Below are 228,329 nucleotides of genomic sequence, written 5' to 3' on the forward strand. Positions count from 1 at the left end.
GTGCAGATGGCTATCAGCCGAACCCGCGAATATGCCGCTGACCGGCGTGGCGCGGAAATCTGCGGCAATCCGCTATGGCTGGCTTCGGCACTGGCAAAAATCGCTGGCGCTCACCAGCCCAATTATCAGGCCGAGCGCAATCCGGCCACAGCTCATATGTTCATCATCAATCCCTTGTCGGGCCAGAAGATGGACAGCCTGTTTTCCACCCATCCCGATACCGGCAACCGGATCGCTGCGCTGCAAGCTTTGGCGCAGGAGATGGGCGCGCGTCAGGCAAACGTCTATCGCCCGCAGCATAGCAAGCCTGCTGCTTCAGGCCCATGGGGCGGTGGCGCGGAAAGATCGACGGATGATCCCTGGGGTGTTAAGGGAGGCGCAGGCACGCGCTCCGTTCCCAAAATCGGACGGCGCGGCAAGGATAATGACGCCCCGAAGGGACCATGGAATTGAACGAAAGACGCGGCAAATCTCCAACCGATAAACCATCCTCCGGCCATCGGGAGTCCACCCATGGCAAACAGGATGGCCAATCCAGGCCCAAGTCCGATAAGCCGCGCAGGCCAGCGTATGACGACAAGCCGGGGCTGGAAGCGCGCATGGCCGCGAGCCGTCTTCTGGCGGCGGTGATCGACCGAAAGACCTCGCTGGATGGCATGATGGACGGTGACCATGGCAATCCGGCCTATGCCGCCCTGTCGGAGGCCGATCGTGGTCTGGTGCGGGCCATTCTCAATACGTCCTTACGCTTTCTGCCCCGCATCGAGGCCATGCTGGCCCGGCTGCTGGACGCGCCTTTGCCCGACGGTGCGCGCGCGCTTTATCATTCGCTGATCGTTGCCGCCGCGCAAATGGTCTACCTTGATGTCCCCGATCATTCCGCTGTCGATCTTGCCGTCGAACAGGCCAATCGCGATCCGCGCAGCCGCCGGTTCGCCAAGCTGGTCAATGCGGTTTTGCGCAGGCTGGGCCGTGAAAAGCAGGCACTTTTGGCGGATGTCGAAGATGTCATCTGCATGCCCAACTGGTTCTTCGAACGGCTGATCGCAGTCTATGGGGAGGAGGAAGCTCGGCGGATTGCGCAGGCCCAATTGACCCCGGCTGCCATCGACCTGACCGTCAAGGCCGATCCTGCCATTTGGGCCGAAAAGCTCAATGGCGTGGTGTTGCCGACCGGCAGCATCCGGCTGGCAAGCTTTGCCGGCGCGGTTTCAGCGCTTCCCGGTTTCGAAGAGGGCGCCTGGTGGGTTCAGGATGCGGCGGCTGCCCTTCCCGTGCGGATGTTCGGGTCCCTAGAAGGCAAGCGGGCGGTGGATCTCTGTGCTGCTCCCGGCGGTAAGACGGCGCAATTGACTGCCGCGGGCGCGGTGGTGACGGCGGTCGAGCAATCGGCCAACCGGCTGAAGCGCCTGGATGGCAACCTGCAACGGCTGGGCTTTTCAGCGCAACTGGTTCATCAGGACCTGATGGAGTTCACGCTAGGGGAGGACCATCCGGGCTTTGACGCCGTGTTGCTGGATGCGCCCTGTTCTTCCACCGGCACGACGCGTCGGCATCCGGACGTGTTTTACACCAAGGGTCCGCAGGACATCGTCAAGCTGGCGGGCGTGCAGGAACGGTTGCTGCGCCACGCCGTGACGCTGCTGGCGCCGGGCGGCTCTATCGTGTTTTCCAATTGCTCGCTTGATCCGCAGGAGGGCGAGCATGTTGTGGCTCGGGTTCTTGCCGATCATCCAGAGTTGGAGCGGGTTGCGATGCAGGTCGCCGACTGGCCGGGTCTGGAAGACGCGATCACTCCGCTTGGCGAATTTCGCACCACGCCTGCTATGTTGCCTGGGCTTGCCATGTTGCCGGGCGGCGATAGCCATGCGGGCGGACTGGATGGCTTTTATGCCTGCCGTTTACGTCGGGTTTAAATAAATCTTTACACAATTGGCGGCTGATAAACCGACATCCTTCGATTTCGGTTTATCAGCCTCATACTTTTATCGCGCAGGGCCAAAGCGGGATTGCGCGCAACGGAATGTCGAATGCCACAGAAACAGGGCCAGAGTTTGCCGGTGCTCTACGTCCGCGAAGGTTGGCGGCGATGGAAGCGGCGCGGCTGGTTGCCCGTACGTGCTGCGTTTTCGCGGCTGCACCGTCGGCAGGTCCGCCTGCTGGTGGCGCCGACCGATCTGCGGGTGGTCGATGCCCATGTGGCGACAGAGATTTTCGAAGGACGCTTTCCGCTTGCGGGACGCTTGCTGGAATGCGGACGCGCCTCGCCCTTCACCCTGGAACTGCCCTCGCAGGTGTTTGCCGCCAAGCTCCATTCCTTTTCCTGGCTCCGGCATATCCGCGCCAACAAGACACCGGAAGCATCGGCCCATGCGCGCGCCATTGTCGATAGCTGGATCAAGCTGAACGGCAAGCGGGTTGGAATCGGCTGGGAGGCTGGCATACTGGGCCAGCGGATCATTGCCTGGCTGTCCCATTCGCCGGTTGTGCTCCAGGATTGCGAGAGCGGGTTTTACCGGCGTTTCCTGAAAAGTCTCAGCCGTCAGGTTGCCTATGCCGGACTGAGCGCCGACCTCGCCCCTGACGGAGTGGACCGGCTGAAATTGCGCATCGCTCTGGCCATGGCCTCGATTGCCATGTCGGCCTCGGCGCGCCAGATCCGCAAGGCGGCCCATTTCCTTGACCTGGAACTGGAGCGGCAGGTGTTGGCCGATGGTGGGCATATCTCCCGCAATCCGCAGGCAGCACTCGACATCCTGTTCGATTTGCTGCCGCTGCGGCAGACCTATGTCAATCTCGGTCATGACGTGCCGATCAAGCTGATTTCCACCATCGACCGGATGTTTCCCGCCATAAGGTTCTTTCGCCACAGCAATGGCGATCTGGCGCTGTTCAATGGCGCCACGGCAACGCTTGCCAATGATCTGATGTCGGTGCTGCGCTATGACGAAAGCGGCGGCCAGCCATTCCGGGCCTTGCCGCACAGCCATTATCAGCGGTTGGCGGCCGGCGGTGCCGTCGTTCTGGTCGATACCGGCGTGCCTGCGAAAGGCGATGTCAGCCGCACCGCCCATGCGGGTTGCCTGTCTTTCGAGCTGTCTTGCGGGCGCCATCGGCTGGTGGTCAATTCCGGCACGCCGCGTTTTGCCGGAGAGCGATACAGGCAGATGGCGCGGGCAACGGCAGCCCACTCGACTTTGGTGATCGGCGATCAATCCTCCTGCCGCATCTCGACCTCGCGGTTTCTGGGACCGGTCATTGTCGGCGGCGTCTCTTCGGTGGAGGTGATGCGCCGGGCCGGTGACGATGGCAGCGACCATCTGACCGCCCGCCATGACGGCTATCTCAGGGGTTTTAACAGTCTGCATGAGCGTGATCTGCGCCTTAATGCGACGGGCACCAAGCTGGTGGGGCATGACCGGCTGCTATCGGACAAGGGCCAGCCGCTGGCCGATATGCCGAAGGGCGGGGTCATCATCCGTTTTCACATTCACCCCTCGGTGCGCCTCACCCAGGAGGATGACCACAACATCCGGCTGACCGCCAATGGTGGTAGCGAGACTTGGATGTTTTCCTCTCCCACCGGCTATCCTGTGATTGCCGAGGACGTATTTTTCGCGGGCCTTTCCGGCATTCAGGCTTCCGAACAGATCGAGCTTGTCCTGGAAACGCCGGAAATCTGGTGGTTTTTTTCAAAGCAGGGATAAGGCTGTTTCCTCTGGCAATATGCTGTGCTAGGCGGGCAGGCATCATGCTTGCCGCCGGTCTGCGGGCTGTCTCGGTTATTTTTGTTCACGCAATTCCACATATGGGATGCTTTTGAAGTCCATCCAGGAATTGCTCTTTCGGAGTGAAGGCCATGGCTGTTGTCTCGAAGAAAATCCCTGTTCCGGACAGAGTGCAGATTCGCACCGCCCTGCTGTCGGTGTTCGACAAGAGCGGCATTGTCGATCTTGCCCGGGCCTTGAACGATATGGGTGTGCGGCTGCTATCGACCGGCGGCACCTACAAGGCGCTGATCGAGGCAGGCCTGCCCGCCACCGACGTGTCAGAAGTGACCGGCTTTCCGGAAATCATGGATGGCCGGGTCAAGACCCTGCATCCTTCCGTGCATGGCGGCCTTCTCGCCATCCGCGACGATGAAGACCACGTTAAGGCCATGCAGGCCCATAAGATCGAGGCCATCGATCTCGCGGTCATCAATCTTTATCCGTTCGAGGCAGTTCTGGCGGCGGGCGGCGATTATCCGACCACGGTCGAAAATATCGATATCGGTGGCCCGGCAATGATCCGCGCCTCTGCCAAGAACCACGCCTATGTCACCGTGGTGACCGACCCCGCCGACTATGCCCAGCTTCTGGAAGCGCTGAAAGCTGACGATTGTCACACGCCTTATGCGCTCCGCCAGCAATTTGCCGCCCGCGCTTACGCCCGCACCGCCGCTTATGACGCAACCATTTCCAACTGGTTTGCCGAGGCGCTTGCCATCGAGACGCCACGCAATCGGGTGATCGGCGGCAGCCTGCGCGAGGAAATGCGCTATGGCGAGAACCCGCACCAGAAAGCAGGTTTCTACGTTACCGGCGATCAGCGCCCGGGCGTCGCAACTGCCACGCTTTTGCAGGGCAAGCAGCTTTCCTATAACAATATCAACGATACGGATGCCGCCTTCGAGCTGGTTTCGGAATTTCTGCCTGAAAACGGCCCGGCCTGCGCTATCATCAAACATGCCAATCCATGCGGTGTCGCGGTCGGCAAGACGCTCGCCGATGCCTATCGCCGGGCCCTGGCCTGCGATAGTGTTTCGGCTTTCGGCGGCATTATCGCGCTGAACCAGACCCTGGACGCTGAAACCGCCGAAGAAATTGTCAAGCTGTTTACCGAAGTGATCATCGCCCCTGATGTCACGGAAGAGGCAAAGGCCATCATTGCCCGCAAGGCCAATCTCCGGCTGTTGACCACCGGCGGCCTGGCCGACCCACGCGCGCCAGGTCTGACTGCCAAGACAGTATCGGGTGGCCTGCTGGTGCAAAGCCGCGACAATCTGGTGGTGGAAGATCTGGACCTGAAGGTGGTTACCAAGCGCGCGCCGACCGTAGCCGAGCTGGAAGACATGAAACTGGCCTTCAAGATCGCCAAGCATGTGAAATCCAATGCAGTGATCTATGCCAAGGACGGCCAGGCGGTCGGCATCGGTGCAGGCCAGATGAGCCGGGTGGATTCCGCCCGGATCGCCGCGATGAAAGCCGAGGACGCGGCCAAGGCCATGGGGCTTGCCGAGCCGCTGACCCGTGGCTCTGCCGTCGCCTCCGAAGCGTTCTATCCCTTTGCTGATGGATTGCTGGCTGCAATTGCCGCCGGTGCGACGGCGGTGATTCAGCCGGGCGGTTCCATGCGCGATGCCGAGGTGATTGCTGCTGCCGACGAGCACGGTGTCGCCATGGTCTTTACCGGCGTGCGCCATTTCCGGCATTGATTGGCTGTTATTCTGCTAAAAAGGGCGCGGAGTTTTTCACTCCGCGCCCTTTTTTATGAAGTCCTGACTGGCGAATTCAGCGGGTTGGGCCGGACCGCGCATAGGTCATATCAGGCACCGCCGCGTCTTCTTCCCAATCGAGTTCGACGGGTCTTCCCAGAACGGTCAGGATGCCCTTGGGCGAGGTAAGCCGCGGTGGCGGATCGATGAAGGCGTCGGGCATATTGACCGTTCCCTCGATAACCCGCTGCACCATGGCGCCAATGGCTGCCTGACGGCCCGCCTTGTTGAAGAAGTCGCCCTTGATCTGAATGGTCGCGGCCATGGCCTTGACGAGATCGCGCATCAATTCCGGATCGACCGGCTCCGGCCGCTTCCAGAAATCATCCAGCCGGCCCTGATGGGTCAGCCCCGGCACGTCAAACACTGCGCAGCCCAGCACGATGGTTGGCTTTTGGGCGCGCAGGCTGTGAAGGCCGACCGTGGAATTGACGATGACCACGCCCGCCGTCTTTTCCAGAATATCATGCAGGTCGCCTTCCTCGATAAAGACGACGCGGTCCTCGATCTTGAACTCGCGGGCGATATGGCGAAGCACCTTGTGCCAACGCTCCAGGCCATTGTCGAGCGGATGCTGCTTGAACAGCAGCTTGCTACCCGCTGGCGCATTCTTGACGAAGGATGCGATCACCTGCCGCATCATGTCGCGCAGATGCCGATAGGGGGAATTGGCGCGGATCTGGTAATCACTCTGCAATTGCAGGGCGACGAGATAGAAAGGCGGCTGGCCGTCCTCCAGAAACCCCTCCGGCAGGCGGGCAGGCTTGACGCCAGCTTTCAGCAGCCAGGGCAGATAATCCACCAGGGCAGAATAATATTTGTCCGCGTTATAAAGCGGATAGAAGGGTCTGCCGAAGAAATTCAGCAGGTTGTAGATCACTTCGTTGACAGCTTCCTGTCCGAATGTATGCGGATATTTCACCGCGATATCAGGTTCTTCCACCTTGGCGGCAATGGCGCGAATAGCCTTCGGATCGTTGGGAAAATGCGAGAAGCGGCCCATGCCGTCGCGCTCGAAGGTCAGCCAGTCAGGCCGCAGATAGCCCCATTCGACCGCGTGACAGCGGACACCGATTTCAGCGCCTATTTCAGCAGCTTTGGCGTGATAGGGCAGGCGGTCCGCATAATAGACGATATCGGTAATGCCCTTTTCGGCAATCAGCCGCCGCAGATAGGCTGGCCATTTGGAAAAGGAACCGCGGTAATTTTTAGCGCCGCGTTTGCGCCAGAACAGAAAATCGCCCAACGTAAAATTCACATGATGGGTTTTTACGCCCGCTTGTTCAAAAGCTCTTGCAAATTCCGTCCAGAGAATGGAGGGAGGCCCTTGAAGGAACAATACGGCCTTTGTCGGCTCAACTGATGTCATTGCGGACGCGACCCCTCGTCTCAATTTCCACGCAAGTTTTTCAATTCAACGGCCCTTATAGGCCATGTTATAAATTTGTCGTATGACTTAAACACCACAGAAGGCAGGGATTCGTTAGAGAATCGTTTATATCGAGTGACAAAGCGACGCACATTTCTGTTTCTCCAAGGCCCGGCCTCGCCGTTTCTCACCGAACTCGCAAGGGTCTTTGAGACGCGCGACATTGCCGTGCGTAAGGTCAATTTTTGTTCAGGTGATGTCATTTTCTGGAAAAAATGGCCTTTTGATTTTTTTCGCGACCGGGATGATGCCTGGCCCGGCTTTCTTGAGCGGCTCATTCTGCGCCACGGCATTACCGATGTGCTGATGCTGGGCGATGGGCGACCCAAACACGCTGCTGCCGTTGCGCTATGCACCAGGCTTGGCCTGCGCGCCCATATTTTCGAACATGGCTATCTGCGGCCAGACTGGTTGACGGTGGAGCCGTTTGGCATGTCCAGCCAGTCGCGTTTTCCAGTCGATCCTCAAGCAATCGTGGCCTTGGCGCAGGGTGTCGAGGCTCCTCAGCCGCGCAGTCCCTATCCGTCCAGCTTTCTCACCTATGCGCTTTATGACCTGATCTATCATATCCCGAATGTCGCGCTCGGCTGGCTGCTGCATCCGCATTACAAGGCGCATGGCCCTGTCCATCCCGTCGTGGAATATAGCGGATGGATTCGCAAGGGCCTGACCGCACGCCGGCGAAAGGCGCAGGCATTGCGCCTGCAACAACGCTATCTGGCAACGGACAAGGAGTTCGACTTCTATCTTTTCCCGCTGCAATTGCCGGGGGACTATCAGATCCGTCGCCATGCGCCGATGGGTGACCTGTTTCGCATCCTGCAAGCCGTGATCCGTTCCTTTGCCCGCCACGCGCCATCCGGCAGCAGATTGCTGTTCAAAACCCATCCGATCGACAACGGCTTGCGCGACTGGTCATCAGAAATAGCGCGCATGGCAACGCGCTGCGGCATTGCCCATCAGGTCGATGTGATTGACGGCGGCGACCTGACGGCCCTGATAAGGGCGAGCCGCGGCCTGGTGACGGTAAATTCCACGGTCGGCCTGACCGCGCTACAACAGGCCGTCCCGGTCATGGCACTTGCGCCGGCAATCTATGACGTACCTGGCCTCACTCACCAGCAAAGCCTCGCCAGTTTCTGGCAGGCACCCGAATTGCCGGATGCCACCCTGCTCAATCACCTGATCCACGCCATGACCGCCACCATCCAACTCCCCGGCGGCTTCATCGGCAAGCAGGCGATTGCTGACGGGGCCACGGCAATGGCCGACAGACTGCTGGCCGAAACAAAACCACTTGCCCACGAACCTTCACCCGAACGCAGCCGTTTCCGGTATGAAAGCGAGCTTTTGGAACTGGAAACAGGGGGCTGAGGTAATAAATGGCGGAGAGGGTGGGATTCGAACCCACGATACGGTTGCCCGTATGCCGCATTTCGAGTGCGGTGCTTTCGACCACTCAGCCACCTCTCCGCGGGTCTGGTCGGCGCTTGTGTAGCGCGGGCTGTCTCATAGCGGCGATTGAGGGGGCTGGCAAGAGCGAAAAAAGCATAATTCTCTGCTGCGTGGTGGATCGCCCGGATGGATCGCAGAGTGGATCTGCCGTCTCCTGTTGCAGGAAAGACAATGGGTGACGTGATTTGATGCGTGGGTGGTTTATCGTCAGGAATTCTCTTTGTGTTTAGGGGCTTTCGCCTTGACAGGTTGGGGCTTCTCACGTATGCGACGTGCGACTTTAGATATGGGTGATCCCTCTGTGCGGGTTCTCAAGTCTATAATCGCTTCTCGCTTTGCCGAGAGGTTTCCACCGGCAGATCTCAAGATCTGCTATCCGACTGACAAAAAGACGGTCGTCCGGCACCTGCCGGTCAGAACCGGTAACGAACATGGAAGGATAAAATATGTTCGCAGTCATCAAGACCGGCGGTAAGCAGTACCGCGTAGCCGCCAACGACGTGCTGACCATCGAAAAGCTGGAAGCCGAAGCTGGTGCTATCGTTGAATTCACCGAAATTCTCGTTGTTGGCGTTGGTGCCGATGCGACGATCGGTGCGCCTTTTGTTGCTGGTGCAACCGTGAAGGCTGAAGTTGTCGAGCATAACCGTGGCAAGAAGGTCATCGCGTTCAAGAAGCGCCGTCGCCAGAATTCCAAGCGGTCGCGCGGCCATCGCCAGCACCACACAGTCGTTCGCATCACCGACATCGTCGCTGCGTAATCGGTCAACGGGAAACCAGGTTTTAAAGGAGAACTCCAATGGCACATAAAAAAGCTGGCGGTTCGTCGCGCAACGGTCGCGATTCCGAGTCCAAGCGCCTTGGCGTGAAGAAGTTCGGCGGCGAAGTCGTCATTCCAGGCAATATTATCGTTCGTCAGCGCGGCACGCAGTGGCATCCGGGCGCAAACGTCGGCATGGGCAAGGACCATACGATCTTTGCACTCACCACCGGCAATGTCACCTACCGTACGAAGTCCAACGGCCGCGTATTCGTGTCCGTAATGCCGAAAACGGCGGAAGCCGCAGAATAAAGCCGGTCGCTTACCAACAGCCGGCGTCTCATCGACCCGGCTGAGCGTACAGGTTCAGTTAGACAAAAAGGGAAGATGAGGCGCCACCTCTCTTCCCTTTTTTCTTACCTCCAAAGGAGACTGAGCCATGGAACGCTTATTACTGAGGGATGACCAATTCCGGTCACCCGACGATCGGCTGAGGCCGGATCGGTTAAGGCAAAGTTGCCCCGTCCTCTTATCGCAGCGGCTGGTTATGCGCGCTCCGCATGTAGAAGACATTGACGCCCTTACCCATCTCGCCAATAACGCCGCCGTTGCGACCATGGTGTCGCGTATGCCACATCCTTACACGGCAGCCGATGCCGCCGATTTTGTGCGACGTTCCAATCTCGGCGAGATCGGTAAATGCGTCTATGCGATTACGAAGGGTGAGAATGGCGAATTTCTCGGCTGCTGCGCGCTCGAGCCGCATACCGACCTGGAGACACTGGAAATCGGCTATTGGCTGGGTGAGCCCTATTGGAACAACGGCTACGCCACCGAAGCCGCTCATGCCCTGATCGACATGGCCTTCCGGACCCGTGACATCGCCTTCATTGATGCCCGTTGCCGGGTCACCAATGTTGCGGCACGGCGGGTCATCCAGAAGTGCGGCTTCCAGTTCCAGGGGTCCGGCATGGTCGGCCATCTGGCTGCCCGTGGCATGGTGCCGGTGGAATGGTACCGGCTGGATCGCAAGACCTGGATGTCACTGAAGAGCTGGGGGGAGATGCGGTGATGGCTGCTCTTGAAAAGCCCCGGCTGCAAACGCGGCTCCCCTCGCTTGGGCCTTGCCCGGTGATCGAAACGCAACGATTGGTGCTGCGTCCGCATCGGCTTTCCGATGCGGACGCCATTGCTGCCTCGCTGAACGACTGGCAGGTGACGCGGATGCTAAGCCGGGTACCGATGCCCTATGACCGGCAGGATGCTTGCGATTGGCTGAACCGCATCACAGCCGGTGTCATGCCGGATTGGCACCTGGCCATCACGTCGGGCGATGACGTTCATATCGGCATGGTCGGCCTGGAGCTGCGCCATGGGCTTTGGCATCTCGGTTATTGGCTCAATCGTTTCTACTGGGGGCGGGGGCTGATGAGTGAGGCAGCCCGGGCTGCGGTGGAACGGTTCTTCCGGCGTATGCCGGAGGCGGTGCTGCATTCCGGCGCCTTTGCCGATAATGCCGCATCGTTGAAGATCCAGGACAAGCTGGGCTTCACCCTGACCCGCTGCGCCGATCTCTACAGCCTGTCGCGCAATGCCATGGCACCGCATATCGAAACCCGCCTGACGCAAGACGGGTTTCAGAGAGCGAAAGCGTTTTAAAGACAGTTGCGGCGGCCGGACGTGGCCGCCGCAACCTCAATCCAATTCCACCCAGACCGGAAAATGGTCTGAGCCGACCGCATCGGTATCGACGCTTGCCGCTTTCAGGCGATGGGCCAGCGAACCGCTCAGGAAGCAATAATCGAGATGCATGCGCATATCCGGCTTGCCCACCTCTTCCCAGCTGTAACTTTCGGCATTGAGTTTGCCGAGCCGGGCCAATGCGTCCAGAGGGGCGTTGGCGCGGGCGGTGCGACCGTAGTAAGCATCGATGGTTCCGACCATCTCGCGATATTCCGGCGAATCCGGCTGCATGTTGAAATCGCCCATCAGCAGGAAATCCTCCGGCAGCGGCGGTTGCGGCAGGGCAAATTCCTGTCCACCGGTCATCGCGCCGCCTTCCTGGATGAAGTTGATGGCGCGGTCCTTGAGGAACCGGATCTGGGCGATGCGCTCGTCCGGTGCGACATGGTCGAGATGGACGGAATAGACCCGGAGCGCCCCGCCGGGCGCATCGATCACCGCTTCGGTCGCGGCGCGCTGATTGTTGAGCTTTTCGAAGGTGCGGGTGCGCGGCAACAGCAGCATCCGGTTGGCCAGGATCGGCCAGCGCGACAACACCATATTGCCAAACTGGAAGCGCTTGTCGACGCGGCGGCCTTTGATCAGCGCCGAGGAGGCGTGCAGGTCGCAGGCCGGTCCATAGACCCAATGATATTCGGGAAAATGGTTGGCGAAGATCTCCGGCAGGTCGGCCCCACCATTGGCGGGATAACCGCGGGTGACTTCCTGGAGGGCGATCACATCGGCGCCCTCCAGGTTTTTGGCAATCCTGATGGGGTCGAATTTGCCGTCCAGGCCGATCCCATATTGAATATTGTAACTGACGAAACGCACGATACTCTTTGACCTCCGCGTCAAGCGGCGATAACGATGGCCGCATATATGATATGAGTATCCTGACACAGGAAGTATGGCAGCGACATGAAATTTCTCGACGAGGCAAAGGTCTATATTCGATCAGGTGACGGCGGCGCAGGTGCCGTCTCGTTCCGCCGCGAGAAGTTCATCGAGTTCGGCGGGCCGGATGGTGGCGATGGCGGGCGCGGTGGCGATGTTTGGGTGGAGGCCGTCAATGGTCTGAACACCCTGATCGATTTTCGGTTTCAGCAGCATTTCAAGGCGACGGTCGGCACCCATGGTATGGGGCGCAACCGCACCGGCGCGAATGGCGAGCATGTGACGCTGAAAGTGCCTGTCGGGACCCAGATCTTCGAAGAAGATGCGGAAACGCTGATTGTCGATATGGTCACCGAGGGCCAGCGCTTCCGGCTGGCAGCGGGCGGTAATGGCGGCTTTGGTAATGCGCATTTCAAATCGGCCACCAATCAGGCGCCGGATTGGGCCAATCCCGGCCTGGAAGGCGAAGAAAAGACCATCTGGCTGCGGCTGAAGCTGATTGCCGATGCTGGTCTGGTTGGCCTGCCCAATGCCGGAAAATCCACCTTCCTGGCGGCGGTGACGCGGGCGCGTCCGAAAATCGCCAATTATCCGTTCACCACGCTGCATCCTAATCTGGGTGTGGCGACCGTGGATGAGCGTGAGTTCATCCTGGCCGACATTCCGGGCCTGATCGAAGGTGCCCATGAAGGGGTTGGCATTGGCGACCGCTTCCTCGGCCATGTCGAGCGCACGCGGGTGCTGCTGCATCTGGTGTCTGCCCAGGAAGAGGATGTCGCCAAGGCCTACACCACGGTTGCTCATGAGCTGGAAGCCTATGATGGCGGCCTGGAAGACAAGCCTGAGATCGTCGCCCTGTCGCAGATCGACGTGCTGGACGAGGATGAGCTGAAAAAGAAGCTCAAGGCCCTGCAAAAGGCCTGCGGCAAGAAGCCGATGATGATTTCCGCCATTACCGGCAAGGGAATGCTCGAAGTCCTGCGGGCGTTGCGCGATGTGATCGTTGAAAATCGCAGCTATGACGACGAGACGATTTCGCAGCGGCCGAAGAAACATCGCCATAAGCTCGAAGATCGGGCCCAACACGAAGATGGACCAGAGGAGAGTGAGGAGGGCGAGGAATGAGCGCACCGCTTGCCTCTCTCTCGCAGTATAAGCGGATCGTCATCAAAATCGGCTCGGCCCTGTTGGTGGACCGGGGTTCCGGCCTGAAACATGCTTGGCTTGATGCCGTCTGTGACGATATCGCCGCTCTGCGCGCCAAAGGTGTCGAGGTGCTGGTCGTGTCATCTGGCGCCATTGCGCTTGGCCGCACGGTGCTGAACCTGTCAGCGGGGGCCTTGAAGCTGGAAGAAAGCCAGGCGGCGGCAGCCGTGGGGCAAATCGCTCTGGCGCGGCATTGGTCGGAAAGCCTGTCGCGGTCATCAATCGTTGCCGGGCAGATCCTGCTGACGCTGGGGGATACGGAGGAGCGCCGCCGCTATCTCAATGCGCGCGCCACCATCAATCAGCTGTTGAAGCTAGGGGCGGTGCCGATCATCAACGAAAACGACACGGTGGCGACCACCGAAATCCGCTATGGCGACAATGATCGTCTGGCGGCCAGGGTGGCGACGATGACCGGTGCTGATCTGCTGATCCTGCTCTCCGATATCGACGGGCTCTATACCGCGCCGCCGCATCTCGATCCTGAGGCAAAACTTCTGCCTGTGATTGCCGAAATCACCCCGGAAATCGAGGCGATGGCAGGCGGTGCGGCCTCGGAATTTTCGCGCGGCGGCATGCGCACCAAGATTGATGCGGGCAAGATCGCCACAAGTGCGGGCTGCGCGATGATCATCACGTCGGGCAAGCTGCTCAATCCGCTGCGCGGCATTGATGAGGGTGCGGCCCATTCCTGGTTTGCACCGTCTGCCATGCCAGTGACGGCCCGCAAGACCTGGATTGCCGGACAATTGCAGCCCGCCGGTATTTTGAGCGTCGATGCGGGCGCTGAAACAGCCCTTCGGGCTGGCAAGAGCCTGTTGCCCGCAGGCGTGCGCGAGGTGTCCGGGCAATTTCATCGTGGCGACACGATTTCGGTGATCGGGCTTGAGGGACGGGAAATTGCCCGTGGCCTGGCGGGTTACGATGCCGATGAGGCGCGCCGCATCGCCGGTCATAAATCGGCGGAGATCGAAGCGCTGCTCGGCTATGCCGGGCGCTCAGCAATGATCCACCGGGATGATCTGGTGATGACGGAACAGACCGGCAGGAAAACCGGCAAGAGTGCAAAGAAGAAGGACGAGGCCCATGCTTGACATAGTCGCCAAGGCGGATGGTATTGACGCGCTGATGCTGGACATCGGCGCCAAGGCCAAGGCCGCTGCGCGACCGTTGGCTATTGCCTCGGCTGACCAGAAGAATGCCGCGCTGGTGGCGATGAGTGAGGCGATCCTGACTAGAAAAAGCCAGATCATCGCCGCCAATGCCATCGATCTCAAGGCTGCGCAAACGGCAGGGCTGGCGGCTTCCTTCATCGACCGGCTCACGCTGAATGAAGAGCGGATCACCGCGATGGCCAAGGGCCTGCGCGAGGTGGCTGAGCTGAAGGACCCGGTCGGGGAAGTCATCGCGGCCTGGGAGCGTCCGAACGGTTTGCAGATCGAGCGGGTCCGCACGCCGCTCGGTGTGATCGGAGTGATTTATGAGAGCCGCCCGAATGTGACGGCGGATGCGGGGGCGCTTTGCCTGAAATCCGGCAACGCCGTGATCCTGCGCGGCGGCTCGGATTCGGTCAATTCCTCGCGCGCCATTCATGCCTGCCTGGTGGCGGGGCTTGTGGCCGCCGGCCTGCCGGACCATGCCATCCAACTGGTGCCGGTCACGGATCGCGCCGCGGTTGGCGCGATGCTGACCGGGCTGAACGGCACGATTGACGTGATCGTGCCGCGGGGCGGCAAGAGCCTGGTGGCGCGAGTGCAATCGGATGCGCGCGTGCCGGTCTTTGCCCATCTGGAAGGGCTGTGCCACGTTTATGTCGATGGCTCCGCCAATCTCGACATGGCGAAAAACATCGTCGTCAATGCCAAGATGCGCCGGACCGGTATTTGCGGCTCGGCGGAAACCCTATTGGTCGATAGCGCTGCCATCGGCAGCCATTTGATGCCACTTCTCGAAGCCCTGACCGAGGCGGGTTGCGAGATCCGAGCCTCGGCGACAGTACTGAAAGTCTTTCCCGGCCTGAAACCTGCCGTGGACGAGGACTGGCGCACCGAATATCTCGATGCGATCATCTCGGTTGCCGTTGTCGATGGCATCGGTGGGGCCATCGACCATATCGCCCGCTATTCTTCCAACCATACCGAGGCGGTGATTGCTGAAGATCCTGTTGTGGTCGAGCGGTTCTTCAACGAAGTGGATTCGGCCATCCTGCTGCACAATGCTTCAACCCAATTTGCCGATGGCGGCGAATTCGGCATGGGCGGGGAAATCGGCATTGCCACCGGCAAGATGCATGCGCGCGGGCCGGTTGGCGTCGAGCAATTGACCTCGTTCAAGTACCGGGTGCATGGCACCGGCCAGATTCGGCCCTGACGTGAGCCATCCCGGGGTCGCTGCACACTATCTGCGCATGCCGCATACCGAGCGTGGCATGGTGGTTGGCCTGTTCGGCGGATCGTTCAATCCGCCGCATCAGGGGCATGTGCTGGTGGCTGAGATTGCCCTTCGCAGGCTGGGCCTGGATCAGTTGTGGTGGATGGTGACACCCGGAAACCCGCTGAAAAACCACAGTCAGCTGGCCCCTCTGGCCGAGCGATTGGCGCTATGCGAGGACCTGGCGCAGGACCCCCGGCTGAAGATCACCGCCTTTGAGGCACAGCTGGGGACGAGCTATACCGCGCGCACGCTGGACCATGTGAAGCGGTTGAACCCGCATGTGCATTTCATCTGGATCATGGGTGCGGATAATCTTCGCTCCTTTCACCATTGGCAGGATTGGCAGAACATCGCCATGACCTTTCCAATCGCTGTTATCGACCGGCCCGGTGCGACTCTGTCTTATCTGTCATCGAAAATGGCGCAGCGCTTCGATTTTGCCCGGGTCGATGAAAGCGATGCCGGTGTGCTGTGGCGCAGGCAGGCGCCCGCCTGGACCTTCATTCACGGACCGCGTTCGATGCTCAGTTCTACAGCGCTTCGCACAGGGCCTGTCTTGAAAGATTAACTATTCAGTGCCACCTTATTCTTGGCTCACTGGCAATGGGTGCCTCTGAGTCGTTTTCGTGCTGTTACCGACGGAAAGGACAAACTCTGACAACAGTACACACCAAGGGCCGCGCCACTGTCGCGATCCCGCAAAGCCCGGAACGTGGCGTCGATGCCGCAGCCCGCGCGCTTGAGCTGGTCCTCACGAGCCTTGAGGACTCGAAAGCAGAAGATATCGTCTCTATCGACATTGCCGGAAAATCGGCGCTGGGCGACTACATGGTGGTCGTGTCCGGTCGCTCGTCCCGTCACGTCGTGGCGATCTGCGAACATCTCGTTTCCGATCTGAAGGATGAAGGCTTTGGCGCCCCGCGCGTCGAGGGTCTTGAGACCGGCGATTGGGTACTGATCGACGCCGGAGACATTATCATACATGTCTTCCGCCCTGAAATCCGCGAGTTCTACAACATCGAAAAGATGTGGGCCGCTCCGGATATCGAGGAAAGCCGACTGCACTAACCCTCACAGGCCGTATATTTGACGGTCTGGAGATGGTATCGAGCCCGATAAGGCAATGATCGTCGCGTGTTTTCGACGGGATGATCCTTGTCTGCCAGGAAAGCGAGCGGATCTCCGCTCGGTTGCTTCTGGTTTTGCGGATCGAACCCTCAAGAGGATGGGATGCGGATAGGCATTGTTGCCGTTGGCCGGTTGAAAGCCGGGCCAGAGAAAGATCTTGTGTCACGCTATCTGGACCGTTTTGCCAAGGCCGGTCCGGCAAGCGGGCTGGAATTTTCCCGGGTCAGTGAGTTGCCGGAAAGCAGAGCCTCGAATTCCGCCACCCGCAAGCGGGAAGAGGCGGTGCAGATCGAAAAATCCCTGCCGGACAATCCTCTTGTCGTGGCGCTGGATGAACGCGGCAAAAGCTGGGACAGCCAGGAATTTGCGGCTTATATCGGCGACCATAAGGATCGCGGTCGCCGCGACATGGTCATCGTTATCGGCGGGGCCGACGGGTTGGACCCGGATTTCCGCGATCGGGCCGATCTGGTGCTGAATCTGGGAAAGATGACCTGGCCGCATCAACTGGTGCGCATCATGCTGGCCGAACAGCTTTACCGTGCCGTTACCATCCTCTCCGGTCATCCCTATCATCGGTCCTGACGCATTTCATGCGCGCAAAACAACATCCTTGTGATTGCCAGGTTTTGTAGATCGTCATGTTTTTTCTTGACAGACAGCCTCTTGTTTAGCCATAAAACGAGAGAGTAGATGTCATGTTTGTTTAACGGGCTGAAGCCGATGCTGGTGTGCAGTTGCAATTTCATTACTGAGAAAGAAATCCGCGACACGATCACGGAATTTCTCGAGCAGGACTGTTGGCAGTTGATCGTGCCTGCAAAGGTCTATCACGCCATGGAAAAGCGTGGTCGCTGTTGTGGGTGCTTCCCGAATGTCGTGGATATCATTGTCTCGACGACCCAGGCCTTTCACGCTCAGCGCAATAGCGATGGCGAAAACCTCGTGAATTTCATGGAGCGCCTGAAGCGTTTCCAGGAAGAACAGAAGAACGAACTCATCGAACGCCGCAATCGTGTCAGCCGGACCGCCTGATCACCTCCTGCGTTGAGATACTCAAAGCCACCCAGAGCCCCGCTTCACGCGGGGTTTTTTCGTTTAACTGTCTGTACGGGTGTCACAAAGTGCCCGTGTCCATCTCATATCTTTTTCGTCTTTTTGGAATCATTCTAAAATTAATGCTCGACTTGGCAATTCAATCCTGCTTTTATCGCGCATATCGCTGGCATGTTATGCGAAGCGTTATAAAACATTGGAGTGCACTCATAATTCTGTCGGTTGTAGGCAATCGAAGTAATTATCCGTGCCGGTAACCGTTTAGATAGGGGTCCTGCGATGAAGGGCGATGCAAAAGTTATTGAACGTTTGAACCAGGCGTTGTTTCTGGAACTGGGTGCTGTCAATCAATATTGGCTGCACTTCCGTCTTCTGGAAGATTGGGGCTATACCAAGCTTGCCAAGAAGGAGCGTGCGGAATCCATCGAAGAAATGCAACATGCCGACAAACTGGTCGAGCGGATCATTTTTCTGGAAGGCCACCCCAACCTTCAGACCCTGGCGCCTTTGCGCATCGGCCAGACGGTCAAGGAAGTGCTGGAGGCCGATCTGGCTGGCGAATACGAAGCCCGCACGGCTTACAAGGAATCCCGCGATATCTGTTATCAGGCTGGTGACTACGTCACCATGAAGCTGTTCGAACAGCTGCTGATGGATGAGGAAGGCCATATCGACTTCCTCGAAACCCAGCTCGAGCTGTTCTCCAAGCTTGGCGCCGAAAAATACGGCCAGCTCAACGCCGATTCCGCCGACGCCTCGGAATAATCCTCCTTCATCGGAAAAGGCCCGGTTTGCAGATGCGAACCGGGCCTTTTCGCTATTATGTATTTATCAGGCGCGAAGCGCCTTTTCGAACAGCCGTCCCATGCGCTCCGCAAAGGCTCGGGCATCGGCTGGCTTTTCACCATCGAGAATACGGGCCTGGTCGTAAAGCAGGTGGATGGCATCATTTTGCAGGGCCGGTGCATGCTGGGCACCTGCCATCGCTTTTACTAGCGCGTGATCGGCATTCAGCTCCAACACCGGCTTGGAGGTCGAGGCAAGCTGGCCTGCTCCGGCCAATATTTTCTCCAATTGACGGTCATAACCGCTTTCTGGTGCCACAAGGCAGACGGGGCTTTCGGTCAGCCGGTCTGAGGCGCGGACATCGGCAACCTGATCTTTCAACTGCTCCTTGGCGAGCGCCAGGAAGCCGGCAATATCGGCTTTTGCCTGGTCGTTGCTATCCTGGTCGCTATTAGCCCCGGTGTCGGCCTTGGCGAATTTGGCAAGGTCTGCTGCACCCTGGCTGACGGATTTGAAGGTCTTGCCCTCGAATTCCGGCGCATTCATCACCCAGAAACTGTCGATCTGGTCGGAAAGCAGCAGAACCTCGATACCACGGGCGCGAAAACCTTCGAGCTGCGGCGAGGCTTTCAGCTGTTCGAGGTTGCTGCCGGTCAGATAATAGATGCTGTCCTGCTCCGGCTTGATGTCCTTGAGATAATCGGCAAGGCTTCGCTGGTCGTCGCCTGATGTCGTGGTGCGAAAACGGGTAAGTCCCAGCAATTGGCTGCGCCGTTCGAAATCCTCATAGAGCCCTTCCTTCAACACGGCGCCGAAATTTTCCCAGAGCGTCTTGTAGGTTTCCGGCTCATTCTCGGCCAGCTTTTCCACGGAGGTCAGGATGCGATTGGTCACGCCCTTGCGAATGGCCGACAGGATCGGGCTTTCCTGGATCATTTCACGCGATACGTTCAGCGGCAGGTCGGCGGTATCGACCAGACCGCGCACGAAGCGCAGGTAACGCGGCAGAAGTTCGGCATCGTCGGTGATGAAGACCCGTTTCACGTAGAGCTTGATACGGCCTTTGCGGTCCGGATCGAACAGGTCGAAAGGAGGCATGCCGGGGACAAAGGCAAGGGCGGTATATTCATGCCGGCCTTCGGCGCGGAAATGCACAGTCAAGGCAGGTTCGTCATATTGTCCGGAAATACCGCGGTAGAAATCGGCATATTCCTCGCTGCTGATCTCGGATTTCGAGCGGGTCCAGAGTGCTGTGCCTTCGGTGATCCGGGTCGGTTCCTCGCCGGGCTTTTCAACCAGGGTGATCGCCACCGGGACATGGCCTGACTGCTGCTTGACGATCCGCTCCACCCGAGCGCGGGTGGCATAGTCCTTGGCATCCTCCATCAGATGCAGGGTGATCCGGGTGCCACGGGCTGGCGCGTCATCGGCATCGATCTCGCTGATGGAATAGCTGCCCTTGCCATCGGAAGACCAGGCCCAGGCTTGCGCCTCACCGGCACGGCGCGTTGCCACATCCACCTTGTCCGCCACCATGAAGCAGGAATAGAAGCCGACGCCAAACTGGCCGATCAACTGGGCGTCCTCACCAGTCTTGCCGGCTTCAGCCTTGCTGGCCTCGATCCGTTCCATGAAGGCACGAGTGCCGGACCGGGCAATCGTCCCCAGCGCTTCGATCAACTCGGCCCGGCTCATGCCAATGCCATTGTCTTCGAGGATCAATTGCCTGTTATCCGCATCGAGCCGCAGCTGGATGCGGGGATCGGGATCGCTGGTGAGAAGGCCCGGCGTGGTAATCGCTTCATAACGCAGTTTCTCGCAGGCATCGGCGGCATTGGAGACCAGTTCCCGCAGGAACACATCCTTGTCCGAATAAACCGAATGCACCATCATATGCAGAAGGCGCGCGACATCGGCTTCAAACACATGAGATTCTGGTGCGGCTTCGGCCAGCTTTTCGGCGGTTTCTGTCGACATTGTAACTCCCGTATGACGTCAGGCAGCATGCCTGGACTGGTCCTGTGACCGGTCGCTCAGCATGCGGCAAAAAGAGCATTTTGCTGGCATCGCAAAGGGTGTCCCACCTGCGGCCCGCAACCGCCTTCAGGTGGCGAAAGATCAGGTGAAATTCAAGAGCTGAGATGTTGGCGGGATGATCGACATCCGCTTTTTTGAGCTGCGCTGAAGCATTGATGCGCCCGGACGTGGGGATGACGTCGGCACATTGGGCGCGCCACGGGATTTGTCCAGCCTGAAAGCTGGAACATTCCGCAGCTTTGAGCGTTACAGCGACGTTGGTACGGGCAAAACACCATCTCATCACTGGGCACATTAGCTAAATCTATAAAAGATATGTCGCGCAGTGATCCGTTTGGCAAGTCCCATCGTAAAAGAATGAAACATTCATTGCCGTGGTTTCAACCTTTAAATTGCTCTCGACGCGGCCCGTGGTGCCGCGCGAATGGAGGTCGTAATGAATTCCCTGCAAGCCGATAAGAAGCTCATCAGGATTGCAATGGCCGCCCCGTATCTGGAGCGCCAGGAGGAGCATGATCTGGCTGTACGCTGGAAACACGGCAACGATCAGGCTGCCCGCAACCAGATTGCGCATGCCCATATGCGGCTGGTGATTGCCATGGCTTCCAAGTTCCGTGGCTTCGGCCTGCCGCTCGGCGATCTCATTCAAGAAGGCTATATAGGGCTGCTGGAAGCCGCGGCAAGGTTTGAGCCGACCCGCGATGTGCGTTTTTCGACTTATGCCGGCTGGTGGATTCGCGCCTCCATGCAGGATTATATCCTACGCAACTGGTCCATCGTGCGCGGCGGTACCAGTTCCTCCCAGAAAGCGCTGTTTTTCAACCTGCGCCGGTTGCGGGCAAAGCTTGCCCAGGGCGATCAACGCCTGACCGATCAGGCCATTCACCAGGAAATCGCTACCGCGCTTGGCGTCAGCCTTGCCGATGTCCAGTCGATGGATGCCCGGCTCTCCTCCAATGACACCTCCCTGCAAGCACCGATTTCCAATAACGGCGAAGAGGGTGCGGAGCGGCTGGACATGCTGGCCAGCGATGAGCCGACACCGGACGAGCAGGTGACGGATATGATCGATACCGAGCGTCGCCTGGACTGGCTGCGCGGCGCCATGGCCCATCTGAATGAGCGTGAAATGCGCATCATTCGCGCCCGACGGCTTTCGGAGGATGGTGCGACGCTTGAAGAGCTGGGCTGTGAGCTTGGTATTTCCAAGGAGCGGGTGCGCCAGATCGAGACCCGGGCGATGGAAAAGCTGAAGGTCGCGCTGGTTCAGGCCAATCCCCAGATGGTGGCCTGACCAGATCAAACAGGTCCAACCAAATCTCTACGGCCCAAATTTCTACAGCAGCATGCGTTTTATAAAACGCATGCTACTGTAACTGTTTAAATTTGCTGGATAATTCCTTAACTGGATTCCGATTTAAGGAATTATTCCGTAGGTTATTCCGAGACGATTTTGACCCGGCTGCCCTGTGCCGGGCTTTGTCCGGCGGGAATGGCGTTCAACACCTTGAACAATTCCAGCTTTCGATCCGTTCCCATCATCCTGGCCGACAGGCTGGCCAGTGTGTCGCCTTGTCCAACGGTGACGACCCGGACGCGCAATGGTTTCAGCGTTTTGGCTTCCTCGGGTGTGATGCGGCGGAAGGTTTGGCGCAGAAGATCGGCTGTTGGCGCCAGCTGGTCGCTGCCTTTTGGAACGGCGGTCAGGAAGCGGAAAATCTGATTGCCCAGCCGCACCACGGTGACGTCAAAATCCCAGCGATCCGCAGAGGCCCTGGCGGTCGCAGCCTCCATGCCATTGATCTTGGTTTCGTGAATGCTGTCCGGTAACAGGCCGGTGACCCAGCCGCTGGAAATATAATTGGTCAGGCTGCGGTTCTGGGTATCGGCCACGCCGTCGAAGCGGATGGCGACATCGCCCGGCCCGGTGGCCATGACCGCCTCCACCTTGTTGTCGATCTGAAAACCGTCCGGCACGTCGAAGCGAATGCCGAGGCCGCCATGCAGGAACGTGTGGCCACGGACATAGCCCTCCTGCGGACTGTCGCCATACAACATGCCATCGATGCCATCGAAAAAGTAATCGCGGCCCTTGTCGCCGGTCGATCCGTCAGGTCCGAAGGCGCGGGCATGGTCGCGCGCCAGCTCCACCCGCTGCGGTGTGCTGGGGTGGCTGGACAGGAAGTCCATGCTCTGGTCGGCATTCGGGTCGGATGAGCTGTAATGCTGGTAGGCGGCCATGGAATCCAGGAAGCGCGCCGCCGCATAGGGATCGTAACCTGCTTCGCCCAGGGTGCGCACTCCAATCGTATCGGCCTGCAATTCCTGCTGGCGTGAGAAGGCGGCCAGCCGCAGCTTGCCACGCGCCAAGGCCTGCTTGCCGGCCAGATCGCTGGACAGGACCTCGGCCACCACGCGGCTGGCAATGACCTCGGCTTCCTCGCGCCGCTGGCGCTCGATACCGTGATTGGCGGTGACATGGGCCATTTCATGCGACAGCACGGCGGCGACTTCCGAAGCGTCATTGGCCAGCGCCAACAGGCCACGGGTGACGTAGAGATAGCCGCCGGGCAGGGCAAAGGCATTGATAGCAGGCGAATTCAGAATGGTGATGCGATAGGACTGCTGCGGGTTTTCAGACACCACCGTCAACGCACCGGCTATTTTCGCCACCAGCCGTTCGGTTTTCTCGTCGTGATATTCGCCGCCATAGCTTGCCACGATGCGGGGATGCTCACGCGCACCCATCTGGGCGCGGGGATCGTCCTTCTGCACTTCCTGAACGATCTGCGGTGAAGACGAGGGCGAGATGTTCGGCTGATAAGATTGCTCAACCATCGACTGACAGCCGGCAAGCGACAGGGCCGCGATCAGGCCAAGGCTGGCTTTTAATCCAGGGCGCATTTTTCCCGCCACCATAAGCGTGGTCTGCCAGGTGCCTTGGTGTGCAGGGGCCATCAGGATCATATTGCAGCGCATCCTAGAAACGTCTTCGTCCCCTTACCTGTTCAGTCACACCCGCCATTTCGCTGGTATTGCGATGCGGGACGTTTCACGATTTTCATCCAAATCCTTAACAGCATATTATTGATTTGGATAAAACTGCGCATCGCACAAGATCAGTCAATTGGATAAGAAAATGTTAATGATCGCATTCATTTGTGCTTTGTATGCATCACGCCATGCCAGTTGGTCGCGTCGAAATCATGGCCTTAAAACCGGTCTCGATCATGAAAGGGGCCGAGAAAGGTCTTGAGTGCGGCTGGGCCTTCGCCGGAAAGGAAGGTTTTTGCATCGCAATGCAATGAAATCCGGCCTTGATCCAGAAACAGCACATCATCGGCCAGGCGCCGCACATCCTGGGGGTCGTGGCTGACGATCAACACGCTTTGGCCGGTTTCGCGGTGCAGGTCCAGCAGCAGGTCTGCCATGCTGGCGCGCAGGCCGGGATCAAGGGCGGCAAAGGGCTCGTCCAGCAACAGCACCGGCTTGCGCCGCACCAGCGCACGGGCAAAGGCGGCGCGCTGCTTTTCGCCGCCGGAAAGCGTGGCGGGTTTGCGTCGGTCATAGCCACCAAGCCCCACTCTTTTCAGCGCCTCGCTGACTGCCTGGCGATCCTCTGCGCCAAGCCGCAGGGACGGATCAATGCCAAGGCCGATATTGGTAGCGAGATCCAGATGGGCAAACAGGTTATGGTCCTGGAACACCAGCGAGACCGGCCGTTTGGCGGGGGCCAGATCCGTGATGTCTTCCGACCCAATTCGGATACGGCCATGATCGGGGATCTCGAACCCGGCAATCAGGTTCAGCAGGGTGGATTTGCCTGAGCCGGACATGCCGGTGATCGCCGTGATCTTTCCGGACGCGATCTGATCGTTGAAAGCAAAACTCTGGTTTCCCAGACGCAGTTGCACAGCGTCGAGGACAATTGCGGCAACGGATGCGGCATCCGGGATAATGGCCGTCTCGCTCAAGGTCGATCCTCCGGTTTGGTGGCGCTTGAGCCGCCCGCTGTTCCAATCATGGTCAACACAAGGCAGACAAGGCCGAGCAGCAGTGCCAGGCCATCGGCATCGGCGGTGCGGTAGCTGCCCATCCGGCTATAGATCAGCCAGGGCAAAGTCGCCAGATTATTGGCGCCGAACAGGGCCACCGCGCCAAGGTCTCCAAGTGATAGGGCCATGGCAAAGGACAGGGCCGTCAAGATCGGACGGCGCAGGCCCGGCCAGTCGATATGGCGGATCTTGGCCAGTCCGCCAAGGCCAAGGCTTGCAGACAGGCGTGCCGTGCGGTGGTGATGGGTGGCGATGGCTGGCGCCAAGACCCGCATGGTAAAGGGCAGCGCCATGATCGCATTGATCGCCACCACCACCGGTCCGGCAAACCCTGCCGCATTGCCCATCTGGCGCAGCAACAGGAACCAGCCGGTGGCCAGCACGATGACCGGCACCAGCAGAACCAGCGAGGATGTCGCGCCAATCAGCCGGGACAGGGTCACTGCGGCCAAGGTTTTTCGCCGCAGGCCTGCCAGTGCTGTCCTGGCATTGATGAAGACGAGGCTGAGACCCAGCGCCAGCACGGCGGCGGGAAAGGCAATCGCAAGGCTGAGACCGGCAGCCCGCCAGACCGAGGGATCGCCCAGCAGTTTCATGAGATCGGCTTTGATGCCGGCAAAAGCGATATTGGCAAGCGGCGTAACAAGGAAGAGCAGAGCGACCAACAGCAAGGCGCCATCCCAGGCCCGCGCTGCCAGCCCCTTGCCATCGAGCCGCAGCACAGGTCGTTCCTCTGGTATTGCCTGGTCGTCCGGTGCCGGAAACAGCGCCAAAAGGCCAAGCAGCAGGGCTGTGACGGCCAGTTGCAGGGTGGCCAGGGATACGGCCAAGGGCGGATCGAAATCAAAGCGCAGCGCCTGATAGATTGCCACTTCCAGCGTGGTGGCGCCCGGTCCGCCGCCCAGCGTCAACACCAGCGTGAAACTGGTGGCGCAGAGCATGAAGATCAGCCCGGCAATGCCGGGAAGCAAGGGGCTGAGGGCTGGCCATTCGATCATCCGGAAAATCGCAATCGGACCCATGCCAAGGCTGGCGGCCATGCGCCAATAATCGGGCGGCACCCGCTCCAGCCCGGCGAGCAGCAGGCGGGTGGCGAGCGGCATGTTGAAAAACACATGGGCGATGAGAATGCCGGTCAGGCCGTAAATGCTGACGGGTGTCTGACGGCCGAGCAGCGCCAGCAGGTCATTGGCAAGCCCGTTGCGACCCCAGATACCAATCAGGCCCAGCGCTCCGATCAGCACCGGCAGGCCCATGGGCAGCGCCATCAGTCGGATCAGCCAGCGACGGCCCCAGAAATGCCGTTGCCGCGCCAGAGCCAGCGCCACCGGCAGGGCAAAGGCAAGGGACAGTACGGTCGATAGCCCGGCCTGCACCAGGGTAAAGCGCAGGATGGACAGGGTGTAACTGTCCAGCGCCAACGGCAGATGGCCACCAGTGGTGAGCAGCAGGGCGAAGACGGCCAATCCGATAAAGGCAAAAAGGCCGGCAAGGCCGATGACCCCACCGGCAATCGGCAGCAGGTTTTGCCGTGCCAGAGCATCGGACCGAAAAGTGGGAACCGGTTTTCGGAAAACTCCGATGCGCAAACAAAAACCTAGAGCATTTTCGTTTTTCGTCGAATCGCGAAAATGTTCTCGCTCTTTGTTTTTGCGCATTTCCGGACGCAAAACCGCTAAACACTTTTGCTGGAAATGCTTTAAAGCCACGTCAGAGCCTTACTTCGCCGCCATTGCGGCCTGCCATTCCGCAATCCAGGCCTTGCGATTGGCGGCAACCTCCTGCGGGCTCATCAGGAAGGTCTTGGCTGGCTTGACCAGACGGTTGAAAGCCTCCGGCAGCGGGGTCGAGGTCTTGGTAACCGGCATCATCCAATTGTTGGTCGGGATCTCATCCTGGAAGCCTGTCGTCAGCATGAATTTCAGGAAATCCTCGGCCAATTGCTTGTGCTTGGCGCCTTTCAACAGTCCTGCCACTTCGATCTGGATGTAATGCCCTTCCGAAAAGTCTGCGGCCTGATAACGGTCGGTGTTTTCTGAGACCATGTGATAGGCGGGTGAGGTCGTGTAGGAAAACACCATCGGCACTTCGCCCTTGGTAAACAGGCCATAGGCCTCCGACCAACCGGGGGTGACGGTCAGCACCCGGTCCTTCAATTTTGCCCAGGCGGCGGGTGCGTCCTTGCCATAGACCGACTTGACCCAGAGCAGCAGGCCGAGCCCCGGAGTTGAGGTGCGCGGGTCTTCGATGACGATCTTCTGGGCAGGGTCGCCTTCCACCAGTTCCTTCAGGCTTTTGGGCGGATTTTTTATGGTCTGGGTGTCGTATACGACGGCGAAATGTCCGTAATCATAGGGCACGAACATATCGTCCTTGAAGCCGCCAGGCACCTGGGCCGCCGACGCATCGATGCCGTGGGGGGCGAAAAGCCCGGTCTGTTTGGCTTCCTCGGTGAGATTGGTGTCCAGCCCCAGCGCCAGATCCGCCTCGCTGGAAGCGCCTTCCAGCTTCAGCCGGTTCAGCAGCGCCACGCCATCTTCCAGCCCGACGAACTTGACGGTGCAGCCGCAGGTCTTTTCAAACGTGGCTTTCACCTTCGGCCCCGGCCCCCATTCGGAAACGAAGCTTTCATAGGTGTAGATGGTCAGCACTTTGTCTTCGGCATTGGCGGCCGTCAGGCTGGCAAGAAGGGGAAGGGCTGCTAGCAGCAAACGGCGCATGGTCTCTCCTTGAGCAAAAACAATGAAGGAGAGACGGGGAGCAGAAATGCACCTCTAATCCCTCCGCCGGTGTTAACCGGATCAGGTTCCGCGGGTTGGCGTAAGCCTCTCAGCCCCGAACCAAATCGGAGCACCCCGTTAGAGTATTATGTGCAGATGTAACTGGGCGGTCATGTGCTGGCAAGGGGTGGAAAAGAGGAATGGTACGATCCGCACGCCACTATGACAGATCATGTTTACGTCCAATTATGCCAAGGCCGATGTTTTCTTGGCATAGTTTGACGCGGCTATTTAACCCGTTCCATACACGCTGATTTTAGGTGTCGCGTATTATCAATGTTGTGGTGGGGCGTGCCACTTCTGTTTGAGGTTACAAGAGGTGTGATGGTCACATCACTTGCAATCATATCTTGATTGCGACATAATGTTAAAATTATTGTCGCATATTGGTTTTTAGCCGTTATCACGGAGTTTGTCATGGCCGAGAAACTGCAAGGTGAAGCTCGAAACAAGGTTTTAAAAGGCGTCGTGGACACCGCCTGCGTCAGCATACACACAACGGGCATGCTAAGTGGGCATACGGGAAGTTGGGGCGATAACGAGATTCTTGAGCAAGCGCGCATAAACACGATGAGGCCCGGCGGTCGGGCCGAAGCTTATCTCAATCACTATCGTCAAGGGTCTGGCGCGGATGTTTATTTTTCAGTCAAGCAATTGATGGGTGAAGATCAATCGGTCAAAGCGCATATTACGCGTAAGATAAACGAGATGGTTGCATTCTTTGAAAATAGCGGCACGCCAACGTCCAGCATGATCGGTATTGTCGGATTGGCGCAGAAATATTTCAGTAATATTGATTGGCAATACGCCACAGGTTCCCTGAACATAAAATGGAGCGTGGTCGATAAATTTGAAAGGCCAAATGGTAGATTTCTGCTCGTTGAACTAAGCTGCGTCAATGTTTATCGATGGCACCCCGAGGCTGACCGCTATACACAATGTGTTCATCAGGCCGCTCAAAGCCTTCAGAAGCCAACTTCGGATTTCAATTTAAGCGCACCATTGAATCCGATGGACATTGGTTCTTATGTCGGATTAAAGCCCGGAAAAACGCAAACATTTCCTGCTGCGCGAAATTTCAAAATGATATCTAAGCCGGAAAGAGTTATACTTCCTAAACTCTCTGGAATTCCAAATATTTCGGGGAGTGGAGCGGTTTCTTCTGTTTAGATTGGAGTGAGGCATACAAACAAGGTTTCTTGTTTTTCCTGTGTTATTTTGCAGGTCTTCAATATTCTATGGCTTAAAACATCTAGTCGCTTACGAATCCTCAATTCGTTTTAAAAAAGTGGCCAATTCGAAATCATCCTTTGATTTGTGACCGGTAGAAGTGATTATTCAGTAGCCAAGCGGTGGTAACTAGAGCATTCTTGATGTCAAGACCGGCATTAGAGGCCGTGTCATCAATGATGATTGTACCGCGACGAATGTTTGACAACGAAACCGCCGCGCCGGACATGACATTTGCCGAACAGATGCGCATGGCTGGCCAATCCTTCTGGTCCAGCCATGTAAGAGGGCGCATTCTGCTGCTGGCGCTTTCGTTGCTGGGCGTCATCCTGCTTCTGACCTATGGCCAGATATTGCTCAATCGCTGGAACCAGCCGTTCTACAATGCCTTGGAAAATCGCGATCTATCCGCGTTTTGGCAGGAGTTGCGTAATTTCTTCTTCATTGCCGCCTTTCTGTTGGTCATCAATGTGGCGCAGACCTTTTTCAGCCAGATGACCGCGCTTTACATGCGCGAAGGCCTGGCGCGCGATATGGTCGATCAATGGCTGAAAGGCAGGCGTGCCTATCGGCTGTCGGTTTCCAGCCCGCTTGGCGTCAATCCGGACCAACGCCTGCATGAAGATGCGCGCAAGCTGGCGGAATCGACGACGTCGCTCACCGTTGGTCTGGTGCAATCCACCATTCTGCTCGTCAGTTTCATCAGCGTGCTCTGGAAATTGTCCGGGGATTTCTCGTTGACACTGTTTGGCCATCAGATCGCCATTCCCGGCTATATGGTCTGGGCGGCGCTGATCTATGCCGGCGGTGCGGCGGTGGCCAGCAATCTGGTCGGAGCGACGCTGACCCGTCTCAATGCCACCCGCTATGCCCGCGAGGCCGAGCTTCGCGCTGCCTTGATGCGCAGCAACGAGCATCTGGAGCCGATTGCGCTCGCGCGCGGCGAGGATGTCGAGCGCGCCCAGATCCATGCCACCATCGACCGGGTGCTGGCGATCATTTCCAAGCTGGCGCTGGCGCTGACCAATCTGACCTGGGTGTCGGCAGCCTTCGGCTGGCTGGCGCTGATCGTGCCGGTGCTGATTGCTTCGCCAGCCTATTTCAGCGGCACGATGACCTTCGGCGGCCTTATGATGGCGGCCTCCGCCTTCACGCAGGTCTATACGGCGCTGCGCTGGTATGTCGATAATTTCGGGGCGATTGCCGATTGGAAGGCAACACTGCTGCGGGTGATGGTGCTGCGCGCCGCCCTGATCGAACCGGCGCTGACCGAGACGGTGGAAGGCCAGATCCGGGTTGAGGCCGGAAAGCCGGGCGAACTGGCTTTCGAGGATGTCTATATCCGCACCCCCGTCGAGGCGGAGGCCCATTGGGGCGGTTATCATCTGAAAGAGGACAATCCCACCATCCTTGCCGGCGAGCATGTGATGGTCAACGGCGATCCCGGCATCAACCGGCGACAGTTCTTCAACGCCATCGCCGGCCTCTGGCCCTATGGCGAAGGCCTGATCCGTCTGCCGCAGGAAGATCATATCCTGTTCGTGCCACAGTCCCCCTATATGCCGGAGGGGCGGTTGCGCGACCTCCTGGCCTATCCCGAGGATGCCTCCACCTATAGCGAGGAAGCGATGACGCTGGCGCTGAAAACGGTCAAGCTCAGCCGCCTTGTCGCTGCGCTGGACGAGCGGCAGCGTTGGGACCGGGTGCTGGACAAGGATGAGCAGATGGCGCTGGCTTTTGCCCATATCCTGTTGCGCAAGCCCCGTTGGGTGGTATTCAACGATGTGCTTGATGGTGTGGAGCCGGAAACGGCGACGATCCTGACCGGGGTGATGACGCAGTTAGAGGAGGCGACGCTGATCTATATCGGCCGCGCCCAGGGCTTTATCGATACGGTATCGCCGCGCATCCTGCATCTGGAGCGGATGGACGTGCCGGTGCCGGAATAGACCTGCTCGACGGCATAACTCGTTAAAGCGAGCTTCATCTCGTCCGATTTAAGGAATTATCCAGTAGACTCTCTGCCCGCAGAAGCTTACTGCATAATCTTTAAACCAGATATGGATTAAAAAAGCGAAATTGCGCGCCAAGCAGACTGTGACATTGCCCTTGGGGCCCTCTCCACAGGCGCTCGCAATATCAGAATTCATTGGGCCGTTTCCGCGTGCCACCGCATCATGCCAATAGCCGTTAACAATGGCAGTCGGTATTCCGTTGCGACTATCTCAAGCCTTTAAGGCACTTGAGATGGTCGTTTTTTTTTCAAGGCAGGGACGCGTGAGCGTCTTCGGGCCTTGGTATAACACACAAGAGACAGAGCATTTCCTTGAGCGTCCCTGGCGCTGGAAATGGTCCCACTAGAGGCTGGATATGATCGAATTGACACCCACACAGATCCGCGGATTGAAGCTTGCCAAGGAAGGCGATCTGTATCCCCAGCCGCTGAAGAAATGGACGCATCTGAACGCAGAAGTTACGTATTCCCGGACCGACCGTTTCAAGGAACGGCCGCAGAAGATCAAGTTTCTCACCACCACGACCGTGACGGAACTGACGGACCTGGGCCTGCTGGAACGGTGCAATACTGCGGAAGAAGCCGAGCAAGATTCCCGCCGGATCACCATGGCCGGCAAGATGTGGCTGCTCAAAACCAAATAATGGTTACTTCATCATTCTTTAAACCGGAATCGGTTTAAAGAGAAAATTATGCAGCCGCTATAAAGAGCGACTGCGAACCTTTGTGCGCCATATAGGGCGCATGGCGCTGTAGTGATGCCAATGCCTGGAGATGTCTTCGTGCCTCCAGGCATTGGGAATGCAAGGCTTCATCCCACACATGTAAAGCGCTAGAGCATCGGACCGAAAAGTGGGAACCGGTTTTCGGATAAATCCGATGCGTAAACAAAAACTTAGAGCATCGGTCCGATGCTCTAGACCGGACCTTTGCGCACGGTTCTATAGAGCGCTTGGGTTACCCCTCCAGTTCTTCGCGCAGCATTTCCAGTTCCAGCCATTCTTCTTCCATGCGGGCGATGGACTGACGTAGCACTTCCATTTCGGCGGCGAGCTTGTTGAAGGTGGCGGGGTCCTTCACGAACAGGTTGGGATCGGCCATTTTCGCCTCCCGCAGCGCGATCTCTTTCTCGGCCTTTTCCATTTCCTTCGGCAGGTTTTCCAGCGCGAATTTCTGCTTGAAGGACAATTTTCCTTTGTTCTTGGCTGTCGTATCGGCGCTTTTGCCGCCGCCCTCCTGCGTCTTGGCTTTTTCCACGCGCTTGCGCTCGTCTTCCACACCCCGGCGCTGCGCCAGCATGTCGGAATAGCCACCGGCATATTCGATCCAGCGGCCATCTGGGGCCTCCGGATTGGCGGGGGCGATGGTCGAGGTCACGGTGCGGTCGAGGAAATCACGGTCATGGCTGACGAGGATGACGGTGCCGGAATAGCCGGTAACGATTTCCTGAAGCAGGTCCAGGGTCTCGATGTCGAGGTCGTTGGTCGGCTCATCGAGGATCAGCAGGTTGGAGGGTTTCGCCATGATCCGGGCCAGCATCAGCCTGGCCCGCTCGCCGCCGGACAGATTGCGGATCGGAGTGCGGGCCTGTTCCGGCTGAAACAGAAATTCCTTCATATAGCCGGTGACATGTTTCTGCTCGCCATTGACCAGCAGGTTCTCGCCGCGTCCGTCGGTCAGGTAGTTGGCCAGCGTGTCATCAGGGTTCAGGTCCTCGCGCTTCTGATCGAGCGTGGCAATTTCCAGATTGGTGCCGAGCTTGATCGTGCCTTCGTCAGGCGAAAGTTGGCCGGTCAGCATTTTCAACAGCGTGGTTTTGCCAGCGCCATTCGGTCCGACCAGGCCGATACAGTCGCCGCGATGCACCCGGATTGAAAACGGCGCAATAATTGTCCGCTCGCCATAGGCCTTGGTGATCTTGTCGGCCTCGATCACCAGCTTGCCGCTTTCCTTGCCCTCGGTGGCGCTGGCAAGGATTGTTCCCTGCGGACCTTTATGGCCGCGATAGTCGGCGCGCAGGGTCTGGAGGTTGCCAAGCCGGCGCATATTGCGCTTGCGCCGTGCCGTTACGCCGTAGCGCAGCCAATGTTCTTCACGCTCGATCGCCTTGCCCAGCTTGTGCTGTTCGATCTCTTCTTCTTCCAGCACCTTGTCGCGCCATTCCTCGAAATGTCCAAAGCCGCGCGCCAGACGGCGCGACAGGCCGCGATCCAGCCAGACGGTGGCGGTCGAGCATTTCTCCAGGAAGCGCCTGTCATGGGAGATCAGCACCAGGGCGCTGCGGGTCTTGCGCAATTCCTCTTCCAACCATTCAATGGTCGGCAGGTCGAGATGGTTGGTCGGCTCGTCCAGCATCAGGATGTCGGGTTCCGGGGCAAGAACGCGGGCGAGGGCTGCGCGGCGCGCTTCACCGCCCGACAGGCTTTTTGGATCCTCCTGGCCGCTCAGACCCAGATGTTCCAGCAGATACGTGACCCGGTACGGGTCGTCGCCGGGGCCAAGCCCTGCCTCGGCATAGGCCTGCACGGTGGCGTGGCTGCCGAAATCCGGGGCCTGTTCGAGATAACGGATGGTGGCCGAGGGGTGGCGGAACACTTCGCCCGATTGGGCCTCGACCAGACCGGCAGCGATCTTCATCAGGGTGGACTTGCCCGAGCCGTTGCGGCCGACAAGGCAGATGCGGTCGCCCGGTTCGACTTGCAGGCCTGCGCCGTTGAGCAGCGGTGCGCCGCCGAAGGACAGGAAGATATTGTCAAGTTTCAGGATTGGCGGTGCCAAGGGTCACGCTCCGGTCATGTCATAAGGGCGGGCAAGAATCACGGCGTCGCCGCTGCCAAGCGACAGCGTTACCGGACCTTCGGCCACATTGGAAATGGTGCGGGACGATCCGAATGGTAGATCGAAACCCTGCAATGGATAGCGGGCGCCAGCAATGGTCAGCCCGGCCAGCGCGGAAAAGCCGAGAATGGAAAACAGCGAACCCTGTGGCAGATCCAGGGTGATGGTCTTGCCTGCGGCAAGCGGCCACGCCTCTTCCTCCCCGGATGTAAGATGCAGATCAAGCCCCTGGGTCGCCAGTGCCACTGCCAGCAGCAGATGCATCATCGCGTGGTCGGATCGTTCTCCCCCAAGCGCGCCAGCCAGCAGCAGAGAGGTCGCGCCGCGCTTGCGGGCTTCCTCAATGGCGATTTCACCATCCGTGAGGTTCTTGCGGGCCGGATAGGGCAGGCGCGGGATATCCAGAAACCGGTCTGCGGGCAGATCGTCGGAACTGTCGAAATCGCCCACCCATAGCTCGGGCGTCAGTCCCAGCGGTTCGGCATGGCGCATGCCGCCATCGGCGGCGATGGCGCGGGTTCCTGCAACAGTACCGAGCAGCCGGGGCGTGATGGCGAGGGGACCGCCGAGCAGAATGGTGAAGGTGCTTTCCGTCATGGCCATGCCATAACGCATCTGAGGCCAAATGCAAAAGGCGTTCCGTGATCAACGGAACGCCTGCGGCATTTTCCAGTCCGATTGCCCGAGGCACAGTAGGCTTGAGCCCAATGGCCTGAAACAAAGGATTCGAGACCTGCACGGATTTGCCCGGTCTCGATTTTATGGCCAAGGGCGATGTGCCCCTTGCCCTTCCGCCCTTACCCTTGGGCGCGTGGTGCAAAAACTTTTTTCTTCGGCGCAGGCAGAAGGCCCTCGCGCTGAAGCTTCTTGCGGGCCAGCTTGCGGGTGCGGCGCACGGCCTCGGCCTTTTCGCGGGTCTTCTTTTCCGACGGCTTTTCATAGGCCGAACGGGCCTTCATTTCACGAAACAGACCTTCGCGCTGCATTTTCTTCTTCAGCACGCGCAATGCCTGCTCAACATTGTTATCCCTGACGAGTACCTGCACTGTCTCTCCTTTGATGGTTGAGGATGATAATCTGGTTATTTCGAATTGACTGGCGCCAGCCAGGCAGCGCCCGGCTTTTGTGTTTTTGAGGCCGTGCCTGACCGTGGCGAACGGCTGACATCGATCTCGTCCTCGGCAATCGACCGATCGAACGTTTCGCTTTCGAAGCGAACCCGATACCGCCGAGCGCCCTGGGATTCCGGCAGGGTGGCAAGTACCTTGCACACGCCGACCGACCGCGAAAGCCTGACGGGACCGTCTTTCAGCACGACCATGTCGCCTGTCTTGTATAAATGCGCCGTCATGCCGGTCTCCTTGCAGGACTACTGCTCGCGGATCAAATGCCGAAACGAAAATGCGCCGGGAAACCGCTTTGGTTTCGCCGGGGCGAAAAGATGCGGACAACAGTGCGAACGGCGCGGTGCGGATTTTTGCAGCGCTGTGCGCCGATACCGGCGCTCACGTGCCGCTGCAAAACGGATAGTCCCTGCCCAATCCTGCCATCGAACCGCACCCGGTTCAGCGGCACAGACAAAAAACCGGAACGTCCGGCCTTGCAGTTCAGTCAGGCAGAGGAAAGTTTAACTCATGCCCATTCGGGGCCAAAACGCTTTCCTGCCGGAAAAGGTGACCCCATCCTGAATGGTCGAGCAGGATGTGGGGGCCAAAGTGGCAGATTTCAAACAAAATACAAGCTTTATTTGTGAAGAGATTGGCCTGCACTGGCTTGTCGCTGGCTGTGCCGCTGATTACTTTCACCGAAATTCACGATGAATTGGAGAGATCATGCCATTTGCCGGGCAATTCACCGGAAGCGCGGATTATATCGCCGACAAGGACCTGACGGTGGCCGTCAATGCGGCCATTGCGCTGGAACGGCCGCTGCTGGTCAAGGGGGAGCCAGGCACCGGCAAGACCGAGCTGGCCCGCCAGGTTGCCGCGGCTCTTGGTCTCGACATGATCGAATGGACGATCAAATCCACCACCAAGGCGCAGCAGGGTCTTTACGAATATGATGCCGTGTCGCGCCTGCGCGATAGCCAGCTGGGCGATCCGCGCGTCAGCGATATCGGCAATTATATAAGGCGTGGCAAGCTCTGGGAAGCCTTTGCCGCAGGCCGGAAAACCGTGCTGCTGATCGATGAGATCGACAAGGCCGATATCGAGTTTCCCAACGATCTGTTGCAGGAACTGGATCGGATGGAGTTTCACGTCTATGAGACCGGCGAGCGGGTGAAGGCGCAGGTGCGCCCGATCGTCATCATCACCTCCAACAATGAGAAAGAGCTGCCCGACGCTTTTCTGCGCCGTTGTTTCTTCCATTATATCCGCTTTCCAGATGCCGAGACGCTGGCGCGGATCGTCGAGGTTCACTATCCCGGCATCAAGCAGCGGCTGCTCGAGGCGGCCTTGACCCGGTTTTACGAGATCCGCGAAACGCCGGGCCTGAAAAAACGTCCGTCGACCTCCGAAGCTCTGGACTGGATCCGCCTGCTGGTGGCTGACGAGGTCGATCCCGCCGATTTGCGCAGCGATGCCGCCAATGCCCTGCCCAAACTGCACGGCGCGCTTTTGAAGAATGAGCAGGACGTGCATCTGTTCGAGCGGCTGGCCTTTATGGCCCGGCGTGACGGAGCGCGGGACGGACGCTGAACCTTGCTGCGGTGCAACTGATCTTTTCATTGATTCGTAACGGGTGAAGGCGTAAATAACCGTCTTATACGAAGATTCATTGAAAATGACTCTTCGTATTCCCTTTGAAAATATCTCAAGCCTTTGACGCATTTGAGATATTTTCAATTTTTCAAGTCGAGGATGCGTCAGCATGTCAGAGACTTGGTATTATCGTGGTGATTTGGCCGGCCGGCTTGCAGCCACGTAAAATAAGTCGCTAAAGGGCCGAGGCAAGTTATCCAAGACTTTCCGAGGCCGATGGCGATAGCAAAGCTGCCGTACCGTGCCGTGACAGGAAAGTTTAAAGCCGATGCCGATCAAGATTCCCGATACGCTCCCCGCCTTCGACGCCCTCGTTCATGAGGGTGTGCGGGTCATGACGGAAACCGCAGCGATCCGTCAGGATATTCGCCCGTTGCAGATCGCCCTGCTCAATCTTATGCCCAACAAGATCAAGACCGAGGTGCAGTTTGCCCGGCTGATCGGCGCATCGCCATTGCAGGTGGAGCTGACCCTGGTGCGGATCGGCGGGCATAAGGCCAAGAACACGCCCCAAGAGCATCTTCTGTCCTTCTACCAGACCTGGGAAGAGGTCAAGGATCGCAAGTTCGACGGACTGATCATTACCGGTGCGCCGGTGGAAACGCTGCCCTTTGAGGACGTCACCTATTGGAGCGAGATGCAGCAGATTCTCGACTGGACCGAAACCAATGTCCATACGACGATGAATGTCTGCTGGGGCGCGATGGCGGCGATCTATCACTTCCATAAGGTGCCGAAACACGGGCTGAAGGAAAAAGCCTTCGGCGTGTTCCGTCATCGCAATCTGGCGCCGTCGTCCATCTATCTCAATGGGTTCTCGGATGATTTCCAGGTGCCGGTGTCTCGTTGGACCGAGGTGCGCCGCGCCGATATCGAAAAAGTGCCGGACCTGAACATCCTGATGGAATCCGACGAAATGGGCGTCTGTCTGGTGCATGAGGACAGGGGAAACCGGCTCTACATGTTCAATCATGTCGAATATGATTCCACCTCGCTGGCGGATGAATATTTCCGCGACGTCAGTGCTGGCATCCCGATTCGCCTGCCGTATGATTATTTTCCCCACAACGATGATACACTGACGCCGCTCAACCGCTGGCGCAGCCACGCGCATCTGCTGTTTGGAAACTGGATCAACGAGATGTATCAGACCACCAGCTATGACTTGAACGATATCGGCAAGGGTCGCGGCAAATGACAGGCGATCTTCTGGTCCGTCCCTTGACTGTCGATGATGAGGCAGACTGGCGCCGCCTGTGGAGCGCCTATCTCGCTTTCTACAAAACGGAACTGCCGGAAGAGGTCTATGCGACCACCTTTGCCAGGCTGACGGGGCAGGGAGCTGGCGAATTTCGCGGCTTCCTGGCTGTGGCTGAGGGTAAAGCTGTGGGCCTCAGCCATTATGTTTTTCACCGGTCCTGCTGGTATATTGCCGATGTCTGCTATCTTCAGGATCTCTATGTCGATCCTGAGGTGCGTGGGCTGGGTATTGGTCAGGCGCTGATTGCAGCGGTCAACGCTGCGGCGGTGGAAGCTGGCGCGGGCAAGGTCTATTGGATGACCCAGGAGTTTAACAGCACGGCCCGGCGCCTCTATGATCAGGTGGCGGACAAGACCCCCTTCATCATCTATCAGCAACCGCTCTGAGCGCCGATGTTCCTGCCCTTCTTCCTCAAGCTCAAACAACAGAAAGTCCCGGTCTCCCTCGGGGAATATCTGGCCCTGCTGGAAGGCATGGGGCGCGGCCTTGTCGATTTCGACATTGAGGCTTTCTATTATCTGGCCCGCACCACGCTGATCAAGGATGAGCGGCATATCGATCGTTTCGATCTGGTCTTTGCCGAATGTTTCAAGGGTTTGGAAGCGACTGGTGGGCCGCAGGCGGGTGTGTCTGAGACCGCTCTGCCGGAAGAATGGCTGCGCAAGCTGACCGAAAAACACCTGTCCGAGGAAGACAAGAAGCTGATCGAGTCCATGGGTGGTTTCGACAGGCTGATGGAAACGCTGAAACAGCGGCTGGCCGAGCAGAAGGCGCGCCATCAGGGCGGCTCGAAATGGATCGGCACGGCGGGCACGTCGCCCTTCGGGGCCTATGGCTACAATCCGGAAGGGGTGAGGATCGGCCAGGACGGCTCGCGCCACCGGCGCGCCGTCAAGGTTTGGGACCAGCGGGAATTTCGCAATCTCGACGATTCCGTTGCGCTTGGGACCCGCAATATCAAAGTCGCCCTGCGCCGGTTGCGCCGGTTCGTGCGGCAAGGTGCCCCGGACGAATTTGATTTGGGTGGCACGATCCGTGCGACGGCAGAGCATGGCTATCTTGATATCAAGACCCAGGCGGAACGGCGCAATGCCGTCAAGCTGCTGATGTTCTTCGATATCGGCGGCTCCATGGACGATCACGTCAAAGGCGTGGAGGAGTTGTTTTCGGCGGCCCGGTCGGAATTTCGGCATATGGAGCATTTCTACTTCCACAATTGCCTTTATGAGCGGGTATGGAAAGACAACCGCCGTCGCCGGACCGATGTCATCCCAACGGAAGAGATTATCCGAACCTATGGGCCGGATTACCGGGTGATCTTCGTCGGCGATGCGGCGATGAGCCCCTATGAGATCACCATGATCGGCGGATCGGTGGAACATTGGAATGGCGAGCCCGGTGCCCTCTGGCTTTCACGCATCACGGAGCATTTTCGCAAATGTTTGTGGCTCAATCCGATGCAGCAGGAGCATTGGGCCTATACCCATTCCATCGGTTTGATTTCGCACCTCATGGGCGGGCGAATGCATCCCCTGACGCTTGGCGGGTTGGAAGATGCGGCACGCGAGCTGTCGCGCTAGTCCGACCTGCATCGTCTATGGTGCGTTGATGCCTGCCGTAACGCTTTATGGTTGCTGGATATTTTATCTGTAAACGATTTCGGTTTGAGGAATTATGCAATAAACCTATGTGACACAGCAGAAACGATGACGCGCCCGCCTATGGCAGGCACCGTCGATGCAAGGGTGAGGAAGCATATGCAGCGTCTGGAATTTGGCACGACCACCAAGGGTGAAACGGTAGAGCAGGTCACGCTGCATGGCGGTGGCCTGAAGGCCAAGGTGCTGACCTGGGGAGCGGTGATCCAGGATCTCCGGATGGAAGGCCATGTGGCACCGCTGGTGCTGGGTTTCGAGCATTTCGAAGACTATGCCATCCACTCTCCCTATTTCGGGGCGACACCCGGGCGGTTGGCCAATCGTATTGCAAACGGACGTTTCACCCTTGACGGTGAAGACTATCAGTTGGAATGCAACGAGCGCGGCCTCACCCATCTGCATGGTGGCAGCGACGGCATCGGCAGGCGCAATTGGACGATTGCCGATCTTGACCGTGACCGGGTGGTGCTTGAGATCACCGATCCGGCGGGCCGGGCGGGCTATCCCGGCAATGCCCACATCCGGGCGACCTATCATCTCCAGGATGACGGTGTGTTGTCGGTGGTCTATGAGACGACCACGGACGCGCCGACACTCGCCAATCTCTGCCAGCATTCCTATTTCAACCTGGATGATTCGCCTGACATGCTGGATCATGAGTTGATGATTGCCGCCGACCACTATCTGCCTGTCGATGAGCGTCTGATTCCGACCGGAGAGCAGCGCCCGGTAATCGGCACGCCGTTTGATTTCCGGCAGATGGGCGTCATGCGTCGCACAGAAGACGGCGTTCAGGTGCCCTTTGACAACAATTTCTGTCTGTCGCAGACACGGGTGGCCAAGCGCAGCGTCGCCATGGCGCGCAGCCTGAAATCCGGCGTTTCCATGGAAGTGCGCACCACCGAACCCGGCGTTCAATTCTACGCGGGGGTCTACCTCAATATACCGGTTTCCGGTCTTGAGGGCCGTCGCTACGGTGCTTATGCCGGTTTTTGTCTGGAAACCCAGATCTGGCCGGATGCCATCAATCAGGCCGGTTTCTCAAGTGCTGTCCTGCGGCCCGGTGAAACCCTACGTCAGGAAACCGACTACGTGTTTTCAGTGAGTTGATCCTCTTCTGAGCGCATTTACCCAAGGTTGTGATTGGAACAATCAAGGCGTAATCATGTTTATATCACCCGTCCCCCGCAGCAGCTGGCGGGGAGGGGACGGTTGTGGGAGGACATGACTTGGTTTCTGAAAAAGCACTGATTTCAAAAATCACCTGGCGGCTGATGCCGTTTCTGGGGCTTCTCTACCTGATTGCCTATATCGATCGGCAGAATGTCAGTTACGCTAAATTGCAGATGGTCGATGCGCTGGGCTTGAGCGAATATGCCTATGGGCTTGGGGCGTCGCTGTTCTTTATTGGCTATTTTCTATTTGAAGTGCCGAGCAATCTCTTTCTCGAACGGTTCGGCGCCAGCCGCTGGTTTGCCCGCATCCTGGTATCCTGGGGCGCGGTGACGATTGCGCTTGCATATACCCAGAACGCGACGATGTTCTACATTCTGCGCTTCCTGCTGGGTGTCTGCGAGGCGGGCTTCTTTCCGGGCGTGCTCTATCTGCTGACCCTGTGGTTTCCAAGGGATTATCGAGGCCGGATGGTCGGGCTGTTCATGATTTTCAGCGCCCTTGCCAATGCCATCGGGGCGCCCTTGGGCGGCGTATTGCTCGATCTCGACGGTTTCCTCGGCTATCAGGGCTGGGAATGGGTGTTTCTGGCCACCGGTATTCCCGCGGTTCTGGCCGGTATCGTCACCTGGTTCCATCTTGCCGATACGCCTGCCAAGGCGAATTTTCTGACGGATGCTGAAAAAGCCTGGCTTCAGGCACGGCTGGATGCTGAAAATACCGGAATGGACAGCAATGCCGACAATGGCTTCAAGGCGCTGATCAATCCGCGCGTGCTGCTGATGTCGCTCTGCTATGTCGGCTTTCCGCTGGCCGCCTATGGTTTGAGCTATTGGCTGCCGACTATTGTCAAGGGGTTTGGCGTGTCCAATACGGTGAATGGCCTGATCAACATCATACCCTGGGTTGCGGTTGCCATTGCCCTCTATGTCGTGCCGTCTGCGGCTGACCGGACGGAAAACAAGACGCCCTATATTGTCATCCCGGCCTTTGTGGGTGCCGTCAGTCTTGTGATGTCGGCTATACTGACAGATCAGGTGATGCAATTTGCGTTTCTGTGCCTTGCCGCCGCCGGGATTTTCGCGGGTCAGCCGGTGTTTTGGAGCCTTCCATCGCGCTTCCTGAAAGGGGCCGGTGCCGCAGCCGGTCTGGCAGCCATCAACTCGGTCGGCAATCTCGGCGGGTTTGTTGCCCAGAATGTCGTGCCCTTGATCCGCGACCAAACGGGCAGCACGATTGCTCCGATGTTCTTCCTGGCGGCCTGCCTCGCCATTGCTGGCGTGCTGGTCATCATCATTGGCAGGGTAATGGGACATAAGCCGATACGGGCGACCTGACGCACTTCGCATTCCGGTGTCGCCATTCGGATCGCGTTTGGCGATGCCGCTTTTGCTAAAGGCAAGTTTTGATAGCTTATCAGGGAAGGGTTTTAGCGTCGTCAGTTGTAACGCCCAAACCGCTCGTTCAGATACGGAAAAGCGCAATCTCCCCTTCGGGAAATCATACGCTTGAATTTATCTTTGGAAAATTGGAGCGGGCGAAGGGATTCGAACCCTCGACCCCAACCTTGGCAAGGTTGTGCTCTACCCCTGAGCTACACCCGCTCATTGTCCATCGGTCCGGGGTAGTAAGCTGAACCGTGGGTCGCTGTGTTGCGGCGACGGGCGGTATATGGCCCAACTGCTTTTCGATTGCAACAGGGAAATGACGGCGTCTCCAAGATTTTTTCCAATCGGGGCCTAAGTTATTCTATGGCAATGAAAATTTTCAACGTTTGGTGAGGGCTGGAAATAAGGGCTGTTCACGACCTGTTTGAATAGACGATTGGCGCATAAAACAGTTGAAGGAGATCGCTTGATATCGTTTAACCGCGGGGTGTCGCCAAGACTATCTTCTGAAGCAGGACCATCATGACAGAGATTATGCCGAAATCGCCCGCAGACCTGTTTGCATTTCTCGACAGCCTCGGCATCGAGCACCGGACAGTGTCACATCCGCCGGTCTTTACCGTGGCCGAATCGGTGTCCCTACGCGATGAGATCCCTGGCGGCCATACCAAGAACCTGTTCGTCAAGGACAAGAAGGATCAGTTCTTCCTGCTGGTGGTCGAGGAAAACGCTATTGTCGATCTGAAGACCGTCCATACGCTGATCGGTGCGGCCAGCAAGGTGTCCTTTGGCAAGCCGGAAAAGCTGATGGAGTATCTGGGTGTCGTCCCCGGCTCGGTGACGGCGTTCGGCGCAATAAACGACACGGGCAACAAGGTGACATTCGTTCTGGATGCAGACCTGATGCAGCATGAGATCATCAATTGCCATCCGCTGTCGAATGACGCTACAACCTCGATTGGCCGCGACGACCTCCTGCGCTTTCTGATGGCGACTGGACATGAGGCAAACGTCTTGAAAGTCACGGCCTGAGGCACGATTTAAACGCTTACACGGTTCATTGAAATTCAAGGAACCCTGCAAAGATCATGTGGCCGGGACAAGGGCTGCGACATGGTTCCCGATCTCTGTTGCGGTATGAAACGGAATCTGCGGACGGTGGAAATAAAACGGCACCTGGAATGCGTTTCAAACGCCCGGGCTGTCAGGAACAGGCGGGAGATGGTGATGAGTAATTCTGGTAATCCATACGGCGGCTCCTATGGCGGGCAGATGACGGCGAATGCGCAATTCGGCACGGCGCCTGCTGCGGCAGCACCGGCTTCTGCAGGAGCGGCGCCCGCTGGTGGTCTGATCAAGGATACGACCACCCAGGGCTTTGCCAAGGATGTGCTGGAAGAATCCCGCCGCCAGCCGGTCCTGGTGGATTTCTGGGCGCCCTGGTGTGGCCCTTGCCGCCAGTTGACGCCGATCATCGAAAAGGCGGTCAATGAAGCCAGGGGCAAGGTCAAGCTGGTCAAGATGAATATCGACGACCATCCGGCCATTGCCGGTCAGCTTGGTATCCAGTCCATTCCTGCCGTCGTCGCCTTTGTCGATGGCCGTCCTGCCGATGGCTTCATGGGAGCGCTGCCGGAAAGCCAGGTCAAGCAGTTCATCGATAAGCTGGGTGGCCCGGACGGCGGTGCCGATCAGGCGGCGGAAATCGAAGCGGTGCTGGAAGAGGCCAAGGGGCTTTACGATGGCGGCGATTTCGACGGCGCGGCCCAGCTCTATGCGGCGGTCATGCAGGCCGATCCGGAAAATGCCAAGGCGGTTGCCGGCATTGCCGAATGCATGCTTGCCCTCAATCAGCATGAACGGGTGCGCCAGATTGTCGATGGCCTGCCCGAAGAACTGGCGAAAGCTGCGGAAATCCAGGCCGTGGCCAAAAAGCTGGAGCAAATCGAAGAGGCTCGCAAGCTGGGCGATCCGGTGGCGCTGGAGCAGCAGCTGTCGCTTAACCCTGACGATCACGAGGCACGGCTGAAGCTTGCCAAGATCCGCAATGTCGAGGGCAGGCGCGAAGACGCGGCTGATCATCTGCTGTTGATCATGAAAAAAGACCGGACCTTCGATGACGATGGCGCCCGCCGCCAACTGGTTGAATTTTTCGAGGTCTGGGGCCCGAAGGACCCGGCCACCATTCAGGCTCGGCGCAAGCTGTCTTCGATCTTGTTTTCGTAACGGGTTTGAAGGCAGAAAACAGGATGAGCCCTGGTCAAGGGCTGATCCCTACCTTCAGACGGGTGGAAGTTGTGTTCTGTGGCAGGCGCACCTTGAGATTTGCCGGGCGCATGCCACATTATAATGAATTAAAGAGCGGCTGGGCATTGGCTCGGTGCTCTTTCAGGAGGGTGGAATGCAGGTCGGCAATGCGCGATATCTGACGGCGGCTGATTTTCCGGAAACATTGCCGGTTTTTCCGCTGGCAGGAGCTCTTCTGCTGCCCGGTGGGCAATTGCCACTGAACATATTCGAGCCGCGCTATCTGGAAATGTTCGATGCCGCATTGCGCAGCAATCGGCTGATCGGCATGATTCAGCCGGCATTGACCGAGCCCTATGAGATTGCCACCGGTATTCCGGCCCTGTGCAGCATGGGATGCATCGGACGGATCACCTCTTTCGCCGAGACGGGCGATGGCCGCTATATTCTGTCATTGGGTGGAATCTGCCGTTTCCGGCTGAGTGAAGAGCTGAAAACCACCCATCCATTCCGCACGGTGCGAATTTCGCCGTTCATGGCCGATCTGGCGGCTGAAGGCCAGGAAAACAGCGTGGATCGGGAGCGGTTGCTCGCGGTGTTCCGAGCCTATCTCGATGCCAACAAACTGGAGGCGGATTGGGACAGCGTCCAGCGCGCCAGCAACCTGACCCTGGTCAATTCCTTGTCGATGATGTCGCCTTTCACACCTGCTGAAAAACAGGCCTTGCTGGAAGCAACCGATCTGCATAGCCGCACGGAAACCCTGATTGCCATTACCGAAATTTATCTGGCACGCGGTTTTGGCGACGTGGAGCCGGTTTTACAGTAACGGTGAATGGACAGACAATGAGGGAGCGAAGCCATGGACCAGCGGATGAACGGTGTCGATCCGAAAATGCTGGAATTGTTGGTCTGCCCGCTGACCAATGGCCGCTTGACCCTTAACCGGGAAAACAACGAGCTGGTCTCGGAAAAGGCAAGGCTTGCCTATCCCATCCGCGATGGCATTCCGATCATGCTGGTATCGGAAGCCCGCAAGATCGAAGACTGAAGGCGCTGTCTGGAGGCCGTTGGCCTCGCCAGTCACCTGTCACAGTCTGTGTCAGATCGCCTGACCGGTCAGAAGTTTCGGACCGCCCTTCACCGCTGTTCCTGCGGCCTCCGAAATAAAATAGCTTTTCAGTTTCGGCAGCCGTTCCACCAGACCCAGCCCGAAATCCCGGGCGATTCTTACCGGCGTAATATCGTTGGAAAACAGCCGGTTCAGCACGTCGGTGGTCACGCCCATGCGGAATGTGTCGAAGCGACGCCAGGTCTGGTAGCGTTCCAGAACCGTGAGGTCGCCGATATCGAGGCCGAGGCGATCGGCATCGACGATTGTTTCCGCCAGCGCCGCCACATCCTTGAAGCCAAGATTGAGGCCCTGGCCGGAAATCGGATGAATACCATGGGCGGCATCCCCTGCGAGCGCCAGCCGTGGCCCGATGAAAGAGCGGGCAAGCGTCAGTCCCAGCGGAAAAGCACGCCGGTCGCCGGTGGCACGGATAGCGCCGAGTTTGTGGCCGAAACGGCGCTCCAGTTCGGTTTCGAACATCAGGTCGTCCTCGGCCACCAGCCGGTCCGCATCCTCGCTGCGCTCGGTCCAGACCAGCGACGAGCGATTGCCGGTCAAGGGCAGGATGGCAAAGGGGCCAGCGGGCAGGAAATGCTCCTCTGCCACCCCTCCATGCGGGCGCTCATGTTCGACCGTGGTGACAATCCCGGACTGGCCATAGGCCCAGGTGACGGTCTTGATCCCCGCCATGTCCCTGATGCGCGAGCGCACGCCGTCACAGGCGACAACCAAGCGGCAGTCAAGGGTTGTGCCGTCGGAAAGCGCGACTTCGGCCTTATGGCCGTTCACGGAAAAGCCTGCGGCTTTCACGCCATGGCGAATGGAAATTCCCGCCTCACCGGCAGCATCGAGAAGCGCCCCGACCATGGCGACATTGGGCACCATATAGGCGAAGGGCTTGCCCTCCTCGACTTCGCCGTCAAAGGTCAGGTAGACGGGCCGAACCGGATCGCTGGTGCGCGAATCGGTGACGATCATCCGGTTGATCGGCTGAGACTGCGGTTCGATCGTGCTCCAGACGCCGAAAACCTCAAGCATTTTGGTGGCTGCCGCAATCACCGCCGAGGCCCGAGGGTCCTTGCGCCACTGGCCTTCGGGGGCTGCTTCGATTACCGTCACGTCCAGATGCGGCGCGGCGCGCTTGACGGCGAGCGCCGCCGAGAGACCGACATATCCGCCTCCGACTACAACCAGATCCGCCATCATCTACTCCCTTACAGCTTGTATCGTGCTTCTGGTCTTATATAGATCACTTGGACCCGACTTCCTACCGCCGGAGCTTTTCCAAAATGCCGCAGACAGAAAATTCCGCCACACCGATGGAAAAACTGATCGAAACGCTGAACCTGGAGGCATTGGAAGTCAATTTGTTCCGAGGCACCAGCCCGCAGGTCGGGTGGCAAAGGGTATTCGGCGGCCAGGTCATCGCCCAGGCCTTGATGGCAGCGCAGCGCTGTGTCGATAGCGAGCGTTACGTTCACTCCCTGCATGCCTATTTCCTGCGTCCCGGCGATCCGGCGGTGCCAATTCTTTATCAGGTCGAGCGGACCCGTGACGGCGCCAGCTTTTCGACCCGCCGGGTCGTTGCCATCCAGCACGGCCAGATGATATTTTCGATGTCGGCCTCTTTCCAGCAGGACGAAGACGGCTATTCCCACCAGCTCGTCATGCCCAATGTGACGCCGCCGGAAGGGTTGATGGGCGAGCGGGAATTTCGCGAAATGTTTCTGTCGCAAGCGCCTGCCCATATCAGGGCCTATTGGGCAAGGGAACGGCCGGTGGAATTTCGCCCCACCTCCTTCCTGCATTATCTGACAAAGGACAAGCTGGAACCAAAGGCCGATATCTGGGTGCGCATGACCGGTGCGGTGCCGGACGACCGCCGTTTGCAGGCAGCCGTGCTGGCCTATCTCTCCGACATGACGCTCCTGGATGTCGCGCTCTATGCCCACGGCGCTTCGGTTTTCGACCAGCGCATCCAGGCCGCCAGCCTTGACCATGCGATGTGGTTTCACCAGCCCGACAAGCTCGATGACTGGCTGCTCTATTCCCAGGACAGCCCCAGCGCGTCGGGTGGCCGGGGAATGACCAGAGGCTCAATTTATACGCGGACAGGCCAGCTGGTTGTTTCCGTTGCCCAGGAAGGCTTGATTCGGAAAAAGGCAAATGATTAAATTTTGTGCGATTTTTTGAATTTGCACAAAAAAAACCATATTTTCGCCCATTCCGGTGCCTTTTTTTTGGCGCTCTCCATTATGATCCTTGTATTTCAATAGCTTAGACGCCGCCTGAAACTTGGCACACGGTTTGAATGTAGGATGATAGTCGCTGCCCCCTGTCGTAGGTCGGCGTCGAGGAGAGACGGCGTTTTTCGCCGAGGATAAACCAGAGGATGGGAAACCAGATGAAGATTGTGATGGCCATTATCAAGCCGTTCAAGCTGGATGAAGTGCGCGAAGCACTGACGGCTGTCGGTATCCAAGGCCTGACCGTCACGGAGGTCAAGGGATATGGACGGCAGAAGGGGCACACGGAAATCTATCGCGGCACGGAATATGCCGTGAGCTTCCTGCCCAAGCTGAAGATCGAGGTCGCTGTGGCGACGGATGTTGCCGAAAAGGCTGTGGAAGCGATCGCCTCTGCCGCCAAGACCGGTCAGATCGGCGATGGAAAGATTTTCGTCTACGGGATCGATCAGGCGGTGCGTATCCGCACCGGTGAAACCAATACCGAAGCCTTGTAAGACCGGCCGTCAAGGGGAGTTCATATACATGTCGTTTTCCACATTCAAATCTCAAGCCTTGCGCCTCGGGGCCGCATCGGTAGCCTTGATGGCGCCAGCGATCGCCTTTGCACAGGATGCAGCGCCAGCCGTTGCGGCGGCAGCTGCTCCGGTTCCCGATAAGGGCGATACCGCCTTCATGTTCCTGTCCACCATCCTGGTTCTGTTCATGGCGGTTCCCGGTCTCGGCCTGTTCTACGGCGGCCTGGTGCGCGCCAAGAACATGCTGTCCGTGCTGATGCAATGCACCGTCATTGCCGCCATGGTGATGATCGTCTGGGTCATCTATGGCTATTCCTTCGCCTTCGGCGGCGGCGAAAGCCCGTTCTTCGGTGGCTTTGCCAAGATGTTCCTGGCTGGCGTCGACACCACGACAACGGCTGCCACCTTCAGCAAGGGCGTTGTCATTCCTGAATACATCTTCATGCTGTTCCAGATGACCTTCGCGGCCATCACGCCTGCCCTGATCATCGGTGCCTTCGCGGAACGCATCAAGTTCTCGGCTGCGATCCTGTTCTGCCTGCTTTGGGTTACCTTCGTCTATTTCCCGGTCGCCCATATGGTCTGGGATGCCAAGGGCTACCTTTTCGGCCTCGGCGCACTTGATTTTGCCGGCGGCACGGTCGTTCACATCAATGCCGGTGTTGCCGGTCTTGTTGGTGCGATCCTGGTCGGCAAGCGCACGGGCTATGGCAAGGACATGATGGCCCCGCATTCCATGACGCTCACCTATGTCGGTGCCGCCATGCTCTGGGTCGGCTGGTTCGGCTTCAACGCCGGTTCCAACCTCGAAGCCTCCGGTGGCGCGATGCTGGCAACTGTCAACACCTTCATTGCCACGGCTGCGGCTATCCTGTCCTGGTGCGTGGTTGAATCCTTCACCCGCGGCAAGGCCTCGATGCTGGGCGCTGCCTCCGGCATGATTGCGGGCCTCGTTGCCATCACGCCCGCCGCCGGTATCGTCGGCCCGATGGGCGCCATCGTCATGGGCGTGATCGTTTCGCCGCTCTGCTACTTCTTCGTCTCTGTCGTGAAGAACAAGTTCGGCTATGACGATACGGCTGACGTGTTCGGCGTCCACGGCATTGGCGGCATGTTCGGCGCTATTGCCACCGGCATTTTCGCCAGCGCCTCCCTGGGTGGCGTCGGCTATGCCGGCGAACAGACGATGGGCGGCCAGGTCATGGTACAGCTTCAGGCCGTGGTCATCACCGTCCTGTGGACCGGTATCGGCTCTGCGATCCTCTACAAGATCGTCGATGTCATCGTTGGTCTGCGTGTGCCGGTTGAAGCCGAGCGCGAAGGTCTCGACCTCGCCTCGCACGGTGAAGCTGCTTATCACTCCTGATCCCTGTTGCTCCCCTTTCGGGGGGCCGATCAAGGTGCTTCGTTACCAGAAAACCAGCCCGGGCCTCGTGCCCGGGTTTTTTGATTCTGGAAAATCGCGCTCTATATACGCTCATAGCGAAAGACTGGTTGCGCCACGATGGCAAGGCGGGCTTTCGACCGGACGGGCTATCCATGGTTAAAGGAGCGTTAACCCGTATTCTGGTAATCTCATGTTTCGCAAGCCGGTTCGGGTCCTGCCCGGCGCATCCGGTTTCCAAGTTTTGTTGAAATTGCACTGGCAGGCGAACACCTATGAGCAGAAGCACGCTGGCAATATTGGAAGAGCGGTCGCCTCGGATGATCGTGATGGGTTTCATCATGCGGCAATGCCTGGCTCTGCTTGGCTTTGCCCTGTTCCTTGGGCTGGTGGCGGCTATTGCCGCGCTGGCCACCTGGAATGTTGCTGATCCCAGCTTTTCCTATGCGACCAGTAGGGCGCCCACCAATATTCTCGGTTATCCCGGCGCCGTGTTCGCTGATCTTTCCATGCAGTTTTTCGGGCTTGCCTCGGTTGCGGCGCTGTTGCCTGTGCTGGCCTGGTCGCTTTCGCTGATTTCGGGCCGCAAGATTACCCGCCTGCCACGCCGGCTTGCCGCCTGGGGCACCGGGGCGGTCGCGGGCGCTGCCGTGTTCGGCTGTTTTCCGCCGCCCGGCACCTGGCCCATTCCCAACGGGATCGGTGGCGTGATCGGCGATATGATCCTGCGCTTTCCTGCACTGTTTGTCGGAGCCTATCCGACCGGAACCTTTGCCATGGTGCTGGGCGTGATCTTCATCGCCCCGATGCTGTGGCTGATGTTGTTTGCCGCTGGTATCATCGGCAATGAAGAGGATGATTTCGAAGCGGAAATTATGGCTGCCCGCGCAAGCTCACAGGCAGGGTCGCGCAAGAGCAAGGCCGTGCCTATCGTCGATGAAGATGAAGACGATGATGACCGTACCGGGCCTTTCGCGCTGGCTGCCGGTGCGCTCGCCCATGTCTGGTATACCGGTCAGGCCCGGATGCGGCGTCTCGCCGGTCTGAAGCCACAAAGGCGCGAGCGGTCTAATTTCGACCAGCCCTATGATTTCAACGATGATGAGGTTATGCCGGTTCAGGCTGGACGCCCGGACCACCGCGCCGATCCGTCTTTTGGGCCGGGTGAGCGGAGTGCGGGCCGCCGCCGTATCGCGCCGCCGCCGGTATCGCCGGACGATGCGCATGACGAGCCACCCTTTGACCTGCGCACCCGTGGTCGCTCGGCTGATGACATCCTATTCGACGATGAAGACGAAGACCGCGCTGCAAAGCCTTCTGCCCGCCGCACGGCGGCTCCTGCTGAGCGTCCGCGCCCGGCTCCGGTCGCTGGCCCAAGGGGTGCGCGTGGCTTCCAATTGCCATCGGTTCAGCTTCTGGCCGAACCGCGTGCGGTTGCCAAGGATGCCAGCCTGTCGGCTGACCAGCTTGAACACAATGCCCGGACGCTGGAAGGTGTGCTGGAGGATTTCGGCGTCAAGGGTGACATTATCGAAGTGCGTCCCGGCCCGGTTGTCACGCTTTATGAGCTGGAGCCAGCGCCAGGCATCAAATCATCCCGCGTTATCGGTCTTGCCGATGATATTGCCCGCTCGATGAGCGCTATTGCCGCCCGTGTCGCCGTCGTGCCTGGCCGCAATGCGATTGGCATCGAATTGCCGAACAGAACCCGCGAAACCGTCTATCTGCGGGAAATGATCGGTAGCCGCGACTTCAATGGCTCGACCGCCAAGCTGCCGATGGCGCTGGGCAAGACTATTGGCGGTGAACCTGTGATTGCCGACCTCGCCAAGATGCCGCATCTGCTGGTGGCCGGTACGACCGGGTCGGGCAAGTCGGTGGCGATCAACACCATGATCCTGTCGCTGGTCTATCGTTTGCCGCCGGAAAAATGCCGGTTGATCATGATCGATCCGAAAATGCTGGAATTGTCGATTTATGACGGCATTCCGCATCTGCTCTCGCCTGTCGTTACCGATCCGAAAAAGGCCGTCGTCGCCTTGAAATGGACGGTGCGTGAGATGGAAGAGCGCTACAAGAAGATGTCAAAGATCGGCGTTCGCAATATCGACGGCTTTAATAGCCGCGTCGAGCAGGCCATTGAAAAGGGCGAAGTGCTGACCCGCACCGTGCAGACCGGCTTTGACCGGCAGACCGGCGAGGCCATGTACGAGACCGAGACCTTCGATTTGCAGCCCATGCCCTATATCGTTGTCATCATCGACGAGATGGCCGACCTTATGATGGTGGCGGGCAAGGATATCGAAGGCGCGGTGCAGCGCCTGGCGCAGATGGCGCGTGCGGCGGGCATCCACGTGATCATGGCGACGCAGCGTCCGTCCGTGGACGTGATCACCGGCACGATCAAGGCAAACTTCCCGACCCGGATTTCCTTCCAGGTCACTTCGAAGATCGACAGCCGCACCATTCTGGGCGAGCAGGGCGCCGAACAGCTGCTGGGCATGGGCGATATGCTCTACATGGCTGGCGGAGGACGCATCCAGCGTGTTCACGGACCTTTCGTCTCGGATAATGAGGTGGAAGACATCGTTGCCTATCTGAAAACCCAGGGCGCACCGGATTATCTGGAAGCAGTCACCATTGATGAAGACGACGATGAAGGTGGCGGACCGGCAGGGACCGGCAATCTGGCCGAATCGGATGATCCTTACGACCAGGCCGTCGCCGTCGTGCTTCGGGATGGGAAAGCCTCGACCTCCTATGTTCAACGTCGGCTGGGCATCGGCTATAATCGCGCCGCATCGCTGATCGAACGCATGGAGCAGGAAGGCATTATCGGCCCGGCCAACCACGCGGGCAAACGCGAAATCCTCGTTCCGACGGAAGCTGACATCGAGCGGTGATGGCGACAGGCTGGCGTGGAACGTCCGGGCGTCGAAAGACGTTTCGGCGTTCACGATCCGGTGTGTGTCACCATGGCGCCCGGTTTGCGCTGTAGGGAACAAGGGCAAAAGGAGAAAAGAATGCAGAAGAAGACGTTTGCCCCGGCAGGCATGGCAGGGATGATTGGCCGCCGGGGATTTATTGGCCTGGCGGCTGCGGGCATCGCTGTTGTGGCCACAGGCGCCACAGTGTCACCCGCATATGCTCAGGCCCAGGCCAGCGCCGCCCAGAGGATTGCCGATCATTTTGCCTCGGTGAAAACCATGATGGGTGAGTTCGTGCAGTTTGGCCCACGCGGTGAACAAACAGCCGGAAAATTCTATATCGAACGGCCCGGCAAGCTGCGTTTCAACTATGAGCAGCCGTCGCCGATGCGGGTGATTTCCGATGGCCGCAATGTCGCGATCGGCAACCTGAAAATGAAGACCTGGGATGTCTATCCGCTGTCGAAAACGCCACTAAGCCTGCTTCTGTCCGACCGCATCGATCTCGGCCATCAGATGGTGCGGCAGGTCAAGGAAGAGCAGGACCTGACCACCATCGTGCTGGGCGATAAGTCGATCTTTGGCGACCAGACGATCACCTTGATGTTCGATCCGAAGACCTTCGAGCTGCGGCAATGGACGGTGACCGATGCCCAGGGCAAGGACACGTCGGTGATGATCTTCAACGTCCAGCAGGGCGTTAATTTCGATGAAAAAGTCTTTGAAGTTCCCTATGACGATATCCGCAATCGCGGCTGAGCGACGGTTGATCGACCTCTACCCGATCGAGGCTCGAAATCTGGAGATTTCGGGCCTTTTCACTGTCAAAATTCTACGAGTTTGCATAAAGGGATGAGCAATGCCGGATCTGTTCGGCGCTGAAGGATCTCGACATGACTTTTTCCCTGACCACCTGGAATATCAATTCGGTGCGGCTGCGCATGCCGATTGTTGAGCATTTTCTCAAACTGCGCCAGCCGGATATTCTCTGCCTTCAGGAAATCAAGTGCCAGAACCATGAGTTTCCGTTGGAGGCGTTTCAGGCGCTGGGCTATCCCTATGCCATTCTGCATGGCCAGAAGGGCTATCATGGCGTTGCCACCGTTTCGAAATTTCCGTTGACCGAAGATCACCGGCAGGATTTCTGCGGCGTCGGTGACAGCCGCCATATTTCGGCGATTTTCGAGTGGAACGGGCGGCGTATTCGCCTGCATAATTTCTATGTTCCTGCCGGAGGTGATGAGCCCAACCGGGACATCAATCCAAAATTCGGCCACAAGCTGGATTTCGTCGAGGAAATGAAGGTGCTGTCGGCCAGTGCCGAGCCGAATACCTCCGCTATCCTGGTCGGCGACCTGAATATCGCGCCGCTGGAGCATGATGTCTGGTCGCACAAGCAGCTGCTAAAGATCGTGTCCCATACGCCGGTGGAAACCGCAGGCCTGCTTGACGTGATCGACCGGGGTGGCTGGGTAGACCTGATGCGGGAACTGGTCGATCCATCGCAAAAACTCTATACGTGGTGGAGCTACCGGGCCAAGGATTGGGACGCCGCCGACAAGGGCCGCCGCCTCGACCATATCTGGTCATCGCCGGATCTGTTACCGTCGCTTAAAACCATCGAGATCTTGCGCGAAGCGCGTGGCTGGGAAAAGCCGTCCGACCACGTGCCGGTGACAGCGCAGTTCGCGCTTTGATATCCACAGCACGTCAAGGGAGGGGCAGATGGATCAGGACCGGCTCAATCATCTGCCCGCCCGCAAGCAGCGCGAGCTGGAGCGGGTGGTCCGCATTCTCTTCGATGAATTCGAAGCCGCGCAAAAGGGCAGGCTGTCCGATAAAAACAAGGGCGGCCGTATCCTCAAGCTGATCCTGTTCGGTTCCTATGCGCGTGGCGATTGGGTCGAGGACCATGCCAGCGGCTATTATTCGGATTATGATCTGCTGGTGGTGGTCAATACCGAGGTTTTTGCCGACGAGGATGAGTTCTGGCGCGGCGCGCAGGACTATCTGATCCGGGAGGAAATCGCCACCAAGCGCTTGAAAACCCCTGTCAATTTTATCGTTCACTCCCTTGAGGATCTGAACAATCGACTGGCTCGTGGTCTGCCTTTCTTCATTGATATCGCCCGTGACGGCATCCCGCTTTATGAAGCGCCGGGCTTTCCGCTCACCACGGCCAAACCGCTGGCTCCAGAGGAGAGGCAGGCGCAGGCGAAGACTTATTTTGAGGATTGGTTTTCGAGTGCCGAGGCCTTTCAGGCCGCAGCCGGATTTTTGATTGAGCGTGGTAATTTTAATGAAGCCGCCTTCCAGCTTCATCAAACGGTTGAACGGCTTTACCACTGCGTTCTGTTGGTGAGGACACTTTATAGCCCTCAGTTGCACAATTTAAGAAAATTACGGCCTCTGGCCGAAAGTTTTGATACTCGTCTGGTCGATGCGTGGCCGAGGAAAAACCGCCTTGCCCGCCGTTGTTTCGATCGCCTGCACCGCGCCTATGTCGAGGCTCGGTACTCGTCGAAATATGAGATTACCGCCGAGGAATTGGCTTGGCTGGTAGAGCATATCAAACAGTTGCAGGGTGCTGTCGAACTGGTCTGCAAGGAGTGGTTGGAGAACCACGGTCTATAGCAGTGTCAGTAAACCGCTGTGATTGATTGGCGACGGTACATGATATTGTCGTTTCGATATGCCGTTTACCCCCCTCTGCCTTGCCAGGCATCTCCCCCTCAAGGAGGGAGATCGACCCGGAGTTGGCCGCTCGCTTCACGTCATCTGTACACAGCGACGAAAGTCGCCAACCTATCCGAAGAATGAGCGGCCACGTCTATCCGATCTCCCCCCTTGAGGGGGAGATGTCCGGCAGGACAGAGGGGGGTGAGCTTCACGGTAAAACGATGATGCAATCTTGCCGCCCAACCGGACAACGCGGTAAGCGTTACCGAAAACGCTCTTCCATCCCCTTTGCACCGGTCGCCAGTGCCATGAGGTTTTGCCGGATGCGCTCCTGCATGACCAGGCCGAGCTTTGGATATTCCTCCAGCAGCCGGTGGAACAGCGGGCGGGGAATGCGCAGCACTTCGGAATCTTCCAGGGCGATGGCGGTGTATTTGCGCTCCACCATGGTGGCCAGCGCCAGTTCCGACAGCATGGTGCCAGGACCGGCAACGGCGGCGACTTGCGGCTTGCCATCGCGGCCTGTGTTGGAAAGCTCGAACCGACCGCGCACCACCACATAGGCACATTCAGCCGGGGAGTGTTCCCGAAACAGCGGCTGGCCCTGGGCGATGGGCCTGTGTTCGGCACCAAAGGCAATCAGCCGCAGCTGGTCAGGCTCCAGCCCCTGAAACAGCGCCAGGGATGAGAGCAGTTGCATGTCATCGCTCAGCGCCATCGAGAATGCTCCGGTTCAGGGTCCGTTCAATGTCCGTTTAGGGAATAATCTTGTAACCGCCGTTTTCGGTGACCAGAATTTCGGCGTTGGACGGGTCTCGTTCTATCTTCTGGCGCAGGCGATAGACATGGGTTTCCAGCGTATGGGTGGTGACACCGGAGTTGTATCCCCAGACTTCTTCCAGCAGCACATCGCGGGTGACGACTTTCTGCCCGGCGCGGTAGAGATAGCGGATGATGGCCGCTTCCTTTTCCGTCAGCCGGATTTTCTTGCCGTCCTCGGTGGTCAGCAGCTTCTGGCTTGGCTTGAACAGATAGGGACCGACAGTAAAAGTCGCGTCCTCGCTCTGCTCGTGCTGGCGCAACTGCGCACGGATGCGGGCCAGCAGAACCGCAAAGCGGAATGGTTTGGTGACGTAGTCGTTGGCACCGGCTTCAAGTCCCAGAATGGTGTCAGAATCGGTGTCGTGGCCGGTCAGCATGATGACAGGGGCCTTGAAGCCGCCCTTGCGCAGCAGTTTCACGGCTTCGCGGCCATCCATGTCGGGCAGGCCGACATCCATGATCATCAGGTCCACCTGGCCGTTGCGGGCGGCCTGCACGCCCTTGGTGGCGTTGGATTCCTGCTGGATCGAAAACTCCTCGTAGAGGGAAAGTTGTTCCACCAGCGTTTCGCGCAGGTCATCGTCGTCATCGACCAGAAGGATCGTCCGAGCAGCCATACCTGATATACTCCCAAGCAGCGAACAGGCCAGATTGCACTGTTCTTGAAATCATTGTCTTATCTAGCCAACTCACTCTACAAGAAAAGTGTTCGACAAAGCAAAACTCCGTGAGCGAAATGCCAAACCCAGTTTCCAGAGCCGGGGCTCAACCGCGCCAAGGTCTTCGCAGTATTGTGGTGCGGCGCAAGCCCGGTTGCAAGAGCCAGGCCATCGTTCAGGCCGGACCGCTGCGGTTTCCCGCTGCCATCGGACGGTCGGGCATCACGGCTTTCAAGAGCGAGGGCGATGGCGCAACCCCACGGGCATCGATGCGGTTGCTTTACGGCTACTTTCGGGCGGAGCCTCGTGGGGCCATACGCTCACGCCTGCCCTTGAGGTCGATTCGTGCCGATATGCTGTGGTGCGATGCGCCGGGCCATCCAGCCTATAACCGCCCGGTTAAGGCGCCTTTCACCCCCAGTCATGAGCGGTTGCAGCGACAGGACCGGCTCTATGATATCTGCCTGGTGATGGATTGGAACATCACCTGCCGCAAACAAGGCGGTGGTTCGGCGATCTTTTTCCATATTGCCCGGCCTGATTATGCCCCGACGGAAGGGTGTGTGGCGATCAACCCCGCCGACATGCGTCGTCTGGTTGCGCTCGTTTCGCCAACGACCGTCGTCACGGTTCTGTGACATGTCTCTTCCCGGCATAAACAGGCGTCTGCCGGGGTGGGAAAGCGGTTGGCCCTGCCTATCTAAGGGATCGGCATCATTGGATGCGTAGTTCCAAACGTGCCGTGGCCTTAAGTTACGGCTCCGTCTTTTCCCTGGACCATCTCGGTCCTTGGCCCGATTTCGAATGGGAGACTCTCACGTGGTAGACCAATCCTACATTTCCTTTTCCGACAGCAACAGCATCCCGCAGGTGGGTCTCGGCGTCTGGCAAACACCCAATAGCGAAGCGGCACCTGCGGTGCGTTCGGCGCTGTCATCGGGTTATCGCCATATCGATACGGCTGCCGTCTATGAAAACGAGGAGGGTGTTGGCGAAGGCATCCGCTCGTCAGGCATCGATCGCGGCGATATTTTCCTGACCACCAAGCTGTGGAACAATGAGCAGGGCTTCGACAACACCCTCAGGGCCTTCGATGCCAGCCTGAAACGGCTCGGCACCGATTATGTCGATCTCTACCTGATCCATTGGCCATCACCGCATCGTGGCCTGTTTGTCGAGACCTGGAAGGCTTTTATCCGTTTGAAGGAAGAGGGTCGGGCCCGCTCCATCGGCGTGTCGAATTTCTATCCGGAGCATCTAAAGAAGATCATCGATGAAACCGGCGTGGTGCCTGTCATCAACCAGATCGAATTGCATCCCGATTTCCAGCAGAAGCAAGCCCGTGAATTCCACCAGGCTCACGGTATCATCACCCAGTCCTGGAGCCCTCTGGGCCAGGGCAAACTTCTGGACAATCCGGTGATTGGCAAGATCGCGGCCAAGCATGGGCGCACGGCGGCCCAGATCATCATCCGCTGGCATATCGAAAGCGGGCTGGTGGTGATCCCGAAATCCGTCACGCCGGCGCGCATTGAGGAGAATTTCAAGGTGTTCGATTTCAGTCTCGATCCTGAGGATATGACTGAGATCGCTGTGCTGGATAGCTCATCCACCCGCATTGGACCTGATCCGATGACGGCGAGCTTCTGATTTCACGTGAATCATTGACTAAAGCATTTCCAGGAAAAGTGTGAAGCGGTTTTATGTCCGGAAATGCGTAAGAACAAAGGCCTACTGCATAATTCCTTAAATCGGAATCGATTTAAGGAGAAAATTATGCAGCAGATATAAAGCGCTACAGCGAACCTTTGTGCGCCATATATGGCGCACGGCGCTGTAGAGCATGTCAGCGCTTCGTTGAAGCGCTGACATGCTCTAGAAACAAGAAAGGCGGCTTGTGAGCCGCCTTTCTGATGAAAAGTTTGAGACTATCTCACTTCCACTCGCGAATATCGACGAAATGGCCGGCAATGGCGGCGGCAGCGGCCATGGCGGGGGAAACGAGGTGGGTGCGGCCCTTATAGCCCTGGCGGCCTTCGAAATTGCGGTTCGAGGTCGAGGCGCAGCGTTCCTCCGGCTTCAGGCGGTCGTCGTTCATGGCCAGGCACATGGAACAGCCCGGCTCACGCCATTCGCAACCGGCATCGAGGAAGATCTTGTCGAGACCTTCGGCTTCCGCCTGTTCCTTGACGAGGCCAGACCCCGGAACCACCATGGCAGAAACGGTCGAAGCTACCTTGCGGTCCTTCAGCACGGCGGCTGCGGCACGCAGGTCTTCGATGCGGCCATTGGTGCAGGAGCCGATGAACACCCGGTCGATGGCGATATCGGTGATCTTGGTGCCGGGTTTCAGGCCCATATAGTCGAGCGCGCGCCACTTCGACGTCCGCTTGTTTTCGTCAGCAATATCGTCCGGGTTCGGCACGACGCCCTGAACCGAAATCACATCTTCCGGGGAAGAGCCCCAGGAGACGATGGGCGGCAGGTTGGCAGCATCCAGCACGACAGTGCGATCAAAATGCGCACCTTCATCGGTATGCAGCGTCTTCCAGTATTGAAGCGCCATGTCCAGCTCTTCACCCTTCGGCGCGCGGGGCTTGCCCTTGATATATTCGAAGGTCTTTTCATCAGGCGCGATCAGGCCAGCACGGGCGCCGCCTTCGATCGTCATGTTGCAGACGGTCATGCGGCCTTCCATCGACAGGGCCTCGATAGCCTCACCGGCAAATTCGATGACATGGCCGGTGCCGCCAGCCGTGCCGATTTCACCGATGATAGCCAGAATGATGTCCTTGGCGGTGACGCCGGCAGGCAGCTTGCCATCGACACGCACCAGCATGTTCTTGGCTTTCTTCTGGATCAAGGTCTGGGTGGCCAGAACATGTTCCACTTCCGACGTGCCGATGCCATGCGCCAGGGCGCCGAAGGCTCCGTGGGTCGAGGTATGGCTGTCGCCGCAGACAATGGTCATGCCGGGCAGGGTGAAGCCCTGTTCAGGGCCGACAATGTGCACGATGCCCTGGCGCTTGTCCTTTTCGGAATAATATTCGACGCCGAAGTCAGCGGCGTTCTTGGCCAAGGCCTCGACCTGAATGCGGCTTTCCTCGTTCTTGATGCCCTCGGCCCGATCCGGTGTGGTCGGTACGTTATGGTCGACGACGGCCAGCGTGCGGGTTGGTGCATGCACCTTGCGGCCAGCCATGCGCAGACCTTCAAAAGCCTGTGGGCTCGTCACTTCGTGCACGAGGTGGCGGTCGATATAGAGAAGACAGGTGCCGTCATCCTGGCGATCCACCAGATGGTCATCGAAAATCTTGTCGTAGAGGGTACGAGGTGCGCTCATGGCTGTTCATCCGTCGAAGGGTTGAAAAGGGATTGGGTCATATGACCGCGTCAAAGTTTGTTTGCAAGATCGGGGAGTGTTTGCAAGACTATCGCAGTTGCAGGCCGCACCGCGAGGAGCGACTTAAGCCAACTGATTGCCAAGCGCTCCGGCAACGCGCGCGAAGAAACGTGCCGGCAGACGCTTGTGGTCTTGCAGCACGAATATGTCAGGCGCGAGACATCCAAATTTAGATCCCATGGCGGTCTGATACCAGTTTTCAAGCGAAACGGCAATTCAAAGATTGAAGGCTTCGCCTCGGGTTTCATGAAGGGCGCCAGCAACGTTTACGGGACTGGAACTGAAAAATCCTCCGGCTCAAGGCCCTTTGCAGCCTGTGCCGCCATGGTGCGATAGGCCGTTTCCAGATGACTGGTAAAGCGAGCCACATCGAAAAGTGGGGAGATCGCGTTTTGTGCAAGAATCTTCTGCTTCAGGGCCGCCCGCGTATCCTTGTCCCGGGCCAGGGCGGCACAGAGGGCCACATAGGCATCGGCATCGCGAGCGATCAATTCACCCAGGCCATGGGCATGCAGCAGGCTCGCGGTCATGCGGCTGGCAAAATTTCCGCCCGGAAATGTTGGAACCGGCAGTCCGGCCTGAAGCGCGGCGAGTGTTGAGGATTGATTGTTGCGCGGGAAGCAATCGAGCGCGATATCGGCCAGTTGCATCCAGCTCGCATACTCTGTCGCTCGGGCTGGCGTGCAGAAGAGCAGCCGGTTTTCATCAATGCCCTGGCGCTTCATCCAGGCGCTGAAATTGCTGCGGGCATAATTGTTGTCGCAGGCGATCCAGAGCACGCTACCATCGGCCTGAAGTAGAATATCGCGCCAGAGATCGGCAGTGCGCGGTGATATGCTATCTATAGGGTGGAAAGCTGCCAGGATTATCCGGTTTTCAGGCAGGTCGAGTTGTTGGCGCGACAGGGCTGGCAGATTTAGGGTGGGTGGGGTGACGGTGAAAGTCTCTGGAAGACAGCAGATTGCCGGACTATAGGGAGCCTCGGGTTTGGCTGTCGCTGCGCTTGCTGTCGCTGGTTGGGGCAAAACCACCGTATCGGCGAGAAGGTAATCGCAGACGAGGCCGGTTCTGGCGCCGGGATGGCTGGCCATCGCCAGATGCAGCGGCGCGATCCGCTGCCGCAGCAGGTTCGGGCGGCCTTGTTCGCCATGGCCCAGCGGATCGACCAGGATATCGATCCCGGCAGCCCGCAGCGATGCTACGGCATCGTCTTCGCACAGATCGCTGATGCTGAGCGACGGGATCTCCTTGCTTGCTTCATCGGCTGTTTGTAGCGTGGAGCCAATAAGCAGAACCTCGAAATCCGCTTGGTCATGGGCCGCGGCAAGAGACAGAACCAGACGGCGTCGCGGATCGTCCTCCGGTCCATCGGCAAGCAGGTAGGCAATTTTCAGCTTTGAGCCAACACGCTTTTTCCAGGTTTGCGAGACCGGCTCCGCTGCCGGTAAACCGCTGCGCCAGAGGTCATTCAATTTCTCGTCATCGCACCAGCTCAGATGAACAGTCTGGCTATCGACCGAATAATAGGCCTCCTGCCGCCGGTTCAGACGGTCGAGGATCGCCTGATCACTGACGCGCATTTCCTCGATATTCAAGATGCGCCGGAGCGCGGCTCGGTAGGTCTGCCAGGAGTGAAGATCAAAAGGGCTGGACCGCGTGGCGCGTCTTGATGCTGTAAGCGCCTCGATTTCCAGCGCGCTTGCCTTTTCGACCCCGGACCGTTCCATCTTGTCCGCGAGGGGGATCAGGACAGAGGCTTGAGCGGGTAGTAGTTTGCCAGCGCGTCGGTAAAATGTGGCAGCCTCGGTGAATTGTTCAAGTTTCGCGCAGCACTGGGCCATGACCAGCAAGGATTGCGGTCCGGCATCTTGGTTTTTCGCCAGGAAAGGCTGTAATGTGGCGTAGGTTCCCTGAAAGTCACCAGAGACGTAAAGCGCCAATGCTGCGGCAATATTGTCGGACATCGCGTTTTCTGCCATTCCTGTTCTACCAAGGCACCGAAATGTTTATATATTCACGCCTTGAAGGCATTGCAAAACTCTCATACGCATCAGTTGGTCGACAGTTTTGCAAAAGGAATACGAACGGTCATGTTCGATGACTGTTGGTATTCTTCGCCCGGGAATATACGGCTGGTCTGGTGCAGGGCTTGTCATGCATCCAGCTTGAGGAAACATTGCCTCTCTATGGGTTTGCCCTTGCACAACCCTGTTGCATTTGTTTCGGAAAACCCTGCATGTCCCAGCTTTCCATAGTCGTTCCAAGCCGTCGATCGCTGGTTCAGAGCCGGTTTTCACTGGAAACTGCGGTGATCTGTGCGGAAAAACTGGATGCCGTGTTGATCGTGTCTGACAATTCCGGCGATCCGGCCAAGGCGGAATGGTTGCAAGGCCTGGGCGGGCGGGTACGCTACCTGCATTCCAGCGCCGAGGACGCTGTTGCCAATCTGGTCAATGCACTCGACCAAGTGGAAACACCGTTTCTAATGCCCTTTGCGGATGACGACGCGGTCTATGTTCTCGACGGTCTGCCGGTGGGCGATCTATCCTCCCTGCCGCAGGATGTCATTGGCGTGCGACCGCGCACGATGATCTGGCGTGACGATGCGGGCGTGGCTGATGTCGTTACCGCCAGTCTGGATGCAGACGGGCCTTCGGCGCGGATACAGCAGTATGTCGATACGACCGGCGGCAATAACGCGCTTTATTACAGCATTTTTCGCAGTCAGCTATTTGCAGGGGTCCTAAAGACTTTCAACGCGCATCATCCGACGCGGGGCGCCTATTGCGATTGGAGTTTCGTTGCCGCTTTCCTGTGTTGTGGCAAGGTCTTGCATGATCCGGCGCTGATCTATTGCTATGATCTCGGGCAATGGAACTCTGTGGCGACTTTGGAGACCTCGTTTGACACGCTGCTGCTTCAAGTCGGCTTGCCGGAAAGAGCACGCCATTATCATGAATTTCTGTTGTTTCTGGATTTGCATAGCCTGCTTGGCTGGCGCGGCTTGCCTTTTGCGCCCCATGACCGCGGTGACGGGCTGCAGGCCAATATCCGGTTCAATCTGCGGGTATTCTGCAATCGGGTGGCGCGCCAGCCAGATCTTTATCCGCAGGAGGTCAAGGATGCGGTGGTGGCGCTTGGCACTAGTACCGATCCGGAAACGCTTTTTGCGACAATCCTGCCGGTGGCCGACAGCCTGAGACCTGGTCTTGCCGAGGAGTATCGCCGGTATCGAGCCGTGCTTGATGACGCTTAGAGTTTGTCTTAGGCAAAGTGGAACCCGGCTTCCCGAAAAGACAAACGAAAAAACCTAGGTTCGCTGGGTCTCACGGGCGCGCATCCGCTTTTCCACCCGCCGCAGGATGAGCGACAGGCCGATGGTGAGGATCAGGTAAATATAGGCGACGATGGAATAGGTCTCGAAAAACCGGAAGGACCCGGAGGCATAGATCTTTCCCGCCTGGCTGATATCGGCGACGCCCAGTACGGAGACCAGCGACGAATCCTTGACCATGGCAACGAAATCATTGGAGAGCGGCGGGAAAATAACCCGGATGGCCTGGGGCAGAACCACCAGGCAAAATCGCTGCGCGCGGTTCAATCCCAGCGATTTGGCCGCCTCGATCTGTCCCTTGTCGATGGATTCGATACCCGCCCTGAAGATTTCGGCGATAAAGGCCGAATAGCCGATGCAAAGCGCAAAAATCGCCCGCCACATCAGCGAGACATCGCGCACCTGAAGCGGTTCCAGCCAACCGGTGGAAACAAGCGGGGCGGTGAGGGTATTATAGAGGGCAACGAAGCCGGGCGCGCCGACGAAGGCCACGTAAAACAACAGCACCAGGACCGGAATGCCCCTGACGATCTCGATATAGAACCGGGCGGCCTGGCGCAGCACGATGCTGTCAGCCATGCCCGCCAGCGCGATCAGCAGGCCAAGCATGGAGGCGAGTGCAAAACCGGTCAGCGTGACGAAAACAGTGACGCCGATACCGCGGGAGACTGTTTCGAACGCCTGGGTATAGAGATCGTTGACGGCGATGGTGATGGCCAGCGCCAGCGCCAGAAGGCCAAGCGCCACCAGCCACCAGGGAAAATCCTGCTTGCTACCGTTCGGAAGGGTCTGGAAGGCCATGGAAAACTGCCTGGCCGTCAGTTACCCAGCTTGTAATCGAGGAACCACTTCTTGTTCAGGGCGTCGAACGTGCCATCGGCCTTCAGGGCGGCGATGGCGGCATTGATCGGCTTGACCAGATCCGAACCCTTTTGAAAGATGAAGCCGAAATCCTCGGTGCCCAGCGGTTCGCCGATGATTTTCAATGCTCCACCGGAGGCATCGACATAGCCTTTGCCCGCCGTGCTGTCGGTGAGCACCAGATCGACATCGCCGGTTTTCAGGGCCTGCACGGTCGCGCCAAAGGTTTCAAACAGTTTGATACGCGGGTTCTGTTCGTTGCCATCAAGCACTTCGTAGACAGCGGTGTAGAACGGGCTTGTGCCTGGCTGCGCGGCGATCAGGCCCTTGTCGAAGGCCTTGAAGCTCTTGGCGTCGGTAAAACGGGCCTCATCGCTGCGCACCAGCATCAATTGCTGCGAGCGCATATAGGGATCGGAGAAATCGATCTTTTCCTTGCGGTCTTCCTTGATGGTGATGCCGGTCATGCCAATGTTGTATTGTCCGTCGGCAACCGCCTGGATCATCGCGTCCCAGGAGGTGTTCTGATATTCGACCTTGAAATTCAGCCGCTTGGCGATCTCGTTCATGGCGTCATATTCCCAGCCTATCGCCTTGCCGCTCTTCGGATCGACAAATTGCAATGGCGGATAGGCGTTTTCGGTCACGACGATCACCGTCTTGCCGCCGAGATCCGGCAGATCCGCAGCAAAGGCGGCGAAGGGGGCGAGCAAAAGGGCCGAAAGACCAGCGAGAACGGCGCGGCGCAAAGACATGAAAATAACTCCTGGACCATGTGGCGAGCGAACACTGTCACACATGATCCCTCCATTTCAAGGGACTTGAGGCCCGAACAGCCGTTCATCCCGGCTGCATCGTGCCGAAGGCGGCGACCATTGCGACAGCGGCAAGACCCAGCCCACATTCCGCCAGCGTTCCGATACGGATGGCGCGGATTGCGCCTGCCGGGCTGTGATGCATGCGCGGTACGAAGACGTAGCGGTTGATGATGGCGATCATCACCATGGCGGCAACAGCAGCGATCTTGACGAGCAGCAATTTCTGATAGGGCATGCTGATATCGACAGCATGCGCCCCGACGATCAGCCAGGCGTTGAGTGCGCCACTCATCAGGGTCAGGGCGACGGCGATATGGCCTATGGTGGAAAATCGCATCAGTGCCACCAGTGCTGGCGGCCGTGCGTGCTCATCCTGCATGGCCTTTAACAACAGCACGACGGGCGGCAAGGCTCCGAGCCAGAGGCCAGCAGCCAGAAGATGCAGGCTGTGATTGGCGCGATGCAGAAGGCCGGTCGCACCCGTCTCGGCAATCGCATGACCATTGAGGCTGAGGCTGATCAAGAACAAGGCGCCAAACAGCGTTACGACGATGCCGCGATGATGGCGAAAGATGCAATAGGCCAGCAGGAGCGCGCCGGTGAGCCCTGCCTGTAGCCCGAGCGCTGCTCCGCTTTGCGTGGCCTGGAGCAGGTCGGCGACCAGGGTCGGCGTCACCGTTTGCCAGCCATCACCGAGCAAGGCTGCCTGGGCGGCGATCTTGCCGATACCGGCAATTATCATGAGCACGAGCGCGAGATGGTAAAATCTGGCCAGGCGGTGCTCGATATGCTCGGCAAGATCCTTGGCGACGGCAAGCAACAGAAAGCCATGCGCGCCCCAGAGGAAGAGCGCGCAGGCGTCGAACACCAGGCGGCAGAGAATGTTGGCCTGTTCGGGTGTCACGGCTTGACGGTAAAGCTGGTCGTACCGTTCGACTTATGACCATCGACCGACAGAACATGCCATTCGACACTATAGGCACCAGGGGCAAGCGGCTCGCTGAGCGGAACGCTCAGGCCCTTGCCGTCCTTGCTGACCACCGCTTCACCGGTTTTGATCTTCTGCTGTTGCGGGCCGGTGATATCGACACCGGAAAATTTCGGCTCAAGCCCTTCGGTAAAGCTGAGGTCGATGGTTTTCGGGGCGCTGACAATGGTCGCCTTGTCCGCCGGGGCGACGGTGGCCAGGTGAGCATGGGCGAAGGCTTGGCCTGCCATGGCCAGGGCGCCGAAGAGCGCGAATGTGGCCAGTGTTCTCGATGTGACAGTCATGATCGTGTCCTTTGGTTTCGGATGAGATGGATTGCAGGCGGCTTTCGATGTGCCGCCCTTTTGCGTGTCGGTTTAGCTCAATGCTCTTTTCAATGGTTTGATCCGGCGGATCAGCACCATATCGATCAGGAGTACAGCCAGCAGCGCCGCGCCGGTCAGGGGGAACAGCAGGGAGGTGAGCAGCATGACGATGGCACCAGTTTTCCAAAGGCGCATGTCGGCGGGATAGGCGGGCGCCATCAGCCGTGATGCGCCTTTCGGTCGGCGTATCCACCACATGGCGATGCCGCTGACGCTGAGAAAGATCACGGCCAGGCAATAGACGGTGACGAGGATCAGGTTCCACAGACCGATTGTGCCCATGTGAAAGGATACGCCGATCGCCATCGTCTTGCCGGCGAGACCGTAGTTTTCATATTTGATATCGGCCAGGACCTTGCCGCTGTAGCGATCGATATGCACGGTCCGGTCGGAGCGGGGATCGGTGCTGTCTTTGCTCATCGTGTCCCGGGAAATACTCCAGACGCCGCTTTCGTCCTTGGGAAAATTCAACTGAAAGCGATTGTCGAAGCCGATGGCCCGGGCATAGGCAATGACATTGTCAAGGGTGACGGCCTCCCCATCCGGCAGTCCGGCGTGACCGGCAGCGGAGCCGGACATCGGCATGGGGGCCTGCTCCAATGTCCAGGGCACATCCTTGATGCTGCCATGGTTCATGGCGGCATGGGTCGCGTCGGACAGTGGGGCATCGCTCCATTTGCCGATCGGGAACGTGCTCCAGGCCTGGGTGAATTTTTCACCCCAGACGCCTGTCCAGCTCAAGCCCGACACCAGAAAGACCAGAAGCAGGATCGAAGCGTAAAAGCCGATGGTGCGGTGCAGGGATTTCCAGAGCTGGCGACCCTTTTCGGCAAAGCTCGGAATGAGCAGTCGCAAATAGCTCTCGCCCTGGCGCGGCCACCACATGTAAAGCCCGGTGATGATCAGCACCACGCCGAAACCGGCGGCGATTTCGATCAGCCGGTCGCCCAGGGTGCCGATCAAAAGGTCGCTGTGAATGCTGTCGGCCAGGTCGTAGAGCGCGCTACGGTGGTTCCATTGGCCCAGCACCTGCGCATCATAGGGATTGACGGCGACCATCATCGACTCTTGGCCCCGGTTGACCCGGAAAGCCGCGACACTCTGCGGTGTGGCTGGCGCGATATATTGAGCGATAACCCCGCCTGGAACGGCGGACAGTGCGGCGTCTGCCTGTTGCGACACAAGCGTCTGGGCAGTCGTGGGGGTGACGGTGAAAGCCTTTTCTCCGTCGCGTCCGACCAGGGTGGCGCTCCACATCATGATCAGTCCGGTGACGGCCAGCACGATCAGGAAAGGGGCGACATAGAGCCCGGCATAGAAATGCCAGCGCCAGGCGGCAAAATAAAATCCTCTGGTTGAGGCTGCTACCGGCTTTTCGACCGGCAGCGATGTAATGGTGGACATGGATGAAACCTTGGAAGGGTGCCTGATGGCTGGCTTGCTGGACATGCAACGGGCGGACATGCAAACGCATGTGATCCGGCAAAGTCCGCAAGGCCATAGGCATGCATCTGATGGGAGCGGAGCGTCAGTCGAAGGAAAAAACCTGTTCGACCAAGCCCTGCTGCCGGTGATGGTCATGCGTTCCTCGCCCTGCTGCAAGAGAGGCAGGGCGCAAGAGCGGCATGGCCGGATCAGATGTCAGCCAAGGGTGGAGCGCGGGGGGCGCTATTGGGGGGGAAGATCCTGAAGATGACGGGCGCTTGAAAAGGCGGACTTGCCGTTTCAAGACTGGCTCTGGCCGCCACGCCAATCGTATCCGCAGGCATGGGCAAGAGGATGGAGGCGCCGATACGGCAGGCTTCGCAGCCGTTTTGGGATAGATGCCCGTGGGCTTTGCCGTGATCTTCAGGCGCAAAGGAGGTTTGGCTGGAGATGCACAGGACCGGCAGCGAACCATCCGGCAGGGTATAGGAGGCAAATTCCGTCGGGATTTGCGGTGCTGCCAAGGCCTGAGGGGTTTTATGGGCAAAGCCGATGGCGACAACAGCGATCATGCACAAGGCATGCACCACTATGCGCCATGTCATGAAGACATTCCACTTTTTCTGGAAATGGTCTTGCCCTGCCCGCATCGCTTTCCCTTGATCATGGCGGTTTTGTCGAAACGCCACTGTTCAATCAGCAGTAAGGGGGAGACCGCGATGTTTCAAGATCAATGTCTGGCAACGGCCCTGCGTCGCGTGGCCGCAGGGTTGTTCCTGTGCTGTCCCTGTGTTGCCAATGTGCTGAATGAGCGGGCGGCAACAAAAAAGGCGGCCCGAAGACCGCCTTTTTCAGAAAGATTATGCCAGACTTATTCAGCCGAACCTTCGGCTGCCTTTGCAGCTTCGGCTTCAGCAGCGGCAGCCTTTTCGGCGGCTTCTGCTGCGGCCTTTTCAGCGGCCAGAGCCTGTGCTGCTGCAACCTTTTCGGCTTCCAGGCGGGCCTTTTCCTCGGCAAGTGCGGCGCGCTCGGCGTCGTTCAGCTTGCGGGCGCGGGTGCCGGTGTTTTCAACGATACGAGCGGATTTGCCGCGACGGTCGCGCAGGTAGTAGAGCTTGGCGCGACGGACCTTACCGCGACGAACCACTTCGACGCTTTCAACCAGCGGCGAATAGACCGGGAAAACGCGCTCGACGCCTTCGCCATAGGAAATCTTGCGAACGGTGAAGCTTTCGTTGATGCTGCCGCCGGAGCGGGCAATGCATACGCCTTCATAGGCCTGTACGCGGGTACGGTTGCCTTCCGTGACGCGGACGTTGACGCGCAGCGTATCGCCAGGAGAAAATTCCGGCAGGGTGCGCTTGGCTTCGATCTTGGCGGCCTGTTCGGCTTCTAGCTGCTGAATGATGTTCATCGGTTTAACCTTTTCAAGTTCTTCTGAAACAGCCAGAGCGCTCATCCCTCATCCCTGGGTCATAGCCTCGGGATGACGCCTTGCGGCGGGAGCGGTTTCGCAGTTCTTTGTTTTCGGTCTTTTCAGTCTCGTTAACGGGATAACACCCGTTTCCGCGCCTGCCCTTATACCAATCGGTCCTGCTTGTCATCCCTTGGCCCCAAGAATTTTGCTCGGGTTGCCGACTTGCGCAGGCGGCGGGCTGTTGCAATAACGGCGCGGGGGGAGCCATTCATGTCGATAGAAATCATCAGTCTGATGTTTGCCGCCGGGTTTTTCTCGGCGGTTGTCAATGCCATTGCCGGCGGCGGAACCTTCCTGACTTTCGGGGTGCTGACCCTGGCAGGCCTGCCCTCGGTCACGGCCAATGCGACCTCGTCCATCATTCAGTTTCCCGGTTATATCACCTCGACGCTCGCCTATCGGCGCGAAATCGCTGCCCATTGGAAAAGTGCTGCGCTGCTGTCGATAATTTCAGCCGTGGGTTCGGTGGTCGGTGCGTTGATCCTGATTTCCCTTTCCAATCCCACCTTCAGCCGCCTGGTGCCATGGCTGTTGCTGATGGCAACGCTGGTGTTTGCGCTTGGCCCCCGGCTGAGGCGCAAGGCCGATAAGCAGCACCCCGCCAACGTGCTCGGATTGCTGCTGCAAGGCATCACCTCCGTCTATGGCGGATTTTTCGGAGCGGGCATGGGCATTATGATGCTGGCCTCGCTGCAATTTGCCAGCGGCGGTGACTACCACCATCTGAACGCGCTGAAAAATCTGTTGGCCATCGTTATCGCCGCGATTGCCATCCTGGTGTTTGCAACGGCTGGCGCGGTGTCGTGGCTGCATGCGGGCATCATGCTGCCGGCGGCGGCACTGGGCGGCTATGCCGGTGTGCACATGGCCAAACGCGCGCCGCAGACATTGCTGCGCTGGTTGGTGATCGCCGCTGGCCTGTCGCTGGCGATCTACTACTTTTTTAAAGGCTGATTGGCCTGGGGGTGATTGGTGGAGGGCTGAGAGAGCAAATCGGGCCGCCGCTCGCGGGTCAGTGTCTCGGATTGCTCCTGGCGCCAGGCCTCGATGGCACCGTGATTGCCCGAGGTCAGCACTGCCGGGATCTCCCGGCCCTCAAAGACTTGCGGACGGGTATAATGCGGATGTTCCAGCAACCCGCCCTCGAAGCTTTCATGCAGGCCAGACAGGTCATTGCCCATCACGCCGGGGATGATGCGCACCACGGCGTCCAGAAGTGTCAGGGCCGCAGGCTCTCCGCCTGAGAGAATATAATCGCCGATGGAGACTTCCTCCAGATTGCGGGCCTCGATGACCCGCTGGTCGACACCTTCGAACCGTCCGCAGACGATCACCACGCCGGTACCTCCAGCGATTTCGCGGACCCGTTTCTGGGTGAGGGGCCTGCCCCGCGGGCTCATCAATAGACGGGGGCGCCTCTCACTGCCAAGGGTGTCATCTCCCAGACTGTCGATGGCTCTGGCCAGCACATCCGGTTTCAGCACCATGCCTGCACCGCCACCGGCGGGCGTGTCATCAACGCTGCGGTGCTTGTCACTGGCAAAATCGCGGATCTGCACCGCCTCCATGGCCCATTGGCCGCGCTCCAGCGCCCGGCCCGCCAGCGACACGCCGAGATGCCCCGGAAACATCTCCGGATAGAGCGTCAGCACAGTTGCCTGAAATGTCATATCAGCGACCGCCGCTCTTCGGCTTGCCATCGGCGCTGAACGGTTCCTCGCTCCCGTCGTCCTTCAGGCCTGCTGCCTCGGGATCGATCAACAGCTTGCCTTCCTCCAGATCGATTTCCAGCACGGCAGCCTCGGAAAACGGCACAAGAACGGGGCGCTTGCCCGGTCCTTTTACTTCCAGCAGATCGCCTGCGCCGAAATCGAACACTGCCGTTACGGTGCCGTAGCTATTGCCTTCGGCATCCACCACCGCCAGACCCTCCAGGTCGGCATAGTAGAATTCATCGTCATCAAGTTCTTCATCGGGCAGCGCGCTGCGCTCGATAAACAATTCCAACCCGTTCAAGGCTTCGGCGGCATTGCGGTCATTGACGCCGCGAAAGCGCACCACGACAACGGTTTTGGCCTCACGAATATCCAGCACCTCGAAGATCCGGCCATCTGCGGCATGCAGTTTGCCGTAGTCGCCCAGCGCCATCGGGTAGGCAGTGAAGGATTTCACCCGCACTTCGCCACGGAGGCCTTGGGCGGCACCGATAACGGCCATCAGCACGGGATTTTCAAGCTTGGTCATGGCGGATGAAGGTCCTTGGCGACAGTCGGGGGGCTGTTTGAAATTGGGTAGAAGCGGACGAAGGATAAACGACAAACGGGCGACATGAAACCATGCCGCCCGTCGGTCAAATCATTTCAAACCGATTATTCAGCGGCTTCGGCAGTAGCAGCAGCCAGGGCATCAGCCTTCTGCTTCTTTTCAGCCAGACGCTCAACAGCGCGCTTGCCGGGCTTTGCCTTTTCAGGGTTGCTGCGTGCAGCGCGTTCAGCCAGGCCAGCTTCTGCAAGGAACTTCAGAACGCGGTCGGTCGGCTGTGCGCCCTTGGCAATCCATTCCTTGATACGGTCAGCGTTCAGTTCAACGCGCTTTTCATTGTCCTTGCCGAGCATTGGGTTCCAGGAACCAACCTTTTCCAGGAAACGGCCATCGCGTGGCGAACGGGCGTCGGCGATAACGATCTGGTAGTAAGGACGCTTCTTGGAGCCGCCGCGGGCGAGACGAATCTTGAGGGACATGGGTATACTCCTTGGTTTTTAACCGGCGCGGTCTGTTGCGTCCGGTATGTTGTTGAGGCCGCCGTCAGGCGGTCTGTTCCGTTTGACTGCTATGTTCAGCCGCAATGGCTTCATGATGCCGGATAACTTCCTTGATAATGAAATTCAGGAAAGTCTCGGCAAAATCCGGGTCGAGTTGGGCGTCCTTGGCAAGCTGCCGCAAACGTTCGATCTGGTATTCCTCCCGCGCCGGATCGGCGGCCGGAAGGTCGTATTTGGCTTTCAGCACGCCCACTGCCTGTGTGCAGCGGAAGCGTTCGGCCAGCATATGCACCAGTGCCGCGTCGATATTGTCAATCGACTGGCGGTAACCGGCAAGTTCCTGTCTGATGGCAGTATCAAACACGGGAAGGGACATCGGCAGCTATCCTCACTTCTTCTTTGGGAGGCCGGGAAGGCCTGGGAAGCCTCCACCAAGACCGGGCAATTTTCCACCACCCAGGCCGGGAAGTCCGCCACCCATTCCACCTGCCAAGCCACCAAGGCCCGGTGGTGGCTTGATACCGGCGGCTTCAGCCTGGCGCGCCAGCGCTTCCAGCTGCTTGGGGTCCATGGAACTGAGATCCGGCATGCCGCCCATTCCACCCCCCATTCCGCCCATGCCCATCTTTCCGGCCAGGCCGCCCATCAGCTGCTTCATCATGCCGCCGCCCTTCTTGCCGCCCATCATTTTCATCATGTCGGCCATCTGGCGATGCATTTTCAAAAGCTTGTTGATCTCCGACGCATCGGTGCCGGAGCCCTTGGCAATGCGCTTCTTGCGGGAATGCTTGAGAATATCGGGATTGGTACGCTCGGCCTTGGTCATTGAGGAAATGATGGCGATCTGGCGGCCGAACATCTTGTCGTCCATGCCTGACGCCGCCATCTTGTCCTTCATTCCGGCCATGCCGGGCATCAGGCCCATAATGCCGCCCATGCCGCCCATTTTCTGCATCTGGCGCAGCTGGTCGGCCAGGTCGTCGAGATCGAACTTGCCCTTGGCCATCTTGGCGGCCATGGCGGCTGCCTTTTCGGCGTCGATATTTTCAGCGGCCTTTTCGACCAGCGAAACGATGTCGCCCATGCCGAGAATACGGTCGGCGATCCGGCGCGGATGGAATTCATCCAGCTCCGTCATTTTTTCGCCGACGCCGATCAGCTTGATCGGCTTGCCGGTGACAGCACGCATGGAAAGGGCCGCGCCGCCACGGCCATCGCCGTCCATACGGGTCAGCACCAGGCCGGTAATGCCGACGCGCTCATCGAAATTGCGGGCCAGATTGACGGCGTCCTGGCCAGTCAGCGCATCGGCGACCAGCAGAATTTCGTGCGGCCTCGCATTTTTCTTGATGTCGGCCATTTCGACCATCAAGGGCTCATCGATATGCGTACGGCCAGCGGTGTCGAGAATGACCACGTCATGGCCGCCCAGCTTGGCTGCCTGCACGGCACGGCTGGCAATATCGGTCGGTGACTGGCCGGCAATGATGGGCAGTGTATCGACGCCGGTCTGCACGCCCAATTGCCGCAATTGTTCCTGGGCGGCGGGACGGCGGGTGTCCAGCGAGGCCATCAAGACCTTCTTGCGGTCGCGGTCGGTCAACCGCTTGGCGATCTTGCCGGTCGTCGTGGTTTTGCCCGAGCCCTGAAGGCCGACCATCATGATCACAACAGGGGCCGGTGCGTGCAGGTCGATAGACACGCCCTCGGCGCCGAGCATGTCGACCAATTCGTCATGGACGATCTTGACGACCATCTGGCCGGGCTTGATGGCTTTCAAAACAGCGGCGCCAACCGCCTTTTCCCGCACCTTGTCGGTGAAGCTGCGCACCACTTCCAGGGCGACGTCGGCTTCCAGCAGGGCGCGGCGAACCTCCCGCAGGGCGGCGGAAACATCGGCTTCCGACAACGCGCCACGGCCGGTCAGTCCATTCAAGATGGAGCCAAGACGGTCCTGCAGGTTCTCAAACATCGCATCATCCTCATGGGTTGGGTTGCCCCAAACCTCGGGTTTTCCTGTGCCAAAAACAAGACGCAAAGCCAAAAATCACCCGAGGGCGCATCGCGCTGTCGGGTGTTGACCTCCGGGAACTCTTTATACCTTTACGGGTCCCGGTCGGCGGCTCGGAGTCATGTCTCGTCGCAGATTTGGGAGGGGTAAACAGCAAAATGCCGCAGGAGTCAAGAATGCTTTGCCTTGAGCGGCGCGGGTGAGGGCCTCAGACGCGGATGTCTTACTGTTTTGCGTAGCGCTTGCTGTACTCGGCTTCATAGAAGGCCAGCCTGTCATGCCATTGCATGATCGATTGGCCGTCTCCTCCGGCATTTGCCTGGGCCGCGAGTTTTTGAACCCATTGTCCGGCCTCCTGCGAGAATTCGTAGACGGTAAGGCCGTGTTCCTCGAGAACCTTCTGTGGGTCGATGCCGAATTTGACAGCTGCTTGCAGATGACCTTGAACTCTCGCATAGTCTTCAAAGGTCGCAAGCTTGCCTTTCTGTGCCACCTGCATCGGGGCTTGGGCAAAGCGACCGCTGTTGGGATTGGCAAAGGCCTCGCCATAGAGACGGGAGAATTCGCGTTGCGGATCGGGCGATTCTTTCCATGCCTTGGTAAAGCCGGCATCGACGTCCTGAAATTGGGTTTCGGTCACGCCCAGTATTTTCTCAACCTCGCTTCTGTCCATATTGTTGGCGATACGGGCGTTGGCGGCGGCCCATTCTTCAAAGGTTACGCCGTGAATGGGGGCGGGGATATTTTGCGCCCATGCCGGCAGGGCGAACGCAAAAGCCAAGGACGTGATCAGAACAGCTATTTTTATCAAATACATACATATGTCCTATTTGCCAAAAAACGGTTGTAATCCATATCTAGAGTTTATCAGGGAAAAGTGGAGACCGATTTTCTCGAAAAAACAAATGAAAACAAGAGAGCCGAGAGCCTGGCCGGTTCAATCTGAACCAGCCGGACGCTCGGTTATTATGACTTCCAGGGAAGTCATCGATTTTAACAATTGAAGATGTCATGACAAAAAATCCCTATTATCGCGGTCCGGTTTCCGACCATTTCGATGGAACCCGTTTTTTCAATCCTGGCGGTATCGTGCCCTTCGGCTTTAACTCCGTGATGCGCTGGAAGCTCAATGGGCAGCGCGCTCGCTGGCCCAAGCAGGTCGAGTTGCCGGAAGGGCAGGCTCGGCCCGTGCCGCGTGTCGAGGGCAAAGACCTGCGGGTGACCATGATCGGCCATGCCTCGATGCTGATCCAGGTTGGCGGACTCAATATTCTGACCGATCCTGTCTGGTCCGACCGGGCCAGCCCGGTTGCATTTGCCGGACCGAAGCGAGCGATCGCGCCAGGAATCCGGCTGAATGACCTGCCGCCCATCGATGTGGTGCTGATCACCCATAATCATTACGATCATCTGGACGGAAAGACGCTGGCGCGCCTGCATCACGCATTTGCGCCGCATTTCGTCACGCCGTTGGGCAATGATGTCACTATTCGCCGCGCCGTGCCTCTGGCCCATGTCAGCGTGCTGGATTGGGGGCAGCATTTAGCGGTCAGTATCGATACCCGTGTGACCGCAGAACCCTGCCATCACTGGTCGGCGCGCGGCGCAAGGGATCGGCGCATGGCGCTGTGGGCGGCCTTTGTGCTCGAAACGCCTGCCGGCAAGATTTACCATATCGGCGATACCGGCTTTCACGATGGCATCAATTACCGGGCAGCGGCCCGGAAATATGGCGGTTTCCGGTTGGCTATCCTGCCGATTGGCGCCTATGAGCCGCGCTGGTTCATGCGCGGCCAGCATCAGAACCCTCAGGAGGCGGTGGAGGGCTTCATGCTCTGCAATGCCTCTTTTGCCATCGGCCATCATTTCGGAACGTTCCAGCTGACCGATGAGCCGATCACGGAGCCGGCGGACCATCTGGCCGTTGCGTTGGAAGCGGCGGGCATTGCGCCCGAACGGTTCCGGCCTTTGCAGGCTGGCCAGGTGTTTGATGTGCCTGCCGGTTGAGCCCTGCTGCCACTGGTAATTCCAGTGAAATTGCGCCATATAGCGCTCAACAACCGCAGGACAGGAAGGCTATGGGCAATCGGGTCGAATTCGCGAAGATGAACGGGCTTGGCAACAAGATCCTGGTCGTCGACATGCGTGGCCGCACCGACCGGGTCACGCCGCAGGCGGCCATTGCGCTGGCGGGCGACGCTGAAACCCATTTCGACCAGATCATGGCGATCCACGATCCCAAGCTGGCGGGTACTTTTGCCTATATCGACATTATCAATTGCGATGGCACGCTGGCGCAGGCCTGCGGCAATGGTACGCGCTGCGTGGTGCAGGCATTGTCGGCGGAAACCGGTCTGAAGGCTTTCACCTTCCAGACGCTGGCTGGCATTCTCAATGCTACCGAGCATGAAGACGGCTCGGTGTCCGTGGATATGGGTGTTCCGGTGTTCGACTGGAACCGCATCCCGCTGTCGGAAGAGTTTCACGATACCAGCCGGATCGAATTGCAGATCGGGCCGATCGATGCGCCGGTGCTGCATTCGCCTGCCGTGATGTCGATGGGCAATCCGCATGCGGTGTTCTGGGTGGACCGCGACCCGATGTCCTATGATCTGGAACGGTTCGGGCCGCTGCTCGAAAACCATCCGCTGTTTCCCGAAAAGGCCAATATTACCCTGGCGCAAGTGACATCAAGGACCACGATGACCACCCGCACCTGGGAGCGCGGGGCGGGTCTGACGCTGGCCTGCGGTTCCGCCGCTTGTGCTGCGGGCGTTTCCGCTGCGCGCACCGGACGTACGGAGCGCAAAGTGACGATCACCGTCGCCTCCAGCCCCAACCGCCAAGCCCTCGACATCGAATGGCGCGAGCGTGACGGGCATGTGATCATGACCGGTGCGGCAGAATGGGAATGGGCTGGACAGCTCGATCCGCAAACCGGCGCCTGGCAGCGTGAACAGCAGGTAGGCCACGAGGCCTCGGTCTCGTGAGCGGCGTAAACGTCATCACCTTCGGCTGCCGCCTCAATACCTACGAATCGGAAGTGATGAAGGCGGAGGCCGAAAAGGCGGGCCTTGACCAGGCCATTCTGGTCAATACCTGTGCGGTGACGGGCGAGGCGGTGCGTCAGGCCCGCCAGGCCATCCGCCGGGCTCGGCGTGAAAACCCGCAGGCGCGGATTATCGTTACCGGCTGTGCCGCCCAGACCGATGCCGCAGGCTTTGCCGCCATGCCGGAAGTGGATCTGGTGCTGGGCAATGAGGAAAAGCTGAAGGCCGAACATTACCGGGCCTTGCCCGACTTCGGCGTGGCTGCGGCGGAAAAGCTGCGCGTCAACGACATTATGAGCGTGACGGAGACCGCACCGCAGATGGTCAGCCATATCGACGGCCATGTGCGTGGTTTCCTTCAGGTGCAGAACGGCTGCGACCATCGCTGCACCTTCTGCATCATTCCCTATGGACGCGGCAATTCACGCTCCGTGCCAATGGGGGCCGTGGTGGAACAGGCCCGCAAGCTGGTGGAAAACGGCTACCGTGAAGTGGTGCTGACCGGCGTCGACGCCACCAGCTACGGCGCGGACCTGCCCGGTCAGCCCAGCCTGGGCCTGCTGGCCAAGACGCTGTTGAAACAGGTGCCTGACATTCTGCGTCTGCGGCTGTCCTCCATCGATAGTATCGAGGTCGACCGTCACCTGATCGATCTGATCGCTGAAGAACCGCGTTTCATGCCGCATCTGCACCTGTCGTTGCAGCATGGTGACGACATGATCCTGAAGCGAATGAAACGCCGCCATTCACGGGCGGATGCCTTGACGTTTGCCACACAGGTCCGCGCCCTGCGGCCCGATTTCAGCTTCGGTGCCGACATGATCGCCGGTTTCCCGACCGAAACCGAGGAGATGGCGGAAAATTCTGCTCGTCTGGCGCAAGAGATCGGCATCGCCCATCTGCATGTCTTTCCCTATAGTCCACGGCCCGGCACACCGGCCGCCCGGATGCCGCAACTGGACCGCGCCCTGGTGAAAGCGCGTGCCGCCAGCCTTCGCGCGGTTGCCGAACAGCTGCATCATGCCCATCTTGAACGCATGATTGGCTCACAGCAAAAGCTGCTGGTGGAGCGTAACGAAATGGCGCATACGCAGGACTTCACCCTCGTGGCCGCTCCGGGTCATCTGCCGGGTGCCCTTGTGGATGCGGTGATCGGCGGTCACAATGGACGTCACCTGATTATTGAACAGTCAGCCGCCGCTGCGGCCTGAACGTCGAAAAGCAAAGAACATCATGGCGCTTGGATTCATCAAAAAAGTCTTCACCTTTGGCAGGGACAAGCCAAGCGAAACAGGTGTTCCAAGCGAAACAGGTGTGCAAAGCGAAACAGGTGTAGATGCCGGGCTTTCCACTGAGGAAAAAGCCGCCATTGCCGCCGAGAGCGAGCCGCATGACCGTGTGGAGCAATTGCCGCTGGCCGAAGATCCTGTTCTGGCCGAGGAAGTCGATACGGCAGGCGGGCCTTCAGATGACCTGGTCGAAGATCAGGCTGATGAAGATGATGTGACGGCGGATGATCTGAGCCTCCTGCCGCTCTCGCTGCTGGAAGCCGAAGAGGCTGCTGACGAGCATCCCTCTGACGCGACGCCGTCTTTCGATGAACTGCTCGACGAGGCGGAAGATGCCTCGCCCGGCACTGAGATCGCCCTGCCCAAAGGTTTTTCGACCGTGGTCGAGCCTCAGCCGGAGCCCGAAACACCTGAGATAAAGCAGAGCTGGTTCCAGCGGCTGAAAGCCGGGTTGTTTCGCACCTCCTCGCAGCTCACCGGCCAGATCTCAGCACTTTTCACCAAGCGCAAACTGGACGAAGAGACGCTGGAAGAGCTGGAAGATCTGCTGATCCAGGCCGATCTCGGCGTCGAGACCGCCATGCGGGTCACTGCCACTCTGTCTTCCGAGCGCTATGGCAAGGATGTGACCGGCGAGGATGTGACGCGGATCATGGCGGCTGAAATCGTCAAGGTGTTGAAGCCGGTGGCAAAGCCGCTGGCACTGGATCTCAATCACAAACCGCATGTCATTCTCGTTGTCGGTGTCAACGGCACGGGAAAGACCACGACCATCGGCAAGCTTGCCGCCAAATTATCCGGCTCCGGCTTGAAGGTCATGCTGGCGGCGGGCGATACCTTTCGGGCGGCGGCCATCGAGCAGCTGAAAATCTGGGCGGATCGCACCGGCTCCACCTTTATCGGCACCAAACTCGACGCCGATGCGGCAGGGCTGGCCTATGACGCTTTCGAGAAGGCCAAGGCTGAGAAATCCGACGTGTTGATCATCGATACGGCGGGCCGGTTGCAGAACAAGACCGAGTTGATGGCCGAGCTGGAAAAGATCGTCCGGGTTCTCTCCAAGCTTGATCCGGATGCGCCGCATACCGTGTTGCAGACGCTGGATGCGACCACCGGCCAGAACGCCATGAACCAGGTGGAGATTTTCCGCAATGTCGCAGGTGTCAACGGGCTGATCATGACCAAGCTGGATGGTACGGCGCGTGGCGGCATTCTGGTCGCTATCGCCGCCAAGCACAAATTGCCGGTCTATTTCATTGGCGTTGGCGAAGGCGTGGATGATCTCGAACCCTTCGAGGCCGAGGATTTTGCCCGCGCCATTGCCGGTTTTGGTCCCTCAAGCTAAAGCACGATCTTTAAATTCGACGCAATTTCGTATTAACCGCAAAACTAAGCGCGAAGAGCAAAGCAGGATACCATGACAGCAGGAAACGCAGGCCAGCAACCGAGTGCGGCGGAACAGCATCACCCCTTGCTGAAGCTGGCCTTGGAGCTTGGCCCTCTGCTGGTGTTCTTCTTCGGCAATCTGCGTGGCGAATGGCTGGCGGCGCATTTTCCGGCTCTGACCGCCATCGGCGGGCCGCTGCTAATCGCCACAGCGCTATTCATGGTCGCTACCGTGCTGGCGCTTGTTGTGTCCAAGATCGTCTTCAAGCACCTGCCAATCATGCCTTTCGTGTCCGGCGTGGTGGTGCTGGTGTTTGGATCGCTATCGATCTGGCTTCAGGACGATACGTTCATCAAGATGAAGCCAACCATCGTCAACGCCCTGTTTGGCGTGGTGCTGCTTGGTGGGCTGCTGTTCGGCAAATCCTTGCTCGGCTATGTCTTCAATGCCGCCTTTCAGCTGGATGACGAGGGCTGGCGCAAGCTGACCCTGCGCTGGGGTATTTTCTTCCTGTTCCTCGCTGTGCTGAACGAGGTGGTCTGGCGCAATTTCACCAATGATGTCTGGGTGAATTTCAAGGTCTGGGGCACGATGCCGATCACCATCCTGTTCACGCTGGCGCAGATGCCGCTGATCATGCGCCATTCCCTGGAAAACAAGGCGGAAGAGGGCGGCAAGTGACCGCTGTGGCGGGAGCGCCGAAAACCCATCATGCCGCCTCGTTCTGGCTGGTGGTTCCCGTCATCATCCTGGCCGTACAGATCTTGGCCGAGCATTTTATGGGCCGGATCTGGATCTGCTCCTGCGGGTACGTGAAATTGTTCGAGGCGGGCGTGAATACGCCGGGCAATTCCCAACACCTGGCCGATTGGTACACGCCCTCGCATATCATCCACGGCTTCTTGTTTTACGGTCTCGGCTGGCTGGTGCTGCGGCGCGGGTCATTCGGTCAGCGTCTGACGCTGGCCACCGTGATCGAGGCGGCTTGGGAATTGCTGGAAAACTCCCCCATCATCATCGACCGTTACCGGGCTGCCACTATGGCGGTCGGCTATGAAGGCGACAGCATCCTGAATTCGGCGATGGATACCGTGTTCATGGCGCTTGGCTTCCTGTTTGCTGCCCGCGCGCCGATCTGGCTGACGATTGTCGTTGCCGTGTTTTTCGAGTTGCTCACGGGGTATCTGATCCGGGACAATCTGACGCTTAATGTCATCATGCTGGTCTGGCCGGTGGATGCGATCAAGGCCTGGCAGGCGGCTCTGTAATGTCCTTGACGGCAAGCGCCCGATCGATAGCCGGGTAAAGACCCTGTTCTATCGACTGGGCGTCAAAAGGCCCAACCCGCTTGTAAACAATCGTGCCATCCGGCGCGACGAGATAGCTTTCCGGGATGCCGTAGACACCCCAGTCAATCGCCGCCTTGCCGTTCGGGTCGATGCCGATGGCTTTGTAGGGATTGCCAAGCTCGCCCAAAAACCTCAGCGCGTTGTCGCTCTTGTCCTTGTAGTTGATGGCGACGATCTGGATGCGGGGGTCATTGCTCAGCTGTTTCAGCAACGGATGCTCGTCCCGGCAGGGGACACACCAGGAGGCAAACACATTGACGAGCGTGAGCTTGCCTGTGATGGCGGAAGAGGTCAGCGCCGGCAGGTTGGAGCCCTCCAGCGGTGGCAGGTTCAGGGTAGGCGCTTTGGTGCCGATCAGCGCGGAAGGAATGTCGCTGACATTCTTGCCGTTGAAATCCTGGTCATAGAGCATCTTGCCCGCTGTTCCCGCGATCAACGCAAAAACCGCAAGCGGAATGGCCGCCAGCAGGTAACGGGAGAGCCCGCGCTTTTCAGCGGTTTCCAGCCTGTCCTCAGCCATCAGCCTGCCTTTTCTGTCGATGTGTCGGAGCGGCGGCGGATGCCTGCCGCTTCCAGCGCCTTCAACTCTTTCTGACGCGCGCGGCCCTCCAGCCAGATCCAGACGACCATGAACAGGATGGCGGCGGCGGTCAGTCCGTAGGCGGTGCCGATATAGAAGGCATATTTCATGGCGCGGTCTCCTGCGAGGCGATCCGGGCGGCAAGCCGACGCTGGGCCATGATCCGCCGTCGCCAGATCTCGTTGCGCATCGCCATCAGATGCAGGGTGAAGAACAGCAGGGTGAAGGCCACGGCCATGACCAGCAAGGGACGCAGAAACTCCGGATCGACGCTTGGGCCGCCAAGCTTCATGATGCTGGCTGGCTGGTGCAGCGTATTCCACCATTCCACGGAAAATTTGATGATCGGAATATTGACGAAGCCGACCAGGATCAGCACCGAACTGATCCGCGCCGATTTCGACGGATCGTCCATGGCCCTGTTAAGGGCGATCAGGCCCAGATACATCAGGAATAGAATGAACACCGAGGTCAGGCGGGCATCGCCCCAGGCCCACCATGTCCCCCACATTGGCCGGCCCCAGAGCGAGCCGGTGACCAGCGCGATGAAGGTAAAGGCCGCGCCCAATGGTGCCGCCGCCCGATGGCTGACATCGGCCAGCGGATGACGCCAGACCAGCGTGCCGATGGCGGAGACCGCCATGACCGAATAGCACATCATCGCCAGCCAGGCAGCGGGCACATGGATATACATGATCCGCACCGTGTCGCCCTGCTGATAATCGCCCTCGGTGGTGAAGGCGAGCGTCAGGCCGACGGCCAGCAGAACAACGGTTATTCCCGCCATCCACGGCAGAACACGGGCCACCAGCGCCAGAAACCGGGTGGGGTTAGCCAGCGCGTTTAATCGGGCAGTGAGCTTGGTCGAAGCAAGGCTGTTGTCGGTCATGCTGCTTTCTACCCTGAGGATGATGTTGCTGCAATTGATCGCAATCAATTGAAGATGGTCAAGAACGATCAATCCGCCGTGTTTCTGAGCGCCAATGCCGCTGCCGATGGGCCGATGACCGCGAAGAATAAAGTGAGTGCGGATAGAAACAGAAAGGGCGGCAGAAAAGGGGCCGGGTCTTCCACAGCCGCATAGGAAGCACTCACACCGAAAATCAGCACCGGAATAGCCAGCGGCAGAACCAGGATCGACACCAGCAGCCCGCCACGCGGCAGGGCTACGGCGACGGCTGCCCCGGCAGCGCCGATGAAGGTGAGGGCGGGAGAGCCAATCAGCAGTGTCAGCATCACCGCCCCGATGGCCATTTCGCTCATATTCATGAACAGGCCGAGCAGCGGCGAAGCGATCACCAGCGGCAGGCTGGTCGCTGTCCAATGGGCCAGGCATTTCACGAAGACGGTCAACACCAGCGGCGTTTCCTGCATCAGGAGCAGATCCAGCGAACCGTCATCCCGGTCGGCCTGAAACAGCCGGTCGAGGCCGAGCAGCGCCGACAGCAGTGCGCCGATCCAGACAATGGCAGGACCGATGCGGGCCAGCAGGTTCATATCCGGTCCGACGCCAAAGGGAATGACGGCAACCACGGTCAGGAAAAACAGCACGCCGATCAGCGCGCCGCCGCCCGCCCTGACCGACAGTTTCAGGTCGCGCAGAAAAAGGGCGATCACGCCGCATCCTCCATGTCCGCGTAGTCGAAGCCCTTCATTTCCAACAGTTTCGGGTTGTCCAACCCCAGAGGCTGGTGGGTGGCGGCCAGCACCATGCCGCCTTGGGCCAGATGGGCGCGAATCAGGCTTGAAAACATCTCATCGGCTTTGACATCCAATGCCGCCGTTGGCTCATCGAGAATCCAGATCGGACGGTAGGACACCAGCAATCGAGCCATGGCGAATCGCCGCTGTTGACCGGCGGACAAGTAGCCATAGGGCAGGTGGGTGATGCCACCCAATCCAACCTGATCGGCGGCCTCTTCGATGGAGATGCCCGCACCGCCTTCGGCCTGTCCGAGAAATGCTTTCCAGAATACCAGATTTTCGGCCACGGTCAGCTCCGCCTTCATGCCGTTGCGATGACCGAGGTAATGGCTGACCTCGCGAGGTGGTCGTGGCTCGGTGCCGGGTGATTCGAACAGGACGGAGCCGTGCTCTGGCCGGATGAAGCCAGCGATGACCCGCAGCAGGGTGGATTTTCCCGATCCGTTGCGACCGGTCAGGATCAACGCTTCGCCGGATGACAGCGTGAAGGAGACGTTGCGAAACAACAGATCTTCCCCGCGTTTCGCGGCCAGTTTCAGGGCATTTAGCCGGGTGATTTCCCCTTTGTTTAGCAAAGCTTATCGCCTTTAAAAAATTGTGCCGTTTGGCCTTCTACACTCTGGAACAGTTCTTGGAAATTCTCTATAAGACCTGCAACCACGCCAGCGACCGGCGTGTCCATCATCCTAGCGCCGAACTTGAATGTTGCGTAAAGCGATTTTCACGGGCGGACAGCGGAAATGGTCGCACCCGCATCCTGATGTGCATGTAGTGCATAGGCGTCCGCACGTATGTGTTGGCTATCAGTATCAGCGGGGTTCTATCCGTGTCCAAATCGCTTGACAGTTTCAATTGCCGGTCGACGCTTTCCGTCGATGGCAAGGATTATGTCTATTACAGTATCCCCAAGGCCGAGGCCAATGGCCTAACCGGCGTTTCCAAGCTGCCTTATTCCATGAAGGTGCTGCTGGAAAACCTGCTGCGCAACGAAGACGGCCGCTCCGTCACCAAGGCCGACATTGAAAACGTCGCCGCCTGGCTGGTTGACAAGGGCACGGCTGAAAACGAAATCGCCTATCGTCCGGCCCGCGTGCTGATGCAGGACTTCACCGGCGTTCCCGCCGTGGTCGATCTGGCCGCCATGCGCGATGCCATGGTGTCGCTGGGCGGCGATCCGGAAAAGATCAACCCGCTGGTTCCTGTTGACCTCGTCATCGACCACTCGGTTATCGTTGACGAATTCGGCACGCCAACCGCTTTTGCCCGCAACGTTGAGCTGGAATATGAGCGCAACGGCGAGCGTTACCGCTTCCTCAAGTGGGGCCAGCAGGCGTTCAAGAACTTCCGCGTTGTTCCTCCGGGTACTGGCATCTGTCACCAGGTCAATCTCGAATATCTCGGCCAGACCGTCTGGACCAAGGATGAAGACGGCGAAACCACTGCCTATCCTGACACCTGCGTTGGCACCGATTCGCATACCACGATGATCAACGGTCTGGGCGTTCTGGGCTGGGGCGTTGGTGGTATCGAAGCCGAAGCGGCCATGCTTGGCCAGCCGGTTTCCATGCTTCTGCCTGAAGTCATCGGCTTCAAGCTGACCGGCAAAGTCAAGGAAGGCGTCACCGCCACCGACCTCGTGCTGACCGTTGTGCAGATGCTGCGCAAGAAGGGCGTTGTCTCCAAGTTCGTTGAATTCTTCGGCCCCGGCCTGGATTCGATGTCGCTGGCCGACCGCGCCACCATCGGCAATATGGGTCCGGAATATGGCGCAACCTGCGGCTTCTTCCCGGTTGACGGCGAAACCATCAACTACCTCACCATGTCTGGCCGCACCAAGGACCGGATTGCACTGGTCGAAGCCTATTCCAAGGCGCAGGGCATGTGGCGTGATGGCGACGGTTCCGAACTGGTGTTCACCGACACGCTGGAACTCGATCTCGGCGACGTTGTGCCGTCGATGGCGGGTCCGAAGCGTCCGGAAGGCCGCTTGCCTTTGGAAACCATTGCTCCGAACTTCGCAACCGCTCTGGAAGGCGATTACAAGAAGCCCGGCCAGCTTTCCAACCGCTACGCTGTTGAAGGCACAGACTTCGACCTCGGCCATGGCGATGTGGCGATTGCCGCCATCACCTCCTGCACCAACACCTCCAACCCGAGCGTGTTGATTGCTGCTGGCCTTCTGGCCCGCAATGCTGTTGCCAAGGGTCTGAAGTCCAAGCCCTGGGTCAAGACCTCGCTGGCACCTGGATCACAGGTTGTTGGTGAATATCTGGAAAAGTCCGGTCTTCAGGTTTCTCTGGATGCACTCGGCTTCAACCTGGTTGGTTTCGGCTGCACCACCTGCATCGGTAACTCTGGCCCGCTGCCAGCGCCGATCTCCAAGACCATTAACGACAAGGGCCTGATCACCGCTGGTGTGTTGTCGGGCAACCGTAACTTCGAAGGCCGTATCTCGCCGGACGTTCAGGCCAACTATCTGGCGTCGCCGCCGCTGGTTGTTGCTTACGCGCTGGCCGGTTCGGTTCAGAAGGACCTGACCACCGAGCCTCTGGGCGAAGATCAGGACGGTAACCCGGTGTTCCTCAAGGACATCTGGCCGACCTCGAAGGAAATCCAGGAATTCATCCTGAAATACGTCACCCGCGAACTGTATGAAAGCAAGTATGCGGACGTGTTCAAGGGCGATGAAAACTGGCAGGCCGTGCAGATCCCGGCTGGCCAGACCTATGCCTGGGACGACAACTCCACCTATGTGCAGAACCCGCCTTACTTCGTCGGCATGGGCAAGAGCGGCTCCGGTCTCAAGAACATCACCAATGCGCGCGTATTGGGTCTGTTCGGCGACAAGATCACCACCGACCATATCTCGCCGGCTGGCTCCATCAAGGCGGCATCGCCTGCTGGTGCCTATCTGCTGGACCATGGCGTTGGCGTGGCGGACTTCAACCAGTACGGCACCCGTCGCGGCAATCACGAAGTGATGATGCGCGGTACCTTCGCCAATATCCGTATCCGCAATCACATGCTCGGGCCGAACGGCAAGGAAGGTGGCTACACCATCCATTATCCGTCCAAGGAAGAGATGTCGATTTACGATGCGGCCATGCAGTACAAGGCCGAGGGCGTTCCGCTGGTAATCTTTGCAGGCGTCGAATACGGCAACGGTTCCTCGCGTGACTGGGCTGCCAAGGGCACCAACCTGCTCGGCGTGCGCGCCGTGATTGCCCAGTCGTTCGAGCGTATCCACCGCTCCAACCTGGTCGGCATGGGCATCGTGCCTTTCTGCTTCGAGGACGGCACCACCTGGGCCAGCCTCAACCTGAAGGGCGACGAAACCGTGACGATCGAAGGCCTCGAAGGCGAGATCAAGCCACGCGAGAAGAAGATCGCCAAGATTACCTATGCCGATGGCACGGTAAAGGATCTGCCGCTGATCTGCCGCATCGATACGCTGGATGAAGTGACCTATGTGAACAACGGTGGCATCTTGCAGACCGTTCTGCGCGATCTGGCTGCTTAATCCGGTCGATTCCTATTGAAAATAACAGCCGCCGGCGCAAATGCCGGCGGCTTTTTTGTTTTCTCTTCACTTCCAGGTTGCTCTCACCCCAACGTGACTTGGTGTTGAAGTGGGTCCTGTTTATCCTCTCAATCCATGAGCAGACAGATCAGCGGTGTGGCGATGCTTAAGACCAGGTTCATGTGACCGGTTTAAACTGCTTTGACATGTTTATGCAGTATGGACAGCGTATGCCGGACTGGCTGCAAGGGGCGGCGGAGCCGAGCAGCAGCTGATTGGCGCTTGAGACCCTATAGACTGCGATCATCGGCGTGATACCGTGGCATTGTGGCCGGACTGTAAGGGTTGAATAAAGGGGAGGGTTGAAGAATGGGGCAGTATCGATGGTTTCGATGAAGGTTGCGGCAATCCCTGGAAAAGGTCTCCTTATGGGCTTGATGATGTGCCTGGCAGGGACCTCAATCGCCAAGGCTGAGGACGCGCGTTCGCCGAAGGGGGTTGTCGAGCTGTTTACGTCGCAGGGCTGTGTGTCCTGCCCGCCCGCCGACCGTGCCTTTGAAGCGCTCGCCAAACAACCTGACGTGATCGCACTGGCCTATCATGTCGATTACTGGAACTACCGCGGCTGGACCGATACGCTCGGGTCCCCTGGCAATACCGCCCGCCAATATGCCTATGCACGAAGCTTCGGCAGAAGCGGTGTCTACACGCCCCAGGCTGTGGTCAATGGCACGATGCAGATGAAGGGCACCGATGCGACGACGCTGTCGGGAAAACTGGATGGGCTGCGGGCCAGCGGTAATGGTCTTTCGGTCAAGGTCGATGCGGCCATTCAAGGCGACGCCCTGTCTGTGTCGATCGGGAGTGGGCAAGGCCGTGCCGATGTGATAGTCGTCTATTTCAAGCGCCGGAAAGATGTCGAAGTGCTGAAGGGCGAAAACAAGGGCCAGCGCATGACCTATTGGAACAGCGTCAGCGACATCCAGTCTGTCGGCATGTGGCATGGCGATAGTTTGAAACTGACCCTGCCATCCAAGGTTCTACGCAGCAACGATTGTGATGGATTTGCAGTCCTGCTCCAGACTTCGACGCAAAATGGCGAGCCTGGCCGTATAGTCGGCGCGGCGATGGTGATGACTCAATCTGCGGGAAATGCCAGCGCTTCGAAGCAGCTCAATCCCTGATCGGCAAACAATCTGCGTCTATAGAATTTTCAGAAAAACTGTGAAGCGGTTTACGTTCACATCCACGAAACGCGTAAATGCTCTCGCATGCTATCCTGTGGCTTCAGCGGGTCCGGCCGGGAACATTGGGGGGCTGGGGGTAAGGGGTCAATGCGCCAGACCGGACCCTTGACGCTGACGCGTCAACTGAAGACGGTGCAATCTCGTCTGCAATTGGGGCGCTGTTTTGACCGAAATACGGCGAAGGAAAAAAACCTTCCGAAATGGTACAGGTTGAGCTTTTTGGTGCAAACGGCTTAAGCAGTTACGCTCTTGCAATTTGATGCCTGTCAGGCAAACTGTCACCGGCTTGTCATGAAAAGCACGAAGGAGCCCCAATGACCGATCAGCCGGATTTACCTCGTGAAGTCCCGCCCGTCACTCCTGAAACTGGCCAGCGCCCTGGCAACAGACCTGCTCCCGTGGTGGATCTCAGGGATTACAAGCAGAATCTCGATCCGCTGCCGGTCACTTTTCATCGTACGGAATTGGATGCGATCTTATGGGTCTATGGCCGAATGGTCGGGGAAGGGGAGTGGCGCGATTACGCGCTCGACCATCTGAAAGACAAGGCGGTGTTTTCCGTTTTCAAGCGCTCCGGTGAGATGCCTTTGTATCGGATCGAGAAAAATCCGAAGCTTGCGGCAAAGCAAGGGGCCTTTTCGGTGGTCAATACCCACGGAATGATCCTGAAGCGTGGGCATGACCTGCGTCAGGTGCTGAAAGTGTTCGACAAGGTTTTGAAACTGGTCGAGTAGAGCGTCCTCACCCTTTGAACAGGCTGCCGGGATAGGTTTTTTCGTCGGGCAGGGTTTGCTTGCCCTCGCCAAGCGGGCGTTGCATGAAAACGGTGTCGAGCCAGATCCCATGCTTGAAGCCGGAGCCGTTGATACCGCCCGCATGGGTAAAGCCCAGGCTGCGGTGGACACCAATTGATGCGGGGCTGGCGCCTCCGATCACCGCAATCATCTGCCGGAAGCCAAGCGCCGTGCATTGCGCAACAAGATCGGCCAGCAGCGCCTTGCCGATCCCCTTGCCTTGGGCGGCCTCTGCCAGATAAATCGAATCCTCCACCAGAAAGCGATAGGCGGGCCGAGTGCGAAAGGCCGAGGCATAAGCATAGCCAAGCAGACCGCCACCAACATCCTCAGCGACGATATAGGGATAGGATTGAGAGGTGACCGTCTCCATCCGGCGCGCCATCTCAGTCTCGTCAGGTGGCGCTATTTCATAGCTGGCCGTGCCGGTCAGAACTGAATGACGGTAAATCTCGGTGATGTTGGGGATATCGGCTTGGGTGGCGGCGCGAATCTGCACGGATATGGGACTTTCTACGCTGAGAAACAGTGTAGATTCCCGTCTTGCATAGCCACACGCTTACGGCAAGACGGCGCATGAAAAAGGGCGACCCGAAGGCCGCCCTGATGTGGTCCTGTAGCTGGTCTCCGCCGGGTTAGCGACGGTCGCCCATGAAGCGCAGCATGAACAGGAACAGGTTGATGAAGTCGAGGTAAAGGGTCAGGGCACCCAGGATAGCCTTGCGGCCAGCCGTATCGGCACCGTCCTGCTCGAAATACATTTCCTTGATCTTCTGCGTGTCGTAGGCGGTCAGGCCTGCGAAGATGACGACGCCTATGGCCGAAACGGCAAAGGCGAGTGCCGAAGACTGAAGGAAGATGTTGACCAGCGAGGCAATGATCAGACCGAACAGGCCCATCATCAGGAACGAACCCATCGCGCTCAGGCTACGCTTGGTGGTGTAACCATACAGCGACAGGGCGCCGAACGAAGCCGCCGTGACGAAGAAGGTCTGCACCACGCTCTGGCCAGTATAGATCAGCAGGATAGACGACAGCGACAGGCCAACCAGACCGGCATAGACCAGGAAGGTGGTACGGGCCGCCGATACGCTCATCGACTGGATCTTGAAGCTCAGGAAAAATACCAGGCCGATGGGAGCCAGCATGATCACCCATTTCAGCGGGCTACCGTAAATGGCAGCGCCAAGGCTGGTCAGCATGATGCCGTTGCCGAACTGTCCGACAGCCTGCGATGGGTCGGTCGTGGTGGCAAGCATAGCGATCACATAAGCGGCAACGCCGGTAATCGCCAGCCCAAGACCCATCAGGTTATAGACCTTCAGCATGTAGCTGCGCAGGCCCTGGTCGATCATCTCGGCCGAACCTACCCCGGTACGCGCCTGATAATTGCGAAAATCAGACATGGTTTCCTCTCATATAAGCCCCGAATGGTTCACGGTGCAGGATCTTGTCCCAAGCGCCGCTGCGGGGCTCCAGCATGCGTAGCGTCAATATGGGAGTAATAACGCTATAGAACAAGGGCTTTTCCGTTAAACCTCGGTAATGTAGCCCATGGTCATCCAGTTCGGTTAACGGTCCAGGCCTCATCCCTGTCAGAGTTCCCGCAGAACCGGCGCGGCCTTCTGCCCCAGAACCCGCCATGTTCCGGCAAGACCGATGCCGATTGTCGTCACCAGCGCCAGCGCGACGGTGGAAACGGCGACCCCGGGCAGGAAGCTGGCGGGCAGTTTCATGATCTGGCTGACCACATACCAACCCGCAACGCTTCCGGCCAGAAGCGCGAAAATCGCCGTGGCAAGGCCGAGCAGCAGATATTCATAGGTAAAGGCGCGGATCAGCATCGGTCGCGTTGCGCCCAGCGTCTTTAGCACCACCGCGTCATGGGTGCGGCCCCGATTGCCTGCCGCAAGTGCGCCCGACAGCACGAGAACGGAGGAGATGAGGGCAATGGCCGCCGCCGCCCGGATGGCGATTGCCAACTGGCCGACCAGCGAATTCACCATGTCCAGCGCATCCTTGACCCGCACGCTGGTAATGGTGGGATAGGCCTTGGTGACGGCACGCAGGATGCTTGCCTCCTGCTGCGGAGTGGCGGATGGCTCGGTCAGGGTGGCGATCCAGGCATGGGGTGCGCCAGCAAAGGTGTTGGGCGAAAAGACCATGACGAAATTGATCGACAGGGATTGCCAATCCACCTTGCGGAAATTGGCGATTTTCGCGGTAATGCTGCGGCCCAGCACATTGACGGTTACCGTATCACCCAGTTTCAGGCCCAGTTCGCCTGCTTCCTGGGCGGAGAACGATACCAGCGGTTCGCCTTTGTAATCCGGTGCCCACCATTGGCCCTCGGTCACCGTGGCATTTTTCGGCAGGTCGGTGGCATAGGTAATGCCCCGGTCGCCGCGCAGGACCCAACGGCCCTGTGGCGGCACGTTCATCTTGGCAACGTCCTGGCCATTGAAAGCGGTGATCCGCCCGCGCAACATCGGCACTTCAACAACCTGCCCCTGCGGTGCCTCGCGGGCGATGATCTGGCGGAAATCATCGAGCTGGTCGCGCTGGATATCGACGAAAAAGAAATTCGGGGCTTTTTCAGACAGCGTACCGGTGAGATTGCGCCGCAGATTGCCGTCGATCATCGACAGCGTCACCAAAAGTGCAAGGCCAAGGCCAAGCGACAGAATGACCGAGGGCGTCAGCGCGCCAGGCCGATGGATATTGCCGACCGCCAGACGCAGCGCAGGGGAAGGAAGCCGAGGGCTTTTCCGCGCAAGTGCTGAAACGCCATAAGCGACCAGTCGCAGCACCACGAAGCTGGCGGCCATGGCAATCAGGAAGAATATCGCCAGCCGTCGATCATAGGCGGTCAGGATCGCCAATGCGGCAAGGGCAAGGATGGCCAGCGCTGCCACCAGCACATATGGCCAGGAAGGCAGGCGGCGGGTCTCGAAACCCTGTTCGCGAAACAGCGCCGTGGCAGGCACTTGCCGCGCGTGGCCGAGCGGCATGACGGCAAAGGCCAGCGTGGTCAGCCCGCCAAACAGCAGCGCCAGCAGCAGGGAGCGGGGATAGATAGCGAAATCCGCCTGGATCGGCAGGAATTGCGCGAGATAATAGCTGGCAATCCAGGGCGCGATGGCGCCAATGGCAAGCCCCAGCGCAATGCCGATGCTGGCGACCATCAGGATCTGGAACAGATAGACCATGACGACGACGGAAGCCGGCGCGCCCAGGCATTTCAGCGTAGCGATAACACTGCGCTTGCTGTCGAGAAAGGCGCGCACCGCATTGGCGACGCCGACACCGCCGACAATCAACGCCGTCAGCCCGACAAGTGTCAGGAATTGCGAAAACCGAGTGATGTTTTCGGTCAGGTTGGGGGCTGCCCGGTCGCTGGTGCGGATTGACCAGCCCGCATCAGGAAATTGCTGCTTGGCCTGATCCTGAATGACAGGCAGCGCCGGGCTGCCGGGTTTCAGCCTGACTTTATAGACATGCTCGACCAGACTACCAGTCTGGATCAGGCCGGAGGCGGCGAGCGCTTCGCCACTGGTGATGACGCGCGGCGCAAAGCCGAAGCCTTCCGAAATGGCATCTGGCTCGGTGGTGATGGTGCCGGTAATCACCAGCCGGACGGAGCCGACAAGCAGGCTATCGCCGATCTTTATCCCCAGCCGGTCGAGCAGCAAAGGGGCTGCGACCGCACCATAAGCGTCGCCGGTTTTTGTCAATAGGTCAGCCAAGGGCTGGTCCGGCGTGGCGACGAATGTGCCATAGAGCGGATAGGCGCTATCGACCGCCTTGATTTCCGCCAGAGACTGATCGGAGCCATCCGGCAATCGGGCCATGGAACGCAGGCCAGTGGAGGCCGAGACGGTGCCGAGCCCCTGCAGGAAGGCGCTTTCCGCCGCATTGGCTTCCCGGTTGTTCAGCTCGAACCGGATGTCGCCGCCCAAGAGCGACTGCCCCTGGCTGGCGATGGACCGGGTAATCGATGTGGAGACGGAATTGACGGCGGCAATTGCCGCCGTGCCAAGCGCAATACAGGCCAGGAAAATATAAAATCCGCCAAACCCGCCACGCATTTCGCGGGCGCTGAGACGCAAGGCGGTTCTGAGACGTTGCAAAAATCCGCTCATGCCGAAACGGTCTCGTCGGCAAGCGTCTTGCCCGCTTCATCGCCCGGCTCGATCTGGCCCGAGCGGACGCGGACCTGTCTTGAGCAGCGACCGGCCAAGGCCGTGTCGTGGGTGACCAGAACCAACGTCGTCTTGCGTTCTGCCTGTTTGGCAAACAGCAGGTCGGCAATCTGGCGTCCGGTCGCGCCGTCCAGGTTGCCGGTCGGCTCATCGGCAATCACCACGGTGGGCGAGGGGGCAAGGGCGCGGGCAATGGCGACCCGTTGCTGCTCTCCGCCAGACAATTGGCCGGGATAATGGCTGAGCCGCTCGCCAAGGCCAACGGCGCGCAGCTCCCTGGCGGCAATGTCAAAAGGATTTTTGACATTGGCCAACTCCAGCGGCACGGCGACATTTTCCAGCGCGGTCATATTGGCGATCAGGTGGAAAGACTGAAAGACGATGCCGATATTGCGACCGCGAAAATCGGCGAGCGCATCTTCGCTCAAGCCATGCAGGGCGGTGCCGTTGATGTGGATTTCGCCGCTGTCCAGCCGTTCCAGCCCGGCCAGCACCATTAGCAGCGTCGATTTTCCCGAACCGGAGGGGCCGACAATGCCGATCGATTCGCCTTCTGAAATATCCAGGTCCATTCCCTTGAGGACGTGGACCGAGGCTGCGGCATTGCCAAGGGTGAGATCGGCTTTTCTGAGCTGAATGATGGTTTGTCTCACGCGGTTTTCGTCCTATATGAGGTTCAAGGTCTTTAACGCCTTGGCGATGTCCGCTCGGACATCATGATCGTCTACGCGAATTTAGGAAAGCCATCATGGGTTTTAAACCTGTCCCCCTTCAATTCGCCGTCATAGCGCTGGCTGGCCTGCTTGCCGCGGGCGGTTTTGCCGTGCCCAGTCTGGCCCAGGAACAGGCTCCGCAAGGGCAGCCGTTGGAACAATCCATGCCTGACCAGAAAATGCCTGACCAGCCTTCAACTGACCAGTCCATGCCAGAGGATGCAACGGGGGATACGCCGGTGGCGGAAGCGCAAGTGCAATTGATCGGACTTGGCGACAGCCTGATGGCTGGCTATCAGCTCCAGGGCGATGAGGCACTGCCAAGCCAGTTGGAAAAAGCCCTGCACGATAAGGGCATGAATGTCAGCATCGGCAATGCCGGCGTGTCCGGCGATACCACGGAAGGCGGGTTGGCGCGGGTTGACTGGTCGGTGCCTGACGGCACGCAGGGGGTTATTCTGGAGCTTGGCGCCAACGATGCGCTGCGCGGAATCGCGCCTGAAGAGAGCGAAAAGAACTTATCTGCGATCATTGAAAAATTGCAGGCCCGCAAGATCGGCGTGTTTTTGGTGGGCATGATCGCGCCGCCCAATATGGGCGCGGATTACGCCAAAAGGTTCAATCCAATCTATCAGCGCCTGGCTGATAAATATAAAATTCCGCTCTATCCCTTTATTCTGGATGGCGTCGTGACTGACGCTACGTTGAAGCTGGGCGATGGCATGCATCCCAACGCCAAGGGTGTGGGGGTCATGGTCGAGCACATGCTGCCCGCCGTCCAGAGTTTCGCAAAAGGTTTGGAGGATAAGGTCAATTAACGACTTGCTTACCCTTTGCAAGCATGATTCGTTGTTAGCATCTGCAAAAGATTCGGGGAGCTCTCCATGCCGAGATTGTTCACTGCCCTCGAAATTCCGCGCAACGTGGCCTTGAGCCTGTCTTTGCTGCGCGGCGGGCTTCCGGGAGCCCGATGGATCGATGTGGAAAATTACCACATCACATTGCGCTTCATAGGCGATATCGATGGGCGAACCGCCGATGAGATCGTCGATAGGCTGGATCGCATCGACCGGCCGGAATTCCAGCTCAGTCTGAACGGCATCGGTTCCTTCGGGTCGAAGAAACCGCATTCCATTTGGGCAGGCGTTACGCCACATCCGCAAATGACAGCGCTCCAGGGCGAAATCGAGCGGATCTGCCAGAGAGTGGGGCTGCCGCCCGACCCCCGAAAGTTCATGCCGCATGTGACACTGGCGCGGCTGAAGTCATCGAGACTGGATGACGTTGTTCATTATCTGTCAGGGCGCGGTAACTTCCAGACCGCGCCCTTTTTCGTTCCAAGATTCGTGCTGATGTCCTCCAAGGAATCGGTGGGCGGTGGTCCTTATCTGACGGAGGAAATTTTCCCCCTCTATGAAGATCGCTCAGAGATGAGTTTTTCAGAGCGCGCCGTGCATTCGCTGAACGGATAAAGCAGGGTCTGGCACCGATTTTGAAGGAACTTTTTGCGCTCGGATGGCTTGTCTTCCAGCCGCTACCTGAGTGCTGCCTGCCATGTCGGTGGATGGCCGGTCGGTGGATGGCGTGACAGCCAGATTGGGAGTGATCATGCGATATGAACGACTTGCGCCGGATGCGATTCCAGGCGCCTTGCGGGACCTGGACGGGTGGGTCCTTTCTGAGGATCGCGGCGCGATCACCAAAGAATTTTCTTTCGACGATTTTGCCCAGGCCTTCGGCTTTATGACGGAATGCGCCATCATCGCTGAAAAGATGGGGCATCATCCAGAATGGTTCAATGTTTACCGGCGTGTCGACGTGCGGTTGACCACCCATGATGTTGGCGGACTGACTGGGCATGACCTGAAACTGGCGGCTGCGATGGACCAGGTTGCCAGACGCCGGGTTTGACAGGAACACTGATCATTCCCATATCCGGGTTCACGGCACTTCAGAAAATTGGCAACCGATTTTCGGGATGATGCATAGGTTGGAGAGTGAGAAAGAGGACGGTCATGGTCGAAGCGAAACTGGACGACGTGAAGATCGGTGAAATTCTTCTGCCGGGCGACGAGGCCGAACAGCAAAAGCAGGAGCAAAAGCTGAGCCGTACCTTCTGGCCGAAAATGCGCAAAGCCATTCGCCACATCCCGTTCAGCCGGGACGTGATTGCCGCTTTCTACTGCGCGACGGATCGGCAGACCCCACTTCGGGTGCGCGGTATCCTGCTGGCGGCGCTTGGCTATTTCGTCCTGCCCTTTGATGCCATTCCCGACATGCTGGCCTTTGTCGGCTTTACCGACGACATTGCCGTGCTGACGACAGCGCTGGCGATGATCAACGGCCATATCAAGGAACGCCACTACGATGCAGCCGACGCTGTGCTTTCCGATGATGGTGAGCCGGTGCGAGGCGACGATAAAAGCGCACCACAAGGGCGGGCTGAAAGTGTCTGAATGTGACATTTTCAACTATGGCGCCAGTCTCTTGTGCCATAGTCCAATTCCTGCCTGATTCCTTGTGTTCTACCAGAGGGCCGGTTGATCTGCCGGTGCCTTCAATCTGTACCATTTTCGGAAAAGGACTGACTGGAAGCATGGATTTGTCGGCTATAAGCTGTGCATTTCGTGCCTCGTTGACGGTTTGGTAACCAAAATTAAGTCAAATTGAATGAGGTTTCGAGGCTGGACACGAGACTGTTTGTCTTGGCGTCCGACGAAAAAGCGGCAGGAAGAAAATGTTTGTAAAAAGAATCGCAACCGCAGTCGCAATCATGCTGGCATTCGCAGATGTGGCCGCAGCGCAATCGCCAAGCCCGACGCGGATTGAGCAGTTCAAGGCTTGGGGTGCTTATTCCTACAAGTCCGGCAATAGCACGGTCTGCTATGTGCTGTCGGTGCCGACCACGAAGGAACCGCCTTCCGTCAATCACGGCGATATTTTCTTCATCGTCTCGCAGCGTCCCGGTCAGAACATTTCCTACGAGCCGCAGGCGATGATGGGTTATACGTTGAAGACCGGTTCCAAGGTGACGGTGAAGATCGATGCCAAGAGCTTCACGATGTTTACCAAGGATAGCGCCGCCTGGGTGGAAAACGCCGCAGAAGAGCCCGCTTTGGTCGCCGCCATGAAGGTCGGCAAGACCATGAGCGTCCAGGCCGTTTCGGGTCGTGGCACGCCAACCAATTACGCCTATTCGCTTCAGGGTATTTCCGATGCGCTGAAACGCATTGAAAAGTGCAAATAACATTTGCTTCCTGATGCGACGAAGGCCGGGTTTCCCGGCCTTTTTGCGTTTTGGGATGACGTCGCGGCATTTTGATGATAAAGGCCCGGCAAATGCAGTCTTGAAGGCTGCCGCGTTGTCGTTCGTCAACGATGGCGCATGCATGATTTCTTGAAACAGAGCAATGTTGAAAAATGGAGCGTGACCGCCCGCATCATCATGTCGATGCGGGGATCGGCTTCGGTTTTGATGGGGTGTAGCGATGGCTGCCACGGAAATTATCATCGAGCGGACGCCCCAGGCGCGGCCCGCCGCCATGCCAGGCGCCACCAAGCCGACCCTGATCGGCCAGACCCGTGAGGAAATGGGCGAGATGCTGCGCGAGATCGGCGTGGCCGACAAGCAGGTGCGCATGCGTGTCGCCCAGCTGTGGAACTGGATCTATGTGCGCGGCGTCTCCGATTTCGACCAGATGACCAATGTCGCCAAGGACATGCGCGAGAAGCTGAAAGCGCATTTCACCATTGCCCGGCCTGAAATCGTCGAGGAGCAGGTGTCCAATGATGGTACCCGCAAGTGGCTGCTGCGCTATCCGCCGCGCGGTGCGGGGCGTCCGGTCGAGGTGGAATGCGTCTATATTCCGGAAGAGGGCCGGGGAACGCTCTGCGTTTCCAGCCAAGTTGGCTGCACTCTGACCTGCACCTTCTGTCACACCGGCACGCAGAAGCTGGTGCGCAATCTGACGGCGGAAGAAGTGCTGTCGCAACTGTTGCTGGCCCGCGACCGGCTGGGCGACTTTCCCGACCGCGATGCGCCTGTCGGCGCGATGGTGCCGAATGAGGGCCGCAAGATCACCAATATGGTGATGATGGGCATGGGCGAGCCGCTCTACAATTTCGAGGAAGTGAAAAAGGCGCTGCTGATCGCCTCGGATGGCGATGGATTGTCGCTGTCAAAGCGCCGCATTACGCTTTCGACCTCCGGCGTGGTGCCGGAAATCTACCGTACCGGCGATGAAATCGGCGTGATGCTGGCGATTTCGCTGCATGCTGTGCGCGACGAATTGCGCGACCTGCTGGTGCCGATCAATAAGAAATATCCGCTGAAAGACCTGATTGAAGCCTGTCGCAACTATCCGGGCCTGTCCAACGCCCGGCGCATTACCTTCGAATATGTGATGCTGAAGGATGTGAACGACAGTCTTGAGGATGCCAAGGGCCTGATTCAGCTGTTGAAGGGCATTCCGTCCAAGATCAATCTCATTCCCTTCAATCCTTGGCCGGGCACCAATTACCAGTGTTCCGACTGGGACCAGATCATGAAATTTGCCGATTTCATCAATTCGGCAGGCTATGCCTCACCGATCCGCACGCCACGCGGCCGCGATATTCTGGCTGCCTGCGGACAGTTGAAGTCGGAATCGGAGCGGATGCGCAAGACCGAACGTCTGGCTTATGAGGCGATGATGATCGTTGGCCATGGTGAGGACGATTAGAGCGAGGACGATTGATGGAAGTTGCCGTTCGCAATGAACGAACCAAGTTGACGGCAACCTATATCAATGGCGTTGCCATCGCCATTTTTGCCGTTGGAGGTTTCGCGCCGGTGATTTCCACGGTCAATAGTGGCCATGGTCCGAACGGAAATCTCGCTCTTGTGTGTTCCATTTGCATTTTAGCGTCTGTGGCATTACATTTGTTAGCGCGGAAGATATTGAAAGGTCTGAAGCCATGAGCACAGAGCAATTTCTGACAATGTTGATCATGCCCGTCGGCGGATTGATGATTGGCTTTTTCATGCTCTTCATCACCCGCAAGGACCGCATTGACGCTGAGAAATCGCGCAAACACGTTCATTGATTTGCGTTATCGGGCTTGTTTCATCGCGGCCCTTGTCGTCGTGGCATTTGTCATCGTGCCCGGGTTATCTCGCTTGAGTCATCAGGATCTTGGCGGCAAAGACTGAAAAGACACCTGCAAAGGTGTAATCCATTCCCCTCAGCACTTTCGGATTCTGTTGCAGCCAGCCAGCCAGCTTGTCGGCGGCCAGCACGATGGCGACCGTGATGGGGAGCGATACCAGCATGAACCAGAAGCCGAGGAACAGCAGCTTGCCCGTGACATCAGAGTCATGGGCGGTGACGAATTGCGGCAGGAAGGTCATGAAGAAAATAATGACCTTCGGGTTGAGCAGATTGACCCAGATCCTGTTGAGAAACGCCGCCTTCACGCTGCCTTTTGCGCCCGCTTCAGGCGTGGCGACGAATTTCGAGCCGTGGCGGATCGCCTGGAAGGCGAGCCAGGCCAGATAAGCAGCCCCACCGCTTTTCAGGATCAGAAAGGCCGTGGGCGAAGCGACGATCAGGGCCGAGACCCCGAAAGCCACCAGCATCGTGTGGACCGCAATCCCGAGATTGGTGCCGATCAGCACGGCAAGACCCGCCGCCTTGCCATCGCGCAGCGCACGGCTGATGGAGAGGGTCATGTCCGGCCCCGGCGTCGCCGCCAGCAACAGGCAGGCGGCGGTAAAGGCTAGAAGGGTCGGCAGGCCCGGAATGAAGGTCATGACTATCTCGCATGGCATATGAAGAAGGTTCGCGGACCATGTTACGATCCGCGCTCCCTTTTCAGCAACCCGATGTGAGGCTTATTTTTGCTCTCTGGTGGTTTCCAACTGTGACGGATGGACCAGTTTCACCCGTTTTTCGGGACGAATACCGAAGACTTTTTCAAAGTCGGCAGCCCCGAGGAGGTCCGCGGCCTGATCCAGCATGTGCTGGTTCCGCGCGTTGATCAGGTCTATGGAAGGTGTTGCCGTGCCTGGCAGGTCCATTGCCATGTAGGATGCAACAGCCTCTCGCAAGTCCAGCAGTTTTTGCAGCTTTTCGGGCTGGTCGCCGAGTGTCTGGCGGGCATGGTCGAGAAAATCGTCTGGCAGGTCGCTCATCGCATCTTCCTCCCGGATTGCTCCGCTGGTCTCTCCCGCTGTGCAGGTGGAGATATTCTTTGCCCATGCTGCTTTGCGGGTGCCATAGGTACCATAGAGAAAGGTACTCAAGGCATATCCGGCACTGCCCTTGACGGTCAAAGGCGCTGTGGTTGCCGTTTTCGTCGCATACAGCACCTGGTTGGCAATCTGATGGCAAACGCCATTCACACCATAGACCAGAATGGTTCCGTTCGGCGGGGAATTGGAAAGCGATCCCTCGACATTGGGCTCGACAAGGCAGCTGGCGACGGCGGTGTTGCCGTCCTGCTGGGCAAGCAGGCCGGTTGGATAATCATCCGTGGAGCCGGTGGGGTGAAAATCGCCCCAGCAATACCAATAGGTTTGCCCGGCTTGTTTCACCGCATCGATTGTCGCATAGGTGTTAACCCTGTTGTTATAGGTGGTGACCCAGGTGTGATCGAGAGGATTGCCGTCGAAAAATGCGGGATTAACCCAGGCGTAAAAAACTGTCATTGAAACATCTCCATAAGAATGAAGATATCGATACACTTATAACGTGAAACTTTAAATAGAGTTCTCGTAAATTTAGCAGGGCCGTGACAGATGTCGGGAGCCACCTGTCACGGTCTGACGCTTAAGACATAAAGGCCATTCAGCCTTTTAGATGTGCCTTGAAGGCCTCTTCGTAATCCGGGTGCCAGCGTGACAGCGGCGGACGGTTTTCGATGATGTCACCGGCGGCCCAGGCAATGCGCTTTTCATCGATGGACCGTTGCACATCGTTGTCGGGGCAGAGAATGTAGAAATCGCCGCGTTTGAGGCTGTCCAGCATGAAATCCACCGTCTGTTCCGGGGTCCAGGCCGCGTCGGGTTTTGTCGTCCGTTCACCGGCTGTCAGACCGGTGAAGACGAAGCCGGGAATTAGCAGATGAGCGCTGACATTACAGTCCGGTGTGTTGCGCAGTTCATGCTGCAAGGCCTCGGTGAAGGCTTTGACGCCAGCCTTGGCAACATTATAGGCGGGGTCGCCAGGCGGGGTGGTGATACCCTGCTTGGAGCCGGTATTGATGATGATGGCCGGGTCCTTGTGGGCAATCATGTCAGGCCCGAACACCCTTGTGCCATGGATGACGCCCATCAGGTTGACGGCAAACACGTTGTCCCAGTTGACCTGTGGCCCGAACAGGCTGCTGCCCGGCTGGATGCCGGCATTGTTCATCAACAGGTGGACACGCCCGAAGCGTTGAAGCACGGCGCGCTCCAGTGCTTCCAGCTCATCCAGCTTGCTGACATCTGTCTCAATGGCGACGATATCGCTCTCCGGATTTTCCGAGACTGTGGCGACTTCGCTGCGCGCATTGGCAAGCGCGTCCCCGCCGAGATCGGCGAGCACGACGCACATGCCCTGGCTGGCGAAAGCCTTGGCGGCGGCAAGGCCGATGCCTGAGGCTGCCCCGGTGACGACCGCGACCTTGCCCTTGGCAATTACCGATTGAATGTCGGTCATGTCTTGCTCCTTTGATCGTTTGAAAGCGGTCCTTGATTGAGAATGACGAACCGCTCCAATTCTACCGTTTCTATGCAATTCCTGGCTGAAATGCTTGATATTACCCGTGGAATTGTCGCAATGCTGACCATCGGCATATGGGACTTGCAGCGTCCAAGTCAAATTTCAAGTGAAATCCGGGTCGGTGTTTTCAGACCGGCTTTGCCTGTCCGGGCTCGCCTTGTGCCATTGTCGGAGGGCTTCACCCTTGCATGACGCGCCAATCCGGCTAAAAGTGCCTCCAACCCGAGGAGGCCCGGTTCAGTGGCCTCGCCCAGACACACGGACTTCGCACTCATGGTACTTCCGAAAGACGTCAAAAAGGTCGTTCTCGCCTATTCCGGCGGCCTCGATACCTCGATCATCCTGAAATGGCTCCAGACCGAACTCGGCGCTGAAGTCGTGACCTTCACCGCCGATCTCGGCCAGGGCGAAGAGCTGGAACCGGCCCGCAAAAAAGCGGAAATGCTGGGCATCAAGGAAATCTTCATCGAGGATGTCCGCGAGGAATTCGTCCGCGATTTCGTCTTCCCAATGTTCCGCGCCAATGCCGTCTATGAAGGCGTCTACCTGCTCGGCACCTCGATTGCCCGGCCGCTGATTTCCAAGCACCTGATCGAGATTGCCAAGAAGACCGGCGCCGATGCTATCGCTCACGGCGCGACCGGCAAGGGCAATGATCAGGTTCGCTTCGAGCTTTCGGCCTATGCGTTGAACCCTGATATCAAGATCATTGCGCCCTGGCGCGATTGGGCTTTCAAGAGCCGTACCGATCTGCTGGCCTTTGCCGAGCAGAACCAGATCCCGGTTGCCAAGGATAAAAAGGGCGAAGCGCCGTTCTCTGTCGATGCCAACCTGTTGCATTCCTCTTCCGAGGGCAAGGTTCTGGAAGATCCGTCCCAGGAAGCGCCGGAATATGTGCATATGCGCACGATTTCGCCGGAAGCCGCTCCCGATAAGGCGACCGTCATCAAGGTCGGCTTTGAAAAGGGCGATGCCGTGTCGATCAACGGCGTGCGGATGAGCCCGGCGACGCTGCTGGCGGAACTCAACACCTATGGCCGTGACAACGGCATTGGCCGTCTGGATCTGGTTGAAAACCGCTTCGTCGGCATGAAGAGCCGTGGCGTTTACGAGACCCCCGGCGGCACCATCCTGTTGACCGCCCACCGCGCCATCGAATCGATCACGCTGGATCGTGGCGCTGCTCATCTCAAGGATGAGCTGATGCCGCGCTATGCCGAGCTGATCTATTACGGATTCTGGTTCTCGCCGGAGCGTGAAATGTTGCAGGCGATGATCGACAAGAGTCAGGAACATGTCGAAGGCGAAGTGACGCTGAAGCTCTATAAGGGCAATGTCATGGTCATCGGCCGCGAATCGCCGAAGTCGCTCTATTCCGACCAGCTCGTCACCTTCGAAGACGATCAGGGCGCCTATGACCAGAAGGATGCGGCAGGCTTCATCAAGCTCAATGCACTCCGTCTGCGCACGCTGGCCAAGCGCAATCTCGGCAAGTAATCATAGGATTTGAAAGATTTGAAACCGCCGCCGGGACACTGGCGGCGGTTTTTTTACTGGATCTGTTTCCAGGCGCGAAGGAAGCCGAGATAGGCGATGATCGCCATCAATTCCATCAGGGGAATGATGGTGCCGAAGGCGGTCAGCGGATCGCCAAGCCAGGAGGCGGCAAGACCGCCCAGAAAACCGCAGCTCATCTGCACAAAGCCCATCAGGGCCGCCGCCGACCCCGCCAGCTTTGGATGCGGCAGCAGACCTGCGGTGGAGATGTCGGGAATGACGAAGGCCATGCCGAAGGCGCAGACGGCGACCGGTCCCATGATGGAGAGATAAGTCGGGGTCAGCAGATGGGTGGACAAAAAGATCAGCAATCCGCCGCAACCAGCTAGAACCAGCCCGAAGCGCAGCGCGTGACCGGGCAGTAAATGCTTCGATACCAGCCGCAGCACCACTGAACCAGCGAAATAGGAGCCGGTCTGCATCAACATGCCAAGGCCGAATTGCGCTGGCGACAGCCCGACCTTGTTGATCAAAACGAAAGGCAGCATGGTGGATTGCGCATAGAGTGCGCCGACACAGCCGCCCAGAACCAGGGCCGAGCATAGCACCCGCGGGTCGGCCATCAAGGTCGCGTAAGAGGTGATAAGTCTGGCGGGGCGAATCATTTGCCGGTCCGGCACCGCCGTTTCCGCCATCAGAATGGCGACCGTGATAATGCTGACCACGCCGAATCCGACCATCAGCAGAAACACCGATTGCCAACCGAAGGCGACAAGCGCCAGCCCGCCGACGGTCGGCCCCATGGCCGGTCCTATGGCCAGCATGATGCCGATCATATTGATGATCCGGGAGGCCTGCTCTCCGACGAACTGGTCGCGAACCACGGCGCGCGACACCGTGACCCCGACGGATGCGCCGATGCCCTGAATGATACGCCCGGCCAGCAGCAATTCCACCGTCGGCGCAAAGGCGGCGGCGAGGCTACCGAGCAGGTAGATGCCAAGAAAGCCCAGCGTTGCATTGCGTCGTCCGAACGCATCCGAACACGGGCCGGATAGCAATTGTGCGCAGGCAAAACCCGCGAAATACAGTGACAGGCTGAGCTTGATGGCCGCATCCGTGGTCGAAAAGGCATGGACCAATTGCGGCATGGCGGGTGTGTAGATCGCCATGGACAGCGGACCGATCATGGTCAGCAGTGCGCCAAGCAGGGAGGTGCGGTTCTCGCTCATCCGGGACGGCGGGGTGGCGGATTTCGTCATGGGGCGGAGGCATATTCAACGTGCATGGATCACTGGTAAGCCAGCAGGCAGGCAATTGAAATGAAAAATTCTTCGGCCGGTTGCCGTCATTGCTATCGGAGATCCCACGGATGCCCCCACACGCGCAACAGAGGGGTGGCATAGGTGTGACGCAGGGGTGACAATGGCGGGAATGATCGCCTATATCTTTGTCATTGATGAGAAGGATTGCTTCGTGATGACATCTCCAGACCGTAATCTTGGCCCCAATGGCGCCTTTGCCACCGTCACCGACTGGAATGGGCCGCATGGCCTGCCGAATTTCACTGCCATCGGCGATGAGGATTTCGCCCCGGCCTTCGACATGGCGCTGGCCGAACACGACGCAGACATCGACACCATCGCCAATTATCCGTCGGAGCCGACATTCGACAATACCATCGTTGCGCTGGAGATAGCCGGAGACGGCCTGTCGCGGGTCTCGGCGCTGTTCTGGAACAAGGCCGGTGCCGATACCAATAAGGTCATCCAGGCGCTCGAGCGCGAGATCGCGCCGAAAATGTCGCGCCATTATTCGAAGATCAGCATGAATGCCGCACTGTTTGCCCGCGTCGATGCCTTGTGGGAAAAGCGCGACAGCCTGGGCCTGACGCTGGAGCAGACCCGGGTGCTGGAACGCCACTGGAAAGGTTTTGTCAAGGCCGGAGCCAAGCTTGCCAAGCCCGAGCAGGAGCGGTTGGCAGCGATCAATGAGCGGCTGGCCAGCCTTGGCGCCAATTTCGGCCAGAACGTGCTGGGCGATGAAACCGATTGGGCATTGCCGCTGACCAGCGATGACGAGCTGGCGGGCATTCCTGATTTTCTGAAGGATGCCATGGCCTCTGCCGCGCAAGCCCGTGGCAAGGGGGAAGCCTACGCCGTGACGCTGTCGCGCTCGGTCATCGTGCCGTTCCTGACCTTTTCTGAGCGTCGGGACCTGCGCGAGACCGCCTTCAAGGCCTGGGTGGCCCGTGGTGAAAATGGCGGTGAGCGTGACAATCGCGCCATCGTCACCGAAACCCTGGCGCTTCGGGCGGAAAAGGCCAAGCTGTTGGGCTATAAGAATTTCGCGGCCCTGAAGCTTGACAATACCATGGCCAAGACCCCGGAAGCGGTCAACGGCCTGCTGATGCAGGTCTGGGAACGCGCTGTCGCCCAGGCGGCGATCGAAGAGCAGGAATTGGCGGACCTGATTGCCAAGGATGGCAAGAATCATGAGGTTGCGCCGTGGGATTGGCGTTTCTATGCCGAGAAGCTGCGCTCCGAACGGTTCAATTTTTCGGAAGCCGAACTGAAGCCTTATCTGCAACTGGAAAAAATCATCGAAGCCTGCTTTGCCGTGGCAAAAAAGCTGTTCGGCATCACTGCCGTGCCGCTGAACGATGTGAAGGGCTATCACCCGGATGTGCGGGTGTTTGAAATCCGCGAGGCGGATGGCACGCTGAAGGCGCTGTTCCTCGGCGATTATTTCGCCCGGTCCTCGAAGCGCTCCGGCGCCTGGATGAGTTCTTTCCAGTCGCAGCACAAACTGGCCTTGAAGAACGGCATGCAGGGCGAATTGCCGATCATCTACAATGTCTGCAATTTCGCCAAGCCTGCCGAAGGCAAGCCAGCGCTGCTGTCACTGGACGATGCCCGCACGCTGTTTCATGAATTCGGCCATGCCCTGCATGGTATGCTGTCTGACGTCACTTACCCCTCGGTATCGGGTACGGCGGTGTCGCGTGACTTTGTGGAACTGCCCTCGCAGCTCTATGAACATTGGTTGACGGTGCCGGATATCCTGAAAACCTATGCCGTGCATTACCAGACCGGCGAGGCCATGCCGCAGGCCTTGCTCGACAAGGTTCTGGCAGCCCAGACCTTCAATGCCGGGTTCGATACGGTTGAATTCACCTCTTCGGCGCTGGTCGATATGGCGTTTCACACGCGGGAAGATCAGGTAGGCGATCCGATGGCGGTGCAGGCGCAGGTTCTCCAAAACATCGGCATGCCATCCTCCATCGTCATGCGCCATGCCACGCCGCATTTCCAGCATGTGTTTTCCGGCGATGGCTATTCGGCCGGCTATTATTCCTACATGTGGTCGGAAGTGCTGGACGCCGATGCTTTCGAGGCTTTCGAGGAAACCGGCAATGCCTTCGACCCTGATATGGCTGAACGGCTGAAGGACAATATCTATGCCATCGGCGGGGCGGTGGACCCGGAAGAAACCTACAAGGCTTTCCGTGGCCGGTTGCCGAGCCCGGAAGCGATGTTGAAGAAGCGTGGGCTTGCGGCATAAGCTGTTCGGCTGCTGTTGCAGGAAATTTAATGAAACTGTCACGCTGCGGTTAAGCGCCTGACATGTCTCTCTGTTTGGTTCCGACGTCGGTTCTTTTGAACCGGCGTCGTTTTTCCAAGGAGAGGTTTGATGTCCACATCCTTCACGGCGCTGAGCCGCCGTTCGTTTCTTCTCGGCACCAGTGCCGCTGGTCTTGCTGCCGGGTCCGGTCTGGCGCTGCCGTTTTATGCGCGGGCGGCGGACCGCCCTGTTTTTACCCACGGCGTCCAATCCGGCGATGTCGATCTGAATTCCGGGATGATCTGGACGCGGGTAGACCGCCCTTCGCGGATCATGATGGAATATTCGACCACCGAAAGCTTTGCCAATCCTGTCCGTCTCGCCGCTCTCAATGCGCTGCCGGACAGCGACTATGCCGTGAAGCGGCTTTTGACGGACCTGCCTGCCGACCAGGATATTTTCTATCGGTTCACGGCTGCCGATCTTTCCCATATCAACAGTGTTTCCGAGCCGATTACCGGACGGTTCCGCACCGCGCCCGCCTCCAGGCGCAATGTCCGCTTCGTCTGGTCGGGTGATACGGTAGGTCAGGGCTGGGGCATCGATGAAACCGGCATGAAGACCTATGCCACGATGGCCAAGCATCAGCCGGATTTCTTCCTGCATTCCGGCGATACCATCTATGCGGACGGCCCCATCAAGGAAGAAGTCGATCTGAAGGACGGCACCAAGTGGAAGAATGTCATCGTCACCGATGAAAAGCGCAAGGTGGCCGAAACCCTGGACGAATATCGCGGCCAGTGGAAATACAATATGATGGACAAGAACGTCCTGGAACTGTCGGCGATCTGTCCAACCCATTACCAGTGGGATGACCATGAAGTGCTGAACAACTGGTCGTCGGGCAAGGACCTGACTGCCGACAGCCGCTATAGCGAAAAATCCATCGCCCTGCTGTCGGCGCGCGCTGCCCGTGCCTTCCATGAAATGACGCCGATCCGCTATACGCCCGCCGAGCCGGGCCGGGTTTACCGCAAGATTTCCCATGGTCCGCTGGTCGACGTGTTCTTCCTCGACATGCGCAGTTATCGCGGTTCCAATCATGACGGCATGGAAACGGTGCAGACGCCGGAATCGCGCATCCTGGGTGCCGAGCAGGTGGCCTGGCTGAAGCGGGAACTGACCAATTCCAAGGCGACCTGGAAAATCATCGCTGCCGACATGCCGTTGAGCCTGATCGTTTGGGACGATTATCTCAATAAGAAAGGCACGGAAGCCGTAGCGCAGGGCCATAATGGCGAGCCGCGTGGCCGCGAGCTGGAAATTGCCGAACTGCTGCGGCATATGAAGACGACTGGCATTCGCAATACCGTCTGGCTGACGGCGGATGTGCATTATACCGCCGCCCATTATTACAATCCCGACAAAGCCGCTTTCCAGGATTTCGAACCCTTCTGGGAGTTCGTCTCCGGTCCCCTGCATGCGGGTACATTCGGGCCGAACGATCTCGACATGACCTTTGGCCCTGAGCTGAAATTCATCAAGGCGCCAACCGCCGAGCAGGGCCAGAACCTGCCGCCGTCAGCGGGTCTTCAGTTCTTCGGCATCGTCGATGTCGATGGCCAGAGCGAACAGCTTTCCGTACGGCTGATGGACCGGGACGACAACGAGCTCTATAAGGTCGTGCTCGATCCGGTGCGCAGCGCCTGATTCTTCGGTGAAAATGCGGCAGAGCGTCATCAAGACGCTTTGCCTCTTTCGCAAATGCAAAAAACAGGGTATGAGCGCCCCAAAGTAACAGGCGCGGTCTTTGGTTTCATCAACGGCACCGGCATGGACTTCGCGCCAGAGCCATCAGAGATCCTAATCATGAAGATTCGCAATATCGCGATCATCGCGCACGTTGACCATGGGAAAACCACCCTTGTTGACGAACTTCTGAAACAGTCCGGTTCGTTCCGCGAAAACCAGCGCGTTGCAGAGCGCGTCATGGACAGCAACGATCTGGAAAAAGAGCGCGGCATCACCATTCTCGCCAAGGCAACCTCGGTTGAATGGAAGGGCGTTCGCGTCAACATCGTCGACACCCCCGGCCACGCCGACTTCGGCGGCGAAGTCGAGCGTATCCTGTCGATGGTGGACGGCGCTATCGTTCTCGTCGACTCCTCGGAAGGCCCGATGCCGCAGACCAAATTCGTGGTCGGCAAGGCACTCAAGGTTGGTCTTCGCCCAATCGTTGCGATCAACAAGATCGACCGTCCCGATGGCCGCCATGAAGAAGTCATCAACGAAGTCTTCGACCTGTTCGCCAGCCTCGACGCAACCGATGAGCAGCTCGACTTCCCGATCCTCTACGGTTCCGGTCGTGATGGCTGGATGAATATCGCCCCTGAAGGCCCGAAGGATCAGGGCCTGGCCCCGTTGCTGGACCTGGTGTTGCAGCATGTTCCTGAGCCAAGCGTTGGCGACGAAGACGGCGCGTTCCGCATGATCGGCACGCTGCTGGAAGCCAACCCCTTCCTTGGCCGCGTCATCACCGGTCGTATCCATTCCGGCTCGATCAAGCCGAACCAGTCGGTCAAGGTTCTGAGCCAGGACGGCAAGGTCATCGAAACCGGCCGTATTTCCAAGATCCTCGCGTTCCGCGGTATCGAGCGCACCGCCATCGAAGAAGCCCATGCTGGCGACATCGTGGCGATTGCCGGTCTCTCCAAGGGTACGGTTGCCGACACATTCTGCGATCCGTCCGTGACCGAAGCGCTGGAAGCCCAGCCGATCGATCCGCCGACCGTCACCATGTCCTTCCTGGTCAATGACAGCCCGCTGGCTGGCACAGAAGGCGACAAGGTCACGAGCCGCGTCATCCGCGACCGCCTGTTCAAGGAAGCCGAAGGCAACGTTGCTCTGAAGATTGAAGAATCGGAAGGCAAGGATTCGTTCTTCGTGTCTGGCCGCGGCGAATTGCAGCTGGCCGTTCTGATCGAAACCATGCGCCGCGAAGGCTTCGAGCTGGCCGTGTCGCGTCCGCGCGTCGTGATGCACAAGGACGAGAACGGCACCCTGATGGAGCCGATCGAAGAAGTCGTCATCGACGTCGATGAAGAACATTCCGGCGTCGTCGTGCAGAAAATGTCCGAGCGCAAGGCTGAAATGACCGAGCTGCGGCCTTCCGGCGGCAATCGCGTCCGCCTGGTGTTCTATGCGCCCACCCGTGGCCTGATCGGCTACCAGTCGGAACTGCTGACGGATACCCGTGGCACGGCGATCATGAACCGCCTGTTCCACAACTACCAGCCGTTCAAGGGCGAAATCTCCGGTCGTAACAATGGCGTTCTGTTGTCCAACCAGTCCGGTGAAGCCGTGGCCTACGCCATGTTCAACCTGGAAGATCGCGGCCCGATGATTATCGAGCCAGGCGAAAAGGTTTATGCAGGCATGATCGTCGGCATTCACTCGCGCGACAACGATCTGGAAGTCAACGTTCTCAAGGGCAAGCAGCTGACCAACATCCGCTCTGCCGGCAAGGACGAAGCTGTCAAGCTGACCCCGCCGATCCGCATGACGCTGGACCGCGCGCTCTCCTGGATTCAGGACGACGAGCTGATGGAAGTGACGCCGAAGTCCATCCGTCTGCGCAAGTTCTACCTGGACGCCAACGACCGCAAGCGCTTCGGCAAGGCCCGCGTCGCCCAGGCTTGATTGCCGTTTCTGCTTTTTTGTTTCTGAGAGATCATCAACCCCGGCCTGTTGGCCGGGGTTTTTTTGTGCATAGGCCTTTAAGACGATTCTGATCCTCGGAATTTTACAAGGACCACTCTTGCTTGATTGTTTAAGAAAGCGTTAATCTGGGACGTGGTTATGGGGCAAGCACGAGGAGGGGGCGGACTTGCCAGCGGGAATGATTCCGCACTGATTGTCATCACCCCAGTCGGATGAGAGTGACGTTATGAAGACGTTATCGATTGATGTACGTCCGGCTGCGCCGGATGATGGGAGAGCGCTTTCCGAGGCGCATCGGGAAGCCTGGCAGTCCACCTATAGCGGTCTTATCCCGCATCAGGCCTTGATCAGGATGATGGAGCGCCGTGGCGAGACATGGTGGCGCAAGGCCACCAATGGTCCGGCGACGGTGCTGGTGGTCGATATCGGCGGGGTGATTGCCGGATATGCGACGCTCGGCCTCAACCGGGCCAGGGGCCTTCCCTATGATGGCGAGATCTACGAGATCTATATGCGGCCGGCATATCAGGGCGTTGGCCTCGGATTTACGCTGTTTACCGAATGCCGCCGCCTGCTTAAATCGCTGGGTTGCCGGGGATTGGTGGTCTGGTGCCTGGAGGACTGCGCCGGCGCCGTCAATTTCTTTCGCTCGAATGGCGGTACGGATAGCGTGGAAGGCATGGAGGATTTCGATGCCGTCAGCCTGAAAAAGCTAGGGTTCGTTTGGGCCTGATCGGCTCTCATGCGCGGTCCCGCAAGTCTTTACCTTGATTGCGTCCTTTATTGGGGCCGCCTGTCGCAAATGGTTGCTTTGGTTTAAGAAACCCTTTACGACACCGGGGATTTCAACCATCCCATGGGGTTAGACATGCGTATTGATGCGATTGCGATTGGCAAGAATCCGCCGGAAGATATCAACGTCATCGTTGAGGTGCCGGTCGGTGGCCAGCCGATCAAGTATGAGATGGACAAGGAAGCCGGTACGCTGATCGTCGACCGCTTTCTCTATACGCCGATGCATTATCCCGGTAATTACGGCTTCGTGCCGCATACGCTGTGTCTGGACGGCGACCCGCTGGACGTGCTGATCTGCAATACCCGCCCGCTGGTGCCCGGCTGCGTCATCAATGTTCGCCCAATCGGCGTGATGATGATGGAAGACGATGGCGGCATGGACGAGAAGATCCTGGCCGTGCCGGTTCCCAAGCTGACCCGTCGCTATGACAAGGTCCACAATTACACCGACCTGCCGGAAATCACGCTCGCTCAGATCAAGCATTTCTTCGAGCATTACAAGGATCTGGAGCCCGGCAAATGGGTGAAGATCGGCGATTGGGGCGATGTCAATGTGGCCAAGAAGCTGATCGTCGAATCGATCGAGCGCGCCAAGAAAGAAGCGTGATTTGCCTCACGGGGCAATGATCGCTTCCAGCCTACCAATCAAATCCTCCGGGTCGCCATCGATCCGGAGGATTTTTTGTCTCGCGGTATCGCCGGAGATCAAGCTGACGGTGGATTTGGCGATGCCGAGCCGCTTGGCCATAAGGGCGATCAATGCCTTGTTGGCCCGGCCCTTTTCCGGCACGTCGCTGACCCGCACTTTCAAGTGGGCTTCGCCATTCGCATTGACGTCGACGCCATCAATCCCATCACGCCCACCGTTCGGCGTCAGCCGGACGGCAAGGCGGATGTGATCATCGAAACGTCGATAGCAATGGCTCACAGCAGCATGGGGGCAATCGTGTTCCACATCAGCGAGCGGATGAAGAAGATGATCAGCAGCAGAATGATCGGTGAGATATCGATGCCGCCAAGATTGGGCATGATGCGGCGGATGGGGCGCAGCGCCGGTTCCGTGACGTTGAACAGAAACAGGCCGATCTGGTTGACGAATCGGTTGCTGGAATTGATCACGTTGAAAGCGTAGAGCCAGGAAAAAATCGCGCTGGCGATCAGGATCCAGGTATAAAGATTGAGGGCGAGATCAATCGTCTGCAACAGGGCAAGCATGTCTGTCTCCATTTGTCAGTTGACAGACATGTAGACATTGAGGCCGAAACGGGCAAGTGTCGCCTTGCCAGCTATCGCCATTCATGTTTAACGCAAGTTATGCCGCCATTGCCGGACCCATCCGGCCAGGAAAATAGCTAATGTCCATTTCCCAGTCCGAAGATCGTTTCGCTGCCTTTCGCCATTCCGCCTATACGAAATTCTTCTTCGCACGGTTTCTCGCGGCCTTTGCCATGCAAATCGTCAGCGTCGCGGTTGGCTGGCAGATGTATGAGGTCACCGGCAATGCCCTCTATCTCGGCCTGATCGGGTTGGTGCAGTTTCTACCGGCGCTGTTGCTCATTCTTGTGACCGGTACGGCTGCCGACAGGATGAACCGGCGAATGATCGTTGCGGTTTGCCTGGGTGTCAGCGCTGTCTGCGTGGCGCTGCTGCTGTTCCTCACTGTGGAGAATGCCTTTGCGCCGGTGCCGGTGCTGGCAATCATGACAATTTTCGGCATTGAGCGGGCCTTCATGGGGCCGGCTGTCCAGTCTCTGGCTCCCAATCTGGTGCCGGAAAAGGATCTGGCCAATTCCTTTGCCTGGAATGCGTCGTCCTGGCAGACTGCATCGATCCTCGGCCCGGTTGCCGGCGGCCTGCTCTATGGTGTTGGGCCGCTTTCTGCCTATATCGTCGCATTGGGTTTCATGGCCGCTGGCACGATCCTTGTGCTGCTGGTGCCAAAGCCCGTGCAGCGAACCGCCAACGAACCAAAAACCTGGACCTACCTTCTGGCTGGTTTCAAGTTCATACGCCATGAGAAGGTGGTGCTGGGGGCGATTTCTCTCGACCTGTTCGCCGTGCTGTTAGGCGGGGCGGTGGCACTGATGCCGATCTACGCCTCCGATATCTTGACCATGGGGCCGATGGGGCTGGGTATCTTGCGGTCGGCACCGGGCGTGGGCGCTATTGCCATGGCGACCTTTCTTGCCACCTTTCCGATCAAGCACCGCGCTGGGACGATCATGTTCGTTGGCGTTGCCATCTTTGGGCTCGCGACCGTGGCTTTCGGGCTGTCGACGGTCTGGTGGGTGTCAGCGCTGGCGCTGGCCGTAATGGGCGCCGGTGACATGATCTCGGTCTATGTGCGCGAAACGCTGCTGGCGCTCTGGACGCCGGATCAGGTGCGTGGCCGGGTCAATGCCGTCAATTCGGTGTTTATCGGCGCATCTAACGAGCTGGGGGAGTTTCGGGCCGGTACCATGGCGCATCTGATTGGACCTGTCGGAGCGGTGGTTGTCGGCGGCGTCGGGACGCTGGCGGTCTCGATCATCTGGGCGCTGACCTTTCCGAAGCTGCGCACCATCGACACGCTGGAAGCCCCGGACAAATCCTGATTGCGATCAGGCTTGGCTCTGTTCGGCTGGTTGACACCGGCCAGCACTCTGGTCTTCCTCAGCAAGGACCAGATCGAGAAAATCCGATAGCCAGGCCTTGAGCGGGGCATCGAACAGCATGCGTCCTTCCAGATGGTCGCGGCCCGCCTGGGCGTTCGGCATGGAAAAGCGTGACGCGCCATGCACCACCCAACGCTGCATCATCGCGCGCGTTAGTTCCGCATGAAATTGGATACCAAAGGCCTTTTCCCCGTAGCGGATCGCCTGATTGGGATAGATGTCGCCGGTGGCTAGCAGCGTTGCGCCATGCGGCAGGTCGAAGCCTTCGCGGTGAAAATGATAGACCATTTTCGGCCATTTCATCAGCAATCGGCCATGGGTGGTCGGCTGGATCGGATACCAGCCGATTTCTACGAGTTCCCGGTCATGGCCACTGACCTTGGCGCCCAGATGCCGGGCCAGCATTTGCGCACCGAGACAAATGCCGAGATAGGGCCGGTTCTCCTTAAGCGGCACGGATAGCCAGTCGATCTCGTCATGCACGAAACGATCAGGATCGTTGGCACTCATCGGTCCGCCGAATACCACGGCGCCGCTGTGACCGCTCAGCGTATCGGGCAGCGGATCGCCGAGCACCGGGCGGCGGATGTCGAGGGGGAAGCCTTTTTCCACCAGCAATTGGCCGACACGACCGGCGCTGGATCGCTCCTGATGCAGGACGACCAGGACCGGACGATGCGCGGGCCAAATTCGTGCCGGATCATGAAGCATCCGCATCTCCGGCGACCTGTTCATCTCCGGCCTGGCCATCCGTCTTTTGTCCGGCCCGCTCTGCCGCCTTTTGCCGGGCCAGAATCCGGTCCCGGTCGGAGACGCCAAGCAGGTCTGCGACCCGCCAGAGGATATGATCTTCCATCTCGTTGCGCATGCCATCGGCATACACGATGTCCCAGAGCACGCTGACCAGTTCCAGTCTCTGGGTTTCATCGAGACGGCGCTTTAATTCCGAGGTGAAGCGGTAATAGTCTACCGCTTCACTTTCCGCCTGCTGGCCTGCCTCCAGCAAGGCTTCGATCTTGCTGCGATCCAGATCGTAATGATCCTTGATGCTCTTTTTCAGGCTCTTCCGTTCGGCGGCGCTGATGGTTCCATCGGCTTCCATCACCTGGAAACACAGGGCGACGATCAGCACCCTCGTGTCATTGCCGTCGAATTCATTGTCCTGTTCGCCAGCGATAAAGCTTTGGAAAAAAGTATTGAGGCGCTCCAGCATGAATGGTCCTTAAAACAGGTTGAGCCGGGTTTTCTCGTCCGAATTGCGGCTGGCGTCGCGCACGCCCGGATCGTCCGGCGGGCCGCCGAAGAACGGCTCCGGTTCGAGGCTTTTCGGCCCCGGCTTCGGCGGTGCGGAAGGCTGGCTCGGCGGGGCTGCTGCGGCCTCAGGGTGTTCCGGCGGCGTGTTAATCTTGCTCGCCGGAACGGAGGATGTAGGTTTCTCGCCCTGTCCAAGCGGCGGCAATTCGGCCAAGGCGGCAGCGCCGCTGATCACTGTGCCGTCTTCGACCGGCCCGGAGAGCTGGGCATAGGGGATCTTCCACTCGAAAGCGTCGAGCCTGCCGCTGACAGGCGAATAGGGCAGCCATTTTTCCGAGACCTGGCCATCGGCCACCCAGGCGGGATCGCGGGGGGCTTTGAGAGCCTGCGCCATCCAGTAGCGGATGCGAGCCTGATCACCGGTTTCGGCATCCTCGATATCAGCCAGCAGCAGGAAAACCCGTTCGCTGGCCTGCATCCGGGCTGCCGCTTCGGCCTTGGCGCGTGCCTTGGTGAAGTCTCGCGCCTCAAGTGCCATTTCCGCAACCACCAGCAGCGAATAGACATTATTGGGCTTGACCTGTTCCAGCCGCTCGGCCCGCTTCAGCCGGTCGACCGCGCCGTCACCACCCCGCGCCCGCACATAGAGGCTGGCGATGTCTGGATGGGGAGCAAGCTTCCAGGCTGTTTCCAACACCGAACCCGCCTTGCGCAGATTATCCTCGCGCAGCAGGGCGCGGGCGGCGGTCACGGAGGCCGGAACGAGATCCTTGGCGAGTTTCAGCGCATTCATGGCATTGTCGCGGGCCGCTGCCGGATCACCGTCCAACTGGTCCATGGCTTTTGCGGTCAGTAGCACGGCTTTCAGCCGGTCGGCTTCCGGCCGGGCCAGGACGCCTGCGACGCGCTGTTGATCGAGAAGATGAATGGCCTCGTTCCAGGCGCTGGTCTGGCATCGATATTCCAAAGCGGCCTTGGCAGCCCAAGGCAGATAAGGCGCATCCTCGGCAGCCCTTTCGGCATATTGCCGCGCAGCCTCATGCGCCCCTAGCCGCGTTGCCTCCACATAGAGGCCGCGCAGGCCAAGCTCGCGGGTTTCGGGATCGGCGACCATCTGCTCATAGATCCGCCTTGCATCGTCATGCTTGCCCTCGATCAGGGCGGCCTGGGCTTCCAGCACCATGATCAGCGGTTCCTGATCGGCACGGACCAGACCACGGGCGCGGGCACTCATCCGCCGGGCCAGCGCGGCATTGCCGGCACCTGCGGCGATCAGGCCGGTCGAGATCGCCTGATAGCCTCTGTCACGCTTGCGGGCGCGGAAATAGCGGCGCATTGAATGCGGCGAGGTCCAGAGCGTGCGCACCAGCCACCAGCCGATCATCACCACCGCAATAATGGCGACGATCATGGTGGCCGCCGCCGTCAGGCTCATTTCAATCAGCTGGCCCTGCCAGACAATCTGCAACTCACCCGGACGATCGGCAAGCCAGGAAAAACCGAAGCCAAGGGCCAGGATGATCAGGATATAGACAATGATACGGATCATGATGCTTATCCTTGCCGTCCGGCGACGGCACGAGCCAGCGCGTCGGAAACCTGGTTTTCAACGGTAATACGGGCGTCGAGCGCCTTCTTGAACTCAGCAGAGACGGTGCGTCCTGCCTCTGGCAGGCTGTCCCATTCAGCTGCCGCACCCTTCAGGTCGCCATTGCGGATCTTGTCTTCGATGCGCGCGACAATCGCCGAGGCGCTGTCGCCTTCGACATTGCCGACCGGCCGGACCTTGACCACCGACATGGCGCTGGCCCAGAGACGCTCGCCGATATTGGCGCTTTCCGCCGGAGCGTTGATGGTCGACAGGATCTTGTCAGCAACCGGGCCGAATTGCCGTTGCAGCTCGGCGCGGGAGGTGACGCCCGTGGTCGCATAGGGTTCCAGGGCGGCAATGGCGGTGTCTTCCGGGGCGATGCTGCCCAGCGTGCGCAGCTCGGCCAGGAATGGCCCGCCCCGGTCTGCGGCGGTCTTCAAAGCCGAGGCAGCAATGGCGCGGGCGACTTCGATATCGTCACGCGGCTTGTTGATCTTGGTTTCGATGGCGCTCATCTTGTCGGAGACTTCCGTCTGGTTTTCGGTGAGCTTTTCCACCCGGCCGGCAAGATCCGATTTCAGTTGGTCGATTGCCTGATTGGCGCTGGCAAGCTTTGCCTGCAAGTCGCTGACGGCAGCGGGGTCACCGGCGTTTTGCTGCTGGCCTGATTCCAGTTGGGCCAAACGGCTTTCGAGACCGGACAGATCGCCCGAAGCTGACCCATTGGTTGTTCCTGCCTTGAGGCGCTCGACATCGGCGGCGAGCGCTGCGACCTGCTGGCTGATCGCGGTATCGTCTCTGCCTGCGCTGCTTCCGGCGGAGGGCAAGACGCCGGCATATTGCAGGGCGCTGGCGCTGATCAGTGCAATCAGGCCGCCGACAATACCAGCGGCCACCAGGCTCGACGTGACGGGCGATGACGAGCGCGAGGTTGGTCCCGGTGCCTGTTCCTCGGAAGAGGCGTCGATCGGCGGCGGTCCGGGTTCATCGGGCGGCGGCGGAGAAAAGGCCGAGGTCTCACCGCCGAAATGCGCCTGGTCCTGCTTTGCAGGCTCGGAATCGCTCGCCCCGGTTTCGGCTGGAGCTGTGCTTTGGTCTTCCTTGACAGCCGCAGCCGGAGCCTCAAGCTCTGTAGCGGGCGTGGAAGCCAGGCCAGCGTCTTCAACTGGCTTTTCGCTTATCGGCTCTTCGCTGGAGTCTCGGCACCGTTTCCGAGGCTTGAACAGGGGTCGCCGTCAAGTCGATGGTTACCGGCTCTTCGGTGGTTTTGGAACGGCGTGGGGGTTTTCCGGAAACCATGGCAACCTCGCTTTCAATGGATGTCGAATGAAATTAGTCAGGGATCAGCCGGAAGGAAAGGGGCTTGCCTGCATTTGCCACTTGTCCGGTGGTTTTACAGGAGGCAAAGCAGGGCCTCCTCATGGGGGTGGGGAGCAACTGAAACCCTGTTCCTGAACGGTTTTGCGACGTTTTCGGCAATATCCGTGCTCAGGCAGAAAATGTGTGCGGATGCGAAGAGATCGGCAATTTCATCTGAGAAAGGCAGGGCGAAGAACCGTCTGGCAGTCTCGGCGGAATAGAGCAGCACGGCGTCCACCGCCCTGCCGTCAAGCCGGTCGATGATATCGTTCGGCTCATAAGCCAATTCCTGCATCGTATAGGCTTCCACCACATCAAAGGGAATGGAAGACTGGCGCAAGCCCAGTTCCAGGCTCTGCTTGCGCGGCTGCCCGGCCAGATAAAGCAGCGGATCGGCCCAGTCGATACGGGCGTTGGCAATTGTGTGTGCCAGGGCGGCGCCATCGCCTTCAGCGCTGGTCACCGCGCGAAAACCGAGGTTCCGTGCGGCATCAGCCGTTGCTGCGCCCACGGCAAACAGCGGGGTTTCAAAATGGGGCCGAAGCGCTTCGCCATGCGATACAAGGCAGCGAAGCACCTCTGTACTGGTCACGGCCAAGGCCGCATGCGGTTTTGAAAGGGCTTTGAGCGCCTCGTCGGCATGATGGACGGCTTTGGCCAGTGGCAGGAGCACGGCGTCGTGACCAAGCGCATGGAGACGGTTTGCCGTCTTGCGGCTTGCGGTCTCCGTCCGGGTCAGCAAAACGCGCATGTCGTCAGGTCCATGCCTCGAAGAAGCCAGGTCCGGCTTTGTCCCTTACCTTTTCGCCCGCCGACCAGCCCAGTGCCAGCCCATCGGCGCAGCGGCCCTCGGCCTCGACCGAATGGGAGACCTGACCATCCGGCGTCAGGATCGTGCCCGTCAGGCGGATCGTCTCGCCATCCGATATGGCATAACCGGCAATCGGCGTGCGGCAGGAACCGTCCAGTGCGGCCAGGAAGGCGCGCTCACAGGAAACCGCTTCAAATGTCGGTCGATGGTTGATGGCGGCCAGCAGATCCTGGATGCGCCGGTCATCGACCCGCGCCTCGATGCAGATTGCCCCTTGGGCCGGTGCGGGCGGAAAGCTTTCGAGATCGAGATATTGGGTAATCACGGTTTCCTTGTCCAACCGCTTCAATCCGGCCACGGCCAGCAACGTGGCATCGACCTCGCCTGCGGCCAGCTTGCGAAGCCGGGTCTCCACGGCGCCGCGATAGGTAATGACCTTGAGGTCAGGCCGAAGCCTGCGAATCAGCGCCTGGCGCCGGAGCGAGGCCGAGCCGATGACGGCGCCGTCGGCAAGCTCCAGCAGCTTTGGTGCCGTGCGGCCGATAAACGCATCGCGCATGTCTTCCCGTGGCAGATAGGCGGAAATCTCCAGCCCATCGGGAAGGGCCGTTGGCATATCCTTGGAGGAATGCACGGCAAAATCCAGCCCGCCGGACAGCAATTGCTGCTCCAGTTCCAGGGTGAACAGGCCCTTGCCGCCGATTTCCGCCAGCGACCGGTCGGTGATGCGGTCGCCGGTGGTCGACAGGACAACGATCTCGAACATATCAGGCGAAAGGCCATGCGCCTCCGCCAGACGCTCGCGGGTTTCATGGGCCTGGGCCAGCGCCAAAGGGCTGCCGCGTGTGCCGATGCGAAAAGGTTTCGTTTGCATCCGAAGTCATCCATTGTTACCGGAGGTTCTCGTAACCATGTTTGCTCTTCCTCGCAATCAATCAAATCGACGCAACTCAGCCTCCATGACAGGTCCTTTGAAGATTCTCGGCATCGAAACCAGCTGCGATGAAACCGCAGCCGCTATCGTTCTGCGCCATGACGACGGACGCGGCGAAATCGTATCCGATGTGGTGTTGAGCCAGCTGGACGAACACAGCGTCTATGGCGGCGTCGTGCCGGAAATCGCTGCCCGTGCCCATGTCGAGGCACTCGATACGCTGGTGGAAGAGGCCCTGGCCAAGGCCGATATACGGCTGGCTGATATCGATGCCGTGGCGGCCACCGCCGGTCCCGGCCTGATCGGCGGGCTGATCGTCGGTTTGATGACCGGCAAGGCGATTGCCCGGGCGGCGGGAAAGCCGCTTTACGCCATCAACCATCTGGAAGGCCATGCGCTGACGGCGCGGCTAACGGATAATGTCGCCTTTCCCTATCTGATGCTGCTGGTTTCCGGTGGTCATACCCAATTGGTTCTGGTGCGCGGTGTTGGCGATTATCAGCGCTGGGGCACCACCATCGACGATGCGCTTGGTGAGGCGTTTGACAAGACTGCCAAACTGCTCGGTCTGCCCTATCCGGGTGGCCCGGCGGTAGAACGCGCCGCCCTTCATGGCAACGAAAAACGCTTCAGCTTTCCGCGCCCGCTGGTGGGTGAGGCGCGGCTGGATTTTTCTTTTTCCGGGCTGAAGACAGCGGTGCGGCAGGCGGCACAGGCGGCAGCGCCAGTCAGCCAGTCCGATATCGCCGATATCTGCGCCTCTTTTCAGCGCGCCATCGCCCGCACCATGGACGACCGGATCGGTCGGGGGCTGGAGCGATTCAATACGGAATATCCAGGCCTTGAGGCCAAGCCAGCCCTGGTGGTGGCTGGTGGTGTGGCCGCCAATCAGGCGTTGCGCGCTGCCTTGCAGACTTTATGTGACCGGCACGGGTTTCGCTTCATCGCCCCACCACATCATCTTTGCACCGACAATGCGGCGATGATCGCCTGGGCTGGGCTGGAACGGCTGGCCCATGGCTTCCCGGCCGATGATCTGTCTGTCTCGCCGCGCGCCCGCTGGCCTCTGGACGGCAATGCGGCGACCTTGCTTGGGTCGGGTAAACGGGGCGCGAAAGCATGAGTGGACATCATCACATCGCGGTGATCGGTGCCGGAGCCTTCGGTACGGCGCTGGCGGCTGTCATGGCGCTGGAAGGGCGGTCCAAGGTCACTTTGCTGGGCCGTGATCCCTCCTTGATGGCTGATCTTAGGGCCGATGGCATGCATGACGCTGCTTTGCCGGGGGTTGCCTTGCCTTTCGGGCTGGAATTCGCCTTCGAGCCGGATGTGCTGGCCGATGCCGATATCGTGTTGTTTGCCATGCCCTCACAGGCGCAGGCCGATGCGGCATCGACCTATGGTCCCTATCTTTCCGCTGAGGCCATGGTGGTCACCTGTGCCAAGGGCATCGACCGGGCAAGCTCCCGGCTGCTGACCGAATTGCTGGAAGAAAAATTGCCGCATCATCCTGTCGCGGTTCTGTCGGGACCAGGCTTTGCCATGGATATCGCCCGTGGCCTGCCGACCGCAATGGCGCTGGCGGCTGCCAATCTTGACATGGCCGAGGACCTGGCGCGGACGCTGTCCACCCGGACATTCCGGCTCTATGCCGCCGACGACCGGATTGGCGTGCAACTGGGCGGAGCGTTGAAGAATGTGCTGGCGATTGCCTGCGGCATCGTCGAGGGCCGGGGATTGGGCGAATCAGCCCGGGCGGCGTTGATTTCACGCGGTCTTGCGGAAATGTCGCGGCTGGTCGTCGCCATGGGCGGCAAGGCGGATACGGTGCGTGGTCTGTCGGGCCTTGGCGATCTGGTCTTGACGGCCACCAGCCATCAATCCCGCAACCTGCGCTATGGTATCGCGCTTGCCAAGGGTGAGCAAAACCAGCTTGGCAGCAGCGGTCTGGTCGAGGGTGCCTTTGCCGCTGCGGTTGCCGCCCGTCTTGCCGAACACCACGGCATCGCCATGCCGATCACCCAGGCCGTTGCCGCCATCATCGATGGTGTGCTGGATATTGATCGGGCGGTCGATGCACTGATGACCCGCCCCATTACCACGGAATAATTTTTGAGGAGACGAGCCATGCTGTTTGCCGTGATCTGCGCCGATAAGCCCAACCATCTTGACCTTCGAATGGCGACCCGCCCGCCGCATGTGGAGTGGCTGAACGGCTTGAATGCTGAAGGCGTTTTGAAAATCGGTGGGCCTTTTCTGGATGGCGATGGCAAGCCCTGCGGTTCGATGCTGCTGATCAAGGCGGACGACCTTGCCGCCGCCAAGGAAATCGCGGCGCAAGACCCCTATGCCAAGGCTGGCCTGTTCGAAAGCGTCGACATCAAGCCCTATAACTGGGTCTTCAACAATCCCGAGGCATGAGACGCATGGCTTTCTGGCTTTACAAATCCGAACCTTTCAAGTGGTCCTGGGCCATGCAGAAGGATGCGGGCGAGGCGGGCACCGAATGGACCGGCGTGCGCAACTATCTGGCCCGCAACAATATGCGGGCGATGAAGATCGGCGATAAGGGCCTGTTCTACCACTCCAACGAGGGGTTGGAAGTGGTCGGCATTACCGAAGTTTGCGCGCTCTCCCATCCCGATTCGACCGCTGAAGGCGATGCCCGCTGGGACTGCGTCGACATTCGCGCTGTGCGCGATATGCCAAAACCGGTGACCCTGAAAGACGTCAAGGCCAATCCGAACCTCGCACAGATGGCGCTGGTGACCTCGATGCGGCTTTCGGTACAGCCGGTGACCGAGGAGGAATATTTCGAGATCTGCCGCATGGGCGGGCTTGAAAATCCGCCGGTGTGAGCGTTTCACCTGTGAAGATCGATCCTCAGCGATTCATCCTTGACAATACCGATCTTGTCGCACCGCCACATGTGCCGGAAATCCGGTTGCATCTGGCAACCGAAGTGCATGATCTCTGGCTGAAAACCGAGGAAGATCTGGCGGAAATCGGCTTGCCGCCGCCGTTCTGGGCCTTTGCCTGGGCCGGTGGTCAGGGCTTGGCGCGTCATATCCTCGACAATCCGCAGCTTGTGGCGGGCAAGCGGGTGGTGGATTTCGCCAGCGGGTCCGGTCTGGTTGCCATTGCCGCCGCCAAGGCCGGAGCAGCTTCGGTGCTGTGTGTGGATATCGATCCGTTCGTACAGGCGGCAATTGCCCTCAATGCAGCGGAAAACGGGGTGGAACTTGGTTTTTGCGGCGAGGATCTGATCGGCCAGACACTGGACGCCGACCTGCTCCTGGCTGGTGACGTTTTTTACGACAAGAGCTTTGCGGATAGATTGGTACCCTGGTTTTCAACGCTGTGCGGGCAGGGAATCGATATCCTGGTCGGCGATCCCGGGCGAAGCTATTGCCCGACTGATCGGATGCAGGCCTTGGCGACCTATCAGGTTCCGGTCACACGAATGCTGGAAGACAGCGAGGTGAAGAAAACCACTGTCTGGAAGTTTTGCTGCTAGAGCATCGGACCGAAAGTTAAGAACCGGTTTTCTAAACGATGCTGTAGGGTCCGCATCGGTCAGGGGCGTATGATGCAAACGCCTGCTTCATAGGAGCAGGGCGAGGTTTCCAGCTGCGCTTTGACGTCGATGATCTTGGCCTTTGGAGCCAGAGGGGTAGAGTTTTGGCCACTCCTGTCGTAGCGCCAGGCAGAAACACCAAAAGTATAAGTGCCGCCGGGGGTGTGGGTCCCGATGATCGATCCGGCCGCTGAACCGGCATGCGACCTTCTCTGCTGGCCATGATAACCGGAACCATCATTTGTGCCGCCCGCATAGGCGGCCTGGGCCAGCAAACATCCGCAGGCCAGGGCTAGGACGGATGCTTTGATACGGGTGATTTTACCAGTGGCAGCCAAGGTTTTTTCTCCGGTCCCCATCAAGACGTGGTTAATAAGAGATTAATTTGAGCCGTGGGAAAATCAAGTCATTCCAGCTATCTGGGCGATTTTCTTAAGGACTGCTCTTTATTGTCGCGCCATGCGTCTTTGGTTGGAGAGGCGCGTGATCAGGGACTTGCCAATCGATTAAATTGAAAGCCAGTTTCAAATCCGCCTTGTCCTGCATCAATCGGAGGATTAAAGGTCCAATTTGACGCACTGCACTCCATGAAGGAGCGCCCTATATCCCTTCCATTCCAAAGGTGGAATGCACTTGAACGCCGTGAGGACGAGATGGCGAACGTGACAAAACAACGGCCTTTGTCGCCGCATCTGCAAATCTACAAGCTTGTTCCGACAATGTTGATGTCCATCGTGCATCGCATTACCGGCGGAGCCTTGTATTTTGGGACCGCGCTGGTTGCCTGGTGGCTGATCGCCGCCTCGACGGGAGCGGATTATTACGACTGGGTCTCCTGGTTCATGGGGACGTTCATCGGCAAGATCATTCTGTTCGGCTTCAGCTGGGCACTGATCCACCACATGCTGGGCGGCATGCGCCATTTCGCATGGGACCTGGGCTATGGTCTGGAGAAACACTTCAGCACCAGGCTCGCCAAGGCGACAGCCGTTGCGTCCGTCGTCCTGACCGTTCTGGTCTGGATCGTCGCGTTCATCATCCGCTGAGGGATTTAATCATGGATATGCGTACACCGCTCGGTAAAGTTCGCGGTCTCGGCTCCGCAAAGGACGGCACGGAGCATTTCTGGCGCCAGCGCCTGACGGCCATCGCCAACGTGCCGCTCATGCTGTTCTTCATCATTTTCATGCTGACCCATGCCGGCGCACCCTATGCCGATGTCGTGTCCGCTTTGTCGAACCCTCTCGTGGCGGTTATCATGGGACTGGTCGTGCTTTCCGGCCTGATCCACATGAAGATCGGCATGCAGGAAATCATCGCCGACTATATTCATAACGAAGTTATGAAGATGGGGCTGATGATGCTCAACACATTTTTCGTGGTCATCACGGGTGCGCTCTGTCTTTTCGCCATCCTCAAGATCGCGTTTGTAGGATAATTCATCATGGCAGCGACAAGTTCTTCTTCCAAGTCCGGCCCAACCATCAACGGCCGCACATATACCTATGTCGATCACGCTTATGACGTGGTCGTTGTCGGCGCCGGTGGTGCTGGCCTGCGCGCCACGCTCGGCATGGCCGAGCAGGGTTTCAAGACCGCCTGTATCACCAAGGTTTTCCCGACGCGCTCCCACACGGTTGCAGCCCAAGGCGGCATTGCCGCTTCGCTCAACAACATGACGCCGGACTGCTGGCAGTGGCATCTTTACGATACCGTCAAGGGCTCGGACTGGCTGGGCGACGTGGACGCCATGCAATATCTGGCCATGGAAGCGCCAAAGGCGGTCTATGAGCTGGAACATTACGGCGTGCCCTTCTCGCGTAACGAAGAAGGCAAGATCTACCAGCGTCCCTTCGGTGGCCATATGCAGAATTACGGCGAAGGCCCGCCGGTCCAGCGCACCTGCGCTGCCGCCGACCGCACCGGCCACGCTATTCTGCATACGCTTTACGGTCAGTCCTTGAAGCATAATGCCGAATTCTTCATCGAATATTTCGCCCTCGACCTGATCATGGCCGAGGATGGTCGTTGCACCGGCGTCGTGGCCTGGAACCTCGATGACGGCACGATCCATCGCTTCTCCGCCAAGATGGTGGTGTTGGCGACTGGCGGTTATGGCCGCGCCTATTTCTCGGCAACGTCGGCCCATACCTGCACCGGCGATGGCGGCGGCATGATTGCCCGCGCCGGTCTGCCTCTTCAGGACATGGAATTCGTTCAGTTCCACCCGACCGGTATTTACGGTGCCGGCTGTCTGATCACCGAAGGCGCGCGCGGCGAAGGCGGCTATCTGGTCAATTCCGAGGGTGAGCGTTTCATGGAACGCTATGCCCCATCGGCCAAGGATCTTGCCTCCCGTGACGTGGTTTCGCGCTGCATGACGCTGGAAATCCGCGAGGGCCGGGGCGTTGGCAAGAACAAGGATCACATCTACCTGCATCTCGACCATCTCGATCCGGCCGTGTTGCATGAGCGTCTGCCGGGCATTTCCGAGAGCGCCAAGATTTTTGCCGGCGTCGATGTGACCCGCGAACCGATCCCGGTTCTGCCGACCGTTCACTACAATATGGGCGGCATTCCGACCAATTACTGGGGCGAAGTGCTGAATGCCGATGCTGAAAACCCCGAGCGGATCGCGCCCGGCCTGATGGCTGTCGGTGAAGCCGGTTGCGCTTCGGTGCATGGCGCCAACCGTCTTGGTTCCAATTCGCTGATCGACCTCGTGGTGTTCGGCCGTGCTGCGGCCATCCGTGCTGCCGAAGTGATCGATCGGGTCTCGCCGATCCCGGCACTGAACGTCGCCGCCTGCGACAAGATCATGGAACGGTTCGACGCTATCCGCCATTCCAGCGGCTCGACGCCGACTGCCGTGCTGCGTGACAAGATGCAGCGCGCAATGCAGGAAGATGCCGCCGTGTTCCGCACCCAGGAAGCCCTGGAAAGCGGTTGCCGCCGGATCTCGGAAATCTGGAAGGAAATGCCCGACATCAAGGTGACCGACCGGTCGCTGGTGTGGAATTCCGATCTGGTGGAAACGCTGGAACTGCACAATCTGATGGCTAATGCGATCACGACGGTCTATGGCGCCGAAGCCCGCAAGGAAAGCCGTGGTTCTCACGCCCGCGAGGACTTTGTCGACGGCCCGTTCGGTGGCCGCGACGACGTCAACTGGCGCAAGCACACACTGGCCTGGGTCAATGAGGCGGGCGATGTGAAGCTGGATTATCGTCCTGTACATACCGAGCTTCTGGCTGATGGGATCGATCCCAAGAAGATCGAGCCCAAGGCCCGCGTTTATTGATGTGAGGATATCGACATGGTTGAACTGACGCTTCCCAAGAATTCTCAGGTCAAGCCGGGCAAGGTCTGGCCAAAGCCTTCAGGTGCCAAGAACCTACGGGAATACCAGGTCTATCGCTGGAGCCCCGATGACGACAAGAATCCAAGCCTCGACACCTATTATGTCGATATGGATGATTGCGGCCCGATGGTTCTCGACGGTCTTCTCTATATCAAGAACAAGATCGATCCGACGCTGACATTCCGCCGCTCCTGTCGTGAGGGCATTTGCGGTTCCTGCGCGATGAATATCGATGGCACCAACACGTTGGCCTGCACCAAGGGCACCGACGACGTGAAGGGGACCGTGAAGATCTATCCGCTGCCGCATATGCCTGTCGTGAAGGATCTGGTTCCCGACCTGACCAACTTCTACGCCCAGCACCGCTCCATCGAGCCCTGGCTGAAGACGGTGTCTCCGACGCCGGTTAAGGAATGGAAGCAGAGCCATGACGACCGGCAGAAGCTGGATGGTCTTTATGAGTGCATTCTCTGCGCCTGCTGCTCGACCTCCTGCCCGAGCTATTGGTGGAATGGCGATCGTTATCTCGGCCCCGCCGTGCTGCTGCAAGCCTATCGCTGGCTGATCGACAGCCGTGACGAGGCCAAGGGCGAGCGTCTGGACAATCTTGAAGATCCTTTCCGGCTCTATCGTTGCCATACGATCATGAATTGTGCGCAAGTCTGTCCAAAGGGCCTCAACCCGGCCAAGGCGATTGCCGAAATCAAGAAGATGATGGTCGAGCGCCGCGTTTGACGCAGGTTGCCCGCCGCGCTCATCTCCAAGGCGAGAATGCTCAGGCATACTCGCCTTGGACTTCGAATATCTCAAATGCATGGCCTGCTTGAGATATTTGCAAAAGGAAGACGACGAACCGTCTTCAATGTCGCATCGTTCACGTGGCGTGGACGGGCCGCCGTCGCGGTTGCGACAGGCTCTGGCAGCACTGTTGGCTGCATCTCACGCGGTTTTGTAACAAAAATATCGATCTTCTGGACGCAAACGCGCTATTTGCTTGCCGTTGAAGAGGCTTCTGCCTTGATTTCAAACCAGCTTTGGCGCTAGTTTCCGGGCGTTTGGTGCAGGATAGCTGTCGCTGAAATGCAAAAGCTGACGATGTTGAAGCAACCGGGAGTGTTAGGATGAAACTGAAATTTGCGGCGACGGGTCTGATGGTCGTGCTTTCTCTTGCCGGGTGTCAGCGTACGTCAAGCGATTACGGTTCCTCGTCACTGCCGCCTTTGCAGGCGCAACCGGTGCCTCAGGTTCAATCGGGGCAATTGCCGCCTCCGGGTGCGAGCCAGTTCCCGGTCGCCCCGACGTCCAACCAGAGCGCTGCCTTGACACCGAATGCGCCGCCGCCGGGTAGCTCTCTCGATTTCACCAAGGAACAGATGGTCGGCAATTGGCGTGTGGCCAATGGCCAATCCAGTTGTGACATGTTCCTGACCCTCACCAATCTGGGTGGTGGATCACGCGGCGGTACGCGCGGTTGCGTCGGTCCGCTGACGACGATGGGTGCCTGGGATGTCGCCAACAAGCAGTTGATGTTGAAGGATCGCGACGGCAATGTGATCGGCACTCTCTACAAGACGTCGGATAACCACTTCAACGGTTCTACCAGCGCTGGCCAGCCTGTCAGCCTCAGCCGGTAAGGGTGGGCTGAGCCGCCGTTCATTCTGATGCCTGCCCTTTGATGCGATAGGGGCGGGCCTATATCCTTCGCGGAGTTCGACATGCAGCCTGTGCCCGATTATGCCCTCAGCGTCAGCGAGGATCTGAAGGCGCGGACCCTGTCGGGGGAGCTGATGGCCGATCCCGCCCAGATGGCGGTCGCCGCCCGGCTCGATCGCATCCTGCTTCAATTGAAGGAACGCAAGCCCGCGAAGAAGTCCTCGGCGCTTGGCTGGATCTTCGCACGGCATCGTGCGCCGCAAACCAAAATCATGGGGCTTTATGTGCATGGCAGCGTCGGGCGTGGCAAAACCATGCTGATGGACCTGTTCTTTCGCATGGCGCCCGTGGAAAAGAAGCGGCGGGCGCATTTTCATGAATTCATGGCCGATGTGCATAATCGCATTCACATCCATCGGCAGAAACTCAAGAATGGCGAGACAAAGCAGGCCGATCCCGTGCCGCCGGTGGCGGAGCAACTGGCCGCCGAAGCCGGACTTTTGTGCTTCGATGAATTCACCGTTACCGATATTGCCGATGCAATGATCCTGTCGAGGTTGTTTACCGAGCTTTTCGCTCGCGGCTGTATTCTGGTGGCCACCTCCAATGTCGAGCCGGACAATCTCTATCCGGATGGGTTGAACCGGGGCCTGTTTGTGCCGTTCATCGGCTTGCTCAAGCAGTATGTCGAGATCCTCTCGCTCGATTCGCCGACCGATTACCGGATGGAAAAGGCCGATCAACTGCCGATCTATCTCTCTCCGGCAGATGCTGTAGCGGATCGGGAGATGGACCGTGCCTGGAAAATGATGACCGCAGGCCGTCTGGAAAAGCCGCTGGATATCGAAATGAAGGGCAGGCTTTTGCCGGTGAAGAGGGCCGTTGGTAAAATGGCGCGCTTCACGTTTGCAGAGCTTTGCGAGCAGCCGCTCGGTGCCTCCGATTACCTGGCGCTTGCCGACCGGTTTCATACAATCTTCATCGATCATATTCCCTACCTCGGGCCTGAAAAACGCAATCAGACGAAGCGCTTCATCATCTTGATCGACGCACTCTATGACCATCATGTGCGGGTGCATGCCAGCGCTGCTGCTGAGCCCGAGGCCTTGCTGACGGCCAGAAAAGGAACCGAAGGGTTCGAATTCGACCGGACGGCATCGCGGCTGTTTGAGATGCGTAGCCGCGAATATCTCGAAGCGCATTCGGTCCGCATTGCGGAAATGTGAAGAATTGATGACTTAATATCTTACCTTTACGTAAGAATTTTACAGTCTAAACGATTGAAAAATATACTCTCAGAAATATCGGTTGCGCTTTTTTTCCGGTCGCGCTATGCGAATGGCCCAAAGGCCGGTCACTCTATTTGAGGGCCGACTTGGTTTTGGATCTAAAAGGAAGCACTTCAATGGCGCGCAACAAGATCGCACTTATTGGTTCTGGAATGATCGGTGGTACGCTGGCCCATCTGGCTGGCTTGAAAGAGCTGGGCGACATCGTCCTGTTCGATATCGCCGATGGCGTACCGCAGGGTAAGGGTCTCGATATTGCGCAGTCGTCGCCCGTTGAAGGCTTCAATGCCAAGTTGACCGGTTCGAGCGACTACGCCGCCATCGAAGGTGCAGATGTCTGCATCGTCACCGCTGGTGTGCCCCGCAAGCCCGGCATGAGCCGCGACGACCTGCTCGGCATCAACCTCAAGGTCATGGAACAGGTTGGCGCCGGCATCAAGAAATATGCTCCAAACGCCTTCGTGATCTGCATCACCAACCCGCTCGATGCCATGGTCTGGGCGTTGCAGAAGTTCTCCGGCCTTCCTGCCAACAAGGTCGTCGGCATGGCTGGCGTGCTCGACAGCTCGCGTTTCCGCCTGTTCCTGGCTGAAGAATTCAACGTTTCCGTTCAGGACGTCACCGCTTTCGTTCTTGGCGGTCATGGCGACACGATGGTGCCGCTGGCTCGTTACTCCACGGTCGGCGGTATTCCGCTGACCGATCTGGTCAAGATGGGCTGGGTCACCGCTGAACGCCTGGAAGAGATCATTCAGCGCACCCGTGATGGTGGGGCTGAAATCGTCGGCCTGCTGAAGACCGGTTCGGCTTTCTATGCACCAGCCGCTTCGGCGATTGAGATGGCTGAATCCTACCTCAAGGACAAGAAGCGCGTTCTGCCTTGCGCTGCGCATCTGACCGGTCAGTACGGCGTCAAGGACATGTATGTTGGTGTACCCACGGTGATCGGTGCTGGCGGCGTCGAGCGCGTCATCGAGATCGAACTGAACAAGGACGAGGAAGCCGCCTTCCAGAAGTCGGTCGGCGCTGTCGCCGGTCTCTGCGAAGCCTGCATCAATATCGCTCCGGCTCTCAAGTAATCGCCTTTGGCGGCTGCGCCTTCATCTAGGGATGATGGCGCAGCCGCGCATGGTTTTAACGCAGTTCTGAGCCGGGCGGCATGACCGCTGGTTCTGGAATTGCTCCGAACACAGGACCAGACGATGAATATTCATGAATATCAGGCTAAGGCTCTGCTGAAGAGCTTTGGCGCACCGGTTGCCGAAGGTGTGGCAATCTTTTCCGCCGATGAAGCCGAGGCGGCCGCAAAGCAGCTTCCTGGCCCGCTTTATGTCGTCAAGAGCCAGATCCACGCTGGTGGTCGCGGCAAGGGCAAGTTTAAGGAACTCGGCCCGGATGCCAAGGGCGGCGTTCGCCTGGCTTTCTCGATCGACGAAGTGAAGTCGCATGTTGCTGAAATGCTCGGCAACACGCTGGTGACCAACCAGACCGGCCCTGCCGGCAAGCAGGTCAACCGCCTCTACATCGAAGACGGCGCCGATATCGAGCGTGAACTTTATCTGTCGCTGCTCGTCGATCGTGCTGTCGGTCAGGTTGCTTTCGTGGTGTCCACCGAAGGCGGCATGGACATCGAAACCGTTGCCCACGACACACCTGAGAAGATCATCAGCGTTGCGATCGACCCGGAAGTTGGCGTTACCGCTGACAATCTGTCTGCGCTGACAGCGGCTCTGAAGCTCGAAGGCGAAGCCAAGGCTGACGCTGAAAAGCTGTTCCCGATCCTCTACAAGGCCTTTGTCGAAAAGGACATGGCGCTTCTGGAAGTGAACCCGCTGATCGTCATGAAAAACGGTCGTATGCGCGTTCTCGACGCCAAGATGTCTTTCGATGGCAACGCTCTGTTCCGTCACGAAGACGTTGTGGCCCTGCGCGACAAGACCGAAGAAGATGCCAAGGAAATCGAAGCCTCCAAGTATGATCTGGCTTACGTTGCGCTCGATGGCAATATCGGCTGCATGGTCAATGGCGCAGGTCTCGCCATGGCAACCATGGACATCATCAAGCTCTACGGTGCTGAGCCGGCAAACTTCCTCGACGTTGGTGGCGGCGCGACCAAGGAAAAGGTCACGGCAGCCTTCAAGATCATCACGGCCGATCCGGCTGTGAAGGGCATTTTGGTCAACATCTTCGGCGGTATCATGAAATGTGATGTTATTGCAGAAGGCGTTCTGGCGGCTGTTAAGGAAGTCGGTCTGACCGTGCCTCTCGTTGTGCGCCTTGAAGGCACCAATGTTGAGCTGGGTAAGAAAATCATCAACGAATCCGGTCTCAACGTCATTTCGGCGGATGATCTGGACGATGCTGCGCAGAAAATTGTTGCAGCAGTGAAGGCGGCTTGAGCCTATGGCAAACACACCAAAGACCGTAACACGTCAGGCTTTCGGGCCAAACGAGACGGACATCAATCTTTGCTACTTCGTATGCTGGGATAGCGAGATTCCTGGTGACGGTGAAGTTGCTGAGCGCTGGGCGCATTTCAACGACAGAGATGATGCCGACGCCTATTTCGCTGAAAAATCCAAGGATGCCGATCTGTTCGTCTGGAAGGGTGAGCTTGGCGTTTCCAAGTCACAGGGCCATTTCGACTGGTTCCATACCCAGTGGTCCAAGAGCCTTGAGAAGCAGTTGACGCAGAAGCCGGCCAAGGGCATGGGCTATCGCTTTTCCAATGACGCCTTTGAGGCATTTGAACCCCTCGAATTCGAGGAAGAGGAAGCCGAGTAATGTCGATTCTGATCAATAAAGACACCAAGGTTCTTGTACAGGGCCTGACCGGCAAGACCGGCACTTTCCATACCGAGCAGGCGCTTGCCTATTACGGCACCAAAATGGTCGGCGGTATTCATCCGGCTAAGGGCGGTAGCAACTGGACCGGCTCCAAGGGTGAAACCCTGCCGATCTTCGCTTCCGTTGCCGAAGGCAAGGATGTCACCGGCGCCAATGCATCGGTGATCTACGTGCCGCCAGCCGGTGCTGCTGCTGCGATCATCGAAGCCATCGAAGCTGAAATTCCGCTGATCGTCTGCATCACGGAAGGCATTCCGGTTGCCGACATGGTGAAGGTCAAGGCTCGTCTCGACAAGTCCAAGTCGCGCCTGATCGGCCCCAACTGCCCAGGCGTGATGACGCCGGAAGAATGCAAGATCGGCATTATGCCGGGCTCGATCTTCCGCAAGGGTTCGGTTGGCGTGTTGTCGCGTTCCGGCACCCTGACCTATGAGGCTGTGTTCCAGACCTCGAACGAAGGCCTCGGCCAGACGTCTGCTGTCGGCATCGGCGGCGACCCGGTCAAGGGCACCGAGTTCATCGACATCCTGGAAATGTACCTCGCTGACGAAGCCACCAAGTCGATCATCATGATCGGTGAAATCGGCGGCTCGGCTGAAGAAGAAGCCGCACAGTTCCTCAAGGACGAAGCCAAGAAGGGCCGCAAGAAGCCGATGGTTGGCTTCATCGCCGGTCGTACGGCTCCTCCCGGTCGCACCATGGGTCACGCAGGCGCTGTGATCTCCGGCGGCAAGGGCGGCGCGGAAGACAAGATCGAAGCCATGGAATCGGCTGGCATCCGGGTTTCGCCCTCGCCAGCCCGCCTTGGCAAGACGCTGGTTGAAGTTCTCAAGGGCTGAGACCACATAGAGATGAGCGGGCAGGCGTCTTTATGGCGTCTGCCCGTGCAGGCATTTCAAGTCCAGCCGAGCGCAAGCCTTGACTGGCAGATATTCGACAAGCCGAATATTCGGTCGAATAGTTCGGTGATGACCTCAAGTCGGGAGGCGGGCACGAGGCCCGCAAAAAACCATGGCAAGGCAAGAAGCCAACGAGCAGTTTCAGATCACCTCGTTCCTGGACGGATCGAATGCGATCTATATCGAGCAGCTTTATGCGCGTTACGAAGACGATCCGGGTTCGGTATCGCCTGAGTGGCAATCCTTCTTCAAGGCGCTGGGCGATAATCCAAGCGACGTGAAAAAGGCGGCCAAGGGAGCCTCCTGGCAGCGGAGCAATTGGCCGCTGACGCCCCGTACCGATCTGGTTTCGGCGCTCGATGGCAATTGGGGTCTGGTCGAGAAGGCCATTGAAACCAAGGTCAAGGGCAAGGCAGAAGCCGCAGCCGCAACAACAGGCAAGCCGGTTTCTGAAACCGACGTATTGCAGGCGACTCGTGATAGCGTACGCGCCATCATGATGATCCGCGCTTATCGCATGCGCGGTCATTTGCATGCCAAGCTCGACCCGCTCGGCATTGCCACGGCGGTTGAAGATTACAACGAGCTGTCGCCATCATCCTACGGCTTTACTGACGCTGATTTTGACCGCAAGATCTTCATCGATAACGTTCTGGGGCTGGAATATGCCACCGTGCGTGAGATGATCGAAATTCTTGAGCGCACCTATTGCTCGACGCTCGGTTTCGAATTCATGCACATTTCCAATCCGGAAGAAAAATCCTGGATTCAGGAACGCATCGAAGGCCCGGATAAAGGCGTTGATTTTACCGTCGAGGGCAAGAAGGCTATTCTGCAGAAGCTGGTTGAGGCCGAAGGCTTCGAGCAGTTCATCGATGTGAAGTACAAGGGCACCAAGCGCTTTGGTCTGGATGGCGGTGAATCGCTGATCCCGGCGCTGGAGCAGATCATCAAGCGCGGTGGTCAGGAAGGTCTCGAAGAGGTCGTGCTCGGCATGGCGCATCGTGGCCGTCTGAACGTTTTGACCAATGTGATGCACAAGCCGCATCGCGCCGTGTTCCACGAGTTCAAGGGTGGTTCGTTCAAGCCTGATGAAGTCGAAGGCTCCGGCGACGTCAAGTACCATCTGGGTGCCTCGTCCGACCGCGAATTCGATGGCAACAAGGTTCACTTGTCGCTGACGGCCAACCCGTCACATCTGGAAATCGTTAACCCCGTGGTGATGGGTAAGGCCCGCGCCAAGCAGGACCAACTGGCCAAAGTCTGGGAAGGCGACGTGATTCCGCTGAAGGAACGCGCCAAGGTTCTGCCGCTGCTGTTGCATGGTGACGCGGCCTTTGCGGGTCAGGGCGTTGTGGCTGAAATTCTCGGCCTATCCGGTCTGCGCGGTCACCGCGTGGCTGGCACGATGCATGTGATCATCAACAACCAGATCGGCTTTACCACCAATCCGGGCTTCTCGCGCTCGTCGCCTTATCCATCGGATGTGGCCAAGATGATCGAAGCGCCGATTTTCCACGTCAATGGTGATGATCCGGAAGCTGTGGTTTATGCCGCCAAGGTGGCCACCGAATTCCGCATGAAGTTCCACAAGCCTGTGGTTGTGGACATGTTCTGCTACCGCCGCTTTGGCCATAATGAAGGTGATGAGCCTTCGTTCACCCAGCCAAAGATGTACAAGGAAATTCGCGCCCACAAGACCGTTGTTCAGGTCTATGGCGATCGCTTGATTGCTGAAGGCGTGATTACCGAAGGCGATCTCGAAAAGATGAAGGCCGATTGGCGCGCCAATCTCGAGCAGGAGTTCGAGGCTGGCCAGTCCTATAAGCCCAACAAGGCTGACTGGCTGGATGGCGTCTGGTCCGGTCTTCGCGCCGCCGACAATGCCGATGAGCAGCGTCGCGGCAAAACAGCCATGCCGATGAAGTCTCTGAAGGAGATCGGTCGCAAGCTGTCGACCATTCCTGATGGCTTCAAAGCGCATCGCACCATCCAGCGCTTCATGGAAAACCGCGCCCAGATGATCGAGACCGGCGAGGGTATTGATTGGGCGATGGCCGAGGCACTGGCCTTTGGTTCGCTGGTCGTTGAAGGCCACAAGATCCGCCTGTCCGGTCAGGATTGCGAGCGCGGCACGTTCAGCCAGCGTCATTCGGTGCTCTACGATCAGGAAACCGAGGATCGCTACATTCCGCTGGCCAACCTGGCCCCTAACCAGGCCCGCTACGAAGTCATCAATTCGATGCTGTCGGAAGAGGCCGTGCTCGGCTTCGAATACGGCTATTCGCTGGCGCGTCCGAATGCGCTGACCCTGTGGGAAGCCCAGTTTGGTGACTTCGCCAACGGCGCTCAGGTGGTGTTCGACCAGTTCATCTCTTCGGGTGAACGCAAGTGGCTCCGCATGTCCGGCCTCGTCTGCCTTCTGCCGCATGGCTATGAAGGTCAGGGACCGGAACACTCTTCGGCCCGTCTGGAGCGTTGGCTGCAAATGTGCGCCGAAGACAATATGCAGGTGGCCAACGTCACAACGCCGAGCAATTACTACCATATCCTGCGCCGTCAGGTGAAACGCGACTTCCGCAAGCCGCTGATCCTGATGACGCCGAAGTCGCTGCTGCGCCACAAGCGGGCCCAGTCGACCCTGGCGGAAATGGCAGGCGAAAGCTCGTTCCATCGCCTGCTGTGGGATGATGCCGAGATCATCAAGGACGGTCCGATCAAGCTCCAGAAGGATGCCAAGATCCGCCGCGTGGTGATGTGCAGCGGCAAGGTTTACTATGACCTGCTGGAAGAGCGCGAAAAGCGTGGCATCGACGATGTCTACCTTCTGCGTATCGAACAGCTCTATCCGTTCCCGGCCAAGGCGCTGATCAATGAGCTCAGCCGCTTCCGCAATGCGGAAATGGTCTGGTGCCAGGAAGAGCCGAAGAACATGGGGGCCTGGTCCTTCATCGATCCTTACCTGGAATGGGTGCTGGCTCACATCGACGCCAAGTATCAGCGCGTGCGCTATACCGGCCGTCCGGCTGCCGCCTCTCCGGCAACGGGCCTGATGTCCAAGCACCTCGCCCAGTTGCAAGCCTTCCTGGAGGACGCACTCGGCGGCTGATGCCGCCGGGTCTTGCCTTTCGCTCGAAATCCATATCGATCAACGGAATTTATCATCATGGCCACTGAAATCCGCGTCCCCACTCTGGGTGAATCCGTTAGCGAAGCCACCGTCGGCACCTGGTTCAAGAAAGTCGGCGATGTCGTCAAGGCGGACGAGCCGCTCGTGGAACTGGAAACCGACAAGGTAACGGTTGAAGTCCCTTGTCCTGCTTCGGGCGTTCTGACCGAAATCGTCGCCCAGAACGGTGAAACGGTTGGTCTCGGCGCTCTGCTCGGCCAGATCGCCGAAGGCGCATCGGCTGGTGCGGCTGCACCTGCTGCTGCTGCTGCCCCGGCGCCTACTGCTACACCTGCACAGGCGGCCCCTGCCGCTCCGGCTGCGGGCTCCGCCATGCCGGCAGCCCCTGCCGCAGCCAAGATGCTGGCTGAAAACAATATCTCCGCCGATCAGGTGGATGGCTCCGGCAAGCGTGGCCAGGTGCTGAAGGGCGATGTAATCGCTGCCGTCGCAAAGGGTGCATCGGCGCCTGCCACTGCTCCCGCCCCGGTTGCCGCTCCGCGCCCCGTCTCCTCCGCCGACGATGCGTCGCGCGAAGAGCGTGTCAAGATGACCCGCCTGCGCCAGACCATCGCCAAGCGCCTGAAGGATGCACAGAACACGGCTGCCATGCTGACCACCTATAACGAGGTGGACATGTCGGCGGTGATGAGCCTGCGCAACAAATACAAGGACATTTTCGAAAAGAAGCATGGCGTCAAGCTGGGCTTCATGGGCTTCTTCACCAAGGCCGTCACCCACGCCCTGAAGGAACTGCCTGCCGTCAACGCCGAAATCGACGGTACCGATATCATCTACAAGAACTACTGCCATGTCGGCATGGCCGTTGGCACCGACAAGGGCCTGGTCGTTCCTGTTATCCGCGATGCCGATCAGATGTCGATTTCGGAAGTCGAAAAGGATCTCGGTCGTCTTGCCAAGGCTGCCCGTGATGGTTCGCTGTCGATGGCCGACATGCAGGGCGGCACGTTCACCATTACCAATGGCGGTGTTTACGGTTCGCTGATGTCCTCGCCGATCCTCAATGCGCCGCAGTCCGGTATCTTGGGCATGCATAAGATCCAGGATCGTCCCGTTGTAGTCGGTGGCCAGATCGTGATCCGCCCGATGATGTATCTGGCGCTGTCCTACGACCACCGGATTGTTGACGGCAAGGAAGCCGTGACCTTCCTCGTGCGCGTCAAGGAAAGCCTGGAAGATCCGGAACGTTTGGTTCTCGATCTCTAAAATTGGCAGAATATGTCTTCCACCGCCGGTAGGCGAAGGAAGACGGAAATTGCTTTGAAAAGCGTAGCGGCATTCCATTTGGAATGGTGTTGACCAAAAAAGTGAGCCTGATCATGCAGCCAACTTTTCTTGCCGCTTCGCCTTTTTTGCCACTGATTGGTATCAGTGTGATCCTGTTGATCGTCCACATCATGCTGCAAGGTATGACGGCGACCAAGGAACTCGGGACGAACTGGAATGCCGGGCCGAGGGATGACGACAGGAAACCGACCGGTCAGCTCGCGGGCCGTGCGGCGCGGGCCTCCACGAATTTCCGCGAGACCTATCCGGGGTTCATTGCGCTTGCATTCGGCCTCATTCTGGCTGGTGATCCGCATGGGTTCGGCCTGATCGGTGCCTGGGTATGGCTGGTATGCCGGATTATTTATATTCCGCTTTATCTGGCGGGAGTTCCCTATATCCGGTCTCTGGTATGGGTGGGCTCGATGGCAGGTCTGGTGGCAATGCTATTGGTTCTGTTATTTTAAGCGGCGGCTGATGGCGCGGAGTGAGGAAAGTCGATGCATCCCTATCTGTTTGAACTCGCATCCCTGATGGCTATTTTCGCCTTCGCCATCGTCTCTCCCGGCGCTGATCTGGCCATGGTGATGCGCCAATCCCTGGTACATGGACGGCGTGAAGCGATCATTACCAGTTTCGGTGTCGGTTCGTCGCTGATGTTTCATGTGACCTACACCATTCTCGGTCTCGGCCTGATCATTTCCCAGTCGATCTACATGTTCAATATCGTCAAATGGTGTGGTGTCGCCTATCTGCTTTACATCGGTGTGAAGTCTTTGCGGGCGGGTAAATCCGACATGACGGCGCAGCCGAGCGTGGAGGCGGGGGATCATAAACGCCAGTCGATCTCCAAGTCCTTCTTTCTCGGTTTTGCAGCCAATGCGCTCAATCCGAAACCGGTGTTTTTCTTCCTGTCGATCTTCTCAACGGTGGTCAGCATTCACACGCCGATCGCGGTTAAGTTCGGCTATGGCCTTGTCATGGCAACCTGCCTGATTACCTGGTTTGTCGGCGTCAGTATTTTCATGACGACGCCGAAAATGCGTGCGGCCTTTTCACGCGCCAGCCAATGGATCGACCGCATCAGCGGCGCAGTCTTCATTGTGCTTGGTTTGAAGCTTGCGACGGAAAAGGCCAGTTAATGTGAGCGCTTTGCGCTTGTCTCATGCGGGCCTTGGCCCTGTCTGTTCGTGATTTTGCCGGTACCCACAATGACGGGGCGGCATAACGTTTGATGTGAAGGAATGATTGAATGGCATATGATCTTGTTGTCATCGGTAGCGGCCCCGGCGGTTATGTCTGCGCGATCAAGGCTGCCCAGCTTGGAATGAAGGTGGCTGTTGTCGAAAAGCGTGCCACCTATGGCGGCACCTGCCTCAATATCGGCTGCATTCCATCGAAAGCCCTGCTGCATGCGTCCGAAATGTTCCACCATGCCGCCCATGGCATGGCTGAGCTCGGCGTGGATGTCAGCGCGCCGGTGCTGAACCTGCCGAAGATGATGGCGCACAAGGATGCGACCGTGAAAGCCAATGTCGAAGGTGTGTCCTTCCTGTTCAAGAAGAACAAGATCGATGGCGTCATCGGCACGGGCAAAATCGTTGCTGCCGGCAAGGTCTCCGTCACCAATGACAAGGGCGAAGAACAGATTATTGAGACCAAGAACATCGTCATCGCCACTGGCTCGGATGTGGCTGGCATTCCCGGCGTTGCCGTGGATATCGACGAGAAGATCATCGTCTCCTCCACCGGCGGCATTGCGCTCGACAAGGTGCCGGGCAAGATGATCGTGGTTGGCGGCGGCGTGATCGGCCTTGAGCTTGGCTCGGTCTGGGCGCGTCTGGGTGCCAAGGTCACGGTGGTCGAATATCTCGACACCATTCTCGGCGGCATGGACGGCGAAGTGTCCAAGCAGTTCCAGCGCATGCTGGTTAAGCAGGGCATGGAATTCAACCTCGGCGCCAAGGTGACCGCCGTTGAAAAGACCGGCACAGGTGCCAAGGTGACCTTTGAGCCTGCCAAGGGCGGCGAAGCCACCGTGCTGGAAGCCGATGTCGTGTTGATCGCCACGGGCCGCAAGCCTTACACCACCGGCCTTGGGCTGGAAGCTGTTGGTGTTGCGCTCGATAACCGTGGCCGCGTCGAAATCGACAACCACTTCCAGACCAATGTTGCCGGCATTTACGCTATTGGTGACGTCGTCAAGGGACCGATGCTGGCGCATAAGGCCGAAGACGAAGGCGTGGCGCTGGCTGAAATCCTCTCCGGTCAGCATGGTCATGTGAATTACGATGTCATTCCCGGCGTGGTCTACACCCAGCCGGAAGTCGCTTCTGTCGGCAAGACGGAAGAAGAGCTGAAGGCCGCAGGCGTCGCCTACAAGGTCGGCAAATTCCCCTTCACCGCCAATGGCCGCGCCCGCGCCATGCAGGCGACGGACGGTTTCGTCAAGGTTCTCGCCGATAAGGAAAGCGACCGGGTGCTTGGCGTTCACATCATCGGCCTTGGGGCTGGTGAAATGATCCATGAAGCGGCTGTGTTGATGGAATTCGGCGGCTCTTCGGAAGACCTCGGTCGCACCTGCCATGCGCATCCGACCATGTCGGAAGCCGTGAAGGAAGCAGCAATGGCCACCTTCGCCAAGCCGATCCACATGTGATCTGCGCTCTTTTTTAAAAGAAGAGAGAAGTCGGTTATTATCGTTTTGCAATCTTAAGAGCCGTGGCTTGATGTTCAAGCCACGGCTTTTCTGATTTTATTGCAGGGCCGTCAGGGTGAAGCCCTGAGCGCGCAGCAATTCGACCAGACCTTTTTCGCCCGGCAGATGTAAGGCGCCGACCGCCATGAAGATCTTGCCCTGGTTGAGATGCGGCCCAGCGCGCTCTGCCATCACCATGTTGCGGTCGATCACGATCCGCTGGTCGAAATCGGTATGGCCGTCAGGTTTGGCGGTCTTGGCATCCGGTGCAACCGCTTGCAGCATCGGCATGATCTCGCCGACCTCGCCTTTCAGGTAAAGGGAGATCATGGTTTCATTGACGTCATTGATCTTGTCACCAAGCTCGACGGCCTCGATCAGCGATTGTAAATGAAAAGCCATCGGCAGGTCATTCATTGCGGCCAATTGTTCGGCATAGGTTTCCAGTCCGACCACCCGCTTGCCGGCCTTGGCGGCATTTTCGGCAATCTGCTTGTCGAGGAAGGACTGTCCTTCGGCTTTGCGGGCCTTTTCGCAGGCCGGAAGTGCCACGAAAGCCGCGAGAATCCAGGGCTTCATCCTGTTGACAGCGGTGAGCGACAGACCCCGTTGTTTCAACCCGGCTTCCAGCGTTGCCGTCTGCTCAGGTGTCAGGCGGCTGGTAATTGTTGTGCCATCGGTAAACATCGACAGTTCGGGCTTTGCCAGAAGCGCGAGGCCAGCCTTCTTGTCGTCGAGGACCTCATCGGATTCGACGATAATGGTATCGGCTGCCGCCGCGGCGTCCGGCGCGCCTTTCGGCATTGTCAGCACGCGCGGGTCGGCGACATGCATGGTGCCAAGCAGGAAGGACGGTGCAATGCCGGGCTTTTCGATCTTCCAGAAAATCGAATGGCCATTCGCAACCTTGGCCGCTTCGGCCTCCAGCGCTTGATAGGCTTTCGGGTCCTTTTGCTGCAAATCCGGCAGGAGGTCGCGTCCGGTGCAGGAGAGGTCCTCGGCCCTGACAAAGCTCGATGACACGATAGCCGCAATCAGCAGCGTCAGGAGCAGCAGGGGCAGGGCCATGACGATGGCCAAGGCGCGTTCAGTCCACCGGGGGGCAGTCCAGCGGGGGCCAGCCAAGCGGAGGGGAGCCCAGCCGAAAACGCTTATGTTTATCGCTGACATGTTCTTGGCTTTAAACATCCTGCCTGCTTTCTGAGGTCCATCTGGACGCGTCTGCCCGGCGACGCCGGTTGCGTTTTGCCGAACCCTATTTGCCAAATTTAAACATTTGGTATCACGCGCGGGGATGCGCCCGGTCATACACATCCAGCAGCCGTGCCGAATCCACGCCGGTATAGATCTGGGTGGTGGAAAGGCTGGCATGGCCGAGCAATTCCTGAATGGTGCGCAGGTCGCCGCCCCCGCTCAGCAGATGCGTGGCAAAGGAATGGCGCAATGCGTGCGGTGTTGCTGTATCCGGCAGCCCGAGTGCCGAGCGCAACCGCTGCATTTCCCGCTGGATGATGCCTTGCTGCAATTTCCCGCCGCGCGCACCGCGAAACAGCGGCTCTGCGGCTGGCAGGTGATAGGGGCAGAGGCTTTGATAGGTTTCAACCGCTTGCCGCACGATAGGCAAGAGCGGCACGAGCCGGGTCTTGTTGCCCTTGCCGGTCACCCGCAGCGTGGTCGTCGTGGCGACGATATCGGCGGGTGTCAGGTTCAGCGCTTCGGAAATGCGCAGGCCGCAGCCATAGAGCAAAGCAAAAACCGCTGCGTCCCGCGCCGCGATCCAAGGCTCCTCGTTCAATTGTGTTTCCGCGGCCACCACCGTCAAAGCCTGGGCGGCACTGAGCGGCTTGGGCAGCGATTTCGGCTGCTTGGGTGAACGGATGGCACCGGCACCGGCAGCATTGACCAGGCCCTTGCGCTCCAGATAGCGCAACAGAGACCTGACACCGGCGAGATGGCGTCCGAGCGAGCGCGCGCCAGCACCTTCCTTGCGGCGCGACGACAAAAATGCGCGCAGGTCGGAAGGCCGTAACGCCTTGATGTCATCGATTGACGGAGGACCGCCGAAATAACCGGTCAGAAATCCGAGAAACTGACGGGTATCGCGTTCATAGGCGGTCAACGTATGCTCGGCGAGCCGTCTTTGTCCAGAAAGGCTCGCAAGCCAGTTCTGGCGTTCCGCCATCAGGTCGGGGGCGGCAATCAACAGCAGTTCTGTCACGGCAGGGCCTTCGTGATTGATCGTCTCATACAATGCGTCTGTCTTGGGTGCCTGGCTTGGTCTTAAGCAGTTCAGGGATCGCACACCAAAGCCATCCTGTCGGAGAGCCATTAGGAAAGGATTAACCGGCGCGCCTAAGTCACCGGACCGATGCGATGTATGCCAAGGCGTGTATTGGCAGTATTAAATAATACTTTCAGTTTATGTTGGTTTAGCAATCGTCAAAATCGATTCTATACTTTGGTTTTATACTGTCGATATTCAGGGGTAATTTTGAATCTATTAATATTCAGAATATCTAAATGGTAGCCAATCTGGAGATCTTGCGGGAAGATCTCGGCTGGCGAAAGAAACCAATATGCAGTTGGACACCTCGATTTACCGGTCGCAGTTGGCAAGATGGTGCCGTGGATGTATTTCCGCGATGAACTCGCGCGGATGATCGCCCATTTTTTGTGATGATTGCCGCATCTGCGGCATGCATTTCGGCCTTCCGGCCAGCTGCGCGTTATGCGGTCCGTGGTTTTCCAGTCAGCCAGACATAGCGAAGCATGTTGTAGGTGATATTGGCCATGCCGATCTTCACCCTCGCTCGGCTGATTCCGATGGTGCGCACGAAGAGCTTCATCTTGTCCTTCTGCCGCGCAAAGACATGTTCGATGGCGGAGCGGACCTTCGAACGACGGCCGTTGGCGCGCGACATCGCCTCCGGCATGGGTTTGCCCTTTGGCTTCTTCTGATGGATGTCGGACTTTAGGCCATTGTCCTGCAACCATTCCTCGTTGGTCTTGGAGCGATAGGCCGTATCGGCCCAGACCGTCGACGCGGTATTGTCTTTGGTCACTACGTTTCGAAGCTGGGCTCCGTCATGGGCGCTCGCACTCGTCACCGTCCATCCCCGGATAAAGCCATGGGCTCGGTCGATGCCTGCATGGTTTTTGTAACCAAACATTGGAATGGCAATATCGTGCTGGCCAGTCGTCGTCGACGTCGGCGTCTCCGTTGGCCGTTTCGCCTTGGAATACTTCACTGTCCATCGCGCGTCGCGGTCCTTCTGGGCCAGCCTGGCGGGTTTATCCTTCCAGTCCTCAGGGATTTCGCCGGCCTTGATCGCGTCTTTCTCGTCCTGGCTGTTATGTTGCTTGGGAGCCTGGATGATCGTGGCGTCAACGATCTGCCCGCCTTTGGCCAGATATCCGGAACGTGAGAGATGCTTGTCGAAACGGGCAAACAGATTATCAATGGCACCTGCACGCACCAAACTCTCTCGGAACAGCCAGATCGTCTTGGCATCCGGCACCTTCTGCGAAAGGGAAAGGCCAAGGAAACGCATAAACGACAGCCGGTCCTGGATAACAAACTCCGCTTGGTCGTCGGAGAGATTATAAAGCGCTTGCAGCACCAGGATTTTAAACATCAGAACCGACGGAAATGGTGGACGTCCACCCTTCGATCCGTCGGACCGCTTCAGCGCCTTCGCTAAAGGTTTTTCAAATATCGCCCATGGAATGATGCTGTTGAGCTTCTCCAGCGGATCGCCGACGGCACTCAGCCGTTCGTAACGATCATCCAAATCCCAAAAGCCCGGTTGCCCACGCATCATCCGCTCCCAGAAAATCACACTGGCCGGATTGAATCATGAAACGCGGAAAATGGGGAGGTTTTTAGAGGTGTCCAGTTTAAGTCCATACAAATGAAAATAGCCGTGCTTGCAGGTCTTTGCGTCCTGTCGGCCACGGCTGGCCTGGTCGGCTATGGCATTGTCTCCGCCGGGCAGACAAGGGATTTTGTCGGCGATAACGTCACCAAGCTCACCGAAGCCAAAACCCGTGAAGCTCTCTCCACGCTCGCTTCCACCCAGTCGGGCATCATCCGGTCATCGCTGGATGGCGCTTTCGATGCCGCACGGAACCTGGCACGCAGTTTTGAGGTCGTTGCAGGCGACAAGGTCAGTGGTACGGCGCTGGAGCTGAGGCGCGGGCAGCTTAACGCCATGTTGCTGAACCTGCTCAAGGATAATCCACGTTTCAACGGCACCTATAGCGCCTGGGAGCCGAACGCGCTTGATGGCAATGACAGCCAGTTTCGCGACCGCCGCGATCTGGGATCCGATGCGACGGGGCGCTTCCTGCCCTATTGGACCCGGGATGCGGCGGGCAAGATCGCCATTCAACCGCTTGTCGAATATGACAGTGCGGAATTGCATCCGAATGGAGTGATGAAGGGCGGCTGGTATATCGGCCCGCAGCAGGGCGGGGGCGAGAGCATTCTCGATCCATTGCCCTATATCGTTCAGGGCAAGAACGTGTTTCTTGCCACCATGTCTGTGCCGATCATGATTGATGGCAAGTTTCGAGGTGTCGCCGGGGCCGATTTCGATCTCGGCTTCGTGCAGAAGCTGGCAGAGGAAGTACGCGCCTCGATCTACGGCGGCAAGGCCGGGGTCAAGATCGTCAGTTACAAGGGGCTGGTGGTCGCTGATAGCGAGCATCCCGATACAATCGGGCAGCGTTTTGACAAGACGATACCGGCGCTCTCCAGCCTTCTGCCTATGATCCAGGCTGGCAAGGCGGACGTTCTCGCCGATGCTGATCAGTTTCGGGCATTTTCCCCAATCGTCATCGGGCGTACTAAAACTCCATGGTCGGTGATCGTGTCCGTACCCAGGCCGGTGGCGATGGCTGAGGCAATCAACCTGGACCAGGCGCTGACCCAGCGCGGCGGCAGCGATATCATCTTTCAGGCGATCGTCGCCCTTGTCATCGCGGCTGGCGGTATTGGCGCCATGTGGTTCGTGGCGCTCAGCATTGCCAAGCCCATTCGGGCCATGACGGCCAGCATGGGCCAGCTTGCCGGTGGCGAGACGGATATCACCATTCCCGGCGCAGGCAGGGCCGATGAAATCGGTGCCATGGCCGATGCGGTCGGGGTGTTCCGTGACAATGCCGTCGCCAACCGCCAACTGGAGCAGGATGCGGCCGCCAGCCGCCTGACGACGGAAACCGAACGTCGCCGCACCGCAGAAGTCGACAGGTTGCGGGCCGAGGCGATGGCCCAGGCCACGTCCGGCCTTGCCGATGGCCTCAAGCATCTTGCCAATGCCGATCTGACGTTCCGGCTGGACCAGCCTTTCGCGCCGGAATTCGAAAGCCTGCGGGCCGATTTCAACGCGGCCATCACCCAGTTGCGCGAGGCAATGATCGCCGTGACCCAGGCCTCGCAATCGATTGACAATGGCTCACTGGAAATCAGCGGCAGTTCCGATGAACTGTCCAAGCGCACGGAACAGCAGGCGGCATCGCTGGAAGAGACGGCGGCAGCCCTGGACCAGATCACCGCCAATGTCGGCAATTCCTCCAAGCGTGCCGAGGAAGCCAGAACAGTCGCCGTCGAGGCCAATAGCAGCGCGACCAGCTCGGGCCGGGTTGTGGCGGATGCGGTCAATGCCATGCAGCGTATCGAACAATCGTCCAGTCAGATCGCCAATATTATCGGGGTGATTGATGAGATCGCTTTCCAGACCAATCTTTTGGCGCTGAACGCTGGCGTGGAAGCGGCGCGCGCGGGCGAGGCTGGCAAGGGATTTGCTGTTGTCGCTCAGGAAGTCCGCGAGCTTGCCCAGCGCTCTGCCCAGGCGGCCCGTGAAATCAAGGAACTGATCCGCAATTCGACGGTGGAAGTGGACAGAGGCGTGGAACTGGTGCGCAATACCGGCGAATCGCTGAAGACCATTGTGGATTATATCGTGACGATCAATCGGCATATGGATGCCATTGCTCTGTCTGCGCGCGAACAGTCGGTTGGCTTGTCCGAAGTCAACACCGCTGTAAACCAGATGGATCAGGTCACCCAGAAAAATGCCGCCATGGTCGAGGAAACCAATGCGGCGAGTGCGGCGCTGGCCTCCGAGGCTACAGTTCTGCTTGATCTGGTCCGGCGGTTTAATCTGCACCCCGCCCATGGAGCCACCGGTTCCCAGCCGTCGACCGGCTTGCGGCGGGTGGGGTGAGCAACCGGATTGCCCACATCCATCCCGGTGTCGGATGCGGGCCATTACGGCGTAAATTTCCGGTTCCATTTTGTTCTGTTCGGGGGCATGGTCCGGCGCAATGAGCACCGAATCGTCAGATCTGTTTGGTCCGCGCGCCAAGGCCGGTCCTGCCCCCCGCGCCGTCCCCGTCCTGGTGCCCCTGCCGGCGCCGGGGCCTTACAGTTACGCCGTTCCCGATGAGATGATGCTGACGCCTGGCGCCATCGTGCAGGTGCCGCTTGGGCCGCGCAAAGTGGTTGGCGTTGTCTGGGATGGCGACGATGATGGGGCCAAGGTCGATCCCGCCAAACTGCGTAGTATTGAGAAGGTGTTCGATTGCCCACCGCTGGATGCGGGCATGCGCCGTTTCATCGACTGGGTGGCGGCCTATACTCTTTCTCCGCCCGGATTGGTGGCTCGCATGGCTTTGCGCGCGCCTGCCGCCTTCGATCCCGACCCGATGATCGAAGGGTTACGCTACAGCGGTCATGCCCCGGAAAAACTGACCCCGGCCCGCAGAAAAGTGCTGGAATTGGCTGAGGATGGGCTTTCCTGGACCAAGAGCGGGCTTGCTCATGCGGCAGGGGTCTCCACGTCGGTGGTTGACGGCATGGCAAAGCTCGGCCTGTTTGAAACCGTATTTCTGCCGCCTCCACCGCTGGTGGCCCTGCCAGATCCCGATTACGCCGCCCATCGTCTCTCCGGTCCGCAGCTGGGCGCAGCCGAGGTGCTGGTGGAGAGTGTTCGGGATGGCGGGTTTTCGGTGGCGCTGATCGATGGCGTCACAGGGTCCGGCAAGACGGAAGTCTATTTCGAAGCAATTGCCGAAACCCTGCGCCAGGGCCGTCAGGTGCTGATTCTTCTACCGGAAATCGCCTTGACCACGGCGTTTCTGGAGAGATTTCAGGACCGGTTTGGCGCCAAGCCCGGCGAATGGCATTCCGACCTCGCCACCAGGACCCGTGAAAAAGTCTGGCGGCAGACAGCGACAGGCGACATCCGGGTGGTTGCCGGGGCGCGCTCGGCACTGTTCCTGCCCTTTGCCGATCTGGGGCTGATCATTGTCGACGAAGAACATGATCCGGCCTTCAAGCAGGAAGACAGGGTGTTTTACAACGCCCGCGACATGGCGGTGGTGCGGGCGCGGATTGCCGGTATTCCCGCCGTGCTGGTCTCGGCCACGCCATCCGTCGAAAGCCAGGTCAACAGTTATAGCGGTCGCTACAAGCGCATTCATCTGCCGACCCGTTTTGCCGATGCAGCGATGCCGGATCTGCATCTTGTCGATATGCGCCGCCATCCACCGGAACGGGGCGGGTTTCTTTCGCCTCTCATGCTGCGGGCCATCGGCAAGACGGTGGAAAAACAGCAGCAGGCGCTGTTGTTTCTCAATCGGCGGGGCTATGCGCCGCTCACGCTGTGCCGGGTCTGTGGCCATCGTTTCCAATGTCCGCAATGTTCCAGCTGGCTGGTGGAGCACCGGTTTCGCGGCCAGATTCAATGCCATCAATGCGGTTATGCCGAGCCAACGCCCAATGCCTGCCCCGAATGCGGAACGCTGGACCATCTCGTTGCCTGCGGGCCGGGCGTGGAGCGGATCGCCGAGGAGGTGGAACGGCATTTTCCCGATGCCCGCACGCTGGTCTTGTCGTCGGATCTCGGCGGCGTCAAACGGCTCAGGCTGGAATTGGAAGCGATTGCCAAGGGCGAAGCGGATATTGTCATCGGCACGCAATTGGTGGCCAAGGGGCATAATTTCCCGCTGATGACGCTTGTCGGCATCGTCGATGCCGATATCGGTCTTGCCAATGGCGATCCACGGGCCGCTGAGCGAACCTTCCAATTGCTCAGTCAGGTGACGGGTCGGGCGGGGCGCACCGGCTTGAAAAGCCATGGACTTTTGCAGACCTATCAACCGCAGCATCCGGTGATGCAAGCCATCGTCTCCGGCGATGCCGATGCCTTTTATGAGCGGGAAATTACCGAGCGGGAGCGGGCGGTTCTGCCGCCTTACGGGCGGCTGGTATCGATTATCGTGTCGGCGGATAACCGGGCGGATGCGGAAACCCATGCCCGGCAATTGCGCCAGGCGGCCCCTGCCGTCAGCGGCATCGCCATTCTGGGGCCTGCCGAGGCACCGCTGGCGTTGATCCGTGGCCGCCATCGTTTCCGCCTGCTTATTCATGGCCGCAAAGCCAGCGACATGCAGGCATTTGTCGCTGCGATGCTGAGCAACGGCCCAAAAGAGCGTCGCTCCATCCAGGTGCAAGTGGATGTCGATCCGCAGAGCTTTCTTTGATGCCGGGGAATACGACGAGTGATTTCCAATAATCCTTCGTATAAAGGGCCTTCAGGGCTTGAGGTGACGAAAGCCGGATATTGCGCCTGGATTTGCCTGTGGCATAAGAGCGCAAATACTATTCATCCTCCTGTTTTGCGCCGCATCCAGGCCTGAGACAGGGACGATCACAAAGGACCACCAGAGGCTGTCATGGAATTTTATTTTCCGACCGAAACCGGCGAGCAGCTGGCCTTTGCCAGCGCCGCGCTCTTTGCCCTTCTGGGCCTGTTCATCATGTTTGCCCCTGTTATCACCCTTCGGGGGCTCGGTCTAAGCGGGCGGGAGGGCCGGGAAGGGCTGGCCGCGCTGCGTCTGGGCGGTGGCATGATGGCTGGCCTTGGGGCGAGCGCCGTAATGCTGGCTCAGCCGATGCTCTATCTGGCCTATGGGATCACTCTGGGGGTCGGGCTGTTTGGTTTGATTTTGTCGATCCTGTCGGACCATGGGGGAGCTCGCGGAGCGACCTGGCGCAATTTTCTACTTATAATTGCCGTCACTGTTTTAGGCGTTTTGCCTTTCATCTACGTCTTTGGCCTGGTGTGACGCGATTTCGCGCAATCCGCCTCATTAATTTGACGGTGAAGATCACAAAATCGTCAAAAGCGGGTTGCCCTCCTCGTTTATTCCGTTAATACCCGTGTTGCGAGTCCGGGGATCGTATGCTAGACGGACCGCAAATTTGGACGATACAAGCTGCACTGCTTGTTAAGTCCGGGGAAAACTTAAACGATATCAAACTGGTGTTGCGCCAGCCGGCGCATGCAACAGTTTTGAGTAACATTCAGGGAATTTTGTGCCCGTGGCAGACACATCCCAGCCTATTTCCGGTCAGCCGGTTTCCGCAGTTGCAGAGCGCTATGCGTCGTCGCTTTTCGAGCTGGCGCGCGAGGCGGGTTCTGTGGATGCGGTGGCTGGCGATCTCAATCGTTTCCAGGCGATGATCGATGAAAGCGTCGATCTGCAGCGGCTGGTGACCAGCCCGGCCTTCACCAGTGAGCAGCAGGCTTCGGCCATCGCAGCTCTGTGTGACAAGGCTGAAATTGGCGGCCTCGTCGGCAATTTCCTGAAGCTTGTTACAGCCAATCGTCGCCTGTTTGCCGTTCCCGGCATGATCGCAGCCTTCCGCATTATCGCGGCGCGCCACCGTGGCGAACTGGCTGCTGATGTGACCTCTGCTCATGCGCTGACCCCGGCGCAGGAAACCGAACTGAAGGAGGCGCTGAAGAGCGCGACCGGAAAGACCGTTACGATGTTCGTGACTGTCGATCCGTCTCTCCTGGGTGGTCTGATCGTCAAGATCGGCTCCCGTCAGATAGACACGTCTCTTCGCACCAAACTTTCCACCCTTAAGCTTGCACTGAAAGAGGTTGGCTGATGGATATCCGCGCCGCGGAAATTTCCGCAATTCTGAAAAATCAAATCAAGAACTTTGGCCAGGACGCTGAAGTTTCCGAAGTCGGCCAGGTTCTGTCCGTCGGTGACGGTATTGCCCGCGTCTACGGTCTGGACAATGTTCAGGCCGGTGAAATGGTCGAGTTTCCCGGTGGTATCCGGGGCATGGCGCTGAACCTCGAATCCGACAATGTCGGCGTGGTTATCTTCGGCTCCGACCGCGACATCAAGGAAGGCGACACCGTCAAGCGGACCGGCGCCATCGTTGAAGTTCCTGTTGGTCCTGAGCTGCTGGGTCGCGTTGTTGACGCTCTCGGCAATCCGATTGACGGCAAAGGTCCGATCAACTCGGCAATCCGTTCGCGCGTTGACGTCAAGGCTCCTGGCATTATTCCGCGCAAGGGCGTTCATGAGCCGATGTCGACAGGCATCAAGGCCATCGATGCTCTGATCCCGGTTGGCCGCGGCCAGCGCGAGTTGGTCATTGGCGACCGTCAGACCGGCAAGACCGCCATCATTCTCGACACCTTCCTCAATCAGAAGCCTGCACATGATGCTGGTGGCGATGACAAGATGTTCTGCGTTTACGTGGCTATCGGTCAGAAGCGCTCCACCGTCGCCCAGTTCGTCAAGGTTTTGGAAGAGCGTGGCGCTCTGAAATACTCCATCATCATCGCGGCAACCGCTTCTGATCCTGCTCCCATGCAGTATCTGGCTCCGTTCGCTGGTTGCACGATGGGCGAATATTTCCGCGACAAGGGCCAGCACGCCCTGATCGCTTATGACGACTTGTCCAAGCAGGCTGTTGCTTACCGTCAGATGTCGCTGTTGTTGCGTCGTCCTCCGGGCCGTGAAGCTTATCCTGGCGACGTTTTCTATCTGCATTCGCGTCTGCTTGAGCGCGCTGCCAAGCTCTCCGACGAGCGTGGCGCTGGTTCGCTTACCGCTCTGCCGGTTATCGAAACCCAGGGCAACGACGTGTCGGCCTTCATTCCGACCAACGTGATCTCGATCACCGACGGCCAGATCTTCCTTGAAACCGACCTGTTCTATCAGGGCATTCGTCCAGCTGTTAACGTTGGTCTGTCGGTTTCGCGCGTTGGTTCTGCCGCTCAGATCAAGGCCATGAAGCAGGTTGCTGGCTCGATCAAGGGTGAGCTTGCCCAGTATCGTGAAATGGCAGCCTTCGCCCAGTTCGGTTCCGACCTTGACGCTGCAACACAGCGCTTGCTGAACCGTGGTGCGCGCCTCACCGAACTTCTGAAGCAGCCGCAGTTCTCCCCGTTGAAGGTGGAGGAGCAGGTTGTTGTGATTTTCGCTGGTGTCAACGGATATCTCGATAAGCTTGCCGTCAGTGATGTCGGTCGGTTTGAGCATGGCGTGCTTTCCTATCTCCGGACAGAAGGCAAGGACATTCTCGATGCAATCCGCACGGAGAAGGCTATCAGCGATGACGTCAAGGGCAAGCTCAAGGCTGCTCTCGATACGTTCGCAAAGTCTTTCGCCTAAATCGGACTCGAGCCAAGGACGGATTAACGGATGCCTTCACTAAAGGATCTGAAAAACCGGATCGCCTCCGTCAAGGCGACGCAGAAAATCACCAAAGCGATGAAAATGGTCGCTGCGGCTAAGTTGCGTCGTGCGCAGGAGGCGGCCGAGGCCGCCCGGCCGTATTCCCAGCGCATGGGCGCCGTTCTCGCCAATATCGCCCAGGCGGTTGGAAGTGATGACGGCGTGTCTACGCTGATGACAGGCACCGGCAAGGACGACGTGCATCTGCTCGTGGTCTGCACTGCGGAGCGTGGTCTTTGCGGTGGTTTTAATTCACAGATCTCGCGTTTTGCGCGTGATCATGTGCGCAGCTTGCTGGCAGCGGGCAAGACCGTGAAGATCTATTGCGTCGGCAAGAAGGGCTATGACAGTCTGCGCCGGGAATTCGGCGCATTGATCGTTGAGCGGACTGAGTTTCGCGAGGTCAAGCGCGTTGCGTTTGAAAATGCGGATACGGTTGCCCGCAAGGTGATCTCCATGTTCGACAAGGGCGAATTCGACGTCTGCACCTTGTTCTATTCGGAGTTCAAGTCGGTTATAAGCCAGATCCCAACAGCCCGGCAGTTGATTCCAGCGGCTGTAGGCGACGCTCCGGCAGCTTCCAGCAGCGCTGCCGCGATCTATGATTACGAACCGGATGCGGCTTCGATCCTGTCCGACCTGATCCCGCGTAACATTGCGGTGCAGATTTTCCGTGCGCTTCTTGAAAACGCAGCCGGTGAAATGGGTGCCAAGATGAGCGCGATGGACAACGCCACGCGCAACGCGGGTGAGATGATCAACAAGTTGACGCTGAGTTACAATCGCCAGCGGCAGGCCAAGATCACCACCGAACTCATCGAAATCATTGCAGGCGCCGAAGCGCTCTGAGCTTGAACAAAAGAGGGTATGAATATGGCTAGGGCAGCGACCCAGACATCTCCCGCAGCGGGCAAGGTGACCCAGGTCATCGGCGCCGTCGTCGATGTGAAATTCGACGGCGTCTTGCCGCCGATCCTGAATGCGTTGGAAACAGAAAACGGCGGTCAACGCCTGATTCTGGAAGTGGCGCAGCATCTCGGTGAAAATGTGGTGCGTACAATTGCCATGGACTCGACCGAAGGTCTGGTGCGTGGCCAGCCGGTTTCCGATACCGGCGCTCCGATCTCCGTGCCTGTCGGCGACGAGACGCTCGGACGTATTCTGAACGTCATCGGCGAACCGGTCGACGAACTTGGACCGGTGACGACGACTGCTCGTCGCGCCATCCATCAGCCTGCTCCTGAGTATGTTGAGCAATCGACTGAATCTCAGATCCTGGTGACCGGCATCAAGGTTGTTGACCTTCTCGCTCCTTACGCCAAGGGCGGTAAGATCGGCCTGTTCGGTGGTGCTGGCGTTGGCAAGACCGTTTTGATCATGGAATTGATCAACAACGTTGCCAAGGCGCACGGCGGCTACTCGGTATTTGCTGGCGTGGGTGAACGTACCCGCGAAGGCAATGACCTGTACCACGAAATGATCGAATCCAAGGTGAACGTCGACCCGCATGAAAACGGCGGCTCTGCTGCTGGTTCCAAGTGCGCCCTCGTTTACGGCCAGATGAACGAGCCTCCGGGTGCGCGTGCGCGTGTAGCCTTGACCGGTCTGACCATCGCTGAAGACTTCCGCGACAAGGGCCAGGACGTTCTGTTCTTCGTGGACAACATCTTCCGCTTCACGCAGGCTGGTTCTGAAGTGTCGGCTCTTCTGGGTCGTATTCCTTCGGCCGTTGGTTATCAGCCAACACTGGCAACCGACATGGGTGCCCTGCAGGAACGCATCACCACCACGAACAAGGGTTCCATTACCTCTGTTCAGGCGATTTACGTTCCCGCCGACGACTTGACCGACCCGGCTCCTGCAACCTCGTTCGCCCACTTGGACGCAACGACCGTTCTGAACCGTTCGATTGCTGAAAAGGGTATTTACCCGGCTGTTGACCCGCTCGACTCCACCTCGCGTATGCTCGACCCGATGGTTGTCGGTGAAGAACATTACGAAGTGGCTCGTAAGGTTCAGTCGACGCTGCAGCGTTACAAGTCGCTCCAGGACATCATCGCGATCCTTGGGATGGACGAACTGTCCGAAGACGACAAGATCGCGGTTGCCCGCGCCCGTAAGATCGAGCGCTTCCTGTCGCAGCCTTTCCACGTTGCCGAAATCTTCACCGGCTCGCCAGGCAAGCTCGTGTCGCTGGAAGACACGATCAAGGGCTTCAAGGGACTGGTCAATGGCGACTATGACCATATGCCGGAAGCCGCCTTCTACATGGTCGGCTCGATGGACGAAGCCATCGAAAAGGCAAAGAAGCTGGCAGCTGTTGCTGCCTGATCCATGGATCGACGAACGCACGGTTTTTAGCCGTGCGTTCAGTTTCCAGCGTTAGAAAGTAAAAAGCCATGGCTGACAATTTCAATTTCGAATTCGTTTCCCCCGAGCGGTTACTGATCTCGGAAAAGGTAAGCGAGGTTGTCATTCCGGCGACCGAAGGTGAGATGACCGTCATGGCCCACCATGCGCCGACGATGACGGTGATCAAGCCGGGTGTTGTAACGGTGAAGTTCGCTTCCGGAAAAACCGGCAAATATGTTATTTTCGGCGGTTTTGCCGATATCACACCGGAAAGACTGACCCTGTTGGCGGAAAGCGCCGTGCCAGTCGATGAATTGAGCCGTGATACGCTGATGAAGCGGATCGAGCTGGCCAAAGCTGAACTGGACGATACGGAAAATCACGAACATCGCACCAAGCTGGAACAATTCTTGAACGCGATGACGCATCTGAACGGCGTGCTGGTTCCAGCCTGATCGACGCTGCTCTTCATTTTTCGGTTATCAAGGCGGCCCTCGTGGCCGCTTTTTTGTGGTAATATCTAAAACCTCTTCGATTTCATCAAGCCTCCTTAATATATTGTAATTTTTTGAGTTTTCCGCATAGTTTTCTCGTTCAGTCCGGTTGAATCTGGGAAAATATGCGAGAAGCGGTCGATGATTTTTAAAACGCTTTTCGGCCGTTCCATTTAATGTATGCTCCTCCCATATTCAGTTTAAGATAAACACGTCCAAAACTTCGCTTCCTGCCATTCAGTATTGGGATAGGCGAGTCTGTGTTTTCGGGACTGGTGTTATAGTGTCGTTTTTCAGATGTTCTTTGTCGCTCTCGGCATAGTGTCATTGCGGGCTCCCAATGGTGCTGATGCTCTCGGAAGCATTCTGACGGCGTTCTGCTCTCAAATGATTGCGCTACCATGATTTTTTATGTCGCAAGGGGTCATTCTAACTCAAAAATGGCCGGACGGCGCGGTTGACACTCGCCTCACGTAACGTCACTGTCCGGGCTTACTCAGAAGTAATACTCTTCTCAATCGATTTAGAAGTGAAGTAAAGCGCTGCAGGTGACGAACGCAATAAACCTTCATAAGCACGGCCGCATGGGGAGAGCCTAAGGACGTCCGGCATCGCATTTCGTGCATTTTTTGCCGTTTCGAAATTATGTTGTAGTCTATAACAGTGCCTTTCAACCCTCTGGGATTGAAGAGCTTTCGCAGCAGATCTCCATGCGGAGACGCGCGATAAGGCGTGAATACGGGGTTAGTAACGCGGGTAGTTTCGCGGTCAGGAGTGGGGACATGAAGGTCGGCATAGTGGGAGCGGGCATGGTGGGCAGTGCATCGGCCTATGCGTTAACAATGCTTGGCATCGCCTCGGAAATCGTGCTGGTCGATTATAATACGGATCTGGCCCAAGCCCAGGCCGAGGACATTTCCCATGCCGTGCCATTCGTCTCCGCAACCCTTGTGCGGGCCGGACATTATGATGATTTCGCCGGATCTGGCGTAGTTATCATCTCGGCAGGTGTCAGCCAGAAACCGGGTGAAACCCGCCTCGAATTGCTTGGCCGCAATGCGGACGTATTCCGTCAGGTCGTGGACCAGGTTCTCGCAGCCGCACCGAATGCAATTTTGCTGATCGCTTCCAATCCTGTCGATATCATGACCGATATCGCGACCCGCCTCTCGGGCCTTGCGCCACAGAGAGTGATCGGCTCCGGCACCATACTCGACACCGCACGGTTTCGCAGCCTGCTGGGGCGGTATCTGGAGATTTCACCGCAATCCGTCCATGCCTATGTTCTGGGCGAGCATGGCGATAGCGAAGTGTTGGCCTGGTCGAACGCGATGGTTGGCGCCGTGCCATTGATGTCCTTTGCCGAACAGGCGGGCAAGCCGGTGACGGATGCGGTTCGCAGTGAGATCGACGCCGGTGTGCGCCGCGCCGCCGACAAGATTATCAAGGGAAAAGGTGCCACCTATTACGGTATCGGTGCCGGTCTGGCACGGATCGTCAAGGCGATTGCCAGCGATCAGCGTGACGTGCTTTCCGTTTCCAGCGTCACCGCGGAACTGGCAGGCGTCACCAATGTTGCGGCATCCGTGCCACGGGTGATTGGCTCGAGCGGAATTCTGATGGATCTTGTGCCTGATCTTGATGAAACAGAGCGGATTGCCTTGGCCAAGAGCGCGAGGATGCTGAAGGATCTCGCGCTGTCTGTGCCATGTTGAGCCGTTTTTGTCCGTCGCTGATCCGCCTCCCTTCATCCGGTGTTCAGCAGTCCGTAGACATTGTCATTCGATGGAACCTATGATCGCTTCTTCAAGAGACGCCGAAATGCCGGCGAGCCAATTGGCCAACTTCATGCAGAAAGCAGCAGGCGCCGCTGCTCTTCTGAAAGCCCTGTCCCATGAAAACCGGCTGTTGATCCTGTGTATTCTCAGCGAAGGAGAAAAGACGGTCGGCGAGTTGGAAGCGCTCCTGCAATTGCAGCAGGCCATTGTTTCACAGCAACTGGCACGGTTGCGGATGGACAATCTGGTGGAAAGCCGGCGGTCCGGGCGCCAGATTTATTATTCGATCACCAATCCGGCGGTGAAGGAACTGGTATCGGTGCTGTACCAGATGTATTGTTCGCCTGCGGGCGAGGAGACGACATTCGACCTGCGTGATTGATGCGCATGGGACTGCCGACGAAGGACGTGCTTCGGCCTTTCCGATGATTCAAGGCTCGGGCGACAGGCGGGGCAGCGATGATCGACAAGCTGGAATTTTTCATTGCTCTTGCCCGTGCCCAGCATTTCGGTCGTGCTGCGGAAGAATGCGGCATCTCCCAGCCCACGCTGTCTGCGGCCATCCGCCAGCTTGAGGGTCAACTGGGTGTGATCCTGGTGCAACGCGGTTCCCGGTTTCAAGGTCTGACGCCCGAGGGACAGCGGGTGCTGGAATGGGCGCGGCGGATTGTCGGTGATGCGCGCACCATGCGTGAGGAAATGCGAGCGGCGCGCAATGGTCTGGCTGGGCATATTCGCCTCGCGGTGATCCCGACAGCGCTGGCCATGGTGCAGAGGCTGACGGAGCCATTTCAGGCGCATCACCCGGCTGTGACGTTCCAGGTGGTGTCGCGCAATTCTCTCCAGGTCCTCAGCCTTCTGGAAAATCTGGAGATTGATGCGGGTATCACCTATCTCGACAATGAACCGCTTGGCCGGGTGACGTCCGTGCCACTCTATGCCGAGCGTTATCACCTGATTGCTGCGACCGGCACGCCGCTGGCCGACCGGGAAAGCGTGACCTGGCAAGAGGTTTCCGATCTTCGGCTTTGCCTATTAACGCCCGATATGCAGAACCGGCGCATCATCAATCAACATTTCACCGAGGCGGGGGTGGTGCCTCGGCCGACGCTGGAATCCAACTCGATGATCGTGTTGTTTTCTCATATTCGGACCGGGCAATGGTCGTCGATCATGCCGCGTAACGTGGCGGAATCCTTCGGTTTTCCGGAGGAAATTCGCATGGTGCCGATTGTAGAGCCGCAGGCCCAGCATCTGGTCGGGCTGGTCGCGACCCATCGTGAACCCTATACGCCATTGGTTTCGGCGCTGTTGCATGAAGCGCGCCGCCTCGCGGCTGCACAAGCCTTCGATAGGTTTTTTCTATCGCGTAACGATACAGCAGTATTGACCTGAGCGACTGGCTGGATTCATTCTCGCAAAACGGGTGAGTGTACCGTCTTGCCGCACGACGCATGCCGTTGTTGCTGGCCGCTGAGGAGGAAGCAATGAATATGCATGTGGTTGCGGAGGCCGATATGGCCAGGGTGGAGGCGATCATTGATGGCCTCAAGCATCTCGAAGGCCCCCTTCTGCCGATCCTGCATGCCATTCAACGCGAATTCGGGTGTGTGCCTGATAGCGCCAAACCGGTGATTGCCCGTGCCTTAAACCTGTCGCGGGCCGAAGTGCATGGGGTCGTCAGTTTCTACCATGATTTTCGCGATCATTCCTCCGGTCGCCATGTCCTGAAACTCTGTCGGGCCGAGGCTTGCCAATCCCTAGGTGGCGAGCCTCTCGGCGAAACGATCAAGGCCCGGCTCGGTATCGACTGGCATGAAACCACCGCTGATGGTGCGGTGACGTTGGAGCCGGTTTTCTGTCTCGGGCTCTGTGCCTGCGCGCCCGCCGCCATGCTGGATGGGGAATTGCATGGCCGGTTGGATGAGCACTGTCTTGACGACCTGCTGATGGAGGCCCGTCGATGAGCGGGCCGATGAGCATTACCGTTTTCGTTCCCCGTGATGCCGCTGCCTTGGCGGTCGGAGCCGATAAGGTTGCCGCCGCCATAGAGCGGGAGGCTGCGGCACGCCATGCCGATGTGACGATCATTCGCAATGGATCTCGCGGCATGCTTTGGCTGGAAACCCTGGTCGAAGTGCGCACGGAAAGCGGCCGGATCGCCTATGGTCCAGTCAAGCCTTCCGATGTCGCTGGCCTGTTCGACGCCGGGTTTTTGACGGGAGACTGCCCATCCGCTCTGTCATGGCTTGACCAGCGATATTCCTTTCCTGAAGAACCAGACCCGGCTGACCTTTTCCCGTTGCGGCATTACCGATCCGCTGTCTCTGGAAGATTATCGGCATTACAAGGGTCTGACCGGCCTCGCAAAAGCGATTGCCATGCCGCCCGCCGACATTGTCGCCCAGGTCACCGAAAGCGGCCTTCGTGGTCGCGGCGGGGCGGGCTTTCCCACCGGCATCAAATGGAAAACCGTGGCGGACGCCAAAGCCGACCAGAAATACATCGTTTGCAACGCCGATGAAGGCGATAGTGGCACCTTTGCCGACCGGATGATCATGGAGGGTGATCCCTTCGTGCTGATCGAAGGCATGGTGATTGCCGGGATCGCTGTCGGTGCCACCAAGGGCTATGTCTATACCCGCTCGGAATATCCTCATGCCATCGCCGTGATGCGTGAGGCCATCGAGATTGCCCGCAAGCAGGGTATTCTGGGAGCATCCGTGTTAGGCTCTGCTTACGCTTTCGATATGGAGGTCCGGGAGGGAGCCGGCGCCTATGTCTGTGGTGAGGAAACCTCGCTGCTCAACAGCCTGGAAGGCAAACGTGGCGTGGTACGGGCCAAGCCGCCGCTTCCGGCGCTGGAGGGGCTGTTCGGCAAGCCAACCGTTGTCAACAATGTCATGTCGCTGGCCTCCATTCCTGTTATCATGGACCGTGGCGCACAGTTCTACCGCGATTACGGCGTTGGCCGGTCGCATGGCACCATCCCGATCCAGATTGCTGGGAATGTCAAACACGGTGGCCTTTACGAGACCGCCTTTGGCCTGACGCTGGGCGAGATCATCAACGATATCGGTGGCGGCACCTTGACGGGCCGTCCGATAAAGGCGGTGCAGGTGGGCGGGCCGCTGGGCGCTTATTTCCCGCCCTCGCTGTTTGACACGGTGTTCGATTACGAGGCCTTTACCGCAGCCGGTGGCTTGATCGGCCATGCCGGGATCGTGGTTTTCGATGACAGCGCCGATATGCTGAAACAGGCCCGGTTTGCCATGGAATTCTGTGCTGTCGAAAGCTGCGGCAAGTGTACGCCCTGTCGGATCGGCTCGACACGGGGCGTCGAAACCGTGGACCGGATTGCAAAGGGCATTGAGCCGGAAAAGAACAAGGTGCTGCTGGAAGATCTCTGCAACACCATGAAATTTGGATCGCTTTGCGCGCTTGGCGGCTTTACGCCCTATCCTGTGATGAGCGCGTTGACGCATTTCCCGCAGGATTTTGCGCCTGCCCCCCTCGTTGAAGCGGCGGAGTAAAGACCATGTCTCTGATCCATGAAATTGATTACGGCACTCCGGCTTCCTCATCCACCGAAACTGTGACGCTGACCATTGATGGCCGCGAGGTGACGGTGGCAGCGGGCACGTCGATCATGCGGGCTTCGATGGAGGCCGGTATTCAGGTGCCGAAGCTGTGCGCCACCGATATGGTGGATGCCTTCGGTTCCTGTCGGCTCTGTCTGGTGGAGGTCGAGGGCCGCAATGGCACTCCGGCCTCCTGCACCACGCCCTGCGCGCCCGGCATCGTCGTTCACACCCAGACGGAACGGCTTAAAGCCATCCGTAAGGGGGTGATGGAGCTTTACATCTCCGATCATCCGCTGGACTGCTTGACCTGTGCCGCCAATGGTGATTGCGAATTGCAGGACATGGCCGGTGCTGTTGGCCTGCGGGATGTGCGCTATGGCTACGAGGGTGATAATCACGTCAGGACAAGGGCCGGTGACGGGTTGAATGCCCGCTACATGCCGAAGGACGAAAGCAATCCCTATTTTACCTATGATCCCTCCAAATGCATCGTCTGCTCACGGTGTGTGCGGGCCTGCGAGGAAGTGCAAGGTACGTTTGCGCTGACCATCGAGGGGCGTGGCTTCGACAGCCGGGTCTCGCCGGGCGCCCATGAGGCGTTTCTGGAATCGGAATGTGTGTCCTGCGGGGCCTGCGTGCAGGCCTGTCCGACCGCGACGCTGACGGAAAAGTCTGTCATCGCCATTGGCCAGCCGGAGCATTCACTGGTGACGACCTGCGCCTATTGCGGCGTTGGCTGCTCCTTCAAGGCGGAAATGCGCGGCGAAGAACTGGTGCGCATGGTGCCGTGGAAAGACGGCAAGGCCAATCGCGGCCATTCCTGCGTCAAGGGCCGGTTTGCCTATGGCTATGCCAGCCACAAGGATCGCATTCTGAACCCGATGGTCCGTGAAAAAATTACCGATCCCTGGCGGGAAGTGAGTTGGGAGGAGGCTTTTGCCCATGTGGCCTCCGAATTCAAGCGGCTGCAATATCAATATGGTCGCGATTCCATCGGCGGTATTACCTCCTCGCGCTGCACCAATGAAGAAACCTATCTGGTGCAGAAGCTGATCCGGGCTGGCTTTGGCAATAACAATGTCGATACCTGCGCCCGCGTCTGCCATTCGCCGACCGGTTATGGTCTCGGCCAGGCCTTCGGTACGTCGGCGGGTACGCAGGATTTCGACAGTGTCGAGCATTCCGATGTGGTGCTTGTCATCGGCGCCAATCCGACCGATGGTCATCCGGTGTTTGGGTCGCGGCTGAAGAAGCGGCTGCGGAAGGGCGCGAAACTGATCGTTATCGATCCGCGCCGCATCGATCTGGTCAAGACACCGCATGTCGAGGCGGCTTTCCATCTGCCGCTGAACCCCGGCACCAATGTTGCGGTGCTGACGGCGCTGGCGCATGTAATCGTCACCGAAGGTCTGGCCAACGAGGCCTTTATTCGTGAGCGCTGCGACTGGTCGGAGTTTGAGGATTGGGCGGCTTTTGTGGCCGAATCTCAGCACAGCCCGGAAGCAACCGAGATGTTTACCGGTGTGCCTGCCGCCGATCTGCGTGGCGCGGCAAGGCTTTATGCTACCGGCGGCAATGGCGCGATCTATTACGGGCTCGGCGTGACCGAACATAGCCAGGGCTCGACCACGGTCATGGCGATTGCCAATCTGGCCATGGCGACCGGCAATATCGGTCGTCCGGGGGTCGGGGTAAACCCGCTGCGTGGGCAGAATAATGTGCAGGGGTCCTGCGACATGGGGTCTTTCCCCCATGAGCTGCCGGGCTATCGGCATATTTCGGACGATGCCACCCGCGAGACCTTCGAGAAACTCTGGGGTGTGACGCTGAACAACGAGCCGGGCCTGCGTATTCCCAATATGCTGGATGCGGCGGTGGAAGGAACGTTCAAGGGTCTTTATGTCCAGGGCGAGGATATTCTGCAATCCGACCCGGATACCAAGCATGTTTCGGCGGGTCTGGCGGCGATGGAATGCGTGGTGGTCCACGATCTGTTTTTGAATGAGACCGCCAATTACGCCCATGTCTTCCTGCCGGGCTCGACCTTCCTGGAAAAGGACGGCACGTTCACCAATGCCGAGCGACGCATCAACCGGGTGCGCAAGGTGATGAGCCCGAAGAACGGCTATAGCGATTGGGAAGTGACCCAGAAAATGGCCCAGGCCATGGGTCTAGGCTGGAATTACAGCCATCCGTCCGAGATCATGGCGGAAATCGCCGCGACGACGCCAAGCTTCGCCGGTGTTTCCTATGAGATGCTGGAGAAAAAGGGGTCGGTGCAATGGCCGTGCAATGAAAAGCACCCAGAAGGTTCGCCGATCATGCATGTCGATGGCTTCGTGCGCGGCAAGGGTAAGTTTATCCGCACCGAATATGTGGCGACGGACGAGCGCACCGGCCCGCGCTTCCCGCTCTTGCTGACCACCGGGCGTATTCTGTCGCAGTATAATGTCGGCGCGCAGACGCGGCGCACCGAAAATACCGTCTGGCATGGAGAAGACCGGCTGGAAATCCATCCGCATGATGCCGAGCAGCGCGGTATCAAGGAAGGAGACTGGATCAAGCTGGCCAGCCGCTCCGGCGACACGACGCTGCGGGCGCTGATTACCGACCGGGTGGCGCCGGGCGTGGTCTATACCACCTTCCATCACCCGGATACGCAGGCCAATGTCATCACGACAGATTATTCCGATTGGGCGACCAATTGCCCGGAATATAAGGTGACAGCAGTGCAGGTTTCGCCCTCGAACGGGCCGACCGAATGGCAGCGGGATTACGAGGAACTGTCGCGCCAGTCCCGCCGGATTTCCGGCAAGCTGGAAGCGGCGGAATAGGATGGCGGTCAGGGAGGATAGCGGGGAAGAGGGTTTTGCCGTCATGACGGAGATGAAAACCACTTGCCTCGTGCCGCAGATGCAGCATCGCCAAGGGGTTACCAAGGAGGCGCACCGGATCGTGCCGGAAGAAGTGCCGGTGGCCTTTTCCTATGGCGGCTCTACCCATGCGGTGATGATGGCGACACCGGCTGATCTGGAGGATTTTGCGCTGGGCTTTTCGCTGGCCGAGGGCATCATTACCCGGCTGGAGGAGGTTCTGGTCATCGAACCGATCGAGGCGGCAAGCGGCATCGATGTGCAGGTGACTTTGGTTGATACAACAGCGGAAGCCCTGACGACCCGTCGTCGCCGCATGGCGGGGCCGGTCGGCTGCGGTCTCTGCGGGATCGAGTCAATCGAACAGGCCAGCCGGGATGTCCCGCAGGTCGATGGCGGATTGACGCTGACACCGGCGGATATCCGTGAGGCTGTCGATGCGCTCAGCCGGGCGCAGGCGCTCAACCGGCAAACCCATGCGGTGCATGGGGCTGGTTTCTTCATTCCCGGTGAAGGCCTGTTGGCGATCCGGGAAGATGTGGGGCGTCACAATGCCCTTGATAAATTGGTCGGTGCGGTGTTGAAGGCCGGACGCCGAGGCGAAGACGGCGTGGTGGTTGTCACCAGCCGGTTGTCGGTCGAGATGGTGCAGAAGGCGGCTATGCTGGGCGCACCGATCCTGTTGGCGATTTCCGCTCCAACCGCGCTTGCAATTCGCACGGCGCAGGCGGCGGGCATGACCCTGATCGGTATTGCCCGTGGCGATGATTTTGAAGTCTTTACCCGTCCTGACCGCATAGTATCCGGGGTTTCCGCCGATGTCGCATGACCATATTGCTGAAAAACTGATCCGCATGGCAAATCAGATTGCCCAGTTCTTCAACACGCAGCCGGAGCATGAGCGGGTGCAGGGCGTGGCGACCCATATCAACAAGTTCTGGGAACCGCGCATGCGCCGCCAGTTCTTCGAGATGATTGATGCGGGCCAGGATGGATTTGATCCGCTGGTGATCGAGGCGGCGAAGTTGATTAAACGTCCGGTGGATAATAGTGCCGAGGCCTTTGGCATGGCGGGGCAGAGGACAGTCTGAAGGGCGGGCGACAGCTGAGTATGGCGCCGGATATTATAAAGATTTGAATAGGTTGAGGAGGCCGGTTATCGGACCTTTCGACACATGCGCTCTGTGCGATGGCAGCGATGACGCTGCGCGATGCAGAGAGTGAGGGGAACAGACCAGGCATGCTGATGCACTGGTTTTTGTTTGAGCAACGACTTCTCCAAATGCGGCTGGGGCCTCCGTTTGGATAGAAGCACGAGGAGGGATATTTATGGCAGTTACGAATGCGCCGGGGACAGCGCTGTCATCATCTGCCGGTTTGCTTGATCGGGAACGGATCATTGCAAAACCGGGTTTCAATCGCTGGCTGGTGCCGCCAGCAGCGCTTGCCATTCATCTTTGCATTGGCATGGCCTATGGTTTTAGCGTCTTCTGGCTGCCGCTCAGCAAGGCATTGGGCACCGCCGCGCCAGCAAGCTGTGCTGGTTTGTCACTTGTCGGCGCGCTGTTCACCACCGAGTGCAATTGGCGTGTCGCCGACCTCGGCTGGATCTACACTCTATTCTTCGTCCTGCTCGGCTGTTCCGCAGCGCTTTGGGGTGGGTGGCTGGAGCGGGTTGGCCCGCGCCGTGCCGGGTTTGTTTCGGCCTGCTGCTGGTGCGGCGGGATTCTGGTCGCGGCGCTGGGGGTTTTCACCCATCAACTGTGGCTGATGTGGATTGGCGCGGGCGTGATCGGCGGCATCGGGCTTGGCCTCGGCTATATCTCACCCGTTTCGACGCTGATCAAATGGTTTCCCGACCGGCGCGGCATGGCGACCGGCATGGCAATCATGGGCTTTGGCGGCGGGGCGATGATCGGTGCACCGCTCGCCAACCTGCTGATGGGCGTGTTCCGCTCCGATGCCGGGCCTGGCGTCTGGCAGACTTTCGTGGTCATGGCTGCCATCTATTTCGTCTTCATGATGGGCGGCGCTTTCGGTTACCGCATTCCGCCAGCAGGCTGGCGCCCAGAAGGTTGGACCCCGCCTGTTGCCAAGAGCAGCATGATTACCCATCGCCACGTGCATCTGCGTGATGCACACAAAACCCCGCAATTCTGGCTGATCTGGGCCGTGCTCTGCCTAAATGTCTCCGCGGGTATCGGGGTGATCGGCATGGCCTCGCCCATGCTTCAGGAAATTTTTGCCGGTGCGCTGATCGGTTTGCCGGACCTGACATTCTCGCAATTGGACACCGCGCAAAAGGCGCAGATCGCCGCCATCGCTGCCGGATTTACCGGATTGTTGTCGCTGTTCAACATTGGCGGGCGGTTTTTCTGGGCGTCGATGTCGGATAAGATCGGGCGCAAGAACACCTATTATTGCTTCTTCCTGCTCGGCATCCTGCTGTATGCGATGGCACCGACTTTGGCGGGCCTGGGCTCCAAGGCCCTGTTCGTTCTGGCCTTTGGCGTTATCCTGTCAATGTATGGCGGCGGCTTTGCCACCATTCCGGCCTATCTCGCCGATATTTTCGGAACGCAATTCGTGGGCGCCATTCATGGCCGGTTGCTGACCGCCTGGGCAACGGCGGGCATCGTCGGTCCTGTCGTGGTCAACTATATCCGCGAAGCCCAGATTGCTGCCGGGATTTCTCCCGGTCCAGCGCTTTACACCGGAACGATGTATATCCTGGCCGGCATGCTGGCGCTCGGTCTTGTCGCCAATGCCCTGATCCGTCCATTGCCGGAGAAATGGTTCATGTCGGATGACGAGGTTGCCGCTCTTCAGGCAAAGACTGCCGCCGCCAGTGCTGGCCCGACCGGCTCCTTCGGCATTGGCAAAGGCGGTTTCGACGCCAAGGCGGCGCTTGCCTGGGCCGTTGTCTGCATTCCCTTGCTCTGGGGCGTCTGGGTCACTCTGCGCAGCACGCTGGTGCTGTTTGGCTGACCAACCTTGCCATGCGGCCCTGCTCAGGCAGGGCGGCATTTCGCATGACAAAACAAAAGTACCAAAACAAAAAAAGCGGCCCGGTGAGGCCGCTTTCGATGCTACAGCGCCGTGCGTTTTATAAAACGCACGGCGCTGTAAGCTTTTGTTTACGCATCGGATTTATCCGAAAACCGGTTCCCACTTTTCGGTCCGATGCTCTATCGGTTTTTAAAGATCAGGCGGCCAGTTCTTCCAGCTCGCTGCCCTTGAACATCTTGGAAAGGTTCAGAAAGCAGATCATACCGTTTTCATTGGCGATGATGCCTTCGGAAAACGTCTTGTCGAAAGAGGCCGAAACTTCTGGCACCGGCTGAACCTGGCTGGAAGGAATGGTCAGGATGTCGGATACCCGGTCCACCAGCATGCCGATGACCATATTGTGCACTTCGGCGACGACAATGGCGGAGCGCTCATTGGCAACCGTGCTCTTCATGCCGAGCTTGTAGGCGAGATCGATGATCGGAATGACCGAACCGCGCAGGTTCATCACACCGATCACATCGGCCGGTGCATGCGGAATGGGTGTGGAAGGTGCCCAGCCGCGGATTTCGCGGATTGTGGTGGTCTTGACGCAGAACTCCTGATCATGCAGGCGAAACGCGATGATTTCGAGGTTTTCACCGCCGAAGCTGGTAGGGGTAATAGGTGTTGCCATGATATCCGTCCCGCCTGTCTTTCGCCCTCCGCTTCCTGTAAACAGGTTACCCGCCGGGGCTGTATTGCGATCATTAGTCTGGTGTTTCGTCCATGCGATGCGTAGCGATTGCCGCTACGCCGCATATTTGTCATGGCTCATCCTAGCGGAAGAATGTTTCTCAAATCTAAATTGTTCGAGCAGGTTGCGCAGGTTTTCGGTTTGCTGGGCGAGACCATGGCTCGCCGCCGAGCTTTCTTCCACCATGGCGGCATTCTGCTGGGTATTCTGGTCCATGGTGTTGACCGCCTTGTTGATTTCGGCAAGGCCTGTTGCCTGTTCCCGAGAGGCTTCGACAATGGCGCCGATATTGCGGTTGACCTCCTGAACTTCGGTCAGGATCGTCGTTAGCGCCTTGCCGGTTTCACCCACCAGCGACACGCCGGTTTCGACCTGGCTGGTCGACGTGGTAATCAGCAGCTTGATTTCCTTGGCGGCCTTGGCAGAGCGTTGCGCCAGTTCGCGCACTTCCTGGGCAACGACGGCAAAGCCTTTGCCTGCCTCGCCCGCGCGTGCGGCTTCAACCCCGGCATTCAGCGCCAGAAGGTTGGTCTGGAAGGCGATATCGTCAATCACGCCAATGATGTTTGAAATCTCGTTGGAGGAGTTTTCAATCTGGCCCATGGCGTCAATGGCATTGCGAACCACCTGGCTGGAGGCTTCGGCCTGGGCCTTGGTGCGAGCAACGAGATTGGCGGCTTCCGCTGCCCGTTTTGCGCTGTCGGTGACCGTTTGGGTCACTTCCTCAAGGGCTGCGGCGGTTTCCTCGACAGAGGCAGCCTGCTGCTCGGTGCGGCGGGAGAGATCGTCAGAGGCGGATTTGATCTGGTTTGTTCCGGCGGCGATTGCATTGGCGTTCATGGCCACCGTTCGCATCGCAGTCGTCAGCTTTTCCATGGCATTGTTCAGGTCCAGCCGGATCTGGTCGAGGCCTGAAACAAAAGGCCGCTCCAGCGTCACCGTCAGGTCGCCATCCGAAAGAGCCTGCAAAGCGTGCCCGATTTCCTGCACGCACCGCACCCGGTCGGTGACATCGGTGGCGAATTTCACCACCTTGATCACTTTGCCATCGGCATCGAAGATCGGGTTATAGGAGGCTTGAATCCATGCCACCTTGCCACCTTTGCCGATACGCTTGAACTCCTCTGCGATGTACTCGCCATTGCTGAGTTTTTCCCAGAACAATTTGTAGTCGCGGCTCGCTGTATAGGAGGGTTCACAGAACATCGAATGGTGTTTGCCCTGGATTTCCGCCCAGCTATATCCCAGCACCGTCAGGAAGTTTTCGTTGGCCGAAAGAATGTTGCCGGTCTTGGTAAATTCAATGACGGCCTGGACGCGGGAGATCGCGGCCATCTTGCCTCGGTCTTCAAGGGTCTGCAATTGCGCGGCGGTGACATCGTTTGCGATCTTGACCACCTTGTAGGGCTTGCCCCTGGAATTGCAGACAGGATTATAGGAGCCGTTGATCCAGACTTCCTGACCTGCCTTGTTGATCCGCTTGAAGGTGGCCGTTTCCGATTGCCCGCCTGACAGCTTTTTCCAGAATGCCTTGTATTGCTCCGAGGATACATAGGAAGGATCACAAAACAGCGCGTGCTTGCGCCCTTTGAGTTCCTCGGGCCGATACCCCATCAACCGACAGAACACGTCGTTGGCGGTGATAATCGTGCCTTCGAGATCGAACTCGATGACGGCCTGCGATTTTGCAAGCGCCGACAGAATGTTTTCTGCATCTGAACCGAAACCCAGCATCATTCTTCCTCTGTGCCCTGTAGCGCGCGTATCCTGTTGGGGCATGCCCTGATAACGCCGTAGCGCTTGTATTTCTCGAACCATACCAAGGCTCGAAGATGTGAATCACATCCTCGCCTTGTGGAATTGCAAGTTGAATACGAAAATCATTTTCAATGACTGTTCGTATCATTCTTCAGTGTGATCGATTTTTTAGATCCAAGGGCCTATGCATAACGCCGAACCGTATTGGCTCGTGTGACGTCAAGTAAGGAGAGCAATCTCACATGCTTTGTTGTGTGATCGATGGCCTTGCCTTGGCTTAACCCCTATATTCATACAGTTATTTTATTAAAAAATAGCTATTCAAGCTTTCCTTTGAATAGCGTCGATACCTCTGGTCTTTTAGGGCCGTTAAGGACACTGGACGTCTGGTGCTTCTCAAGCTGAATTTTACCGACAATTCGCTGTACAATTTCTTAAGTCCTCGCCGGATTTAACGAGAAAACGATCCAGAGCGTAAAAAATATTTAGTCGAGATTTATGCCTGCGATAAAGCGCTGGCGATCCACGGTTTTGTTTTTCCAAAATTCCTTGATTCTAAATCGATTAGGAAATTATGAATTAAATTCAGGATGTTAAGCATCGCGTTCTTATGAGGATACGATGCCATACAGCGAGTAGATCGCGTCTTGAACCTGTCGGAGACGTTTTGAGTCTGACGGTCTCTAGTATTCCTTCTCATAGAACACGCCGCCTCCGCTCGATCCACTGGCGCCTGCCTCACCTTTCAGCTTGAAGCCACGGCCGACATCCAGGTTGATCACGGCCTTGCTGCCGGTGCTGCCCTGCTGGAATTCGAGATAGGTTTTGTCGTTCAGATATTTTCCGGCACTGAACTGGGTATTGCCCTTGGAATCGGTGCTGATGTCGAGATCGTCGACGCCAACGGCGCTGCGAAGACTGTTGAACAGCGATGTCGAATTGCCACCGCCCAACTGACCGACGGCATCCGCCAATTGAGCAATTTGCAGCGGCGACAGTTTCGCCATCGACTGGCCGAAAATAAGCTGGGCCAGCACCTCGTCCTGCGGCAGGGCGGGCGCGGAAGAAAAGCTGATATCCGGGTCGGTCGCCACGCCGGACACCTTGGCTGTCAGCGTTGTACTGCCTGATGTGCTGGTAGTCTCGAAGTCGACGACCGGGATAAGGCCACCGCTAAAGGTGATTTTGCCTGAGCTGAAATCCAGCCGCTTGGTGAGAATGACCATTCGGCCTCGACGCATGGTGAAGCCGCCCGAGACTTGCGGTGCTGCGATACTGCCCTTGATAGTCACGGTGCCGCCCAATTCGGCGTCGATCCCGCGTCCCCGCACGAAGATCTGCGAGGGCGCCGCGATTTGCAGGTCGAGCAGAACTGGCGAATTGCTGCCATCACTTGGTTTTTCCGGATTGAGGATTTCGGTCTGGCGGCGCACGTCAGCCGGAGCGTTCTTGTGCTTGATGTCGAGCTGGGCAATCGATCCCGGCAGCCGGGACGGAATGGTGATCGAGGTCTTGTCCAGCGTCAGCTTGCCGGACAGGGTCGGTCCATCCATCAACGGGCCTTTGAACCCCAAAGTGCCGTTGACGGTGGCAGCGACCAGCGTACCATCGACGTAGACGGCGTTGTCGAGCTTGATTGTAAGATCGCTTGGAAATCCCTGACCTTTCAGGTCGATCGTGCCGGTCGCCGATACCCTGCCTCCGGCGGAAATCCTGCCGGTGGCGGAGTTGATGCGGGCCTGATCGCCGGTCAAGGCAATATTCACCGCCAATTGCTCAAGAGCGATATTGTGCTTCACATCGATCAGTCGTGCCTTGGCCGTGGTGACGGAGCCGGATAAAGCCGGGGAAGACAGGGTGCCGCCAATGCGAATATCGCCATTGGCCGTGCCTTCCGCTGTCAATCCTTGCTTGGTCAACAGGCCCTGCAAGGCGCTGAGCGGCAGATTGGCCTTGAACGCCATATTGATGGGCTTGTCGCCGGTCAGGGTCAGCGAGCCGCCGCCCGTGACATTCAGGCCGCCGCCACCGGTCACGCGGCTATCTACTGACAGGCGATTGTCCGTAAAGGTGCCGGACGCTGCAATCGCCAGAGGCGGCAGGCCAGCAGCCTGCATCTGCGTGACACTGGCATCGTCGAGGCGCAGGTCATAAGCGATCTTCGGGGCGGAGGTGCTGCCGGTGGCGGTGATCTTGCCGGATAGTGTGCCGGTCGCGCCCAGATTGGCAGACACTGTATTGGCAAGCGAGGCGGGGAGCGCGTTGATCTGCGCTGTCACATCCAGAACCGTGCCTGCCTTGCCGGCGACCGTGATTGTGCCAATGCCAGCCTTGATGGTGAGCGTGTCGATTGTCGCCGTGCCATTTTCCACTGTGATATCAGTGGGCCGGGCCAGCGTCACCGGGATACCGCGTGGGCTGGCGGCAAAATTCTGAAGGGCAATGCCGATGCTATTGCCATCCTGCTGCACCAGCGCTTTTCCGGTCAAAGGTGCATTGTCGTATCGGCCCGAAAGGTCGATATCGGTGCGGGTTCCTCTCCGGTCGAACTGAAGCGCCAACTGTTCCACGAGGGCAGAGCCGGTGGAGATCCGGTCCGCCTTCACCATGCCCTGCAAGGCCAGCGACTGGAGGTCGTTGGTGGTCACATCGACCGAGGGCTGGGCGATTGTTGTCGTGCCCTGGCGCATGGCAGTGCCGTTGGCCTTGATCCGGGCGGCAATCTTGCCATTGGCCTCGTCCAGCCTGATGGAGCCTTTCAGGTCGCCCGATGCGGTCTGTCCACCAAGGGCTGCCAGCAGGCCGAGATCGGGAAAGTCAAAATCGACAGAGCCGCTGGGAAGGTGGGCACGGGAAAAGTTCAACGCGCCGTTCAAGCTGTTATCACCCACCGTCAAGCTCAGATCCGGCAGAGCGATGACGCCGTCTTTGGAGGTGAGGTTGAGGTTGGAACGCACCGGCTTGCCATCCAGCGCGCCTTGCGCGGTCAGCGTCGCAGAAGGCGCGCCGCGTGTCAGGTCGGCTTTCGCCGCCATGGAAAAGTCGGTGAGGGCGCGGCCAGCAAGCTTTGCGGCATCGATGGTGATCTTGCCATCGGCCCGCAACGCATTGATCGGGCCATCGGCCTGGAGCTCGAAGGCTGCTTTGCCCGATGCATTGGCCTGCAAGATGCTGAGATCAGTGACCGTTCCCGACAAAGTGGCGGCGAGCTGCTGCCTGGCAAAAGACAGCTTGCCCGAGGCGTTCAGCAGTCGTGTTTCCAACGCAAAACCGGGAATGACAATTCCATCCCCTGCGGAATAGCGTGCCTCGCCGGAAAGCTTCACCATATTGGTTTGCTCGGTGCCACCAGGCGTTCCCACCAGCTTTTCCGTAACGGCCTGTGGCAGGGCTTCCGGCCGGGCGAACAGTGAATACTCCGCCTCCACGGCCTTGCTGGCGAGGGTATAGGCCGCTGTTACGCTGCCGCCAAGCGCGGGGCTTTCGATGGTGAGCGGTTGAGCGACAATCTGCTGAGGGCTGACCGCTATCGGTGCCTTGAGGGTCAGCGGCGCTTTTATGGCACGCGCCAGCGTCGGGTCTGTCAGTTGCACCTGCTGCACGGTCAGTGTGGTGTCGATGCTGCCGGAACGGGTGGACAGATTAAAAGCCGGGGCGCTTGCCGTCAGGGCAATGCCGCCAAACGTGCCCTGCGGCAGTGTCAGGCTCTCCAGCGACGCGGTCGTTTCAAGCTTTGCAGCTTCGGCAGCCCCGGTCAGGCTGAATGTCAGGCGGGAGACGTGTGCGACAAGGGTGCCGTCGTCCAGCGGCCAACGGATCGCGGCCGGGCCATTCTTGCCGGTCAGTGTGGCGTGAAGGGAATTTTCGCCTTTCGGCGTATAGGTGCCGCTTGCGGCAAGCGACAGGCTGCCGGTCTCGACGCTGCCTTTTTCCACGCTCAGGGCGCCGTCATCGGAAAGACGCGCAGCAATGTCGATCATCGTCTTGCCGGCAAACAGGTCGCGAAGATTGGCGGGCAACAGGCTATCGAAGGCACCGGCGCCATTGATAGCCACATGCCGACCGTCCGCGGCCAGTCTATGGGTGGTGGTTATATCCAATCGTGGTGTACCGTCGAGCGTTGCCGTCAGCGAGCCCTTCCAGTCGTTGATCGGACCGCCGCCCTTCACCGTGATCGCAAGCGCCGGATCATCCGGCAATTGCAGCAGGTTGGCGAGGATTCCGCCCTTCGGCTCCTTCAGGGTGGCATTGACGTCCAGCCGGTTCTGCTGCGGCGCATAGGCGAGCTGGGCCGACAGGTTTGCCTGCGGCAGATCTGCACGGCTCACCGTCAGCTGCGAGGTGATGGCTTGCGGGTTTGCCTCACTGCCTCTCTGGGCCTCGACATTGCCGTCCAAAGCCAGTTTGGCTGCGGTGCCGAGCAGCGGTTGTTCCAGCCGGATTTCCGGCACGGACACCCGCTCGATACGGATATCCACCGGCAGGCTGAAGCCATTGCTGCTGGAGGTTTCTGTCGTGGTCTCCACGGTCGGCAAGGGCTTGCGGGCCAGGGTCAGGGAGGCGGCCTTGATCTGCGAGGCCTCGAAACGGCGTGACATCAGCGCCAGCGGCGACCAGTCGATGGAGAGATCCTGAATGCGGCCATAAGCACCGTTCGCGTCGGAAACGGTGATTGTGTCCACCCGCAAATGCCCGTCCAGCAGGCCGCTGATCCCGTCCACGGCGATGATCCGATTTGGCTTCGACACCAGTGAGGCGACGAAATCGCCGATGAAGCGGCTGCCAAACTGCGTCGTGCCGATCAGCGTCAGCGCCACGACCAGCATCGCGGCCAGCACCAGCAAACCATAGGCGAGGATGCGGCCAAGGCCTGAGAATAGGGTTTTAAGTGCGCTCACTGTCTACTACGACCTTCTTCTGTCCCGAAAGGCTGCTTCTTCGTCAGAAACTTTGTCCAATACCGACATATATGCCGTATTTGTCGCCGTCGGGATAGGGATTGAGCGGCACGGCCACATCCAGGCGGATCGGGCCGAACGGCGTCGCATAGCGCAGGCCGATGCCCGCGCCTGCCTTGATATCTGAGAAATCGGGCACATGCCCACTGGACACGGTGCCGACATCAAAGAACGGCACCAGGCCGATCGTCTCGGTTATGCCGATCCGTGTTTCCAGTGAGGCGGTCATGTAGGAAAGCCCGCCGGTTGCGTCATCAGCGCTGTTTCTGGGCGAAATGCTCTGGTATCCATAGCCGCGCACCGAGCCGCCGCCGCCAGCGAAGAACCGTCTGGTTGCCGGAATATCGGCAAGACTGCCGGTGCCGAACAGGGTGCCCACCGCCAGTTTGCCCGCCAGCACCACCCGGTCTTCCGCGCCAAGCCCGTAATAGCCGGAAATCGACCCTTCGAAATTGGAAAACACCGTACTGCCGAGGAATTCATAGCTCGGTGCTGCGCTGAGCGTGGCGCGGTAGCCGGTGGTCGGATTCATCTTGTTGTCGCGGGTATCGCGCACGTAATCGAGAGGCACGGAAAAGGTCAGATAATCGTTTCGGCCAAAGGCATCATCGATCCGGGCATATTCCAGCGCGGTTGCTGCCGAGACCGTGTCGTAATCATTCAATTCGTAGGCATAGCCCAGCTTGCCGGTGATGGTGTCGGCATCATAGGAATCGGTGCTGAGGGTTGCCGCCTTGACCGAGGTTTCCAATGTGCCGGATGGCAGCAGAAAACCCGGTTTGGTAAAAGTGATGCCAGCGGAATAATCGAAATCCGTTGCATCGGTTTTCTCGCCGATGCCGCTGACCGTGCCTTCGATCCGCAGGGATTCGGCCTGGCCAAACAGGTTGCGGTGGCCCCAATAGCCCTGCAAACCGGCGCCGTCGATGGTGTCATAGGTTGCTCCGGCCCCGAAATAGCGGAACTTGCCTTCCGAGACGGTGATATTGAGCGGAATGGCGCCCTGCGAGTTGAGTTTATCGGCTTGGGTGACGGTCACGCTGGAGAAGACGTTGAGCTTGCGCAAGCGGTCGGATGCCTTGCGCAGATCTTCCGGCGAATAGGGTTGACCGGCATTCAGCCTTGAATATTTCTGCACGAAACCGGGATCGACGGCCTTGGTGCCGGAAACTGCAACCGGACCCAGCGGCGCGACCGGCCCTGCGGCGACACCGATGGTCACATCCACCCGATCACTTTGATGGTCCGCGACCACCTGCCGCTCGGAAATGCGGGCGAGAGGGCGGCTTTGCGCCTTCAGATCATCGGCCATCTTGTTGGCGGCCTTGATAATCGCCAGGGAGCCGGCGGGTTTGCCCGTCACGAGATCATAGGCCGCTGGGTCAAGCTTTGCGGCATCGCCGGTCAGCGTTACCTTGCCGAGCGTAAAGACCGGGCCGGGCTCGACCTCTATTTTGACCGGCACGGGTTTCGTGCGGGGAAATTCGGGATTGGGGGGCAGGCTATCCAGGGGCGTGCCATTGACCTTTATGGTAATGACGCCGCCATAATAGGAGTGTTCGTAAAGTGTCGCCAGCAGCCGTTCCCGGTCCTCGCGGGCCTTTATGACCACGCCAAGATCGCCGGAGACCGGCTTGTCCTTCTCCTGGATCAGCTGGGAGCTTTGCTCCAGCGCATCTTTCAGGTCGCCGGAAGCATCTTTCGCATCGCGATTGCCGGAAGCTTCTTTCGACTGGAGATCGACAGAATAACGCACGGGATCGACGACATCCGTTTTGCCTTCATCGCGGCCCCACAGGGTTATCCCGAAAATCTTGAAGGCATAGGCGTCAACAGGAAACGACAAGGCTGCCGCACCCACGACGACACATGCCAGAGCGGTGCCTGACTTCCGAAACGCTTTACTGACATTCGGCAATGTCACCCTACTCGGTTTAAACAGTGTCTGAAGCCCTCAATCTGGCCGGAGCAAAACCATCCCGCACCCCTTGCTCCGAAATCGCTATTCCCATCCGCGATTATAGCCGGAACAGTTCATCGGTGAACTTTTCCGGTCGTGTATGGCCACCGCCGGATCGGGCCGAAAACGGCTCGATCCGGCGGTGGCTGGATGTCAGTAGCCGCGTGGGCAATTGTCGACGTAGCGACGGCCGTAGCGGTCACGATAGTAGCACTGGCCCGGCTGCTCGTTGACGCGTCCGATGATGGCGCCCGCTACGCCACCTACGGCAGCACCAACTGCGGCACCGCGGACATTGCCAGTGGCGACGCCGCCGATGATGGCACCCGATGCGGCGCCAATGCCAGCGCCCTTTTCGGTTTCCGTGCAACCGGCGACTGCCAAGCCTGCCAGAATGAGTATAATTGCCTTTTTCATGTCCATCTCCGTATTGGATTTATCCGGATACCCAGGTCTCGCCGTTCGTTCTTTTCCTGGACAGATTTGGGTCTTCCGGCGCGTCCGCCCCTGCGCTGATATTTTGTTATGCAGCATTATTTGTCGTCTTTTGACGCATTTCCTGCCGATTGTTGTCCATTGCTGGCCAATTGCTGGAATCCCAACATTGCCAAAACATATAGCGAGAGCGCCGAATGTCCACCGTAAACGCTCTGTTTTTTAAGGTGTCTCTCAAAGAGATTGCCAGCATGAACGATTTTTTTCGCGACAGGCGACTTATGGCAATGATCACTGAGGATAGTCGCTCATATTCCGGTTGTGAATGCCGCTAATTTGCAATTGCCAACACAGCCGAAGACGATGGGTGGTAACCCATATTAAAGTTATTTTGTTTTAGTTTATTCTATAATAAATGTCTGCTGTGTTCAGGATCACTCTCGCTGTCAGCGTCTTCAAGCTTGACACAGATCAAGTCTGTTTGGATCCGTATCGGCTACTGAATGAACCTGCGGCCTGCGGCGATGGGAGAGATCGATCGTCGGCCAGCGATGGTGGCAGCGGTTATCGGACCCCGCATCAGCGCCGGTGCCTTTTGTCGCAGTTTAGAATCACTTTAAGGGGTTGACCGCTGCCCCGAACGATCTCAAAAGAGATCCAGGAAGATTGGAGCAGGCGCAATGGATTTTGAAGCGTTTTTCAAGAGCGAACTGGATGGCCTGCACGAAGAAGGCCGTTACCGGGTTTTTGCCGATCTTGAGCGCCAGCGCGGCAATTTTCCACGTGCCACCCGCTACACGGAAAACGGTCAGCATGACGTGACCGTCTGGTGTTCGAACGACTACCTGGGCATGGGCCAGAACGAACAGGTCGTCGAGGCGATGAAAAACGCCATCGATCACTGTGGCGCGGGTGCTGGAGGCACCCGCAATATTTCCGGCACCAATCACTATCATGTTCTGCTGGAGCAGGAACTGGCCGACTTGCATGGCAAGGAACAGGCGCTGATCTTCACGTCAGGCTATATTTCCAACTGGGCGACGCTTGGTACGCTCGGGCAGAAAATCCCCGGCCTGATCATCTTTTCCGATGCGCTGAACCATGCCTCGATGATCGAGGGCATCCGCTACGCTAAATGCGAACGGGTAATCTGGAAGCATAACGACGTCAAGGATCTGGAAGCCAAGCTGAAGGCCGCCGATCCCAAGGCGCCGAAGCTGATCGCCTTTGAGAGCGTCTATTCGATGGATGGCGATATCGCGCCGATCAGGGAAATCTGCGATCTGGCCGACCGCTACGGCGCCATGACCTATCTCGACGAAGTGCATGCGGTCGGCATGTATGGGCCGCGCGGCGGTGGCGTTGCCGAGCGCGAAGGCATCATGGACCGTCTGACGATCATCGAAGGCACGCTGGGCAAGGCTTTTGGGGTGATGGGCGGCTATATCACCGCTTCGACCGCCTTGTGCGATTTCGTCCGTTCGTTTGCGTCAGGTTTTATCTTCACCACGGCTTTGCCACCGTCGCTGGCTGCCGGTGCAGTTGCCTCGATCCGGCATTTGAAGTCCAGCCAGATCGAGCGTTTCGCTCATCAGGAACGGGTACGCCGGCTGCGGTCGCTTCTGGATGCGCGCGGTATTCCTCATATGCCCAATCCCAGCCATATTGTGCCGGTCCTGGTTGGGGATGCCGCCAAATGCAAATGGATCTCCGATATCCTGCTCGACAATTTCAATATCTATGTGCAGCCGATCAATTACCCGACGGTGCCGAAGAAAACCGAGCGCCTGCGCATTACCCCGACGCCGTTGCATAGCGATGCCGATGTCGATCATCTGGTCGGCGCCCTGCATCAGCTCTGGTCGAGGTGTGCGCTGGCGCGGGCTGTCGCCTGATTTTTCCATTTCACTCTTGCGCAGGTTGTGCGGGTCATGGTCACATGGCCCGCATTTTGTTTTAGGGGAGGGATAGAATGTCGATTGTCGAGCGGGTCAACCGCGTGCTGGAAGAGGCTGTATCAAGCGAGGCTCTGGTTGGGGCGGTGGTCATGGTGTTCAGGCACGGACAACCCCTGCTGCGGCGGGCCATTGGCTATGCGGATCGGGAAGCGCGTATTCCAGTGCGACTCGATACGATTTTTCGCTTCGCATCGGTCACAAAACCATTTGTCGCGGCCACGGCGCTCACTTTGATCGACAAGGGATTGCTAGGTCTTGACGATCTGGTGGCCGATCATCTCCCCTGGTTCCGGCCCAAGACGCCAGCCGGCACATTTGCCGCCATCACGGTGCGTCATCTGCTCACCCACACATCGGGTCTGACCTATGATCCGGCACTGCAAAGGCTGCCGCGGGAGCGGGCGATCAATCTCGGTCTTCTCGATACGGATCTGACGGTTGAGGAGAATTTCAGCCGCCATAATGCCATTCCGCTGGCTTTTGCCCCCGGGGAGCGCTGGGGCTATTCTATCGCCACGGATCTGCTGGGTGCAGTTGTTGCCAAGGTGCATGGCGAAAACAGCCTCTCGGAACAGACAGAGACCACGGAAGCCACAAGCGCTCCTCCGCTCCCCGGAAGCGTTCCGTTCGAACGGTTTTTTGGCTCCATCGAGAACAGATGCGTTCTGGAGGCTTCGGTGGTTGAGCATGTCTGCGCGCCCTTGCGGCTGGCGGATGCGCGGTTCCATGTCACGGATATGTCCCGATTGGCCGTACCCTACCGGGACGGCGAGACGCGGGCCGAGCGCATGGAAGACCAATGGCGGTCAACCGCTCTGTCGGGCGAAGGACCGGCTTTTTCCCCCTCGCGGATTTTCAATCCACGTGCCTTCCAGTCCGGTGGCGGGGGGATGGCCGGTACGGCGCTGGATGTGCTGACGCTGCTCGAAACCATTCGTACTGGTGGGGGTGGACTGATGTCACCCGAGCTTGCGCAAATGTGTCTCTCCAACCAGATCGGCGATCTCCCCATGGGGCTTGCCGGCAAGCGCTTCAGCTTTCTCGGTGCTGTCATCACCGATTCCGCCGCAGCGGCCACCGCCTTGCCGCCGGGCGCGGTGCAATGGGGTGGTGTCTATGGCAATACCTGGTTCATCGTTCCCGAGGCAGGTTTGACCGTGGTCAGCATGAGCAATACGGCATTGGAAGGCTGTGACGGCGCGTATGTCGAGCGCTTGCGTGCTGCGGTATGCGCGGCTGAATGGTCCTGAAGCCGCAATAGGCTCAAGAAAAATCAGGCGACCGATTTAAAGAGTTGCAACATTCTGGATTATTGCGTGCGGCCTTGGTTCAGGATGACCTCCTGGGCGCGGCGCCGTGCCTGCGCATCGGCAGCAAAGACATCGGCAATCAAGGTCGCCGGTGCCAAGCCCGATAGATGGTCCATGACATCCTCGACCACATCGGCCATGGCGAGAAAACCGATTTTTTCCTCGACAAAAGCCTCAAAGGCACATTCCTCGGCGGCGTTCAGCACGGCGCCCTGCAAGCCGCCGCGCTCAAGCGCTGTACGGGCGAGACGGATGGCTGGAAAGCGGTCCAGGTCCGGCGCTTCGAAATCCAGCCGCGCCAGCTTGGTGAAATCCAACCGGTCCACATCCAGCGCCGCGCGTTTCGGATAGCTCAGCGCATAGCCGATGGCGGTGCGCATATCCGGCACGCCAAGCTGGGCCAGTACCGAGCCGTCACTATAGCCCACCATCGAGTGAACGATCGACTGCGGATGGACGATAACCTCGATCTGGTCGGGCGTCAGATCGAACAAGTGCTTGGCCTCGATCATCTCCAGCGCCTTGTTGAACATTGAGGCGCTGCCGATCGACACCTTCAGGCCCATGGACCAATTCGGATGGGCGCGGGCGGTTTGTACACTGACATCGGCCATCTGCTGGCGGGTGAAGGTGCGAAACGGCCCGCCCGAGGCCGTCAGCACGATGCGCTCCAGCGTGTCGCGGTGGTTTTCGTCCAGGCATTGGAAAATCGCCGAATGCTCACTATCGACGGGGATAATCTTGCCGCCGCCCTTGCGCACCGTCTCGATGAACAATTCTCCTGCCGAAACAAGGCATTCCTTATTGGCCAGCGCGATATCGGCGCCGCGTGCGGCGGCGGTCAAGGTCGGCTGCAAACCGGCGGTGCCGACAATGGCGGCCATCACCCAGTCGGCCTCAAGGCATGCCGCTTCCTGCAACCCGCTGCTGCCAGCTGCAACATCGATGCCGCTACCCGACAACAGGTCTTTCAAGGCAATATATTGATTTTCATCCGAGGTAACTGCCAGCCTTGCGCCTGTCACCAGTGCCTGTTCCGCCAGAAGCGCGACATTGCCGTGCCCTGTCAGGGCCATGATGTCGAACCGATCGCGTCCGCCCATTTGGCTGATCACGTCAAGCGTGTTGGTTCCGATAGAGCCGGTCGACCCCAGAATTGTGAGGCGGCGGGGCTGGGACGTGGCGGTATTCATAGATATATCCGGCAATTGCACCTGTTCCCCATGCGTCTACAGGGGAATGGGCAGGGCGGCAAGCTTCAAGCCGATGGCGCGCCCTGGTGGACCGTGGAAGGCCCCCTTGAAGACTTCGGGCGATTTGCCATGGCACAGCCCGTCCCATCCCTCTCCTGACAAGGATATGGACCAGACATCTGGGCAATTTTTCGATTGAAAACGATAAATCCAGCAGTTTTCCGAGGTTGGACTGCTCTTCATGCGCGGGTTAAACGCATGGTATGTCAGAATGTCGGCTTTGTCGCGACCGCCAACTTGCCTCGCTCATTCAGCGATACAACCACTATCGTGCTTGCTGCAATCAGCGCAGCCCCTATTACTAGAACAATCATTGCCCACCTTTTCGACCTTCATGCCGCTTGGTGCCACATTAGCACAACTTAACCTTGCTCCAAGCTTGATTTCACGTTTAGACCTTCACAAATCGATTCAAATTTTAAGAATTTGACAGTAAAGTTGAGCAGCGAATAAACATTAACCTCCAATCAACGAATTAACCATAAAGATTGTAGGACACGGAGGAATGGGCGCGTTGCGCGTCCCACTCGGCATGATGCCAGTCCCACCGTACCGGTTTCGATCCGGTATCTCCAGTACAGAGCGGTTCTCCAGGTTATGCGGCGTATAGCGCATCCATGCGGACGATTTAACAGGTGATGGCGGTCAGTTCCTGGTTCGACAGGGCCGACCCCGCGGGGATTGGCAATTGGTTCAGCACGTTGAGGCAGAACGGACGGGTGGATCGCAGGCTGGCAGCTTGCGGGACCGGCTGAATTTTGCCGGACTGGACCAGGATGCCTGCAGTCTTTTGCGCCGCCACCGGGTCGGGCTGGAGCCTGAGGTGGAAACGGGTCTGCGCGCGTTTTTTCGCAAGCTGCAGACGGCACCCGATGCGGCCCGTCAGTTTACCGGCGAGAGGCAGATCGATCGCCTCCATGATCTCTATGTTTCACACTGGGAAGTAATGACCGACGCGCGTTTCGATGCGCTCTATGCCGAGCGCGTCAAGGTGCTCGCCGATAGCCAGAGCCGGATGGGGCTTGATCCCCGTTGGCAGATTGCCGGTCATGCCGTTGTTCTGGAGGGCCTGGTCAGTTCCGTCTTCGCCGATCTTGCCAATCGCGGTTTCATGCCGTCCTCGCGCAAGCGGGCAGCCGAATTGCAGGCGCTGGTCAGCGCGCTCATTCGCCTGGTCATGGTGGATGTGGAGATTGCCGTTTCCCTGCGCTTCAACGAATTGCGCCTCAAGCATCATCGCGACATGGCCGACCTGCGGCGCAAGGAGCGTGCAAGCGTCACGGATCTGTTCCAGGGCGCATTCACGGCGCTGTCGCATGGCGATCTGTCCAGCCGGTTGAACACAGATGTCCCGGAGGAATACCAGGATCTCGTGTCGAGTTTCAATGGCGCGATGGAGAGCATTTGCGCTGCGGTTTCCGTGATGGACGCCAGCCGCCGCACAGCGGAAGACGTCAGCGCCGCTCTTGGTGAGCAAGGGGCCGCGCTGGGTGTGCGGGCCGATGAAGCAGCGGCGGGCCTTGATGCGGCAAGCGCCAGCCTGCGGCAGGTGACCGAAACGGTCAGCCATAACGCGGCGCAGTCGAAACTTACCGAGCAGGCTGTCGAGATGACCGTCAAGGCGGTCGAAGCGAGCGGCGAGGTGGTTGGTAAGGCCATCGCCGCCATGGCGGATATCGAAACCTCCGCCGAGCAGATCGGCCATATTATCGGCTCCATCGATGAAATTGCCTTCCAGACCAATCTTCTGGCCTTGAATGCCGGGATCGAGGCGGCCCGTGCCGGTGATTCCGGTCGGGGCTTTGCCGTCGTTGCCCAGGAAGTGCGGGCTTTGGCCCAGCGTTCCGCCGACAGTGCGCGGGAAATCAAGGCGCTGGTTGCGGCCACCAAGCATCAGGTCGAAGCCGGGGTGGAGATGGTCAATCGCACCCAGGATGCGATTTCCAGCATCGTGACGCAGGTCGTCGATATCAATCGGTCGGTCTCGGTGATGGCTGGTGAGACGGCCAAGCAGGCCGCAGCCCTGGATAGCGTCGCTTGCGTCCTCGAAGCCCAGGGCGAAACATCGCGTGCAAGCGCGCAATTGTCACGCCAGGCAGCGGATGACAGTGCCGATCTGCATACGGTGATCGTCGAGCTTGGCAAGACCGTGCGGCAATTCACCATTGAGCGCTCGCACTATCGTGGCAGCCAGACCAATCCGTCGAGCGGTTACCCGGTGCCATCAGCGCAAGCGGCTGAGCTGCCGATGGCGGCTTTTTCCGAGGACTTCGGGGGGCATGATTTTTTAGTGCCGATTCGGGCAGGAGGCCTTTCGATGTGAGCGGTTTATTTACCTACCTCTTATACAACGGAGGAAGGTTCGGGATGAAACAGCTTTTCGTGCCGGAGAAGCGCTTAGGTTTTGAACTCTCATACCCTTATGGGGCGGTCGATAGAAACGGTAGGGAAACAGTCTATGGCGAGCAAGAAAGGCGCATCGGCGCAGCTTAAGCTGGCATCGGTGCTCGACTTGAATGAAGCGTCTCAGCTCAAGGACAAGCTTCTGTCCATGCGGGGAGGAGCAATTGAAATCGACGCATCCGGTGTCGAGCGGATGGGAGCACTTTGCGCCCAGGTGCTCGTCTCGGGCGCGAAAACCTGGGAAGAAGACCAGAAAACCTTCTCGATAAAGAAGGCGTCAGACGCTTTCACCAAAACCATACAGCTCTTGGGCTTGAACAACGATCAACTGATCGCGGAGATCCGGCAATGAAGAAAAAAGTATTAACCGTGGATGACTCTAGAACCATCCGCAACATGCTTCTCGTGACCCTCAACAATGCGGGTTTCGAGACCATCCAGGCCGAAGACGGCGTCGAAGGTCTTGAAGTGCTTGAAGAGTGCAATCCCGACGTGATCGTCACCGATATCAACATGCCGCGTCTTGACGGTTTTGGTTTTATCGAAGGCGTGCGCCGCAATGAAAAATACCGCGCCGTTCCGATCCTCGTTCTGACGACCGAAAGCGATGCTGAGAAGAAGAACCGTGCGCGCCAGGCCGGCGCTACCGGCTGGATCGTCAAGCCATTCGATCCGACGAAACTGATCGATGCGATTGAACGTGTAACCGCCTAACGGGGTCTTACTTCGATGGATATGAACGAAATCAAAGAGATCTTTTTCCAGGAATGCGAGGAACAGCTCGCGGAACTGGAATCCGGTCTTCTGAAAATGAACGATGGGGATCGTGACCCGGAGACGGTGAATGCTGTTTTCCGAGCTGTTCATTCCATCAAAGGAGGCGCAGGCGCGTTCGGTCTCGACGATCTCGTTGCCTTCGCTCACGTTTTTGAGACCACCCTTGATTGCGTTCGATCCAATAAGCTGGAACCGGGCATTGAAGTCATGAAGGTCATGCTCAAGTCGGCCGACGTGCTCGCCGACCTGACCAATGCGTCTCGTGACGGCGGCAGCGTCGATCCTTCGCGTTCAAGCGGCCTTGTCAAGGAACTGGAAGCGCTTGCCAAGGGTGAAATGCCTTCGTCATCCGCCACAGCTGCGCCACCTGCGCCAAAGGCGGCTGCCAAGCCTGCACCGGCACCAGCAGCGACGGATGATAGCGGTTTTGCACCCGTTCCATTCTCCTTTGACGATTTCGCCGACGAAGAGCCTCCCATTGTGTCTCCTCCGCTTGAAGTGAGCTTCAAGCCGCGCCGGGATCTCTACGCCAAGGGTAATGACGCCACGCTTTTGCTGCGTGATCTGTCGCGCATCGGCGAAGTCAGCCTGAACTGCAATGTAAGCGCCGTTCCGACGCTTGAATCCATGGATCCCGAGGAGGCTTACTTCTCCTGGAAAATCCTGGTGAAGAGCGAAAAAGGCGAAGAAGGCGTTCGGACTGTTTTCGAGTTTGCCGAATGGGATTGCGAACTGGAAATCAAGGAGCAGGAAGCGACTGTTGCTGAAGGAAGCGATGAGCTGCCGATGGTACCCGTGCCGTTCGATCTGTCCGCGCTGGACGACGATAGCGGCGCTGAAGAGGCCGACGACAGCTCAGCCGACTTGATCGCCGAGGCCGTGGAAGCCGCTGATACCGCAACCAAGGTGGTCAGTGCTGTCAGGGAGAAGAGAGAATCTCCAGCCGCTGCTGCCGCCGCTGCCGCTGCCGCCGCGCAAAACCAGTCTGCCGCTTCGGCTGCCGGGCAAACGATCCGCGTTGATCTCGATCGCGTCGACCGCCTGATCAACCTGGTGGGCGAGCTTGTCATCAACCAGGCCATGCTGTCGCAGAGCGTCATCGAAAATGACACCAACGGCACGTCGTCGATCAATATGGGCCTCGAAGAGCTGCAACAGCTCACCCGCGAGATCCAGGATTCGGTCATGGCGATCCGTGCTCAGCCGGTCAAGCCGGTGTTCCAGCGCATGTCGCGTATCGTGCGCGAAGTTGCCGATATGGTTGGTAAATCGATCCGTCTGGTCACCGAAGGTGAAAACACCGAAGTGGACAAGACGGTCATCGACAAGCTGGCCGAACCGCTGACCCATATGATCCGAAATGCCGTTGACCATGGTATCGAAACCCCCGAAAAGCGTACCGCCGCGGGCAAGAACCCGGAAGGCACGGTCAAGCTGACGGCAAAGCACCGGTCTGGCCGTATCGTGATCGAACTGGTCGACGATGGCGCCGGTATCAACCGCGAGCGGGTCCGTCAGAAGGCAATCGACAACGATATCATCGCTGCCGACGCCAATCTGTCCGACGAGGAAATCGACAATCTGATTTTCATGCCGGGCTTTTCCACGGCGGACAAGATTTCCGACATCTCCGGCCGCGGCGTTGGCATGGACGTGGTCAAGCGGTCCATCCAGGCATTGGGCGGACGCATTTCGATCAGTTCGCGCCCCGGTCAGGGCTCGACCTTCACCATGAGCTTGCCTCTGACACTGGCGGTTCTGGATGGCATGGTCGTTACCGTTGCTGGCCAGACGCTTGTCGTTCCTTTGACGGCCATCGTTGAAACCTTGCAGCCGGAAGCCCAGAATATCCATTCGTTCGGGGCCAACCAGCGGCTGATTTCGATCCGCAACAGCTTCTGCCCATTGGTGGATGTAGGTCGGATCCTGAATTTCCGCTCGGCCCAGGCCAACCCGATCGATGGTGTTGCTCTGCTGGTCGAATCGGAAGGTGGCGGTCAGCGCGCCTTGATGGTCGATGCCATCCAGGGTCAGCGCCAGGTGGTCATCAAGAGTCTCGAGGCCAACTATACTCATGTGCCCGGCATCGCTGCGGCAACCATTCTGGGCGATGGTCGCGTGGCTCTGATCCTGGATGTGGATGCTGTCGTTGCTGCCTCGCGCGGTCAGTCTCTCAAGCAGGAAATGTCGTTAGCCGTCGCAGGATAGTTCTATGTCGAATGCGGTCAAAAGTCTGGTTCAGGGAAATCGCGAGTTGATCGCGTTTCGTATCGGTGATCAGGAGTTTTGCGTCAACATCATGCAGGTGCGGGAAATCCGTGGATGGACCCCCGCAACGCCGTTGCCGCAGTCTCCTCATTACGTGATGGGCGTGATCAACCTGCGCGGCGCCGTCTTGCCGATCGTCGATCTGGCGATCCGGCTCGGGCTGAAGCGGACGGAGCCGACAGTCCGGCATGTGATTATCGTGGTCCAGACCAGGACCAAGGTCGTCGGCCTGCTGGTGGATGCCGTGTCCGACGTCCTGAGCGTGACGGATGAGACGATTCAACCGATGCCTGAGGTCTCCTCTGATCTCGAGCGTCAATATGCAAGAGGCATCCTCGCCATTGACAAACGGATGATCTGTTTGATTGAGCTGGCGGGCCTTTTCTCTGAAACTGAAAGCGAAGCGGCATGACATCGACCTTTTCTGCGCATAGCCGGCAATCGGACGACGAGATCATGGCCAGTGGCGAATACCCGTTGACCCGCCGCGATCTCAACGAAATTGCTGCGATGATCTATGCCGATGCCGGGATTGCGCTGAACGATTCCAAGGCTTCCCTTGTCTATTCAAGACTGTCGAAGCATATTCGCAATCTTGGATTGCGTGGATTTCGTGAATATTGCGCGCTTGTCTCTTCCCAGGAAGGGGCCGGGGCGCGACGTGAAATGTTGTCGCATCTGACAACGAATTTCACCCGGTTCTTTCGTGAGAACCATCACTTCGATCATTTGCGCACCGAGGTTCTGCCGGGCTTGATCAACCGCGCCAAGGCTGGCGGTCGCGTGCGGATCTGGTCTGCCGCGTGTTCCGATGGGCAGGAGCCCTATTCCATCGCCCTGACGGTCCTGTCCTTGATGCCGAATGCCGCCGATTACGATTTCAGGATATTGGCAACGGATATCGATCCGAAGATCCTGGCGCTGGCCCGGGCCGGAGCCTATGACGAAACGGCGCTGGAAACCGTGAGCCCGGCCATGCGCAAGCAATGGTTCCGCGATGTCGATGTCGGCGGGCGCCGGAAATTCCAGGTCGATGACCGGGTCAAGAAGCTGATCACCTTCAACGAGCTTAATCTGATGGCACAATGGCCAATCAAAGGACCGTTCGACGTGATCTTCTGCCGCAATGTGGTGATCTATTTCGATGAGCCGACCCAGGTGAAGATCTGGTCGCGGTTTGCCGGGCTGCTGCCGGAGGGCGGCCATCTTTATATCGGCCACTCCGAGCGGGTGTCGGGCGATCCTAAGAACCTGTTCGATAATATCGGTATCACCACCTACAAATATACCGGCAAGACCGGAGGGCGCAAAGTATGATAGCCGCCGCTCGCGTTCTCGTCGTCGATGACAGCCCGACCATGCGGGGGCTGATCACCGCCGTTCTCAATTCCGATCCGGAAGTCAGCGTCATTGGCCAGGCCAAGGATGCCATGGAGGCCCGCGCCGCCATCAAGCAACTGAACCCGGATGTGGTGACGCTCGATATTGAAATGCCAAACATGAACGGTTTGGAGTTTCTCGAAAAGATCATGCGGCTGCGGCCGATGCCTGTCATCATGGTCTCGACCATGACCCATCGCGGAGCTGAAGCGACGCTGGCTGCCTTGGAAATTGGCGCATTCGACTGCGTCGGCAAGCCGATGCCGGGTGAGGCCCGTCCCTTCGGCGATCTTGCCGAAAAGGTCAAGGCGGCGGCCCGCTCCCAGCGTCGGCAGATCATGCATGCGGCGCCGGTTGCCACGCCTGCTGCCGATTTCCGGGTGGGTCGCAAGATCGTGGCGATCGGTTCTTCGACAGGGGGTGTCGAAGCGCTGATTGCCGTGTTGCAGAAATTTCCGCCTAATTGCCCGCCGACGGTCATTACCCAACACATGCCGCCGACGTTTACCAAGAGTTTTGCGGAGCGGTTGAACCGGCTCTGCGCTCCCGTGGTGGAGGAAGCAACCGACGGTGCCAGATTGCAGATCGGCAAGATCTATCTGGCCCCTGGTGGAGAACGGCATCTGCAAGTGGTGAACGCATCCGCTCCCAGTTGCCGTTTGCTGGAAACGCCCCCGGTCAACGGGCATCGGCCATCGGTTGATGTTCTCTTTGATTCGGTGGCGGAATTGGCTGGACGCAATGCCGTTGGCGTCATACTGACAGGTATGGGGCGCGATGGAGCGTCTGGATTGCTCAAAATGCGAAGTGCAGGCGCACGGACCATTGGGCAGAACGAAAAGACCTGTGTGGTCTATGGTATGCCTCGCGTTGCCCATGAACTGGGTGCCGTCGAGCATCAATTGCCGCTTGGCTCAATCGGCGAAGAAATTCTCAAACTCACGGCCGCACGGAAAGAAGGTTATGAATAATGTCAATAGCTGAAAAAATTAAGGTCCTGATAGTGGACGACCAGGTGACCAGCCGATTACTTTTGAGCGACGCGCTGACTCAGCTGGGTTTCAAGCAGATCACGGCTGCCGGCGACGGTGAGCAAGGGATGAAGATCATGGCTCAACAGCCTCATCATCTGGTGATCTCCGACTTCAACATGCCGAAAATGGATGGTCTCGGCCTTCTGCAGGCGGTTCGAAGCAATCCGGCGACCAAGAAGGCGGCCTTCATCATTCTGACTGCCCAAGGCGACAGGGCGTTGGTGCAGAAAGCGGCCCAACTGGGTGCCAATAACGTACTCGCCAAGCCGTTTACCATCGAAAAGATGAAGGCGGCCATTGAAGCTGTTTTCGGAGCATTAAAATGAGTGACGAAGCTGCGGCTCGCAGGGTCCATATTATTCAAGGTGAATACAAGGTTGTCAGCGACCCGAATGTGGTGCTTTCAACTATCCTGGGTTCCTGCGTGGCTGCATGCATACGTGATCCCATTGCCGGTGTCGGCGGTATGAACCATTTCCTCCTGCCGGGCTCTGCCAATCCCGGCATGGGAGGCGGGGATGCCACGCGCTATGGCGTCCATCTGATGGAATTGCTGATCAACGGCCTCTTGAAGAAGGGGGCTCGGCGCGATCGTCTGGAAGCCAAGATTTTCGGGGGCGCCAAGACGATTGCGACGTTCTCGAATGTCGGCGAACAGAATGCCGCCTTTGCTGCGCAGTTTCTGAAAGACGAAGGTATCAAGGTGGTTGGCTCTTCCACGGGCGGCGAGCATGGCCGCAAGCTGGAATTCTGGCCGATCAGCGGTCGTGCCCGCCAGTATCCTCTGACAGGGGCGGAAACGCAAAAGACCGTGGCCATGGAACAGCGGCCGGTCAAAGTGCAAAAGCCGGTGGAAAGCTCGATCGAGTTTTTTTAACGGTTCGGTTCTTTCACGGGCAATCCATATTGATGAAAGTTGCGTAACGATTTTTAAGGACAATCTAAGGTATGTGATGCGGCTGGCGGCACGATGTATTCGAGCAAGGCTGGCATGAAATGGATGACCATCCGAACACTGTTTGCGGTTTCGGGTGAACGGAACGGACAACCCCTCGCTCGTTTATACAAGCTCAGGGCGGGACTGAATAAAAAGCATAAATGGAGCGTACCGCGCGGCTTTTGTCTGTGGTGTGTTCCGGGAGAACAGAACTGCGAAGCCTGAGTCAGTATTGGAGGCCACGAGCGTGCAAGAATCACTACCTGAAATTCTGATGCGTGTTGTGACGGAACTTCACGACGTTGCCTATCTGATCGAGCGGGTCGAGCCGCAATTGCTGGAGCTTGGTGGATCAAAGGCGTTGGAATCGGCTGAAACGCTCAAGGTCTTGCAAGGTATCGATCTCGCCGTGCAGAAATCGCGCGGATTGGCCGAATTTATCGATACCATTACGGCTGATGTTTCCGACGACTGGAAAGTGGACATGACGACGGCGCTCAGCCTCGTCAAGCTGGCCGAAATGCAGAAGGCATTGGGCGATGGCCTGCGTCATGGTCATTCGCAGCCGCTCAGCAAAGCTGCGGGCGATTTCGATTTCTTCTGATCTCTGCCAGCCCGGAGAGAGCAGTTTCAGCAAAAATGCGAGGCGGTTTGTGCCCGCAAAGGTGTAAAAATAAACAGAAAGACTTTTTGTAATTCCGTAAATCCATATAGAAAAGTGTTCCGATCGCTCCTTCGTGGGGCGATCTTCGTTTTGGGACATCCGTTTCCGCACATCGGGCTTGGTTTGCAGGCTTCAGGAAACGCTCGCACAAGCTTCGCGTCCTAGGGTGACACTAGGCCAAAAGCCGTAACCTCATGTTTGACGGTGCGAGACAGAATGAATCTGTTCAATCAACTACTCCAGGTCTTCAAGAACCTTTCGTCCTTGGGACCTACAAAACTATGGACCCTTGCGGGTGTTGGCGTCGTTTCGGTGGCGCTGGTTATCGGTGCGGCGTTTTTTATCAATAAGCCCGCCTTTGAGACCCTTTATGTCGGCCTCGAAGCGACGGACGTCAATCAAATCAGTATTGCCCTGGCTGAAGCGGGCGTCGGTTTTCAGACTGGCGCCGATGGCAAGAGCATTCAGGTCCAGGCCGGCATGACCGGCAAGGCCCGTTTGTTGCTGGCCGAACGCGGCCTGCCCAATAGCACCAATGCCGGCTACGAACTGTTCGATAATGTCGGCTCCCTGGGTCTGACATCCTTCATGCAGGAAGTGACCCGGGTGCGCGCCCTCGAGGGCGAAATAGCCAGGACGATCCAGCAGATCAACGGTATTGCGGCAGCACGCGTGCATATCGTCATGCCGGATGTCGGGAATTTCCGCCGCGGCGCGCAAAAGCCAACGGCTTCGGTGATGATCAGAGCCGGTTCCGATGCCGGTCGCAAATCCGCAGCTTCGATCCGCCATCTGGTGGCGTCGGCTGTGCCGGGTCTTGAAGTCGATGATGTCACCATTCTGGATTCGACCGGCCAGTTGCTGGCATCGGGCGATGAGACGGGCGGCACTGCAAACCGGAATCTCGGCGTTGCCCAGTCGGTTCAGCAGGAAATCGAATCGAATATCGACAAGGCGCTCGCACCTTTCCTCGGTATGGACAATTTCCGCTCCAGCGTCACAGCGCAGTTGAATACCGACCAGCAGCAGATACAGGAAACGGTTTACGATCCCGAATCCAAGGTCGAACGCTCGACCCGCACCACCAAGGAAGCGCAGAAGTCGCAGCAGCGGCAATCCGATACCGCAGCGACCGTGGAGCAGAATATTCCGCAGGCAGCGCCGCAAGCGGGTGGTGCCGGTCCTGAATCGTCCGACCAGCAGGACAAGAAGGAAGAGCAGACCAACTACGAAATCAACAGCAAGACGATTGCCACCGTCAAGAATGGCTATACGCTGGACAAGCTTTCCGTGGCCGTTGTGGTCAACAAGCAGCGTATCGCCACCATGGTCGGCGAGCCGGTCGATCAGGCCAAGATCGATGCCTATCTGGCGGAAATGCAAAAGATCGTCAAATCGGCTGCTGGGCTCGATGACAAGCGCGGCGACGTGGTGACACTGACGGCGATGGACTTCCTGGAGAATCAGTTGCTGAGCGAGGCTCCAACCGGTCCCGGTGTCATGGAAATCCTCAGCCGCAACATGGCGGGTATCATCAACTCGCTTGCCTTCCTCGCCGTTGCCTTCCTTGTTGTCTGGATGGGCATTCGTCCGATGGTACGCTCGATGGGCGGCGGTGGAACTGCGGCGCTTGAGGGTGGCAGCGACGCTGTTGCCGGACTGGAACTGCCCGACTTCTCTCCGGGTCTCGATGCCGGTGCCGGTGGCGGCCTGATGGATGGCTTTGGTTCCGACTTCGGCTTCGATAGCGCCGATGATGTCCTTGCCCTCGACAATGATCCGAATGGCGGCTTCAATCGTCGCGTCAAGGAAGGCCCAGAACGGCGTCTGGCGCGTATGGTGGAAATCTCGGAAGAGCGTGCTGCCAAGATCCTGCGCAAATGGGCAGTCGAAAACGCAGCCTGATCCTTCAATCATGAGCAATAACAGTGCTGCGCCAGCGAAAGTCGGCGCAGCATTTTTGTATGGTGCGGATAAGCCACACCTTCCGTGCTAATCCCCGTAGCGTTTAGAACTTATTTACATACAATAACGACATGGTGATTCGGCATGTTTCGAATGACGCGCCTAACCACGGAATGGGCGGCTTCTGTGGCAAAGCATATAGAGAGGTGGCCGTTTCTATCCCTTGAAAGGGGAGCTTTATGAGTGTCGAACTCCTTGAGCCTGGGGGCTATCAAGGGATCCGTAGCCAGAAGACGGCGAACAGGCCTGAGGGCCCTAGACTGCGTGATGCGATGATCCGGCAGCTTTCCTCTGCTGCGTCCGCCGGAAAGCTTCGGGTCGCCATGCATATCCTGACGGATTATGCAGGAGCCTCGCACTATCTCCTGGCGCGATACGACCTTATTCAGGAACATGGGCTGGATTTCGTGGTGACGGCGGACTGGCCGTTCGATCTGGCCCGGGGGGTTGCCACAGAATTGTCGGCTGCCTGTTCGCGGGCCACTGAGCTTGAAAAATGCCTGGGCCTGCTGCAAGCAAAATTCGTACTCCTGCCTGACGACCTGGAACTGCCCTTAGGGGCCAGCCGTCAATATTGCTCTGTTATGTTCAATGTCGGGCGTACGCGGCTGGCGCTGGTCATGCTTCTTCCAGACGGATTCGTAATCTCGCCGGACCGGTTGCGGGATGTGGGTTTGTTGGCGGCCTATTGCGTCAGCCTGTCGACGGGACGGTCACAGAAAGCGGATCGCGACTTCGAGCTGACAGAACGCGAATTGGAATGCCTGTTTTGGATTGCCGAAGGCAAGACAAGCGATGAAATTGCCACGATTCTTGGTATTTCCCGCAATACTATCAATAATTACATCACCAGTGTGATGCGCAAGACCGCTACGAAAACTCGCTCTGAAGCGATTGCCTACGCGGTTCGCAACAATCTGGTCTAAACGCCGACGGCCCTTCAAGGTGACGGTTGGCATTCTACTTCAGGATATCTCAAGTCTTTGATGTCTTGAGACATCCAAAACCACTTCAAGGCGGGGATGCATTCGCATCTTCAAGCGTTGGTATGAAAGGCAGCCATGGCGTTCAATGCAGACATGTCGAGCGGCAGGACAGGATCGGCAGCAGATCTGAAAGCCCGGCTGGCTGCGAACCGGGGGGATATTTTTCCCCGGCTGATTGCCATGCAGAAGGCGATCAACGCCCGCAGCTTTGCTGTGTTCCGGGTGGCGGGTTCAGGCTTGCCCCGCAAACGCATGTTGCAATGCGAATGTGAGAGTTGGGCAGCCAGCGGCATGGTCGGCAGCTATAGCGATGCATTTGTGTCCTGCTATGGCGAACTTTTGCTGAGTCATATCGACGATTTGCTGCTGCCTTTGATGTGGAATGCCAAGGACAACGCCACATTCTGTATCAGCAGTGAGTTTGGCGCTTTCGTATCGCGTCTGCCAGCTGGCAATCTGCCGTTTTCGGGTGTTGCTTTTCCGGTCCGGCTGGGCGCTGTCGGCAATGGCTATGTCATTTTCGCATTGAACGGATCTGAGGATCTCGACAGCGATGTGATGATCGACATGCATAATCGCAGCTGCAAGCTGATGATGGATATTCTGTCACTGAGCGAGCGAAAAGTAGCGCCGTCCGAGGCATTGAGCGACCGGGAAATCGCCTGCCTGCAATTGGCGGGCGATGGGCGGATCAGCGAAGAAATTGCCGAAAATCTCGGCCTTTCGGTCCATACCGTCAATGCCTATCTGGGATCGGCGACGATCAAGCTCGATTCGGTCAACCGTATCCAGGCAATCGCCAAGGCTATCAGGCTCGGCTACATCAACTGAGTTTCCAAATAAATTACCCGGTCTGGCGGAAAGTCCGGAACCGGTTTCGCGAAACGCGCTACCGATGCGCGATCATTCGGGCTGTTTGGCTTCCAGGAGCCATTCGCGCCAGATGGCCACAAGGATCGCCATCAGCACCGGGCCGACGAACAGGCCGAGCATGCCCATGGTCTTGACGCCGCCGATCAGGCCGAAAAATGTTGGCAGGAAGGGGAGTTTGATCGGTCCGCCCACCAGTCTCGGCCGCAATGTCTTGTCGACAATGAAAAGCTCCACGGTTCCCCAGGCAAGCAATCCGACCCCTGCAATGGTCGAGCCACTGGCAACCAGATAGATCGAGACCAGGGTGAAGGACAGCGGCGCGCCACCGGGAATCAGCGCCATGAAGCCGGTGATGATGCCGAGCGTGACAGGGGAAGGAACGCCTGCGATCCAATAGGCGAGGCCAAGCGCGATGCCTTCGCCGACCGCAATGATCGTCATGCCGGTCACCGTGGAACTGATGGTCAGCGGAACCAGCCGCGACACTCGTTCCCAGCGCCCGGGCAGGATGCGCTCGCCAACAATATCCACCTGCGCGACAATCCGCTCCCCATCGCGATAGACGAAGAACAGCGCGATCAGCATGAAGAGCAAGGTGAGAAAGCTGTGGAAAGCCGAGGAGCCGACCACCAGCAGGCCACGGTAAATCGTGCCGATATTGGCGCCGCTGATCAGTTGCACCAATTCGCCAAGCGCACCGGGATGGCCGACATATTGATCCCAATGCTCGGAAAGCCAGGAACCGGCCAGGGGAACCTGGATTAACCACTGTGGTACCGGCGCGCCCACTTCATTGGCCCGCAAGGCCCAGACGCCCCAGCTTTTCACCTCATCGACGGCATAGATACCAGCCAGCGAGATGGGAACGACAATGAAGGAGACCACAAGAATAATGGCAATCGTCGCACCAATCGTCCTGTTGCCACGGGCGAGGCCCAGGATGCGCCGATAGATCGGCCAGCTTGCAAAGCCGATCACCATGGCGGCCAGCAACGGCACGATGAAACCGTAGAAGAAATAGGCGCTGGCCATCAAAACGGCCAGCAGGAGCCAGCGCGCCGCCGAGGTTGGGGCAACCAGCGCATAGCGCTCCGCGGCAGCACGACGTACAGGAACGGCGGGGGGTGTCACGACACTATCGTTTTTCGCAGTTCTCACGGTCACCTGTACACTCCGAAGTCCAAAAGCCTCTCTGAAGCATGATAACTTCAGCATGAGCCGACGCGCGTCCGCGCTCCGTCGATCGATAGTAGTTCCTAATTCCAAAAAGCTTGTGAAAATATGGCGGCCGCACTGCAAATTATCGTTTATTTTGCTTTTGGCTTAAAAATGGTGATCCCGACGCGATTCGAACGCGTGACCCTCAGATTAGGAATCTGATGCTCTATCCTGCTGAGCTACGGAACCACTGTTTACCTCCATACAAAAAGCCGCTGATGAAGCCAAGCTTTTTCCTGATCAGATGGGTCAATCCGCCAGCCGTTGTTCGGTAAGCCTGACCCAGTAGGAAATGCCGTAGGCGATGGCCTCGTCGTTGAAATCATAGGCCGGGTTGTGAAGGCCTGCCGTATTGCCATTGCCAATCATGATATAGGCGCCGGGCCTGGCCTTCAGCATGAAGGCGAAATCTTCGCCTGCCATGGAGGGGTCGACGTCGGTGTTAACATTGCCTTCGCCAACGATATCGATGGCGGCGCGGGCGGCATTGTCGGTTTCGTCAGGATGATTGGCTGTGACCGGGCAGGGGCGCTCATAGATTACCTCTGCTTCCGCCCCATGGGCGCTGGCGATGCCAGCGACGATTTCGCGAATCCGGCGCTCTGCCATGTCCTGCGTCTCATCGTCGTGGGTGCGCACCGTGCCGGTCAGTTCGGCCTGCTCGGGAATGATGTTGTGGGTCGTTCCCGCCTGAAAGCGGGTGACGGAGACGACGACCGAGCGCACCGGATTGGCGCTACGCGCTGCGATCAATTGCAGATTGGTGACGATCTGGGCGCCGATGGCAATCGGGTCGATGGCACGGTGCGGTTCGGCAGCGTGGCCGCCACGGCCCTTGATGGTGATGAAGAATTTGTCCGGAGCGGCCATGATCCCGCCCTTGCGGATCGCGAAGGTGCCGACCGGCATGCCGGGCATGTTGTGCATGCCATAGACTTCGGCAATGTCGAAGCGCTCCATCAGGCCGTCTTCCACCATGGCAAGCGCGCCTGCGCCGCCCTCTTCGGCGGGCTGGAAAATCACGGCGACGGAGCCGTTGAAATTGCGGTTCTCGGCCAGATATTTCGCAGCACCCAGCAGCATGGCGGTATGGCCATCATGGCCGCAGGCATGCATGCGGCCATCGGTTTTCGAGGCCCAGGGCTTGCCGGTGATTTCCTGCAGAGGCAGCGCATCCATGTCGGCGCGAAGGCCGATCACCCGGCTGCCATCGCCGCGTCCCTTGATCAGGCCGACGACGCCGGTGCGTCCTAAACCCGTCACCACCTCATCGACGCCGAATTCCGTCAGTTTTTCCGCGACAAAGGCAGCCGTCTCATGGACGTCATACAGAATTTCCGGATTCTGGTGCAGATGATGGCGCCATTGCCGGACATCGGCTTCCAGTTCTGCGGCGCGGTTCAAGATTGGCATCGGTTTTCCTGATCACATGCGTTTGAACCGGGCGGGTCCAGCTCATTTATCACTCGGTTGCAATTGACGTTGCTGATGGGCTTTGCCATTGGTTCGACATATAGGACATATGGTTGCCCGATGCGAGAGACATTCAGGGTGGCCTGTCCAGTTTCCGGAAGGAGAAGTCATTGTCCGTGCTGCCTCGCCAGATCCGGCGCGCATTTGTTGCCGTTGCCTTGTTCGCCGCCATGCTGCCATCTACGGTCGCCGCCAATCCCGTGCTGGTGGTGGATGTCAACTCCCTGACGGTGTTGGAGCATCAGGATAGTTTCAAGAAATGGTATCCGGCCTCGCTGACCAAGCTGATGACGGCCTATACGACCTTCAGGGCGCTGAGAGCAGGCGAAGTGCGCCTGGATAGCGTGGTGACGCTGAGTGCCTTTGCAGCGTCGCAAGCGCCAAGCAAAATGTTCTTCAAGCCCGGTTCGAAAATGACGTTGGACGATGCCCTGAAGATGATGCTGGTGAAATCCGCCAATGACATCGCCATGGCCGTGGCTGAAAATGTCGGCGGCAGCCAGGCGGCGTTCGTTGCCCGGATGAATGCCGAGGCAGCCCGGCTCGGCATGACATCCAGCCATTTCGTCAATCCGAATGGATTGCCCGCTCCCGGCCAATATTCCACGGCCCGCGATCTTGCGGTGCTGGCCGTGACCATTCGCCGCGAATTTCCTGAATATGCCGGCTATTTCAAGATCGAAGCCATTGATACCGGCAAGAAGATCTATCCCAATGTGAATATGCTGGTCGGCCGTTTCGATGGGGTGGATGGTATGAAGACCGGGTATATCTGTGCGTCCGGTTTCAATCAGATCACCTCTGCGACCCGCAATGGCCGTACGCTGATAACTGTGGTGATGGGCGCCGACAGCCTGGCGGCACGCGCCGATATTTCCGCCAATCTGCTCCAGAAATATTTCGATCGACCCAATGCGCAGGGATCGCGCCTTTCGGCGCTGGGGCCTGACAGCGTTGACGGTTTGAACGCGGTGAATGACGTGTCCGCTGAAATGTGCTCCACTGAGGCACGCAAACGGCGCAGCGAAACCCGTGATGAGACCGGCCGGATGAAGCTGCAATCGCCCTATATCCACGAAATGGCCGCACCGCCGGTGCCAGTCTTTGCTGGCCTCATCCCCGGCAGCGAGCCGCCGGATCCGCCACCGGCTGCCAAGCAGCAGCAGATGGGCGAGGTTCCGCGCCCCACGCCGCGCCCGCAAATGTAATGTGGAGAGCCATTGAATGTGGCACTCCGTGTTTTCTTTCTAATATATCAAGCCTTTGATGCATTTTGACATTGGAAATTCTTTCAGGGCGGGGATGTCTGAGCATCTTCGAGCCTTGGTATAAGAAGAGGTCATGACCATGGTTGCCCTTGCCGATCGCATTCCTGTTTCCATCCTGACCGGCTTTCTCGGTGCTGGAAAATCCACGCTGCTGAACCGGCTGCTGAAGGATCCCGCCATGCGCGACGCCGCGGTGATCATCAATGAATTCGGTGAAGTGGGGATCGATCACCTTCTGGTCGAAGCCTCCAGCGATTCCATCGTCCAGCTTTCGGATGGCTGCCTGTGCTGCACGGTGCGCGGTGAATTGATCGATACGCTGGCCGAACTGGTCGATGCCTTGCAGACCGGGCGGATCAAGTCTCTGTCGCGGGTGGTGATCGAAACCACCGGATTGGCTGATCCCGCGCCGGTGATGCAGTCGGTGATGGGACATCCTGTCCTGTCGCAGTCTTTTCAGCTGGAAGGACTAATCACCGTGATTGATGCCGTTAATGGCGAGAGAGTGCTGGACAGTTACAGCGAAGCTGTCCGGCAGGTGGCGGTGGCCGACAGGCTGGTGATGACCAAGGCGAGCCTCGCTGATGACGGTGCCGTCGCAAGGTTGAAAAGCCGGATTGCCGGGCTTAACCCTCGGGCTGTTGTTGTCGACGCGGAAACATCGGCTGCTGGCGAAGCGGTCATCCTCAACAATGGTCTTTATGATCCGGCGACAAAAATGCCTGACGTGGCGCGGTGGTTGCAGGAAGAGCAGCAAGCGGGTGATCATCGTCACCACGACCACGACTACGACCACGACCACGACCATCATTCCCACCATCACCATGACGATGTCACACGTCACGGTGCCACCATCCGCTCCTTCTCCATCCTGCATGACGATCTGGTCGATCCGGCGGCGCTTCATATGTTCATCGACCTGCTGCGGTCGGCTCATGGCGAAAAAATGCTGCGGATGAAGGCGGTGGTCGGGCTTAAAGACGATCCGGAGCGGCCTGTCGTCATTCATGGTGTGCAATCGATCTTTCATCCGCCACATCGGCTGGCAGCATGGCCAGATCCCTCCGACCGCCGGAGCCGGCTGGTGATGATTACCGATGGGCTGGACGAGGCCTATGTGCGGGATCTGTTCGACGCCTTCACGGGTAAAGTGGCGATCGATCGGCCGGATCGGAAGGCTCTGGAAGACAATCCCCTGGCAGTGCCGGGCATGACCTTCTGATCGGCAGTTATCTCGGACGCTGTTTTATCGGCTGGGCATCTGATCCGGTTTGCTGATCACAAAGCGGTGACCGGTCGCGGATCTCTCGCTGGACAGCAGGATATATCCGTCTTCCCGGCAGAAATGCGGGATATCGATGATCGCCAGCGGATCGGTGGTTTCGACAATGAGCCGGCTACCGACCGCCATTCCAGACAGACGTTTTCGCGATTTCAGCACGGGAAGCGGGCATTTCAGCCCTTTGAGATCCAGAATGTCTTCGGGCTCCGGGGTCAACTCCGGGGTCAACGGGCGGCCCAGAATTTCCAGAAGGGTTTTGCCGCTGGCTCAGAGGCTGCATCCATAGCCACCATGCTGGACTGCGGCGGCGGCGGCGCGACCGGGTTCGGCGCGGGAACCGGGCCGGTGGCCGGGAGGGCGACAGTTGCCGTCTGGGTCGGGTCGATGGTGGGCTGAGCACCAGAACTCATAGGACCAGGACCGGCAGCACCGGAACTCGAAGTGCCAGAGTTCACTGTGCTTGCCGTCTGCGGATCGCTTGGCTCGCCATAGCGACCGGTCTTGGCGGAATTGCCCAGCGATGCGAACAGCGGGGCGGCTGTCGCTGCGGTTTTCCGTGGGCTGATGACCGGATTGGCCGGGTCGGCGACCTCGGACAATTTCAACAGTTTGCCAGCCTTCAACGCCGAGCCTGTCGGAGCATAGGCCAGGTCGCGGCCTTTCTTCAGGTCGGCAACCAAAGCCTTGCGTTCGGCTTCGCTTGGATCGTACCAGACCTTGTCCTCATATTTCTTCATGGCCTTGGCATAGTCGCGGCTATAGGCGGAATTATAGGAGGCAAGCGCCGCAGACAATTGCGGTGGCGTGCTCATCGGTGGGCAGGCACCAGCGGCATTCAGGCTTTTGCCTGCTTCGACCTGCTGGTTGAAGACATATTTCTTGTCGCAAACCCCAACCTGCGGCGGTTGTTTGGTGACTTCAAACTGGTCATAGCCAGCCTTCAGCATCTGCCAGAAGGGCATGTGGGTGCTGTAGCGATGCCGGGCCATGTTTTCTGCGGTCATGCGGAACGGAAAGGCTTGCAATTGCACGGTCTGCTGGCCGCCGCGAAAAGCATCGCGCGCAAAGGCATAGATTTCCAGGATCTGGGCATCCGTCATCGAATAGCAGCCGGATGACGAGCAGGCCCCATGGATCATCAGATTGGTGCCGCTGCGATTGTTGACGGCATCGTATTTGTTGGGAAAGCCGGTATTGATCGCCAGGTAATATTTTGAATAGGGATTGAGATTGGCGGGTGTCAGGGCATAGAAACCCTCCGGCGCCTGCCGGTCGCCTTCCTTCTCTTTCGGTCCCAGTTTCCCGGACCACGCACAGATCTGGTAATCGGCGATTTTCTCGAAACGGCCGTCAGTCTTGGCCTTCCAGATTTCCAGAACGCCTTCTTCCTTGAAAATCCGGATGGCAATCGGCGAATTGCGCTCCATGCCCTTGGCCTTCATGGCGCTCAGAATTTCAGGGGGGAGCGGTTGCTCTACCTTGTTGGACACATTGTCCGGCATCTTCTTTTCACTGACGCTATCCAAGGTGTCGTTGCACCCTGCCAGAAGCAGAGTGGTGGCGATCAGCAGGGCGGCGTTTGAAATGCGCATTGTCGAGCTCAACTGGGTCTCATTGGGGCGAAGGCATTATGTCAGAACAAGGATGCGTGAGCATGTCCTGGTCATGGGACTAAGAAGCACTGATCATCCAGGCGGGACCATATCAAGTCGGAGCCTGTCGATCCAGTCTCGATCCTTGCCCGAATATGGTTTCTAAAGTGTGAATGACTGCCGATTGCCTATGGTGGACACTTCCTGCCTTGCCTGAAACGAAGGTTGGAGTATCCAAAAAGCTTAGAGCGACAGCCCTTGGTTATGACTGTCGCTCTAAGACCTAATTGAAACATTTATGCGGCACATCACCCGCTATATTCTACGGTCATGAAAGGTGCAGCGTTCTCGGCGGTTTACAGGTTGCGGCCGATATCGAGGAATTTCTGGCGCCGCGCCGCGCGCAGTTCCGCGCCGCTTTGGCCAGACATATCCTTCAGTGCCGCCGCGATGGTTTCCCCGGTGCGGTCGATAACCGTTTCGGGATTGCGATGGGCGCCGCCAACCGGCTCGGGAATGATGTCGTCGATAATGCCGAAACCCTTCAGGTCTTCCGCGGTGATCTTCATGTTGGTGGCGGCTTCCTTGGCGCGGGTGCTGTCGCGCCATAGAATCGAGGCCGCACCCTCAGGCGAAATCACCGAATAGATGGCATGTTGCAGCATGTAGACGCGGTTGCCGGTGGCAATAGCGATGGCGCCGCCGGAGCCGCCTTCGCCGATGACGACGGAGATCAAAGGGGCTTTCAGGTTAAGGCACATTTCCGTCGAGCGGGCGATGGCTTCGGCCTGGCCGCGCTCTTCAGCGCCGACGCCCGGATAGGCGCCAGCGGTATCGACCAGCGAAATCACCGGCAGACCGAAACGGTCGGCCATTTCCATGACGCGGATCGCCTTGCGATATCCTTCAGGCCGGGGACTGCCGAAATTGTGCTTCAGACGCGATTTGGTGTCGCTGCCTTTTTCCTGGCCGATAATCGCCACCGGCACACCCCGGAAACGGGCGAGGCCCGCCTGGATGGCTGCGTCCTCGGCAAACTTGCGGTCGCCAGCCAGCGGCGTGAAATCGGTAAACAGGCGCGAGGCGTAATCGACGAAATGCGGACGCTGCGGATGGCGGGCGACCTGGGTTTTCTGCCAGGCATTCAGCTTGGAATAAATCTCTTCCATGGCTTCGCGCACGCGGACTTCCAGACGACCGATCTCTTCCGAGGTGTCGATGCTTTCATCCTCGCTCTTCAGCTTCTTCAACTCGTGAATCTTGCCTTCGAGGTCGGAAATAGGCTTTTCGAAATCGAGATAGTTGATCATCAGGTCCGTTCCGATCCGTTACTCTATCCTGCTTTACGATGTTGGCTGAGCGGCGGCCATCGTAATTTCTGACTATATGCCTGATCTCACCACCCATCCTTGATGGTGTGAAACCGTAAATGTCGTCGCAATGCCTGGCCGCAATGTCTGTCTTGCAAACAATTTGCGTGCCAACCCAAGGGGCTTAGCACATCGCCTAGCCGGGCTTCTAATCGTGGTTTTTCCTATGTTTTGCAAGAGGGTGATGTGTTTCAACCAGAATCTGGAGCCTTTCTTCCAGCACATGCGTGTAGATTTGCGTCGTCGAAATGTCGCTATGTCCCAGTAATTCCTGCACAACACGCAGATCCGCGCCGTTTTCCAGCAAATGGCTGGCAAAAGCATGCCTGAGCACATGTGGGGACACCGCATCGCCACTGAGACCGGCGCGAATGGCCAGATCCTTCAATTCTCGCGCGAAAACCTGTCTGGGCAGATAACCTTCGCGGCTGGCGGCGGGAAACAGGAAGCCAATGCCCGATGATTTTCCCAGTTTTGATACTGTTTTTTTCGATGGTGGTTTTTTCGATGGTGGTTTCTCTGCCTGTTCGATTTCCTTGGCCTGCGCGTAAGCCTGCATAGCGGCGATGGCCGAGCGCGACAGCGGCACCAGCCGTTCCTTGTTGCCCTTGCCGCGGACCACCAGGAACCGGCCCTCCTGCGCAAGGACATTGGCCGGGAGGGAGACCAGTTCGCTGACACGCATGCCCGTCGCATAGAGAAGTTCCAGCAGTGCCAGCCGCCGCAGCCTTTGCAGGCGGTCTGGGCCTTCCAACGCCGCTTCGGCCTGGGCCAGGGATAGGAGCCTGTCGACATCGGCAATCGACAGGGTCTTGGGCAAAGGCCGGCCCTTTTTCGGGGTATCGAGGATCGAGGTCGGATCGTCGCCGCGCAGTCCCTCGGCATAGAGAAACTTGTAGAATTGCCGAAGCGCCGACAGACGGCGGGCCTGGGACGAGGCTTCGAACCCGCGGTGGCCAAGATCGGCCATATAGGCGGACAGGTCGTCGCTGGTGGCTGCCATGACGCTAACCTGGCGCGTGGCCAGAAAGCCATGCAGATCTTCCAGATCCCGTTCATAGGAAGAGAGCGTGTTGCCCGCTGCACCGCGCTCGGCACTCATCATCTCAAGGAAAGCTTCGATGCGGGCGTGGCCGAGATCAACCATGAATGCTGTCGTTTCTATCATTTGGTGTCTGTGCCATCACGATCATGGCTGCTGCGGCTTGATCTGGGCGGCAGGAATGGTTGCGGTTATCTCCCGCTGGCCGGGTTCCACGAAGATGACCAGCGCCCACATCGCCGCATAGATCATGGCCGCCACGGTGGCGATGACGAACAGGAAGCGGAACAAGGTGGGCATGATGACGGCCTCCTGCCTTGAAAGGCATGGTGTACAGTGCCGTGCTTCCCGGAAGAAGCAGTCGAGGTTGCTGTAACACTTTGGGTTCTCTTGGTGTCGTTTATCTCTTCGGGAAAGATCAGGTCTGCTTTTCCCTCATTGCAACACAGATCAGCAATATCGGCTGGAGCCGCTCTTGTTTCAAGATGGAACATGGCAGGATCTGCCGGATAATACCCTAAACCCCCGGGAGTTAAGGGAGGTGACGGGCCATGCAGGTAATTGTTTCTTGGCAACATGTGCGGCAAGTGCTTGACGTGGCCCCGGCATTTGTCAATAGGGTGGTAAACGTGTTGCGAAAAGGCTAATGACCCACTCGATGCCCCATGCTGTTCTACCTCTTGCTGAGCGTGCCCGCTCGGTGCTCGGGCGTCGAAACCTGATTTTCGTCGGCCTGATGGGGGCTGGAAAATCCGCGATCGGGCGTCTCGTGGCTCAGCAACTGAACCTGCCTTTCATCGATACCGATACCGAGATCGAGCGGGTCTCGCGCATGACGATCAGCGAATTGTTCGCAGCCTATGGCGAGGCGGAATTCCGGGCGCTGGAAACCCGGGTGATCCGACGGCTGCTCAGGTCCGGGCCGAAAGTCGTCTCCACCGGCGGCGGCGCCTTCATCAATGACAGAACCCGCAGGCAGATTGAGCGCGGCGGCATTTCCATCTGGTTGAAAGCCGATCTGGATGTGCTGTGGGAGCGGGTCAACAAGCGCGATCACCGCCCGCTATTGAAGACCGAAAACCCGAAACAGACGCTGGAAAAGCTGATGCTGGAGCGCTACCCGATCTATCAGCGTGCCGATATTACCATATCGTCGCGCGATGGGCGCAAGGAAGCCATTTCCGATGAGGTCATGGACGCGGTGATCGCCTATGTCAGCAAAGGCAGGAGCAAGCGATGAGCAGAGAACAGGCATCCGAAGGTCCCGAATCCTCAGAACGTCTGGTGCATGTCCCGCTTGGTGAGCGCGCCTATGATATCCTGATCGGCGACGGCCTGATCGGGCGGGCGGGCGGCGAGATTTCAACCCGTATCAAGGGCCGTAAGGCAGCCATCGTCACCGATGAGAATGTCGGAGCGCTGTACCACGGCGCGCTGATGGACAGCCTGGAGGCGGATGGCTTTGAAGCCGTGTCGCTGACCCTTCCTGCCGGTGAAAAGACCAAGAGCTTTGAGCACCTGACCAAGGTTTGCGACGTGCTGCTGGAAGCCCGTATCGAGCGCAATGACGTGGTGATCGCCCTTGGCGGCGGCGTTATCGGCGATCTCACCGGCTTTGCAGCGGGTATCGTTCGGCGCGGAGTGCGGTTCGTGCAGATCCCGACCTCGCTTTTGTCGCAGGTCGATAGTTCCGTTGGCGGCAAGACCGGCATCAATGCCAGGCAGGGCAAGAACCTTGTCGGCATTTTTAACCAGCCGGATCTGGTTCTGGCCGATACGGCGGTACTGAATACGTTGAGCGAACGGGAATTTCGTGCCGGCTATGCCGAAGTGGCGAAATATGGCCTGATCGACAAGCCGGAGTTTTTCGATTGGCTGGAGCGCAACTGGCGCGAGGTGTTTGCCGGTGGAGCGGCCCGCACCCAGGCGATTGCGCTGTCCTGCCAGGCCAAGGCCGATGTGGTCGTGGCCGATGAGCGCGAACATGGGCGCCGGGCCCTGCTCAATCTCGGCCACACCTTCGGCCACGCGCTGGAAGCGGCCACGGGCTATGACAGCCGCCGCCTCGTGCATGGAGAAGGCGTCGCCATCGGCATGGTGCTGGCCCATGAATTCTCGGCCCGGCTCAATCTGGCCAGCCCTGACGATGCAAAGCGGGTCAAGCATCACTTGACAGAGGTCGGGCTGCCGACCCATATCAGCGACATTCCAGGCGATATGCCGCCTGCCGAAACGCTGATGAATGCCATTGCCCAGGACAAGAAGGTCAAGGGCGGTCAACTGACATTCATTCTCACCCACGGTATCGGACAGTCTTTCGTCGCCGACGATGTACCGTCTTCTGAAGTGCTGGGCTTTCTGAACGAAAATCTACCCGGCTGATCTCTACCAGCGTGTGGCCTCGCCAGGCGCTGATGGTTCGATGGCGAGCGCATGCAGGCCGGCATCCAGTTCCGGTTTCAGCAGGTCGGTGACGGCCCGGTGCCGGGCCAGGCGGCTGAGGCCGGTAAAACTGCCTGAGACGATGCGCACCCGCATATGGGTTTCTCCCGTGCCGGTCATGTCAGGTTGATGGCCGGCATGGTGGTGGCTTTCATCGATCACCAGCAAACGCTCGGGCTGGAAGGCCTGTGTCAATTTCTGCTCTATCGTTTGGCGGAGTGACATCGGGTGGCTCTGCATGCGGTGGCGTCCAATTCTGCTGACCAATTCGGGCGTTTTGAGAAAAGCCTCCAAATGGCCAAGAACAATATGATTTGTCAATTCTTGTTGTGAGATGGGGAAAGCCTCATAATTTGCCAATGAAACTCGACTCAAAATATTTCGACAAGATCCGCACGCGCCGCAAGAAGGATGCGGAACCGGAACCGCCCGTCACCACCTGCCAGTGGGATGGCTGTGAGCGGCCGGGTGCGCATCGTGCGCCGGTGGGGCGCAATGCCGAAGGCCAGTTTTTCCTGTTCTGCTTCGAGCATGTGAAGGAATATAACAAGGGATACAATTACTTCTCCGGCCTTTCCGACAGCGAGATTGCCCGCTACCAGAAGGAAGCGATCACCGGTCATCGCCCAACCTGGACGGTTGGCGTCAACAAGGCCGCCAAGGGATCGCCCATTCACTCCACCCAGCGCTCCGGTTCGGCCACGGCGCAGGCGCGGATGAGGGACCCTTTCGGCTTCGTCTCCCAAGGGCGCGGCAATGCGTCGCGGTTTGAGCCGCAGGCGCGAAAACTGAAGACGCTGGAAGCAAAAGCCTTCGATGCCCTGGGGTTGACGGGCGCTGCCACCGCCCAAGATATCAAGAGGCGCTATAAAGAGCTTGTCAAAAAACATCATCCAGATGCAAATGGCGGAGACAGAGGTTCTGAAGAGCGTTTTCGGGCTGTTATTCAGGCCTATCAATTGTTAAAGCAGGCGGGTTTCTGTTAATCGAAGACAATATCCGATTGCGTATGCGACCTGATTGTATGCGACCTTGATTGTATGCGCTGGGAGATGCCGCCCGGCTTGGAGAGACGATGAGCAAAATTGACCTTGATATCGCCAACCTGCCCGACACGACAGTTTCCGTCCGGGAGGTGTTCGGCATCGACAGCGACATTCGCGTGCCGGCCTATACGAAGGGCGATGCCTATGTACCGGATCTCGATCCCGACTATCTGTTCGACCGGGAAACCACGCTGGCCATCCTTGCCGGTTTTGCTCACAACCGCCGCGTCATGGTGTCCGGCTTTCACGGTACGGGCAAATCCACCCATATCGAGCAGGTCGCTGCCCGGCTGAACTGGCCCTGCGTGCGCGTCAACCTCGACAGCCATGTCAGCCGTATCGACCTGGTCGGCAAGGACGCCATCGTCCTGAAGGATGGCAAGCAGATCACCGAATTCAAGGATGGCATTCTGCCCTGGGCCTATCAGCATAATGTGGCGCTGGTGTTCGACGAATACGATGCCGGACGTCCGGACGTGATGTTCGTCATCCAGCGGGTGCTGGAGTCTTCTGGCCGCCTGACCCTGCTCGACCAGAGCCGCGTTATCCGCCCACACCCCGCCTTCAGGCTGTTTGCAACGGCCAATACGGTCGGGCTTGGCGACACGACTGGCCTTTACCACGGCACCCAGCAGATCAACCAGGCACAGATGGACCGCTGGTCGATCGTCACCACGTTGAACTACCTGCCGCATCAAAAGGAAGTCGATATCGTCCTGGCCAAGGTCAAGGGCTTTGCCGCCACCCCGAACGGTCCCGATAATGTGGCAAAGATGGTGCGTCTGGCCGATCTGACCCGGTCTGCTTTCATCAATGGCGATCTTTCGACCGTGATGAGCCCGCGTACCGTGATCACCTGGGCGGAAAATGCCGAGATCTTCGGTGACATCGGCTTTGCCTTCCGCGTCACCTTCCTCAACAAATGCGACGAACTGGAGCGGACCCTGGTGGCCGAGCAATACCAGCGCGCCTTTGGCATTGAACTCAAGGAAAGTGCAGCCAATATCGTTCTTGGCGCCTGAAAAGAGACTTAAGGAACATGGCAGGTCGCGGCGATAATTCCCAGGCGAAACCCGGCACGGCGGTCGATACCGAACCGTTGCGCCGGGCGATTACCGGCTGCGTGCGCTCGATTGCCGGCGATGCCAGCGTCGAAGTGGCTTTTGCCAATGATCGTCCGGGCATCGCTGGCGAGCGCATTCGCCTGCCGGAAATTTCCAAGCGACCGACCGCCCACGAACTGGCGGTGACACGGGGGCTTGGCGATTCGATGGCGCTGCGGCTTGCCTGCCACGATCAGAAAGTCCATGCCTCCATGGCGCCGGAGGGGCAGGATGCCCGTTCGGTGTTCGATGCGGTTGAACAGGCCCGGGTGGAATCGATCGGTGCCTTGCGGATGACCGGCGTTGCCGCCAATTTGAAATCGATGACCTCGGAAAAATACGCCAAGGCCAATTTTTCCGGCATCGAGCGGCGCGAGGATGCGCCACTGTCGGAAGCCGTGGCGATGATGGTTCGTGAGGCGCTGACCGGTCAGAAGCCACCGGAAAGTGCCGGTAAGGTGCTGGATCTTTGGCGCTCCTTCATCGAGGAAAAGGCCAGCAGCGATTTTTCCAATCTGGCCAATGTAATCGAGGATCAGCAGGCTTTTGCCCGCGTCGTGCGACACATGCTGTCGTCCATGGAAATGGCCGAGGATTTCGGCGAGGACCCGGAACAGGCCGAGCAGGAAGAGACCTCGGAAGAAGACCAGCAGCGCAGTGGCGAGGAAGAGCAGGAAAATTCCGAGGAGGAAGCCGGCTCCGAAAGCGCGCCCGCCGATGAAAGCGAATCTGCCGAAGAGCAGATGGACGACGGCGAAATGGACGGTGCCGAGATTTCCGACGATGACATGTCCGAGGAAGGCGACGAGGACAGCGAGACGCCAGGTGAAATGCGCCGTCCGGCCAGCCCGTTCGACGATTTCAACGAGAAGGTCGATTACAAAGTCTTTACCGAGGCCTTCGATGAGGAAACCTCGGCGGAAGAATTGTGCGACGAAGCCGAACTTGACCGGTTGCGCGCCTTTCTCGACAAGCAGCTTGCCCATCTCCAGGGCGCGGTCGGTCGTCTGGCCAACCGTTTGCAGCGCCGGTTGATGGCGCAGCAGAACCGGTCCTGGGATTTCGATCTGGAAGAGGGCTATCTCGATCCGGCCCGGTTGACCCGGCTGATCATCGATCCGATGCAGCCGCTATCGTTCAAGCGGGAGAAGGATACCCAGTTCCGCGATACGGTGGTGACGCTGGTGATCGACAATTCCGGCTCGATGCGCGGACGCCCGATCACGGTTGCCGCCACCTGCGCCGATATTCTGGCCCGCACGCTGGAGCGTTGCGGCGTCAAGGTGGAAATCCTTGGTTTTACCACCAAGGCCTGGAAGGGCGGCCAGAGCCGCGAGCAATGGCTTGCCAGCGGCAAACCGCCAACGCCTGGCCGCCTCAACGACCTGCGCCATATCGTCTATAAGTCGGCGGATGCGCCGTGGCGGCGGGCACGGCGCAATCTGGGCCTGATGATGCGCGAAGGCTTGCTCAAGGAAAATATCGACGGCGAAGCGCTGATCTGGGCGCATAACCGGCTGTTGGCGCGGCGTGAGCAGCGCAAGATCATGATGATGATTTCCGATGGTGCGCCGGTCGACGATTCGACCCTGTCAGTCAATCCCGGCAATTATCTGGAGCGGCATTTGCGCGCCGTGATCGAGCAGATCGAGACCCGGTCTCCGGTTGAATTGCTGGCGATCGGCATTGGCCATGACGTCACCCGCTACTACCGCCGGGCCGTGACCATTGTCGATGCGGATGAACTGGCCGGTGCGATGACCGAGCAATTGGCTGGCCTGTTCGAAGATAAGCCCGCCAAGGGCGCGCGTGGCGGTTCGTTCCGCCGCGCCAGCTGAGTGCGCGTGATCCTTTGCTTGCCATGACCTCCCGCAAAGCCTTGGCCGCCTTCTGCTGCGGCTCCGTGTTGCTTTTGGCGGCATCTCAGGCTGTGGGTGAGTCCGCGACGGTGGGTAGCCGGAGAATTGAATATTTTAATCCGGCTTCGGACCAGACCGTGTTCGGCAAGTTGGAATTTATCGGTGGGCTGGACCTGACATCGTCAGACAGTCTGTTTGGCGCCTGGTCTTCGATCCGGTTTCGACCGGATGGCAAGCGTTTCATCGGTGTCCTCGATACGGGCGACTGGATTTCGGGTGAGATCGTCAGGGATGAAAAGGGGCGCCTTGCCGGTATAGACACTGTCTCGCTCGCACCGATGCTTGACCGGGACGGTCGCGGCCATGTGTCGAAACGGGCGATGGATGCCGAGAGCCTGGCGATCCGTGGCGACAAGATCTATGTCGGCTTTGAGCAGCGGCATCGGATCGACCAATATCCCCTCGACGGATTTGAAACGGCCAAGCCGGAAAAAAGCCTGCCTCTGCCCTTTCCCAAAAAGGTCCTGGAGAGCAATCGCAGCCTGGAAATGCTGACGGCATCGCCGGCGCAAGGACCGCTTGCCGGTGGCCTGGTGACGATTACCGAGGAGAGCCTGGACGCCAAGGGTAATCTTTATGCCGGCGTGGTCGATGGTGCGCATCCGGGCGGCTTCAAACTGGTGCGCCGTGATGATTTCGACGTGACCGATGGCGCCTGGCTGCCGGATGGCGATCTGCTGCTACTGGAGCGCCGGTTCCGGTTTCCAACCGGGCTCGGCATGCGCATCGTGCGCGTCAAGGGCGACAGCATCAAGCCGGGCGCGCTGGTGGATGGAGAGATCCTGCTCGACGCCGATCAAAGCTTCCAGATCGACAATATGGAAGGCCTGGATGTGGTGGACATGGGCAATGGCGACCTTCGCCTGATCCTGGTCTCCGACGACAACCACTTCATGCTGCAACGGACGCTGATGCTGGAGTTCCGGCTGCTGCCGTAAGGCAGCAGAGGTCAAACCCGCGCAAGCTGGTAGGGCTTCAGCCTGTTCATCAATGCCCCATAGGGCAAAAGCATAATCAGGCCGACCAGCATTTTCACGGTAAAATCACCGATGGCCCAGGAGATCCAGCGGGGGATTTCAGGGGAAAATGCGCCAAGCAACGGCGCCCAGCTTATCGCGAAATCATCATTCGGGCCGATGAAGCCGAAGACCGGTGCAAAAGACAGCGAGAAGAAAATCACCGTATCGAGTATCGAGCCAAACAGTGAACCGGCCAGCGGCGCTTTCCACCAGTCCTGCTCGCGCAGCCGGTTGAAGACGCTGATATCAAGCAATTGCCCGACCAGATAGGCGGTGCCCGAGGCAATGGCGATGCGTGGCTGCCCGGTGACGAAGGACAGCGCCACGCCCACCAGAAAGCCGACAAACACTACTTTGCGGGCCGTGGAGGGGCCGAACTGTCGATTGGTCAGGTCGGTGACCAGAAAGGCGACCGGATAGGTAAAGGCGCCATAGGTCAAGAGGTCGCCAAGCTGCACGCCCGCCAATTGTCCCGACAGTGGAAACTGCACGAGGATGTTGGAGGCAACCACGACAAGGGTCATGAGCATGCTGTAGACGAGGATGTGACGTGTGATCCGCATTTTTTTATCCTGGGAGATGCCACCAGCTATAGCTCAGCCCACATTTGGACCGGCCATAACAAGAAAGGGTCGATACTTGCCGCTGTACCAAAGATTTTGGCAAGAAACGGCGCAAGCGAAAAGGCTCGAACGTTTTACCGTTCAAGCCCGTTCGTTATGTCAATGCTGTGGCTGCCTGATATCAGGCGGCGACTGCGGTCTTCTTGACGATCTGGCGGCGCAGCAGACGAGCGCGCATGCTCAGTTCGGTTTCATTTGCCTTCAAAAGGAAGGCATCCAGGCCACCGCGATGCTCGACGGAACGAAGAGCAGCAGCAGAGACGCGCAGACGGTAACGCTGGCCGAGGGCATCGGAAATCAGCGTGACGTCGCACAGGTTCGGAAGGAACTTGCGGCGGGTCTTGTTGTTGGCATGGCTTACATTATTACCCGACTGGACGCCCTTGCCGGTCAATTCGCAACTGCGGGACATGATGCACCTATTCTTATTGGCAGTCGGAAAGCTTTCTAGGCAATAACCCAGGGCGCAATCCAACGCGGTCTGATTGGAAAGTTGCGGTTCTATAGTCAGCTGAAGCCGCCCCGTCAAGACAAACCTTGGCAAAAGGGCGGATTTATCGACGCTTCGGCTATGGTCTTGCCATAGTGAACGTCATAAATGAAGGGGTAACAGACATTGGAGCCATGGTGTCGCGATGCGTTTTGAGCTTGTTCGTAAACTGTCTTTTCTGCTGACCGCCCCTGCCGCGCGTGGTGTCGCGCTAGGCGTTACGCTGGTCTTGGCCAGCGGCTCGGCCTTTGCAGGGGAGACTTATCGCAATGAATATCGCGTCACCCTGCTTGGTCTGCCTGTCGCCCGTGCGACCTTCGTTACCGAAGTCACACGTCCTGGCTACACCATTACCGGCACGATTTCGTCGGCGGGCATTGCCAATGTCTTCACCAGCCTCGATGCAAAGACCAAGGTGACCGGACAGGTGGCCGAGGACAAGCATTTGCAGGCCAGCAATTACAATCTGGTCTATACGCGGGGCAAGCGAACCCGGGTTTATGACGTGCGCTATGCAGGCGGCAATGTCGTCTCCACGACCATCACCCCTCAACCCAACCGCAACAAGGACCGCTGGCTGCCGGTGAGCGCCAGCGATCTGCGCTCCGTGCTCGATCCTGTCGGCGGGCTGACCCTGCCCGACGATGGCAAGATCTGCTCCCGGACCCTGCCGATTTTCGATGGTGAAAGCCGGTTGGATCTGGTGATGTCGCCAAAGGGCAAGAACAAGTTTACCGCTGGCAATGTATCGGGCGAGGCGATTGTCTGCTCCGTGCGCTATGTGCCGAAATCCGGCTTCAACAAGGCCCGCAGCGATATCGAATATCTGCGCAGCGCCAACGATATGGAAATCTGGTTTGCCAAGACCGGAACCATGTCCTTATATGCTCCGGTCTATGCGCGGGTGCCAACGCGGGTGGGAACGCTGTCGATCACAGCCACCCGGTTTGGCGCCTGATCAGCACTAAAATCATTGAGGGGCGGATGAAGGTTCGGGCAACGCTGATCGGGTTTTCGGCCATCCTGATGTGGTCTTTTCTGGCGCTGTTTACGGCAGCGTCCGGCACCATGCCGCCCTTCCAGCTCTCGGCCATCTGCTTTGCCATCGGCAGTCTTCCCGGTATTGCCACCTTCATTATCCGGCCGGAGCGGCTGACATTGCTGAAACAACCGGCCAAGGTCTGGTTGGTCGGGATCGCTGGCCTGTTCGGCTATCATTTCCTCTATTTCACGGCACTGAGAAATGCCCCTGCCGTGGAAGCCGGGCTGATTGCCTATCTCTGGCCGCTGTTGATCGTGTTTGGATCGGCTTTGCTGCCGGGGGAAAGGCTGCGCTGGTATCATATGGCGGGCGCGATTGCCGGGCTATGCGGCACCGTGCTGATCATCGGCAAAAACGGCCTGTCCTTCGATCCAGCCTATGCTATGGGCTATGGGGCGGCCCTGCTCTGCGCCTTGACGTGGTCCAGCTACTCGCTGGTCACGCGCCGGTTCGATGCAGTCTCCACCGATGTGGTGACCGGCTTCTGCCTTGCCACGTCACTGCTGTCGCTGCTCTGCCACCTCTGGCTCGAAACGTCCGTTTGGCCGGACAGTGCCAGCCAGTGGCTTGCTGTGGCTGGCCTTGGGCTGTTGCCGGTCGGTGCAGCCTTCTATGCCTGGGATTACGGCGTCAAGAACGGCGATATCCAGATCCTGGGGGCCGCGTCCTATGCCGCACCGCTGCTGTCGACGCTGGTGTTGCTGGTTTTCGGTTTTGGTGAGGCCAGCCTGCGCATTCTTGGCGCCTGTGTGTTGATCACAGGTGGCGCGGCCCTGGCGGCAAGCGGCATGTTCCGCCGCAAGACAGCCCTCGAAGACGCGGCTTGACAGCTACCTGCCGGGCATCATCTTCATCAACACCCCGTCCTTCAGCACGGTATGATGGAAAATAGCCGCAGCGGCATGCAGCGTGGCCGCTCCGATGATGACCCAGGCAAGCAGAGAATGCATGTCGCCGAGCAGATGGCGATAGTCGGGCGATATACCGAGGGGATCGGGAATAGAAAACAGCCCGAAGAAGTCCACCGGTTTTCCCTGCGACCAGCGCCATAGAAAGCCGAGGGAAATCTGTGCGGCAATGCCAAGATAGAGCAGATAATGCACGGCCTTCGCCATCAGGCCCAAAGCGCCTTTTTCTTCTTCCGGAAGGGTTTTGAGACTGGCGATCCGCCAGACAAGTCGCAGCACAAACACGGCGGAAAGTGTGATGCCAGAAGCGTAATGCAGCGCCTTAAGACCATTGCGCAGCGCACCGCCTTTTTCCGTAAAGTCCCAGATTTCAGCCGAGAAGAACAGGATGAGCACCAAAAGCGCTGTTGCCCAATGCAGCCAGATCATGCCGCTATTGTAGCGCGTGCCGCGCGGCGCGGTCGAGCCAAGAGGTATATTCATCGTCATGTTGCCACTCCAAAAAGTCGGATTTTTCAGCGCAACAGAACGGTTCATGCTGACGGAGGCCTGAAAGCAAACCGGAGATGAAATAGTATAGCAACCGGGTTATCGGAGAGGCTGACCCGGTTCCCAACCCGGCGGGGCCATTTCGAAAGCGTCGAAGGTAAAGCCCGGTGCGACCGTGCAGCCAACCAGAGTGTATTCTCCTAGGCTTTCCACCGCCTGCCAACTGAGCGCTGGAATGATGGCCTGGGGGCGCTCGCCGCGCACAAGGTCTCTACCAAGAACCAGGGTTTCCACGGATTGCCCGTCATTCGACCGGTAAAGCGCCAGCGGCGCGCCCGCATAATAGTGCCAGATCTCGGCGGCATCCTTCACCCGATGCCAATGCGACCGCTGGCCTGCCTTCAGCAGATAGTAGATGGCCGTGGAATGGCCACGCGCTCCGCCTTTGCCGTCGCGGAAGGTTTCGCTGTACCAGCCACCTTCAGGGTGGGGCTGCATGGCTAGCGCTGCAATGATCTCATCGGCATCGGCCATCAGAAATTGTCCTTGCGCTTGCGGATTTCGGCGAACACCTCTTCATTGCTCTTGCTTTCCATCACCAGGTTGCGGCGGATTTTTGGATCGGCCACCCGCAGGAACGGATTGGTTTCCTTTTCCAGATACATAGTGGTGGGAATGGTGAACTGCCCTTGCGCGCGCATCGCCTCGATGTCGCGGGCACGGGCTTGCAGCCGCTCATTGTCCGGGTCGATGGTCAGGGCGAAGCGGGCATTGGCGAGCGTGTATTCGTGGCCGAAATAAATAGCGGTTTCATCCGGCAGCACAGCCAGCTTTTGCAGGGAATGCCACATGTCGGCAGCAGGGCGTTCGAACAGCCGTCCGCAGCCGAGCGCAAACAGCGTATCGGCGGCAAACAGCAGTTTGGCGTCTGGAAAATGATAGCAGACATGGCCTGCCGTGTGGCCCGGCGTTTCAATCACCTGGACCCGGTGCGGTCCGAATAAAAACTCTTCCCCATCATAGGCGGAGCGGTCCAGACCGGGAATGGCGACAGCCTCGTTGACGGGGCCGATGATCTCACAGCCATATCGTTGCTTCAGCGCCAGATTGGCTTCGACATGGTCATTGTGGTGATGGGTGGTGAAGATATGGCTGATCTGCCAGCCCCGTTTTTCGGCAGCGGCCACGATAGGGCCTTCCTCCGGTGCGTCGATGGACGCGGTCAGGCCGGTTTCAGGGCAATGGACCAGCACGCCGTAATTGTCGGTGCGGCACGGGAAGATTTCGATATCCGGGCTTTTCATCGGGGTGACCCTTTAGCTTGGCAGTGGCGATTGCAGGGCGATTTGAGGAGAATCTAGTGCCTGGGGCCTTGATGTCCAACAGCCTGCTGCTAACAATTGTGCCATGCATGTGGATATAGTCGATCTCCGTCAGTTCTATCACACCATGCTTGGCCATGCTGCCGAGCAATCCATTACCATGGCGCTGTCGTCGCTCTGGGCGCGGCTGCCGGAGGAGCGGTTGGTGGGGCTGGGCTATTCGGTGCCGTACCTGGATCGGTTTCGGGCCGATACCGAGCGCACATTCGCCTTCATGCCAGCGGGGCAGGGGGCGGTGAACTGGCCGCCGGGCGAGCTTTCGGCCACCTCATTGGTGTTCGATGAGGAATTGCCGCTGCCAGACAGTTCCATCGACCGGGTTTTGATGGTCCATTCCCTGGAATTTGCCGAGAATCCGCGCGAGACGCTCAAGGAAATCTGGCGGGTTCTGGCGCCGGGCGGACGGTTGGTCATGGTGGTGCCCAATCGCCGTGGGGTCTGGGCGCGGATGGAGCATACGCCTTTCGGCTCCGGTCGCCCCTATTCTCGGGGACAATTGACGGCGTTGCTACGCGAGACCAATTTTACGCCGGGAGCCAGCACGGAGGCATTGTTTTTCCCTCCATCGAAGCTCAGAACCATGTTGAAAATGCATAGCGCCTTCGAGCGCTTCGGTCGCATGCTGTCCCCGGCTTTTGCTGGCGTTATCGTTGTCGAGGCGCAAAAGCGGCTCTATCAGGGTCTGCCGGTTGCCGTGCGCGCGTCGCGCCGGGTGTTCGCCCCGGTTTTGAGCCCGCAGGGCGTGCCAACCACACGTCAGACCCTCTTGCCGCCCTCGACAAAATAAAGGTTCCGGGTTACTTGCGTAAATTGTTTGAACCGGCCTGTTTGAACGGGATCGGGTTCAAGGAGAGAATCAGGAAATCACGTCGATGAGCAGCACCATGAACCAGCCCGTTCCACGCCCGGGAATCCTCGATATTGCCGCCTATGTTCCCGGCAAGGAGCACGCCCCTGGCGTTGCAAAAGTGTTCAAGCTTTCATCGAACGAAACGCCCCTGGGTCCAAGCCCGAAAGCCATTGAGGCTTTCAAGGCGGGTGTGGCCAATCTGGAGCTTTATCCCGATGGTCAGGCCGTGAAGCTGCGCGAGGCGATTGCTGGCGCGCATGGGCTCAACCCGGCCAATATCCTCTGCGGCAATGGGTCGGACGAGCTGCTCGGCCTGCTCTGCCATGTCTATCTGGGCACGGGCGACGAGGCTGTTATTACCGAGCATGGTTTCCTGGTCTATCGCATCCAGATCATGGCGGCGGGTGCCACGCCGGTCACGGTTAAGGAGCAGGATTGCCGCGTCGATGTCGATGCCATTCTGGCGGCGGTGACGGACAAGACCCGGATGGTGTTCATCGCCAATCCCGGCAATCCGACAGGGACCTATGTGCCGGGTGCCGATATTCGCCGTCTGGTCGCCGGTCTGCCGAAACATGTGCTGCTGGTGCTGGATGCTGCCTATGCCGAATATGTTCGCCGCAACGATTACGAAGCCGGGCTGGAAATCGTCTCGGAAAACCGCAATGTGGTGATGACCCGCACCTTCTCGAAAATCCACGGGCTGGCGGCGCTCAGGATCGGCTGGATGTATGGTCCGGCTGCCATTCTCGATGCCTTGAACCGGGTGCGCGGACCGTTCAACATGAATGCCCCGGCGATTTCTGCGGGCGCCGCTGCCATTCTCGACCGCGATTTTGCCGATAAGGCCGTTGATTTCAATCTGGAATGGCTGGATCGGCTGACGGGCGCCTTCGAGGCGCTCGGCTTGAAGGTCACGCCGTCGGTCACCAATTTCCTGCTTATTCATTTTCCCGATGTTGATGGCAAGCGGGCGTCCGAGGCCGATGAATTCCTGACCAGCCGTGGCTACATCCTGCGGGCAGTCAAGGGCTATGGGTTTGCCAATGCCCTGCGCATGTCGATCGGCACGCCCGAGGCCAATCTCGGCGTGATGGATGCCCTGACCGAATTTATGGGCAAGCCGTGATGGCCAGCATTCAGTTTGACCGGATCGCACTGATCGGCATCGGCCTGATCGGCTCTTCCATTGCCCGTGATGTGCGTGCGCTTGGCCTGGCGCGTGAGATCGTCGTTTCAACCCGCTCGGTGGATACCTTGCGGCGGGCCGAGGAATTGAAGCTTGGGGATCGCTACACGACTTCGGCTGCCGAGGCGGTTGCAGGGGCCGATCTGGTGATCGTTTCGGTGCCGGTCGGGGCCTCCGAAACGGTGGCCATCCAGATAGCGCCGCATCTTGCGCCGGGCGCCATCGTCACGGATGTGGGGTCCACCAAAGCCTCTGTCATTGCGCAAATGGCGCCGCATATGCCTGATCATGTGCACTTCATTCCGGGTCATCCGCTGGCCGGTACGGAGAAATCCGGCCCCGATGCCGGTTTTGTCGGTCTGTTCAATGGACGCTGGTGCATTTTCACACCGCTGGAAAATACGGATCAGCAGGCGATTGCCCGGCTCAAGAGCTTTTGGGAAGCGCTGGGCTCGCGTGTCGATGAAATGGACCCCCAGCACCACGACAAGGTGCTGGCGATCGTTTCGCATCTTCCCCATATCATCGCCTATAATATCGTTGGCACGGCGGACGATCTCGAAGCGGTGACGGAATCGGAAGTCATCAAATATTCGGCCTCCGGTTTTCGCGATTTTACCCGTCTGGCGGCGTCCGATCCCACCATGTGGCGCGACGTCTGCCTGCACAACAAGGACGCCATTCTAGAAATGCTGGCGCGGTTTTCAGAAGACCTCGCCTATCTGCAACGGGCGATCCGTTGGGGGGAGGGCGATAAACTGTTCGAACTGTTCACCCGCACCCGCACCATACGCCGCTCGATCATCGATGCGGGCCAGGATGTGGACGTGCCGGATTTCGGTCGTCACGGGCTGGATGGCAAGACGAACGGATAGGCCGTTTCGCCGCCGGTTCAGATCGGTGGGATATTGCCAAGCGGGATGAAGCCCAGCACCACGACGCCATTGGTGATCTGAAGTGTCACCTGGCCCTGATTCTGGCCAAGGAACACCGCTTTCAGCCCCTTGGCGGCCATCCGGGCGATGTCCTTGGTTTCGGGGTAGGCGGCAATCACCAGGTCGCGCCAGGCATCGACCTTGCCGATTTCCAGCTTGAGCGTACCGTTGGCAAGGCCTGCATTATCGATGGAAATCGGTCCGCTGGCGGTGATCGTGCGGCCCTGGCCCATATCGATCTGCAGATTGCGGATGTCGCCGCTTAGACCCCGCAATTGTATGGGTTCTGGATGTTCGATATCGAGGGCACCGGCCTGACCGAGCAATTTCACATCCAACTGTGCTGCCATGGGTGGCAGGTCGGGGTTGCGGTCGTCCTGGCCAAAATCCATGTCGGTCAAGAGCGCTGTTCCCACGAGGTCCTCACCATCGCGTTGCAGCCGTGTCCGGCTCTCAGTGGCATCAATCCTCAGAACCCGGCCGGATAGGGCATCGGTCAGATTGGCCTGCAATTTCTGGATCACGCTTGATGACGAATCGACGCCGTTCATACCCAGCGACAGGGTGGAGCGAAAGCTATCCCACTGAAAAGCACCAGCAAGCCCGGTGGAAGTTTGCAGAATGGCTGGCCCGTCGATTTCCCATTTGATCTTGCCGGGCCGGAAAATTTCCGCCGATGACCGGAAAGCGCCTGACGAACCGGAAATGCCGTTGCGGCTATCGTTGACCGATACCTTGGTGCAGTTCAATCCGATATGCAGCGGAAAGCCACTCATCCGCATTCCGGGGCAATCGAGGGCAGAGGCCAGCGGATTATCGCCGTCAAAGGCATGTTCGAGTTTTGTCGTGGCGTAATTGGCAGCGGCGAACCAGCCTGCGGTGTAGACGATACCGAGCAGGACAAGCACAATGCCCACCAAGAGAACTCGCGATCTCTTTCTGGGTCTCTTCGTCCGGCTGGACATGGCCATGCGCTTCTCCAATTGTCTTCCATTTTGCCCAGCGGTCACCGAGACGACTTTTGAGGCACCAGAGCCCAGCACTGTTTATCAGTGCAAAGACTGCTGTAAAAATTCATTTCTGCTGGATAATTTCAACCCAAACCTATCAAAATTCGGGCATGAGACAGCAGGAGCTAGCATTATGACCAGCGATATGGACGAATTTTGGGTGTTTGGCTACGGGTCTTTGATGTGGAATCCCGGCTTTGTCCATGAAGAACGGTTGGCTGCCAGGGCCCATGGGTTTCGCCGCTCGCTTTGCATTCGATCTTTCGTGCATCGCGGCACCGAGCAGACCCCCGGGCTGGTTCTGGGGCTGGATCGCGGCGGCTCCTGCCAAGGTGTGGCGTTTCGTGTCAGTCCGGCGTCATGGACGCAAACGCTCGACTATTTGCGAGCGCGGGAACTGGTGACGATGGTCTATCAGGAAAAAACGTTGCGGTTGCAATTGTCTGATGGGCGCCGGGTGCTTGGCGTTGGCTATGTGGTGGACCGAAACCACCGCCAATATGCGGGAGCGATTACTGTTGAGGAGGCGGTACAGGTTACCGCGCAGGCCAGTGGCCAGTCGGGTGATAACCGGGCCTATGTCGAGAATACCGTGCAACACCTGCGCAGCATAGGCATCCGCGATCATTGGCTGGAGCAGGTGGTCAAGGGGCTGAACAAACCGGCTTTATGACGGGTTCTTGGCCCCAGCCTTCAAGGTTTCCAGGCGGTGTTTGGCGGTCGGCGGCAGGGGGAGATCCGGATTGGTCTGGGCAGCCTCACGCAGCAGCGCGTCGCTGGCCGTCTCCAGCTCACTGGTCAGTTTTTCAAAAAATGCATCGGGCTTCAGTCCCGGCTGGATCGGGGGCAGGATGCGGATCTTGTAGTGGCCGGGATAGCGCATCACGCTGCGCCGTGGCCAGAACAGCCCGGCATGCATGGCAACCGGCACGACCGGCACGTTGAGATCGCGGTAAAGCCTGGCAATGCCGAATTTGTATTCGGGATCGGCGCCGGGCGGGCGTCTCGTACCCTCGGGATAGATGACCAATTGGCGACCGCTGCGCACTTCCAAGGCGGCGCGTTGCATGACTTTGACCATTTCCTTGCCGCGTCCACCGCGATTGACGGGAATCATTTTCTGCTTGGCGGCATACCAGCCGAAGAACGGAATCCACATCAATTCCCGCTTGAGAATAAAGACCGGATCATCCAGCCAGGGCAGAAGCGCATAAGTATCCCAGAAGGATTGGTGCTTGGGCGCGAGGATGTAGCCGGTGTGCGGGATATTCTCCAGACCCTCAATCTCGAATGTCGTGCCGACCACGGTTTTCATCAGCCAATGACTGAAACGCGCCCATGTCTTGGGGACGGAATATGCGATTTTGCGCGGCAAGATGAAATAGATCGGCGCGGCCAAGACCATCCAGAGGATCAGGCAGGCATAGAACAGCACGTTGAAAACATGGGACCGCAAAGCAAGCATGAAGATATTCCGCCGACAGATGGCCCTGCCTATACGAATTTTCCAATAAGAGGAAGATGGTTCGGCATCGCAGGTTTGGCCGCTGCATAATTCCTTAAACCTGTTGCGGTTTAAGAAGGAAATTATGCAGTCGATATAAAGTGCTAAAGCAAACCTCAATGCGCCAGATATGGTGCATTGAGGTTTGCTTTAGCTTTGGGAGGATTGCTGGGAGGCACTGCCGGGGGTGCGCAGTCCCTGCCAATTGTCCCAGCCGCCGAGATCACGGGTATAGGCAATGAGGATCTTGGCATATTCCGACAGCAGCGTGCGCAGCGCATTGGGATCGGCATACCAGGCTCTGGTGCGCAAATCGGCGGTGACGACCGGATAGGGAATGAACTGGGTTTCATGATCTGTACGGCGCAGTTCCATCAGGCTGCGGCGCATGTGGTAATTGCTGGTGACGACCAGAACCGATGAAAAGCCCTTGTCGTGGATCCACTGGGCGGTTTCATTGGCATTGCCGATGGTGTCGATGGCGCGGTAGCCCATATCCACGCAGCAGGCGAACAGATCGGGTGAGCTTTGCGTCATCCGGCGGATGGTCGCGGGCGATGTGGATGGATGGACACCGGAAATCAACAGCCGCCGCCCCGATCCCTTGCGCAACAGGTCGACAGCCTGGTCGATGCGCTGATAGCCCCCCGTCAGCACGACGATGGCGTCAGCCTTGGGCTCGGCAGGCGGCATCATCGCCGTGACATCATCGGCAAAATGCAGGAAACCGGCGACAAGACAGGCCATCAACAGAAGAATGGCATAGCCGCCATAGCGTAGCAGGCGGCGCAGCGGTGCCTGCCGATGGAATAGTTTGGCGGTCCGGCTGCCTTGATCCTGGTCAGGGTCTGCTTGGCGCATTGTCATTGCTCGTGCGTAATGGAACTGCATCGAGGATGCTGGTGCATCCTCACATCGAGGACGTATAAAAAGATCATTCGGGCGGCAACCCGCCGCTGCGGCTGGGGTCCGACCTGATCTGGTCGATTTCATAGATGGCGCGCATGACAGTCAACCTGGCCGTGACCGTTGTCAGCAGAGCAATAACGATCATCGTGGCGAAAATACCGAGATAGCCGGTAAAGCCGATTTCGAACCGGCCAAACATGGCGGTGGCCTGATCGGCTTGCGGTGTGGCGAGCGTATTGTCCTGCCAGATGCTGGCCAGCGCGAACAGGCCAGCTGCGGCAAGCCCGCCAGCCGCAGAGCCCTTCAGGCTGATCTTCAGAAAATGCTTCTGAAATTCCCGCGCCACGAACAGGCTCTCTGCACCGACGAAATGCAGGACCTCGATAATATGCCGATTGCCGGACAAGGCGCCGCGCGTTGCGAAAATCACCGTCAGCACCATGGCGGTAAACACCAGGATCAGCAGGCCAAAGCCAATCAGCACCGTGGTCCGGGCCATCGATACCAGCCGGTCCACCCAGGTGCGGTGATCATCAAGCGAGGCCTGGGGGATCTGCGAGGTCAGAAGATCACGCATGGCGGCGAAGTCAGGCGGATTATTCTCGTCAATGGTGACAATGACCAGCCGGGGCACCGGAAGGTCGTTGATATCCAGTCCGGTGCCAAGCCAGGGTTCCAGCAGGCGGGCCGTTGCGGCCTCATCGACGATCTGTCCGGTCTTGGTCCCGACGAAGGTCAGCGCCAGGTCCTTGGCTTTCGTCAAGGCGTCATCCATGTTGACATTGTCATCCGGCTTGATCTGGATCGTCACCTCGCGGGAGATCTGGCTTTGCCAGCTGGACGCCGTTCCCCGGACGATCGACACCGCGCCGAGCGTCAGGCAGGCGAGGAAGGCCATGATGGCAATCACCACCATCAGCGCATTGCCCTGGATATTGGAGGGCGGCAGGATGGGGCCGGTGGCGCGCACCTGCATTTCCACTCGCTTTTGCGTCTTGGCCCTTTCCTGTGTCGGGGTCTTGGCCAGCGGCGGGCTCTTGGCCGACGGCGGGGTCATGGGTATTTTTTTCGGCGGCTGCGGCGCGGACTTTTGATCATTCATAAATATCGAGCCGCCCTTCAGTCAGAATCATCCGCCGGGCGTCGACCTGGTCCATCAGGGCCAGATCGTGGGTGGCGATCACCACGGCGGTGCCCAGCCGGTTCAGCTCGAGAAACAGGCTGAGCAGGCGGCGCGCCATCGGAGGATCGACATTGCCGGTCGGCTCGTCGGCCAGCAGCACTTCTGGCCGGTCGATCAGGGCTCTGGCAATCGCGACGCGCTGCTTTTCCCCACCCGACAGGATCGGCGGCAACACGTTGATACGCTCGCCCAGCCCCACCCATTTCAACAGTTCCAGCACATCCTGCTTATAGCTCGCCTCGTCCTTGCCGCGCACCCGCAGCGGCAAGGCGACATTTTCATAGGTCGTCAGATGGTCGAGCAATTGGAAATCCTGGAAGACGATGCCGACCCGGCGGCGCAGCAAAGGCAATTCATTGCGCGGAATCTGGGTAATATCACGACCGAAACTGCGAATCAGGCCACGTGTCGGTTTCAGTGACATGAACAGCAGGCGCAAAAGCGTGGTCTTGCCAGCGCCCGACGGACCGGTCAGGAACTGGAAGGAGCGCTTTGGGATATCAAAGGTCAGGTCGCGGAGGATTTCAGGCCCCATCCCATATCGCAGGCCGACATTTTCGAAATGGATCAATGGATAAACCCGGGCTTGAGCCTGTTGACGACTGCTCAGTTCTTAACGGTTCCGGTTACCATTTGGTAAACGCCGCGATGTTACGACGCCAATCCGGTGATTTTTTACAAATCATTAACCATTCGAATTTACGACTTGGATGGATTGGTTTCAATGCCCCTTCGTATTCTATCGCATCTGGCTGGTGCGAGGCTTTCGATCAAGGGCGCTTCATCTCTGTTAAAGGCAAGCCGGAATTGGTTTTTTCATCCAATGTCTGGACCTGCTGTGGCGAGGGTTCCATGAACGCATTCCGTTTTCGGCCTAAATATGTCGAACCCGATATCGATCTCTTGCCGCCAGAGCGGCCCTATCGCCCCATGCCACGACCCGGCTTCCGGCTGGCGGAGGATGTGAGCGATGCGAAATTCGTCACGGTCGGCGATCCCGTCGGCGCGCTCCGCAGCCGAATTCAGGCGGAAATGAAGACCCCATACCGGCCACAGGTGCCGGAGGCGCAGGGCTTGCTACAGTCTATCGTCAATCATGGTGTCGGGCATCTCGTCCGCTTGGAAAATCGCCTGGGGCAGCTATCGGAGCGGTCTTTCACCTCGTTGATTGCGGCCCTTGCCGTGCTGATGTTCTTCAGCGCTGGTGGTTTTTGCCTGATCGGTGGCACGGAGGCGGTCCCCGCCAGAAATCCACTCGACATAACCCATGTCAGCCTGACGCCGCAAACTGCTGGAGGCATGCCGGTCCTGTTGGTCAATGCGATTGTTGAGAATCATGCGGCGACGACGCAGGCCCTGCCGGATATCAGGGCGGATCTCTATGCGGATGGACGTCTGGTCGCCTCGACGATTATCACCCCGCCGGCGCCGGAAATCGGTATCGGCCATAGCCGTGGCATTGCTGCCCGGCTGCGCCATCCCGGGGGAAAAACCCCGGAACTGAAGCTTTCCTTTCTGTCCAAGGATGCTTCGCAATCCTGATTGTGCTATCGGCAGGATGAAAGAAAACCCTGTCGCCTGAAGATGGGCAGCGAAATCCTGGAGAATCCATGCCTGTCGTTCGCGGAAAAAATATCGAGCCATTGTTTACGGCCGAACAGATCGCCGCCCGCAATATCGAAATCGCCAAGACAATTGTCGACGGTCCCTCCGAGGATCTTCTGGTGATTTCGATCTTGAAAGGCTCGTTCATTTTCGCGGCCGACCTGATCCGGGCGCTGCATCATGTCGGCATTGCGCCGGAGGTGGAATTTATCACCTTGTCCAGCTACGGCACCGGCACGGTGTCGCAGGGTGTCAAGGTCCTCAAGGATATCGACAGCGATGTCCGTGGCCGTAATGTTCTGCTGATCGACGACATCCTGGAATCGGGACGAACCCTGCTGTTTGCCCGCACGCTGATGTATGAACGCGGTGCTGCCAATGTCACCATTGCCGTGCTGCTCGACAAGAAGGTCAAGCGCCAGGAAGTGTTTGAGGCCGATTATGTCGGTTTCGAATGCCCGGATTATTTTGTCGTCGGTTATGGCATGGATGTCGCCCACGCTTTCCGCGAATTGCCTTTTGTCGGTGTTGTTACCGGCGATGCAGCGTCGTAATCTTCGAAAAAATACATTTTATACAGCTACTTACGATAAGGCTTCTCCGTTGCGGTCAGCGCCCTGAAACGGGGCGGTGTCTCGGTCATCAGGTGGAAACTATTAACCATCCTCTCGTCTTGGCTGCCGGTTGTTTACCTCTCGCAAAGGAAAAACTGGTGATTTGCTTGGGTATGACAGCGCTACACATCCTCTATGATTCGGGGACGGCGCTGTAACGGCGTGGATGCGTGAGCATCCTCAAGCACTGGTACAACATGCCGCATGATGACAGCCGTCGATCGGGTTCGGTCGAATGGTGATGTGGCAGGCTTCAAGATGGGAATGCGGATATGGCCAAGATACTGATTACCGAAGACGAAGATGCCCTGCGGTCCTTCGTTGCCCGGGCGTTGCGGCTCGACGGACATGAAACCCATGAGGCGGCTGATGGCGCCGAGGGTCTCGAAATGCTGGCTACCAGCAATTTCGATCTGTTGCTGTCGGATATCCGCATGCCGGTCATGGATGGTATCGAACTGGCGCATCGCGCCCATTCGGATTTTCCGGGCCTGAAAATCCTGCTGATGACCGGCTATGCCGAACAGCGTGAACGCGCCGACGACCTGCTCGAAAAAATCATCGATGTCGTACCAAAGCCGTTTGCGCTTCCCGATATTCGCAAGGCGGTCGCCCAGGCGTTGGCCGCCTGACTGTTTTTCCCCGGAGAGATTTCAGCGTCTTGCGGATCGACAGATGCTGGAAGCCGATGGATGAAAGGCAGGTCTGTCAGCCCCTCATCCATCCAAACTCCAATTGATGTTACCATCACATGTCCAGCAAGCGTTCCAGATAACGCCGCTCTACCTCCGGGCTTGCATTGTTGCCCAGCTTGTTGCGGATCGCATCGAGGATTTCGCGGGCGCGCTGCACGTCGATTTCGTCGGGGACTTTCACCCGTTCGCCAAAATCCGGCCCGGTGGTTGACCGTGGTCGCCCCAGCGGGTCGCGACCGCCCTGATTGCCTTCCGCCATGCCTTGCCCCTGGTCCTGACCTTGCCCCTGGCCGCGCTGCATGGCCTGCATCATCTGGTTCATCATATCGCGCGCGCCTTGGCGCAAGGCTTCCAGCGCCCGACCCTGGCCTTGCACGGCCCGGTCACCCTGGCTTTTTCCGAGTGCTTCACCCGCGCCCTGCATTTCCCGACCTGCCTGGCCAAAATTTTCTCCAGGCTTGATGCCGAGCTTGCCAAGTCCGTCTTGTACGCCCTTCAACTGCTTGCCGAGCGCATCCTGCTGCTGGCGCAATTGTTTAAGCGCTTCACGCAATTGCTCTGCCGTCATCTGGTCGGGGGCAGAAGGATTTTTACCGGCGCTGTCTTTATTCTGGTTCTGGTCGGGGTTTTGGCCCTGATCCTGGTTTTGCTCGCCATCGGGCGTCGGGCTAGCCTGAGGATTATCCTGGGTCATGCCGTCACCATCTTCCGGCTGAAGGTCATCGCCCATCTGCGACCGGCTCTGTAATTCCTGGTCCAGTTTGAAGGTCTGATCCATCAGCTTCTGCTGGTCCTGCATGATCTGTCCGAGCTTGTCGATCTGCTTGCGCGCTTCGCTGGTCTGCTGTTGTTGCTGCGGATTGGAGCGCTGCGGGCGTCCGGCCTGGAGATTGTTCATCATCCGTTGCATCTCCTGCAACATCTGACGGGCGGCATCCTTGTTGCCAGAGCGGGCCAGGTTTTCGATCTGGTTCATCATGTTTTCCAGATCGCGCTGGGTCAGCATTTTCTGAGCGCTCTGTTGGTTCTGCTGGCCGTTCTGCGGCTGCTGGCGCTCTGCAAGAGCCTTCATATAGTCCTGCATCGCCTGACGGACCTCGTCCATCAGCTTCTTGATCTCGGCATCGGGCGCATTGCGCTCCAGCGCCTCCGAAAGCTTCTGCTGCGCCTCGCTCAGCTTGCGCTCAGTCAGTGACACATCGCCATCGTCGATGCCAAGCGCGATTTCCCAGAGATAATCCGCCGTATCCTTCAAAGCTTCGGTGGTGCTGGCCATCTGCATGCGGGCATGGGCCGAGGAAATCAGCAGGTAATGGGAAAGCTGCGGAATGGTTTCATCGGCACGCAGCGTCAGCGCTTCGTTGAGCGCCACAGCGCGCGCCATCTGCCGCGTGTCCAGCGCAAAGATCTGACGCTGTTCGGCTACGGCGGCGGCCAGCGGTTCGGAGAAATTGCGGCCGGGCAGGATCATCTCATGGGCAGGGCTGCGTCCCTCCTGGCCCAATCCGTCCTTGGCAATCAGCGTGATCCGCACCTTCTTTCCCGCCAGCGGGTGTTCGGTCAGGTTGCGGCTCGACATGCTTTTGATATCGCGGGCATTGCGGCTCGGCAGGTCCAGCTTGAACTCGGGCAGGGGATAGAGCGGGTTGGCTTGCGGATCGGTATCGACAGGGACGATCTCGGCGCGGGCTTCCAGCAGGCCGTAATCGTCGCGGGCGGTAAAGCCGATTTCCAGTGCCCCGTTGACGGCACGTTTCGGAATGCCGTCAAAGGCGATGGTCGGTGCATGGTCTGGAATGACCTTCAGCGGCCATTGCCGGGTGCCAAGATCCAGCGTGCCGCTTTCGCCCAAGGTCAGGGTCAGCGTGCGGGCGCTGGTGTCCGTCTGGGCGGGCGTTGGCGTGGCTGACGAGACGGTGGGCAAGGGGCCGGGCGTATTTTCCTGGTCGGCCTTGACCGGCTGGAAAGCGACTGCGGCTGCCCCGGATGCCGGTTTGAAGTCTGCCTGTTCGTCTCCGGTACTGCCGGTCAACCGAACTGTGACCACAGACTGGGCGGGAACGGCGATATCCTGCGTTCCATCTCCATTGCGTCCTGTGAGGAAAACAGGGGGGCGGCCCGTATAGCCCGGCGGGGTAATCCAGGCATCGATGCGCAGGGTCGGGGCGTTGTCATCGCTGTCTTGCAGCACAAAGGCATCGGTGAGACGGCCAGCGCCATTCGAGCCGGAATAGGCAAAGGCCACCGCTAAAAGCAGCGCTGGCAAGGCGCGCAGGCCGAAGCGGTCGAAGCGGGCGATATCAGGCTTTGGGCGCCCGGCATCGAGCGTGGCGATCCGGGTTGCCATACGCCGTTGGTGCTCATGCCAGAGGGCGCGGGCAAAAGGCGTGTCGAAGGCCGGTTCCTCACCCTGCACGCCGATGGGTTGATGCGGCAGATGATTGCGCTCTTCCAGCAGCCGGTCCGCTTCGCCAATTTTCGGCCAGCGCAGCCGGGCCAGCGGCAGAAGCGAGGCAAGAAAGCCGAAGACCAACAGAAAAACCAGAGGCCAGCGCAGATAACCGGGCACTTCGCGAAAAAAGCCGAGCCAGGCCAGCGACAGGAAAACAGCAGCAATCGAGGCTGGAAGCAGCAGCAGAGGCAGCA

At 58.5% G+C, this 228,329-nt stretch carries 215 protein-coding genes, 3 tRNA genes, 1 pseudogene and 2 riboswitches (2 of these 221 running past the window's edge); of the genes and pseudogenes, 136 read left to right on the forward strand and 83 right to left on the reverse strand.

Going from position 1 to position 228,329, the window contains the following annotated elements; genetic code table 11:
- The 4 genes from htpX to purH form a co-directional block, all read left to right on the forward strand.
- Positions 1–453 carry the final stretch of a zinc metalloprotease HtpX gene (gene htpX / locus V6582_RS11430; RefSeq protein WP_156631375.1) on the forward strand. The gene continues 576 nt to the left of window position 1, outside the view, so the window shows 453 of its 1,029 coding nt (coding positions 577–1,029); its start codon lies beyond the left edge, outside the window; it ends in the stop codon at positions 451–453.
- Complete coding sequence (locus tag V6582_RS11435; protein WP_156631374.1) at positions 444–1,916, forward strand: RsmB/NOP family class I SAM-dependent RNA methyltransferase; 1,473 nt, start codon at positions 444–446, stop codon at positions 1,914–1,916. Before htpX ends, V6582_RS11435 begins: the two co-directional genes overlap by 10 nt.
- A gap of 114 nt (positions 1,917–2,030) precedes the next feature.
- A complete protein-coding gene (locus V6582_RS11440) occupies positions 2,031–3,707 on the forward strand; it encodes a heparinase II/III family protein (RefSeq protein ID WP_156631373.1) in 1,677 nt (558 codons plus the stop codon).
- A gap of 152 nt (positions 3,708–3,859) precedes the next feature.
- Positions 3,860–5,476, forward strand: a complete 1,617-nt coding sequence (gene purH / locus V6582_RS11445) for a bifunctional phosphoribosylaminoimidazolecarboxamide formyltransferase/IMP cyclohydrolase (protein ID WP_156631372.1) — start codon at positions 3,860–3,862, stop codon at positions 5,474–5,476.
- A gap of 76 nt (positions 5,477–5,552) precedes the next feature.
- Here purH and V6582_RS11450 read toward each other — a convergent pair whose 3' ends face one another.
- The gene (locus V6582_RS11450) at positions 5,553–6,905 is read right to left on the reverse strand and encodes a capsule biosynthesis protein (protein WP_156631371.1); all 1,353 of its coding nucleotides are present in this window, start codon (positions 6,903–6,905) and stop codon (positions 5,553–5,555) included.
- 135 nt (positions 6,906–7,040) lie between these two features.
- Here V6582_RS11450 and V6582_RS11455 point away from each other — a divergent pair, with 135 nt between their 5' ends.
- Entirely contained in the window at positions 7,041–8,339 is a 1,299-nt protein-coding gene (locus V6582_RS11455) for a capsule biosynthesis protein (protein WP_337739213.1), read from the forward strand.
- Positions 8,340–8,348: 9 nt separating this feature from the next.
- On the opposite strand, the gene V6582_RS11460 is transcribed toward V6582_RS11455, so the two are convergent.
- A tRNA-Ser gene (locus V6582_RS11460) sits at positions 8,349–8,438 on the reverse strand.
- Between the two features lie 428 nt (positions 8,439–8,866).
- On the opposite strand from V6582_RS11460, the gene rplU reads away from it, so the two are divergent.
- The 4 genes from rplU (at position 8,867) to V6582_RS11480 (ending at position 10,839) form a co-directional block, all read left to right on the forward strand.
- The gene (gene rplU, locus V6582_RS11465) at positions 8,867–9,181 is read left to right on the forward strand and encodes a 50S ribosomal protein L21 (protein WP_015917518.1); all 315 of its coding nucleotides are present in this window, start codon (positions 8,867–8,869) and stop codon (positions 9,179–9,181) included.
- A 38-nt stretch (positions 9,182–9,219) separates the two neighbouring features.
- Positions 9,220–9,492 carry a 50S ribosomal protein L27 gene (gene rpmA / locus V6582_RS11470; protein WP_015917517.1) on the forward strand — a complete coding sequence of 91 codons (273 nt, stop codon included), beginning with the start codon at positions 9,220–9,222 and terminating at the stop codon, positions 9,490–9,492.
- A 127-nt stretch (positions 9,493–9,619) separates the two neighbouring features.
- Positions 9,620–10,252, forward strand: a complete 633-nt coding sequence (locus tag V6582_RS11475) for a GNAT family N-acetyltransferase (protein WP_060718758.1) — start codon at positions 9,620–9,622, stop codon at positions 10,250–10,252.
- The gene (locus V6582_RS11480) at positions 10,252–10,839 is read left to right on the forward strand and encodes a GNAT family N-acetyltransferase (protein WP_156631369.1); all 588 of its coding nucleotides are present in this window, start codon (positions 10,252–10,254) and stop codon (positions 10,837–10,839) included. Before V6582_RS11475 ends, V6582_RS11480 begins: the two co-directional genes overlap by 1 nt.
- 36 nt (positions 10,840–10,875) lie before the next feature.
- On the opposite strand, the gene V6582_RS11485 is transcribed toward V6582_RS11480, so the two are convergent.
- Positions 10,876–11,736 (reverse strand): endonuclease/exonuclease/phosphatase family protein, encoded by an 861-nt coding sequence (locus V6582_RS11485; RefSeq protein ID WP_337739212.1) that lies wholly within the window; start codon positions 11,734–11,736, stop codon positions 10,876–10,878.
- Between the two features lie 87 nt (positions 11,737–11,823).
- Between V6582_RS11485 and obgE the strand changes: the two genes are divergently transcribed.
- From obgE to bfr, 8 genes are all read left to right on the forward strand, one after another.
- Positions 11,824–12,924: a GTPase ObgE gene (gene obgE, locus V6582_RS11490; RefSeq protein WP_156631367.1), complete on the forward strand. Its 1,101-nt coding sequence runs from the start codon at positions 11,824–11,826 to the stop codon at positions 12,922–12,924.
- Positions 12,921–14,099 (forward strand): glutamate 5-kinase, encoded by a 1,179-nt coding sequence (gene proB, locus V6582_RS11495; protein WP_156631366.1) that lies wholly within the window; start codon positions 12,921–12,923, stop codon positions 14,097–14,099. The genes obgE and proB overlap by 4 nt, the downstream gene beginning before the upstream one ends.
- Complete coding sequence (locus V6582_RS11500; RefSeq protein WP_156631365.1) at positions 14,092–15,375, forward strand: glutamate-5-semialdehyde dehydrogenase; 1,284 nt, start codon at positions 14,092–14,094, stop codon at positions 15,373–15,375. The genes proB and V6582_RS11500 overlap by 8 nt, the downstream gene beginning before the upstream one ends.
- Complete coding sequence (locus V6582_RS11505) at positions 15,350–16,006, forward strand: nicotinate-nucleotide adenylyltransferase (protein WP_156631364.1); 657 nt, start codon at positions 15,350–15,352, stop codon at positions 16,004–16,006. The genes V6582_RS11500 and V6582_RS11505 overlap by 26 nt, the downstream gene beginning before the upstream one ends.
- A gap of 35 nt (positions 16,007–16,041) precedes the next feature.
- The gene (gene rsfS, locus V6582_RS11510) at positions 16,042–16,506 is read left to right on the forward strand and encodes a ribosome silencing factor (protein ID WP_041697243.1); all 465 of its coding nucleotides are present in this window, start codon (positions 16,042–16,044) and stop codon (positions 16,504–16,506) included.
- Positions 16,507–16,668: 162 nt separating this feature from the next.
- On the forward strand, positions 16,669–17,151 hold the full coding sequence (gene rlmH / locus V6582_RS11515) for a 23S rRNA (pseudouridine(1915)-N(3))-methyltransferase RlmH (protein WP_156631363.1): 483 nt from the start codon (positions 16,669–16,671) through the stop codon (positions 17,149–17,151).
- A 138-nt stretch (positions 17,152–17,289) separates the two neighbouring features.
- Positions 17,290–17,601 carry a (2Fe-2S)-binding protein gene (locus V6582_RS11520; RefSeq protein WP_060718749.1) on the forward strand — a complete coding sequence of 104 codons (312 nt, stop codon included), beginning with the start codon at positions 17,290–17,292 and terminating at the stop codon, positions 17,599–17,601.
- A 300-nt stretch (positions 17,602–17,901) separates the two neighbouring features.
- Positions 17,902–18,387: a bacterioferritin gene (gene bfr / locus V6582_RS11525; RefSeq protein WP_156631362.1), complete on the forward strand. Its 486-nt coding sequence runs from the start codon at positions 17,902–17,904 to the stop codon at positions 18,385–18,387.
- Positions 18,388–18,453: 66 nt separating this feature from the next.
- On the opposite strand, the gene htpG is transcribed toward bfr, so the two are convergent.
- A complete protein-coding gene (gene htpG / locus V6582_RS11530; protein ID WP_156631361.1) occupies positions 18,454–20,385 on the reverse strand; it encodes a molecular chaperone HtpG in 1,932 nt (643 codons plus the stop codon).
- A 496-nt stretch (positions 20,386–20,881) separates the two neighbouring features.
- On the opposite strand from htpG, the gene V6582_RS11535 reads away from it, so the two are divergent.
- The gene (locus tag V6582_RS11535) at positions 20,882–21,739 is read left to right on the forward strand and encodes an RNA polymerase factor sigma-32 (RefSeq protein WP_156631360.1); all 858 of its coding nucleotides are present in this window, start codon (positions 20,882–20,884) and stop codon (positions 21,737–21,739) included.
- A gap of 143 nt (positions 21,740–21,882) precedes the next feature.
- Here V6582_RS11535 and V6582_RS11540 read toward each other — a convergent pair whose 3' ends face one another.
- From V6582_RS11540 to thiB, 4 genes are all read right to left on the reverse strand, one after another.
- Positions 21,883–23,364 carry a M48 family metalloprotease gene (locus tag V6582_RS11540; RefSeq protein WP_197434350.1) on the reverse strand — a complete coding sequence of 494 codons (1,482 nt, stop codon included), beginning with the start codon at positions 23,362–23,364 and terminating at the stop codon, positions 21,883–21,885.
- 293 nt (positions 23,365–23,657) lie between these two features.
- Positions 23,658–24,419 (reverse strand): thiamine ABC transporter ATP-binding protein, encoded by a 762-nt coding sequence (locus tag V6582_RS11545; protein WP_156631359.1) that lies wholly within the window; start codon positions 24,417–24,419, stop codon positions 23,658–23,660.
- Positions 24,416–26,038 carry a thiamine/thiamine pyrophosphate ABC transporter permease ThiP gene (gene thiP / locus V6582_RS11550; protein ID WP_156631473.1) on the reverse strand — a complete coding sequence of 541 codons (1,623 nt, stop codon included), beginning with the start codon at positions 26,036–26,038 and terminating at the stop codon, positions 24,416–24,418. The genes V6582_RS11545 and thiP overlap by 4 nt, the downstream gene beginning before the upstream one ends.
- 180 nt (positions 26,039–26,218) lie before the next feature.
- Positions 26,219–27,220: a thiamine ABC transporter substrate binding subunit gene (gene thiB / locus V6582_RS11555; protein ID WP_156631358.1), complete on the reverse strand. Its 1,002-nt coding sequence runs from the start codon at positions 27,218–27,220 to the stop codon at positions 26,219–26,221.
- A gap of 41 nt (positions 27,221–27,261) precedes the next feature.
- A riboswitch (TPP riboswitch) is annotated at positions 27,262–27,368 on the reverse strand.
- Between the two features lie 329 nt (positions 27,369–27,697).
- Here thiB and V6582_RS11560 point away from each other — a divergent pair.
- The 3 genes from V6582_RS11560 to V6582_RS11570 all read left to right on the forward strand — a co-directional run bounded on the left by V6582_RS11560 (position 27,698) and on the right by V6582_RS11570 (position 31,168).
- Positions 27,698–28,450 carry a hypothetical protein gene (locus tag V6582_RS11560; protein ID WP_156631357.1) on the forward strand — a complete coding sequence of 251 codons (753 nt, stop codon included), beginning with the start codon at positions 27,698–27,700 and terminating at the stop codon, positions 28,448–28,450.
- A gap of 257 nt (positions 28,451–28,707) precedes the next feature.
- Entirely contained in the window at positions 28,708–30,459 is a 1,752-nt protein-coding gene (locus V6582_RS11565; RefSeq protein ID WP_234889633.1) for an ABC transporter ATP-binding protein/permease, read from the forward strand.
- Positions 30,460–30,880: 421 nt separating this feature from the next.
- Positions 30,881–31,168 (forward strand): hypothetical protein, encoded by a 288-nt coding sequence (locus V6582_RS11570; protein ID WP_015917497.1) that lies wholly within the window; start codon positions 30,881–30,883, stop codon positions 31,166–31,168.
- A 313-nt stretch (positions 31,169–31,481) separates the two neighbouring features.
- Here V6582_RS11570 and V6582_RS11575 read toward each other — a convergent pair whose 3' ends face one another.
- The 4 genes from V6582_RS11575 to V6582_RS11590 all read right to left on the reverse strand — a co-directional run bounded on the left by V6582_RS11575 (position 31,482) and on the right by V6582_RS11590 (position 34,713).
- The gene (locus V6582_RS11575) at positions 31,482–33,302 is read right to left on the reverse strand and encodes an ABC-F family ATP-binding cassette domain-containing protein (protein ID WP_156631355.1); all 1,821 of its coding nucleotides are present in this window, start codon (positions 33,300–33,302) and stop codon (positions 31,482–31,484) included.
- Between the two features lie 3 nt (positions 33,303–33,305).
- Complete coding sequence (locus tag V6582_RS11580; protein WP_156631354.1) at positions 33,306–33,965, reverse strand: thiamine diphosphokinase; 660 nt, start codon at positions 33,963–33,965, stop codon at positions 33,306–33,308.
- A 194-nt stretch (positions 33,966–34,159) separates the two neighbouring features.
- Positions 34,160–34,408, reverse strand: a complete 249-nt coding sequence (rpsU, locus tag V6582_RS11585) for a 30S ribosomal protein S21 (protein ID WP_015917494.1) — start codon at positions 34,406–34,408, stop codon at positions 34,160–34,162.
- Positions 34,409–34,443: 35 nt separating this feature from the next.
- Entirely contained in the window at positions 34,444–34,713 is a 270-nt protein-coding gene (locus V6582_RS11590; protein WP_060718741.1) for a hypothetical protein, read from the reverse strand.
- Positions 34,714–35,194: 481 nt separating this feature from the next.
- Here V6582_RS11590 and V6582_RS11595 point away from each other — a divergent pair, with 481 nt between their 5' ends.
- From V6582_RS11595 to V6582_RS11620, 6 genes are all read left to right on the forward strand, one after another.
- Positions 35,195–36,061, forward strand: coding sequence for an AAA family ATPase (locus tag V6582_RS11595; RefSeq protein WP_156631353.1), 867 nt, complete (start codon positions 35,195–35,197; stop codon positions 36,059–36,061).
- Positions 36,062–36,245: 184 nt separating this feature from the next.
- Positions 36,246–36,323, forward strand: a riboswitch (SAM riboswitch).
- A 69-nt stretch (positions 36,324–36,392) separates the two neighbouring features.
- Positions 36,393–37,322, forward strand: a complete 930-nt coding sequence (gene metA / locus V6582_RS11600; RefSeq protein ID WP_156631352.1) for a homoserine O-acetyltransferase MetA — start codon at positions 36,393–36,395, stop codon at positions 37,320–37,322.
- Positions 37,319–37,771: a GNAT family N-acetyltransferase gene (locus tag V6582_RS11605; protein ID WP_156631351.1), complete on the forward strand. Its 453-nt coding sequence runs from the start codon at positions 37,319–37,321 to the stop codon at positions 37,769–37,771. Before metA ends, V6582_RS11605 begins: the two co-directional genes overlap by 4 nt.
- A gap of 6 nt (positions 37,772–37,777) precedes the next feature.
- Positions 37,778–38,965, forward strand: a complete 1,188-nt coding sequence (locus V6582_RS11610; protein WP_156631350.1) for a vWA domain-containing protein — start codon at positions 37,778–37,780, stop codon at positions 38,963–38,965.
- Between the two features lie 177 nt (positions 38,966–39,142).
- Positions 39,143–40,153 carry an aldose epimerase family protein gene (locus V6582_RS11615; protein ID WP_197434349.1) on the forward strand — a complete coding sequence of 337 codons (1,011 nt, stop codon included), beginning with the start codon at positions 39,143–39,145 and terminating at the stop codon, positions 40,151–40,153.
- A gap of 119 nt (positions 40,154–40,272) precedes the next feature.
- The gene (locus tag V6582_RS11620) at positions 40,273–41,553 is read left to right on the forward strand and encodes an MFS transporter (protein ID WP_156631348.1); all 1,281 of its coding nucleotides are present in this window, start codon (positions 40,273–40,275) and stop codon (positions 41,551–41,553) included.
- A gap of 192 nt (positions 41,554–41,745) precedes the next feature.
- Here V6582_RS11620 and V6582_RS11625 read toward each other — a convergent pair.
- Positions 41,746–41,820: transfer RNA gene (locus V6582_RS11625), tRNA-Gly, on the reverse strand.
- 306 nt (positions 41,821–42,126) lie between these two features.
- Here V6582_RS11625 and V6582_RS11630 point away from each other — a divergent pair.
- From V6582_RS11630 to V6582_RS11645, 4 genes are all read left to right on the forward strand, one after another.
- Positions 42,127–42,636, forward strand: coding sequence for a prolyl-tRNA synthetase associated domain-containing protein (locus tag V6582_RS11630; protein WP_156631347.1), 510 nt, complete (start codon positions 42,127–42,129; stop codon positions 42,634–42,636).
- A 195-nt stretch (positions 42,637–42,831) separates the two neighbouring features.
- On the forward strand, positions 42,832–43,830 hold the full coding sequence (gene trxA, locus V6582_RS11635) for a thioredoxin (RefSeq protein ID WP_156631346.1): 999 nt from the start codon (positions 42,832–42,834) through the stop codon (positions 43,828–43,830).
- Positions 43,831–44,005: 175 nt separating this feature from the next.
- Positions 44,006–44,680 carry an LON peptidase substrate-binding domain-containing protein gene (locus V6582_RS11640; RefSeq protein WP_156631345.1) on the forward strand — a complete coding sequence of 225 codons (675 nt, stop codon included), beginning with the start codon at positions 44,006–44,008 and terminating at the stop codon, positions 44,678–44,680.
- Positions 44,681–44,713: 33 nt separating this feature from the next.
- On the forward strand, positions 44,714–44,902 hold the full coding sequence (locus V6582_RS11645; protein WP_015917483.1) for a Trm112 family protein: 189 nt from the start codon (positions 44,714–44,716) through the stop codon (positions 44,900–44,902).
- Positions 44,903–44,953: 51 nt separating this feature from the next.
- Here the strand turns inward: V6582_RS11645 and V6582_RS11650 are convergent, their stop codons facing one another.
- On the reverse strand, positions 44,954–46,168 hold the full coding sequence (locus V6582_RS11650) for a ubiquinone biosynthesis hydroxylase (protein WP_156631344.1): 1,215 nt from the start codon (positions 46,166–46,168) through the stop codon (positions 44,954–44,956).
- 86 nt (positions 46,169–46,254) lie between these two features.
- On the opposite strand from V6582_RS11650, the gene tesB reads away from it, so the two are divergent.
- The 7 genes from tesB (at position 46,255) to V6582_RS11685 (ending at position 54,674) form a co-directional block, all read left to right on the forward strand.
- A complete protein-coding gene (gene tesB / locus V6582_RS11655) occupies positions 46,255–47,139 on the forward strand; it encodes an acyl-CoA thioesterase II (protein WP_156631343.1) in 885 nt (294 codons plus the stop codon).
- 218 nt (positions 47,140–47,357) lie between these two features.
- A complete protein-coding gene (locus V6582_RS11660) occupies positions 47,358–47,708 on the forward strand; it encodes a P-II family nitrogen regulator (protein ID WP_272492752.1) in 351 nt (116 codons plus the stop codon).
- A gap of 28 nt (positions 47,709–47,736) precedes the next feature.
- On the forward strand, positions 47,737–49,095 hold the full coding sequence (locus tag V6582_RS11665; RefSeq protein WP_156631342.1) for an ammonium transporter: 1,359 nt from the start codon (positions 47,737–47,739) through the stop codon (positions 49,093–49,095).
- A 293-nt stretch (positions 49,096–49,388) separates the two neighbouring features.
- Entirely contained in the window at positions 49,389–52,016 is a 2,628-nt protein-coding gene (locus V6582_RS11670; protein WP_156631341.1) for a DNA translocase FtsK 4TM domain-containing protein, read from the forward strand.
- Positions 52,017–52,136: 120 nt separating this feature from the next.
- Positions 52,137–52,799 (forward strand): outer membrane lipoprotein carrier protein LolA, encoded by a 663-nt coding sequence (locus V6582_RS11675; protein WP_060718730.1) that lies wholly within the window; start codon positions 52,137–52,139, stop codon positions 52,797–52,799.
- A 134-nt stretch (positions 52,800–52,933) separates the two neighbouring features.
- Positions 52,934–53,737 (forward strand): exodeoxyribonuclease III, encoded by an 804-nt coding sequence (locus V6582_RS11680; RefSeq protein WP_156631340.1) that lies wholly within the window; start codon positions 52,934–52,936, stop codon positions 53,735–53,737.
- Between the two features lie 28 nt (positions 53,738–53,765).
- Complete coding sequence (locus V6582_RS11685) at positions 53,766–54,674, forward strand: HEPN domain-containing protein (RefSeq protein WP_156631339.1); 909 nt, start codon at positions 53,766–53,768, stop codon at positions 54,672–54,674.
- Positions 54,675–54,981: 307 nt separating this feature from the next.
- On the opposite strand, the gene V6582_RS11690 is transcribed toward V6582_RS11685, so the two are convergent.
- Together V6582_RS11690 and V6582_RS11695 are read right to left on the reverse strand one after the other, a co-directional pair.
- On the reverse strand, positions 54,982–55,437 hold the full coding sequence (locus V6582_RS11690) for a cyclic nucleotide-binding domain-containing protein (protein ID WP_156631338.1): 456 nt from the start codon (positions 55,435–55,437) through the stop codon (positions 54,982–54,984).
- Between the two features lie 37 nt (positions 55,438–55,474).
- Positions 55,475–56,158 carry a response regulator transcription factor gene (locus V6582_RS11695; RefSeq protein WP_015917473.1) on the reverse strand — a complete coding sequence of 228 codons (684 nt, stop codon included), beginning with the start codon at positions 56,156–56,158 and terminating at the stop codon, positions 55,475–55,477.
- Positions 56,159–56,277: 119 nt separating this feature from the next.
- On the opposite strand from V6582_RS11695, the gene V6582_RS11700 reads away from it, so the two are divergent.
- Together V6582_RS11700 and V6582_RS11705 are read left to right on the forward strand one after the other, a co-directional pair.
- Positions 56,278–56,838 (forward strand): L,D-transpeptidase family protein, encoded by a 561-nt coding sequence (locus tag V6582_RS11700; RefSeq protein WP_156631472.1) that lies wholly within the window; start codon positions 56,278–56,280, stop codon positions 56,836–56,838.
- A 166-nt stretch (positions 56,839–57,004) separates the two neighbouring features.
- Entirely contained in the window at positions 57,005–57,850 is an 846-nt protein-coding gene (locus tag V6582_RS11705) for an aldo/keto reductase (protein ID WP_156631337.1), read from the forward strand.
- Positions 57,851–58,133: 283 nt separating this feature from the next.
- Here V6582_RS11705 and leuC read toward each other — a convergent pair whose 3' ends face one another.
- The gene (gene leuC / locus V6582_RS11710; protein ID WP_156531753.1) at positions 58,134–59,543 is read right to left on the reverse strand and encodes a 3-isopropylmalate dehydratase large subunit; all 1,410 of its coding nucleotides are present in this window, start codon (positions 59,541–59,543) and stop codon (positions 58,134–58,136) included.
- Between the two features lie 326 nt (positions 59,544–59,869).
- Positions 59,870–61,567 carry a hypothetical protein gene (locus tag V6582_RS11715; RefSeq protein ID WP_197434343.1) on the reverse strand — a complete coding sequence of 566 codons (1,698 nt, stop codon included), beginning with the start codon at positions 61,565–61,567 and terminating at the stop codon, positions 59,870–59,872.
- A gap of 272 nt (positions 61,568–61,839) precedes the next feature.
- On the opposite strand from V6582_RS11715, the gene V6582_RS11720 reads away from it, so the two are divergent.
- Positions 61,840–62,859 carry a hypothetical protein gene (locus tag V6582_RS11720; protein WP_156631335.1) on the forward strand — a complete coding sequence of 340 codons (1,020 nt, stop codon included), beginning with the start codon at positions 61,840–61,842 and terminating at the stop codon, positions 62,857–62,859.
- 54 nt (positions 62,860–62,913) lie between these two features.
- On the opposite strand, the gene V6582_RS11725 is transcribed toward V6582_RS11720, so the two are convergent.
- The 7 genes from V6582_RS11725 to rplS all read right to left on the reverse strand — a co-directional run bounded on the left by V6582_RS11725 (position 62,914) and on the right by rplS (position 68,808).
- Positions 62,914–63,738 (reverse strand): amino acid ABC transporter permease, encoded by an 825-nt coding sequence (locus V6582_RS11725; RefSeq protein ID WP_156631334.1) that lies wholly within the window; start codon positions 63,736–63,738, stop codon positions 62,914–62,916.
- Between the two features lie 17 nt (positions 63,739–63,755).
- Entirely contained in the window at positions 63,756–64,553 is a 798-nt protein-coding gene (locus V6582_RS11730) for a transporter substrate-binding domain-containing protein (RefSeq protein ID WP_156631333.1), read from the reverse strand.
- 85 nt (positions 64,554–64,638) lie between these two features.
- Positions 64,639–65,520: a copper homeostasis membrane protein CopD gene (copD, locus tag V6582_RS11735; protein WP_156631332.1), complete on the reverse strand. Its 882-nt coding sequence runs from the start codon at positions 65,518–65,520 to the stop codon at positions 64,639–64,641.
- A complete protein-coding gene (gene copC / locus V6582_RS11740; protein WP_156631331.1) occupies positions 65,517–65,888 on the reverse strand; it encodes a copper homeostasis periplasmic binding protein CopC in 372 nt (123 codons plus the stop codon). Before copC ends, copD begins: the two co-directional genes overlap by 4 nt.
- Positions 65,889–65,960: 72 nt before the next feature.
- A complete protein-coding gene (locus tag V6582_RS11745; protein WP_156631330.1) occupies positions 65,961–67,373 on the reverse strand; it encodes a PepSY-associated TM helix domain-containing protein in 1,413 nt (470 codons plus the stop codon).
- 230 nt (positions 67,374–67,603) lie between these two features.
- Positions 67,604–67,999: a DUF2946 family protein gene (locus V6582_RS11750; protein WP_156631329.1), complete on the reverse strand. Its 396-nt coding sequence runs from the start codon at positions 67,997–67,999 to the stop codon at positions 67,604–67,606.
- Positions 68,000–68,265: 266 nt separating this feature from the next.
- Positions 68,266–68,808 carry a 50S ribosomal protein L19 gene (gene rplS / locus V6582_RS11755; RefSeq protein ID WP_156541360.1) on the reverse strand — a complete coding sequence of 181 codons (543 nt, stop codon included), beginning with the start codon at positions 68,806–68,808 and terminating at the stop codon, positions 68,266–68,268.
- 273 nt (positions 68,809–69,081) lie between these two features.
- Between rplS and V6582_RS11760 the strand changes: the two genes are divergently transcribed.
- On the forward strand, positions 69,082–69,825 hold the full coding sequence (locus tag V6582_RS11760) for a sulfite exporter TauE/SafE family protein (protein WP_156631328.1): 744 nt from the start codon (positions 69,082–69,084) through the stop codon (positions 69,823–69,825).
- On the opposite strand, the gene trmD is transcribed toward V6582_RS11760, so the two are convergent.
- The 6 genes from trmD to V6582_RS11790 form a co-directional block, all read right to left on the reverse strand.
- Entirely contained in the window at positions 69,807–70,541 is a 735-nt protein-coding gene (trmD, locus tag V6582_RS11765) for a tRNA (guanosine(37)-N1)-methyltransferase TrmD (RefSeq protein ID WP_156631327.1), read from the reverse strand. The two genes, V6582_RS11760 and trmD, sit on opposite strands and share 19 nt — an antisense overlap.
- Before the next feature lies 1 nt (position 70,542).
- On the reverse strand, positions 70,543–71,115 hold the full coding sequence (gene rimM / locus V6582_RS11770) for a ribosome maturation factor RimM (RefSeq protein WP_156631326.1): 573 nt from the start codon (positions 71,113–71,115) through the stop codon (positions 70,543–70,545).
- Between the two features lie 125 nt (positions 71,116–71,240).
- Positions 71,241–71,612, reverse strand: a complete 372-nt coding sequence (gene rpsP / locus V6582_RS11775) for a 30S ribosomal protein S16 (protein ID WP_015917458.1) — start codon at positions 71,610–71,612, stop codon at positions 71,241–71,243.
- Between the two features lie 64 nt (positions 71,613–71,676).
- Entirely contained in the window at positions 71,677–72,009 is a 333-nt protein-coding gene (locus V6582_RS11780; RefSeq protein ID WP_015917457.1) for a chorismate mutase, read from the reverse strand.
- Positions 72,010–72,021: 12 nt separating this feature from the next.
- Positions 72,022–73,605, reverse strand: a complete 1,584-nt coding sequence (gene ffh / locus V6582_RS11785) for a signal recognition particle protein (protein WP_156631325.1) — start codon at positions 73,603–73,605, stop codon at positions 72,022–72,024.
- Between the two features lie 262 nt (positions 73,606–73,867).
- Positions 73,868–74,461 carry a hypothetical protein gene (locus tag V6582_RS11790; protein WP_156631324.1) on the reverse strand — a complete coding sequence of 198 codons (594 nt, stop codon included), beginning with the start codon at positions 74,459–74,461 and terminating at the stop codon, positions 73,868–73,870.
- 194 nt (positions 74,462–74,655) lie between these two features.
- Between V6582_RS11790 and V6582_RS11795 the strand changes: the two genes are divergently transcribed.
- From V6582_RS11795 to V6582_RS11820, 6 genes are all read left to right on the forward strand, one after another.
- The gene (locus tag V6582_RS11795) at positions 74,656–75,651 is read left to right on the forward strand and encodes an MBL fold metallo-hydrolase (RefSeq protein ID WP_156631323.1); all 996 of its coding nucleotides are present in this window, start codon (positions 74,656–74,658) and stop codon (positions 75,649–75,651) included.
- A 71-nt stretch (positions 75,652–75,722) separates the two neighbouring features.
- A complete protein-coding gene (gene dapF / locus V6582_RS11800) occupies positions 75,723–76,634 on the forward strand; it encodes a diaminopimelate epimerase (RefSeq protein ID WP_156631322.1) in 912 nt (303 codons plus the stop codon).
- On the forward strand, positions 76,631–77,905 hold the full coding sequence (gene mtaB, locus V6582_RS11805) for a tRNA (N(6)-L-threonylcarbamoyladenosine(37)-C(2))-methylthiotransferase MtaB (protein ID WP_337739210.1): 1,275 nt from the start codon (positions 76,631–76,633) through the stop codon (positions 77,903–77,905). The genes dapF and mtaB overlap by 4 nt, the downstream gene beginning before the upstream one ends.
- Positions 77,906–77,927: 22 nt before the next feature.
- Positions 77,928–79,328: a signal recognition particle-docking protein FtsY gene (ftsY, locus tag V6582_RS11810; RefSeq protein WP_156631321.1), complete on the forward strand. Its 1,401-nt coding sequence runs from the start codon at positions 77,928–77,930 to the stop codon at positions 79,326–79,328.
- Positions 79,329–79,400: 72 nt separating this feature from the next.
- A complete protein-coding gene (locus tag V6582_RS11815) occupies positions 79,401–80,051 on the forward strand; it encodes a septation protein A (RefSeq protein WP_070164282.1) in 651 nt (216 codons plus the stop codon).
- Between the two features lie 5 nt (positions 80,052–80,056).
- A complete protein-coding gene (locus V6582_RS11820; RefSeq protein ID WP_337739223.1) occupies positions 80,057–80,638 on the forward strand; it encodes a DUF2585 domain-containing protein in 582 nt (193 codons plus the stop codon).
- Here V6582_RS11820 and V6582_RS11825 read toward each other — a convergent pair.
- The 5 genes from V6582_RS11825 to ccmA all read right to left on the reverse strand — a co-directional run bounded on the left by V6582_RS11825 (position 80,613) and on the right by ccmA (position 83,578).
- Positions 80,613–81,239: a DsbE family thiol:disulfide interchange protein gene (locus V6582_RS11825; RefSeq protein ID WP_156631320.1), complete on the reverse strand. Its 627-nt coding sequence runs from the start codon at positions 81,237–81,239 to the stop codon at positions 80,613–80,615. The genes V6582_RS11820 and V6582_RS11825 overlap by 26 nt on opposite strands.
- Positions 81,239–81,409: a heme exporter protein CcmD gene (ccmD, locus tag V6582_RS11830; RefSeq protein ID WP_156631319.1), complete on the reverse strand. Its 171-nt coding sequence runs from the start codon at positions 81,407–81,409 to the stop codon at positions 81,239–81,241. Before ccmD ends, V6582_RS11825 begins: the two co-directional genes overlap by 1 nt.
- Complete coding sequence (locus V6582_RS11835; protein WP_156631318.1) at positions 81,406–82,188, reverse strand: heme ABC transporter permease; 783 nt, start codon at positions 82,186–82,188, stop codon at positions 81,406–81,408. The genes ccmD and V6582_RS11835 overlap by 4 nt, the downstream gene beginning before the upstream one ends.
- Before the next feature lie 68 nt (positions 82,189–82,256).
- The gene (ccmB, locus tag V6582_RS11840; RefSeq protein ID WP_337739209.1) at positions 82,257–82,916 is read right to left on the reverse strand and encodes a heme exporter protein CcmB; all 660 of its coding nucleotides are present in this window, start codon (positions 82,914–82,916) and stop codon (positions 82,257–82,259) included.
- Positions 82,913–83,578 carry a heme ABC exporter ATP-binding protein CcmA gene (ccmA, locus tag V6582_RS11845; RefSeq protein WP_197434342.1) on the reverse strand — a complete coding sequence of 222 codons (666 nt, stop codon included), beginning with the start codon at positions 83,576–83,578 and terminating at the stop codon, positions 82,913–82,915. Before ccmA ends, ccmB begins: the two co-directional genes overlap by 4 nt.
- Positions 83,579–83,829: 251 nt before the next feature.
- Here ccmA and acnA point away from each other — a divergent pair, with 251 nt between their 5' ends.
- From acnA to V6582_RS11860, 3 genes are all read left to right on the forward strand, one after another.
- Entirely contained in the window at positions 83,830–86,523 is a 2,694-nt protein-coding gene (gene acnA, locus V6582_RS11850) for an aconitate hydratase AcnA (protein ID WP_337739208.1), read from the forward strand.
- 392 nt (positions 86,524–86,915) lie between these two features.
- Positions 86,916–87,707: a DUF1223 domain-containing protein gene (locus V6582_RS11855; protein ID WP_420360175.1), complete on the forward strand. Its 792-nt coding sequence runs from the start codon at positions 86,916–86,918 to the stop codon at positions 87,705–87,707.
- A 377-nt stretch (positions 87,708–88,084) separates the two neighbouring features.
- The gene (locus V6582_RS11860) at positions 88,085–88,504 is read left to right on the forward strand and encodes a DUF2794 domain-containing protein (protein WP_015917441.1); all 420 of its coding nucleotides are present in this window, start codon (positions 88,085–88,087) and stop codon (positions 88,502–88,504) included.
- Positions 88,505–88,511: 7 nt separating this feature from the next.
- Here the strand turns inward: V6582_RS11860 and V6582_RS11865 are convergent, their stop codons facing one another.
- From V6582_RS11865 to V6582_RS11880, 4 genes are all read right to left on the reverse strand, one after another.
- Positions 88,512–89,069, reverse strand: coding sequence for a GNAT family N-acetyltransferase (locus V6582_RS11865; RefSeq protein WP_337739222.1), 558 nt, complete (start codon positions 89,067–89,069; stop codon positions 88,512–88,514).
- Between the two features lie 130 nt (positions 89,070–89,199).
- On the reverse strand, positions 89,200–89,970 hold the full coding sequence (locus tag V6582_RS11870) for a Bax inhibitor-1/YccA family protein (RefSeq protein ID WP_156614310.1): 771 nt from the start codon (positions 89,968–89,970) through the stop codon (positions 89,200–89,202).
- Between the two features lie 189 nt (positions 89,971–90,159).
- Complete coding sequence (locus V6582_RS11875) at positions 90,160–92,706, reverse strand: ABC transporter permease (RefSeq protein WP_156631315.1); 2,547 nt, start codon at positions 92,704–92,706, stop codon at positions 90,160–90,162.
- Entirely contained in the window at positions 92,703–93,419 is a 717-nt protein-coding gene (locus V6582_RS11880) for an ABC transporter ATP-binding protein (protein ID WP_337739207.1), read from the reverse strand. Before V6582_RS11880 ends, V6582_RS11875 begins: the two co-directional genes overlap by 4 nt.
- Before the next feature lie 92 nt (positions 93,420–93,511).
- On the opposite strand from V6582_RS11880, the gene V6582_RS11885 reads away from it, so the two are divergent.
- The 8 genes from V6582_RS11885 to V6582_RS11920 all read left to right on the forward strand — a co-directional run bounded on the left by V6582_RS11885 (position 93,512) and on the right by V6582_RS11920 (position 98,564).
- A complete protein-coding gene (locus tag V6582_RS11885; RefSeq protein ID WP_420360174.1) occupies positions 93,512–94,297 on the forward strand; it encodes an arylesterase in 786 nt (261 codons plus the stop codon).
- A gap of 66 nt (positions 94,298–94,363) precedes the next feature.
- Positions 94,364–94,951, forward strand: a complete 588-nt coding sequence (gene thpR, locus V6582_RS11890; protein ID WP_156631313.1) for an RNA 2',3'-cyclic phosphodiesterase — start codon at positions 94,364–94,366, stop codon at positions 94,949–94,951.
- 136 nt (positions 94,952–95,087) lie between these two features.
- Complete coding sequence (locus V6582_RS11895) at positions 95,088–95,390, forward strand: 4a-hydroxytetrahydrobiopterin dehydratase (RefSeq protein ID WP_156631312.1); 303 nt, start codon at positions 95,088–95,090, stop codon at positions 95,388–95,390.
- Between the two features lie 119 nt (positions 95,391–95,509).
- On the forward strand, positions 95,510–95,935 hold the full coding sequence (locus tag V6582_RS11900; RefSeq protein ID WP_156631466.1) for a YkvA family protein: 426 nt from the start codon (positions 95,510–95,512) through the stop codon (positions 95,933–95,935).
- Positions 95,936–96,216: 281 nt separating this feature from the next.
- Complete coding sequence (locus V6582_RS11905; protein WP_015917432.1) at positions 96,217–96,726, forward strand: invasion associated locus B family protein; 510 nt, start codon at positions 96,217–96,219, stop codon at positions 96,724–96,726.
- 295 nt (positions 96,727–97,021) lie between these two features.
- The gene (gene rlmN, locus V6582_RS11910) at positions 97,022–98,200 is read left to right on the forward strand and encodes a 23S rRNA (adenine(2503)-C(2))-methyltransferase RlmN (RefSeq protein ID WP_420360173.1); all 1,179 of its coding nucleotides are present in this window, start codon (positions 97,022–97,024) and stop codon (positions 98,198–98,200) included.
- Positions 98,201–98,214: 14 nt separating this feature from the next.
- Complete coding sequence (locus tag V6582_RS11915) at positions 98,215–98,439, forward strand: amino acid transporter (protein ID WP_156631310.1); 225 nt, start codon at positions 98,215–98,217, stop codon at positions 98,437–98,439.
- Positions 98,436–98,564: a hypothetical protein gene (locus tag V6582_RS11920; protein WP_267889528.1), complete on the forward strand. Its 129-nt coding sequence runs from the start codon at positions 98,436–98,438 to the stop codon at positions 98,562–98,564. The genes V6582_RS11915 and V6582_RS11920 overlap by 4 nt, the downstream gene beginning before the upstream one ends.
- A gap of 64 nt (positions 98,565–98,628) precedes the next feature.
- Here the strand turns inward: V6582_RS11920 and V6582_RS11925 are convergent, their stop codons facing one another.
- The 4 genes from V6582_RS11925 to V6582_RS11940 all read right to left on the reverse strand — a co-directional run bounded on the left by V6582_RS11925 (position 98,629) and on the right by V6582_RS11940 (position 101,499).
- The gene (locus tag V6582_RS11925; protein ID WP_156631309.1) at positions 98,629–99,270 is read right to left on the reverse strand and encodes a LysE family translocator; all 642 of its coding nucleotides are present in this window, start codon (positions 99,268–99,270) and stop codon (positions 98,629–98,631) included.
- Positions 99,271–99,351: 81 nt separating this feature from the next.
- Entirely contained in the window at positions 99,352–100,167 is an 816-nt protein-coding gene (locus V6582_RS11930; RefSeq protein WP_156631308.1) for a hypothetical protein, read from the reverse strand.
- 139 nt (positions 100,168–100,306) lie between these two features.
- Entirely contained in the window at positions 100,307–101,161 is an 855-nt protein-coding gene (locus tag V6582_RS11935; RefSeq protein WP_156631307.1) for an SDR family NAD(P)-dependent oxidoreductase, read from the reverse strand.
- Between the two features lie 158 nt (positions 101,162–101,319).
- Entirely contained in the window at positions 101,320–101,499 is a 180-nt protein-coding gene (locus tag V6582_RS11940) for a hypothetical protein (protein ID WP_349508867.1), read from the reverse strand.
- On the opposite strand from V6582_RS11940, the gene V6582_RS11945 reads away from it, so the two are divergent.
- Entirely contained in the window at positions 101,498–102,721 is a 1,224-nt protein-coding gene (locus V6582_RS11945; RefSeq protein ID WP_070164297.1) for an argininosuccinate synthase, read from the forward strand. The two genes, V6582_RS11940 and V6582_RS11945, sit on opposite strands and share 2 nt — an antisense overlap.
- Positions 102,722–102,774: 53 nt before the next feature.
- On the opposite strand, the gene V6582_RS11950 is transcribed toward V6582_RS11945, so the two are convergent.
- Positions 102,775–103,953 carry a multidrug effflux MFS transporter gene (locus tag V6582_RS11950; RefSeq protein ID WP_156631465.1) on the reverse strand — a complete coding sequence of 393 codons (1,179 nt, stop codon included), beginning with the start codon at positions 103,951–103,953 and terminating at the stop codon, positions 102,775–102,777.
- 247 nt (positions 103,954–104,200) lie between these two features.
- On the opposite strand from V6582_RS11950, the gene V6582_RS11955 reads away from it, so the two are divergent.
- The 5 genes from V6582_RS11955 to ppa all read left to right on the forward strand — a co-directional run bounded on the left by V6582_RS11955 (position 104,201) and on the right by ppa (position 111,407).
- Entirely contained in the window at positions 104,201–106,285 is a 2,085-nt protein-coding gene (locus V6582_RS11955; protein WP_156631464.1) for a M3 family metallopeptidase, read from the forward strand.
- 129 nt (positions 106,286–106,414) lie between these two features.
- Positions 106,415–107,995, forward strand: a complete 1,581-nt coding sequence (locus V6582_RS11960; RefSeq protein WP_156631306.1) for an alkaline phosphatase D family protein — start codon at positions 106,415–106,417, stop codon at positions 107,993–107,995.
- Between the two features lie 159 nt (positions 107,996–108,154).
- Positions 108,155–109,984 (forward strand): translational GTPase TypA, encoded by a 1,830-nt coding sequence (gene typA / locus V6582_RS11965; protein WP_070153226.1) that lies wholly within the window; start codon positions 108,155–108,157, stop codon positions 109,982–109,984.
- A gap of 247 nt (positions 109,985–110,231) precedes the next feature.
- Positions 110,232–110,738: a GNAT family N-acetyltransferase gene (locus V6582_RS11970; protein ID WP_015917421.1), complete on the forward strand. Its 507-nt coding sequence runs from the start codon at positions 110,232–110,234 to the stop codon at positions 110,736–110,738.
- Positions 110,739–110,873: 135 nt separating this feature from the next.
- Positions 110,874–111,407, forward strand: a complete 534-nt coding sequence (gene ppa / locus V6582_RS11975; protein WP_156541408.1) for an inorganic diphosphatase — start codon at positions 110,874–110,876, stop codon at positions 111,405–111,407.
- 6 nt (positions 111,408–111,413) lie between these two features.
- Here ppa and V6582_RS11980 read toward each other — a convergent pair whose 3' ends face one another.
- Together V6582_RS11980 and V6582_RS11985 are read right to left on the reverse strand one after the other, a co-directional pair.
- Positions 111,414–111,728, reverse strand: a complete 315-nt coding sequence (locus tag V6582_RS11980; protein ID WP_337739206.1) for a DUF167 domain-containing protein — start codon at positions 111,726–111,728, stop codon at positions 111,414–111,416.
- Complete coding sequence (locus V6582_RS11985) at positions 111,725–112,015, reverse strand: YggT family protein (protein ID WP_015917418.1); 291 nt, start codon at positions 112,013–112,015, stop codon at positions 111,725–111,727. Before V6582_RS11985 ends, V6582_RS11980 begins: the two co-directional genes overlap by 4 nt.
- Before the next feature lie 140 nt (positions 112,016–112,155).
- Between V6582_RS11985 and V6582_RS11990 the strand changes: the two genes are divergently transcribed.
- The gene (locus V6582_RS11990) at positions 112,156–113,394 is read left to right on the forward strand and encodes an MFS transporter (RefSeq protein WP_156631304.1); all 1,239 of its coding nucleotides are present in this window, start codon (positions 112,156–112,158) and stop codon (positions 113,392–113,394) included.
- A 6-nt stretch (positions 113,395–113,400) separates the two neighbouring features.
- Here the strand turns inward: V6582_RS11990 and V6582_RS11995 are convergent, their stop codons facing one another.
- The 6 genes from V6582_RS11995 to hemC all read right to left on the reverse strand — a co-directional run bounded on the left by V6582_RS11995 (position 113,401) and on the right by hemC (position 119,343).
- Positions 113,401–114,165 (reverse strand): glutamine amidotransferase, encoded by a 765-nt coding sequence (locus tag V6582_RS11995; protein WP_156631303.1) that lies wholly within the window; start codon positions 114,163–114,165, stop codon positions 113,401–113,403.
- Complete coding sequence (locus tag V6582_RS12000; protein ID WP_156631302.1) at positions 114,155–114,667, reverse strand: TerB family tellurite resistance protein; 513 nt, start codon at positions 114,665–114,667, stop codon at positions 114,155–114,157. The genes V6582_RS11995 and V6582_RS12000 overlap by 11 nt, the downstream gene beginning before the upstream one ends.
- A gap of 9 nt (positions 114,668–114,676) precedes the next feature.
- Positions 114,677–116,257, reverse strand: coding sequence for a heme biosynthesis protein HemY (locus V6582_RS12005; RefSeq protein ID WP_156631301.1), 1,581 nt, complete (start codon positions 116,255–116,257; stop codon positions 114,677–114,679).
- A 5-nt stretch (positions 116,258–116,262) separates the two neighbouring features.
- Positions 116,263–117,195: a COG4223 family protein gene (locus tag V6582_RS12010; protein WP_349508868.1), complete on the reverse strand. Its 933-nt coding sequence runs from the start codon at positions 117,193–117,195 to the stop codon at positions 116,263–116,265.
- 497 nt (positions 117,196–117,692) lie between these two features.
- Positions 117,693–118,409, reverse strand: coding sequence for a uroporphyrinogen-III synthase (locus V6582_RS12015; RefSeq protein ID WP_156631299.1), 717 nt, complete (start codon positions 118,407–118,409; stop codon positions 117,693–117,695).
- A 4-nt stretch (positions 118,410–118,413) separates the two neighbouring features.
- Positions 118,414–119,343, reverse strand: coding sequence for a hydroxymethylbilane synthase (hemC, locus tag V6582_RS12020; protein ID WP_156631298.1), 930 nt, complete (start codon positions 119,341–119,343; stop codon positions 118,414–118,416).
- A gap of 85 nt (positions 119,344–119,428) precedes the next feature.
- Here hemC and tsaD point away from each other — a divergent pair, with 85 nt between their 5' ends.
- From tsaD to V6582_RS12045, 5 genes are read left to right on the forward strand one after another with little or no spacing between them, the layout of a single operon-like run.
- The gene (tsaD, locus tag V6582_RS12025; RefSeq protein ID WP_156631297.1) at positions 119,429–120,526 is read left to right on the forward strand and encodes a tRNA (adenosine(37)-N6)-threonylcarbamoyltransferase complex transferase subunit TsaD; all 1,098 of its coding nucleotides are present in this window, start codon (positions 119,429–119,431) and stop codon (positions 120,524–120,526) included.
- Complete coding sequence (locus tag V6582_RS12030) at positions 120,523–121,512, forward strand: NAD(P)H-dependent glycerol-3-phosphate dehydrogenase (RefSeq protein ID WP_156631296.1); 990 nt, start codon at positions 120,523–120,525, stop codon at positions 121,510–121,512. Before tsaD ends, V6582_RS12030 begins: the two co-directional genes overlap by 4 nt.
- Before the next feature lie 18 nt (positions 121,513–121,530).
- Positions 121,531–121,824 (forward strand): YciI-like protein, encoded by a 294-nt coding sequence (locus V6582_RS12035; protein ID WP_070164310.1) that lies wholly within the window; start codon positions 121,531–121,533, stop codon positions 121,822–121,824.
- Between the two features lie 5 nt (positions 121,825–121,829).
- Positions 121,830–122,261 (forward strand): EVE domain-containing protein, encoded by a 432-nt coding sequence (locus tag V6582_RS12040; RefSeq protein WP_070152891.1) that lies wholly within the window; start codon positions 121,830–121,832, stop codon positions 122,259–122,261.
- A gap of 11 nt (positions 122,262–122,272) precedes the next feature.
- Positions 122,273–122,920: a class I SAM-dependent methyltransferase gene (locus V6582_RS12045; protein WP_337739221.1), complete on the forward strand. Its 648-nt coding sequence runs from the start codon at positions 122,273–122,275 to the stop codon at positions 122,918–122,920.
- A gap of 59 nt (positions 122,921–122,979) precedes the next feature.
- Here V6582_RS12045 and V6582_RS12050 read toward each other — a convergent pair whose 3' ends face one another.
- Positions 122,980–123,318 carry a hypothetical protein gene (locus V6582_RS12050; protein WP_156631295.1) on the reverse strand — a complete coding sequence of 113 codons (339 nt, stop codon included), beginning with the start codon at positions 123,316–123,318 and terminating at the stop codon, positions 122,980–122,982.
- A gap of 315 nt (positions 123,319–123,633) precedes the next feature.
- Here V6582_RS12050 and sdhC point away from each other — a divergent pair, with 315 nt between their 5' ends.
- From sdhC to lpdA, 16 genes are all read left to right on the forward strand, one after another.
- On the forward strand, positions 123,634–124,026 hold the full coding sequence (sdhC, locus tag V6582_RS12055; RefSeq protein ID WP_156631294.1) for a succinate dehydrogenase, cytochrome b556 subunit: 393 nt from the start codon (positions 123,634–123,636) through the stop codon (positions 124,024–124,026).
- Positions 124,027–124,037: 11 nt separating this feature from the next.
- A complete protein-coding gene (gene sdhD, locus V6582_RS12060) occupies positions 124,038–124,418 on the forward strand; it encodes a succinate dehydrogenase, hydrophobic membrane anchor protein (RefSeq protein ID WP_015917403.1) in 381 nt (126 codons plus the stop codon).
- A 6-nt stretch (positions 124,419–124,424) separates the two neighbouring features.
- The gene (gene sdhA / locus V6582_RS12065) at positions 124,425–126,281 is read left to right on the forward strand and encodes a succinate dehydrogenase flavoprotein subunit (protein WP_156631293.1); all 1,857 of its coding nucleotides are present in this window, start codon (positions 124,425–124,427) and stop codon (positions 126,279–126,281) included.
- 15 nt (positions 126,282–126,296) lie between these two features.
- Positions 126,297–127,076 (forward strand): succinate dehydrogenase iron-sulfur subunit, encoded by a 780-nt coding sequence (locus V6582_RS12070; RefSeq protein ID WP_156631292.1) that lies wholly within the window; start codon positions 126,297–126,299, stop codon positions 127,074–127,076.
- A 75-nt stretch (positions 127,077–127,151) separates the two neighbouring features.
- Positions 127,152–127,385: a hypothetical protein gene (locus tag V6582_RS12075; protein WP_156631291.1), complete on the forward strand. Its 234-nt coding sequence runs from the start codon at positions 127,152–127,154 to the stop codon at positions 127,383–127,385.
- 77 nt (positions 127,386–127,462) lie between these two features.
- Positions 127,463–127,975 (forward strand): protease inhibitor Inh/omp19 family protein, encoded by a 513-nt coding sequence (locus tag V6582_RS12080; RefSeq protein ID WP_156631290.1) that lies wholly within the window; start codon positions 127,463–127,465, stop codon positions 127,973–127,975.
- An 81-nt stretch (positions 127,976–128,056) separates the two neighbouring features.
- A complete protein-coding gene (zapE, locus tag V6582_RS12085) occupies positions 128,057–129,220 on the forward strand; it encodes a cell division protein ZapE (protein ID WP_156631289.1) in 1,164 nt (387 codons plus the stop codon).
- Positions 129,221–129,399: 179 nt separating this feature from the next.
- The gene (gene mdh, locus V6582_RS12090; protein ID WP_015917398.1) at positions 129,400–130,362 is read left to right on the forward strand and encodes a malate dehydrogenase; all 963 of its coding nucleotides are present in this window, start codon (positions 129,400–129,402) and stop codon (positions 130,360–130,362) included.
- 123 nt (positions 130,363–130,485) lie between these two features.
- The gene (gene sucC / locus V6582_RS12095) at positions 130,486–131,682 is read left to right on the forward strand and encodes an ADP-forming succinate--CoA ligase subunit beta (protein ID WP_156631288.1); all 1,197 of its coding nucleotides are present in this window, start codon (positions 130,486–130,488) and stop codon (positions 131,680–131,682) included.
- 4 nt (positions 131,683–131,686) lie between these two features.
- Complete coding sequence (locus V6582_RS12100) at positions 131,687–132,067, forward strand: hypothetical protein (RefSeq protein WP_156631287.1); 381 nt, start codon at positions 131,687–131,689, stop codon at positions 132,065–132,067.
- Positions 132,067–132,969 (forward strand): succinate--CoA ligase subunit alpha, encoded by a 903-nt coding sequence (sucD, locus tag V6582_RS12105; RefSeq protein ID WP_015917395.1) that lies wholly within the window; start codon positions 132,067–132,069, stop codon positions 132,967–132,969. Before V6582_RS12100 ends, sucD begins: the two co-directional genes overlap by 1 nt.
- Positions 132,970–133,141: 172 nt before the next feature.
- A complete protein-coding gene (locus V6582_RS12110; RefSeq protein ID WP_156631286.1) occupies positions 133,142–136,138 on the forward strand; it encodes a 2-oxoglutarate dehydrogenase E1 component in 2,997 nt (998 codons plus the stop codon).
- A gap of 57 nt (positions 136,139–136,195) precedes the next feature.
- Positions 136,196–137,425, forward strand: coding sequence for a 2-oxoglutarate dehydrogenase complex dihydrolipoyllysine-residue succinyltransferase (gene odhB, locus V6582_RS12115; RefSeq protein WP_156631285.1), 1,230 nt, complete (start codon positions 136,196–136,198; stop codon positions 137,423–137,425).
- 113 nt (positions 137,426–137,538) lie between these two features.
- Positions 137,539–137,952, forward strand: a complete 414-nt coding sequence (locus V6582_RS12120) for an MAPEG family protein (RefSeq protein WP_060718886.1) — start codon at positions 137,539–137,541, stop codon at positions 137,950–137,952.
- A 33-nt stretch (positions 137,953–137,985) separates the two neighbouring features.
- Complete coding sequence (locus tag V6582_RS12125; RefSeq protein ID WP_156631284.1) at positions 137,986–138,627, forward strand: LysE family translocator; 642 nt, start codon at positions 137,986–137,988, stop codon at positions 138,625–138,627.
- A 110-nt stretch (positions 138,628–138,737) separates the two neighbouring features.
- On the forward strand, positions 138,738–140,144 hold the full coding sequence (gene lpdA, locus V6582_RS12130) for a dihydrolipoyl dehydrogenase (protein WP_156631283.1): 1,407 nt from the start codon (positions 138,738–138,740) through the stop codon (positions 140,142–140,144).
- A gap of 96 nt (positions 140,145–140,240) precedes the next feature.
- On the opposite strand, the gene V6582_RS12135 is transcribed toward lpdA, so the two are convergent.
- From V6582_RS12135 to V6582_RS12145, 3 genes are all read right to left on the reverse strand, one after another.
- Positions 140,241–141,251 carry a TraB/GumN family protein gene (locus V6582_RS12135; RefSeq protein WP_234889632.1) on the reverse strand — a complete coding sequence of 337 codons (1,011 nt, stop codon included), beginning with the start codon at positions 141,249–141,251 and terminating at the stop codon, positions 140,241–140,243.
- Between the two features lie 214 nt (positions 141,252–141,465).
- Positions 141,466–142,401: a tyrosine recombinase XerC gene (locus tag V6582_RS12140; protein ID WP_337739220.1), complete on the reverse strand. Its 936-nt coding sequence runs from the start codon at positions 142,399–142,401 to the stop codon at positions 141,466–141,468.
- A 508-nt stretch (positions 142,402–142,909) separates the two neighbouring features.
- On the reverse strand, positions 142,910–144,001 hold the full coding sequence (locus V6582_RS12145; protein WP_349508847.1) for an IS5 family transposase: 1,092 nt from the start codon (positions 143,999–144,001) through the stop codon (positions 142,910–142,912).
- 105 nt (positions 144,002–144,106) lie between these two features.
- Here V6582_RS12145 and V6582_RS12150 point away from each other — a divergent pair, with 105 nt between their 5' ends.
- The 17 genes and pseudogenes from V6582_RS12150 to V6582_RS12230 all read left to right on the forward strand — a co-directional run bounded on the left by V6582_RS12150 (position 144,107) and on the right by V6582_RS12230 (position 165,805).
- On the forward strand, positions 144,107–146,410 hold the full coding sequence (locus tag V6582_RS12150) for a methyl-accepting chemotaxis protein (protein WP_337739299.1): 2,304 nt from the start codon (positions 144,107–144,109) through the stop codon (positions 146,408–146,410).
- A gap of 100 nt (positions 146,411–146,510) precedes the next feature.
- Complete coding sequence (locus V6582_RS12155) at positions 146,511–148,730, forward strand: primosomal protein N' (protein WP_156632482.1); 2,220 nt, start codon at positions 146,511–146,513, stop codon at positions 148,728–148,730.
- A 192-nt stretch (positions 148,731–148,922) separates the two neighbouring features.
- Positions 148,923–149,315 (forward strand): DUF4345 domain-containing protein, encoded by a 393-nt coding sequence (locus V6582_RS12160; protein ID WP_156632483.1) that lies wholly within the window; start codon positions 148,923–148,925, stop codon positions 149,313–149,315.
- 250 nt (positions 149,316–149,565) lie between these two features.
- Positions 149,566–150,147, forward strand: a complete 582-nt coding sequence (locus tag V6582_RS12165; protein ID WP_337739300.1) for a F0F1 ATP synthase subunit delta — start codon at positions 149,566–149,568, stop codon at positions 150,145–150,147.
- A complete protein-coding gene (atpA, locus tag V6582_RS12170; RefSeq protein WP_015917383.1) occupies positions 150,147–151,673 on the forward strand; it encodes a F0F1 ATP synthase subunit alpha in 1,527 nt (508 codons plus the stop codon). Before V6582_RS12165 ends, atpA begins: the two co-directional genes overlap by 1 nt.
- A gap of 30 nt (positions 151,674–151,703) precedes the next feature.
- A complete protein-coding gene (locus V6582_RS12175; protein WP_015917382.1) occupies positions 151,704–152,585 on the forward strand; it encodes a F0F1 ATP synthase subunit gamma in 882 nt (293 codons plus the stop codon).
- Positions 152,586–152,609: 24 nt separating this feature from the next.
- Positions 152,610–154,067: a F0F1 ATP synthase subunit beta gene (gene atpD / locus V6582_RS12180; protein WP_156554891.1), complete on the forward strand. Its 1,458-nt coding sequence runs from the start codon at positions 152,610–152,612 to the stop codon at positions 154,065–154,067.
- A gap of 68 nt (positions 154,068–154,135) precedes the next feature.
- Positions 154,136–154,543, forward strand: coding sequence for a F0F1 ATP synthase subunit epsilon (locus V6582_RS12185; protein ID WP_015917380.1), 408 nt, complete (start codon positions 154,136–154,138; stop codon positions 154,541–154,543).
- Between the two features lie 821 nt (positions 154,544–155,364).
- Positions 155,365–156,297 (forward strand): L-lactate dehydrogenase, encoded by a 933-nt coding sequence (locus V6582_RS12190; protein WP_156632484.1) that lies wholly within the window; start codon positions 155,365–155,367, stop codon positions 156,295–156,297.
- 106 nt (positions 156,298–156,403) lie between these two features.
- On the forward strand, positions 156,404–156,742 hold the full coding sequence (locus tag V6582_RS12195; protein ID WP_234889722.1) for an ArsR/SmtB family transcription factor: 339 nt from the start codon (positions 156,404–156,406) through the stop codon (positions 156,740–156,742).
- A gap of 77 nt (positions 156,743–156,819) precedes the next feature.
- Positions 156,820–157,755 (forward strand): LysR family transcriptional regulator, encoded by a 936-nt coding sequence (locus V6582_RS12200; RefSeq protein WP_156632485.1) that lies wholly within the window; start codon positions 156,820–156,822, stop codon positions 157,753–157,755.
- Positions 157,756–157,847: 92 nt separating this feature from the next.
- A complete protein-coding gene (locus tag V6582_RS12205; protein WP_156632486.1) occupies positions 157,848–158,327 on the forward strand; it encodes a formate dehydrogenase subunit gamma in 480 nt (159 codons plus the stop codon).
- An 8-nt stretch (positions 158,328–158,335) separates the two neighbouring features.
- Positions 158,336–159,893 (forward strand): annotated as a pseudogene (locus tag V6582_RS12210) (formate dehydrogenase beta subunit).
- A 5-nt stretch (positions 159,894–159,898) separates the two neighbouring features.
- Entirely contained in the window at positions 159,899–162,778 is a 2,880-nt protein-coding gene (gene fdhF / locus V6582_RS12215) for a formate dehydrogenase subunit alpha (RefSeq protein WP_156632488.1), read from the forward strand.
- A 43-nt stretch (positions 162,779–162,821) separates the two neighbouring features.
- Positions 162,822–163,646: a formate dehydrogenase accessory sulfurtransferase FdhD gene (gene fdhD, locus V6582_RS12220; protein WP_156632489.1), complete on the forward strand. Its 825-nt coding sequence runs from the start codon at positions 162,822–162,824 to the stop codon at positions 163,644–163,646.
- A complete protein-coding gene (locus V6582_RS12225; RefSeq protein WP_156632490.1) occupies positions 163,636–163,908 on the forward strand; it encodes a formate dehydrogenase subunit delta in 273 nt (90 codons plus the stop codon). Before fdhD ends, V6582_RS12225 begins: the two co-directional genes overlap by 11 nt.
- A gap of 238 nt (positions 163,909–164,146) precedes the next feature.
- Positions 164,147–165,805 (forward strand): OFA family MFS transporter, encoded by a 1,659-nt coding sequence (locus V6582_RS12230; RefSeq protein ID WP_156632491.1) that lies wholly within the window; start codon positions 164,147–164,149, stop codon positions 165,803–165,805.
- A 217-nt stretch (positions 165,806–166,022) separates the two neighbouring features.
- Here the strand turns inward: V6582_RS12230 and V6582_RS12235 are convergent, their stop codons facing one another.
- The 5 genes from V6582_RS12235 to V6582_RS12255 form a co-directional block, all read right to left on the reverse strand.
- The gene (locus V6582_RS12235) at positions 166,023–166,502 is read right to left on the reverse strand and encodes a chemotaxis protein CheW (RefSeq protein WP_015917370.1); all 480 of its coding nucleotides are present in this window, start codon (positions 166,500–166,502) and stop codon (positions 166,023–166,025) included.
- Positions 166,503–166,616: 114 nt separating this feature from the next.
- Positions 166,617–168,296: a methyl-accepting chemotaxis protein gene (locus V6582_RS12240; protein WP_234889723.1), complete on the reverse strand. Its 1,680-nt coding sequence runs from the start codon at positions 168,294–168,296 to the stop codon at positions 166,617–166,619.
- A gap of 707 nt (positions 168,297–169,003) precedes the next feature.
- A complete protein-coding gene (locus V6582_RS12245; protein ID WP_156632493.1) occupies positions 169,004–173,218 on the reverse strand; it encodes a translocation/assembly module TamB domain-containing protein in 4,215 nt (1,404 codons plus the stop codon).
- A 43-nt stretch (positions 173,219–173,261) separates the two neighbouring features.
- Positions 173,262–175,202, reverse strand: coding sequence for an autotransporter assembly complex protein TamA (locus V6582_RS12250; RefSeq protein ID WP_420360197.1), 1,941 nt, complete (start codon positions 175,200–175,202; stop codon positions 173,262–173,264).
- A gap of 189 nt (positions 175,203–175,391) precedes the next feature.
- Positions 175,392–175,655, reverse strand: coding sequence for a glycine zipper domain-containing protein (locus V6582_RS12255; protein ID WP_015917366.1), 264 nt, complete (start codon positions 175,653–175,655; stop codon positions 175,392–175,394).
- Between the two features lie 698 nt (positions 175,656–176,353).
- Here V6582_RS12255 and hemA point away from each other — a divergent pair.
- Together hemA and V6582_RS12265 are read left to right on the forward strand one after the other, a co-directional pair.
- Entirely contained in the window at positions 176,354–177,568 is a 1,215-nt protein-coding gene (gene hemA / locus V6582_RS12260; RefSeq protein WP_070164335.1) for a 5-aminolevulinate synthase, read from the forward strand.
- 77 nt (positions 177,569–177,645) lie between these two features.
- A complete protein-coding gene (locus V6582_RS12265) occupies positions 177,646–178,881 on the forward strand; it encodes a serine hydrolase domain-containing protein (RefSeq protein ID WP_156632495.1) in 1,236 nt (411 codons plus the stop codon).
- A 59-nt stretch (positions 178,882–178,940) separates the two neighbouring features.
- On the opposite strand, the gene dxr is transcribed toward V6582_RS12265, so the two are convergent.
- The gene (gene dxr / locus V6582_RS12270; protein WP_156632496.1) at positions 178,941–180,134 is read right to left on the reverse strand and encodes a 1-deoxy-D-xylulose-5-phosphate reductoisomerase; all 1,194 of its coding nucleotides are present in this window, start codon (positions 180,132–180,134) and stop codon (positions 178,941–178,943) included.
- 748 nt (positions 180,135–180,882) lie between these two features.
- On the opposite strand from dxr, the gene V6582_RS12275 reads away from it, so the two are divergent.
- From V6582_RS12275 to visR, 13 genes are all read left to right on the forward strand, one after another.
- A complete protein-coding gene (locus tag V6582_RS12275; protein WP_234889724.1) occupies positions 180,883–182,517 on the forward strand; it encodes a globin-coupled sensor protein in 1,635 nt (544 codons plus the stop codon).
- A 135-nt stretch (positions 182,518–182,652) separates the two neighbouring features.
- On the forward strand, positions 182,653–182,949 hold the full coding sequence (locus tag V6582_RS12280; RefSeq protein ID WP_041698243.1) for an STAS domain-containing protein: 297 nt from the start codon (positions 182,653–182,655) through the stop codon (positions 182,947–182,949).
- Positions 182,946–183,311 (forward strand): chemotaxis response regulator CheY1, encoded by a 366-nt coding sequence (gene cheY1 / locus V6582_RS12285; protein ID WP_006726298.1) that lies wholly within the window; start codon positions 182,946–182,948, stop codon positions 183,309–183,311. Before V6582_RS12280 ends, cheY1 begins: the two co-directional genes overlap by 4 nt.
- Before the next feature lie 15 nt (positions 183,312–183,326).
- Positions 183,327–185,582, forward strand: coding sequence for a chemotaxis protein CheA (locus tag V6582_RS12290; RefSeq protein ID WP_156632498.1), 2,256 nt, complete (start codon positions 183,327–183,329; stop codon positions 185,580–185,582).
- A gap of 4 nt (positions 185,583–185,586) precedes the next feature.
- Positions 185,587–186,054 (forward strand): chemotaxis protein CheW, encoded by a 468-nt coding sequence (locus V6582_RS12295; protein ID WP_156632499.1) that lies wholly within the window; start codon positions 185,587–185,589, stop codon positions 186,052–186,054.
- Positions 186,051–186,959: a protein-glutamate O-methyltransferase CheR gene (gene cheR, locus V6582_RS12300; protein ID WP_060718645.1), complete on the forward strand. Its 909-nt coding sequence runs from the start codon at positions 186,051–186,053 to the stop codon at positions 186,957–186,959. The genes V6582_RS12295 and cheR overlap by 4 nt, the downstream gene beginning before the upstream one ends.
- Complete coding sequence (cheB, locus tag V6582_RS12305; RefSeq protein ID WP_070152969.1) at positions 186,956–187,993, forward strand: protein-glutamate O-methylesterase CheB; 1,038 nt, start codon at positions 186,956–186,958, stop codon at positions 187,991–187,993. The genes cheR and cheB overlap by 4 nt, the downstream gene beginning before the upstream one ends.
- The gene (locus V6582_RS12310) at positions 187,993–188,382 is read left to right on the forward strand and encodes a response regulator (RefSeq protein WP_027486928.1); all 390 of its coding nucleotides are present in this window, start codon (positions 187,993–187,995) and stop codon (positions 188,380–188,382) included. Before cheB ends, V6582_RS12310 begins: the two co-directional genes overlap by 1 nt.
- Positions 188,379–188,933 (forward strand): chemoreceptor glutamine deamidase CheD, encoded by a 555-nt coding sequence (gene cheD, locus V6582_RS12315; RefSeq protein ID WP_015917355.1) that lies wholly within the window; start codon positions 188,379–188,381, stop codon positions 188,931–188,933. Before V6582_RS12310 ends, cheD begins: the two co-directional genes overlap by 4 nt.
- 292 nt (positions 188,934–189,225) lie before the next feature.
- Positions 189,226–189,597 carry a chemotaxis protein CheT gene (gene cheT, locus V6582_RS12320; protein WP_413463581.1) on the forward strand — a complete coding sequence of 124 codons (372 nt, stop codon included), beginning with the start codon at positions 189,226–189,228 and terminating at the stop codon, positions 189,595–189,597.
- 276 nt (positions 189,598–189,873) lie between these two features.
- Positions 189,874–191,562, forward strand: coding sequence for a flagellar basal-body MS-ring/collar protein FliF (fliF, locus tag V6582_RS12325; protein WP_070152972.1), 1,689 nt, complete (start codon positions 189,874–189,876; stop codon positions 191,560–191,562).
- Between the two features lie 239 nt (positions 191,563–191,801).
- Complete coding sequence (gene visN, locus V6582_RS12330; RefSeq protein WP_060718642.1) at positions 191,802–192,548, forward strand: transcriptional regulator VisN; 747 nt, start codon at positions 191,802–191,804, stop codon at positions 192,546–192,548.
- Between the two features lie 135 nt (positions 192,549–192,683).
- Positions 192,684–193,439 (forward strand): transcriptional regulator VisR, encoded by a 756-nt coding sequence (visR, locus tag V6582_RS12335; protein WP_156632500.1) that lies wholly within the window; start codon positions 192,684–192,686, stop codon positions 193,437–193,439.
- A gap of 72 nt (positions 193,440–193,511) precedes the next feature.
- Here visR and V6582_RS12340 read toward each other — a convergent pair whose 3' ends face one another.
- From V6582_RS12340 to V6582_RS12350, 3 genes are all read right to left on the reverse strand, one after another.
- The gene (locus V6582_RS12340) at positions 193,512–194,612 is read right to left on the reverse strand and encodes an AI-2E family transporter (RefSeq protein ID WP_337739303.1); all 1,101 of its coding nucleotides are present in this window, start codon (positions 194,610–194,612) and stop codon (positions 193,512–193,514) included.
- Positions 194,613–194,811: 199 nt separating this feature from the next.
- Positions 194,812–194,888, reverse strand: a tRNA-Arg gene (locus tag V6582_RS12345).
- A gap of 60 nt (positions 194,889–194,948) precedes the next feature.
- A complete protein-coding gene (locus V6582_RS12350) occupies positions 194,949–196,112 on the reverse strand; it encodes a M20 aminoacylase family protein (RefSeq protein ID WP_156632501.1) in 1,164 nt (387 codons plus the stop codon).
- A gap of 230 nt (positions 196,113–196,342) precedes the next feature.
- Here V6582_RS12350 and V6582_RS12355 point away from each other — a divergent pair, with 230 nt between their 5' ends.
- Together V6582_RS12355 and V6582_RS12360 are read left to right on the forward strand one after the other, a co-directional pair.
- A complete protein-coding gene (locus tag V6582_RS12355) occupies positions 196,343–197,380 on the forward strand; it encodes a D-alanyl-D-alanine carboxypeptidase family protein (protein WP_156632561.1) in 1,038 nt (345 codons plus the stop codon).
- 139 nt (positions 197,381–197,519) lie between these two features.
- On the forward strand, positions 197,520–198,662 hold the full coding sequence (locus tag V6582_RS12360) for a CobW family GTP-binding protein (RefSeq protein ID WP_197434412.1): 1,143 nt from the start codon (positions 197,520–197,522) through the stop codon (positions 198,660–198,662).
- Between the two features lie 24 nt (positions 198,663–198,686).
- Here V6582_RS12360 and V6582_RS12365 read toward each other — a convergent pair whose 3' ends face one another.
- The 5 genes from V6582_RS12365 to V6582_RS12385 all read right to left on the reverse strand — a co-directional run bounded on the left by V6582_RS12365 (position 198,687) and on the right by V6582_RS12385 (position 203,026).
- The gene (locus tag V6582_RS12365) at positions 198,687–198,950 is read right to left on the reverse strand and encodes a sulfurtransferase TusA family protein (RefSeq protein WP_234889725.1); all 264 of its coding nucleotides are present in this window, start codon (positions 198,948–198,950) and stop codon (positions 198,687–198,689) included.
- Positions 198,947–200,314, reverse strand: a complete 1,368-nt coding sequence (locus V6582_RS12370; RefSeq protein WP_156632504.1) for a L,D-transpeptidase family protein — start codon at positions 200,312–200,314, stop codon at positions 198,947–198,949. The genes V6582_RS12365 and V6582_RS12370 overlap by 4 nt, the downstream gene beginning before the upstream one ends.
- A 356-nt stretch (positions 200,315–200,670) precedes the next feature.
- The gene (locus V6582_RS12375) at positions 200,671–201,624 is read right to left on the reverse strand and encodes an acetyl-CoA carboxylase carboxyltransferase subunit alpha (RefSeq protein WP_071202925.1); all 954 of its coding nucleotides are present in this window, start codon (positions 201,622–201,624) and stop codon (positions 200,671–200,673) included.
- A gap of 208 nt (positions 201,625–201,832) precedes the next feature.
- Positions 201,833–202,831 (reverse strand): site-specific tyrosine recombinase XerD, encoded by a 999-nt coding sequence (locus V6582_RS12380; RefSeq protein ID WP_156632562.1) that lies wholly within the window; start codon positions 202,829–202,831, stop codon positions 201,833–201,835.
- A 42-nt stretch (positions 202,832–202,873) separates the two neighbouring features.
- Positions 202,874–203,026 carry a hypothetical protein gene (locus V6582_RS12385; RefSeq protein ID WP_015917342.1) on the reverse strand — a complete coding sequence of 51 codons (153 nt, stop codon included), beginning with the start codon at positions 203,024–203,026 and terminating at the stop codon, positions 202,874–202,876.
- A 346-nt stretch (positions 203,027–203,372) separates the two neighbouring features.
- Here V6582_RS12385 and V6582_RS12390 point away from each other — a divergent pair, with 346 nt between their 5' ends.
- Both V6582_RS12390 and aroB read left to right on the forward strand, forming a co-directional pair.
- Positions 203,373–203,966 (forward strand): shikimate kinase, encoded by a 594-nt coding sequence (locus V6582_RS12390; RefSeq protein WP_156632505.1) that lies wholly within the window; start codon positions 203,373–203,375, stop codon positions 203,964–203,966.
- Entirely contained in the window at positions 203,963–205,108 is a 1,146-nt protein-coding gene (gene aroB, locus V6582_RS12395; protein ID WP_156632506.1) for a 3-dehydroquinate synthase, read from the forward strand. The genes V6582_RS12390 and aroB overlap by 4 nt, the downstream gene beginning before the upstream one ends.
- 3 nt (positions 205,109–205,111) lie before the next feature.
- Here aroB and V6582_RS12400 read toward each other — a convergent pair whose 3' ends face one another.
- Complete coding sequence (locus V6582_RS12400) at positions 205,112–205,393, reverse strand: BolA family protein (protein WP_070153262.1); 282 nt, start codon at positions 205,391–205,393, stop codon at positions 205,112–205,114.
- 134 nt (positions 205,394–205,527) lie between these two features.
- On the opposite strand from V6582_RS12400, the gene V6582_RS12405 reads away from it, so the two are divergent.
- The 4 genes from V6582_RS12405 (at position 205,528) to V6582_RS12420 (ending at position 210,174) form a co-directional block, all read left to right on the forward strand.
- A complete protein-coding gene (locus V6582_RS12405) occupies positions 205,528–206,154 on the forward strand; it encodes a J domain-containing protein (RefSeq protein WP_156632507.1) in 627 nt (208 codons plus the stop codon).
- A gap of 89 nt (positions 206,155–206,243) precedes the next feature.
- A complete protein-coding gene (gene cobS, locus V6582_RS12410; RefSeq protein WP_060718633.1) occupies positions 206,244–207,236 on the forward strand; it encodes a cobaltochelatase subunit CobS in 993 nt (330 codons plus the stop codon).
- A gap of 17 nt (positions 207,237–207,253) precedes the next feature.
- A complete protein-coding gene (cobT, locus tag V6582_RS12415; protein WP_156614350.1) occupies positions 207,254–209,155 on the forward strand; it encodes a cobaltochelatase subunit CobT in 1,902 nt (633 codons plus the stop codon).
- A gap of 23 nt (positions 209,156–209,178) precedes the next feature.
- A complete protein-coding gene (locus V6582_RS12420; protein ID WP_234889726.1) occupies positions 209,179–210,174 on the forward strand; it encodes an esterase-like activity of phytase family protein in 996 nt (331 codons plus the stop codon).
- 11 nt (positions 210,175–210,185) lie between these two features.
- On the opposite strand, the gene V6582_RS12425 is transcribed toward V6582_RS12420, so the two are convergent.
- Both V6582_RS12425 and rpmB read right to left on the reverse strand, forming a co-directional pair.
- The gene (locus V6582_RS12425; RefSeq protein ID WP_156632509.1) at positions 210,186–210,818 is read right to left on the reverse strand and encodes a queuosine precursor transporter; all 633 of its coding nucleotides are present in this window, start codon (positions 210,816–210,818) and stop codon (positions 210,186–210,188) included.
- Between the two features lie 181 nt (positions 210,819–210,999).
- Entirely contained in the window at positions 211,000–211,290 is a 291-nt protein-coding gene (gene rpmB / locus V6582_RS12430; RefSeq protein ID WP_015917333.1) for a 50S ribosomal protein L28, read from the reverse strand.
- A 223-nt stretch (positions 211,291–211,513) separates the two neighbouring features.
- Here rpmB and V6582_RS12435 point away from each other — a divergent pair, with 223 nt between their 5' ends.
- Both V6582_RS12435 and yddG read left to right on the forward strand, forming a co-directional pair.
- Positions 211,514–212,326, forward strand: coding sequence for a DUF3108 domain-containing protein (locus tag V6582_RS12435; protein ID WP_156632510.1), 813 nt, complete (start codon positions 211,514–211,516; stop codon positions 212,324–212,326).
- 26 nt (positions 212,327–212,352) lie between these two features.
- Positions 212,353–213,237 carry an aromatic amino acid exporter YddG gene (gene yddG, locus V6582_RS12440; protein WP_156632511.1) on the forward strand — a complete coding sequence of 295 codons (885 nt, stop codon included), beginning with the start codon at positions 212,353–212,355 and terminating at the stop codon, positions 213,235–213,237.
- A gap of 3 nt (positions 213,238–213,240) precedes the next feature.
- On the opposite strand, the gene V6582_RS12445 is transcribed toward yddG, so the two are convergent.
- The 3 genes from V6582_RS12445 to gloB all read right to left on the reverse strand — a co-directional run bounded on the left by V6582_RS12445 (position 213,241) and on the right by gloB (position 215,111).
- A complete protein-coding gene (locus tag V6582_RS12445) occupies positions 213,241–213,807 on the reverse strand; it encodes a cytochrome b (protein WP_156632512.1) in 567 nt (188 codons plus the stop codon).
- 99 nt (positions 213,808–213,906) lie between these two features.
- Positions 213,907–214,341 carry a cupin domain-containing protein gene (locus V6582_RS12450; protein WP_156632513.1) on the reverse strand — a complete coding sequence of 145 codons (435 nt, stop codon included), beginning with the start codon at positions 214,339–214,341 and terminating at the stop codon, positions 213,907–213,909.
- Entirely contained in the window at positions 214,341–215,111 is a 771-nt protein-coding gene (gene gloB / locus V6582_RS12455; protein WP_156632514.1) for a hydroxyacylglutathione hydrolase, read from the reverse strand. Before gloB ends, V6582_RS12450 begins: the two co-directional genes overlap by 1 nt.
- Positions 215,112–215,214: 103 nt before the next feature.
- On the opposite strand from gloB, the gene V6582_RS12460 reads away from it, so the two are divergent.
- The 3 genes from V6582_RS12460 to V6582_RS12470 all read left to right on the forward strand — a co-directional run bounded on the left by V6582_RS12460 (position 215,215) and on the right by V6582_RS12470 (position 218,103).
- Entirely contained in the window at positions 215,215–215,976 is a 762-nt protein-coding gene (locus tag V6582_RS12460) for a class I SAM-dependent methyltransferase (protein WP_156632515.1), read from the forward strand.
- Positions 215,977–216,061: 85 nt separating this feature from the next.
- Entirely contained in the window at positions 216,062–217,168 is a 1,107-nt protein-coding gene (gene hisC, locus V6582_RS12465; RefSeq protein ID WP_156632516.1) for a histidinol-phosphate transaminase, read from the forward strand.
- The gene (locus V6582_RS12470) at positions 217,168–218,103 is read left to right on the forward strand and encodes a prephenate/arogenate dehydrogenase family protein (RefSeq protein ID WP_156632517.1); all 936 of its coding nucleotides are present in this window, start codon (positions 217,168–217,170) and stop codon (positions 218,101–218,103) included. Before hisC ends, V6582_RS12470 begins: the two co-directional genes overlap by 1 nt.
- 17 nt (positions 218,104–218,120) lie before the next feature.
- Here the strand turns inward: V6582_RS12470 and V6582_RS12475 are convergent, their stop codons facing one another.
- Positions 218,121–219,080: a DUF2125 domain-containing protein gene (locus tag V6582_RS12475; RefSeq protein ID WP_060718623.1), complete on the reverse strand. Its 960-nt coding sequence runs from the start codon at positions 219,078–219,080 to the stop codon at positions 218,121–218,123.
- A 226-nt stretch (positions 219,081–219,306) separates the two neighbouring features.
- Here V6582_RS12475 and V6582_RS12480 point away from each other — a divergent pair, with 226 nt between their 5' ends.
- On the forward strand, positions 219,307–219,846 hold the full coding sequence (locus tag V6582_RS12480; protein WP_156632518.1) for a gamma-glutamylcyclotransferase: 540 nt from the start codon (positions 219,307–219,309) through the stop codon (positions 219,844–219,846).
- On the opposite strand, the gene V6582_RS12485 is transcribed toward V6582_RS12480, so the two are convergent.
- The 4 genes from V6582_RS12485 to ftsE form a co-directional block, all read right to left on the reverse strand.
- Positions 219,841–220,638 (reverse strand): lysophospholipid acyltransferase family protein, encoded by a 798-nt coding sequence (locus tag V6582_RS12485; RefSeq protein WP_156632519.1) that lies wholly within the window; start codon positions 220,636–220,638, stop codon positions 219,841–219,843. The genes V6582_RS12480 and V6582_RS12485 overlap by 6 nt on opposite strands.
- 189 nt (positions 220,639–220,827) lie before the next feature.
- Positions 220,828–221,544 (reverse strand): YdcF family protein, encoded by a 717-nt coding sequence (locus V6582_RS12490; protein ID WP_420360198.1) that lies wholly within the window; start codon positions 221,542–221,544, stop codon positions 220,828–220,830.
- Positions 221,545–221,611: 67 nt separating this feature from the next.
- Positions 221,612–222,562, reverse strand: coding sequence for a cell division protein FtsX (locus V6582_RS12495; protein WP_420360199.1), 951 nt, complete (start codon positions 222,560–222,562; stop codon positions 221,612–221,614).
- A 118-nt stretch (positions 222,563–222,680) separates the two neighbouring features.
- Positions 222,681–223,340 carry a cell division ATP-binding protein FtsE gene (ftsE, locus tag V6582_RS12500; protein WP_070164362.1) on the reverse strand — a complete coding sequence of 220 codons (660 nt, stop codon included), beginning with the start codon at positions 223,338–223,340 and terminating at the stop codon, positions 222,681–222,683.
- 281 nt (positions 223,341–223,621) lie between these two features.
- Here ftsE and V6582_RS12505 point away from each other — a divergent pair, with 281 nt between their 5' ends.
- From V6582_RS12505 to V6582_RS12515, 3 genes are all read left to right on the forward strand, one after another.
- A complete protein-coding gene (locus tag V6582_RS12505) occupies positions 223,622–224,311 on the forward strand; it encodes a hypothetical protein (protein ID WP_156632522.1) in 690 nt (229 codons plus the stop codon).
- A 68-nt stretch (positions 224,312–224,379) separates the two neighbouring features.
- Positions 224,380–224,928, forward strand: coding sequence for a hypoxanthine phosphoribosyltransferase (gene hpt / locus V6582_RS12510; RefSeq protein WP_156632523.1), 549 nt, complete (start codon positions 224,380–224,382; stop codon positions 224,926–224,928).
- A gap of 332 nt (positions 224,929–225,260) precedes the next feature.
- Positions 225,261–225,620 (forward strand): response regulator, encoded by a 360-nt coding sequence (locus tag V6582_RS12515; RefSeq protein WP_070164364.1) that lies wholly within the window; start codon positions 225,261–225,263, stop codon positions 225,618–225,620.
- Positions 225,621–225,735: 115 nt separating this feature from the next.
- Here V6582_RS12515 and V6582_RS12520 read toward each other — a convergent pair whose 3' ends face one another.
- A protein-coding gene (locus V6582_RS12520) for a TIGR02302 family protein (protein ID WP_234889728.1) crosses the window boundary here: on the reverse strand, positions 225,736–228,329 show its 3' portion. The gene runs 115 nt beyond the window's last position; the window shows 2,594 of its 2,709 coding nt (coding positions 116–2,709); its start codon lies off the right edge, out of view; it ends in the stop codon at positions 225,736–225,738.

Origin of the sequence: Agrobacterium vitis, assembly GCF_037039395.1 — a bacterium.
GTDB lineage: Bacteria > Pseudomonadota > Alphaproteobacteria > Rhizobiales > Rhizobiaceae > Allorhizobium > Allorhizobium vitis_E.

What these genes read in the sequence shown, in the direction of transcription:
- sdhA (WP_156631293.1), top strand. Translation starts at nt 124,425, where the DNA reads ATGGCAGCGACAAGTTCTTCTTCCAAGTCCGGCCCAACCATCAACGGC.
- V6582_RS12030 (WP_156631296.1), top strand. Translation starts at nt 120,523, where the DNA reads ATGAGTGGACATCATCACATCGCGGTGATCGGTGCCGGAGCCTTCGGT.
- V6582_RS12040 (WP_070152891.1), top strand. Translation starts at nt 121,830, where the DNA reads ATGGCTTTCTGGCTTTACAAATCCGAACCTTTCAAGTGGTCCTGGGCC.
- V6582_RS11690 (WP_156631338.1), bottom strand. Translation starts at nt 55,437, where the DNA reads ATGGCGCTGAGCGATGACATGCAACTGCTCTCATCCCTGGCGCTGTTT.
- bfr (WP_156631362.1), top strand. Translation starts at nt 17,902, where the DNA reads ATGAAGGGCGATGCAAAAGTTATTGAACGTTTGAACCAGGCGTTGTTT.
- rimM (WP_156631326.1), bottom strand. Translation starts at nt 71,115, where the DNA reads ATGACCAAGCTTGAAAATCCCGTGCTGATGGCCGTTATCGGTGCCGCC.
- V6582_RS12515 (WP_070164364.1), top strand. Translation starts at nt 225,261, where the DNA reads ATGGCCAAGATACTGATTACCGAAGACGAAGATGCCCTGCGGTCCTTC.
- V6582_RS12505 (WP_156632522.1), top strand. Translation starts at nt 223,622, where the DNA reads ATGAACGCATTCCGTTTTCGGCCTAAATATGTCGAACCCGATATCGAT.
- sucC (WP_156631288.1), top strand. Translation starts at nt 130,486, where the DNA reads ATGAATATTCATGAATATCAGGCTAAGGCTCTGCTGAAGAGCTTTGGC.
- V6582_RS12185 (WP_015917380.1), top strand. Translation starts at nt 154,136, where the DNA reads ATGGCTGACAATTTCAATTTCGAATTCGTTTCCCCCGAGCGGTTACTG.
- V6582_RS12005 (WP_156631301.1), bottom strand. Translation starts at nt 116,257, where the DNA reads ATGATCCGTATCATTGTCTATATCCTGATCATCCTGGCCCTTGGCTTC.
- V6582_RS12190 (WP_156632484.1), top strand. Translation starts at nt 155,365, where the DNA reads ATGAAGGTCGGCATAGTGGGAGCGGGCATGGTGGGCAGTGCATCGGCC.
- cobS (WP_060718633.1), top strand. Translation starts at nt 206,244, where the DNA reads ATGAGCAAAATTGACCTTGATATCGCCAACCTGCCCGACACGACAGTT.
- V6582_RS11720 (WP_156631335.1), top strand. Translation starts at nt 61,840, where the DNA reads ATGTCCCAGCTTTCCATAGTCGTTCCAAGCCGTCGATCGCTGGTTCAG.
- V6582_RS12445 (WP_156632512.1), bottom strand. Translation starts at nt 213,807, where the DNA reads ATGACGATGAATATACCTCTTGGCTCGACCGCGCCGCGCGGCACGCGC.
- V6582_RS11450 (WP_156631371.1), bottom strand. Translation starts at nt 6,905, where the DNA reads ATGACATCAGTTGAGCCGACAAAGGCCGTATTGTTCCTTCAAGGGCCT.
- V6582_RS12470 (WP_156632517.1), top strand. Translation starts at nt 217,168, where the DNA reads ATGGCCAGCATTCAGTTTGACCGGATCGCACTGATCGGCATCGGCCTG.
- ffh (WP_156631325.1), bottom strand. Translation starts at nt 73,605, where the DNA reads ATGTTTGAGAACCTGCAGGACCGTCTTGGCTCCATCTTGAATGGACTG.
- V6582_RS11570 (WP_015917497.1), top strand. Translation starts at nt 30,881, where the DNA reads ATGATCGAATTGACACCCACACAGATCCGCGGATTGAAGCTTGCCAAG.
- V6582_RS11730 (WP_156631333.1), bottom strand. Translation starts at nt 64,553, where the DNA reads ATGTCTTTGCGCCGCGCCGTTCTCGCTGGTCTTTCGGCCCTTTTGCTC.
- V6582_RS11750 (WP_156631329.1), bottom strand. Translation starts at nt 67,999, where the DNA reads ATGACATGGCGCATAGTGGTGCATGCCTTGTGCATGATCGCTGTTGTC.
- V6582_RS11685 (WP_156631339.1), top strand. Translation starts at nt 53,766, where the DNA reads ATGGATCAGGACCGGCTCAATCATCTGCCCGCCCGCAAGCAGCGCGAG.
- V6582_RS12375 (WP_071202925.1), bottom strand. Translation starts at nt 201,624, where the DNA reads ATGATCAACTATCTCGATTTCGAAAAGCCTATTTCCGACCTCGAAGGC.
- V6582_RS11935 (WP_156631307.1), bottom strand. Translation starts at nt 101,161, where the DNA reads ATGACCGACATTCAATCGGTAATTGCCAAGGGCAAGGTCGCGGTCGTC.
- typA (WP_070153226.1), top strand. Translation starts at nt 108,155, where the DNA reads ATGAAGATTCGCAATATCGCGATCATCGCGCACGTTGACCATGGGAAA.
- V6582_RS11990 (WP_156631304.1), top strand. Translation starts at nt 112,156, where the DNA reads ATGTCCATTTCCCAGTCCGAAGATCGTTTCGCTGCCTTTCGCCATTCC.
- V6582_RS12000 (WP_156631302.1), bottom strand. Translation starts at nt 114,667, where the DNA reads ATGCTGGAGCGCCTCAATACTTTTTTCCAAAGCTTTATCGCTGGCGAA.
- V6582_RS12450 (WP_156632513.1), bottom strand. Translation starts at nt 214,341, where the DNA reads ATGGCCGATGCCGATGAGATCATTGCAGCGCTAGCCATGCAGCCCCAC.
- V6582_RS12075 (WP_156631291.1), top strand. Translation starts at nt 127,152, where the DNA reads ATGCATGGCCTGCTTGAGATATTTGCAAAAGGAAGACGACGAACCGTC.
- V6582_RS11920 (WP_267889528.1), top strand. Translation starts at nt 98,436, where the DNA reads ATGAGCACAGAGCAATTTCTGACAATGTTGATCATGCCCGTCGGCGGA.
- V6582_RS12420 (WP_234889726.1), top strand. Translation starts at nt 209,179, where the DNA reads ATGACCTCCCGCAAAGCCTTGGCCGCCTTCTGCTGCGGCTCCGTGTTG.
- V6582_RS11670 (WP_156631341.1), top strand. Translation starts at nt 49,389, where the DNA reads ATGAGCAGAAGCACGCTGGCAATATTGGAAGAGCGGTCGCCTCGGATG.
- V6582_RS12125 (WP_156631284.1), top strand. Translation starts at nt 137,986, where the DNA reads ATGCATCCCTATCTGTTTGAACTCGCATCCCTGATGGCTATTTTCGCC.
- V6582_RS12280 (WP_041698243.1), top strand. Translation starts at nt 182,653, where the DNA reads ATGGCGAGCAAGAAAGGCGCATCGGCGCAGCTTAAGCTGGCATCGGTG.
- V6582_RS12405 (WP_156632507.1), top strand. Translation starts at nt 205,528, where the DNA reads ATGAAACTCGACTCAAAATATTTCGACAAGATCCGCACGCGCCGCAAG.
- dapF (WP_156631322.1), top strand. Translation starts at nt 75,723, where the DNA reads ATGGGCAATCGGGTCGAATTCGCGAAGATGAACGGGCTTGGCAACAAG.
- V6582_RS11680 (WP_156631340.1), top strand. Translation starts at nt 52,934, where the DNA reads ATGACTTTTTCCCTGACCACCTGGAATATCAATTCGGTGCGGCTGCGC.
- V6582_RS12145 (WP_349508847.1), bottom strand. Translation starts at nt 144,001, where the DNA reads ATGCGTGGGCAACCGGGCTTTTGGGATTTGGATGATCGTTACGAACGG.
- copC (WP_156631331.1), bottom strand. Translation starts at nt 65,888, where the DNA reads ATGACTGTCACATCGAGAACACTGGCCACATTCGCGCTCTTCGGCGCC.
- V6582_RS12195 (WP_234889722.1), top strand. Translation starts at nt 156,404, where the DNA reads ATGCCGGCGAGCCAATTGGCCAACTTCATGCAGAAAGCAGCAGGCGCC.
- rpmA (WP_015917517.1), top strand. Translation starts at nt 9,220, where the DNA reads ATGGCACATAAAAAAGCTGGCGGTTCGTCGCGCAACGGTCGCGATTCC.
- V6582_RS11605 (WP_156631351.1), top strand. Translation starts at nt 37,319, where the DNA reads ATGACAGGCGATCTTCTGGTCCGTCCCTTGACTGTCGATGATGAGGCA.
- V6582_RS11760 (WP_156631328.1), top strand. Translation starts at nt 69,082, where the DNA reads ATGTCGATAGAAATCATCAGTCTGATGTTTGCCGCCGGGTTTTTCTCG.
- htpG (WP_156631361.1), bottom strand. Translation starts at nt 20,385, where the DNA reads ATGTCGACAGAAACCGCCGAAAAGCTGGCCGAAGCCGCACCAGAATCT.
- V6582_RS11780 (WP_015917457.1), bottom strand. Translation starts at nt 72,009, where the DNA reads ATGTCCCTTCCCGTGTTTGATACTGCCATCAGACAGGAACTTGCCGGT.
- V6582_RS12110 (WP_156631286.1), top strand. Translation starts at nt 133,142, where the DNA reads ATGGCAAGGCAAGAAGCCAACGAGCAGTTTCAGATCACCTCGTTCCTG.
- V6582_RS12080 (WP_156631290.1), top strand. Translation starts at nt 127,463, where the DNA reads ATGAAACTGAAATTTGCGGCGACGGGTCTGATGGTCGTGCTTTCTCTT.
- V6582_RS11695 (WP_015917473.1), bottom strand. Translation starts at nt 56,158, where the DNA reads ATGGCTGCTCGGACGATCCTTCTGGTCGATGACGACGATGACCTGCGC.
- V6582_RS11950 (WP_156631465.1), bottom strand. Translation starts at nt 103,953, where the DNA reads ATGAGCGAGAACCGCACCTCCCTGCTTGGCGCACTGCTGACCATGATC.
- V6582_RS11970 (WP_015917421.1), top strand. Translation starts at nt 110,232, where the DNA reads ATGAAGACGTTATCGATTGATGTACGTCCGGCTGCGCCGGATGATGGG.
- V6582_RS12265 (WP_156632495.1), top strand. Translation starts at nt 177,646, where the DNA reads ATGTCGATTGTCGAGCGGGTCAACCGCGTGCTGGAAGAGGCTGTATCA.
- rsfS (WP_041697243.1), top strand. Translation starts at nt 16,042, where the DNA reads ATGGGTGCCTCTGAGTCGTTTTCGTGCTGTTACCGACGGAAAGGACAA.
- rpmB (WP_015917333.1), bottom strand. Translation starts at nt 211,290, where the DNA reads ATGTCCCGCAGTTGCGAATTGACCGGCAAGGGCGTCCAGTCGGGTAAT.
- visN (WP_060718642.1), top strand. Translation starts at nt 191,802, where the DNA reads ATGAGTGTCGAACTCCTTGAGCCTGGGGGCTATCAAGGGATCCGTAGC.
- rpsP (WP_015917458.1), bottom strand. Translation starts at nt 71,612, where the DNA reads ATGTCCCTCAAGATTCGTCTCGCCCGCGGCGGCTCCAAGAAGCGTCCT.
- sdhD (WP_015917403.1), top strand. Translation starts at nt 124,038, where the DNA reads ATGGATATGCGTACACCGCTCGGTAAAGTTCGCGGTCTCGGCTCCGCA.
- V6582_RS12380 (WP_156632562.1), bottom strand. Translation starts at nt 202,831, where the DNA reads ATGGTTGATCTCGGCCACGCCCGCATCGAAGCTTTCCTTGAGATGATG.
- lpdA (WP_156631283.1), top strand. Translation starts at nt 138,738, where the DNA reads ATGGCATATGATCTTGTTGTCATCGGTAGCGGCCCCGGCGGTTATGTC.
- V6582_RS11665 (WP_156631342.1), top strand. Translation starts at nt 47,737, where the DNA reads ATGTCGTTTTCCACATTCAAATCTCAAGCCTTGCGCCTCGGGGCCGCA.
- V6582_RS11835 (WP_156631318.1), bottom strand. Translation starts at nt 82,188, where the DNA reads ATGACCGACAACAGCCTTGCTTCGACCAAGCTCACTGCCCGATTAAAC.
- hemA (WP_070164335.1), top strand. Translation starts at nt 176,354, where the DNA reads ATGGATTTTGAAGCGTTTTTCAAGAGCGAACTGGATGGCCTGCACGAA.
- V6582_RS12155 (WP_156632482.1), top strand. Translation starts at nt 146,511, where the DNA reads ATGAGCACCGAATCGTCAGATCTGTTTGGTCCGCGCGCCAAGGCCGGT.
- fdhF (WP_156632488.1), top strand. Translation starts at nt 159,899, where the DNA reads ATGTCTCTGATCCATGAAATTGATTACGGCACTCCGGCTTCCTCATCC.
- V6582_RS12240 (WP_234889723.1), bottom strand. Translation starts at nt 168,296, where the DNA reads ATGCTGGGTTTCGGTTCAGATGCAGAAAACATTCTGTCGGCGCTTGCA.
- V6582_RS11895 (WP_156631312.1), top strand. Translation starts at nt 95,088, where the DNA reads ATGCGATATGAACGACTTGCGCCGGATGCGATTCCAGGCGCCTTGCGG.
- V6582_RS12425 (WP_156632509.1), bottom strand. Translation starts at nt 210,818, where the DNA reads ATGCGGATCACACGTCACATCCTCGTCTACAGCATGCTCATGACCCTT.
- V6582_RS12100 (WP_156631287.1), top strand. Translation starts at nt 131,687, where the DNA reads ATGGCAAACACACCAAAGACCGTAACACGTCAGGCTTTCGGGCCAAAC.
- proB (WP_156631366.1), top strand. Translation starts at nt 12,921, where the DNA reads ATGAGCGCACCGCTTGCCTCTCTCTCGCAGTATAAGCGGATCGTCATC.
- V6582_RS12400 (WP_070153262.1), bottom strand. Translation starts at nt 205,393, where the DNA reads ATGTCACTCCGCCAAACGATAGAGCAGAAATTGACACAGGCCTTCCAG.
- V6582_RS12495 (WP_420360199.1), bottom strand. Translation starts at nt 222,562, where the DNA reads ATGCAGGTGCGCGCCACCGGCCCCATCCTGCCGCCCTCCAATATCCAG.
- V6582_RS11715 (WP_197434343.1), bottom strand. Translation starts at nt 61,567, where the DNA reads ATGTCCGACAATATTGCCGCAGCATTGGCGCTTTACGTCTCTGGTGAC.
- V6582_RS11500 (WP_156631365.1), top strand. Translation starts at nt 14,092, where the DNA reads ATGCTTGACATAGTCGCCAAGGCGGATGGTATTGACGCGCTGATGCTG.
- odhB (WP_156631285.1), top strand. Translation starts at nt 136,196, where the DNA reads ATGGCCACTGAAATCCGCGTCCCCACTCTGGGTGAATCCGTTAGCGAA.
- V6582_RS12355 (WP_156632561.1), top strand. Translation starts at nt 196,343, where the DNA reads ATGCTGCCATCTACGGTCGCCGCCAATCCCGTGCTGGTGGTGGATGTC.
- V6582_RS12370 (WP_156632504.1), bottom strand. Translation starts at nt 200,314, where the DNA reads ATGCGCATTTCAAACGCCGCCCTGCTGATCGCCACCACTCTGCTTCTG.
- V6582_RS11590 (WP_060718741.1), bottom strand. Translation starts at nt 34,713, where the DNA reads ATGACGGCGCATTTATACAAGACAGGCGACATGGTCGTGCTGAAAGAC.
- V6582_RS12350 (WP_156632501.1), bottom strand. Translation starts at nt 196,112, where the DNA reads ATGCCAATCTTGAACCGCGCCGCAGAACTGGAAGCCGATGTCCGGCAA.
- V6582_RS12295 (WP_156632499.1), top strand. Translation starts at nt 185,587, where the DNA reads ATGTCGAATGCGGTCAAAAGTCTGGTTCAGGGAAATCGCGAGTTGATC.
- V6582_RS12435 (WP_156632510.1), top strand. Translation starts at nt 211,514, where the DNA reads ATGCGTTTTGAGCTTGTTCGTAAACTGTCTTTTCTGCTGACCGCCCCT.
- rplS (WP_156541360.1), bottom strand. Translation starts at nt 68,808, where the DNA reads ATGAACATCATTCAGCAGCTAGAAGCCGAACAGGCCGCCAAGATCGAA.
- V6582_RS11580 (WP_156631354.1), bottom strand. Translation starts at nt 33,965, where the DNA reads ATGGCCATGACGGAAAGCACCTTCACCATTCTGCTCGGCGGTCCCCTC.
- rlmH (WP_156631363.1), top strand. Translation starts at nt 16,669, where the DNA reads ATGCGGATAGGCATTGTTGCCGTTGGCCGGTTGAAAGCCGGGCCAGAG.
- thpR (WP_156631313.1), top strand. Translation starts at nt 94,364, where the DNA reads ATGCCGAGATTGTTCACTGCCCTCGAAATTCCGCGCAACGTGGCCTTG.
- V6582_RS11660 (WP_272492752.1), top strand. Translation starts at nt 47,358, where the DNA reads ATGGGAAACCAGATGAAGATTGTGATGGCCATTATCAAGCCGTTCAAG.
- V6582_RS11930 (WP_156631308.1), bottom strand. Translation starts at nt 100,167, where the DNA reads ATGACAGTTTTTTACGCCTGGGTTAATCCCGCATTTTTCGACGGCAAT.
- obgE (WP_156631367.1), top strand. Translation starts at nt 11,824, where the DNA reads ATGAAATTTCTCGACGAGGCAAAGGTCTATATTCGATCAGGTGACGGC.
- V6582_RS11940 (WP_349508867.1), bottom strand. Translation starts at nt 101,499, where the DNA reads ATGAGTGCGAAGTCCGTGTGTCTGGGCGAGGCCACTGAACCGGGCCTC.
- ccmD (WP_156631319.1), bottom strand. Translation starts at nt 81,409, where the DNA reads ATGAAATATGCCTTCTATATCGGCACCGCCTACGGACTGACCGCCGCC.
- cheR (WP_060718645.1), top strand. Translation starts at nt 186,051, where the DNA reads ATGACATCGACCTTTTCTGCGCATAGCCGGCAATCGGACGACGAGATC.
- hemC (WP_156631298.1), bottom strand. Translation starts at nt 119,343, where the DNA reads ATGCAAACGAAACCTTTTCGCATCGGCACACGCGGCAGCCCTTTGGCG.
- V6582_RS11790 (WP_156631324.1), bottom strand. Translation starts at nt 74,461, where the DNA reads ATGTATTTGATAAAAATAGCTGTTCTGATCACGTCCTTGGCTTTTGCG.
- V6582_RS11440 (WP_156631373.1), top strand. Translation starts at nt 2,031, where the DNA reads ATGCCACAGAAACAGGGCCAGAGTTTGCCGGTGCTCTACGTCCGCGAA.
- mdh (WP_015917398.1), top strand. Translation starts at nt 129,400, where the DNA reads ATGGCGCGCAACAAGATCGCACTTATTGGTTCTGGAATGATCGGTGGT.
- metA (WP_156631352.1), top strand. Translation starts at nt 36,393, where the DNA reads ATGCCGATCAAGATTCCCGATACGCTCCCCGCCTTCGACGCCCTCGTT.
- fliF (WP_070152972.1), top strand. Translation starts at nt 189,874, where the DNA reads ATGAATCTGTTCAATCAACTACTCCAGGTCTTCAAGAACCTTTCGTCC.
- V6582_RS11960 (WP_156631306.1), top strand. Translation starts at nt 106,415, where the DNA reads ATGTCCACATCCTTCACGGCGCTGAGCCGCCGTTCGTTTCTTCTCGGC.
- purH (WP_156631372.1), top strand. Translation starts at nt 3,860, where the DNA reads ATGGCTGTTGTCTCGAAGAAAATCCCTGTTCCGGACAGAGTGCAGATT.
- hisC (WP_156632516.1), top strand. Translation starts at nt 216,062, where the DNA reads ATGAGCAGCACCATGAACCAGCCCGTTCCACGCCCGGGAATCCTCGAT.
- V6582_RS11985 (WP_015917418.1), bottom strand. Translation starts at nt 112,015, where the DNA reads ATGCTTGCCCTGTTGCAGACGATTGATCTCGCCCTCAATCTTTATACC.
- V6582_RS11915 (WP_156631310.1), top strand. Translation starts at nt 98,215, where the DNA reads ATGGAAGTTGCCGTTCGCAATGAACGAACCAAGTTGACGGCAACCTAT.
- V6582_RS11630 (WP_156631347.1), top strand. Translation starts at nt 42,127, where the DNA reads ATGACAGAGATTATGCCGAAATCGCCCGCAGACCTGTTTGCATTTCTC.
- V6582_RS12160 (WP_156632483.1), top strand. Translation starts at nt 148,923, where the DNA reads ATGGAATTTTATTTTCCGACCGAAACCGGCGAGCAGCTGGCCTTTGCC.
- V6582_RS11505 (WP_156631364.1), top strand. Translation starts at nt 15,350, where the DNA reads ATGGCACCGGCCAGATTCGGCCCTGACGTGAGCCATCCCGGGGTCGCT.
- cheB (WP_070152969.1), top strand. Translation starts at nt 186,956, where the DNA reads ATGATAGCCGCCGCTCGCGTTCTCGTCGTCGATGACAGCCCGACCATG.
- atpD (WP_156554891.1), top strand. Translation starts at nt 152,610, where the DNA reads ATGGCTAGGGCAGCGACCCAGACATCTCCCGCAGCGGGCAAGGTGACC.
- V6582_RS11640 (WP_156631345.1), top strand. Translation starts at nt 44,006, where the DNA reads ATGCAGGTCGGCAATGCGCGATATCTGACGGCGGCTGATTTTCCGGAA.
- trxA (WP_156631346.1), top strand. Translation starts at nt 42,832, where the DNA reads ATGAGTAATTCTGGTAATCCATACGGCGGCTCCTATGGCGGGCAGATG.
- leuC (WP_156531753.1), bottom strand. Translation starts at nt 59,543, where the DNA reads ATGAGCGCACCTCGTACCCTCTACGACAAGATTTTCGATGACCATCTG.
- gloB (WP_156632514.1), bottom strand. Translation starts at nt 215,111, where the DNA reads ATGAAAAGCCCGGATATCGAAATCTTCCCGTGCCGCACCGACAATTAC.
- V6582_RS12205 (WP_156632486.1), top strand. Translation starts at nt 157,848, where the DNA reads ATGAATATGCATGTGGTTGCGGAGGCCGATATGGCCAGGGTGGAGGCG.
- V6582_RS11825 (WP_156631320.1), bottom strand. Translation starts at nt 81,239, where the DNA reads ATGGCTGAGGACAGGCTGGAAACCGCTGAAAAGCGCGGGCTCTCCCGT.
- V6582_RS11725 (WP_156631334.1), bottom strand. Translation starts at nt 63,738, where the DNA reads ATGGCCTTCCAGACCCTTCCGAACGGTAGCAAGCAGGATTTTCCCTGG.
- V6582_RS11995 (WP_156631303.1), bottom strand. Translation starts at nt 114,165, where the DNA reads ATGCTTCATGATCCGGCACGAATTTGGCCCGCGCATCGTCCGGTCCTG.
- cheD (WP_015917355.1), top strand. Translation starts at nt 188,379, where the DNA reads ATGAGTGACGAAGCTGCGGCTCGCAGGGTCCATATTATTCAAGGTGAA.
- V6582_RS11815 (WP_070164282.1), top strand. Translation starts at nt 79,401, where the DNA reads ATGACAGCAGGAAACGCAGGCCAGCAACCGAGTGCGGCGGAACAGCAT.
- zapE (WP_156631289.1), top strand. Translation starts at nt 128,057, where the DNA reads ATGCAGCCTGTGCCCGATTATGCCCTCAGCGTCAGCGAGGATCTGAAG.
- fdhD (WP_156632489.1), top strand. Translation starts at nt 162,822, where the DNA reads ATGACGGAGATGAAAACCACTTGCCTCGTGCCGCAGATGCAGCATCGC.
- hpt (WP_156632523.1), top strand. Translation starts at nt 224,380, where the DNA reads ATGCCTGTCGTTCGCGGAAAAAATATCGAGCCATTGTTTACGGCCGAA.
- V6582_RS11875 (WP_156631315.1), bottom strand. Translation starts at nt 92,706, where the DNA reads ATGAGCGGATTTTTGCAACGTCTCAGAACCGCCTTGCGTCTCAGCGCC.
- rlmN (WP_420360173.1), top strand. Translation starts at nt 97,022, where the DNA reads ATGCCAGGCGCCACCAAGCCGACCCTGATCGGCCAGACCCGTGAGGAA.
- V6582_RS11860 (WP_015917441.1), top strand. Translation starts at nt 88,085, where the DNA reads ATGACCGATCAGCCGGATTTACCTCGTGAAGTCCCGCCCGTCACTCCT.
- V6582_RS12310 (WP_027486928.1), top strand. Translation starts at nt 187,993, where the DNA reads ATGTCAATAGCTGAAAAAATTAAGGTCCTGATAGTGGACGACCAGGTG.
- V6582_RS11615 (WP_197434349.1), top strand. Translation starts at nt 39,143, where the DNA reads ATGCAGCGTCTGGAATTTGGCACGACCACCAAGGGTGAAACGGTAGAG.
- cheY1 (WP_006726298.1), top strand. Translation starts at nt 182,946, where the DNA reads ATGAAGAAAAAAGTATTAACCGTGGATGACTCTAGAACCATCCGCAAC.
- V6582_RS11925 (WP_156631309.1), bottom strand. Translation starts at nt 99,270, where the DNA reads ATGACCTTCATTCCGGGCCTGCCGACCCTTCTAGCCTTTACCGCCGCC.
- V6582_RS11610 (WP_156631350.1), top strand. Translation starts at nt 37,778, where the DNA reads ATGTTCCTGCCCTTCTTCCTCAAGCTCAAACAACAGAAAGTCCCGGTC.
- V6582_RS11645 (WP_015917483.1), top strand. Translation starts at nt 44,714, where the DNA reads ATGGACCAGCGGATGAACGGTGTCGATCCGAAAATGCTGGAATTGTTG.
- thiB (WP_156631358.1), bottom strand. Translation starts at nt 27,220, where the DNA reads ATGCGCCGTTTGCTGCTAGCAGCCCTTCCCCTTCTTGCCAGCCTGACG.
- V6582_RS12480 (WP_156632518.1), top strand. Translation starts at nt 219,307, where the DNA reads ATGACCAGCGATATGGACGAATTTTGGGTGTTTGGCTACGGGTCTTTG.
- V6582_RS12385 (WP_015917342.1), bottom strand. Translation starts at nt 203,026, where the DNA reads ATGCCCACCTTGTTCCGCTTCCTGTTCGTCATCGCCACCGTGGCGGCC.
- V6582_RS12120 (WP_060718886.1), top strand. Translation starts at nt 137,539, where the DNA reads ATGCAGCCAACTTTTCTTGCCGCTTCGCCTTTTTTGCCACTGATTGGT.
- V6582_RS11535 (WP_156631360.1), top strand. Translation starts at nt 20,882, where the DNA reads ATGAATTCCCTGCAAGCCGATAAGAAGCTCATCAGGATTGCAATGGCC.
- V6582_RS11520 (WP_060718749.1), top strand. Translation starts at nt 17,290, where the DNA reads ATGCTGGTGTGCAGTTGCAATTTCATTACTGAGAAAGAAATCCGCGAC.
- V6582_RS11435 (WP_156631374.1), top strand. Translation starts at nt 444, where the DNA reads ATGGAATTGAACGAAAGACGCGGCAAATCTCCAACCGATAAACCATCC.
- V6582_RS12255 (WP_015917366.1), bottom strand. Translation starts at nt 175,655, where the DNA reads ATGAAAAAGGCAATTATACTCATTCTGGCAGGCTTGGCAGTCGCCGGT.
- aroB (WP_156632506.1), top strand. Translation starts at nt 203,963, where the DNA reads ATGAGCAGAGAACAGGCATCCGAAGGTCCCGAATCCTCAGAACGTCTG.
- V6582_RS12135 (WP_234889632.1), bottom strand. Translation starts at nt 141,251, where the DNA reads ATGGCCCTGCCCCTGCTGCTCCTGACGCTGCTGATTGCGGCTATCGTG.
- V6582_RS11905 (WP_015917432.1), top strand. Translation starts at nt 96,217, where the DNA reads ATGTTTGTAAAAAGAATCGCAACCGCAGTCGCAATCATGCTGGCATTC.
- V6582_RS12390 (WP_156632505.1), top strand. Translation starts at nt 203,373, where the DNA reads ATGACCCACTCGATGCCCCATGCTGTTCTACCTCTTGCTGAGCGTGCC.
- yddG (WP_156632511.1), top strand. Translation starts at nt 212,353, where the DNA reads ATGAAGGTTCGGGCAACGCTGATCGGGTTTTCGGCCATCCTGATGTGG.
- V6582_RS11745 (WP_156631330.1), bottom strand. Translation starts at nt 67,373, where the DNA reads ATGTCCACCATTACATCGCTGCCGGTCGAAAAGCCGGTAGCAGCCTCA.
- visR (WP_156632500.1), top strand. Translation starts at nt 192,684, where the DNA reads ATGGCGTTCAATGCAGACATGTCGAGCGGCAGGACAGGATCGGCAGCA.
- V6582_RS11650 (WP_156631344.1), bottom strand. Translation starts at nt 46,168, where the DNA reads ATGGCGGATCTGGTTGTAGTCGGAGGCGGATATGTCGGTCTCTCGGCG.
- ftsY (WP_156631321.1), top strand. Translation starts at nt 77,928, where the DNA reads ATGGCGCTTGGATTCATCAAAAAAGTCTTCACCTTTGGCAGGGACAAG.
- atpA (WP_015917383.1), top strand. Translation starts at nt 150,147, where the DNA reads ATGGATATCCGCGCCGCGGAAATTTCCGCAATTCTGAAAAATCAAATC.
- V6582_RS12490 (WP_420360198.1), bottom strand. Translation starts at nt 221,544, where the DNA reads ATGACAATGCGCCAAGCAGACCCTGACCAGGATCAAGGCAGCCGGACC.
- V6582_RS12225 (WP_156632490.1), top strand. Translation starts at nt 163,636, where the DNA reads ATGTCGCATGACCATATTGCTGAAAAACTGATCCGCATGGCAAATCAG.
- V6582_RS12200 (WP_156632485.1), top strand. Translation starts at nt 156,820, where the DNA reads ATGATCGACAAGCTGGAATTTTTCATTGCTCTTGCCCGTGCCCAGCAT.
- V6582_RS11565 (WP_234889633.1), top strand. Translation starts at nt 28,708, where the DNA reads ATGTTTGACAACGAAACCGCCGCGCCGGACATGACATTTGCCGAACAG.
- V6582_RS11560 (WP_156631357.1), top strand. Translation starts at nt 27,698, where the DNA reads ATGGCCGAGAAACTGCAAGGTGAAGCTCGAAACAAGGTTTTAAAAGGC.
- tesB (WP_156631343.1), top strand. Translation starts at nt 46,255, where the DNA reads ATGCCGCAGACAGAAAATTCCGCCACACCGATGGAAAAACTGATCGAA.
- V6582_RS12360 (WP_197434412.1), top strand. Translation starts at nt 197,520, where the DNA reads ATGGTTGCCCTTGCCGATCGCATTCCTGTTTCCATCCTGACCGGCTTT.
- V6582_RS11795 (WP_156631323.1), top strand. Translation starts at nt 74,656, where the DNA reads ATGACAAAAAATCCCTATTATCGCGGTCCGGTTTCCGACCATTTCGAT.
- V6582_RS11595 (WP_156631353.1), top strand. Translation starts at nt 35,195, where the DNA reads ATGCCATTTGCCGGGCAATTCACCGGAAGCGCGGATTATATCGCCGAC.
- V6582_RS12175 (WP_015917382.1), top strand. Translation starts at nt 151,704, where the DNA reads ATGCCTTCACTAAAGGATCTGAAAAACCGGATCGCCTCCGTCAAGGCG.
- V6582_RS12485 (WP_156632519.1), bottom strand. Translation starts at nt 220,638, where the DNA reads ATGCTTGCTTTGCGGTCCCATGTTTTCAACGTGCTGTTCTATGCCTGC.
- tsaD (WP_156631297.1), top strand. Translation starts at nt 119,429, where the DNA reads ATGACAGGTCCTTTGAAGATTCTCGGCATCGAAACCAGCTGCGATGAA.
- cobT (WP_156614350.1), top strand. Translation starts at nt 207,254, where the DNA reads ATGGCAGGTCGCGGCGATAATTCCCAGGCGAAACCCGGCACGGCGGTC.
- dxr (WP_156632496.1), bottom strand. Translation starts at nt 180,134, where the DNA reads ATGAATACCGCCACGTCCCAGCCCCGCCGCCTCACAATTCTGGGGTCG.
- V6582_RS12035 (WP_070164310.1), top strand. Translation starts at nt 121,531, where the DNA reads ATGCTGTTTGCCGTGATCTGCGCCGATAAGCCCAACCATCTTGACCTT.
- V6582_RS11540 (WP_197434350.1), bottom strand. Translation starts at nt 23,364, where the DNA reads ATGGTGGCGGGAAAAATGCGCCCTGGATTAAAAGCCAGCCTTGGCCTG.
- V6582_RS12230 (WP_156632491.1), top strand. Translation starts at nt 164,147, where the DNA reads ATGGCAGTTACGAATGCGCCGGGGACAGCGCTGTCATCATCTGCCGGT.
- V6582_RS11870 (WP_156614310.1), bottom strand. Translation starts at nt 89,970, where the DNA reads ATGTCTGATTTTCGCAATTATCAGGCGCGTACCGGGGTAGGTTCGGCC.
- V6582_RS11675 (WP_060718730.1), top strand. Translation starts at nt 52,137, where the DNA reads ATGCAGAAGAAGACGTTTGCCCCGGCAGGCATGGCAGGGATGATTGGC.
- rplU (WP_015917518.1), top strand. Translation starts at nt 8,867, where the DNA reads ATGTTCGCAGTCATCAAGACCGGCGGTAAGCAGTACCGCGTAGCCGCC.
- sdhC (WP_156631294.1), top strand. Translation starts at nt 123,634, where the DNA reads ATGGCGAACGTGACAAAACAACGGCCTTTGTCGCCGCATCTGCAAATC.
- V6582_RS12070 (WP_156631292.1), top strand. Translation starts at nt 126,297, where the DNA reads ATGGTTGAACTGACGCTTCCCAAGAATTCTCAGGTCAAGCCGGGCAAG.
- ppa (WP_156541408.1), top strand. Translation starts at nt 110,874, where the DNA reads ATGCGTATTGATGCGATTGCGATTGGCAAGAATCCGCCGGAAGATATC.
- V6582_RS12460 (WP_156632515.1), top strand. Translation starts at nt 215,215, where the DNA reads ATGCATGTGGATATAGTCGATCTCCGTCAGTTCTATCACACCATGCTT.
- V6582_RS12235 (WP_015917370.1), bottom strand. Translation starts at nt 166,502, where the DNA reads ATGGCAACACCTATTACCCCTACCAGCTTCGGCGGTGAAAACCTCGAA.
- V6582_RS11475 (WP_060718758.1), top strand. Translation starts at nt 9,620, where the DNA reads ATGGAACGCTTATTACTGAGGGATGACCAATTCCGGTCACCCGACGAT.
- V6582_RS11855 (WP_420360175.1), top strand. Translation starts at nt 86,916, where the DNA reads ATGAAGGTTGCGGCAATCCCTGGAAAAGGTCTCCTTATGGGCTTGATG.
- V6582_RS11945 (WP_070164297.1), top strand. Translation starts at nt 101,498, where the DNA reads ATGGTACTTCCGAAAGACGTCAAAAAGGTCGTTCTCGCCTATTCCGGC.
- V6582_RS12015 (WP_156631299.1), bottom strand. Translation starts at nt 118,409, where the DNA reads ATGCGCGTTTTGCTGACCCGGACGGAGACCGCAAGCCGCAAGACGGCA.
- trmD (WP_156631327.1), bottom strand. Translation starts at nt 70,541, where the DNA reads ATGACATTTCAGGCAACTGTGCTGACGCTCTATCCGGAGATGTTTCCG.
- V6582_RS11700 (WP_156631472.1), top strand. Translation starts at nt 56,278, where the DNA reads ATGCCAAACCCAGTTTCCAGAGCCGGGGCTCAACCGCGCCAAGGTCTT.
- V6582_RS11480 (WP_156631369.1), top strand. Translation starts at nt 10,252, where the DNA reads ATGGCTGCTCTTGAAAAGCCCCGGCTGCAAACGCGGCTCCCCTCGCTT.
- sucD (WP_015917395.1), top strand. Translation starts at nt 132,067, where the DNA reads ATGTCGATTCTGATCAATAAAGACACCAAGGTTCTTGTACAGGGCCTG.
- V6582_RS12290 (WP_156632498.1), top strand. Translation starts at nt 183,327, where the DNA reads ATGGATATGAACGAAATCAAAGAGATCTTTTTCCAGGAATGCGAGGAA.
- V6582_RS11955 (WP_156631464.1), top strand. Translation starts at nt 104,201, where the DNA reads ATGACATCTCCAGACCGTAATCTTGGCCCCAATGGCGCCTTTGCCACC.
- V6582_RS11705 (WP_156631337.1), top strand. Translation starts at nt 57,005, where the DNA reads ATGGGAGACTCTCACGTGGTAGACCAATCCTACATTTCCTTTTCCGAC.